The organism is Streptomyces sp. iso_384 (genome assembly GCF_056172905.1).
This window is the reverse complement of the sequence record NZ_JBWBTT010000001.1, coordinates 1,705,889-1,936,574: the sequence shown is the minus strand read 5'-3', so window position 1 is coordinate 1,936,574 and position 230,686 is coordinate 1,705,889. Positions and strand designations below refer to the sequence as shown.

Sequence of the window (230,686 nt, the reverse complement as noted above, 5' to 3'; positions counted from 1 at the left end):
ACGGCCCGGTGCACGAGTCGCTGCCCTTCGCCGCTGCGGTCCTGGAGTCCGTACGCCGGACCCAGCCCGCGCCCGCCGCCTCCGCCCCGGCTCTGGTGAACGCCGGGCGGCGCGATCCGGCGGACATCGCCGAGCGGATACATCACCTCGGCGAACTGCATCAGGCCGGCCTGGTGACGGACGCCGAGTACACCGCGAAGAAGGCCCAGCTGCTCGCGGAGCTGTGACCCGTACGGTCACCGGGCCGCGCCCCCGTCAGCCGTACGCCCGCCGAGTCGTGACCCCGTACCGGCGGAGTACGCGGCCGTGACCCCGTACCGGAGTATGAGGCGGACCGGCCGCAGGTCGGAACCCCGGTATGACTCCCCCGGGCCCCCGGTCTGCCTACGCTGACCGGGCCATGTCCTCATCCTCATCCTCTTCCCCCGCCGGGCCCCCGCCGCCCGCCGACGGCCTGCTGAGCGCCGCCCGCCGCAATCTGCGCGAGCTCGCCCACGGGCTGGCCCACGCCTCCCATCCGTCCACGCCGCTGCTGGCCGAAGCCCCGAAGCTGTGGCAGCGGCTGCTGCCGTACGTCGTGGTGCTCGCCCTGGCCGCGACCTTCATCCCGGTCACCATCACCGTCCTGACCTCGCAGTACGACGTGCCGGGCGCGCTGGCCGGGGCGCTCGGGGTGGCCGGGGCGGCTCCGCTGCTGATGCTGGCCCACCGGCCGCTCCAGGCGTGGTGGATCATCTTTCCGGCCGACATCGTGGGCGCGCTGGTGCTGCTGGCGCACCCCTCCGAGCAGCACGACGTCTGGCCGTGGATCCCGCCGGTGCTGGTCGCCTACCTCTTCCTGCTGCTGGCCATCGGGCTGCGCGAGACACGGCGGACCGTGGTCTCCGTATGGGTGGCGACGTGTCTGGCCGGGCTGGTGCTGCATCTGATCGCGCCGGCCGACCGCAGCACCGGCAGCGCCCTGCTGCTGCCGATCCTCGGCGCGGTGGTCCTGGTGATCGGCGGGGCGGTACGGGAGCGGGGCGAGGCGACCCGGCGGCTGGCCGAGCAGGAGACGATCAGCGAGGCGGAACGGGCGCAGCGCACGCTGCTGGAGGAGCGGACCCGGATCGCCCGGGAGCTGCACGACGTGGTCGCGCACCACATGTCGGTGATCACCGTGCAGGCGGACTCCGCGCCGTACCGGATCCCGGGTCTGCCGGAGCCCGCACAGGAGGAGTTCGCCGCCATCGCGGCCGCCGCGCGGGAGTCGCTCGGCGAGATGCGGCGGCTGCTGTCGGTGCTGCGCAGCGACGGCACCGAGGGCGATCTGACCCCGCAGCCTGGCCTGGACCGGCTCCAGCAGTTGGTGGAAGCGACGGTACGGGCCGGGCTTCCGGTGGAGCTGTCGCTCGCCGCGGATCTGGGCGAGGTGCCGTCGGCGGTGGATCTGTCGGCGTACCGGATCGTGCAGGAGGCGCTGGCCAATGTGGTGCGGCACGCACCCGGGGCGCGCACCCGGGTCTCGGTGCGGGCGGCCGCGGGCCATCTGAACGTGCTGGTGGTCAACGGGCCCGCGCCGAAGCCCGCCGAGCCGCTGGAGAGCACCGGGACCGGGCACGGGCTGGTGGGCATGCGGGAGCGCGTACGGTTGACCGGCGGCACGCTGGACACCGGGCCGCTGCCCGACGGCGGGTTCCGGGTGGCCGCCCGGATGCCGCTGCCTCCGGCCACGGCGCCGTCCGCCCGGCCCTCTTCCGTCCCACCCCTTCCGGAGGACCTGTGACCATCCGCGTGATCATCGTCGACGACCAGGCCATGGTGCGGGCCGGGTTCGCGGCGCTGCTGTCGGCGCAGAGCGACATCGACGTGGTGGGCGAGGCGGCGGACGGCCGCCAGGGCGTGGAGGTCAGCCGCAGCCAGCATCCCGACGTGGTCCTGATGGACGTCCGGATGCCGGAGATGGACGGACTGGCCGCCGCCCGCGCGCTGTTGAGCCCGCCGGTGGGTGTGGTGCACCGGCCGAAGGTGCTGATGCTGACGACGTTCGACGTGGACGACTACGTGTACGAGGCGCTGCGCGCCGGGGCGTCCGGGTTCCTCCTGAAGGACGCCCCGCCCGCCGATCTCATCGCGGCGGTACGGGTGGTGGCGGCCGGAGACGCGCTGCTCGCGCCCTCGGTGACCCGGCGGCTGATCGCGGACTTCGCGGCGCAGCGGCCCGCCGGGGCGACGCGCGGCGGCCAGGCGCTCCGGCTCAACGGCCTCACCCCGCGCGAGAGCGAGGTGCTGGAGCTGATCGCCCGGGGGCTGTCGAACCAGGAGATCGCGGGGCGTCTGGTGCTGGCCGAGCAGACCGTCAAGACGCACATCGGACGGGTGCTGGCCAAGCTGGACCTGCGGGACCGGGCGCAGGCCGTGATCTTCGCGTACGAGTCGGGGCTGGTGACTCCGGGGGACGCGGGGGCGTAGCGGTACGTTCCGACGTGCGGGCGCAGCGGCCCGACGTACGGGCGTAGCGGCGCGCGGGCGTAGCGGTACGGCGCGGCGCGCGGGCGTAGCGGTACGGCGCGGCGCGCGGGCCGAGCAGCACGACCCGAGGCCCTGCGGCCCAGCAGCGCGTCCCGGGTTCTCGGCCACCCCCTACCTCGGTATCACCCCGCAGTTGGCTCCCCGGTGTGACGTCGCGTCACCCGTCCGCTTCCTACCTTCCTCCCGGTCGCACCGCTCGGTGCGGCTCCGGAGAGGGAGGGAACGATGCGTCGATACGCGAGGACCGTGGTCGCGTTCGCACTGGCCACCAGCGTGGTGGCGGGAACCGCGGGCTGGGTTTCGGGAGATGCGCAGCAGGCGCTGACCGGGCCGCCGCCGGGCACCGCGCAGTGGCGGGCGGACCGGGTGCTGGGGTCGGAGCTGCCCGATCCGGAGCGCTCGACGGCTGCCGAAGTCGCTTCGTTCTTCGCCGGGTTGAGCGCGAAGAAGAGGCAACTGCTGGTGCTGCGGCACCCGTCCGTCGTCGGCAATCTCGACGGGGCTCCGCTGGAGGTGCGTTACCGCGCCAACTCCCTCGCGCTGACCGCCTCCGAAGACCCGCGCTACCGTTCGCTGGCCGCGCCCGGACGCCAGATCCTCGCCTTCGATCCGCGCGGACGCGGGCTGGTCGCCGAGGTGTTCGGGGATCTGCGCGCGGCGGAGCGGGTCTCGGTGGTGGTGCCGGGGTCCGACAACGACGCCGGGACCTTCGACCGGAAGGTCGCCGCCCACGGGGCCCCGGCCGGGATGGCCCGGACCCTGCACGAGGAGGCGGGTCCGGAGACGGCCGTCATCGCCTGGGCCGGGTACACCACCCCTGTCGGCGTCGGCGTGGACGCGGCGACCGGGCGGCTCGCGGAGGCGGGCGCCGGGCGGCTGGCCCGCTTCGCCGAGGGGCTGACGGCGGACGGGCTGCCCGAGCCGGCGATGTTCTGCCACAGCTACGGCTCCGTCGTCTGCGGGATCGCCGCCCACCGCCTGCCCGTCACCGACCTGGTGGTCCTCGGCTCGCCCGGCATGCGGGCGGACGATGCCGCGGGGCTGCGGACGAAGGCCCGGGTGTGGGCGGCGAAGGACCCGACCGACTGGATCGACAACGTGCCGAACGTGCGCTTCGCCGGCCTCGGCCACGGGGCGGACCCCACCGACCCGGCGTTCGGCGCCCGCCGCGTACCGGCGGACGAGGCCCGGGGGCACGCCGGTTACTTCGCGCCCGGGACGGACTCGCTCCGGGCCTTCGCCGCCATCGCGCGCGGCACGACCACGCCGGAAGGCGCTCACGCCCCGGCGGGCGGACCGGCCTCGGCCGACGCGCGGGCCCTGGAAGGGGTGACCCGATGAACGCCGTACGGGAGAACGCCCGGCGGCTCGCCGCCCGTATCGACTCCTCCACCCCCGCCCACCGCGACCGCGCGATCGACGGCCTGCGCGCCCTGGCGCTGCTCGCCGTGCCGCTCGGCCACTGGATGCTCGGCGGGTTCCGGCTGGACGCCGACGGGCTGCACAACGCGAGCCCGCTCTCGGCCTTCGGCGGGTTCGCGCCGGTCAGCTGGGTGCTCCAGATGCTGGGCATCTTCTTCCTGGTCGGCGGGTACGCCTCGGTGCTCTCCTACCGCCGCCGGACCTCGACGACCGCCGCCTGGCTGGGCGGCCGGCTGACCCGCCTCGGCCGGCCGGTACTCGGGGTGACCGCCGTGTGGGCGGTGCTGCTGGCGGCGCTGTCCGCGCTGGGCGTGGCCGGCGACACCTTGCGTACGGCGTCGACGCTGGTGATCCAGCCGCTCTGGTTCGTCGGGGTGTACACCGTGGTCACGGCCCTCACCCCGGTCTGCGTACGGCTGGCGCGACGGCTCGGCGGCTGGGCGGCGCTGCCGCTGCTGGTCTCCGTCGCGGTGGTGGACTTCCTGCGCTACGGACCCTTCGCGGAGGCGATGCCGTCCTGGCTGAGCGCACTCAACATCCTGCCCGGCTGGCTGTTCGCGTATCAGCTGGGCGTGTCCTGGGGCGAGGGGCGGATCGACCGGCGCGGGGCGCGGCTGCTGCTGATCGGCGGCGGGGTGCTGTTCGCCGTGCTGCTGCTCGCCTTCCACTACCCGGCGTCGATGGTCGGCGTACCGGGCGAGGCCCGGACGAACTCGCATCCGCCGTCGCTGCTGGTGGTGGCGCTGGCAGCGGCGCAGAGCGGGGCGGCGATCCTGCTGCGCGACCGGCTCGGGCGGCTGCTGAGCAAGCCGCTGCTGTGGGCGCCGGTCGTGGTGATCAACCTGTCGGCGATGACGATCCTGTGCTGGCACCAGACGGCGATGCTGGCCGCCGCCGTACCGGCCTCGCTCGCGGGTGCGACGGGCACGGCGGTGGCCGGGCTGACGACCGCGCCGGACACGGTGGGCTGGCTGCTGGCCCGGTTCGCCTGGCTGCCGGTGTTCGCCGGGCTGCTGGTGCTGATCGCCCGGTACGCGCGCCGCTTCGAGGCCCCGTGGCAGGCGGGCACCCGCGCCGCGAACGCCCGCCGCGCGCTGGCGGGGCTGCTCGCGGCGGGGTTCGCGGTGTTCGCGCTGGGGCTGGCGTGAGGGGCCGAGGGTATGGCACCCGGGTGCGGCCGTCCGGGCTACCGCTCCCGCGCCGTGGACGTGCTGCTCATGTCCGGGTAGCGGTCCCCCGCCACCCGGTCCGCGATCGGCTCCAGGGCGGCCAGTTCGTCCGCCGTCAGGGTCAGCCGGGTCGCGGCGACGTTCTCCAGGAGGCGGCTGCGCTTACGGGTGCCGGGGATCGGGACCACGTTCAGGCCGTGGACCTCGGCGCGCTGCTGGACCCAGGCGAGGGCCACCTGTGCGGCGGTCGCCCCGAGGGCCGCGGCGATCTTGTGGACGGGCTCCAGCAGGGCCGCGTTCGTCCTGGCGTTGTCGCCGGTGAAGCGGGGCTGGTGGGCGCGGAAGTCGTTCGCCGCGAGGTCCTTGCCCGCGTCGGTGAAGGCCCCGGTGAGGAAGCCCCGGCCGAGCGGGGAGTACGGGACGAGCGTGACGCCCAGGTCGGCCGCCGCGCCGACGGCGCTCCGCTCGACGTCCCGGCTGAAGAGCGACCACTCCGACTGGAGGGCGGCGATCGGGTGGACGGCGTACGCCTCGCGCAGCTCCGGGCCGGTCACCTCGCTCAGGCCGAGCTGCTTGACCTTGCCCTGCTGGACCAGCTCCGCCAGTGCGCCGATCGATTCGGCAAGCGGGACGGCCGGGTCGCGGCGGTGCATGTAGTAGAGGTCGATGACGTCGGTGTTCAGCCGGCGCAGGCTCGCCTCGACGGCGGTACGGATGTAGGCGGGGTCGTTGCTGATGCCCCGGTACTGCGGGTCGTCGGTGCGGACGAGCGCGAACTTGGTGGCGAGGGTGATCTCGTCCCGGTGGGCCCCGACGAACGGTGCGAGGAACTCCTCGTTGGCCCCGCGCCCGTAGGCGTCGGCGGTGTCGAAGAGCGTGACGCCCGCCTCCAGGGCCGCGTCCAGGGTGTCCCGGGCGGCGGCGAGGTCGGTGTCTCCGTAGAACTCGCTCATGCCCATGCAGCCGAGCCCCTGGACGCCGACCCGGGGTCCTCCGGCGCCGAGCTCCGTGGTGGCGATCTTGTTGCTGTCGTTGCCGGTCATCAGGCGCTGTGCCTCTCCGGCGCCCTGCGGGCGCCCGCGTAGAACTCGATCTTGTGGTCGAGGACGGCGAGGGTGTCGTGGAGCTCCGCGATCCGCGAGAGCACATCGCGGCGGGTCGCCTCCAGCAGTTCCTGCCGCTCCTCGAAGGTGGACTCGCCCTCGCGCAGCAGCTCGGCGTACCGCACCATGTCGGCGACGGGCATGCCGGTCATCCGCAGCTTGCCGACGAAGGCCAGCCAGTCCAGGTCACGGTCGCTGAAGCGGCGCTGGCCGGTGTGCGAGCGGTCGACGTGGGGCATCAGGCCGATGCGTTCGTACCAGCGCAGGGTGTGCGCGGTGAGCCCGGTGAGGGCGACGACCTCGCTGATGCTGTAGCTGTCCTGGCCCGCGGGGCGGGGGTGCGGCTTCGGGGCGGCCGTGCAGGCGTCCACCGCCGTGGAGGGCTGCGGCTCTGCGGTTGTCGCGGGAGTGCTTCGGGTGGGTCCGTCGATCACCGTCATGTCCTCCACGCTAAATCCTTGGAGTGCACTCGAAGCAAGCGGAATCGCGGGAGCTTTCGGCGCGGGGCGGGGCGACCGGCCCCACCGCGTTCGTCGTGGACGACGTCGTGGACGATGCGGCGGGTACGGGCCCGGCGACGAGGCTTCGCCTGTGAACGTTAGGCTCGGACGCATGGAGAGCCTGCGCATCATCGACACCTGGCCGGTCACGACGGCGGCGGCAGCCGTCGTCCGGGCGGACGGCACGGTCCTCGGCACGCACGGGCCGGCCGACCACCGCTTCCCCCTCGCCTCGGTCACCAAGCCGCTCGCGGCCTACGCGGCGCTGGTGGCGTACGAGGAAGGGGCCGTGGAGCTGGACGAGCCGGCCGGGCCCGAGGGCTCCACGGTGCGCCACCTGCTCGCCCACACCAGCGGCCTCGCCTTCGACGAGCACCGGGTGACGGCCCCGCCCGGCAACCGCCGCCTGTATTCGAACGCGGGCTTCGAGGTGCTCGGCGACCACATCGCGAAGGCGTCCGGCATCCCGTTCGCGGAGTACCTGCGCCAGGCCGTCCTGGAGCCCCTGGCCATGACGTCCACGACCCTCGACGGCTCCCCCGCCCGCGACGGCGTCTCCACCGTCGCCGACCTGGTCCGCTTCGCCGCCGAGGTCCAGGCCCCCCGCCTCCTCGACCCGCGTACGGTCCTGGAGGCCCAGAGCGTCGTGCATCCGGGCCTCAAGGGCGTGCTGCCGGGCTACGGCCACCAGAGCCCGAACGACTGGGGCCTCGGCTTCGAGATCCGTGACTCCAAGTCCCCGCACTGGACGGGCAACACGTCCTCCCCGGCCACCTTCGGGCACTTCGGCCAGTCGGGCACGTTCCTGTGGATCGACCCGGTCGCGGGCGTCGCCTGCGTCGCGCTGACCGACCGCGCCTTCGGCCCGTGGGCGGCGGAGGCCTGGACCCCGTTCACGGACGCGGTTCTCGCCGAACTGTCCTGAACCGGCTGCCGCTCCGCTCGGGCGGCGTCGTCCTGGTGGCGGTGTTGCGCCGGACCCCGGCGAACGACGACGTCCGGGCCGACGACCTCCCGCCCGCCGAGGAACGCGCTTCCCGGCCACCGCTGTTGGTCGCGGCGCTGCTGAGTCTGGGCGCGGCGCTCGGCCAGTACGGCGTGTCCGGTGGGACGTACTGGCCGACGGGGCCGGCCGGCTCACCGGTTACGCGATCGCCTTCTCCCTCCTGCTCGTACCGATCCTGCTGGTCGCCGTCCTGGCCGTCCGCGCACGCGAGGACGCTCCCTGACCTCTTACCGCGGGTGATCGGGGCGAAGGGCGGGGCCCCTGTCCACCTCCGGAACCATGCCCGCCCGCTGCGGCGGCGCACGTTCACCTTCCGGAAACCGAAGGAGCGACGCCACCGTTCCCGTGGTGCGTAGGACTGCACCGTAGGAACAGGGGCGTCGCTCCGCGGGAGCGAATCCTCAGACGATCCAGCGATCGCCGAACCCGCAGTTGGCGATTTCGAGCGCGGTGTCGTCCTTCGCGCTCGCGCCGCCGGTCGGGCGCAGGCACAGGTCGTTGCTGACCGCGTTACGGATCCAGTTGGTCCCGTCCCCGCGAGGGTCGAGCCACCAGAGCTGGTTGTCGCCGGTCGCGTTGCAGTGGAACTGGGTGACCTTCGTTCCCGCCGACCTCGCCTTGTAGTAGCCCAGGTCCAGGCACAGCCCGCCCTTGCTGTTGCGGATCAGGAAGAGGGGCGCGTTCTGGGGCCCGCCGTCCTTGTCCACGATGTCGAGGTTCCACAGCTGGTTGTCTGAGGTCGAGGTTGTGCAGGGGTCCTGGTTGATACGGCCGTCGATCTCGCCCTTGCCCCAGCCCGGGACGTCCACGCACTGTCCGGTGTCCGCGTTCTTGATCACGGTGTTCTGGACCCCGGAGCGTCCGTTGGCCCACTGGCGGAGCTTTTCGGCGGGCGTCAGCACCTTGGCCTTGACCTCGGGCTTCTTCGCGTCCTTGGACTTCTCCGGCGAGGGCGTCGGCGAGGGCGTGACCGGCTGCTGGTGGACCACGGGCTCGACCGGCTTCTTCTTCTCCTCCTTCTTCTTGCTCGGCGTGGCGGAGGGGGCCGGCGACTGGCTGGTGTAGGTCTCCGGAACCGGAGGGCGTTCGCTGTCCAGCACCGTGCCGGCCGCGTTCTCGGTCCGGGTGCGCTCGGGCTCGCGGTCGTCCTGCCCCGCCAGGAGGAAGGGCACCGCGATCAGGAGCGCGCCGACGATGCCGGCCGCCGCGAGCATCGGCTTCTTGGGCCGGCTGCCGGGCGGTTCGTCGCCCTCCTGCGAACTCGCGCCACCGCCGCCACCGGTTCCGGTCGCGGTCGCCACGGAGCCCGAAGCCGGGCCGTCGGTGCTGACGGTCGCCAGCTCCGCGGTCGGAACGGAAGCCGACGACGCCGACGCCGACGCGGCGCCGGACAGTGCCGCGGCCGGGGCGGGGGCGGGTTCGGCGGTACTCTCCGCTTCGCCCCGGGGCGCGTTGGCGCGCGTCCCGGTCGTCTCGCCGGTCTTCGCGGCGTCGGGGTCCGTGGCGGCGTTCGTGTTCGCGGGGGGCTCGGACGCCGGGCTCTCCGCCCGGGTGGCGGCCTCAGGAGCGGCTCCGGAGGCGGGCGCGGCCTTACCGCCGGGCCGCTCGCCGCCGCCCGGCGCCAGTGCGCTGCCGGGGTCCCCGGGGGTTCCGGGCATGCTCACCGATCGGCGGACCGATACCGATGAGCCGCCGGAGTTTCGGCCGTTCCCCGTGCCACCCTCGCCGGTGGACGTGCCCGACCGCGTGGATATGCGGGAGGTTGGATCATGCTCTCTTGCCACCTAAGGTCCTCGCTCTTGTCGGGGTTCGTTGTCGCGTCACGGTCCGGCCCCCACAGCGCCCGCGCAGCGCTCCGGCCAGTGGCCGGCGCCCTTGGGTGTCGCTTCGGGTCCGGCTGCGACGGCTTCCAGCCGGGCGAGCACGGCCCGGTCCCCCTCGGGATCGGGCGCGAGCGCCCCGGCAGGTCCGGTGAGTTCACGCAGATGGATCTGCACGCCGGGCTGCGCGCGGCGGACGGCCAGCACCCGGAAGAGCGTCCCGGGGGCGAACACGACCTCCTCCGGCCCGCGCTGCTCGGAGAACTGCCGCACGCGGCGGCCGGCCACCGACCAGATGACATAGCTGTCACCCGGCGGCGGTGCGGTGCCGGCGTCCAGCCGCACGGTGCTCAGCAGAGCCGCGTCGCGCAGCACTGTCCCGGGACGCGGCGGTCCGGGACGGCCGCCGTCTCCGGAGGCGGTGGTGCCGCGCAGCACCGCGCCTCGGTAGGACGGCATCCGGTTCAGCGCCGAGGCCACACAGGCGCCGTACGGCAGCAGGTCCAGCTCGCGGTCGCGCAGACTCCAGGTCAATGCGCCGTGACTGAACGGCCCTTCCGAAAGGTGCAGGTACATCCGCAGCGCGATGAGATCGGCGCGGGCCGCCTCCTGCTCCTTTCCGCGCAGCGCGGGCATCCGGGCGAGCGCCCGTGCGACGGCCGCCCCGTGCCGGTCCCACATGTCGCCCGCGAGCGCGCGGAAGGCGGTCCGCTCGGCCTCGGAGCTGCGGTGACCGGGGTCCAGCAGGACCGGGGGAAGCGGAGCCTGCACGATCTCCGCGCCCTCGTCCTCGTTCCCCTCTCCGTCCTCGGCCTCGGTCACGTGGCCGGTGTCGGGGGTGTCGGGAGCCTCGGGACCGGGAACGCCTCGGACCTGTGGTGCATCCGGTACGGGCGGTACGTCCGGAAGCCGGGCGGCACCGGAATCCGACGAGGCGGTCGAGGTGAGCGGCGCCGTTGCGGGCACGGGGTCGGAGGATTCGGCCACCACCCGGTGCGGCGGTCCCGGCGGGGCGGGCGCCGGCTCCGGATCGCGTACGTCCGGGCCTTCGGAGCGAGGAGCGGCCGGGGCGACCTCGGTGGCGTCCGGTCCGGTGGACGGTTTCGGGGTGGGGGCGGCTGCCGGACCGTCCGCAACCGCGGAGATCCCCGGGGCTCCGGCCTCCGCCGGGGTCTTCTCGTCGTCCGCTTCCCCGGGTTCGGGCGCGAGGGTCGACGCGCCGCCCGCTTCCTGCTCCCCCGGCCCCTCCGGGGGCGCGGATCCGGCGTCCGCGGAGGGGCTTCCTTCGCCGTCGGGGCTTTCGGGCACCCCAGGTGCGGGGTCCTTCCGCTCGGCACCGGACCGGCCCTGCCCGCCTTCCGGTTCGGAGCCGTCGGCCGCTGCGGGTCCGTCGGTCGTGGCGGCGTTCCCGGTCGTCACGTCGGTGGCCGGGCCCCCCTCGGCGCGTTCGCCCGGGCCGGAGGTCTCGGCTGCTCCCCCGTTGTCGTCGCTTCCGGTCTCGGCCGCCGCTCCCGCGCGGCCGCCTTCGTCGAGGCCGGGGGGCCGTACGGGGCCTTCGTCCCGACCGGGTGCGCGGACCTCCGCATCCGGGGCGTTCGCCTCCGGCTCCCGCGCTTCTGGGCGCCCGGACGGGCCGGTGTTCCGCTCCGGGGCATGGGGCGCCGGAGCGGCACGGGTGCCGAGCGCCGGGCCCGCGGTCGTTCCCGACGAGCGGGCCCGTCCGGCGAACCCCGTCGGAACGCGGTCGTCCGACCAGTCGAACGTGTCCGCCCGTCGCTCCCGCTCCCCGCGCGCCGCACTCCTGCCGGACGCGCCGGTCTTGCCCGGGGTGCCCGAGGTGCCCGAGGTGCCCGGCGCGCCCGAGCCGCCCGAGCCGCCCGAGGTGCCCGAGGTGCCTGGCGTGCCCGGCACGCCCGACGTTGCCGAGGTGCCCGGCGCGCCCGAAGTTGCCGGCGTGCCCGAGCCGCCCGAGGTCGCCGGGCCGGCCGGCGTGCCCGGGGTGCCCGAGGTGCCCGGCGCACCCGAGCCGCCCGAAGTCGCCGAGGTGGTCGGCTTGCCCGAACTTGCCGGCGTGCCCGAGCCGCCCGAGGTCGCCGGGCCGGCCGGCGTGCCCGAGGTGGCCGCCGTGCCCGGCGCGCCCGAAGTCCCCGGGGTGTTCGGCGTCGTGGGCGTACCAGGTGCCGGGCGCGCACCGGACGGGCCGCGTCTGCCCGGCGTACCCGACGGGGCGGAGGCGGACGGCGTACCGGAGGTGCCCGCGCCCGTCACGGCGCTCGCCCCCGTCTCCGTACCGGCGGCCATCGCCTCCCTGAGCTGCCGTGCACGCTCCGTGCGCGCCGCTCTGCCCCCGATCTTCGCGGGCGGGGCCGGGGCGGATCCGGAGGCCCGTTCCGGCCGGTGCGGCACCGCGGGTTGTCCGGACTGGGTTCGCGGGCCCTGGCCGGGGCGCTCCGCCGGTCCGGACGACGCCGGGCGCTCGGAGCCCCGTCCATGAGTCGGCGGTGACAACGATGCCAGTGGGGTGGCTCCGGACGGCGGGACCGCACCGGCAGCGGCGGGACGGCGCGGGGCCGTCTGCCCGGACCGGACCGGGGCCGGGGCGGCATGGCGCAGGGTACGCAGTCCGTACTGGGCCGCCAGCCGCCGCAGTTCGCGTCCGCCGTCGCGGGCCACCCCGTGCACGTGCAGCACCGTGCGGCCGCGCAGGTCCGGCGCCAGGGATTCCAGCACGTTCGACAGGACCGGCCACAGCGAGGCATCGAGGAGTTCACCCGGCATGCCCAGCTCGATCATCGGACCCGCCGGGTCAACCCGGCGGGCGGTGGGAGACAGCGCCGGGCCGCCGCGCGGCCCCACCCACATGCCGGCCCGCGTCACCGTGAGCTGCCAGTCATCGGTCAGACCGACCACGCCCTCCTCCGGACGCGCAGGCCCCGGCAGCGGTGGACTCCAGCGCAGCAGCCGGGGCTGCCGGGCACGGCCCTCCGCGTCCGGCGGGAAACACCGGACCGCGTCCACGAAAGGGATCCACGCCGGGGTGCCGTCCGGCGTCGCCAGGACCGACCGCACGGAGTAGGTGCCCATCAGGCCGGCGGCCGCGACGAGCGGCAGCCCGGTCATGACCTCCACCTCGATGTCCAGCCGGTCGGACACCGACTGGGCCAGCGGCAGCAGGTCGCGCCGCCCGCCGGGCACGAGCCGCACGTCGACCTGGACGTCGTCCGGGAGAGCCTCCAGCACCTCGGCGACCTCCTCGGCAGAGATGTCCTCGCCGAAGGGCACGCCGACCACCAAGGTCAGGCGCCGCGGGTCGACCGGCACGGCGTGGTAGAGGTCGCCGGGCCGGGCCGGCGCGGCCCCGGACGGACGGACCAGCACCCCGGCAGGTATCTGCTCGACGACGCAGCCGCCCGCCAGGGCCGACGGCAGGCCGTCGAGCGCGGACTGCCAGGACGGCTGCGGGCTGCGCGGGCCCAGGGGTTCGGCCCGTTTTCCCGGTGCGAACCGCCACCAGGCGCCCGCCGAGGACCCCCGTCCGGCACCTTCGACGGACGGGATGAAGAGGGAGCCGCCCGGCACGACGAGCGGCGGCCCGTCCGGCGCCTCCACCGCCATCCGCCAGGCGTCGGCGATGCGGCGCGCGGTGGCGGGCCGGCCCTCGGCTTCATGCCCCGCTCCGGGCATGACCAGCCGTACGCTGTCGGCCCCCGACTCGCTCAGCGTGTCGAGCAGTTCGCTCAGCTTCGGCCAGAAGGCGGCGGATCCCGCACCCTCGGCGCCCGCGATGACGGTCACGGTGTCCTCGTCCGCACGCATGGTGCGGGCCAGGTCGGCGACGTCGGCCGGGGTGAGGGTGTCGTCGGAGAAGGTCCGCAACAGCAGCAGTCCGTCGTGGTCCTCGACCAGGAACCCCTCCTCGGCCCCACTGTTCGCTTCGCTGGAGGCGGCAGCGGTGCGGTCGCGCCCGGCACCGGTGGAGGGTCCGGTGCCGCGTCGGCGTGCGAAGACTCCTCTGCCCTTCATGCCATAGCCTCCGTTCCGGCCGGGGACGCGGCCGTTTCCGTCCGGCCGGGCGCGTCGGCGGCGAGCCGGTCGGCGTCGGTCACCTGAACCGCGCGGATGCGCGGCGCGTTCGGCCCTTCCGGGCTGTCCGTGCTCACCGGCCTGGTCTCGCCGCGCTCCTGGGCCGCGATCTCCTCGGCCAACGCCTCCGTCTCCATGATCATTCCGGCCGGTCCGGTCGGGTTGAGGTAGAGGGAGTGCCCCTCGGGCAGCCCCGCGACCACGTCGGCCACCGGGAGCAGCCGGGCGGCGAGCGAGCCCAGGGCTCGGAGGTGAGCCGGGCTCGTGAAGACGGGGACCACAGGGTCGCCCTGGGCCGACCGGAGGGCCGTGGGCTCGCCGTCGGAGCCGATGAGCACCGCGACCTTCGACGCGGCCAGGGTCCGCAGCACCTCGGCGGCCGGTCCGTAACCGGTGACAGCGCGCTGGACGGCGGACTCCACCGGGTCGGTGGCTCTGGGCCAGCCGAGCGCCTCGGGGGAAGGCCGATAGCTCTCGTTGTCCTCCCACGCCACGATGGTTCCCGTGGCGTCCGTACGCCACCGGCCGGGGACCGCCCAGTCCGGCGGCGTGCCCTGTCCCGGCCATGCGGCGTCGGGCACGCTGAGCCAGCGGTCGGGCAGCTCCCGCGCCGCCTCGGCCACCTCCGGGGGCGGCTCGGGCAGCGTCCCGTCCGGTGCCACCGGACCGGCTGCTGAGAGGGCCGGGCCCGCCGGTCCCCCGGCGGCCGGAACCGCTTCGGCCGACGCGGGCCCCGGCTCCGGTATGGCTGGGTCGTCCTCAGCTGCGGGGAGGGGCTCGGGTCCGGGCGCGGGAGATATCTCCGGGACGGACCTGTCGACGTACTCACTCACCGGCGGGCACTCCAAGAACAGAAGACATGAGCCATTGCTGCGAACTCACCCTCATCAGTTGACAGTCCGGTGATACGGACGGCCGGGCCGGGCCCTCTGCCGTGGTGCGCACGGAGGGGCGTGCGGGCGGCAAGCGGAATCGCGGACCACACGAGTTTCTGCTCACGGATGAACCGTACCCGCACAAAGTGGAGTTAGAGGAGTCAGATCCGTACCGGCCTGCCCTCTTCACCGCCCGGTCCTGCCCTCCGTGGTGTCCGGCCCTGCCCTGCCACCACCGCCCCGGCCGGCCGGGAGCCCGCGGGCTCAGCTCTCCTCCCGAAAGAGCTCGGGCCGCTCCTCGGCGGATCCGGGAGGCCGGGGGGTGGCCTCGGAGTCGTCGCCGGCCGTCAGCCCGGGGGGCCAGGCGTCGGCCTCCTCCAGGCGGGCGAACTCCTCCAGCTCGGCCTGGGCCGCCAGCAGGGCGTTCGCCGTGACGAGTTGCCCCACGGGTGCGGAGGAGCTGAGGACCAGCACCTCCTTCCCCTCGGGCAGCCGGTCCAGGAGGTCGGGGACGAGCATCATCTCGTGCGGCGGCAGCCTGTCCTGGTCCAGGGTCGGGGAGGCGGGGAAGACCGGAACGGCCTGAGTGCCGTCCTGCGCGTCGGTGACCGCCAGGCCACCCACCTCGTCGAGGCACACGGCGACTTCGGCGTCGGCGACCATCAGGGCGAACAGCTCCTCCGAGGCGTACCCGGTGGCGACCAGTTGCACGGCGGCGTCCACGGGGCTGACCGGCGGGCCCCAGCCGTGTGCGTCGGGCGACGGGCGGTACTCGGCGTTCTCCTCCCACTCCACGATGTCGCCCTCGGGGTCGCTGCGCCAGCGCCCCAGGATCGCCCAGGGAGGCGTGGGCTCGTCCTCGTCGCCGGTCCAGTGCCGGTCGATCACGGACAGCCAGTGATCGGGGGCCGCCTTCGCGGCCTCCACGTAGTCCTCGGGGGGCTCCCGGAAACCCGGTTGGCCCCGCAGCACGGCGGACGGGCCGCCCTGGACACCGGAAGGGCGCGGTCCGGAAGCAGCGGGCCCGTCGGCCGTCTCCGCGTCGGCGGGGCCGTCGGGCTCGCGGTCCGGTGCACCGGAAGGGCTCGTCATCGGGGCAACTCCATCGGTTCGCTATGTGCGTTGTACGGGGGCGGTCAGCTCTCGGAGCGCGCGGAGGCGTCGCGGCCGGTCTCTTCGGCGGGGTCCGGGAGGGGGGCGGCAGGGAAGGAATCCGGCCCGTCCGCCCCGGTGGCCGAGGACTCCGGGCCGTCGGCCCCGGCCTCGGTGGAGCGCCGCGGTTCTTCCGGCGTCGACCCGGCGGCCTCGTCGACCGCCCGGCGCAGGGCGTCGGTCTCGACGGTCATACCGACCGGCCCGGAGGGGTTGACGTAGAGCAGGTGGCCCTCCGGCAGACGTTCCATCACCTCGGTGACCGGGGCGAGTTCGTAGCCGAAGCGGCCGGCCGCGTGCAGATGAACGGGTGAGGAGAAGACCGGTACCACCGCGGTCCCGTCGGGTGAGACCGCCGACAGCGGTACGCCGCCGGGCGCGAGCAGGACGGCGACCTCCGCAGTGGCCAGCGCCCTGGGGACCGCCTCCCCCGGACCGTACCCCGTGGCGGAGAGCTGCACCGCCTCGTCCACCGGGTCGGTGGGGGCGGGCCAGCCGAGCGCCTGGGGCGAAGGCTGGTACGCCTCGTTCGGCTGCCACTCCTCGATGTCGCCGTCCAGACCGGAACGCCACCGGCCCACCACGGCCCATTCCGGCGGATCGCCCTCGCCCGCCCATGCCGGGTCGACCATGCCGAGCCAGTGATCGGGAGCGAGCCGGGCGGCCTCCCTGATCTCCTCGGGAACCGGCGGAGCGGCGTCGTCGCCGGTCGCGGCCGGTCCTGCGGCAGTGCTGTCGTTCATGGATTCCTCGCTGGGATCAGGCACGGACGTCGTTCAGTATGCGGCGGATCCGGTCGGCCAGGCTGCCGGGGGGTGTCTGGTTCCGGGCCCGGAACCAGTCGTCGACCAGCTGCTCCAGCCGCTCGGGCGTCAGTGGGGCAGCCCCTGACCCGGCGTCGGAACCGAGCGCCGACAGGAGCTGCAGGGCGTCCTCCAGGACGATGTCGTGCTCCTGGGCCCAGGCGGCCACCGCGGGGTCGGCGGGATCAGCCGGTCCGGACAACTCCTCGTCCCCGAAGGGGTGCAGAGCGTGTTCGTCGGGGAACAGTCCATCGACCGCGACGTGCTGCCTCAGTTCCGCCTCGGTCAAGGGGGCGATCCTCCAGTAACGGCCCCAGTTGTCGATGTAGTCGAGGTCGGCCGGCTCCGGGGTACCGGCCTGCCGCAGCCGGTCGAGCACCAGTTGGCTGCCCCGCATGATCTCGTCCAGACCGTGGTGCTCCGCCTGCAGCATCTCTGCCATGAGAGCGAGCCGGACCAGCCCGAGGTCGATGTCGAGGCCCCACTCCTGGCGCATCTTCACCGCCTGCGACATCAGCCGGTGGGCCGAACCGGAGGTGGCGGCCCGGACGAGGGCGCCCCTGTCCTCCGCTTCCGCCTGCGGGACACTGTCCAGGGCGATGTCGTACCGGTGCATGCCCGGAATCCACGGTAGGGCGTCGTCCGGCATCAGGGCCCGCTCGGCCTCGCTCAGAGGCGGCGAGAGGTCCTCGGCGCGCGCCCGGGTCCGCAGCTCACGCTCGGCCCGCTCCATCCGCCGCTGCTCCTCGGGAGTTCTGTCCGGCTGTCCCGACAACTGCTGGTAGGCGGTGATCGTCCCGGACGGAGGCCTGGCGGCCCGGTACTCCTCCGTGATCACGTCGGGGTTGGGGTCGGGGCTGCCGAGCAGTTCGGAGATGACTCCGCCCTGGCCGTCCGGCGCCTGGGAGCCGATCCAGAGCATGCCCATGCGTTCCCGCGTGTTGCCCGACTCCACGACGGCGAGGAGCTGGTCCCGGCCGGTGCCGACCGCGCCGTCGACCGTGGGGTCGTCCGAGCCCAGTTCCGTCCAACGGCCTGCCGCGACGGCCCGGTCCCACAGCTCGCGGGTCATCACCGCGAGCTGAGCGTCCACCGCTTCGTGGCCGCCGAGATACCGGCCGAGGCGCCGCTCGAAACGGACGGCCTCGGTCATGTAGCGGATGCGGGCCATGACCCACTCCGGCGCCGGCCGGTCCGCCGCCCGGCGCAGCACGGACGCCGGGGCGACGGACAGGGCGTGCACCAGCCGGTTCAGCCGCTCCTCCTCGTCGACGGCCGTATCGCCGGGTCCTTCCGGAAGCCCGGCGAGATGGCGGTCCCCGTCCGCGACGAGCAGGGCGGGCGGTCCGCCTTCGGTGCGCGCACCGTGGAACGTCACCTCACCGTCGGGGCCCGCCAAGGCCACTGCCACACCGAGACGGCGTGCGGTCGCGGCTGCGAGAGGCCTCATCGGCAGTGTGGTGCCGTCCTGTCGGTACGAGGGGTCGGTGAGCAGCACCCGCAGGCGCTGCACCGGGGCCAGCTCCACCCGCGAGGCCGGGAGGCGGTCGCCGTAGAGCATGGCCTCCGTGCGCAGGGACATACCGAGGGAGACGCCGGCCCGGTCGAGGAGGGCCAGCGGAAGGTCCTGGCCGCCGTCCAGGGGCGGAATGTCCAGGTCGGACACGTCGTCCTCGGTGACCGTGCCGCCCAGCCAGGCGCGGAAGTCCTCCGCCGTGTCGACGCCCGCGTCCCGCAGTCCGTCCGCGGCCACGTGGCGGACGGCGAAGAGCAGGATGTCCGCGGTCCGGTCCCCCTCGCCCGGGGTCTCGTGCAGAGTGAAGGGGGTGCCGTCGAGTTCGGCGGCGTACGGTCCCGTGCGGCGGTAGCCGTCGCGAGGCGCGGTCGCCTCCGGCTGCCGCGTCTCCGGATCGCCGGTCTCGCCGATGTCGTCGGTGTCGTCGGTGTCGTCGGTGAGTTCCACGATCCGGGGCGAGGTGCCGTCCTGCGCGTTGTGGTACGCCGAGTGCGGGTAGCCGGGCATCTCCCGGAACTCGTAGTCGAGGTAGTCGCGTCCGGTCTCGGGCTCCGTCACGACCTCGCGGTTGACGATGTTCAGCGCCGCGCCCGGCGGATAGAGGGCCTCCTGCTCGTTGAGCCACGCCGAGAACGGGGCCATCGGACGGGCGGTGGAGTGCTCGACGTAGCCGCGCATCGCGTGTCGGTCCAGGGCGTCGCCCATCTCCTCCAGATCGCCCCGGGTGTAACCGCCGGCGGTCTCCCAGCTCTCGGTGGTGCTGCGGAACCGCGGCACGAACAGCGTGGTCGCGGTGAGGAGCGGCGAGTCCTGAGGGATCGCGTCCAGGGGCCCGGGCAGCCAGCCGCCCCAGTAGACCGGGCCGTTGAGCGGCGGCAGGATCTCCAGCGCCTCGACCGCCATGTCGACGTGCATGCTCATGTCGTCGTACAGCCGGTCGGCGACGCGGTCCACCCGGCGGCGGATCTCCTGGAGATCCGGACCGGTCGCGTCCGGGTCCAGGTCCCGCAGATCGGACATGGCGTCGCTGAGGTCCTCGTCGCGGTCCAGCAGTTCGGGCAGGCCCTGCCCGCTCTCCACGGCGTCCTCACGGACGTACCTCCACACCCGTTGCCTGAACATCCAGCGGCCGACCGCCTCACCGAAGCGCCCGGCGGTGACGTAGGTCTTGAAGAGCTCGTGGTCCTGGCTGGAGTAGAGGTACAGGGCGGTCAGATGGCCCGGGGTCAGGGCGCGCAGGGAGGCCCGTGCGCGGTCGCCGAAGCGTTCCAGCCACTGGGTGGCGACCTCGGTCCGCTCCGCCAGCTCCTCGCTCACCGGGGCCCCGGTCATCGCCGCGTTCATCGCCTGGACGAGGTCTCCGGGGACGTGCGTGTCGAGGCGGGAGAAGAAGCGCGTCCTCTGGTCGTAGGCCTGGTGGTGCGGCAGGACCGGGCCCATGCCGAAGACGCGCGCGGTCACCTGGTGCAACCGGGCGCCGTCGTGGGCGAGCGCGGCGCGCTCCGGCTCCAGGCCCATACCCGCCAGGTGCGAGGCGCGCAGCACTTCGTGCAGGGACTGGGTGTCGGTCAGGACCGCCCAGGACAGCACCGCCTTGCGGAAGGCCAGCAACTCGGGGCCGCTCGCCCCGAGCGCCCGGTACGCCTGGAGCATCCACAGGGCCGGGCCGACCATGCCGCCGACGTAGCGGAATCCGCGGGGGTCGTGCGCGAGCCGGTACGCGCCCTGCCGCTTGCCGTTCGGCCGGGGCGGCCAGGGCATCGCGAGCCAGCCGGGCAGGGTCTGCTGCAGGGTGACGGGGCCTCCGTTGCCGTACGCCGCCAGGCCGAACGCCTGGACCAGCTGGGGAACCGACGGCCGGCTCTCCAGGAAGCGCGCCACCCCGTCCGGCTGTCCGGTCCACTGCTGGGCCTCGGGTCCCTGGAAGAAGGCGCCGTCCGCCGCGAGCGGACCGTGTCGCTGGGCGAGGGCCTGACGGAGCCGGGAGAGGGCGTGCGCGGCGGCCTGGACGGTCCCGGGTTCGGCGGCCAGCCTCTGTGCCAGCCCCGCCTCGAACCGGAAACTGAAGGTGCGCCAGCTCCGGTCCCGGTAGAGCCGGGCGAACCGCACGGTCTCGGGTGCTCCGGCGACCCGCCACCCGGGCACCGACCAGGGCTGGGTGGCGTGGGCGCCGGTGGCGGGGGGCGGGAGGGCTGGGAGCACGGTGTTCGCGCCCGCCCGGGACCCCGGCGGGACCCGCAGGATGGTGGTGGGGCTCCCGTCCGCCGCCTCCAGGAGGTGGATGTCGGCGGCCGGTCCTCCGTCCTCGCCCCGGCCCGGGGCGATCGCCGTGCGACCGGTGTTGAGGTACACGTCCAGGCCGGTGAGGTCGGCGATGTCCGCGGCGCGGCGGACGGCCCGCTCCAGGCTCTCGCCCCCGGGTGCGGTGCCGGCGGGTCCGCCGGTGACGGTGGCCACGTCGCACGCGAGGACGGTGATGCTGGTGAAGCCCGCGGCGGCCAGGTCCTGTCCGAGCAGACGTCCCACCGCCGCGCTGTCGGCGCCGGCGGGCAGGTCGTTCGCCCCGGCGACGGCATAGCCTTCCGGCCCGCCGTGGGACGTCCAGAAGAAGGTGCCGGACGCTCCCGTGGCGGGGAGGGGACGCCGGTGGGCGACGCGTTCCTGGGCGGGTCCGCGGCTCCACTCGGTGTAGTGGGTGGCCTGGGGCAGGTGGCTGTAGAAGGGCTCGCGCAGCGCCCAGTCGCGCCGGGTGAAGGATGCCTTGCCGACGGTCCTGCCGTCCGCGTCGATCTCCTGGACGACGATCTGCTGCGTGGCCGGCGCGGTCCCCTGCCCCTCCCACGGGGCATTCCAGTAGTCGTGCCGGGGGTAGGCACGGGTGGCCGTTTCCGAGGGGTCCGCGTCGGAGTCCGTCTCGGAGTACCCGTCGACATCCGACAGTTCGACGTCCGACAGGTCGGAGTCGGAGCGGCCGAGGTCGAACACGTCGTCCACCGTGTCCTCGAACACGGCCGGTGTGTACGGCACCGGGCCGGTCCGCGGCACCTCGGAGAGGCCGTCGGGCAGCGGGGTCGACTCCTCCGCCACCTCGTGCAGCATCGGGGGCCGCCGGTAGGACTCGACGAGTCGTCGGCTGAGGACGTCGAAGCGCATGCCCGGCGGATACAGCGCCTCCCCTTCCGACAGGTGCTTGAGGAAGGGGGCGGCGTCGCGGGCCGTGGAGTTCGCGACCTCGATCAGTCTGCGGTGCGACCGGGCGGGCACGGGCTTGTCGCTCAGCGCGAACTCGACGGCCTCCTCGATCTTCAGCGAGGTACTGCGGAAGAACGCCACCTCAATGGCGCCGTCGCCGTACAGGGGCCCGTTCAGCGCGGGCCGCTCGATGGGCCCGGGCGCACCCCGCTCGCCCCACCAGATGGTCCGGTCGACGGACGGCAGGATCTCCAGGGCCTCGATGGCCATGTCGATGTGGAGCCTCAGCTCGTCGTGGAGCCGGTCGGCCATCGCGTCCGCGCGGCGGCGCAGCGCGGCCAGGTCGGGGTGGGGGGTGTCGAGGTCGGGCAGCTCGGTGAGTTCGGCGTACAGATCCGCGAACTCGGGACGGCTGACCAGGCTGAGCGGGGGCATGTCCAGCTCCTCCTCGCGCGCCGACTCCAGCAGGTACTGCCAGCTGTGGAAACGCACCAGGTGACGGCTGACGCCCCGGCCCAGCCGCTCCCCGTTGAGCAGCGCCTTCATCAGCCGGTAGTCGTAGGAGCTGTAGAGGTACAGGGCCGTGATGTGGGCGGGCGTGAGCTGCCTGAGCGCGGCGGCGCCCCGGTCGCCGTACCGCTCCAGCCATGCGGCCATGGCCTGGAACCTGGGCGTGGGGAGGGACGGCAGCGCTCCGGCGAGCGCGGCGTCGGCCATCGTGACGAGGGCGTCGGGCACGTCCATCGTCCCGGTGAGCTCGTACGGGAAGGACATGCGGTCCTGGTAGAGCGCCTGGTGCGGCGGAACCAGGGCTGCGGGCGCCTTTCCGTCGTCCTCGCGCGGCAGCAGGCCGTCCTCCGTGAAGGCGTGCACGGTCCAGGAGTGCAGCGCGGCCCCGTCACGCGCGGCGGCTCCACGCTCCTCGGCGGCACCCATGCCGATCAGGTGGGAGGCGCGCAGCACCTCGTGCAGCGACTGGAGGTCGTACGGAATCGTCCAGGCGGCCACGGCGGCGCGGAACGGGGGAAGCAGCTCGGACGGCAGGCCGAGTGCCGCGGCCACCCTCAGCAGGTGCAGCGCGGGCCCCCGCTCGCCGCCGACCCGGCGGAAGCCGCGGCTGTCGTGCACGGCGCGGTAAGCGCTGTCCCCACCGAACCGCCCGCCGCCCTCGGTGAGCGCTTCGTGGACGGGGGTCGGCAGCCCAGGTCCGGCGTAGGACGCGTACACGAACGCCCGCATCAGCCCGTCCAGCGCCTCCGGGCCCGGCGGTTCGTCGAGCAGCCGCTCCAGCTCGGCGGCCGGGTCGTCGGGGGTCTCGTCCGGGTCGAAGAACGCGCGTGCCGCACGCTCTTCCCCGTTGCGGAGGGCGAGTTGGCCGTACAGTCCGCGCACCGCGAGCCCGGCGGCCTCGGCGAGCCGGGGGACCTCGCTCAGCGCCTCGGCGAGCGAGTCCTCCCAGTCGACGCTCGCCTGTCGCCAGGCGCGCTCCCGGTAGAACCCGGTGAACCGTGGTGTGCCCGGCGCTCCGGCGGGGCTCCAGGACGACACCGACCACGGCGTGCCCCGGTCGGCGTCGAGGTCGTCGAGCTCTTCGGGGGCGGCGTCCAGCACCTGGCCCTGGACGTTGAACTGTCCGGGTGCGGGGTAGCGGTACGCGGTGCGGCCGGCGGCGGACGTACCCGGTGCCGGGACACGGGGGCCCGTCCAGCCCACCGGATAGGCCGTGACCCACTCCGTGGGCCGCCCGTCGGCGTCCTCCAGCAGGTGCGGCAGCCCGTCGGACACCGCCACCCGGCCGGTCGGGAGGTGGACCGGCAGTCCCGCCCGGTCGGCGATGCGCTCGGCCCGCGCCCGGGCCTCCGCCCGGTTCCGGGGCACGTCGCCGGGGCCGCAGGCGAGCACCGTCACGCTGCCGAAGCCGCGTGTGCCGGCCGAACGCAGCAGCCGCCCGGCGTAGGAACCGTCGTCCGTCCGCCGGCCGCCGTCCTCGGTGACGAGCGCGAGCCCTTCACCGCCGCCGTGCGACGCGAAGAAGAACGTCCCCCCTGCCGTTCCGCCGCCGGGCAGCGCCCGGTGGGTGGGGACGTGCCTGCCGTCGGCGTCGCGTTCCCACGACACGAAGCCCGTGGCGGCGCCCAGTCGGCCGTACTCCTGCTGCCGTTCCGCCCAGTCGGCGTCGTCGAACGACGCGATGCCGATCGTGCTGCCGTCCTGTCGGCGTACGGTCCGCAGCACCGGGGCGCGACGGGACGGCGTCTCGCGGGTGTCGGCCGGGGGCGCGACGCCGAAGAGCTCGTCGCGAGTGCCGGATGCCGTGCCGGTCGTGGTCGCCTCGGTGACGTCGATGCTCTCGTACGGCCGCGTAAGCGGGTCGCCGGGGACGACCGTCCGGGTGGTGACGTCGAAGGAGGCGCCCGGCGGGTACAGGACCTCGGTCTCCAGCGGCAGCACCACGAACGGGCTGACCTCCCGCGCGGTCGAGTCCGACACATGGACCAGTCCGAGGTGCGAGTCGCCGGGGGCTCCCTTGCTCCGGTGCATGAAGCCGAGCGCTTCGTCCCGCTGCAGTGCCGTGCTGCGGAAGAAGGGCACGGTGATGCGGTTCCGCCCGTACACCGGTCCGTCGGACGGTGGCGCGTCCAGCGGCCCGGGCATTCCACGGTCGCCCCACCAGACGTCTCCGTGCAGCGGGGGCAGGATCTCCAGCGCCTCGACCACCATGTCGACGTGCGAGGGAAGTTCCGCGAACACCGCGTCGGCCATCGCGTCCAGACGGCGCCTCAGGGCGGCCACCTCGACGGTCCGTTCCTGGAGGTCGTCCACGTCCCACATGGCATCGAACAGAGCGGTGAAACCCCGCTGCCGGCGCAGCGTCATCGGGAGCAGGTCGGCGGCTCCGACCTCCGCCATCCTGCTGGTCATCGTCCAGGCGTTGAGACGTACGAGTCGACGCCCCATACCCGCGCCGAACCGCTCGCCGTTGAGGAACGCCTTCATCAGACGGTAGTCGGCGCCGCTGTACAGGTGGAGCGCCGTCAGATGGGCGGGCGACAGCCGCCGCAGCGCGTCCCGGCCCGCGTCGCCGTAGCGGTCGAGCCAGGCGAGAAGCGCCCGGTTCCGGGCGGTGTCCGGGTGCAGCGTGCCGGCGAGCGCGGCGTCGGCCAGGTGCGCGAGGTCATCGGGGAGGTTCAGCCCGCTGCGCGTGATGTCACGGCCGAACGTCATCCGCTCCGCGTACAGGGCGAGGTGCGGTGGGACCAGTGCCGCGGGACGGTCCGTCCGTCCTTCGCCGTCCGCGGAGCCCGCGATGAGCGCGCCGGCCGCCCAGGTGTGGAGTCCTGCACCGTCGCGCAGCGCGGTGTCGCGCTCCGCGGCGGTTCCCCCGCCGACCCGGTGGGAGGCGCGCAGGATCTCGTGGAGCGACTGGAGGTCGGCCGGGATCGCCCAGGCGATGAGTGCGTCCCGCAGGACGGTCAGGCCGTCCGGTGCCGCACCGAGCGCGGCGTAGGTGCGCAGAAGCCGTAGCGCGGGGCCGTCCTCGCCGCCCACGCGGCGCATGCCGCGGCTGTCGTGCACCTCGCGGTAGGAACTGCCCGGCGTGTAGCGCCCCTGCCGGCCGGGCGGGCGGGCCAGGGTCTCGGCCGTCTCGCGGGGCAGGCCGTGGCCCGCGTGGGCCGCGTAGGTGAACGCGGTCATGAGCGCGGCGAGGGTGGGCGGCCCGGGCGGGGCGGTCAGCAGCCGCTCCAGCGCCGCGGCCGGGTCGCCCGGGGGTGCGTCCGGGGCGAAGAAGGCGCGCAGGGCAGCCTGCTCGCCGTGGCGCGTGGTGAGTTCGCCGGCCAGGCGGGACACCGCGTCGCGCGCTGCCTCGGTGAGCCCCGCGGCGCGGCCCGTGTGCGCGGCGAACGCGAGCTCGAAGGCCGTGCTGCGACGCTGCCACTCCCGGTCGCGGTACAGGGCGGCGAACCGGGCCGTGCCGGGCGATCCGGCGGGACGCCAGGACCGTACGGCCCAGGCCGGGCCGGTCGCGGGCGCCGGTCCGGTGGCTGCGGGCGCCGCCTCGGCGGGGCCGGGCCCCGGGGTGCTGTCCTGGTCCTCCGTGGACACCGGGGTGGCGTTGATGCGGACGGCGGACGGATAGGCGATGTCCGGCCGGCCGCTCTCCCCGCCGGTTTCCTGGGCACGGCGGGGCGTGCCGGTCGTGAAGTGGAAGGTACCGGTGCCGGAGTCGTGCCGGGCCGAGTGCTCCGGCCAGGCGGAGGGGCCGGCCTTGACCGCCCCGCCGGGCGTCCCCGTCACGGCGCCCTGGGCCGGCCGGGGCTTCCAGATGGTCCTGGACCACTGCCCCAGCTTCCTCTCCCGCAGGGCGGTGATGCGCAGCGGGTCGAACGGGTCGTCCTCGATCAGGTCCAGGGGTCCGGAGTAGCCGAAGGCGCTGCGGCCGGTGCGGTCGGTGAACGGCTGGGTCCGCCGCGCCTTGCCGTCCGTGAAGCCGCCCATCGGGAAGACGACGGGGACGTCGACGCCCGCGTCGGTCACCAGCGGGGCCAGGTCCAGCAGCGCCCACAGCTCCTCGTCGGGAACGGGCAGCGGGGCGTGTCCGGGCAGGTGGATGACGATGCCGCCGTCGTCCGCCCGGATCCCGGTCCAGATCACCAGGGACTTGCCACCCGGCTCCGTGGACCTCCACTGGGCCCGGTGGGGAAGGGTGAGGACGTCGTTGCCGGCCTTGACCCGCGCGTACCACTGGTCGCTCTTCACGCCGTTCGGGGCCGGGCGTCCGCTCCAGTTGTAGCCGGTGGGCTCCGTCCCGTCGGTGAGAGTCTGCCGGAGGGCGCCCAGTTCGCGGAGGTGGTGGGCGGCGAGCTGGTGCGGGTCGGTGATGTCGATCCGGCGGGCGTGGGCCCGTACCGCCAGGAACGTCAGTTCCGCCGTCGTCGCGTCGCTCCACACCTCCGTGTCGGCGAGGTGGAGGGCGCGGCGGCCCAGGCTCTCCTGCTGCGCCGGGTCCAGGCGGAACAGGACCAGGTCGACGCCGGCCACCATGGCCCAGAAGGCGCGGGTGAGGTCCTTGGGCCGCAGGGTGACGGGTTCGGGGAGGCCCACCGCGTCGCGGACGAGGTCCTCGCCCTGGCTTCCGGAGAGTTCGTCGACGGCGTACGTCAGGGGGGTGTCCGGCAGCATCCCGGAGAGCGTGCTGTCCGGCTGCCCGCCGATCAGCTGCCGGGCGGCGTCCAGGACGTCCCGGTAGGCGTCGCGGCCCGGGGTGTCACCGCCGACGCGCCGTGCGAGGAACGTCCACAGCTCCATCCGGAACGGGGTGAACCGCCGCATGCCGGGGTCGTTGGCGCGCAGGGTCTCCAGCGCGGCGATGCCCTTCAGCGCCCGCTCGTACCCGCCGCCCGGCACCCAGCGGTCGTCCTCCACGGCGTGGCCGAAGACCAGGCGCAGCGCACGGACCAGCCGCAGGACGGTCGCCCGGACCTCCGGCGGCACGGTGTCCGGATCGCCGTGCAGGCCCGCGATCACGGCCAGGCGGTCCAGTTCGGCGTCGGTCGGCTCCGGCCGGACGCGCACCAGGCGGCCGACCACCCCGCCGGGGGTGTCCTCCAGCACGTAGGAGTCGTCGTCCAGCGCCGCCACCAGGGTCGGGCCCTCGGCCTCCCGCCGGGCGGTGTTGGCCGTGTGCTGGATGAGGGACACCTCGTCCAGCGGGTCCTCCACGGGCGGTACCGGGCGGCCCTCCTGCTGCGGGTCGCGGTGGTTGCCCGCCGACGCCGAATAGCAGACCTGGAGGCCGATCCGGTGGCCGGGCGGCAGTTCTTGGACCTCGCGCAGTCCGCCGATGTACGACCCGCCGTCGGCCGCGGTCAGCGTCACCGTCGAGCCGTCGCGCAGGACGATGGCCAGCACACCGGGAACGCCGTGTCCGTAGTAGGTGTAGATCGCGGGATCCGGGGTGTACGGCTCGGTGCTGACCAGCTGGTCACCCAGGGTGGTGGCCGCGTAGTGGATCCGCTGCCGCCGGTGGAAGAGCCCTCGCAGGAGCCTCTCGCGCTGGTCCAGGTCGTCGGCGACCGACACCCTGCCGTACCGCTCCCGGCGGTCGAAGACCAGGGGCAGGGTCGCCACGTCGCTGTCGCGGAAGGTCCTGCCCTCGATCGAGGTCCACTGCCGGTCCACGAAGGGCGCCGACGCCGCGGGCGGGTCGAAGGGCACCCAGTCGCCGTGCCAGCCGGCGGGGTCGTGGACCGTCATCGTCGGGATGCGGGCCTGGAGGGCCGAGTCGTGGCGGAGCCGCCCGTCGCCACTGGGGGCCCACACCCGGCGGCCGAGCCGGCCCGCGACCGCGCGCACCGGGTCCAGGTACTGCGCTCCGGCGTACGGGATCGCCAGGACCACCGGCACGTGGGGCGGCAGAGCGGCCAGTTCCGGATCGGCGGCCAGCCTCTCCGCGAACGCCTCCGGGGTCAGGCCCTGGGCGTCGAGGGCACGGTCGCCGACCAGATAGGCCTCGCTCCCCCAGGGTGCGGGCTCGTCCGGCTCCCGGGCGGCCTGTCCGTCCACGGCCTCCCGTACCCGGTCGGTGCGCACCCGGTCGGTCCAGGCGCCGGTCAGATCGCGGCCGAGCGCCTTCCCCGCGCCGTCCCGCAGCACGGTGGCCGGGTCCTGGAAGGGGTCCGTCCCCAGGTCGGCCGGGGACGGCGGCCCGAAGAAAGCCGGCTGGTCCTGGCCGGTCGCGGTGGCGGCGGTGAACCGGCGGGCGGCGGCGGTCCATCGGCCCGGGGCGTTGGTCGCCGGGTCCGGCAGGGCGACGATGCCGAGCGGGTTCTCGGGGCTCGGGGCAGTGAGCGCCATCGGGGCGCTGTAGCCGTAGGCGGGGCGGCCGGTGCGCTGCGAGAACCGCTGCACCAGCTCCGGGCTCAGCGCCCCCGGTCCGGTGGTGAGGAACAGCACCGGAATGCCGAGAGAGACCGTGCGCAGCGCGGGCGCCAGGTCCAGCAGGGCCAGGAACTCGTTCTCCGGTACGGGGACGGGGACGCGGCCGGGGAGGTGGAGGACGGGGGTGCCGGTCGGGTCGACCTCGATGACGTTGAGCAGGGGCATGGGCTTGCCGGGGCCGGCCCATTCGGGTGTGAGCTGGTGGGAGGCCGTCCCGTCGGACCGGCGCAGGGTGCTCCAGTCGATCCCGGCGGGGGCGTCGGCGCCGGACCAGTTGACACCCTGGACGTTGGGTCCCTGCCGCAGCACGGCGGCCGGGCCGAAGGCGCCGCTCTCCGCCAGGTGGAACGCGGCGAGCAGGTCGTGGTCGGTGGCGTCCATGCCCTGGGCGATCGCCTTGGCCGACACCGCCCAGACGGCTTGCTGCTGGTTCCGGCCCCAGGTGGCGGCGGGGTCGAGATGGAGGACCTTGCGGCCCATGGATGCGCGGGCGCCGGGGGTCATCGGGCGGAAGAGCTGGGCGGCCCGGGCCGTGGCCCACAGCGTGGACGCCACGTGGCGCGGGGTGAAGGGAGCCTGGGGTGGCAGCGACTGGACGTGGCGGATCGCCTGCTCGCCCGCGTCCGCCAGTTGCGTCAGAGTGATCTGGAGCGTGGGCGACGGCACGGCGTCGGTGAGGCGGGCGTCGGGGTCGGCCGTGATGCGGGCGGCCGCGTGGTCGAGAAGGGTCTGGTATCCGGCAAGGTCCGGTTCCCGGCCGGTGTGTTCGCGGACGAAGAAGTCGAGCAGGTCCTTGCGGAACGGGGTGTAGCCGTTGAGCGTGGGGTCGTTGGCGCGCAGGCGCTCCAGTGCGCCGATGCTGCGCAGTGCGCGCTCGTAACGTCCGTCGGGGGTGGCCCGGTCGTCCTCGACGGTGTCGCCGAACACCGCCCGCAGGGCGCGTACCAGCCGGAGCGTCGCCTCCCGGGTCTCGGGCGGCACGTCGCCCGGGGCCCGGTGCAGTCCGGCGACGCCCGCCAGCCGGTCCAGCTCCCCGTCGAGCGGTTCGGGGCGGCGCAGCACGCGGCGGCCGTGTCCGCCGTCGGCCGCGGCCATGATGAAGCGCCGGGTGTCGTCCATCCCGGTCATCCGGGTGGAGCCTTCGGTGTCGCGGCGGGTCATGTTGGCGACGAGCTGGTCGAGCGGGACGTCGCCCAGCGGGTCGTCGACGTGCGGGACCGGGGCGAACGACGGCTGCGGCCGGGCGGGGTCGCCGTCCGAAGAGCTCCAGCAGACCTCCAGGTGCATGCGGTGGCCCGGCGGCAGTTCGCGGACCTCGCGCAGGCCCGCGATGTACGCGGCCGCGTCGTGCTTGCCCAGCCAGACGGTCCGGCCGTCGTGGAGCGGCAGCTGCATCCGGCCCGGTTCACCGTGGCCGGCATAGGCGTAGACGGCCGCGTCCATGGAGACCGGTTCGGAGGCGGTCTCCTGGGCACGGGTGCCGGCGGGCGTCCAGTGGACGAGCCGTCGCATCCTGCGCAGGGCGCGGAAGTTGCGTTCGCGCCGCCGCAGCGCGTCTCCCCGGTGGACGGCGATCCGGCCGAACCGCTGGTGGTTCTCGTCGGCCAGCGGACGGGTGACGACGTCGCTGTCGCGGAACACGGTGCCGTCCAGCGCCGTCCACGTCCGGTCCTCGTGCGGTCCGGCCGTCGGCGACGGGGCGACGGACACCCAGGACCCGACCGGTGCGTCGGGGTCGGAGTCCATCGTCACCAGGACGTGCGCGTCCCCGGTGCCGTCGGGGGCGATCCGGCCCACGCCGCTCGGCCCCCACACGGTGCGGCCCAGCCGGTCGGCCACCACCCGGAGCGTCTCCAGGTAGCGGTCCCCGGTGTACGGAACGGCGAGAACGACGGGCACGTCCTTCGGGACCTTCGCCAACTCCGGGTCGGCCGCCAGCGCGTCGGCGACCGCCTCCGCGTCCAGGACCCGGCCGTCCGCCGTCCGCACCCGGCCGTTCTCGCCTTCGGCGGTGACGACGTAGGCGGTGTCCGGCCAGGGGGCGGGGTCGGTCGCGACGACCTTCGGTGCGGTGCCGGGCCGGCGCTCGATGGTCCGCAGGGTCCCCGGAAGGACACGGCTGACGTTCTTCGCGGTCCAGTTGCGGCCCTGCGCGGCGCCGGACGGTCCGGTCAGCAGGGTGTCCGGCGCGAGCAGCGGATCGTTCGGCCCGGTGAACGCGCCGGTGGCCGGTGGCGGCGCGGCGGCGGTCGGCGCGGCGACGGGTGCGGTGTCGACGGGGGCGAAGAAGTCCGGGCCGGCGATGGCCGTGTCCCAGGCGCGCACGCTGTGGTGCTGCGGGGTGATCGCCATCCCCGACAGCTCCAGGTCGACCCCGACCGCTCCGGCGGCCGAGAGCAGCAGGAACTGCAACGCCACCGGCAGCGGCGGTTCGGCCTGCCCGTTCGCGGTGAAGTACGCGCCGACCGCCGTACGCAGGTCCCCCCAGCTGAGCGGGGTGCGGATGCCGTTGGCCGCGCGGGTCCGCTCCAGGGCCCAGAAGCCCCGCAGCAGCGCTTCGAACGCGGTCGCGTCGTTCTCCAGCAGGGGGCCGTAGACCAGCCGGACCGCCCGGACCCAGCGGCGTACGTCCGGCGCCCGGCCCCGGTCGCCGGTGATCCGCTCGGCCCAGCGGCCGAGTTCGGCGGTCGACGGCTCGGGGCGGAACCCAGCCCACCAGTCGCCCTCGGCCAGCTGCCAGCGCGGCCCGGCCAGCTGGTCGGCGGGCACGAGGAACGCCTCCGCTCCGCTGCCGGGGGCCCAGACCCAGCGGTCCAGGCCGTTGGCCAGTTGCTGGCCGGCCACCGGGGTGTCCAGAGGGTCGGCGGGCGGCGGGCCCGCGAGATCGGCACCCGTCACGAGGACCGGCCGTTCCGGGGCCAGCGCGGTGAGGTCGCCGTCCACGGCGTACAGGAAGTCCACGATGCGGGCGTAGGCGAACGCCGCGTCGGTGCCGTCGGCCAGCGCGAGGAACGCACCGCCGGGGCCGCCGCGCAGTCCGACCAGGTACGCGTCTTCGAACGGCAGGGCCTGGACGGGGCTTTCGAGCGGCACCGGGCCCGGCCGCAGGTAGGTGAAGCCGGTCGCCTGGGGCAGCAGGCCGTAGTGCTGCCGCAGCCCGTCCTGCCAGGCGGCCAGCGGCAGGGAGGACGTGCCCACCGGGATGTCCTGTGCGTCACGGTGCCGGATCACCATCACGCGGTCCAGGAGGACGCGGGCGCCGTCCATCGCGACCACTTCCGCGTACCACCGCATGACCGGCGGGGTCTGCGCCGGGTCGGTGAGGACGGCCAGGGCGCCGCGTGCCGCGTCGAAGAAGCCCCGGGCCTTCGTCCGGCCGCCCGGGGGGATGTTCGGCAGCAGCGCGTACGCCTCGGTCAGCGCGGCCCGTAGGACCTGGTACGCGGGGTGGCCGTCGTGCAGGGGCCGGCCCAGCGCGTACTCGCCCAGCGCCAGGGAGATGTTCCGGCTGTCCCACTCGGTCAGCGGCCTGCGGGTGCCACCGCCCACCTGCGGGATGCCGGCTCGCGCCGCCACCATCAGGAAGCCCGCGACGCCCTGCACCACCGGGTTGTCCACGATCCGCCGGACGGACTCGCGCAGCACGTCCTCGGGCAGCGGCGCCCGGGACCGCAGGGCGCGCTCGTAGGCGGCGCGGCCGAACGCGGACAGTTCGGTGACGGCGCGCTGGATCTCCTCGGGCGTCATGAACTGGCCGGTGTAGCCGAAGTGCCGCAGCTCGGCGAGGACCAGGGGGACGGCCAGCCGTCCGTCGTCGGTGTCCAGGACCGGGTAGTCGCCGTCGTCCATGCCGACGGCGTAGCGCTGGCTGACGGGCTCGCCCTGGGACGTGCGGCCGGTGAGGACGGCGGTCCAGTGCTCGCGGGGCGTCGGCACCTCCGTGCCGGCGGTGTCGAAGAACGCGGGATCGGCGGGCAGATGGGGCGTCAGCCGCTGCCGGAAGAAGCCCAGCAGTTGTCCCAGTTGCTCGGCTGCCGCGGCGGAGAGCTGGTCGTGGTGCTCGTTCAGGAACGCCCGGGTGCCGGGGCGCAGCGCCCGCAGGATCCGGTCCAGGGCGTTGCGGGAGGCGGCGGGCAGGAGGTTCTTGATCAGCTCCGGGTCGGTGCCCGGCGGGCGGGCGTTGTCGAAGACGTCGCCGACCGGCGCGGCCACGACGTTCTGGAAGCCCAGCCATCCGTAGCCCCACACCTCGTCGACCTCGGGGATCGCCGCGAGGAACGGTGCGATGTGGCTCTCCACGGAGATCGTGCCGAGGAGCTGGTTCGCGTAGGTCGCGGTGAGCGACTGGCCGAAGTTGCGGGCGACGGCGACGGCCATCTCGAACTTGGGGACGGTCAGGCGTTGGTGGGCGATGTCCTGGAGCTCCCGGAGGCCGACGGTGGGGTAGCCGAGGGTCAGCTGCCCGTAGGCGGTCCAGTCGAATCCCTCGGGGGCGGGGTTGACCTTGGTCGTCAGCCCGGTCTCGGTGAACGTCCAGCCGCCGAGCGGGCCCAGCATCTCGGTGAGCGGGACGGCGACCTGGCGCTCGTCCGGCAGCCGTCCGGCGGCGCGCGCCCGCTGGAGCTGGGCCATGCCCTCCTCCTGGGTCAGCCGGCGCTCGCCGGGGAGGACGGCCATGGGGTCGAGGACGAACTCGCCGATGACGAAGTTCCTGCGGACCGGGCGCGGCTGTCCCGGGGGCACCTGCGGCTCGTTGACGTGGAGGAGGCCGTCCGCCGTCATCCAGAAGCCCCGGCTGTCGGTGACGAGCGTGATGCCGGGGCCGTGGGCGAGGACGAGCGTCGAGGTGTGGCGGCCGGGCAGGTCGAGGAAGAGGTCGCGGCGCTCCTCGACCTCCAGTCCGATGGCGCCGTAGCCGGGCTCGACCGGCGCGTCCAGAGCGGCGTGGACCGTGGAGGAGGACGGGGCGAACTCGGGGAGGGCGTGCTCCAGGGCCTGCCCGCCGGGTCCGACGACGACGGCACGGGCGTCGGACGCCGCGACCGCGGGCGGGAGCAGGGACACCTGCCGGCCGTGGCCGGCCGAGAGGTCCACCCACACCACACCGCCGCTTCCGCTGAGGTGGTAGGCCGCCCAGGCGTGCCCGGGGGCCGCTCCCTGGCGGTGGGCCAGGACGAGGGCCACGGTGCCCGGCCCCTGGGCGGTGACCGCTCCGGCCACCGCGTCCCACGACCGGACCCGGCCCCACCCGGGGCCCATCACCAGGGACGACTCCGTGGCAGGGACGCCGACCGCCGTGTCGTCCACCGTCCGTGCCGGGCGCACGCCCTGCGGGAACAGCTCGGCACGGAGTGTTCCCAGGAGCACCAGGCAGCGTTCGACCGTCAGGCCGCGTGCCGGTTCGCGGTCCGTCACCCGGCGGACCAGCGCGGTGAGTCCGGCCCGGTCGAGCGGCGGCCCCACGGTGATCTCGGCCCCGGTCAGGCTGCGGGGCGCGGTGATCGGGGAGGTGGCCGGTTCCGTGTCCGGTACGGGGGTGAGCCGCGCGGCCGGCTTCGGGGAGGAGAACAGGGCGTCGCCGTAGGGGGCGGTCACCACGACGCTGGAGTTCAGGCCCTGCAGCCATGCCTTGCGCCAGACGCCCTGCCGGCCGCTCGTGGTCTCGGGACGTCCGATCAGCCGCAGCGGGGCGGCCGTGGCAGCGGACTGCGGGGTGGCCGTGGCAGCGGTCGGGATGGCCGTGGCACCGGGCGGGGTGGTCGGGGCCACCGTCAACGCGCCGCTGTACGACCAGCCGTTGCGGGCGGTGCGGTTCGAGAACGCCTCGGAGAGCGCGGCGGCGCGTCCCCCACCGCTGCCCGCGCCGGAGAGCACGAACAGGACGGGAACCCCGAGGGCGACGGTGCGCAGCGGCGGGGCCAGGTCGAGCAGGGCCAGGAACTCGCGGTCGGCGACGCGGAGGGGCCGCATGCCGGGCAGGTGGAGGACCACGAAGCCCTCGGCGTCGGTGTCGGTCCACGCCACCATGGCGTTCGCGGGTTCGCCCTCGGCGGCCCACGGCGCGCGGAAGTGCTGGAGGGACGCGCCGTCGGCACCGGTGTCCTGACGGCCGACGGTCCGCAGGTCGATCCCGCCGGGCGCCGGGCTGCCGCTCCAGTTGAAGCCCTGGAAGCCCTCCCCGGAGCGCAGTTGGTGGGCGGGGCCGAAGGCTCCCTTGGAGGCGAGGTGGAAGGCGGCCAGTGTGAAGAAGTCCGACGGGTCGAGTCCGGCCGCGATGGCCTGGGCCGTCAGCACGTACAGGTGCTGCTTCCGTGCCGGGGCCCACTCCTCGTCGGGGAACACGTGCAGGACCCGGCGGCCCAGCTTCTCCGTGAACGCGTCGTCCCGGCCCGCCATCTGCTGGGCGGCGCCCGCCATCGCCCAGAAGGCCTGGGTCACGGCACGTTTGGTCACCGGTACGTTCTCGGGCTGCCGCAGCACGCTCCGTACGAGCGGAGCGCCGAACTGGGTGACCTGCCGGATCGCGTGCTGGATCGACGGATCCCCGATGGCTTCGCCGAGTGGGGCCTCCGGCTTCTGCGCCAGCAGGCCGGCGGCCAGGTCCAGGACCTTGCGGTAGTCGTCGGGGCCAGGGGTCTTTCCGCCCACCCGCTGGGCGATAAAGGTCCACAGCTCCATGCGGAAGGAGGTGAACCGGCTCAGCGCCTGGTCGTTGGCGCGCAGGGTCTCCATGGCGCCGATGCCCCGGAGCAGCCGCGCGTGCTGGTTCCGGTCCTGTTCGGCCTCGGGGCCGAAGACGATGCGCAGGGCCCGCACCAGCCGGAGGGTGGTCGCGCGCACCTCCGGCGACGCCTCCCCGTCCCCGGTGTGCAGGCCCGCGGTGCGGGCCATCGCGTCCAGCTCGTGCGGCAGCGGCTCGGGGCTGGCCCACCTGCGGCGTCCGGCGACTCCACCGGGGGCGTCGTGCAGGATGTGCGCGTCGGTGTGGAAGCCGCTGCTCATCAGCGACCCCTCGGTGACGCGGCGGCTCACGTTCGCCGTGTGCTGGGCGAGCGAGACCTCCTCCAGCGGGTCCTGGACGGCGGGCGCGGGACGGTTGTCCAGCTGGGACAGGGCCGGGTTCCCCGGCGCGTCGCTCCAGCAGACCTCCAGCTTCATCCGGTGGCCCTCGGGCAGTTCGGCGACCTCGGGCAGTCCGCCGATGTACCGGCCGCCGTCCTCCGCGCTCAGCCACACCGTCCGGCCGTCGCGCAGGGCGAGTTGCAGGCCGCCCGGCAGCCCGTGGGCGACGTACACGTACGACGCCGGGTCCGGGGTCCGGGGCTCCTCGCTGATCAGCGCGGTCCGACTGCCCGACGCCATCAGGTGGACCAGCTTCTTGGCGCGCTGGTAGGTACGCATCAGGGTCTCGCGGCCCCGGACGTCGTCGCCGTGCGACATCCGGCCGAACCGCTCGTCCCGGTCGGAGACCAGGGGCCGGGTGAGGACGTCGCTGTCGCGGAAGGCCGTGCCGTCGAGCGCCGTCCAGACGCGGTCCGGGAGCGGTGCGGCCTTCTTCGTGGGCCGGAACGGCACCCAGGAGCCGAGGGGTTGGTCCGCGCCGTGGTCGATGAGCGCCGGAACGTGCTCGCGCTTCTTGTTGCGCACCAGTCGGCCGTCGCCGCTGGGGGCCCACACGGGACGCTCCAGCAGGTTGGCGACGGCCCGCAGGTAGGCCAGGTACCGCTCGTTGGCCAGGTGCGGGACGACCAGGACGACGGGGACGTCCTCGGGCAGCTTCGCCAGCTCGGGGTCGGCGGCGAGTTCGGCCGCCAGCTGCTCCGCGTCCAGCGTGCCCCCGTCGGGGAACCGCACCCCGTCCGGGCCGCTTCCGCCCCAGACGACGTACGCCGAGTCGCCCCACGGTGCGGCCCGGTCCTCGCCGGCCTTCTCCTTGGGCGGGGCGCCCGCCTCCTCCTCGTACACCCGGACGCGTCCGATGCGCAGCTGGCGCACCTTCTCGTCCGTGAGATTGCGACCGCGCGGGGCGCCCGAGGCGGTCGTCATGAGCGTCGCGGGCGACAGGAGCGAACCGGCCGGAGGCTGCCCCGGGTCGCCGACGCTCAGGGAGCCGATGTCCGGCAGTGCGGCGGCCTTCTGGTCCGACGGGCTGAAGACGATCAGGTCGCCCGTGCCGGCGGCGGCCGCGGGAGCGTCGGTCTGCCGGGCGGCGCGGGTCCAGGTGCCCGGCGTCCTCGTGGCCGGGTCGGTCAGCGCGAGGATGCCGAGCGGGGTGGCGGGGGCTCCGGAGGAAAGCATCATCGGCGCGCTGTAGCGGTACGCGGGGCGTCCGGTGCGCTCGGAGAACCTCTGCACCAGCTGGGGGCTCAGGGTTCCCGGGCCGGTGGTCAGGAACAGCACCGGGTGCTTGAGCGGGAGGGTGCGCAGGCCGGGATCCCGCTCCAGCAGGGCCAGGAACTCGGTCTCGGACACGGACAGGGGCGCGCGGCCCGGCAGGTGCAGCACGATCCGCCCGGCCCCGTCGACCTCCACGACGTTCAGCACCGGCATCGGCTTGTGCGGGCCGGTCCAGGCCGGCTGCACCGAGGCCATGCTGCTGCCGTTGGGCCCGAACGTCATCTGCCGCACGCTGCCCCAGTCGACCCCGGCGGGCATGGGGGTGCCGGACCAGTTGATCCCCTGGTCGTTCGCTCCCTGCCGGAGCACCGCGGGCAGGGAGAACGCGCCGCTCTCCGCGAGGCCATAGGCCGCCATGACGTCCTGGTCACCGACGTCCACGCCTTCGGCGATCGCCTTGGTGAGCAGCGCCCACAGCGACTCCTGCCGCGACCGGTCCCAGGCGGTGGCGGCGTCGAGATGGAGGATCCTGCGGCCCATGGCCTCCCGGGCGGTCGGCGTCAGCGGGCGCAGCAGCCGGGCCGCACGGGTGGTGGCCCACAGGGTCGAGGCGACCTGCCGGGCGGTGAACGGCGCCGGGGCGGGCAGCGACTGCACGTGGCGGATCATCTGCTCGCCGTTGTCCGCCAGTTGCTTGAGGGCGATCTCCAGCGACGGTGCGGGCACCGCGTCGGTGAGTCTGGCGTTCTCGTCGTCGGCGATCCGCTCCGCGGCGAAGTCGAGCAGTTCCACGTACCCCCGATTGTCGGGGGCACGGCCGGTGTGCTCCTGGACGAAGAAGTCCAGCATGTCGAGCCGGAACGGGGTGAGGTGGGAGATCGTCTCGTCGTTCGCCCGCATCCGCTCCAGCGCGACGACGCCCTTCATGACGCGCTCGAACCGGCCGTCCGGCCCGCCGCGGTGGTCCTCGAACGTGGTGCCGAAGACGCTGCGCACCGCCCGGAGCAGCCGCAGCATCGTCTGCCGCGTCTCCGGGGAGACCGGGTCCGGACCGCGGTGCAGTCCGAAGTCCCGGGCCAGGGTGGCCAGCGCGGGTTCCAGCGGTTCCGGGCGGCGCAGGACCCTGCCGCCCCGCTGACCGGTCGCCGAGGCCAGGGCGATCCGGTGAGTGTCGTTGAAGCCGGTCTGGCGGAGGGAGCCGTCCGTCTCCCGGCGGGTGAGGTTGGCCACCAGCTGGTCGAGCGGCACGTCGTCGAGGGGGTCGTCCACGTGGGGCGTCTCGCCCAGGTAAGGGTACTGACGGCGCGGGTCGCCGTCCGAGGAGCTCCAGCAGACCTCCAGGTGCATGCGGTGGCCGCGCGGCAGATTGCGTACCTCGGGCAGGCCGGCGATGTACGCCGCCGCGTCCGCCTTCTCCAGCCACACCGTTCGGCCGTCGCGCAGCGGAAGGTGCATCCGGCCCGGTTCGCCGTGGCCGGCGTAGACGTAGGCCGCCGAGTCCATCGAGACCGGCTCCGAGCCGACCGGCTCGTTCTCGGTGCCCGCGTCGGTGCCCTCGGGGAGCCGGTGGGACAGCTCCCGCAGTTTGAGGAAGCGGCGGAGCCGCTGCGCCCGCCGCCGCAGGCCGTCCTTCTGCTCGACGGCCAGCCGCCCGAAGTGCCGGTGGTCCTCGTCGGTCATCGGCACGGTGAGGACGTCGCTGTCGCGGAACACGGTCCCGTCCAACGCCGTCCACGTACGGTCGAGGTAGGACCCGATCGCGGTCGAGGGCTCGACCGACACCCAGTCGCCGACCGGGGCGTCGGCGTCGCGGTCCAGCAGCGCGAGGACGTGGGCGCCCGACCCGTCGGGGACGGCGCGGCCCATCCCGCTCGGCCCCCACACGCGGCGGCCCAGCCGGTCGGCCACGGCTTGCAGGGTCTGCTGGTAGCGGTCCCCGGTGTACGGGACGGCGAGGACGACGGGCACGTCCTTCGGGAGCTTCGCCAGCTCCGGGTCGGCGGCCAGCGCGTCGGCCACCGCCTCCGGGCCGAGCTCCCGGCCGTCCGGCAGCAGCACCCGGCCGTCCTCGCCGTCGGCGATCACCACGTACGCGGTGTCCGGCCACGGTGCCGGACCGGTCGAGACGACCTTCGCCGCGGTGTCCGGCCGCTTCTCCAGGGTCCGCACCGTGCCCGGGAGGACCCGGTCGACCTTCGCCCGGGTCCAGTTGCGGCCCTGGGGGCTCCCGGACGGGCCGGTGATCCTGGTCTGGGGATCGAGCACGGGGTCGCTCGGTCCGGCGAATGCGTCCGACGCCGTGGCGGAGGCGGGTGCGAGTGCGGCCGGTGCGGTCGGCTGTCCGGCGGGCGCCGGGGCGAAGAGGGACATCTCCTCGTCCTGGTCGGTGGCATCCTCGACGACGCCGCCCGGGGTGGCCGTGTCCCAGGCGCGCACGCTGTGGTGCTGCGGGGTGATCGCCATCCCCGACAGCTCCAGGTCGACCCCGACCGCTCCGGCGGCGGACAGCAACAGGAACTGCAGCGCCACCGGCAGCGGCGGTTCGGCCTGCCCGTTCGCGGTGAAGTACGCGCTGATCACGGTCCGCAGGTCGCTCCAGGTGAGCGGGCCCGTGAAGCCGGCGGACGCACGCGTCCGGTCCAGCGCCCAGAAGCCGCGCAGCAGCGTGGCGAGGGCGTCGCCCTGGTCGTCGACGGTGGGTCCGTAGACCAGCCGGACCGCCCGGACCCACCGCAGGACGTCGGGGGCCCGGCCGCGGTCGCCGGTGATCTGCTCAGCCCACCGGGCCAGTTCGGGGGTGGTGGGCTCGGGGCGGAACCCGGCCCACCAGTCGCCCTCGGCCAGTTGCCAGCGGGGTCCGGTCGGCCCGTCGCCCGGGGCGAGGACGGGTTCGATGCCACGGCCGGTGGTCCAGATCCAGTGGTCCAGGCCGTTGGCGAGCCGCTGGCCGGCCAGGGGCGTCTCCAGAGGGTCGGCGGACGGCGGGCCCGCCAGGTCGGCCCCCGTCACCAGCACCGGCCGTTCCGGAGCGAGGGCGGTCAGATCGCCGTCGAACGCGAACAGGAAGTCCACGATCCTCGCGTAGTCGACGACCGCGTCGGAGCCGTCGGACAGGGCCAGCGCGGCGGTCTCGGGTCCGCCGCGCACCCCGACCAGGTACGCGTCGTGGAACGGCAGGTTCTGGACCGGGCTCTCCAGGGTCACCGGGCCGGGACGCACGTAGGTGAATCCGACCACCTCGGGCAGTAGGCCGTACGTCTGCCGGCGGGCGTCCTGCCAGTCCTGGTCGGGGCGGGAGGAGGTGCCCAGCGGGGTGCCGTCGGCGGCGTGGTGCCTGACCGCGAGGATCCGGTCCAGGAGAACGCGGGAGCCGTCCGCCGCGACCAGTTCGGACGCCCACTGAAGCGGCGGCGGTGTCCGCTCCGGGTCGGCGAGGACCTCCAGGGCGCCCTGTGCGGCGGTGACCATGGCCTGGAGCCGGGGCCGGTGGCCCGGGGGAAGCGTGTCGACGGCGTCGGCCGCCTCCTGGACCGCCGCGCGCAGGGACCGATGCAGGGGGTGGTCGACGGGCAGCGGGGTGCCGAGCGCGTACTCGCCGAGGGCACGGGAGAGCCGCTGGCTCTCGCCCACCGACATCAGGCGGCGGGGAGACCCCGACGCCTGGGGCAGGCCGGCCATCAGGACCATCTGCACGAAGTGGGCGAGGCCCCGGACGGCCTCGTTGTCCAGGATGCGGTTCAGGGACTCGGCCAGGACGTCGTCGGGCAGCGGGGCCCTCTGCGCGAGAGCCCGGCGGTAGGCCTCCCGGCTCAGCTCCGCCAGCTCGGCCACGGCCTGCCGGATCTGCTCCGGCGTCATCAACTGCTCGCCGTCGTAGGCGAAGTGGCGCAGCTCCGTGAGGACCAGCGGGATGTCGAGGCGGCCGTCGTCGGTGTCCAGGGTCGGATACCGGTGGTCGTCCATGTCGACCGTCTGCTTCTGCGAGACCACCTTGCCCTCGGAGGTGCGTCCGGTCAGCAGGGAGGTCGTGTGCTCACGTGCGGAGGGGACGTCGCCGATCGTGGCGTCGAAGTAGCCCGGGAAGAGGGGCTTGTCCGGGGTGATGGTGCGGCGGTAGAGGTCCAGCAGCCGTCCGAGGGTGGCGGCGAGTCCCGCACTGATGGTGTCGTGGTGCCGGTCGAGGAAGCCCCTGGCCCGGGGCCGCAGCGCCCGCAGGACCCGGTCGAGGGCCGGACGTGACGCCACCGCCAGGCCGTTCTTCACCATGAACGCGGCCGGGCCCTGGTTGAGGATGACGCCGGTCGGCCGGGCGACGGCGTGGGCGTAGGCGAAGCGGAGGTAGCCCCACAGGTCGTCGACGTCCGGGACCGGGGCGAGGAAGGGGACGACGACGTCGGGCACGTCGGTCCGTCCGGTGACGGCGCGGACGAACTCCGCGGTGGCCTTCATCGCGAACTCCCGGCCGGAAGCCTCCACCGCCCCGATCGCGCCCTTGGGCAGCCGGTCCACCGCCCTGTCCTGGAGCAGGCTCAGGCCCAGGGCGGGGAAGCCCGTGGTGGGCTGTACGTAGGCGCTGTTCGTCCGGACCGGGGTCTGGCCGACCAGGGTCCTGCCGCCCAGTTCGGTGACCGTCCAGCCGTCCTCGGCGGGCAGCAGGTCGGCGAGGGCGGTCTGCGGGGTCGCGCCCGGCTGATCGCGGCCGTCCAGGGCCCGTTCCACCCGGGCGAGCCGCTCCAGCGTCTCCTCGGGGGACTGCCGCCGCTCGCCCGGGAGCACCGCCATCGGCTCGACGACGATCTCACCGATGAGGTAGCCGAACTGCTGGGGCTTCGGGTCGCCCGGCGCGGTGGACGGGAAGGTCAGGTGCAGGCGGCCGTCGGCCGTCCGCATGACGCTCGCGTGGTCCGTGACGATGCTGAAGCCGGGAGCGGTGGCCAGGACCTGCTTGGCCGGAACATCGCCGAGGCCGCTGATCACGAAGACCAGCCGCCGTTCGATCTCCAGGCCGATGGCTCCGTAGGCGCGGCCGGTCGCCGCGTCCAGCAGGGAGTGCGGGGTGGAGGACGACGCGGCGAAGGCGGGCAGGGCGCCCTCGACGGCCCGGCCCGTCGGGCCGACGACCAGGGCCCGCGCCTCGGACGCCGCGACCGGGGGCGGCGCGGAGGAGAGCTGTCGGCCGTCCCGGGCCGAGAGGTCCAGCCACATCACGCCGTCGAAACCGCCGAGGTGGTAGGCGGCCCACGCGTGGCCCAGCGCCTCCCCCTGACGCCGTGCCAGGACGAACGCCGCCGCGCCCGGCCCCTGGGCGGCGACGGTCCGGGCCACCGCCTCCCACGAGCCCACGGGGCTCCAGCCCGGCCCCGGGACCAGGGCGGAGGCCGGGGTCACGGTGCCGAGCGCCGCGTCGTCGACCGTGGCCGCGGGACGCACGCCGCCCGGGTACAGGGCGTCGCGGAGCGCGCCCAGCAGCACCAGGCACCGCCGCTCGGTGAGGCCCCGGCGCGGCGCGGGGCCCGCGATCCGCCGGGCCGTCGCCGTCAGCCGGGGGCGGCTGAGCGGGGCGGAGCGCGGTGGGGCGGGCGGGGCGGGGACGGGCGCGTGGGGCTGCGGCTCGTACGCCCCGTCGTGTCCGTCCCACAGGGCGCGGAAGGCCGCCCAGGTGTCCTCCTCGGCCCGGGGGTTGGCGCCCCAGTGGTGTACGGCCTTCGGGTCGGGTCCGTACAGCTCCTGGAGGAGCGGCAGCAGCGTCGGCTCGTTGCGCCGGACCCACTTCGCGCCGTTGTTGCGGGGGTGGCCGGTGTAGGGGTCGGTGCCGGTGTTCGTGCCGAGGTAGGCGTTGGTGAGCTGGGCGAAGTACTCGAACTCGTCGCGCGCCGAGTAGTTGCGCCGGGTGCCGGTGCTGTCGTACAGCGGTCCGTCGGGCCAGGCGCCGAAGCTGCCCGCCAGCACCTTGTCGAGGTACGCCTCGGTGATGAGCCGGCGCTGCTCGTCGGTGAGGCCGTGGCGGTGGAGGGCGTGCGCGAACTCGTGGGTCGCGGCGGAGTAGCCGTCGGCGTACAGCCCGGACCCGGGTACGGCGGTGGTGTCGCCCAGCAGGTTCTCCTCGCCGACGGCGGCCAGTCCGCCGGCCTCGACACCGCGCAGGATGTCGTAGGGGCGCGCGTTCTCGTCCGTCTCGCCGCGCAGGAGGCCGAACGCGTCGAGTGAGGTCGTCGCGGTGTCCTTGGGGACCACGATCAGCCGCGCGCCCTCGTTCAGCAGGCGTTCGGCCACGGCGGGCGAGCGCAGCATCCGGGCCACCTGCGCCCGCGCCTCGATGCCGGAGGAGACGGGGAGATCCACGCCGGGCGGTACGTCGACCATCAGGAGGGCGGCGGTCCGGGCGAACTCGTCGGCGGGCAGGGTCCGGCGCAGCCCGGCGGTGAGCGCCGGGTCGGCGGCCAGGGCCTCACGGTCGGCGGACGACAGGGACAGCAGCCGGGAGGTGCGCTCGTCCTCGGTCATCGCGGCCAGCCCGGCGGCCAGTTCGGTGCGCTCGGCGACGGGCAGGCCGGGACGCGGCGCGGGCGCCGGCGTCGCGGCGGCCGGCGGGGCCGTGGCGGTGGCCGTCGCCGAGGTCTCGGGGGGCGGGGCGGGCAGGGGCTGTCCGCGCAGCCGTCCGGCGCGGGTCGGACGGGCGGGCGCGGAGGAGACGGTGCTGCGCAGGGACGGCCCGTCACCGAGCCCTTCGGCGCGGCGGCCGGTCGCCAGCGCGTCGGCGAGGGCGGGCAGATCCTCCCACGCCTGGGTGTGGCGGCGCGCCTGCTCGCCCAACTCATCCCGTACGTCGATCAGTTCGGCCTCGATGCCGTCGACCTGGTCCTGGATCGTGTCGCGTACGCCGGTCGCCCGGCGCAGCCCGGCCTCCGCCTCCCGCAGGACCCGGCCGGCCTCGTCGACGGCCGTCTCGGCGCGGCGGAGGTTCCCGGCGAGGGTGGTCTCCCGGGCGACGGCCCGCTCCAGGCGGGTCCGCAGCCCGTCCGCCTCCTCGCGGGCGGTCTCCGCCGTTTCCAGGTCCCCCTCGCGCCGCTGGTGCAGGGCCCGGCCCCGGTCCCGGAGAGCGTCGGCCTGCTCGATCGCCGCGTCCAGGGCGTCCTGTCCGTCCGGGGACGCCGGGTCGGCGTCCGGGGCGGCGGCGACGAGCTCTTCGAGCCGGGCCACCTCGGCCCGGGCCCGCTGCCACCGGCCGTGGAGTCCGCGCTCCTCGTCGGCGGTGTCGTCGTAGCGGGCCTGCGCCTCCCGGGCCTCGGTGTCGAGCCGGGTGATCTCATCCCGGGCCTCGGCGATCCGGCCCCGCAGCGTGGTGAGTTCCGTCCGTACCGTCGCGGCGTCGCGGCGGGCGGCCGTGTGGGCGCGGTCGGCGTCCCGGTGTGCGGTGGTGGCGGTGTCCACGGCCCGGTCGGCGGTGTCCAGGGCGGCGAGCGCGCCGGGCTGCCGCCGGGTGAGCCGCCCCTCGCGGTACCGTGCGGCCGCCTCGGCCCGTACGGCGTTGAGGTGGACGCCGATGGTGTCCGCCACGTTCTGCCAGGCCTCGTCGGTGGCGGCCGTGGTGTCGGTGAGCGAGCCGTCGGCGGCGAAGGGCCAGATCCGGAGCCCCTGGCCGGTGCGGATGACGAGTTCAACCGGCTTCCCGGCCCGGGCGGCCGTGAGCGAGCCGACGAACAGGGCGCGGGCCAGCCGGGTGCCGTCCGGGTCGGGGCCGAGCGCGAGCCACAGCTCGGCCGAGGCGTCCTGCTCGTCGATGGCGTCCGCCAGCACGTCCGGCAGGTCGGTGACCGGGTGCTGGGCCCAGTCACGCAGGTCGTCCGCTTCCTGGTCGGCCAGGATCGCGGGCAGGTCGTAGATCCGGGGGCCCGGTCGCGCCGGAGTGACGCCGAAGCCGAGGACGTCGCGTTCCCACAGGCGGGTGGTGGAGCTGCCGGTGACGTACCGGACGCCGTCGGGGCCGTCGACCTCGATGACGGTGTCGACCAGGGTCTCGTAGGTGCGGGGGATGCGCCGGTCGTCCGGATCGCTGGTCGCGCCGGTCCGCAGCCTGCTGAAGGAGAAGGCGGAGGTGTTGCCGCCCGAGGAGAGGGCGTGGGGCTGCTGCGCCGCCAGCGGGAAGGTCACCCCGAGCACCTGGCTCTTGCCTTCGGCAAGGTTGTAGGAGCCCTGCTGGTTGAGGACGAAGGAGCCGGCGGCGGACGAGGCCACGGCCGCGGTGCGGTTCTGCCGCCGGACCCGGTCGATGGCGACGTCTCCGGCCTCGGTGACCGGCCGCGGGTTGTGCAGGGATATGCGCAGGGACGGCGCGGTGTCGGGGCTCTCGACCGGCCAGCTGCCGGGCATCACGTCGGTCAGCCCGGCTGCCGTGCGGGAGGGGTCGAGGGTGATCTCGCCCGCCTGGACCAGCTCGGCGAGGCGGGCGGCGACGGCCTCCGCGGAGGCGTTGGCGGGCAGCCCCCACGCGGCGGCCATGCGGGGGTCGACGTCGTGCAGCGCCCGCATCAGCTGCGGGGCGGCGTTGAAGTCGTACACCGGTGTCGGGCCGGTGGTCTCCAGTCGGGCGCCCTGCGGGAAGGGGGTGGTCCCCTGGGCCGCGGCGTCGGTGGCCGTGAGCAGCAGCGGGTCGGCCCCGAGCAGCGCGGGCGCCCGGGGCCCCTCGTGCCGCTTGGGCTGGTCGGCCTCGGAGGCGACGAACCGCAGGGCCGTCACGGCGGGTACGGAGACGCGGCTGACCGGGCGGCCGCGCAGCAGGCGTCCGGCCCAGCTGCGGACCCGCTGCGCCACGTCCCCTTCCAGGCCGGAGAGGTTGAGCAGGCCGGACTGGAAGAGGGCGCCGGGCAGGTTGGCGGGCCACTGCCATACAGCCTGGGAGCGGACGGTGGCGGTGTAGCGGTAGTCGACGGCGAAGTCGGCGACGCTGCCCGACCGGGTCCAGAAGCGGTCCTCGGTGGCCACTTCGGAACGGGCCGTACGGGCCCGGGTCTCGGCCACCGCCAGGGACGGGCCGGCGCGGTCCGTCCAGCCGGTCGCGCCGGGGCGCGGGTAGCGGGAGACCGGGTTGACCGTGCCCTGACGGGTGGTGGTGGTCCCGGAGGTGGTCACGCGGGACTGCGGGGTGTGGGTGTCGACGTGTTCCAGTCCGGTGCCCGCGCCCGCCCTGCGCCCGCGCAGGCCGCGCAGGGCGGGTGTCTGGAGCATCGGTTCGGCGGTCAGGGCGACCTCGACCAGGCGGGCCCCGCCGTAGGCGACGTGGAGGAAGTGGAAGCGCACCTGTCCGCCGGGGCCCCGCCCGGGCAGGGCGCGCAGCGCGGCGGGTTCGGTGACCCGGGCGATCTCGGTGGCCACGCCCGGCAGGTAGGAGGCGTGGCCGGGCCGGAGGGCGCCGGGCGCCTCGCTCTCCACCAGGGCCGTCAGCTCCTGGCGCATCCGGTCGCGGCGCTCCCGGCGGTTGGCCGTGTCGTCGAGCTGGGTGACCGTCAGGACGGTCGCCTTGCCCAGCTGCCGGGTCCGGGCGTACCGGTCGGGCAGCGGGACGTCGAGCGGGTTCAGGGTCAGCGCGGGGATGCCGGGCATGCCCTGGAACCAGGCCGCCAGTTGGGCCACGGCCTGGGCGGGGGCGAGGTACGTGACGGCGCGCGGCAGGTCGATGGCGACCGTGACCGGGGTGTAGGGGCCGAGGCCGACGGTGTTCCCCGCGACGTTGCGCACGCCCCAGCGGACGGTCAGCAGCAGCGTCAGGTCGTTGCCGATCCAGAGGGTGTCGCCGCTGTGCTCCGTGGCATGGGTGATCTTCGTGCCGGAGCCCACGGTGGCGGTGTCGTCGGTGCGGCGGGCCTGGGAGTAGCGGCCACCCGGGTTGGCCTGGTGGACCAGCAGCTCGGGCGGGGTCGGGGCCACCTGCAACGCCGTGACCTGGAGGTTGCCCTGGTGGTTGACGCCGACGCCGCGCTGTCGGCCCGAGGTGTCCCCGCTCAGGACGTCCTGCTCCGAGTAGAGCGATTCGGAGCCCAGGTTGCGGGGGTTGGAGAGGTAGCCGGTGACCTCCAGCATCATGACCTGGTCGGCCGCCATGCCGGGCAGCGTCAGCCCCTCCACCACATAGGCGCCGCCGAGGATCTGCGGGGCCCTGGAGATGAGCTGGCCGGGCCTGATCGCGTCCTGCCGGGCCTCGGCCGCCAGGGTGCCCCGGTCGTTCAGGGAGGCGCCCGCCACGGCGACGGAGGTCCACTTGTAGGTCGCCGCCGCCCCGTCCGTGGACGTCTTGGCCGCCCAGACCACCGGTGCGGCAGCCCAGTTGACGGCCGAGCCCGCCCGGTTGACGGCGCCGGACAGGCCCGCCGGGAACGCTTCCTTCATCGCGGAGCCCCGCCGGGCGGTCTCCGTGGCCAGCCCGGACAGCGTCGCGGAGGCGCGCTGGACGGCCCGTCCGACCCGGCCCCGGCCCGGACTGCCCGGGTAGGTGCCCGCGACGATTCTCCGCAGGGCCGTCATCAGCGCGGTGGTGCCCCGGAAGGTGTCGACGATGGCGCCCTCGGGGAGCCTGGTCAGGCCGGGCAGCGGGCGGCCGCGGTCGTCGACCAGGGCGAGGCGCCGCTGGTCGTCCCTCGGGCCGCCGTCGGTGACGGGCTGCCGGATCACATGTCCCGGAGGGGGCGCGGGGGCCGGGGCGGGCAGCGGCACCGGGGCGGGGACGCGGGTGCGGTAGTACGGCACCAGCAGGCGGACGCTCCCCGGCACGGTGGGCGTGGCGGCGGCCCCGAGCTGCATCTCCAGGTCGTCCTCCGCCTCCGGCTCCGCCTCGGGCAGCACCGGGTTCCCGTCAGCGTCGGTCTCGGCGAACCGGACGAGCGGGTCCTCGCCGGTGCCCTCGTACAGGTCGAGGCCGAGCCGGGCGGGCACCTCGAAGAGTTCGCTGCCGTTGCGGGTGGTCATCGTGAACTGGTCGTAGCCAACCTGGCCTGCGGTGGAGGAGGCGTCGGTGAGCTGCCGGGTGCCGAGGTAGTCCGGGGCCGTGTTCAGTCCCCAGGAGCCCTGGTCGATGGGGGCGTTGAGGCCGCCTCCGCCGCCGAGGGCGCCGCTCAGTGCGGTGCCCCGCTGGCGGCCGCCGCCGGACTCGTACGAGCTGGAGCCGACGTGCAGCACGTCGGGCAGGCGGCGGGTGTGGACGGCGGCCCGGGTGGTGTCCCGGGCCGCGGAGAAGACCAGTTGCACACGACGGGTGCCCGAGACCGCGTTCGGTCGCTCGAACCAGACCGACTCCCCGCCGTCCACGGCGTCCGGCGCCGACGAGGCGAGGCCGTAGGTCGAGCGCATCTGCCGCAGCCGCCGCAGGTTCTCCAACTGGGCCACCACGAGCGGCTCGTCCAGCCGGAAGACCGCCGACCTGTTCCGGTGCCGGGCGGGGGGCAGGAAGCCCTCCCTGCGCAGCCAGGCCTCCGCGGCGGTGAACAGCGGGTCCGCCCCGTCCACCTTCAGCGGCGTCTCGGTGTACCCGATGCTCTCCAGGTTCTCCAGGTGCTCGGGGAGTTCGCGCAGTTCCGCCGGGGTCGGGCGGTGGCCCGCCATCGTGGCGCGCTGCGCGATCCGCAGCCGCAGGCCGTCCGTCCACGGGCCGAAGGCCGAGCTGATCCGGCCGCCGCCGGCCCGGTGCAGCGTCGCGGTGTAGGCGACCCGGCCGCTGGTCAGCAGGTGGCTGCTCTTGGTGCGGAGCCCGTGCATGAGCGTGGCGCTGCTGACGTTGCTGAGCTGGTCGGTCAGCTGCCAGTTGACGGCGGCCTTGCCCATGAGGTTGCCGCCGAAGGACGCAGCGGCGGCCGGGTGGCCGGGGGTGTGGTCGGTGGTGAACGCCGGACCGCCGGCCGCCTCGACGCCCATACCGCTGGTGAGCTTCGCCGACTTGTCCACGCTGGACGCGTGCGAGAACCAGGTCTCCAGCGTGGACTTGCCGTCGGCGCTCTTGCGCATCGGCCGTCCCGGTTCGATCACCGCGGTCAGTTCCAGGACGCCGACCGCGTTGCCGTCGCCGTCCAGGAGGGTCGGCGAGAACACCCCGCCGTCCCGCTGGAGGTGTGGGGTGCCCTGGAGCATGCGCTGCGAGAGGAAGTTCTCCAGCGCCCGCTCCGAGTCCTCGTCGAGGTCCCGCAGCGCCGCGAACGTGTCGTCCTGGAGCAGTTCGGTCAGCAGGCGGCGCGGTTCGGCGACGCTGTCGCCGCCCCACAGCGGCAGGTCGTCCACGTCACCGGGCTCCGGAAGCGCGGTGGTGTCGTCGCCGTCGAAGGCGAGGTGCTCGTGGAACCAGATCGTGAGGGCGCCGTGCGACTGCTCGGCCTGCCAGTTGTCGTTCTCACCCACGCGAGGCGTGTCGACCTGGATCTGCCACCGGCCGTCCACGTCCATCGGGTGCGCGGGCTCCTCGGCCTGCTGCTTGCTCGTGACCAGGAAGGTCTCGCCGACGGTGACGGACTGGGTGAGCTGGTTGTGCGTCGCCGACACGTTGACGGTGCTGTCCCACCAGCGCAGCGCCCCGGCGCGGTCGTCCGGGAAGATCCCGCTCCACGGCACCGAACCGGTGCGGATGTTGCCCGAGCCCTCGACGTGCGAGGTGGACTGCCCGCCGCCGGCCCTGGCCTCGACGCCCATGTCCGGAAGAGTCGGCGGGCGCCGGCCGGTGTCGCCGCCGTACTTCGTGGACCGTACGGGGTCGGCGTAGGAGAGGCGTACGTCCACCGTCCGGTCTCGGCCGCCGTGCCGGAGCGTGATCCGGTATCCCTGGCGGCTGCGCAGGTACGGCCGGTTCAGCTCGATCTCCTCGGCGCTCAGCACGTCCTGGAGCCGGGTCAGCAGCCGCTGTCCGTCGGTGGTCTCCGGGTCGGCGCCGAGGGCCTCGACGATGCTCCGGTGCAGTCCGCCCAGGACCGGGTCGGGGGTCGGCTCGTGGAGGACGAGACCGACGTGCCCGTCGTGGCGTCGGCCGTGGTCGCGGATGTACTGCGACAGCGGGGCGGGCGCGACCGCGGTGGACGAGGTCGCCACCGCCGTGGACGACCCGGTCCCGGGGGCCCGTCCGGTGAACGTGTGGAGGGGGCCCTGCTGGGCGGACACACCGGGCAGGGCGGCGGGCCGCCGGGTCTGCCAGTGGTCGGGCCGTGCGGCCGTCCCCTCGGTCAGGACGATCGTGTTCCGGCCGTTCACCGGATGCGGGACGAGGGCGCTGGGCAGCTCGGACAGCAGGGTCGTGCGGGCCGTTCCCGCCCGCCCGGCGAGGTGCTGCGCGAGGCTTCCGGGGTTGGTGTGGGAACCGATCACCAGGAGCGGGGCACGCAGGGCGATCTGCTGGTGGACCCGGTCGTGGCGGAGCAGGGCGGCGATCTCGCTGCCCGGCACCCAGCGGCTGGAGCCGTCGGTCCACGGCATGGCGACATGGCCGTTGGTGCTGTCCGCGGTGAGCACGTACGCCTTGGCGGCCGATCCCCTGGGGGCGTCGGGCCACGGCGCCGGGTGCGGGGTGGCGCCGTCCGGGCCGCCGTCGGGCGAGACGAGGTACCCCTCGGTCGCGATGTCCCCGGTGACGGTCCCGCGGGTCCAGTTGCGGCCGGTCGGCACGCCGTCGGCCATCAGCCGGGTGCTGTCGTCGAGAGCGCCGTGCCGTACGAGGTCCCACGCGGCGAGTTCCGTCGGGTCCGCTGGGTCGAACCCGGTGACCGCCGCACCGGCCATCAGCCACAGCAGCCGGTCGCCCGCCTCGTCCGGCGTCGGGGCGGCGGAGCCGGGCAGGTGCAGCGCCTTCTTCGCCAAGGCGACGGGGTCGGTCACCGACCGCAGGGCCTCGGCACCCTTGACCGCGCCCCACACCAGCCGGCTCACGTCCGCACGGGAGACCGCGCCCGCGTCCGGCAGCCGCAGCACGTCGGCGGCGAGCGCGGCCAGATCCCGCCCGGCCAGGCGCTTCAAGGCCCAGTCCAGCGACGGCATGGGCGTGTACTGGTGCAGCGTCAGCCGCCCGGCGGCAGCCTCGTCCCTCTTCCCGGCGGCGTCGAGCAGGACTCGCCGGACGTCGTCCCGGGACGGCGGGTCGTTGCTGGTGCGCTGGTGGCGGGCGTGCGTGACCAGGTGCAGGTGGTGGAGGGTGAACGGGCCCAGGACGCGCAGATGCGGATCGGCCCGGCGCATGTTCTCCAGGGCGCCGATACCCCTCAGCAGCGCCTCGAACCGGCCGTCCGATGCCACGTCGGCGCCGAACGACCGCCGCAGGGCCTTCACGAGGCGCAGCGTGGTGTCGAGGACGTCGGCCGGTACCGGCCCGTCCCCGGTGTGCAGGTGCGCCGTACGCGCCAGGGCGGCGAGTTGGGCCGGGCCCGGTTCGGGGAGCAGCAGGCTGCGCACGCCCTGCTCGCCCGAGGGGCTCGCCAGCGCACCCGCCTTCGGGGTCGCCCCGTGCATCAGCACATGAACGCGGTCCACCGCCATGACCCCGGCACCGCTGCCGTTGGCCACGCCCTGCGCGTACGAGGTGGTGCCGAGGACGTCGAAGACGTACGGGGGCTCCCCCGCGTCCGACAGATAGGGCAGGTCCTCCGCCGTGGCGTCGGCCCAGCACGAACCGAGGTCGATGACGGCGTTCGGGCCGAGCTTGCGCATGCTGGGCCGGCGGCGGATGTAGCGGCCGGTCTCCTCGCCGCCCACCTGGACTGGCGGGCTGCCGTCGGCCATCTCCATCACGCCGCGCAGCGGCTGGCCGTGCTGCGCGAAGTGGTAGACCGGCCGCCCGTTCTCCAGCAGCGCGGCCGGTTCACCGATCGCACCCTCCGACACCGGGTCGAACTGGACGAACTCGGTGATCTCAGCCATGGATTCGAGCATGGGCTCGTTCGTGACCAGGTCGGGGTCGGACATGGTGACGCGGCCGATGGACCGGCCGTCGTCGCCGATGGTCCGCGTCTTCAGGGCGGGGTCGGGGAGGATCGTGCCGTTCAGCGCGGTCACGAAACCTTCCTCGGCGACTCCGCCGGGGCCCAGGTCGTCGGCGTCGCTGCCGAACCATCCGCCCAGGGGCAGGCCCTCGGACCGCCGGTTCTCCACGACGATCCGCTCGACGCCGGTGGCGGGGTCGGTGACCAGACCGACCTGCCCGCTGTGCGCCCAGACGCCGTCGCGGCCCGTCCGGAACGCCAGGGTGCGGGGCAGGGCGAGGCCCTGGTCGCCGCCGTGGGCGAGCACGAGGACGACGGGCGTGTCCGCCGGGAGTCCGACGATTCCGGGGTCGTGGGCCACCAGCTCCACGAACTCCCGCCAGGTCACCTGGATCTGTCCCTGCCCCCACGGCAGCATGACGTGATCGTGTCCACCATCGGCCACCACCACGTACGCGCCGCTACCGGCGTCCCACAGGGGGTAGAGCGGCCCCTGGAACTGGCCGTTCCGGCGCTGCCACACCTGGGTGGTGTCCACCGGCCCGACGGGTCGCCCGGTGAGGTTCAGCCCGTGGTACGCGCCGTTCGCCGCCATGATGTGGCGCCCGTGGTCCAGCGCCCCGCCGGTCGCCAGGTGGTAGGCGCCGAGCGCGTCGACGCTCGACGACCATCCGGCGGCCATCGCGTTCTCCACCGTGACGAGGAGCTGGGCCCGCTGCCCCGCCGAGACCTCGGAGTCCGTGGGCAGGTGCAGAACGCGCCGGGTCAGGCCGTCGATGTCCGGCGTGGCGCCGGGCTCCTCCAGCAGGGCCAGCCGCTCCAGTTCGGCGGCGGCATACGACTGGTTCGAGGCGGGGGCACCCCCCGGCAGCCGTGGAGGCAGGCCGAGTTCACGCCGTACCCGGGCGGCCAGTTCCGTACCCGACACCGCGTCCGCACCGTGCACGGCGAGGTGCTGGGCCACCTGCCGTACGGCGTCGAGGTAGTCGCCGCGCGCGTGGCGGGAGTCGGCGAGCACGGGGTGCAGCTCCAGCGGCAGCACCAGCGATGTCGCCCGTCGCCACGCCTCGGCCGGATCGGTGCCGGCCGGCGCTCCGGCGCCCCGGAGCGCGTCGAGCGCGAAGTTCTCGTGGGCGGCGCTCCAGGTGCGGCGGGAGGCGCGCGCCGCGATACCGTCGAGCGCCTCGGACCAGGGGCCCGGCCGGTTCATCAGCAGGCGCACCCGCTGGACCGGGTCGGTGATCCCGCTGTCCTCGAAGCGCACGGAGCCGTTGAGAGCGGCCTCCAGCGCGGGGCCCTGGTCCGGAGTGACCCCGGCGGCGGCCAGCTCCTCCGGCGTGACGAGGTCGTCGGGCGCCGGGCGCGGCGGGTCGGTCGGCAGGTCGTCGGCGGTGACCAGGGCGGCCGTGAACCGCCGTTCGGCGTCCGTCCGGGACACGCGCGGCACGATCGACGCGACGGCGGCGTCGTGGGCGGCGTCCGCGCCGAGGTCGCGCAGCCGGTCCAGGGCGGCGTCGAGCCGCCGCTGCGCCGTGCTCAGGTCCTGCCAGGCGTCGTACAGCCGCGCGGTGTCGTCGGTGCCGCCCCGGCCGCTGGTCACCCGCGCGTCGAGCGTCGAGACGGTGCGGGCCGCCCGGCCGAAGGCGGCGACGGCGTCCTCGTGCTCGCGGCGGGCCGCGTCCACGGCGTCGTCGACTGTCGCGCTGCCGGGGAAGTCCAGCAGGACCGGCTCGTCGGCGGACGCGGTCTCCTGCTCCGCGCTCCGGCCCTTGCCCTTGCCCGCTCCGGGGGTGGTCCCCCGGCCGTCGCCCCGGCCCTCGGTGGCGAGGGGAACGGCGGCGGGCGGGGTCTCCTCGACGTCCTGCGCGACGGCCTCCTGCCGGGCAGCCGGCCGAACGTCCGCGTCGGAGTCCGTGGCGGATGCCGGGGTCCGGGACGGCGTTCCGGTCTCCGTCGGCGCGGCGGAGGTGGTGCGGAAGGGGACGGCCGCCCGGACCGGGACCTCGGGGTCCACGCTGCCGGCAGTCGGCGTTCGCAGGGCCTGCGCCGGGTCGTCGATGCCGCTCGGGGGCCGGGTGCCCCGCGCGGTGATCGGGTGGTCGGCCACGGCGGCGCCGGTGACGACGGACTCGACCGCCTGGAGGAAGTGTTGCGGAACAGCCGGGCCGGGCGTACCGGTGCCCGTGTCGCTCTGCCGCACCAGTCGGCGCAGGAGGGCCTCGGCCGCCGGGCCCCGGTCCGGTATGCCTGCGTAGCCCAGCAGTTGTCGGAGCACCGCCGCGTCGTCGCGGGTCCGCCGCTCCGCCGCTTCCTCCGGGGAGGCGGCCGGATCGGTGCTGTGCAGACGCCAGTTGAGGTGGTCGGAACCCTCCGGTATGACGGTCCGGCTCAGTTCGACGGCCTCGGCGTGGTCGGGCGCGGCCGTGAGCGTGACGTCGATGTGGAGCTGGTCGCCCGAGCCGGGGAGCTGGAGACCGTGGTTCAGGTGGGTGTCCAGGAGCGTGCGCATCCGCTCCTGGAGGGCGTCCAGTTCGGCCGGGGAGAACCCCTCCCCCGTCCGGACCGGCAGGTGGAGCGAGACGTTGCTGAGCCAGCGGCCGTCGTCGGCCTGGATGCGCTGGACCCAGGCCCGTACGGGGGTCTGCGGGCTGTCGAGCGGCGTCGTGTCCGCCGGGGTGCGGCCGACATCGGACGGCGGGTCGGTCCGTACGGCGGTGGCGGGGGCGTCGGTCCGCCCCGACCGCCACTGCTCGGGCCGCACGGGGTCGGCCACCGGCACGGCGGGCTCGGACGTGGGACCGGCGGGGAAGCCTGTCCCGGTCTCGGCGCCCAGGTCCCCGGTGAACTCGTTGGCGGCCTCGCCGGCGGAGAGGTCCGAGGAGGTGCGTACGGCCTCCGGCGCGGCCGGGACGTCCTCGGGCCCGGTGGTGCTCCGTCCGCCGCCGGGAGCGCGGGCGCTGTCGTCGGAGCCGGTGCCCCGGGGCTGCGGAGGAGCCGGGCTCTCCGTGCCGCCGGCCGTTTCCTGCCGGGCCTCCGCGTCCGCCTGGCCGGTCTCCTGCCCGCTCGGCAGCTCGTCGGCGTCGCCGGGCTCGGCCGGGCCGTTCTGGGAGGGCTGCTGCGAGGAGTTCCCCGTACCGGAGTTGCCCTGCTGTGCTCCCTGGTTCCCGGCTGCGGGCGCGGGGGTGTTCGATCCCGCCGAGGTGGCGATGGGGGTGGGCGGAGCCACGGCGTCGGCGTCCGTATCGGCCTGGTCCGCCGTGCCGTCCGTCCGCTGGTGCGCGGTGTCGTCGAGCCCTGGCTGCCCGCCGGTGCTCCGGCCGCCCGTGCCACGTCCGGGAGCCTCCTGACCGGTGCCGTCGTCCTGACGCTGGTCCTGCACACCGTCCGCGTCCGTGTCGGCCGAGACGTCGTCGGGAAGGTGGGAACCGTCCGTGCCGTTCGAGCCGCCGATGGTGCTCGGGTCCGGTGCGGAGGACGAACCCTTGGGCCCGCCCAGGTTGTTGGGGAGGTCGTTCGTCGACCCCGACGTGTCCGGAGACGTACCCGGCAGGAGGTCGGGCGCCAGGTCCGGCGTCAGATCGGGGGTGAGGTCCGGTGTGGTCTCCGGAGTCAGGTCGTACGAGGTGAGGTCGGTGTTCGTCCGGGTCCCGGAGGTGCGCCCCGACGTCGGCGGGGGCGTCAGCGGCGTGCTGTCGGGCAGGGACGAGGACGGCAGCGTGGAGGGCGTGGACGAGGAGGAGGGCAACGACGTAGTGGGAGGAGGCAGTTGAGGCAGGGACGACCCGCTCGTACCGGTGACGCCGTTCGTACCGGTGACGCCGCCGGCCCCGATGACGCCGTTCGTACCGACCACGCTGTTGGGCCCGACGACGTTGCCGGGGTTGAGGAGGCTGTTCGGCCCGGTGACGCCGTTCGGGCCGCTGGTGTTGCGCGGGGAGAAGTCGGTGGGACGGGTCAGCGCGTCGGATCCCGCCTTCGGCAGGGTGTTCACGCCGGCCGGCGGCGACACGGCCGGCGGGGGCGTGTACGTGGCCGGCGGCAGGGTGCCGATCCCGCTGCCCGGACCGTTCGGCAGGTCGGCCGAGACCGTGTTGGGGTACGGGGTCGCGGGGCCGGGGGTGAACGGATTGGCCTTCACCACCGGGGGGCTCTTGACGTCCGTGCCGCTCGCCGGGCCGCCGGGCTTCTCCGAACCGGACGGTCCGCCGTCACCGCCGCCCAGGACGCTGTTCGGCCCCGGCATGTCGTTGATGTCGGTGAACCGGTCGCTGTTGAAGTAGTTGTTGTAGATGGAGAAGGCGCCCGCTCCGATGGCCAGCCCCGCGCCCATTTCGAAAACGGTGCTGGTGCCGGAGCCGACGAACGTCTCCCACTTGAACTCCCACTTGTCGTAGAAGGCGCCGTTGATGATGACTTCGGCGGTGCTCTCGGCTGCACCGCCGACCACGAAGGTGGTGACCACGACCGGCGGACCGTTCACGATCCCCTTGAACACCAGGCCGTCCGGGTCGATCTTGAACTTGCTGAAGACGTCCCCGAGGAGGTCCTTGAAGAAGTTCTCGAGTGGCTTCAGGAACTTGTCGAAGATCTCCATGAAGCCGGCGGTCAGCGCGCCGAAGGCCGCCGCGACACCGACGTCCTTCCAGTCCACTCCCCCGGGCTTCCGGCCCCCGGTGTTCAGCCCGATCTGCGCCAGCCGGACCGACAACGCCACGATGGCCTCCTGGATCGCCTCGCCCAGGGGCGACCCGATGTGCGACATCCGCAGCAGGCGGTCGATGATGATGAGGATCGCGAGCTTGCTCCGGGCCCGCGCGAGGAACATCTGCGAGACCGAGGCACCGCCGGTGAACGCGATCAGCGCCGCCAGGATCGCCAGTTCGGCGATCAGCATGATGATCTCGGCGATGATCTCCCACTTGGACGCCTGGATCTTCTGCGAGTAGTCCACCTGGCCGTTGGCCAGCTCGTCGAGCTGGAACAGCAGCTGCTGGACGGGGTCGGTGCCGCCCGGTTCGTCGGTGAGCATCCGCACACTCTCGATGTACGGACGCGCCACCTCCGGCGGCAACGCCGCCTCCACCATCTGGATCGTCTCCCGCGAGGCGGCGCGCAGATCCATCAGGCCCCTCTGGAGGGCCAGGTAGAGCTCACGACTTTCCCACGCCAGATTCTCCCTGGCCTGCAAGGGCATTTCGCCCAGCAGGATCCAGAGCATCGTCCGGACGTCCGGCGGAAAGTCGATCTCTTCCACTTAGTGCCGGCCACCCTGGGAGGAGTCGCCCGGCGTGTCCAGGCTGGACATCTGCCGGTCGATCTCGTCACGCGCGTAGTTCGACACACCCTCGATGTGCTGGCCGTTCGCCCAGACCGCCTGGCCCAGCTCGGTGAACGCGCTGCTGAGGGCCCTGACCAGGTCCAGGCAGGACTGGTTGTTCGCGTCGTACTTGGGCAGCACTTCGTGGGCGAAGTCGTCGCTGTAACCGGCCCAGCCACGGTAGTTCTGGATGTCGGAGATGAAGTTGTCGCCGATCTTGGCCGCCTGCGCGGGCAGTTGCTCCATCATCTGGCTGGCCCGGCGCAGTTCGCCGGGGTTCGCGGTGAACTTTCCTACTGCCATGGTGCCTCCCTCTCTCCGGTCGTCCGTACGGTCAGTCTTCGTGGATCTCGTCGTGCAGGCGGGCCGACGACCGCCGCCCGCCGCCGTGTCCGTCGTCCAGGGCCGAGCCGAAGGCCCGGTCCCAGTCGATGTCGATGCCTCTGATGCCCGTGGCCCGGCCCGTGGTCCGGGTCAGCGGCTCGAAGACGTCCATCACCTTGCGGGCCATCTCCGAGCGGCCCTCCTGCACCGCCTCCATGATCGAGGCGGCCAGCTGGGGGCCCGTCATGGACCGGTGCCGGTTGTCGGGGAACTTCAGGCCCGTCAGCTCGCCCTGGGGGCCGACCGTGACCTCCACCGCGCGGTCCCGCGACCGGGCCGTCGTGGAGGACTGGCCGAGTTCGCCCTCGGCACGTGCCACGGCCTCCTGCACAGCCGTGAGTTCGGCCATGGCCTCGGCCAGCTTCTTCTCCATCGAATCGCTCAACAGTCGCCCTTTCACCTGCGCGTACACCATTCTGTCGTACGCGTGTCCGTGCTATGAACTTCCCCCGCGCCGGGGCGGCTTCCGAGGCCGGCTGAAGCCGTCTCCCACCGCCCCGCACGGGCCCCGGCCGTGACCGGCGCACTGCTCCTAGCGTCCGATCACCGCCGGGGCGCCGCCTTCGTCGGTGCCCCAGACGTCGTCGTCCTCCGGCACCCAGGAGTCCCGGGTCCGCTCGCCGCTCTGGGTCGCGGTCTGGCCGGGTGCGCCGCCTCCGCCCGGGGCGCCGCCGGCCATCGGCGGGAGGAAGGGCGAACTGCCCGCGGTGGGGCCGCCTGCCGCCACCCGCACCTCGTCGTCGGCGTAACGACCGCCCGAGCCGGGTACGGCGGCGCCGGGCCGCGCACGGCGGTTCCGGGAGACCGATCCGTCGATGACGTTGCGGACGCGCTCACCCGAGTCGTTCTGGCCTCCGCCGCCGCCCATGCCGCCACCCATGCCGCCGCCCATCCCGCCGCCCATCGGGGCTCCGCCCATCGGTGCGCCGTTGCCGCCCTCGCCCCCGCCGTCGCTGCTCGGACCGGGGAAGGGCCCGCTGTTCAGGAACGGGCGGTTGTGGCTCGGTGCGTTCGAGCCGCCGGACGCCCCGTTGCCCGCCAGGGGCGACTCGTAGGGCTGGTCGTCGAACAGCTCCTCCTCGTAGGAGATCGGATCGTACGAGGGGGGCGTGTGGCCGGAGAGGCCGTCGCCGAAGGAACCGGGGTTGTTGAGGGAGCCGTTGTTGAGCTGGCCGGATTCGAAGCGGGAGGGGCCGGACTCGTCCAGGTAGCCGGAGACGGTCGAGCCGTCGGGCCGGGTGATGGTGGTCGTGCCGGTGTCCGGATTGATCGTCTGGGTGGAGCCGTCCGGGAACTCCGTGACCACGTTGCCGCCGGGGTCCAGGTGCGTGACGCTGCCGCCGGGGTTGGACAACAGGTCACCCGGGTTGAGCGGACCGGAGATGACGGAGCCGTCGGGCCGGGTGATGGTCGAGGAGTGGGTGTCCGGGTCGATCGTGACCTTGGAACCGTCGGGATACTCGGTGACCACGCGGCCGTCCGCGTCGAGCCGCGACTCACCACCGCCGGGGAGTTCGAGCGGGCCGTCGTTGACCGGGCCGGTGATGGGGGTGGACGACAGGTCGGGGATGTCTCCGTTGCCGAAGAGGTCCCGCCGGGAGCTGTCGAGCCTGGACTCCGTTTCCTTCTGCCGGGCCTCCTGCTCCTGCCGGACTTCCTCCTGCTTGGCCTCGGCCTCCTTCTGCCGGGCCTCCTGCTCGGCGCGGACCTCGTCCTGCTTGGCCTCCTGCTCCTCGCGGAGCCGGTCCTGCTTGGCTTCCTGCTCCTCGCGGATGCGGTCCTGCTTCTGCTCGGCCTCGGCCTGCCTCTGCTCCGCTTCCTTCCGCATGGCCTCCTGCTCGGCCTTCGCCTCGGCCTCCTTGGCCTCCTGCTTGGCCTCCTGCTCCGCCTGCTTCTGCTCCGCCTTCGCCTCGGCCTCGGCCTGCTTCTGCTCCTGCTCGGCCTGCTGCTGCTCCTGGCGCTCTTCCTGCTCGGTGCGGATGCGGTCCTGCTTCTGCTCGGCCTCCGCCTGCTTCTGCTCCGCCTCCTTCTCCTTGGCCTCCTGCTCGGCCCTGGCCTCCGCCTCCTTCGCCTCCTGCTTGGCCTCCTGCTCCGCCTGCTTCTGCTCCGCCTCCTTCTCCTTGGCCTCCTGCTCGGCCTTGGCCTCGGCCTCCTTGGCCTCCTGTTCGGCCCTGGCCTGGGCCTCCTTGGCCTCCTGCTCCTTCTTCGCCTCCTCCTGCTGGGTCCTCGCCTGGTTCATCTGCATCATCTGCATGTTCTCCGCACGAGCCTGGGCCTCTGCCTGCTTGGCCTCCTGCTCCTTGCGGACCTGCTCCTGCTTGGCCTCCTGCTCGGCCCGGAGCTGTTCCTGCTTGGCCTCCTGTTCGGCCTGCTTCTGCTCCGCCTCCTTCTCCTTGGCCTCCTGCTCGGCCCTGGCCTCCGCCTCCTTGGCCTCCGCCTTCGCCTCCTGCTCGGCCGCCTTCGCCTCGGCCTCCTTCTCCTTGGCCTCCTGCTCGGCCTTGGCCTCCGCCTCCTTGGCCTCCGCCTTCGCCTCCTGCTCGGCCGCCTTCGCCTCAGCCTCCTTCTCCTTGGCCTCCTGCTCGGCCTTGGCCTCCGCCTCCTTGCGCTCCGCCTCAGCCTTGGCCTCGGCCTCCTTGCGCTCCGCCTCCGCCTTGGCCTCGGCCGCCTTGGCCTCGGCCTCCGCCTTCTCCTTCTCCCGCTCCGCCTCGGCCTTGGCGGCCTGGTCCTTCTGCCACTGGATGAACTCTTCCTGCTTCCGGGCGGCTTCCTCCGCGGCGGCCTTGGCCTCGGCAGCGTCGGCCTCCGCCTTCTCCTCGGCGAGTTCGGCCTTCTCCTCCTTGTATTCGGACTCCAGCGTGTCGCTCGTCCCCCGCGACCTCACCGATCCGAAGTCCAGCTGACTGTTGCTCCAGCTGTCGCGCACCTTCGTCATGGCCGCGACGGCCGCCTTGTCGAGGTTCTCCTCGACGGTCTGCTTCCACATGAGGAGGGCTTTGTTGCCGATCTTCACCCAGGTGTCGAGTTCCTTGAGCTCACCGAAGTCCTCGGCGCCGACGCTCAGCGCCATGTCGCCCTTGCCCTCGATCGCGTCGATCGCAGCCTGGTTGCTGAAGAACTCTTCCGAGATGTAGTTCGTCGTGGTGGTGTAGCCGCCGCCGTACGTCCCGTGGGTCTCGATCTCGTACGTGATCTTCGTGATGTTGTTGTCCCAGACGTACTTCATGATCGCGGAGAGCAGGGTGTGCAGCACCACGAGCGGGTTGCCGTACTTCCACTGCCAGTCCCTCCAGACGCCGTGGAGGTCCTTGACCGCTTCCTGGAAGGCTTCCTTCGCATCCCGGATCTCGTTGCCCTGCTTGGACTTCGTGCCTCCGTCGGGCAGCATGTCGTCGGCGTAGTCCGAGTACTGCTTGTTGATCTTGTTGATGAGGTCCCAGAAGACACCGGCGGCCTTACCCCGCCACGCCTCGTCCTTCTCCTTGCCCAGCCGGCTCTGCCACTCCTCCACGATCTTCTGCTGGGACGAGAAGAACGTGGCGACCCGGTCGAACGCCGCGGCGACGGTCTCGAAGTTGGCGGGGGTCACCGAGTCGGGGTCGTCCACAGGCTTGCCGTTGAAGCTGAACCCGTAGGTGCCTTCCGTCGGGTTGAAGATCAGCTCCTCCAGGGCGAGCCCGGTGCCGTAGGCGTAGCGCGCGGTCGGCGTGGTGTCCCAGGTCGGCTTGCCGTCCATCCCCAGGTGACCGTCGATGGAGCTGGAGAACTGGCCGCCCTCCTGCCACCCCTGGCTGGGTATCCGCCCGTCCCCCTTGCTGCCGAGCAGGGTGATGCGCGCCCGGTACATCGACACGTCGGAGCCCGCCCCGCCCTTGGCGTGGTAGAAGGGGATGACGAAGTCGGTGTTCTTGATGTCGGAACCGGCGTTCTCGTACAGCCAGTTCAGGTCCTCGGTGTCGACGTAGTCGACATAGCCCACGTCGGAGATCTCCACCTTCATCAGGGGGATGCCCTCGTTGCCGACGAGCGAGTCGAACAGGTCGTTCCGGTTCGGCGCCTTGAAACCCGTGAAGAAGCCGATCGCCTCGGCCCACTTGTCGTTGGTACCGCCGCCGAGGTCTTCGACGACCTTGCTGGAATCGAGCGCCATGCCGGAATGCCTTTTCGTCGGAAGGGGACAGAGGGGACGGGAGGGCGGGGGTACGGTCCGCCGGACCGCAGGCGGGGCGGAGAAGCACCGGCCGGGCTACCGGCCGACCGCGACGAAGGTCAGTCGTCGTCGTCCGAGCCGCCGCCCGCGGATTCGGAGAGCACCTCGTCCACGCCCTCGAAGAAATCGATCATGTCCTTGCCGTCGATCTTCTCCAGGTTGCCGTCCTGGGTCTTGAAGAGCTCCTCGATGGTCTCCTCCAGGTCCTCCTCGATCTGCTCGAAGAGTTCGACCTGGAGCTTGAGGATGTCGTCGATCTGGTCGACCAGCCCGTTCAGGCACTTGACCAGGTAGCCGCCGTTGGTACGGCCGTTCTCGTCGGCCGCCATCGTCCCGATGGCGAGCGGCTTCTTCTGGCCGTCGTAGAAGCCCGCCGCCGTCGCGGACCCGTCCTCGCCACCCTGCAGCGTGGGAATTGCGGGCACGGTCGTTCCGGCGGTCGTCGTGCCGTCCTCGCGCATCTTCTTGATCTCCGCGAGGAACGGGACGAGGTCGTTGTCGAGGAAGCTCTGCAGCCACGCCTTGTTGAGATTGAGTGCGGGTGCTTCCGCCATGTCGCACTTCTCCAGTCTTCCGGGATGTCCAGGGACTCACAGGGCCGGCGTCTGTCCGCCGGCAGCCCACTGGGGCCTCGGCGGACAGGCGCACCGCCCCGACTGCACAGGGCGGCCGTGCGCGCGAAGGAGCCACGCGAACGGCCGCCCGGTAAGGACCAAGGGCGTGCCGCCCCGGGTCAGCTGCCGATGCGCACGCTCTCCCAGAGCGACTTCAGGGAGTTCTCGCTGTACTTGTAGCTGCCCGAAACGTCGGTCAGCAGCGCCGAGTGCTCGGCGAGGATGCGCTTCATCTCCTCGACAGCGTTGTTCCACGAGGCCTGCTTCTCGGTGTACACCGCCTTGTCCTCACCTTCCCAGCTGCGCTGGAGCTCCTGGAGTTCGGCTTCCAGGTTGGTGAGGATGCTGTCGATCGCCTTGGTCTGCTGGACCATGTCGTCGGCGGCGTTCTCCATGTGGCCGTAGTCGACATAGATCTGGCCGTCGGTGAAGTCAAGCGGAGGGGTCATGGTCTTCCTCGTCTCGCGGCAGGTGCGTCAGGGTCAGTGATGTGGGGGCCCGGTCGCCCGACAGGGCTCCCGGTTACCGGAGGAGTGGTCAGCGGCCCGCGGTGGAGCCGGCGAGCGCGTTGAAGATCTCCTCGGAGCGGTTGAACGCCTGCTGGATCGAGTCGTTCGAGTTGTTCTGCTGGATGCCCTGCGCGCGCATGGTCTCCTCCAGCGTCGTGATCATGTCGCGGAGGTTGCTGGAGATGATCTCCGCCTGCTGGTCCCAGCGGTCGAGCAGCTTCTGGAACGCGCCACCGTCGCTGCCGGCGTAGCCGGAGGCGAGGTTGTGCTTCATGTTCTCCACGTCCTGACGGCTGTTCTGCACACCGGTGAAGGCCATCTCCAGTGCGGTGACACCGTTCTGGGTGGATGAAGCCAGTGACTGCTGTGCGCCCGTACCTGCCATGTTGCTGCGCCTCCTGATGTGTCGCGCCGCCGGATTCCGGTTCCCGCGCGGCGCGTGCCTGGCCGGACGCGGCCGGAAGACCGGCGTCCGAATGGTCTGGACGAACGGAGCCTAAAGAAGGGCGCGTTGAGGATTCAATGGCTTGCGTCATCTTCTCGGCCCCGACCCCGCTTTTGGGGTGATTCGCGAAGGAGATTTGATGGGGATCTGAGGTTCACCCCTTGCGGAATCACTTTGCGAATGGATCTGTTTCCCCGCGCCCGAACAGGCAATGCCCGCCGTGGGTAACGGTATTGGCAGATCCCTTCGAGGAAGAGGACGGTGGATCACCTCCTCCGGTTGTCACGACACACGCCTTTATCAGACGCATCACGAGAAATTCACCTCCCTCGGTACAACCATCCGTCGGTCCCTCAGGTCCGCGCGCAGCGCGGGGTCGTGTTCGTGTTCCGGCCCAGGGCGGCAGCCTCCTTGGTGAGGTCCGGCCCGGTCGGCAGCATGGCCAGCAGCGGCGCCGGCAGCCCTCGCGCCTGGCCCTCGGTGTAGCCGAGGGCGGCGAGGCCGTCGGCGGTGCCGACCCGGTACTTCATCCCGGTGTCGGTCACGAGGTAGACGGTGGTGCCGACCGTGCTCCCGCTCGCCCCGAGCGCCCGCACCAGGGACCCGCCGCCCGGCCGCACGCTGATCGTGCCGACCGGCATGCAGGCCGGGGTGAGACCCTCGGGCGGCGCCTGCGCGGCGGGCCCAAGGGTGCCCGCCCCGGTCAGCGCCACGCTGATGCGCGGTCCGCGCTCGCTCGGCTCGACCCGGATGCATACGGTGCGGTCCTCGCCGAGGGCCACCGCCTCCGGCGGCTCCGAGGGCAGGTTCGCCTCCTCCGCGCCGGTCCCCGCGCCGGGGGCCAGCCGGCCGCTCAGCGCATCCGCGCCCAGCGTCACGACCTTCGCCGGGCCTCCCCCGTACACCTTTTCGCGGGTCTCCGGGTCGCCGAGCACCAGCGCGGCCCCGGTCGCCGTGAGCGGGGTCAGGCCCTCCTGGCGCAGCAGGTAGTAGCGGTCGGCGGAGCCCGGGACGGTGACCCGGAAGACCTGGCCGATCCGGGACTCCCCGCCGCCGAGCGCGGGGCCCTTCCTGCCCTTGCCCGGTACGTTCGGCGGACGCAGGTCGGGTCCCGAGGGCAGGGCGTTCAGGAAGGCGGCGGAGACGGGCAGCCGGGAGACGGAGGCGTAGCCGAGGGCCTCACGGGCGCGGGTGTCCTCGTCGATCAGCAGCTTGCTACCGCGCCAGACCAGGTAGTCGGCCTTGTCCGGCCCCGTGACGAGCATGGCCTGGTCGGTGGGCAGGCCGGTGGCGTCCGCCGGCAGGCCCACCGCGACGGTGGTGCCGGTCCTTCCGGTTCCGCTCCCCGAACAGACCTGCCAGGGGCCCGTGTCCAGGTCCGCGCTCCCGGGCAGGGCGTCCGGGGCGCCGCTGATACCGATGGGCGCCCCGTGCGGCGTACCGTTCAGGGACTTCGAGCCGACCGCCACCGCCTTCATGTCGGCGCCCACGAGCAGCCGCGCCGACGTGTAGTTGCGCACCGGACGCAGCCGCCCGTCCAGATACAGGTAGCGGGATCCGGTGTCCTTGTTGACGACGAGGGTTCCGGCGGCCCGCCAGGAGTCCTTGGTACCGGGCTTGAGGAGGCCGAGGACGAAGGAGCCGGCCGAGAGCAGGACGGCGATCACGATGCCGATCACCACGCCCCGGTTGGTGCGCCCCTGCGGGCTCTCCGGGGCGTCGGGGTCGGCGCGGAGCATGCCGGAGGTCAGCCGGCCCATGACGAACATGTGGGCCTGGACCTGGTCGCGTTTCGACTGCACGGCAGCGGTTCTCCCTTCAGGTCAGCCGTTGATGGCCCGCAGGGCGCCGTACACACCGAGCACCCACAGGGCGAGCGGGAGCACGGCGATCGCGAGGGCCGAGTGGAGCACTTCGCCCGCGCGGCCCCAGTACGGGACGAGCCGGCGGCCGGGCACGGTCCAGGCGGCGATGGCGACCGCTGCGGCAGCCGCGAGCAGCCCCGCGGCCGTGACCAGACGGTTGCCCGGGGACGCGGCGGGGGCGGCGACCAGCACCAGCAGGAGCAGCCCGAAAATCCCCGGGACCACCAGGGACATGCGCTGCCAGATGTTGCCGAGGCCTCGGGCGTGCAGGACGAGCAGCAGACACAGCGCCACCGTCATGATGATCTCGGCCAGCTCGCGCTCCCGGGCCAGGACGGCCACGCACGCGGCGCCGACCAGGCCCACCGCTCCGTAGAGCGACGTCATCCAGCCGTCGGCGAGGATGGCGCGGGCCGAGACCGCGGATGCGGCGTGCGGCTCGATGCCCTCCTGCAACTGCTGGGCGTTGGTCGGCAGCGGCGGCATCCGCATCCCGGACATCCGGAAGGCGAGCGAGGGGACGAACGCCCCCAGGATCACCGCGAGGACGGCGAGGATCCCGGCGGCGTGCACCGGTGCCAGGTCCGTGGTGAGGAGCAGGACGGCGGCGATCGCGGCGAACAGCGAGACGACGGCGACGCTCAGGAAGAGGGCGGCGAAGGCGGCCACGACGGCGAGCGCGAGGACCGCCCCGCCGGCCATCGCCGCACTGGCCGCGAGCAGCCGGGCCCCCAGGGTCTCGTAGGCGTGCGGCCCGCCGAGTTCCCCGCCGGGCAGCAGCCAGCCGGCCAGCGCCAGGTAGGGCCCGACCATGAAGCCGAGCGCGGCTCCGGCGCCCGCGTCCCCGACCGCCCTGCTCGCCGAGCCCGCACCCGCGAGCAGGAGGAGGCCGGCCGCGGTGGCGAAGACGGACCGGGACAGCGAGGAGCCGCCGGGCCAGGCGATCACCAGAACGCCGCCGGCGAGGATCGCGACAACGATGCCGAGGAGCACCCAGCGGCTCACCTTGGGGGTCCAGCCGAAGGGGTGGTCGCGCATCGTGGTGGCGATGCCGTCGACCAGGTCGTCGAGGTGCACCTCGGGCAGGGCCTCGGCGCGCGGCCGGAGGTACAGGGTGTCGCCGTCCCGCAGCCCGTAGGAGTCGAGGGTGAGTTCCTCGTCCAGGGGCTCGCCGCCGAGCCGCTGGAGGACCCAGCCGCCGTGGTCGATACCGGCCTCTTCGAGGTTGTCGCCCGCGTAGCCGAGCACGGCGGGCAGCAGGTCCGCCACGGGGACGTCGGCGGGCACGGCGAGATCGATGCTCTTGGCAGGAGCTCGTACCGTCAGACGGCACAGCTCGGCCACCTGAGTGTCAGTCATCGGGATGGCTCACGCTTCTCCGGTTACGGCTGAGAACGGGCGGGGGAACAGGGGCCGGCGGACCGGTGAACACCCTGCTTCGGTGGGGGGTTCCAAACCGTGTGATGGCGACGGTTGTTGACGACCGATACGGCGATCGTAATATCAGCGGCCTAGTCTGGACCACGTGGCCCGCGCCACGGAATACGAAACGGCCCTCCGCGTCCGGCGAATTGCCTCGCGGTCGGCCGCACGGGCACGAAGGGCGGTTCGGCATGCGGGGTTTCGGCCGGGGAATAGCTCCGCGTGTGCCGGTCCGGCCGGAAAATCCGTTCCGCGTGCGCCCGTCCGGGCAGGCAAAAGGCTCCACAGGCGCCCGTTCGGCCGGGAAGCGCTTCCGTTTACGCTCTCCCGGTCGGGTGAACGGCCGCGCGGGTCCTGCCTCGAAGCCGTGATGTAGCAGAACTGTGACACGGTCGTCCGGCCCTCTCCCGCCCACCGCGGAAGCCCCGGGCGGGCTTTCGGCTCCGGCCGGGGCGCGGCGTAGGGTGCGTGCACGGCGAAGGCCTGTCCGCGTCCCGGCCCCCCGGTCGACGGCGGGCGGCGTGCCCTGCGGCGCCGTTCCGCCCGCTCTCCCCCCATGCCCCTGAAGGAGACGGTTCCTTGAGTGTGATCCTGTTCCGCCGCCCGGCCCGACGCCGCGGCCCGGAGATGCCCGACGGGGAGCTGAACCTCCAGGAGCCGCCGGTCCTCCCCGAGACGGTGCCCGACACCTCCGCCGTGTGGACGTACCTGCCGATGGCCTTGATGTCGGTCTCGATGATGTTCATGTTCATGCGTCCCGGTATGACGCGGGGCTCCGGCGGCTTCATCTACATCGCCCTGGGGCTGATGGTGCTCGGCGCCGCGGCCATGTTCATCGGCCAGTTCATGCGCCGGGCGGCGGAGCGCAAGCAGAAGCTCAAGGGGGAGCGCCGGGACTATCTGCGCTATCTCACCCAGATCCGGCGCAAGGTGCGCGGCGCGGTCGTGGACCAGCAACTGGCGCTGGCATGGCGGCACCCGGAGCCCGCCGCCCTGTGGTCGCTGACCGGCACCACCCGGCTGTGGGAGCGGCGCCCCCGGGACGAGGACTTCGGCGAGATCCGGATGGCCGTCGGCGAGCAGAAGCTGGGCCTGAAGCTGGCGTCGAACTCGACCAACCCCGTGGAGGACCTGGAACCGCTCAGCGCCCACGCTCTGCGCAGCTTCATCCGCGCCTACTCGACGGTTCCGGACCAGCCCATCGCGATCTACCTGCGCGCCTGGGCCCGTGTGCTGTTCCAGGGGGACGAGGAGCGGATACGTTCCCTGGTGCGGGCGCTGCTCGGCCAGTTGTCCACCTTCCACTCGCCGGACGACGTGTGGATCGCGTTCTGCGTCTCCGACGAGCGGCGCGCGGACTGGGAGTGGACGAAGTGGCTCCCCCACAGCCTGCACCCGCACGACACCGACGGCGCGGGCCCGACCCGGATGACGGTCTCCGCCTGGGGCGAGCTGGAGAACCTGCTCGGCGCCGAGTTCATGGAGCGGCCGCAGTTCGACCCGGACGCGGTGCCCGGACGCGAGGAGCCGTTCACCGTGATCGTCGTGGACGGCGGGGTCATCCCGGCGGGTCACCGGCTCGACGGCCCCGGCTTCCGCAACACGGTCGTCCTGGACCTCAGCGGCGCACTCTCCTGGCGCCCCGGCCGCATCACGCTGCGCTTCACGGTCGACGAGGACGAACTCGGCCTGGTGCGCACGGACCGTGAGCGCAAGGAGCAGGTCACCCGGCTCGGTCGGCCCGACGCCTTCGGGCTCACGGGCGCGGTCTCGCTCGCGCGGCGGCTCGCTCCGTACCGCATGGGCCTGGGCTCGGCGTCGGACTCCTCCGAGCCGCTCTCCGCCAACGTGGAACTGACCACGCTGCTGGGCATACCCGACCTGCACCGCCACGACCCGAACACCCTGTGGCAGCAGCACACCGGCCCCAACCGGCTCAAGGTGCCGATCGCGGTCGGCGCGGACGGCCAGCCGGTCGAGCTGGACATCAAGGAGTCCGCCCAGGGCGGCACCGGACCGCACGGCATGCTGATCGGCGCCACCGGCTCCGGCAAGAGCGAGCTGCTGCGCACCCTGGTCCTCTCGCTCGCCCTGACGAACTCCTCGGAGACGCTCAACTTCGTCCTGGTCGACTTCAAGGGCGGCGCCACCTTCCTGGGTCTTGAGGACCTCCCGCACACCTCCGCCGTCATCACCAACCTGGCGGGCGAGGCGGCGCTGGTCGGCCGTATGCAGGACGCCCTGCACGGCGAGCTGATGCGCCGGCAGGAGCTGCTGCGGTCGGCGGGCAACTACACCTCCGCGCTGGACTACGAGAAGGCCCGCGCATCGGGCGTCCCGCTGGAGCCCATGCCGAGCCTGTTCGTCGTCGTCGACGAGTTCAGCGAGCTGCTGGCGGCGCACCGGGAGTTCATGGAGCTGTTCGTGATGATCGGCCGTCTCGGCCGGTCCCTCGGCGTGCACCTGCTGCTCGCCTCTCAGCGCCTGGACGAGGGCCGCATGCACCAGTTGGAAAGCCATCTCTCCTACCGGATCGGTCTGCGGACGTTCTCCGCGATGGAGAGCCGCGGCGTGCTCGGTGTGCCCGACGCCTACCAGCTGCCGTCGGCCCCCGGCAGCGGCTTCCTCAAGTCGGGTGTGGAGGCGCTGACCCGGTTCCGCGCCGCCTACGTCTCCGGCCCCTACCAGCAGCGCCGGGGCAGCGCGAACCAGGCGCGGGTGGCCAGCCAGACCGTGCCGTGGACCAGCAGTTACGTCGTACCGCGCCAGCTCCCCGACACCCCGGAGCCCGAGCCCGAGCAGCACGAGGAGACCGGCGAGACCCTGCTCTCCGTCGCCGTGGACCGGCTGCTGACCGCAGGGCCGCCGGCCCACCAGGTGTGGCTGCCGCCGCTGGACCTCCCCGCCACGCTCGACCAGGTGCTGCCGCCGCTCACCCCGCACCCCGAGTACGGGCTGACGACCGACGCGTCGCATCGCGGGCGGCTCACCATCCCGCTCGGCATCATCGACCGCCCCTTCGACCAGCTGCGCGACCTGCTGACCGTCGATCTCTCGGGCGGGGGCGGACACATCGCCATCGCGGGCGGCCCGCAGAGCGGCAAGAGCACAATGGTCCGGACGATCATCACCGCGCTGGCGCTCACCCACACCCCGCGCGAGGTCCAGTTCTACTGCCTCGACTTCGGCGGCGGCGCGCTCGCCGGGCTGGCCGGGCTGCCGCACGTCAGCGGGGTCGCGGCACGGCTGGACGCCGAGCGGGTGGGCCGTACGATCTCCGAGGTCACGACCCTGCTCGCGGAACGCGAGCGGTTCTTCCTGGACAACGGGATCGACTCGATGGCGACGTTCCGCCGCCGACTGGCCGCCGGGGAGTTCCCGGAGCACCACCACGGCGACGTGTTCCTGGTGATCGACGGCTGGTCGACGGTGCGCCAGGACTTCGACCGGTACATCCAGACGTTCGGCGCGATCGCCGCGCGCGGTCTGAACTACGGCATCCACCTGATCGTCACCACCGCCCGCTGGGTGGAGGTGACCTCCGCGATCCGGGACCAGGCCGCCACCCACCTGGAGCTGCGGATGGGTGACCCGATGGACTCCGAGATCGACAACCGGCGCGCAGCGACCGTGCCCCGGCTGCCGGGGCGCGGCCTGACCCGGGACACCAAGCTGCACTACCTCACGGCGCTGCCGCGCATCGACGGCGTCGAGTCCGTCGACGACCTCTCCGACGGAGTGGCCGGCCTGGTGGCGGCGGTCCGCGAGAGCTGGCAGGGCCCGCCCGCGCCGCAGGTACGGATGCTGCCGACCCGGCTCAAGCTGTCGGAGCTCCCGGCTCCCAAGGGCGACTTCAAGATGCCCATCGGCCTGGAGGAGGAGCGGCTGTCGACGGTCTGGCACGACTTCTCCGAGACCCCCCACATGATCGTGGTCGGGGACACGGAGAGCGGCAAGACCAACATGCTGCGGATGACGGCCAAGGCCATCATGGACCGGTACACCCCGGCCGAGGCGCGGATCATGGTCGTGGACTACCGCCGCGCCCTGGTGGAGGCCATCCCCGACGAGTACCGGCTCGGCCACGCCGTGGCGATGGACGCCCTCAAGGAGCTGATCGGCGGCGCGGCGCGGGCGGTCGCGGCGCGCGTCCCGGGTCCGGAGATCACCCCGGCCCGGATGCGCACCTGCGACTGGTGGGACGGGCCGCGGCTGTTCATCCTCGTGGACGACTACGACATGCTCGGCACCAGTGCGATGAACGCGCCGTTCGACCCGCTGCTCAACCACCTCGCGCTCGGCTACGAGGTCGGCCTGCACCTGGTCGTCGCCCGCTCCGCCGCCGGTGCGGGACGGGGCCTGGGCGAGCCCATGCTGCGGCGCATGCAGGAGGTCAACACCCCGACGCTGCTGCTGTCGTGCCCGCCGTCGGAGGGCTTCATCCTGGGCAGTGTCAAGGGCCGCAACCTGCCGCCGGGCCGGGGCACGCGGGTGACGCGCCGCAAGCAGATCCAGGTGCAGACGGCGGTGCTGGAGGAAGAGGAGTCCTGAGCCGCGGGCCGCACGGTTCTCCCCGGTCCGGGCAGGACGGTGAGACCGGGCCCGGCCTCACCCGGCCGTCAGCGGCGTCTCGGGGGGTGCCGGAACCGCTCCGCCCAGGCGGCCCGGTCCAGCACCCCCCGAGCGCCGTCAGCTCCCCGCAGGACGCCAGTTACGGGCCCGCCCGCGCGGGATCACCACCGCGCCCGCGGCGACCAGCAGCACCACGCCGCCGCCGACACCCGCCGCGATCAGCGCGCGGGTACGGGGCTCCGCCGCGGGCGGCGGCGGGACCTCGGCCCGCTCGGTCCGGGGCACCGCGCCCTTCTCGTCCGTCAGGACGGCCGTCAGGGCCGCGTACGGGTCCAGGCGCGGCGGGCTCGCCGGGTAGGCCGCCTCGGTCAGGCGGCGTGCCGTGTCGGCCGCCGACAGCTCCGGGTGGCGCGCTCGTACCTGCGCCGCCGCCCCCGCCACGTGCGCGGCGGCGAACGAGGCCCCGTAGCCGATGAAGTGGCCCGAGCCCTCGGGGCCGATGCTCACCACCGCGTCCCCGGGCGCGGCCAGGTCCGCCCCGCCGACCACGGGCGCGTTGGCGGGGCGCTGCCCGTCCGGGCCGTAGTCCGTGACACCGATCGCCCCCGGGGCGGCGGCGGGCCAGTACCAGGCCGCGGGCTTCGCGTCCCTCGGCAGCGCGTCCGGAGCGAGGGGGGCGACGACCAGGGCGTCCTTCTCGCTCGCGTACGCGACGGCCTTGGTCAGCTCCGCCTTGCCGGCGGCCAGAGCGGCGGCGACGTAGATGACGGAGGCGCCCTCGTCGGCCGCCGTGCGGATGCCTGCGGCGACCTGGGCGACCGTGGACCCGCCGCGCTCGTCCGCGCCCCGTACGGCCAGGATGCGGGCCTCGGGGGCCAGTCCGGCCGGCCCTCCGGCGGCGCCCGGGGTCGCCGCGATCAGACCGGCTGCGAAGGTGCCGTGCCCGACGCAGTCCTTGCCGGCGTCCCCGATCGCGGTGACCCGGCCGGCGAGCGCCGGGGCCGACTCCCCGACCCCCGTGTCCACGACGGCGACGGTCTGCCCGGCGCCCTGGGAGAGCGGCCGCGTGCGGGCCGCCCCGAGCGCGCCCATGGTCCAGGGCTCGGACCGGGCCTTCACTTCAGAGGCCTCGACGCAGGTGTCGTCCTCCGCCAGTACGGAACGGACGACGGGGAGTCCCACGGAATCGGCCGCGGCGGGCGTGGTGCCCGCGGCGACCAGCACGGTCGGGAGCACGGTGAGCGACAGGGCGGCGGCGGCGGCCGTGGCCCGTGGGCGGCGGCGAAATCCGGCAGGGGGCATGGCGCGCATGATAGGCCGAACGGATGACGCCACGTCGCACGGGATGCGGCACCCGCTTCTCGGTTCCGGCCTGAACTGTCCTGTCCCACCTGGAACATCGCGGTGCCGGTCCCGTAGCCTTCCTCGCGTGCGCACAGCTGCGCGGCCCCGATGCGATCCGGTTTCCTTCCGGGCCGGCGGGAGAAGCAGTCACCTCCTTCCGGTCCCCGGCGGGAGAGGCGGGCAGCGGCACCACAAGGAGGAGGATCGGGCGTGTCACGGCAATTGCTCAGGGTCGGGTCGGACCAACCGGACAGCTTCCGGACGATCGGTGAAGCCCTGGACAAGGCACGCACGGGTGCGGTGATCCGGGTGAGCCCCGGCCGCTACCCGGAGAACCTGACGGTGCGGACGCGGGTCACCATCGTCGCGGACGGGGAGCCGGGCAGCGCCGAGATCTGCCCGCGCCGGGGCACCGCCGTCATCCTGGTCGCCGACGCCGTCATGCTCACCGACCTCACCCTGCGCGGCGGGAGCGAGGACCTGCCGGTGGTCGACGCCCCGCGCGGCCAGGTGGCGATGGACGGTTGCACGATCGTCGGCTCCGGCTGGACGGCCGTGCTGGCCCGGGAGTCGGGCTCGGTCGCCATGCGCGACTGCCGGGTCAGCAACCCCAAGGGCGCCGGGATCGTGGACTCCGCCCCCACGGGCAGCGTCATAGCCGGCTGCCGCATATCGAACCTCGGAACCTCCGGCGTGGTCATCGGCGCGGAGGCCCGGACGACGGTCCGGGACTGCCGCATCCTCGACGCGCGGGCCAACGGCGTGCTGACCTCGGACGAGGCGCAGGGCCTGGTGGAGGACTGCGACATCTCCGGCACGGACAAGCCGTCCATCGCCCTGGAGGGCCGCAGCGGCACCCGGGTCCTGCGCACCACCGTGCACGACACCTCCGTCGGCGTCTACATCACCAGCTCCGCCCGCCCGTCCCTGGAGCGCGTCTCCGTCAGCGACACCTCCGGCCCCGGGATCATGCTGGCCGTGAACGCCGACCCGGAGTTCCTCGACTGCCGGACCTCCCGCACCAAGGGCAGCGGCCTCGTGGTCAGCGAGCGCTCCCGGGGCACCTTCCAGCACTGCGAGTTCGACGCCGCCGCCGCCCCGGCCGTCCGGGTGATCGACTCCAGCTCGCCCACCCTGATCGGCTGCGCGGTGCGCGACTGCGCGGACGCGAACGGTGCCGTCCTGCTGGAGGAGGACTCGACCGCCGAGTTCGACGAACTGCTCGTCAGCGACGCGGCCGGGGTCGCCGTCCGCATCCGCACCGGGGCCGACCCGCTGCTGCGCCGCGTCCGGATCACCTCGCCGGGTGGCAACGGTGTCGAGGTGGCGGAGGACGGGCGCGGCCGGCTGGAGCACTGCGAGATCGACCGCGCGGGAGGATCGGCGGTACGGATCGCCTCGGGCGGCAACCCCGACATCCGCGACACGGTCATGAGAGCGGCCGAGGACACCACGATCTCCGTCGGCACCGAGGGGCGGGGGACCGTCCGGGACTGCGCCGTCGAGTTCGCGGCTGCGGGCGGCATCACGGTGGACAACGGCGGTGACCTCTCCGTCCTGCGGGTCCACATCACCGACTCCGGCGCCCACGGCGTCCTCCTCGCCAACGGCTCCCGCGCCACCCTCACCTCCTCGCAGGTCATCGGCAGCGTCGGCGACGGCATCCGGATCGACAGCGCGGAACCGGTCACCGTCGCCGACTGCACCGTCCGCGACAACCGCGGTGCGGGCCTGCGGCAGACCCGGATCAACGAACGCCTCACGATCGAGGGCCTCAACAGCGCCGGCAACGCGGCCCCGGACGCCTGGGGCGACACCCTTCCTCCGGACGTCGCGGGCGGCGGTCCCGACGCCGAGAAGAAGGGGCCCGAGGGCCCCCTGGAGGAGCTGGAGTCCCTCGTCGGCCTCGCCGAGGTCAAGAGCCAGGTGCGCAACCTGGTCAACCTGAACCAGCTCAACCAGCGCCGTGCCCAGCTCGGCATGCCCGTCGCCCAGGTCAGCCGCCACCTGGTCTTCTCCGGCCCGCCCGGCACCGGCAAGACGACGGTCGCCAGGCTGTACGGCGGCATCCTGGCCGATCTCGGCGTCCTCAGGTCGGGGCACCTCGTGGAGGTCTCCCGCGCCGACCTGGTCGCGCAGGTGATCGGCGGCACGGCCATCAAGACCACCGAGGCGTTCAACGAGGCCTTGGGCGGAGTGCTGTTCATCGACGAGGCGTACACCCTGCTCTCCGACAGCAAGGGCTCCGGCGCCGACTTCGGCCGCGAGGCGGTCGACACGCTGCTGAAGCTGATGGAGGACCACCGCGACGACGTCGCCGTGATCGCCGCCGGGTACACCGGCGAGATGGAGAGCTTCCTCTCCTCCAACCCGGGTCTGGCGTCCCGGTTCACCCGGACCATCGACTTCGCCAACTACTCGGTGGACGAGCTGGTGACCATCACCGAGAACATGTGCCTGGGCCACCGCTACGAGCTGGCCCCGGAGACCCGGGAGGCCCTCGCCCGGCACTACGAGCGCATGCCGCGCGACGCCACGTTCGGCAACGGGCGCGCGGCACGCCGGGTGTTCGAGGAGATGGTGGACCGCCAGGCCTCCCGGTTCGCCTCGATGAAGAATCCCGCCGAGAGCGACCTGGCCCTCCTCCTGCCCGAGGACGTCGCACCCGACACGGGCGCACCGGCGGACGACGGCCCGGGCTCCGAGGAACTCCTCGCCCAGCTGCACTCCATGATCGGCCTCACAGCGGTGAAGAACGAGGTGACAGCGCTGGTCAACCTCCTCACCGCGACGAAGCAGCGCAAAGCCGCCGGACTCCCCACCCCGAAGATCAGCAACCACCTCATCTTCTCCGGGCCGCCCGGCACGGGTAAGACCACCATCGCGCGGCTGTACGCGGACCTGCTGCGCTCCCTCGGAGTGCTGCCCAAGGGCCAGTTGGTCGAGGTGGCCCGCGCCGACCTGGTCGGCCGGTACGTGGGTCACACCGCGCAGTTGACCAAGGACGCCTTCGAACGCGCCATCGGCGGTGTGCTGTTCGTCGACGAGGCGTACACGCTCACGCCGGAGGGCGCGACCTCCGACTTCGGCCGGGAGGCGGTCGACACGCTGCTGAAGCTGATGGAGGACCACCGCGACGAGGTCGTGGTCATCGCCGCCGGGTACACCCGCGAGATGCGCCGCTTCCTGGACTCCAACCCGGGCCTGGCCTCGCGGTTCTCGCGCACCGTGGAGTTCGAGAGCTACTCCACGGACGACCTGTTGCAGATCCTCTCCCAGCAGGCCACCGGCTACGGCTACGACTGCTCCCCGGAGACGACCGCCGCGCTGTACGCCTACGTGGACTCCCTGCCACGCGACCACGCCTTCGGCAACGCGCGGACGGCCCGCCAGATCCTGGAGGCGATGATGACGCGCCAGGCGGGCCGCCTCGGCGCGATGTCCGCCCCGGGCCTGGACGACCTGCGCCTGCTGCTCCCGGACGATCTGCCCCCGGAGGTGGCTGCGGTGCAGCGATGATCTCCTCCCGGCCGTACGCCGCGGCCGAGGGTGAGGGCGTCGTCCCCCGCGTTCGCCGCGGGGTGCGCTGCTAGATTCGGCCGCCATGCGATCACGCGAGTACGACCTCGAATTCCGGGAACGGGCCGCCCGCACACGCGACTGGGGCGTCGGGCTCCTGTTCGTGGGGGCCTTGCTGTGGGGCTGGTGCGCCGTTCTGCTGTTGACCGACTACGAGGTCGAGACGCGCGGCAGCAACACGAAGGAGTGCGCGGCGCGGCTGTTCACGGAGGGCGGTACGGCCAACGACGGTGTGTGGGCCGGTGATCACTGCGCGGACGAACGCGACTGGCCCGAGGCGCTGGCCGTGCTGGGGCTCTCCCTACCCGTATCGCTCGTGGGAACCGCGCTTGCGACGACCGGCCATGTGAGCCGGCGGCTCAGCGGGCATTCCCAGGCGATGCGCGAACTGGACAGGCTGGCGGACGAGCGTGAGAAGCGCTCCGAGGGCTGAACACCTCACGGCGGGCGTACGACAACAGGGGAGAAGGACATGAGAGGCCAGGACCAGCGGACCGACCGACTGAGCATTCTGATCGACCAGTTCGACCAGGCGCGGGAGACGGCCGAGGTCCGGCTGCGGGGGCTCGGCGACGAGGAGTACCTCTGGGAGCCCGCGCCCGGCAGCTGGTCGATCCGGCGGCGCGAGGAGGCCACGACGCCCCGGGCGTACGGTCCCGGCGCCTGGGTGCTCGACAAGGGGGCGCCGGAGATTCCGGCGAACGAGTACGCGGAGGTCGCGCGGCAGGCGGCGGACGGCATGTCCGTCGCGAAGATCGCCGAGGACTGGAGCGTGAGCGTCGAACGGGTCGAGGAGGTCCTGGCGTTCACCGGTGAGCCGGAGCCCGACGCCGTACCGGTCACCACCATCGCGTGGCGGCTCGGCCATCTGCACTCCGACTTCGCGGGCCGCTGGGAGTGGACCTTCGGCGAGCGGCGGCAGGACCCGCATCAGCTGGTCGACTTCACGCCGTCCGCCTCCCTCGCGCTGGAGCGGCTCTGGGCGACGCTCGACCTCCATCGCGCGAGCATGGGCACGCTCACCGAAGAACAGCTCGACACGGTCGGCCTCTCGCAGTATCCGTACGGCTCCGACCCCGACGACGCGTACGTGGGCACGCTGGCCAACGCCAATCTGGAGCTCATCCACCACATGGCCGAGATCGCGCTGCTCCGCGACCTGTGGCGGGCCCGTCCCGTCGGGTAGTCGAGCCCGTGTGCGTACATCGGACATGGTTGTAGTGACATAGTCCACACGATCCGCCGTGACATGTGCGCTCTTGCCTGATCCTGGCCGCCCAGATGCGGTCAAGTCGTGTTTGAATCCCCTCACTTACGGGCTCTCGCCGTCAGCAGGCGTGAGCCCCGGGAACTTCATTCAGTGGGGGTAAACGTCGTGCCTCGTTCGCACAGACGCACAATCTGGACCGTCGGCGCCGCTGTCGCCGCAACCCTGGCGGGGAGCTTCGTCACCTCGCCCGCCATGGCTCTGCAGGGGGCGCCGGCCGACGCGGCCGTCTTCGGGCACACCGCGAGGATCGTCGTCGGTACCTCCGACCGCTCCTGCACGGGAACGCTCGTGGACCCGCGGTGGGTGCTCTCCGCCGCGAGCTGCTTCACCGACGCGACGGGCGTGGTCCAGCCCGGCAAGCCCAAGGTCACGACCACCGTCACGGTCGGCCGCACCGACCTGACGCAGACCACGGGCGGGGCCGTCCGGACCGCCGTCGAGCTGGTCCCGCACGCCGACCGCGACCTGGTCCTGGTGAAGCTGGGCGTGGGCGTCGCAGGCGTGAAGCCGGTCGCCCTGGCCGCCACTCCGGCGACGGCCGACGAGAGCGTGACCGCGGCCGGGTTCGGCCGGACGAGGGCGACCTGGGTGCCCGACCGGCTGCACACCGGGACGTTCACCGCCAACGGCGACGCCTCGGCGAACGTCGCGCTGACGGCCGTCGGCGACACGGTCATCTGCCGGGGGGACGCCGGCGGCCCGATCCTGCGTGAGAGCGGCGGCCGGCAGGAGCTGCTCGCCGTCACCAGCAGGTCCTGGATGGGCGGTTGCGTCGGCACGCCGGCCACCGAGACCCGTACGGGCGCCGTCGCGACCCGCGTGGACGACGTACGCGCCTGGATCACGGACACCACGGCCGCCGTCCCGGGCGACCTGACCGGCGACAACAAGCCCGACCTGGTCGCGGTGGACAACACCGGCAAGCTGTACGTCTACCCGGGCACCGGCACGGGGGCCCTCGGCTCGCGGATCCAGATCGGCAACAGCGGCTGGTCGGGCGCCGCCGTGACGCACCGCGGCGACTGGACCGGGGACGCCATGGAGGACGTCGTCGCCATCGTCCGCGGCGAACTGCGTGTCTACCCCAACCTCGGCACCGGCACGCTGGGCTCCCCGATCAAGCTCCTCACCGGGCTGCCCACCGTCTCGAAGCTGGTCAGCGTGGGGGACGTCGACCGGGACGGACACCCCGACCTGGTCGTCCAGCACAGCGACAAGCTGTACCTGTACAAGGGGAAGTCCGCGTCCACGCCCGCTGTCGCCGCCCCGGTGGTCATCGGCAACAGTGGCTGGGACGTGATGGACCTGACGGCTCCCGGCGACGCCGACAAGGACGGCCGGGTCGACCTGCTGGCCCGGAGCAGCCGTAACGGCATCCTGTACTTCTACCTCGGTCTGCCGGACAACTCGTTCGGCGGCCGGACCCAGTACGGCAGCAACTACACCGTCACCAACCGCCCCCTGATCGCGGGCGCGGCCGACGCCGACCGCAACGGCGTGGCGGACATGTGGGCCACCGCGGCCGACGGCACTCTGAAGTTCTACAAGGGCGCGAGCTCGGCCACCGGCCCGGTCGACGGCCCGAGCATCCAGGTCGGCACCGGCGGCTGGCAAAGGATCACGTCCATCAGCTGACCCCGACCGGCCTCCTGGGCCATCGAGGCCCCGTGCCCCCGCCCTCCGGCGGTCCCGGCGCGGGGCCTCAGCCCGCCAGCTCCCACACCAGCAGCTCCGCGGGACCCGCCACCGCGACCGCCTCCAGGCCCTCCGCGCCGGTGATCCGGGCGGCGTCGCCGGGGCCCAGTTCCTCGCCGTCCAGGGCGACCCGGCCCCGCACCACATGGACGTACGCGCGCACCGCGTCCGGAACCGCCGTGCGCTCGTCCTCGCTCAGGCGGCGGACATGGAGCATCGCGCCCGCGCCGGGCAGGGCGTACGGGGTGGAGTCGGCGATGCCGGGCACCACCGTGTACGCGGGCTCGCCGCCGGGCTCCAGCGGCGCCAGCCACATCTGGAGGAAGGCCAACGGGCCCGTGCCGTCGTTGCGTTCGACGTGCCGGACCCCGGAGGCGGCGCTCAGGTGGGCCACGTCCCCGGCGCGGACGACGGTGGAGTGGCCGGCCGAGTCGCGGTGGGTCAGCTCGCCCTCGACGACCCAGGTGACGATCTCCGTATGGCTGTGCGGATGCTCCTCGAAGCCCGCGCCCGGGACGAGGCGCTCCTCGTTGCAGGCCAGGATCGGGCCGAAGCGGAGGTTGTCCGGGTCGTAGAAGGGGCCGAAGGAGAGGGCGTGCCGGGTGTCGATCCCGGCGGCCTCGTCCCCGCCCCGGTAGCGGTCGTCGGACCGGTGCACGGAAATCACCCGGCCACGGTAGCCGTGCGGACGCGCGTACGACGGCGGTGTCCGGCTACCCGCCGGTACGGGGCACCGTCGCCCCGGCCCACCGAACCACCGGCCCGATAAGGCAGTCTTGTCCTCGTGCCCCGACCCGATCCTGAGCAGCCCCCCGCCCACGACGCCCACCTGCACGCCGCGACCCTGAAACGGCTGGAGCAGTCCTCCGGCCGGCTGGCCGCGAACGCGATTGCCCGCATGGACGAATCGCTGCCGTGGTACCGGGCGATGCCCCCGGAGAACCGGTCCTGGATCGGCCTGGTCGCCCAGGCCGGTATCGCCGCGTTCACCGAGTGGTTCCGGCATCCCGAAACGCCGCAGGCCATCTCGACCGATGTGTTCGGCACCGCGCCGCGCGAACTGACCCGGGCCATCACCCTGCGGCAGACCGTGGAGATGGTGCGCACCACGATCGAGGTCATGGAGGCCGCGATCGAGGAGGTGGCCGCCCCCGGCGACGAGTCGGTGCTGCGCGAGGCGCTCCTCGTCTACGCGCGCGAGATCGCCTTCGCCACCGCCCAGGTGTACGCCCAGGCCGCCGAGGCCCGGGGCGCCTGGGACGCCCGGCTGGAGTCGCTGGTGGTGAACGCGGTGCTCTCCGGCGAGGCCGACGAGGGGGCCGTGTCGCGGGCCGCCGCGCTCGGCTGGAGTTCGCCCGAGCATGTGTGCGTCGTCCTCGGCACCGCGCCCGACGGGGACAGCGAGCTGACCGTGGAGGCGATCCGGCGCGCCGCCCGGCACGCCAAGCTCCAGGTCCTCACCGGGGTCCTCGGCAACCGGCTCGTCGTCATCGCGGGCGGCAGCGACAATCCGCTCCAGGTCGCGAAGGGCCTGATCGGGCCGTACGCCGCCGGGCCCGTCGTCGCCGGACCCGTCGTGCCGGACCTGCTGGCCGCGACCCGGTCCGCGCAGGCCGCGGCCGCCGGGCTGAAGGCGTGCCTGGCGTGGCAGGACGCCCCGCGCCCGGTCCTGGCGGACGATCTCCTCCCGGAGCGCGCGATGGCCGGAGACCCGGCCGCGCGGGACCAGTTGGTGGAGGAGATCTACAGACCGCTGGAGGAGGCCGGTTCGGCTCTTCTGGAAACGCTGAGTGTCTATCTGGAGCAGGCGAGCAGTCTGGAAGGCGCCGCCCGGATGCTTTTCGTGCACCCCAACACCGTGCGCTACCGGCTGCGACGTGTGACCGACGTCACCGGATGGTCACCCTCCGATGTGCGTTCCGCGTTCACGCTGCGGATCGCCCTGATCCTGGGGCGCTTGGCGGCTGCGGATCCTCAGTCCTAGACTTTTGTTGGACTTCAACAATTCCCCCGACGGTTCTTCGTCCCTGTCCCCACGGGCGTGCGGAGCCGTCCACAAGAGAGAGTGTGAGGGTGCTCGTACTCGTCGCTCCCGGCCAAGGCGCTCAGACGCCCGGCTTCCTGACTCCCTGGCTCGACCTCCCCGGTGCCGCCGACCGCGTCGCGGCCTGGTCCGACGCCATCGGGCTCGACCTTGCCCACTACGGCACGAAGGCCGACGCGGACGAGATCCGCGACACGGCCGTCGCCCAGCCGCTCCTGGTCGCCGCCGGACTGCTCTCGGCGACCGCGCTGGACGCCGCATCGCCCGACGTCGTCGCGGGTCACAGCGTCGGTGAGATCACCGCCGCCGCGCTCGCCGGTGTCATCGAGGACGAGGCCGCACTGCGCTTCGTCCGTACCCGCGGACTCGGCATGGCCGAGGCCGCCGCGGTCACCGAGACCGGTATGGCGGCCCTCCTCGGCGGTGACCCCGCCGTGACGGTCCCGCACCTGGAGAAGCTCGGGCTGACCCCGGCCAACGTCAACGGCGGCGGCCAGATCGTCGCCGCGGGCACCGCCGCCCAGCTCGCCGCCCTGGAGGCCGACAAGCCCGAGGGCGTGCGCCGGGTCGTCGCGCTGAAGGTGGCCGGCGCGTTCCACACGCACCACATGGCTCCGGCCGTGGAGAAGCTGCGCGCGGCGGTCGGCGACCTCACGGTCTCCGACCCGACCGTGCGTTACGTTTCCAACGCCGACGGCCACACCGTGGCCACCGGCACCGAGGTCATCGCCCGGCTGGTCGGGCAGGTCGCCAACCCGGTCCGCTGGGACCTGTGCATGGAGACCTTCCAGTCGCTGGGCGTCACCGCACTCGTCGAGCTGAGCCCCGGCGGCACGCTGACCGGACTCGCCAAGCGCGGGCTGCCCGGCGTGAAGACGCTCGCGCTCAAGTCCCCCGACGACCTCGACGCGGCCCGCGCGCTCATGTCCGAGCACGCAGGCGTCTAAGGAGCGAGCATGTCGAAGATCAAGCCCAGCAAGGGCGCCCCGTACGCACGGATCCTCGGCGTCGGCGGCTACCGCCCGACCCGGGTCGTGCCGAACGAGGTGATCCTCGAAACGATCGACTCGTCCGACGAGTGGATCCGCTCCCGCTCCGGCATCGTGACCCGCCACTGGGCCTCCGAGGAGGAGACCGTGGCCGCGATGTCGATCGAGGCGTCCGGCAAGGCCATCGCGGACGCGGGCATCGACCCCGGGCAGATCGGCGCGGTCGTCGTCTCGACCGTCTCGCACTTCAAGCAGACCCCGGCCGTCGCCACCGAGATCGCGCACAGGATCGGTGCGGGCAAGCCCGCCGCGTTCGACATCTCGGCCGGCTGCGCGGGCTTCGGCTACGGCCTCACGCTCGCCAAGGGCATGGTCGTCGAGGGCTCGGCGGAGTACGTCCTCGTGATCGGCGTGGAGCGGCTCAGTGACCTGACCGACCTGGAGGACCGCGCGACGGCCTTCCTGTTCGGTGACGGCGCGGGCGCGGTCGTCGTCGGCCCCTCCCAGGAACCGGCCATCGGCCCGACCGTGTGGGGCTCCGAGGGCGACAAGTCCGAGACCATCAAGCAGACCGTCGGCTGGAACGAGTTCCGCCTGGGCGATGTCTCGCAGCTGCCGCTCGACTCGAAGGGCGATGTCAAGTTCCCGGCCATCACGCAGGAGGGCCAGGCGGTCTTCCGCTGGGCCGTCTTCGAGATGGCGAAGGTCGCCCAGCAGGCGCTGGACGCGGCCGGGATCGCCCCGGAGGACCTGGACGTCTTCATTCCGCACCAGGCCAACATGCGGATCATCGACTCGATGGTGAAGACCCTGAAGCTGCCGGAGCACGTCACGGTCGCCCGTGACATCGAGTCCACCGGCAACACGTCCGCCGCCTCGATCCCGCTCGCCATGGAGCGGCTCCTGGCGACCGGTCAGGCGAAGAGCGGCGACACCGCGCTCGTCATCGGCTTCGGGGCGGGTCTCGTCTACGCCGCGACGGTCGTTACCCTCCCCTAGGCACACCGGACCTTTTGGGTCCGTACGCACGAACACCCAAGAAACCCACCGAAGGAGCGCCAAGATGGCCGCCACGCAGGAAGAGATCGTCAAGGGTCTCGCCGAGATCGTCAACGAGATCGCCGGTATCCCGGAGGAGGACGTCGAGCTGGGCAAGTCCTTCACCGACGACCTGGACGTCGACTCGCTGTCCATGGTCGAGGTCGTCGTCGCCGCCGAGGAGCGCTTCGACGTGAAGATCCCCGACGAGGACGTCAAGAACCTCAAGACGGTCGGCGACGCTGCCGACTACATCCTGAAGCACCAGGGCTGATCCCAGCCCGGCTGTGTCGCCACCCGGCGGTGGCGCCGCTGATTCACGACCCTCTACACGTGGAGAAGATTTTCCAGTGAACTCGACCAATCGCACCGTGGTCGTCACCGGTATCGGCGCAACCACTCCGCTGGGTGGCGACTCCGCATCGACCTGGGAAGGTCTGATGGCCGGCCGGTCCGGCGTCAAGCCTCTCGAAGGTGAGCGCTTCGCCGAACTGCCCGTCCGGATCGCCGCCCTCGCGGCCGTCGACCCGGGCGACGTCCTTCCCCGCCCGCTGGCCCGCAAGCTGGACCGCTCGGCGCAGTTCGCGCTGATCGCGGCCCGCGAGGCCTGGGCCGACGCGGGCTACACCGCCAAGGCCGGCGAGGACGAGTCCATCGCCCCCGAGCGCCTCGGCTCGGTCATCGCCTCCGGCATCGGCGGCGTGACCACCCTGCTCGACCAGTACGACGTGCTGAAGGAGAAGGGCGTACGCCGCGTCTCCCCGCACACCGTTCCCATGCTCATGCCCAACGGCCCGGCGGCCAACGTCGGCCTGGAGGTCAACGCCCAGGCCGGTGTCCACACGCCCGTCTCCGCCTGCGCCTCGGGCGCCGAGGCGATCGGGTACGCCGTCGAGATGATCCGTACCGGCCGTGCCGACGTGGTCGTCGCCGGTGGCACCGAGGCGGCGATCCACCCGCTGCCGATCGCCGCGTTCGCCAACATGATGGCGATGTCCAAGAACAACGACGAGCCCGAGAAGGCCTCGCGCCCGTACGACACCGGCCGGGACGGCTTCGTCCTCGGCGAGGGTGCGGGCGTCGTCGTCCTGGAGTCCGCCGAGCACGCCGCCGCGCGCGGTGCCCGGGTCTACTGCGAGGTGCTGGGTCAGGGCCTGTCGGCCGACGCCCACCACATCGCGCAGCCCGAGCCGACCGGGCGGGGCATCGCCGCCGCGATGCAGAACCTGCTGGACTCCAGCGACCTCAAGCCGTCCGAGGTGTTCCACCTCAACGCGCACGCCACGTCGACGCCGCAGGGTGACCTCGCGGAGATCAAGGCGCTGCGCAAGGTGCTGGGCGACGACCTCGACCATGTCGCGATCTCCGCGACGAAGTCGATGACGGGTCATCTGCTGGGTGGCGCGGGCGGTATCGAGACCGTGGCGACGGTCCTGGCGCTGCACCACCGCATCGCTCCGCCGACCATCAACGTCGACGAGCTCGACGAGGCGATCGACGCGGACATCGTGCGGGGTGAGCCGCGGGTGCTGCCCGAGGGTCCGATCGCGGCGATCAACAACTCGTTCGGGTTCGGTGGGCACAACGTGGTGCTGGCGTTCCGGTCCGTCTGAAGCCTTACGCGGTGAAGCCCGCTTCCCGGTTCTCGGGAGGCGGGCTTCCGCATGTCCAAGCCCCTCCGGCGACTGAGGAGCGGGTTCCGGGGCAGCGGCCCTAGATGTATTGCCCCGGGAGGTTGTGGACGGGTGATGCAGGTCTCGGCTGAGGCTGCTTGAACGGGTGAGGGCCTTCCGGGTTCGGTGTGGATTGCGACATCTCCACCGAACGATCAGAAGGCCCTCATGCCCCACCGTAATGCACCGCTGACCGAGACCGGACGCCTGCGGCTGGCCCGCTGCGTGGTCGAGGACGGCTGGCCCCTGCGCCGGGCCGCCGAACGCTTTCAGGTCTCACCCACCACCGCCCAGCGGTGGGCCGCCCGCTACCGCATGTTCGGCGAGGCCGGGATGACCGACCTCTCCTCCCGCCCGCACCACAGCCCCCGCCGCACCCCGACCCGCACCGAACGCCGGATCATCAAGGTCCGCATCCTGCGACGGTGGGGACCGGCCCGCATCGCCCACCTGCTCGACCTGGTGCCCTCGACCGTCCACCGGGTCCTGACCCGCTACGGCCTGGCCCGCCTCACACACCTGGACCGCGCGACCGGCCGCACCATCCGCCGCTACGAACGCGAACGCCCCGGCGAACTCGTCCACGTCGACATCAAGAAACTCGGCAACATCCCCGACGGCGGCGGCCACAAGGTCCTCGGCCGCCAAGCCGGCCGAAAGACCCGCAAGAACGCCGGCTACAGCTACATCCACACCGCCGTCGACGACCACTCCCGCCTCGCCTACAGCGAGATCCACGCCGACGAGAAGAAGGAAACCGCCACCGGCTTCTGGACCCGGGCACACGCCTACTTCACCAGCGTCGGGATCACCGTCGAACGCGTCCTGACCGACAACGGCTCCTGCTACAAGTCCCACACCTGGCGCGACACACTGGCAGCGGCCGGGATCACCCACAAGCGAACCCGGCCCTACCGGCCCCAGACCAACGGCAAAGTCGAACGCCTCAACCGCACCCTGCTCGACGAATGGGCCTACGCCCGCCCCTACCGCTCAGAACAGGAACGACGCGACGCGTTCCCCCAGTGGCTCCACACCTACAATCACCACCGCGGACACACCGCACTCGCAGGCAAACCACCCGCCAGCCGCGTCCCTAACCTCACCGGGCAATACACCTAGACCACCTGGTGCAGCCAGCGGACCGGCGCGCCCTCTCCCGCGTGGCGGAAGGACTCCAGCTCGTCGTCCCACGGCTTGCCGAGCAGCGAGGCGATCTCGGTCTCCAGATCGCTCTCGCCCCGCACGGAGCGGGCCAGGGCGGCCCGCAGCCGGTCCTCGGGGATCAGGATGTCGCCGTGCATGCCGGTGACGGCGTGGAAGATGCCGAGGCCGGGGGTGGAGCTGTAGCGCTCGCCCTCCGCGGTGGGGCACGGCTCGGAGGTCACCTCGAAGCGCAGCAGGTCCCAGCCGCGCAGGGCGGAGGCGAGCTGCGAGGCGGTGCCGGCGCGGCCCTTCCAGGAGAATTCGGACCGCCAGGTGCCGGGCGCGGCCGGCTGTCTGATCCAGTCCAGCTGGACCCGCACACCGAGGACGCCCGCCACTGCCCATTCGACATGTGGGCACAGCGCGCGCGGTGCGGAGTGAACGTACAGGACTCCACGTGTCGTCACCGGAACCTCCCGTGTGGGACGAGGTACGCCTTCCCCAGCGGCCTCGCGCCCGTACCGCCTCTTTTCGGCCGGATCCCGAGGTTGTCTTCAGTAAACAGCATCGGGAGTTAATCTCCTGAAAAGGGACAGTATGTGACGTGACGTAATGTACCGGAGCCGCCCGTGTGTACGCGGGCGGGCGGGACGCCACTGGTTCGACGGGGAAAAGCTACCGTGCGCCGGGGCCGTCCGTGTGACGTACCGTCGGTCTCAGGCCTCTGATTCGCCGGCTTTCACCCGGCAGGGCGCGCACCGCCCCGACCTGGGGACCATGTGCTTGCCGGGGGCATGTCCAGAGGCATAAGCCAGGGGTTGACCGGAGGGGATCCGACCGATGCCGGAGCGTGTGACACGCCCACGAATGCGTAACGCTGTCGCGGCGCTGAGCGCGCTCTCGTTCGTCGGTGTGGCCGCGCTGGCCGGATGCGGCGGTGGCGGTGCGGACGGCGGCGTGTCGCGGAACGCTCCGGCCGCCCAGCGCAGCGCCTCTCCGTCTCCCTCCCCCTCCCCCACGCCGGACTGGAACCCGCGGCCCCGGTCGGTCGCGGCGGTCGGCGACTCGATCACCCGGGGCTTCGACGCGTGCTCGGTGCTGGCCGACTGCCCCGAGGTGTCGTGGGCGACCGGCACGGACGACGCGGTGCGCAGTCTCGCGGTCCGGCTGCTCGGCCCGTCGAAGGCGGCGGACCACAGCTGGAACCACGCGGTGTCGGGGTCCCGGATGGTGCAGCTGCCCGAGCAGATGAAGCGGGCGGCGAAGGAGCGGCCGGAGCTGGTGACGGTGATGACGGGCGCGAACGACGCGTGCCGGGACTCGGAGCGGCTGATGACGCCGGTGGCGGACTTCCGGGCGTCGTTCGAGGCCTCGATGCGGCAGCTGCGGGCCGGGGCGCCGAAGGCGCAGGTGTACGTCTCCAGCGTGCCGGACCTGAAGCGGCTCTGGTCGACGGGGCGGGTCAACGAGCTGGGCAAGAAGATCTGGCAGCTCGGGATCTGCAGGTCGATGCTGGCCGACGCGGACGATCTGGGCCCGGCGGCCGTGGCCCGGCGGGACGCGGTGCGCGAGCGGGTCGTGGCGTACAACGAGGTGCTGCGGGACGTGTGCGCGAAGGACCGGTACTGCCGGTACGACGGCGGGGCGGTGTTCGACTTCCGCTTCACCGGGGCGCAGCTCAGCTCGTGGGACTGGTTCCATCCGAGCCGCGACGGGCAGGCCCGGCTGGCGGAGATCGCCTACCGCAACGTCACGGCCCCGGAGCCGCCCGCGTAGGGTCGGTGACCATGACGACCAGCGCGGACACGGCCACGTACACGGAAGATTTCGGTGTTCTCGCGGACGGGTCGCCCGTGCGCCGGTGGACGCTGGAGCGGGACGGGGTCCGGGTGCGGATCCTGACGTACGGCGCGATCGTGCAGTCGGTGGAGACACCCGGGCGGGACGGGTCGCGGGCCCCGGTGGCGCTCGGGCTGCCGGAGGCGGCGGGCTACGAGGAGTTCCCGGACCCCTACTTCGGCGCGGTGGTCGGCCGGTACGCGAACCGGATCGGGGGCGCGTCGTTCGTCCTGGACGGGTCCACGCACCGGCTGACGGCCAATGAGGGCGGCAACCATCTGCACGGTGGCGCCAGGGGCTTCGACAAGCGGGTGTGGGACGCGGTGGCGGTGCCGGACGGGGTGCGGATGTCCCTGGTGTCGGCGGACGGCGAGGAGGGATATCCGGGGCGGCTCGACTTCTCGGTGACGTACACCCTGGGGCCCGGCGGGGCGCTGCGGCTCGGCTACCGGGCGGTGACCGACGCGCCGACCGTGCTGAACCCGACCAGCCATCTGTACTGGAACCTGGCGGGCGCGGACAGCGGGAGCGCCCTGGGGCAGCAGCTGCGGATCGCGGCGGGGCGCATCACCCCGGTGGACGCGGCGTCGGTGCCGACCGGTGCGTTCGCGCCGGTGGCCGGGACCCGCTTCGACTTCCGGGAGATGCGGGCGGTGGGCTCGGGGTACGACCAGAACTTCGTGCTGGACGAGCGGGCGGAGGGGGCGGACGGTGTCGCCGCCGAGCTGTACGACGCGGCGTCGGGACGGGTGCTGACCGTGCGGACGAGCGAGCCGGGGCTCCAGCTGTACACGGCCGACCACTTCGACGGGCGGCCGTTCGGGCCGTGCGCCGGGATCGCGCTGGAGACCCAGCACTTCCCGGACTCGCCGAACCGGCCGGAGTTCCCGTCCACGGTGCTCCGGCCGGGCGAGGAGTTCGTCTCACGCACCGCCTACGCGTTCTCGGTGCGCTGAGCCCCCGCCTCCTCGGGCGCTGCGCTCAGCGGGCCAGGCCCAGGGTGACGCCGAGGCCGACCAGGACCGAGCCGATCGACCGGTTGAGCGCCTTCTGGCGGCGCAGCATCGCGCCGCGCAGCCGGGAGTGCGAGAAGAACAGCGCGACCAGGGCGAACCAGCCGAGGTGGGCGGCGGCCATGAAGAGTCCGTAACCAGCCTGCTGCCAGAGTGCCGTGCCGGGTCCGACGACCTGGGTGAAGGTCGCGACGACGAACAGGGTCGTCTTCGGGTTGAGGGCGTTGGTCAGGAACCCGCTGCGCAGCGCCCCGAACGGGGAGAGCCCCGGCCGGTCCGTCAGATCGACGTCGAGGTCGGCGCGGGCTAGGAAGGTGCGCACCCCGATGTAGATGAGATAGGCGGCGCCCGCCAGCTTGACCGCGGTGAACAGGGCGGTCGAGGAGGCGATGAGCAGCCCCACGCCGAGCATCGTGTACGTGACGTGGACCAGGACGCCCGCGGCGACCCCGGTGGCCGCGAGGACGCCGGTGGTGCGCCCGTACAGATAGCTGTTGCGGACGACCATCGCGAAGTCGGCTCCCGGGGAGACGACCGCGAGGACGGTGATGGCGGCGACCGCCAGGAGCTCGGTCACGTGGACCACGCCCGTGGCGCCGGAGCGTCACCGCTGCCGGCGCCGGGATCCGGCTCCGGAGCCGGGTCCACCAGGTCGCGGGCGAGCAGGGTGGCCCCGGCGACGGCTCCCGGCATCAGGAACACCGCGACGAACGGGATCAGGAAGGACAGGACCAGCGGGACGCCGAAGCCGAGCACCAGCAGCCGGCGGCCGCGGAGCAGGACGAGGCGGTCCTTGAGGACCATGCCCCGGCGCTGGAGGGCGACGGCGGTCAGTTCCTCGGCCAGGAAGTAGCCGGAGACGCAGAAGCCGATCGCGGGAACCGCGGTCTGCCCGACGACCGGGATGAAACCGCAGGCGAAGAGGATGATGCCGTACAGGGCGACGCGCAGCAGGATGCGTACGGAGTCGCGGGCGGAGATCCACAGCTCCTGCCAGAGCGACAGTCCGGACTCGGGGACCTCGCCGCCCTCGCCGCGCTCGACCTCCTCGGAGAGCGAATCGTAGAAGGGCTGGCCGATCAGGAGGGTCACGGCGGTGAAGGTGATGACCGCGAGGAACAGACCGAAGACGAAGACGAGCGCGGTCAGCCCGGTGCGCAGCATGCCCTGCCAGGGCGAGGACCAGTCGTCGGCGAACGGGGTCGCCCAGCCGACGAAGTCGTCGGCCCCGTAACCGAGTCCGATCAGCGCTCCGGCGTAGACGACGAGGGTGACGAGTCCGGGCAGCAGCCCGAAGCCGAACCACCGCCCGTGCTGGAGAACCCAGCGCTGCCCCTTCATCAAGTAGCCGAATCCTGCCCCGAGATCGCTCATGGGCGTCAGCGTACTGGCGTGCGGAAAGCGGAGAGGACCGCACCCCTCGGTGGGGTGCGGTCCTCTCGCGAAGACGCTGCGGTCAGGCGACCGAGAGCTCGACCTTGATGTTGCCGCGGGTGGCGTTCGAGTACGGGCAGACCTGGTGGGCCTTCTCGATGAGCGCCTGCGCGGTGGCGGCGTCGACGTTCGGGATGGAGGCGCTGATCGCGACCTCCAGGCCGAAGCCGCCGGCCTCGGTCTTGCCGATGGAGACCGAGGCGGTCACCGTCGAGCCGGAGATGTCGGCCTTCTCCTGGCGGGCGACGACGCCCAGCGCGCCCTGGAAGCAGGCGCTGTAGCCCGCCGCGAAGAGCTGCTCGGGGTTGGTGCCCGCGCCGCTGCCGCCCATGGCCTTCGGCGGGTTCACGACGACGTCGAGCTGACCGTCGTCGGAGGAGACCCGGCCGTCGCGGCCGTTCTCGGCGGTGGCGACGGCGGTGTAGGCGACGTCTATCTTCTGGATGGTCATGGTGTGACGATTCCTCCGGTTGGTGCGCCGCGACTCGCGCCCACGATCGCGACGGCCTGCGGACGAGCCTAACGCGTGGCCGGTGAGGGCAGGAGACGGGTCAGACCAGGGAGACGATCATCTTGCCGGTGTTCTCGCCGCGCAGCAGGCCGACGAAGGCGTCGTAGCCCTTCTCGATGCCCTCGACCTTGGTCTCCTGGAACTTCAGCTCGCCCGAGGCCAGCCAGCCGGCGACCTCCTGGACGAACTGCCCCTGGAGGTGGGCGTGGTCGCCGACGAGCATGCCCTGGAGGCGCAGCCGCTTGCCGATGATGAGCGCCATGTTGCTCGGGCCGGGGGTCGGCTCGGTGGAGTTGTACTGGGCGATCATGCCGCAGATGGTGGCGCGGCCGTGCAGGTTGAACGAGGAGATCGCGGCTTCGAGGTGCTCGCCGCCGACGTTGTCGAAGTAGACGTCGATGCCGTCGGGGGCGGCTTCCTTGAGCTGGTCGCGGACCGGCCCGTTCTTGTAGTTGAACGCGGCGTCGAAGCCGTACTCCTCGACGAGGAGCTTGACCTTCTCGTCGGAGCCGGCGGAGCCGATGACCCGGGAGGCGCCCTTGAGCTTCGCCAGCTGGCCGACCTGGCTGCCGACGGCGCCGGCCGCGCCGGAGACGAAGACCGCGTCGCCCTCCTTGAAGGAGGCGACCTCGAACAGGCCCGCGTAAGCGGTGAGTCCGGGCATGCCGAGCACGCCGAGGTAGGCGGAGAGCGGGGCGATGTCGGGGTCGACCTTGACCGCGTGCTTGGCGGGCAGGTCGGCGATCTCGCGCCAGCCGAGGCCGTGCAGGACGTGGTCGCCGACGGCGAAGCCCTCGGCGTTCGAGGCGATGACCTCGCCGACCGCGCCGCCGTCCATGGGGTGGTCGAGCTTGAAGGGCGGGGTGTAGGACTTCACGTCGTTCATCCGGCCGCGCATGTACGGGTCGACCGAGAAGTACTTGTTGCGGACGAGGATGCGGCCTTCGGCCGGAGCGGCGACCGCGGCTTCACGCAGCGCGAAGTCCTCGGCCTTGGGCCAGCCGTGCGGGCGGGCGACGAGGTGCCATTCACGGCTGGACGTGGGAAGTGCTGCAGACATGGGCTCGGGTTCTCCTCAATGTCCTACGGGGGGTGGGCCTCCGCGCCGTACGGCACGAAAAGCTTCATGACATGAAACAACCATGCTCCTGAATATTTCATGATGTCAAGTAAATCGGTACGCTGTCGTCCATGGCCACTCGTACAGACACCCTGACCCTCGAGGTCGTCGAGCTCATCGGCACGGTCGTGGCGCGCTACCACGAGGAGTACGACCGGGCCGCCGCCGAGCACTCCCTCACGGGCGCGCAGGCACGGGTGCTCGGGCTGCTCTCGCTGGAGCCGCTGCCGATGCGGAAGATCGCGCTCAGGCTGAAGTGCGAGCCGTCGAACGTGACCGGGATCATCGACCGGCTGGAGACCCGGGAGCTGGTCGAGCGCAGGCCCGATCCGGCCGACCGGCGGGTGAAGCTGGCCGCCGCCACGGAGAAGGGCCGGCGTACGGCCCGCGAGCTGCGGGACGCGCTGGACTTCGCCCGGGAGCCGCTGGCCGGGCTCTCCGACGCCGAGCGCACGGTGTTGCGGGATCTGCTGCGCCGGATGCTGGGCGAGGACACCCCGTAGGCGTCGCGCCTACGTGCACCACCAGAGGAAGCGGGTACAGGTCGGGGACGGCGTCGGGGTGGGCGTCGGCTCGGCCGGGGGCGGCGGGGGCGCGGTCGTCGGCTCCTCCGGGTCACCCGGCGCCGGCGGATCGGCGGGCGGACTGTCGGGGGCCTCGGACGGGTCCGGGTCGTCGGGGTCCGGTGAGGCGGTGGGCTCGTCCGTGCCGGAGGCCTCGGGGCTCGGCGACTTCGACGGGCTTCCGCCGCGGGTGCCGGCCGGTGAGGCGTCCGTGCCGGGGCCGGTGGTCGCCCCGGCACGGGTGCCGACCGGGCCGGGATCGCGGGGCGCGTCGGCGGACGACTCCTGCGGCGCGGGGTCGGCCGGACCGCCCGACGCGTCGCTCACGAAGTCGGCGGCGGTGTCGTCCCGCCCGGGCTCCAGGGCCAGTTCCGCCAGGCTCAGCGCACCGGCCGCGAGGAGCAGCCCGAGGGCGGCGAGCAGGACGGTACGGCCGCGCCGGCGATGGCTGCCGCGCCCGGACCGGCCGGACCGCCCGGCCTTCCGCCGGGAGCCGGGGCGGGGCGTGCGTGCGGCCTCCCGCCGGGCGTCCCGCCGGGTGCGGCGGGGGGCGTCGGCCTCGTCGTTCGGGGCGGCCGTCCCGTACGGCTCGTCCGGGGCGGGGCCGCCGGCCGCGGGCATCGCGTAGGGGCCCAGCGCCTCCGCGGGCGTACCGCACCCGGCGCAGGCCAGGGCTCCGTTGAGATGCCGTCGGCACGGGTGGCAGTAATCCATGGCGCCCGCAGGTTAGGCGTGCGCGGAACAACCGGGGAAGCCGCCCAGGTGAGGATTGTGTGAGGAAGAACGGATTCCGGTGGCAGCCGGTCCGATACGCCTGACACGCGGGAGGATGGGCCACATGACCGCTCCCGCCCCCTTCGGCCCCCTCCAGTTCCAGCTCGTCCTGCTGCGCCGGATGGCCGATTTCCAGCCCGGCCTGGTCGAGGAGGCCCGGCACGAACTGAGCGCCTCGCTCGCCGATATGCGGGAGGCCAACCGCCGCTGGCAGGCCATGGTGCGCGCGCCCCGGGGGCGGGGATCGCTGCGGCGCTACCGCTCGGTGCTCGGCGAACCGGAGCTGACCCTGCCGCGCCGGGTCGGCGATCTGGAGTGCGAGGCGCTGCTGTGGCCGGTGCCGCTCTGGCCGGATCTGCGGTTCGAGGTGATGGCCGGTCCGGGCGGGGCTGTGTGGAACGAGTGGCTGGTGCGGGCGCCGGGCGCGGCCGGCCCGGACCTCACCTCCGTAACGGATCTGCGCCCCTGGTCGTGCACCGTGGACGAGGCGGCCCGCGCCTTTCCGCCGGCCCGGCCGATGGAGGGCAGTGCCCCGACCCGCTGGTCGCTGGCGGTCACCGACCCGGCCACCGGACAGGAGCGCGTGGCCGAGTTCACCTGGGGCCTGTTCCAGCGGCTGCCGCCGGCCCGCTGAGCTGAGGAGCCGTCAGCTCCCGCCCTCTTACGGCGCAGCTCAGCGCGCGCGAAGGGCCGGACGGCGCGACCATGCAAGGAGAGACCGGCTGCCGCCGGTGCCCCCATCCGCGCTCTCGGGAGAACTCGCCGTGACCGTCAGCCTTGAGCAGTTGCAGCGTTGCCATGTCGCCGTCGATCTCGGGGCCGCGAGGACCCGGGTGTACGTCAAGGGGCTCGGGCTCGTCGTCGACGAACCGAGCGTCGCCGCGGTCAACACCCGTACCGGCTCCCTCATCGCCGTCGGCGCGCTCGCCGAGCAGATGACCGGCCGCACCCCGGAGTACATCCGGGTGGCCCGCCCGGTCTCCGGCGGCACCGTCGTCGACATCGAGATGGCCCAGCGGATGCTGCGTCATCTGCTGGGCGACAAGCTCCGCCGCCAGTTGCGGCGCAAGCCCCGGCTGCGCGCCGCCGCCTGCACCCCGCACGAGGCGGATCCGCTGGCCCAGCGCGCGACGGTGGAGACGCTGGTCGGGCTCGGCGCGCGCCGGGTCGAGCTGGTGGACACGCTGATCGCGGCGGCCGTCGGCTGCGGGCTGCCGGTCGAGCAGCCGACCGCCACCATGATCATGGTGTGCGGGGCCGCCACCACCCAGATCGCGGTGCTCTCGCTCGGCTCGATCGTGACCGCCGCCCGGATCCCGGTGGGCGGCAACGCGATCGACGAGGCGATCATCCAGCATCTGCGCCAGCACCACGAGCTGCTGCTGCCGAGCCAGTCCGTGCGCCCGCTCCAGCTGGCGCTGCACGGCAACGGCATCCAGCTCACCGGCCCCGCCCTCACCGAGATCCACGGCCGTGACGTGGCGACCGGGCTGGCCCGCTCGGTGCAGGTCGACACCGCCGCCGTGCGGCAGGCCATCCACACCCCGCTCACCGCGGTGCTCGACGGTGTGGGCAAGGTGCTCCGCGACTGCCCGCCCGATCTGGTGGCCGACCTCGCGGACCGCGGGATCATGATGGTGGGCGGCAGCGCGCTGCTCCCGGGCCTCGACCAGATGCTGCGCGACGCGACCGGGATGCCGGTGCACATCGCGGAGCGCCCCGACGTCTGCTCGGTGCTCGGTCTGGGCGCGATGCTGGACGGCAAGATCCAGCCGATGGTCCTCAACCCGCTGGCGGGGTGAGCCCGTCGTCACGGCCCGGACGGCGCGCGTGAAGGGGCCCGTGGAGCCCGGCCCGGCGGCGGCCGGGCGGCTGCCGATGCTCCTGGAGGCGGTCCTCAATGTCGGCAGCGATCTGGAGCTGGGCTCCACCCTCCAGCAGATCGTGGACACGGCCGCCGCCCTGACCGGGGCCCGTCACGGCGCGCTCGGGGTGCTGGACCCGGACCGGGACCGGATCGAGAGTCTGTACACCGCCGGGATGACGGAGGCGGAGCGGCGCCACCTCGACCTCTTCCCGGACGAGCCCGCCGGGCGGCCGGCCACCCTGACCCGGCCGGGCCGTCCGCCGGGCCGTTCGCCGGGTCGCGCACCGGGCGGCCCGTCGGGCGGCCCGCCGGTGCGGAGTTTTCTCCGGGCACCGATCCGGGTGCACACCGAGGTGTTCGGCCATCTCTACCTCGCCGGGAAGCCGTCGGGGCCGTTCTCCGACACGGACCTGGCGCTGCTGCGGGTCCTCGCCGCCCAGGCCGGCATCGCGATCGGCAACGCCCGGCTGTACGAGACGGCCCGGCAGCGGGAGCGCTGGATCGCGGGGGCGGCGGCCGTCACCACAGCCCTGCTGACCGGCACCGACGCGGCGGACGCGCTGATGACGGTGGCCGAGCGGGCCCGGGCGCTGGCGGGCGCGTCGGCCGGGGTGATCCTCCAGCCGACGGAGGAGGGCGGCATGGAGATCGTCACCGCCTCCACGCTGGACGATCCGGCGGGCATCGTCGGCACGGTGATCGAGCCCGGTTCCGCCGTGCTGGTGCAGCTGCTCGGCGGCGAACCGGTCTTCATCGACGACTCGGCCAACGATCCCCGGATGACCACCGACGTGCGCTCCCGGTTCGGGCCCAGCATGATGCTGCCGCTGCAGAGCGGCGGGCGGCTCATCGGCACCCTCGCACTGCCCCGGCGGCGCGGCGAGCGCCCCTACACGGAGGTGGACCGGCTGCTGGCGACCCAGTTCGCCTCGCAGGCGGCGCTGGCGCTGGTGCTGGCGGACGCGCAGGCCGACCGGGAGCAGCTCGCGGTGTACGAGGACCGCGACCGGATCGCCCGTGACCTGCACGATCTGGTGGTCCAGCGGCTCTTCGCCACGGAGATGATGCTGGAGTCGACCCGGCGGCGGGCCGCCTCGGAGGCGGAGGCCGGGGAGCTGCTGGGCCGGGCGGTGGACGAGCTGGACTCCACCATCCAGGAGGTCCGCACCGCGATCTTCGCCCTTCAGCAGCCGCCCGCCGAGGCCCCGAGCACCTTCCGGGGCCGGGTGCTGCGGGAGACCGGGGGTGCCGCGGCCCTGCTGGGTTTCCCGCCGTCGGTGCAGTTCACCGGGGCGGTGGACGCGCTGGTGGGCGCGGAGACGGGCAAGGAGCTGCTGGCCGCCCTGCGCGGGGCGCTGGCCGTCGCGCACCGCAGGCCCGGGGTCTCGGCGATCGAGGTGGAGGTGGACGCCACGGTCCGGCTGCCGGACGGGCGGACCGGGGTGCGGCTGGTGGTCTCGGACGACGGGCGCGGCGAGGACGGGCGGCCGACGACGGTGACCTGGCAGGCCCCGCTCTGACCCGAGGGCCCCGAGGGCCCGGCGGGCGGCCCCGGTCCGGGAGTGCGCGGGCCCCGGCCCCGGTCTCAGTGCTTCGGGGCCGCCCGCAGCGCGATCCGGGTGTTGGAGTGGGCGATGCCCGCCTCGCGCTTCAGGCGGCGCAGCAGTGTGTCCAGCGCTCCCGGGTCGGCGGCGGTGGCCCGTACGAGGTAGTCGTGGCCGCCCGTCACATGGACCACCTCCGTGATCCCGGGCAGCATCAGCACCGAGCGCTCGAACTCCTCGTTCGTCGTGTCGAGGCGCAGCGTCACATCGATGAAGACGACCAGGCCCGAACGGGTGTCTGCGGCCGGGTCGACGATGACGGTGAAGCCGCGGATGACCCCGTCGCGGCGCATCCGGCGGACCCGGTCGCCCGCCGCGTTGGCGCTGAGCCCCACCCGTACGCCCAGATCCCGGTACGAGATCCGGGCGTCCTCCTGGAGAATGCCGAGGATTTCCCTGTCCAGCCGATCCATACCGTGATTGTCCCAGCTTGCGGCGATATCGGCTGAGGGAAGCCGTGCGAGGCAGCGGACACCCGCTGTCCCCCGGTCGGCGCAGCCCGGGGGGGGCCGTGCGGTGCCCTGCGCCCTTGACTTGCCGGTGTGGACACCTCCGTCGAGCAGTCCCCCGAGCCGCCCGCCCCGGCGGCAGCCACGCCGTCCCCGGCCGCGTACCGCAACCTCGTCCTGGCGACGGTCGGCTTCGCGCTGACCTTCTGGGCGTGGAACCTGATCGCGCCGATGTCCGGGGACTGCAAGGACCGGCTCGGGCTCAGCTCGTTCCAGCAGTCGTTCCTGGTGGCCGTGCCGGTGCTGGTCGGGTCGCTCGGCCGGATCCCGGTGGGGGCGCTCACCGACAAGTACGGCGCGAAGCTGATGTTCCCGCTGGTCTCCGCGCTGACGATCGTGCCGGTGCTGCTGCTGATCCCGGCGAAGAACTCCTACGGGGCGATGCTCGCGGTCGGCTTTCTCCTCGGGCTCGGCGGCACGACGTTCGCGATCGGCGTTCCGCTGGTCAACGCGTGGTTCCCGCCCGCCAGGCGGGGCTTCGCGCTGGGGGTGTTCGGGATGGGCATGGGCGGGGTGGCGCTGTCGGGCTACTTCACCCCGCGCATCGCGAAGCACGGCGACGATCTGCCCTTCCTCGTGGTGGCGGGCGCGCTGGTGGTGTTCGCGCTGGTGGCCGCCGTGCTGGTGACCGACCACCCGGGCCGGAAGATCCCCACGGACACGCTGGCGCACCGGCTCGGCGAGGCCGGGAAGCTGCGGGTGACCTGGGAGCTGTCGGCGCTGTACGCGATCGGCTTCGGCGGCATCGTGGCGTTCGGCGTCTATCTGCCGACGTATCTGAAGACCTGGTACGAGATGTCGCCGACCGAGGCGGGCACCAAGGCGGCCGGCTTCGCCCTGGTCACGGTCGTCTTCCGGCCGATCGGCGGCTGGCTCTCGGACCGGGCCCATCCGGCGCTGGTGACCTCGGCGGCCCTGCTGCTGGCCGCGCTGATGGCGATCGTGCAGGCCTTCGAGCCGCCGCTGAACCCGGTCGGCACGATCGCGCTGCTGGCCATGGCGGCCGGGCTCGGCACCGCGAGCGGCAGTGTGTTCGCCCTGGTCTCACAGGTGACGCCGCAGCCGAAGGTGGGCAGTGTGACGGGCATCGTCGGCGCGATGGGCGGGCTGGGCGGCTTTGTGCCGCCGCTGGTGATGGGCGCGATCTACAGCGCCAAGGACAGTTACGCGATCGGTTTCATGCTGCTGTCGGATCTGGCGCTGGCGGGGTGTGTGTACGCGTACGGGCGGATGCGGAACATCCAGCGCGACGGGTGAGACCTCGGGCACGGAAGAACGGCCGCGTTCCCGCCGGAACGCGGCCGTTCGTGTGCGTGCCCGGTGCGCGCTGTCAGTGTCAGCGCTGCCGGAGCCGCTGTTCGAACCGGTCCGCCCAGTAGGCGGTCCGGTCGAGGTAGGCCGTCTCGGCGGCCTCACCGGTCTTTCCGTAAGCCCCGTCGAAGGTCTCGTAACCGTGGCCCGGGGGCGGGGTGGAGGAGGCCGGTTCGATGGAGCTGCCCTCGTGCCACTCGTTGAACGAGGTGACGGAGACCCAGGTGGGGTCGCCGCCGATGGCCGGGTCGAGGGCGTTGTTCCACTCCAGGTCGTAGGAGGCGCCGTCGGCGCGGCCCAGGGTGGGGGTGGTGTTGCCGGGGACGGCCCGGTCGTCGATGTAGCCGGGGGCGACCGAGGGGGCCCAGACCAGGCCGTTGGCCTTGGCGTAGTCGCCGGCCTGCTTCCAGCCGGGGGCGGTGGCCCCGGCGATGCCGTCGTAGGTGTAGATCCCGCCGAAGTGGCCGACCTTGCTGGTGTCGGTGGTCTGGGCGAGGACGATGGCGGTGTCCTTGACGGCGTCGAGGGCCGACCAGTCCTGGATCCTCAGGCTCTCGAAGATGTAGTAGGCGTTGCGGTCGCCGTGGGCCGCGTCCCGGTAGAACGCCGGGTGGTCGCCGAACTTCCCTTCCAGATAGGCGATGTCGTCGACGACGGAGGCCGCGGTGCGGTTCCCGTACGGTTCGATGTGCCAGGCGACCTCGATGCCGTGGCGGGCGGCGGCGTCCAGGACGTCACCGGCGAGACCGTCCTCGTAACCCCCTTGCCCCCACCAGCTGTAGACGATGACGCCCGCGCCGGACCGCTTCACCCACTCCATGTGCTGGTCGACGGCTCCGGCGATGTCTCCGGAGTCGTACGGGCCGAGCTTCGGGTAGAGATCGGCCCCGATGGAGTCGGGCGGGGTGTGGCCGCCCTGCTGCCAGTGCCGCCAGCTGCCCGACCCCTCGGGGGTGCCGTACCAGGGGTAGTAGAAGAGGTGCACGTTGGACGAGCCCTCGGCCTCGGCGTCCGGCGCGCGGGTCAGGGTGAAGCGGTCGACGTCGAAGAGCGCGCCCGCTCCCCCGGTGAACCGCAGGAACAGCGGGCCCGTGCCGGCGGTCAGGGCGGTGGTGACCTCGGTGAAGGTCTCCCAGCCGCCGGTCGGGGCGACGTCCACCGAGCCGAGGAGCGGCCCGGTGGCGGAGCCGGAGCGGACCTCGATCGTGCCGCCCGCGCCGGCCGAGGAGACGGTGGCGGTGAAGGCGGTGGCCCCGGCGGTGTCGAGGGAGGAGTAGCCCGCCCAGTCGCCGTCGTCGATGTAGCCGAGGGTGGCTCCGCCGCTCGCCGAACCGTGGGCGGCGCTCTGGACGCCGAAGGAGGAGGTGTACGCCTCCGCCTCCGCGCTGTCGCCGCCCGGGTCCGGGCCCGGGTCGCCGGTCCCGCAGTCCGCCTCGACGGCTCCGGCCGCGTACTGCACGCCACCGAGCAGGAGCTGACGGAAGTCCGGGTCGGCGAAGGACTCGATGGTGTGGCCGAGCCCGGTGTAGAAGGAGCGGCCCTCCTGCTGCGGGTGGCACCAGGTGATCGGGTGGTCGCCGCCCATCTCACCGCCGCCGTAGCTGGATTCGTCCAGCGACTGGAGTACGTGGACGCTGTCGCGCGGGTTGGAGCGGTAGTTGTACCACTCGTCGGTCCGGGTCCAGGTGTCGTCCAGGTGCGCGGTCGCCGGGTGGATGTGGTCCTCGGTGGTGAGGCGGGCCTCCTGGATCGCCGGATGGCTCTGGAACCACGCCCCGACCAGGTCCTCGTACTCCGGCCAGTCGTACTCGGTGTCGGCCGCCGCGTGGACGCCGACGAATCCGCCGCCGCCGTCCACGTACCCCTTCAGGGCGCTCTGCTGGGTGTCGTTCAGGACGTCGCCGGTGGTGGAGAGGAAGACGACGGCCTCGTGGTCGGCGAGGTTCTGCGGGGTGAAGGCGGTGGCGTCCTCGGTGGCGTTGACGGTGAAGTCGTTGGCCGCGCCGAGTTCCTGGAGGGCGGTGATGCCCGCCGGGATGGAGTCGTGGCGGAATCCGGCGGTCTTGGAGAAGACCAGGACCTGGTACGGGTCGGCGGCCGCCGCGCTCTGGACGCCGGGGCCGATGAAGGCGGCTCCGAGGGCGAGGGCCACGGCGCAGGCGAGCCGGCGGATGCGGGCTTGTCTCATCGGTCGCTCACCTGTGCTCCCTGGGTGCTGAAGGTGAAGGCGTCCAGGTCGAAGAGGCTGCCCTGACCTGTCGGGCCTGTGAAGACGAAGAACAGCTCGGTGGATCCGGTGGGCGCGTTGTTCACGTCCGCCGTGACGTCCACGTAGTTCTCCCAGCCGCCGGTCGGGGCGACGGGCAGGGAGGAGAGCAGGGTGCCCGTCGGGGAGCCGGCCCGTACCTCCAGAGTGCCGCCCGCGCCGCCCGAGGCGACCCGTGCGGTGATGGAGGTGGCGTCGGACAGGACGTACGGCGTGAAGGAGACCCAGTCTCCGTCGTCGGTGTAGCCGACCGCCGCGCCGCCCTCGGCGGGTCCGTGCGGGGCGATCTCGATGCCGTTCCGGGCCGCGAAGTGCTCGCCCTGGCGGTGGCGGGGCTGGAGGATCGAGTCGCTGTGCGTGGTGAGCCCGCCCGCGTCGGTGTACTCGGCGTCGAAGACCCCGTAGATGTCGGCGGCGCTGTCGTGCTCCCCGTCGACGGGTACGTCGATGGTGCCGGAGCAGCCGTTCTTCGAGGTGATCTGGTGGCGGTGGCTGTCATGGCCGAGGAGGTAGGTGACCTTGACCCTGGAGCAGTCGACCGTGCCGTCCTCGGGGTCGCTGACGGTCACGGTGAAGGGGACGGAGTCGCCGAAGGAGAACAGGCTGCCGTCGGCAGGGGTGGTGAGGGTGACCGTGGGCGCGGTGTTGCCTGCCGTGACGACGAGGCTGGCGGAGCCGGTGAGCCCTTCGGGGTCGGTGACGGTCAGGGTCGGGCTGAAGGTCCCGGCGGTGGTGTAGGTGTGACTGGGGTCGGGGTCGGTGGAGGTGGCCCCGTCGCCGAAGTCCCAGGCGTAGCTGAGGTTTCCGCCCTCGGGGTCGGCGCTGCCGGCCGAGGAGAAGGAGACCGCGAGCGGGGTGGGCCCGGAGGTCGTGTCGGCCGCCGCCTCGGCGACCGGGGATCGGTTGCTGCCCGCGAGGTACTCGACGCGGTAGAGCGCCTGGTTGTTCGCTCCGGTGCCGTAGTCGAGGACGTACAGCGCGCCGTCGGGTCCGAACGCGGAGTCCATCACCTGGGTGCCGGTCCACGGGAAGGTGTCGATGGTCCCGGGTGATCCGTCGGCCTTCACCTCGACCGGCTTGATCCACTTGCGGCCGTACTCGGTGGCGAAGAAGCGGCCGTCGAGGGAGGCGGGGAACTTCACGGCGGAGTCGAGGTTCGCGTCGAAGTTGTATACGGGTCCGGCCATCGGGGATTCGGAGCCGCCGCCGAGCTCCGGCGGGGAGCCCGCGTCACCGGCGTACCGGATCCAGGCGGGCTGGGCCGGGGGCAGGGTGGCGAGGCCGGTGTTGCGGAAGGAGTTGTTGGCGGGGCCGGCGGCGCAGTCGTACTTCGCCCCGGCGGGACCGCTGGGGAAGGTGTACTCGCCGTACGTCTCCGTGGGCGTGTTGGTGCCCGTGCAGTACGGCCAGCCGAAGTTGCCGGGCTCGGTGACGCGGTTGAACTCGACCTGGCCGCTGGGGCCCCGGTTCGGGTCGGTGGTTCCGGCGTCGGGACCGTAGTCGCCGATGTAGACGGCTCCGGTCTTCCGGTCGACGGACATCCGGAACGGGTTGCGGAAGCCCATCGCGTAGATCTCGGGGCGGGTGTTCGCGGTGCCGGGGGCGAAGAGGTTGCCCGCCGGGACGGTGTAGCCGCCGTCCGCCGTGGGCGTGATCCGCAGCAGCTTTCCGCGCAGGTCGTTGGTGTTGCCGGAGGAGCGCTGGGCGTCGAACTGCGGGTTGCGGTCGGTGCGTTCGTCGATCGGTGCGTAGCCGGCCGACTCGAAGGGGTTGGTGTCGTCGCCGGTGGTCAGATACAGGTTCCCGGCGGCGTCGAAGTCGATGTCACCGCCGACGTGGCAGCACTGGCCCCGGTCGCTCTCGACTTCCAGGACGACCTTCTCGCTGCCGAGGTCGAGGGTGCCGTCGGCCTTGAGGACGAAGCGCGAGAGGTTGAGGTGGCCCTTCCACGGTGCGAAGTCTGCGGCGGAGCCGGTGGTGGGGGCGTCGCCGGGCGGGGTGTCCAGGAGCGGCGAGTAGTAGAGGTAGACATAGCGGTTCGCCGAGAACCCCGGGTCGACGGCGATGCCCTGGAGGCCTTCCTCGTCATGGGTGTAGACGTCGAGCTTGCCCGCCGTCTTCGTCGACCCGGCCGCGTCGGTCAGCCGGACCGTGCCGTCGCGGGCGGTGTGCAGAACGGACCGGTCCGGCAGCACGGCGAGCGACATGGCCTCGCCCAGTTCGGCCGCTCCGAGCGCGAGTTGGACCTGCTGGTAGTCGGCGGCCGGGATGTCGGAAGCGATGCGCGGGGCGCGGGCCTCGGGGTCGGCGGCGAGAGCCGGGCCTGCGGCGGGGACGGCGAGCGTGGCCGCGAGGAGTGCGGCGAGGGCGGTGGCGTATCTGGACCACCGTGGGGGTGCGGGTGACATGGTCGGTCGTTCCTTCCTGACGGTACGTGGGGTCTGTCAGGCAAGGCGCTGTCGCGCTTTGCGACGTACGGGGCCCGGCGCGCGGGGCGTACGGCGTGCGGGCATGCGGGTGTACGACGTGCGGGGCACGGTGTACGGGCATGCGGTGTGCAGGCGTGCGACGACTGCGCCGGTGCACGGGCGCAGGCAGATTCTTGCTTCCGGAGAGCGCTCCAACGCTCTTGCCGGGCAGGCTTTTTGCATGCTGGCAACGCAAAAATAATTTGTCAAGGTCGTGTCAAAATTCCGGTTCGGTGCTCCGTGCAGCGAGTTGGCGGGACCTGAACCCGGTCCGGTCCGCCTCGAAGCTCTAGGCTTTCGGCGTGACCCTCCTTCTTCCCGCGCTCCAGTCCCCCACCGGCCCGGCGGCCTCCCGGGAGGCCGTCCGCTTCGGTGATCTCTCCCTGACCTACGGCCGGCTGGCCGGGGCCGCCGCCGCGCTCGCCGCCCGTATCGCGGACGCGGGCCGGGTCGCCGTCTGGGCCACCCCGACACCGGAGACGGTGATCGCGGTGGTGGCAGCACTGCGGGCCGGAGTGCCTGCCGTACCGCTCAACCCGCGTACCGGGGAGCGTGAGCTGGCGCACATCCTGGCCGACAGCGCGCCCACGGTGGTGCTGGCGGGCCCGGACGACGTACTGCCGCCCGCGCTGGAGAAGCTGCGGCGGGTGACGGTGGACGCGCGGGAGGCGGTGGAGGGTCCGGAAGGGCGCGCGGGCGGCGCGGCGGGCCCCGAGAACCCCGAGGCTCCCGCGCTGATCGTCTACACCTCCGGCACCACCGGCCCGCCCAAGGGAGCCGTCCTGCCCCGCCGGGCCGTCGCCGCGTCGCTGGACGCGCTGGAGGACGCCTGGGGGTGGACCGGCGACGACGTCCTGGTCCACGCACTGCCGCTGTTCCACGTCCACGGGCTGATCCTGGGCGTCCTCGGCCCGCTGCGCCGGGGCGGCTCCCTGCGTCACCTGGGGAAGTTCTCGTCCGGCGGCGTGGCTCGTGAGCTGGGCTCCGGCTCCACCATGCTGTTCGGCGTGCCGACGATGTACCACCGGCTGGCGGAGGTGCTGGACGCGCCCGCGGGCACCGCCGAACGGGACGCGCTGGCACAGGCGTTGACGTCGGCGCGGCTGCTGGTCTCCGGGTCGGCGGCGCTGCCCGTGCACGACCACGAACGCATCGCCGCGGCGACCGGGCGGCGGGTGATCGAGCGGTACGGGATGACGGAGACCCTGATGAACACCGGGATCCGGGCGGACGGCGTGCCGCGCCCGGGCACGGTGGGGCCGCCGCTCGCCGGGGTGGAGCTGCGCCTGGCGGAGGAGGACGGCACGGTGCTCGACGCGGCCGGGGCGATCGGTGAGATCCAGGTGCGGGGGCCGAATCTGTTCACCGGCTACCTCAACCGGCCCGACGCCACCGCCGCCGCGCACACGGCGGACGGCTGGTTCCGTACGGGCGACGTGGGCACGGTGGACGCGGACGGGTACGTCACCATCGTCGGGCGCAAGGCCACCGACCTGATCAAGAGCGGCGGCTACAAGATCGGCGCGGGCGAGATCGAGAACGTGCTCCTCGCCCACCCCGGGGTCCGGGAAGCGGCCGTGACCGGCGAGGAGGACGCCGACCTCGGCGAACGGGTCGTTGCCTGGGTGGTCGCGGCCGACCCCGGATCTCCACCCCCCGCCGAGGAGTTGGCGGACCATGTGGCGGCCCAGCTCGCCCCGCACAAGCGCCCGCGCACCGTGCGCTACCTGGACGCCCTGCCCCGCAACGACCTGGGCAAGATCATGAAGAGGTCGCTCCGTGCCTGACGGGATCCCCGCCCGGATGACGGCCCGCGAGGCCGTCACCCTGCTCACCGGCCCGGCCGGCTTCACCGAGCATCTGCCGCCGCCGCGCGATCTGCCGGCCGATGGACCGCTCGGCTGGGCCGGTTACGACGCGGCGCGCGAGCGGGCCCGGACGCGGACCGGCGAGGAGGAGTCCGTGGTGTACGGCACCGGGGTCGTCGGCGACCGCGCGTGCGTGCTCCTCTCCTTCGAATTCGGCTTCCTGGGAGGGTCGTTGGGCCGGCGGACGGGCGACCGGCTGGAGGCCGCGTACGAGCTGGCCCTGACCCGGCGGCTGCCGCTGCTCGCGCTGGTCGCCACCGGTGGCAGCCGGATGCAGGAGGGCATGGTCGCGCTCACCCAGCTCCAGCGGGTGGCCGCCGCCGCCACCCGGCTGCGGGCGGCCGGGCTCCCGCAGATCGCCGTGGTCCGCGATCCGACCACCGGCGGCGGCTGGGCCACGGTGGGGGCCGGCGCGGATGTGGTGCTGACCCTGCCGGGCGCGCAGGTCGGTTTCGCCGGGTCGCGGGTACGGCCGGCGGACGCGGATCCGCACGCGTACAGCGCCGAGGGCCAGTTCGCGGCGGGCCAGGTGGACGCGGTGGTACCGGCCGACGAGCTGACCGCCACGGTGACGCACTGGCTGCGCGCGCTCGGGCCGCACGTGGTGACCAGCGCACAGCCGTCCGGCACCGGCCCGCACGACCCGTCCGGAGCGCCCGGGGCCGAGGCGCCCCGGGCCGACGCACCCGACGCCGACACACACACGACGCCGCCCGCGCCCGGGCTGCCCGCTGCCCCGGTGCCCCGCGCCCTGCCCGTACCGTCGGCCAACGCGCGGCTGCCGGAGACCGGGCGGGAGGCGGTGGCGCGGGCCCGCGACGCCCGGCGGCCGCGGGCCCAGGCGTATCTGGCCGACTACTTCGCCGTGCGGATGCCCCTGCACGGGGACCGGTGCGGCGGCACGGACCCGGGGCTGCTGTGCGGCTTCGGGCTGCGCGCGGACGGCAGCCCGGTGGCGTACGTCGCGCAGTGCGGGACCGCGACCCGCCCGGCCGGATACCGTACGGCGGCCCGGACGATCCGGCTCGCGGACCGGCTCGGCGTCCCGGTCCTCACGCTCGTCGACACCCCGGGCGCGGCCAACGACGCCGAGGCGGAACGGGCCGGGGCGGGTGCGGCCATCGCGGAGACGTTCGCGGCGATCGCGGCGGCCCGGGTGCCGGTGACCACACTCGTGATCGGCGAGGGCGGCTCGGGCGGGGCGCTGGCTCTCGCGGCTCCCGGCAACACCCATGTCACGGCGGACAGTTACTTCTCGGTCATCGCGCCCGAACTGGCTGCCGCGATCCTCAAGCGGCCGCCGTCGGAGACCGGGGCCACCGCCGACCAGCTGCGGCTGCGCCCGCAGGACCTCGTGGATCTGGGCTTCGCCCGCTCGATCGCCGGATGAGCCGGAGACGTGGTCACGGCTGGGGGTCGCGGGCGTCGTAGCGGGCGAAGGCGCGCCACTTCAGCGCGAGCAGGGCCACGCCCGTCACACAGAGGATGCCGCCGCCGGTGACGGCGACAACGGGCGAGACGAGGTCGGCGACGGAACCGGCCAGGAAGTCGCCGAGGCGGGGGCCGCCCGCCACGACGACGATGAAGACGCCCTGGAGCCGGCCGCGCATCTCGTCGGGCACGGCCGCCTGGAGCATGGTGTTGCGGAAGACCATGGAGATGGTGTCGGCGCATCCGGCGAGCGCCAGGAAGAGCAGCCCGAGCCAGAGGTTTCGGGTGAGCCCGAAGACGGCGATGGCGGTGCCCCAGGAGCCGACGGCCAGCAGGATCGCCAGTCCGTGCCGCCGGACCCGGCCGAACCAGCCGGAGAACACCCCGCCGAGCAGGGCGCCGAGGGCCGGGGCGGCGACGAGGAGTCCGGTGGTCCGGGCGTCGCCCCCGTACCAGAGGACGGCGACGGCCGGGAACAGGGCGCGGGGGTGGGCGAGGACCATCGCGCACAGGTCGGTGAAGAAGGTCATCCGCAGGTTGGGCCGGGTGCCGAGGAAGCGCAGTCCGTCCAGGACGGAGGCCCGCTTGCCCGTGACGCTCTTCTGCCGGTCGGGCAGCATCGAGGGCAGCCGCCACATGGCGTACAGGGAGGCGGTGAAGCAGACGGCGTCCACGGTGTACGCGGCGCGGTAGCCCCACCAGCCGACGATCAGGCCGCCGAGCATCGGGCCGACGAGCGTGCCCGTCGTGCTGGTCATGGTGGTCAGCGCGTTGGCGGCGGGCAGCTGCTCGGCCGGGAGGAGCCGGGCGATCATCGAGGAGCGGACCGGTGCGTTGAGGGCGAAGCAGACGGCCTGGAGGGCGACGATCGCGTACAGCAGACCGACGTGCTCGACGCCCGCGACGGTCGCGCCCGCCAGGACGACGGAGAGGACGAACGACCCGGTGGCGCTGAACAGGCCGAGCTTGCGCCGGTCCACCGTGTCGGCGACGGCCCCGCCGTAGAGCCCGAAGACGACGAGGGGCACGAGCGAGCAGAACCCGATGAGCCCCACGGAGAACGCGGACCCGGTGATGTCGTAGACCTGGAGCGAGACGGCCAGTGCCGTCATGCCCTGGCCGATCCAGGAGACGGTGTTGCCGAACCAGAGCCGCCGGTAGTCGGGGGAGGCCCGCAGCGGCGTCAGGTCGGCGAATATATGGCTGCGGTGTACAGGTGGTTCGCTCGTTTCGGTCACACGGGATGGTAGCCAGCGCCTTCCCGGCGGGCCGTGCTCACCCCACCGGCTGCCGTACCAGCGAGTCCCACAGGGCCACCGCGTTGTCGACGGTGGAGCGGAGCCGCTCCAGCGGGACACCGTCGCGGGCCTCGATCGACAGGCCGTGCAGGATCGTGGCGTAGAAGGCGGCGACCGAGCGGACGTCCGTGTCCGGGGCCAGCTCGCCCTCCTCGACGGCCCGTTCGAGCCGTTTCTCCAGATCCGTGACCGAGGTCCGCCGCCACCAGGACAGATGCTCGGCGACCTGCCGGTTCTGGTGCGAACAGTTGGTGGCCGACAGGACGATCATGCAGCCGCTGGGCGTCGCCGGGTCGGTGAAGGTGTCGATGTTGCCGCGCAGCATGGCCTCCACGGCGGCCCGCGCCGTCGGCGCCTCGCGCAGGGCCCGGTTGGTCGCCGAGCCCGTGGTGCTGTCGTAGAGCGCGACGGCCTCGCGGAACAACTGCTCTTTCGAGCCAAAGGTGTTGTACAGGCTGGCGGAGTTGATGCCCATGGCGGCGGTCAGGTCCGTGAGCTTCGTGCCCTCGTACCCGAACTCCCAGAACGTCTCCATCGCGCGCCGCAGTGCCGCGGCGCGGTCGAACGCGCGCGGTCGGCCTCTTTCGGCCATCTGTGCCTCCTCGGGGAAGGGTTGACCCCCGGACATCCTGCCTGTTTAGTATTTCTGGATCGTCCGACCTAGATATATACCTTAGCGTGAATGGAGCGAGATGCCTCAGCTTGCGGGCAAGGTGGCACTGGTGACCGGAGGAAGCCGCGGTATCGGTGCCGCGACCGCCCTCCGACTGGCGGAGGAGGGCGCGGACGTCGCCCTGACGTATGTGAGCGCGGCCGACAAGGCCCAGGAGGTCGTGAAGTCGATCGAGGCGCTCGGACGCAAGGGTCTGGCCATCCAGGCCGACAGCGCGGACCCGGCGGCCGTCGTCCGGTCCGTCGAGCAGACCGCGGCCGAGCTCGGCCGGCTCGACATCCTGGTGAACAACGCCGGGATCTTCCCCTACGGGCCGATCGAGGGCGTGACGCTGGAGGAGATCGACCGCACGCTGGCCGTCCATGTGCGCGCCGTCTTCCTGGCCGCCCAGGCCGCCATCCCGCACCTGGGACACGGCGGACGCATCATCAGCATCGGCAGCTGCTGGGCCACCCGGGTGCCGGTGCCGGACGTGACGCTGTACGCCATGAGCAAGTCGGCGCTGATCGGCTTCACCAAGGGGCTGGCGCACGACGTGGCGTCCAAGGGGATCACCGCGAACATCGTGGACCCCGGCCCCACCGTCACCGACATGAACCCGGACGGCACGGACGAGGCCGAGGAGGAGCGCCTGAGGACCGCGGCGAAGGTGCTGGGCGCGGGGGCCGACACGGCGAAGGCCGTGGCCTTCCTCGCCGGCCCGGACGCCCAGTGGATCACCGGCACCTCACTGGCGGTCGACGGTGGCTACACCGCCTGACCGTGACCGGGTCGCCGGACGGCGACGGACAGAAAGCGACGGTGCGTCGCCATGACCACCGACGGACCGGAGACACGGACGGGCGGAGGAGCGATGGCATGGGTGATCCTGACGGCGGCCGGTCTCCTGGAGATCGTCTGGGCCCTGGCCCTGAAGGAATCGAACGGCTTCACCAAGCTCTGGCCCAGCGTCATCGGCGTCACCTTCTCCCTGCTGAGCTTCGTGCTGCTGACCTTCGCCCTGCGTGAAGTGCCGGTCGGCACGGGTTACGCGGTCTGGGTCGGCATCGGCGCGGCGGGAGTCGTCGCCGCCGGCATCGTCCAGGGCGAGGCAGCGTCCGCGGCCCGGCTGGCCTGTGTCGTGGCGATCATCGCCGGAGTGGTGGGGCTGAGGCTGCTGGAAGCCTGAGCCCGCCCGGGGTCGCCCGGCCCCACCCATCCAGGCCCCCGCCCCGCGCGGGGGCCTGGATACGAACGTGCGACAAGCGAAAACGCGACAATCACACACCGGTATCCCGACAATAGGCCACTGACTCGTGACAAGAAAATTTCAGTCAGATTGGAAATCCGCGAATGGGGTAGATCCCCCCAGTTCCGGGTCAGACTCACTTCTCAGCAATTCGCACCGCACCAAGCACACTCTTCCCGCCCGCCGCCCAGCCGTGCCTGGGGCCTGCCACCGAGCCGTCTCGGACAGGAGGCCGGAAGTATTTCAGTGACTTGATCTGTTGAGGTTACGGATGTTGATGGGCAACGATGTGAAATCCACCGCGCCCGCGTTTCCGGGCAGAGAGACCATCCTCTACGAGATACGACAGGCCCTCGCGCGAGCGGCGTCCGGCGGCGGCGGCTGCCTGGTCGTCGAAGGCGCCGCGGGGACCGGGAAGAGCGAACTGCTGCGCCTGGCCGGAATGCACGGGGAGGCCTCGGGCTTCGGCCTCGTCGCCGGCACGGCCGTACCACTGGACACCGGAGCCCCCTTCAGCACACTGCGCCGCGTCCTGAGGGAGAACCTCTCCGCGCGGGACTATGTCCTCCTCACCGACCGCCGGACCTTCGATCCGCTCGCTCCGGTCGACCACATCGTGGAATTCCTCCGGCGCTCCACCCGGGACCGGCCGCTGCTCGTGGCCCTCGACGACGCACACCTCGTGGACGATCTCACCGCCGACGCCCTGCGCAATCTGATCGACGCCTCGGTCACCCTGCCGGTCCTGTGGATACTGGCGCGCGGCGCCTCGCGCACACCCGGTCATGCCCAGGAGACCATCGACTGGCTCATCCGGGAAGGGGCCGCGCGCCACCGGCTGGAATCGCTTTCACCGGAAGCCGTGGCGGAGATATCCGCGGAACTGATCGGCGCCTGCCCCGACGACGATGTTCTCGCCCTGGTGGCCCGCGTCAACGGAAATCCCTTTCTTCTCAACGAACTTCTCGTCACCTCCCTGTCCGACGGGAGAATTTGCGTTCAGGACGGTGTTGCCGTCCTCCTCGACGCCGAGCCCGCACCCGCATTCCGGCAGGCCGTCGTGCATCATCTGCGCGGGCTCTCCCATGAATGCCTGCGCATTCTGGATGCCGTGGCCGTGCTGGGCCAGAGGTTCTCCATCCATGAGGCGGCCGGGCTGCTGGGCCGCAATCCGGTGGAGCTGCTGCCGCTGATCGGCGAGCTGATCGCCGCGTCGGTGCTGGAGGACGAGGGGCCCACCCTCGCCTTCCGGCACCCGCTGGTCCGCGAGACCCTGTACGACCGGCTCTCCGAGCCCACCCGGACCGCCCTGCACCGGGAGGCGGCCGCCACCCTGTGGCGCGAGGGCCGCTCGGCACCCACCTTCCTGGAGCATCTGATGCTCGGCCGGCGGGGCGAGGGCGACGGCCTCGTCCCGGCAGCCGCGCATCCGGAGGCCCGGTTCGTGCCGGAGACGGAACAGTTCGTGCCGACGGCCGGGCCGTTCCTACCGGAGGCCGGGCCGTTCGCGCCGGAGGCGGGGCACTTCTTACCGGAGGCCGGGCGGTTCGCGCCGGAGGCCGGGCGGTTCGCGCCGGAGGCCGGGCGGTTCGCGCCGGAGGCCGGGCAGCTCGCCCTGACCGGCACCGGCAGGGGCCCGGCCGCTCCGCCCGCCCCGCCGCCGGCCCCGTACGCCGAACTGATGTACCGGACGACGCTGCGGTACTCGGCCGCCCAGGTGCAGGGCCTGCACGCGCAGATGGTCGCGCACGCCCGCGCGGCGCTCCGGATCGCCCGCGACCACGGGGACCGGACGAGCCGGGCCCACCACCAGCTGTGGCTGGCGGTCGCGCTGACCGCGTCGGACGAGTTCGACCAGGCCGGGGAGATCCTCGCCGAGCGGTGCGACCCCTCCGACCACGTGGCGTTGCCCTGGGTGCGGCCCATGTGGCACTACCACCGCGCCCAGTTGAAGCTGGCGGCCGGGCAGCTGGAGGAGGCGGACGAGGACGCCGTCGAGGCGGTACGCATCTGTGAGCGGCTCTCCGCCCCGGCCCTCGCGGTCGGGCCGCTCGCGCTGCGCATCCGGGTGGCGGTCCACCGGCACGAGCTGACGGAGGCCAACCGCCATGTCGTCCACGCCTCCCGGCTGTCGGCGGCCGCGAGCGGCGCGGCGCGGGAGGAGCTGTCCTGGGTGACGGCTCTGCTGCACAGTGCGGAGGAGAACCGGGAGTCCGCGCTCGACACCCTCTCCCCCGTCTACTCCGGCGTCCCGAAGCGGCCCCTGTTACTGACCCGGGAACCGCACGCGGGCGCCTGCCTGGTCCGTACGGCGATGAGCGCCGGGGACTCCGAACGCGCCACCGCCGTCGCCGAGGCGGCCCGCCTGGTCGCCACCCGCAACCCCACGGTGGCCTCGGCGGTCGCCGCCGCCGCGCACGCCGAGGGCGTCCTGTGCAACGACGTGGGCCGGCTGCGCGCCGCCGTGTCGGCGTACCGATCCGGGCCCCGGCCGCTCTCGCTCGCCGCGGCCACCGAGGACCTGGCGCTGGCGGAGAACGAGGCGGGCGGCCGGAGCACGGCGATCGGTCTGCTCGACGAGGCGCTGGCGCGCTACCAGAACCACGGCGCCCGGGGCGACGCCCTGCGCGTACGCAAGACCCTGCGCTCCCTGGCGGTGCGGCGCCGCACCCGGGGGCGCGACCGTGACCTGGACCCGGTCGAGGGGCCCCGGGCCCGGTGGGACCAGCTGACCCCGTCCGAGCTGCGCGTGGTGCGGCTGGTGGCGCAGGGGCTGACCAACCGGGAGGTGGCGGAGAAGCTGTTCCTCTCCCCGCACACCGTGGACAGCCATCTGCGGCACAGCTTCACCAAGCTCGGGGTGACCAGCCGGGTCGAGCTGACCCGTCAGGTGCTGACCCACGAGGAGGTCCCGCCGGCCGGCTCGGACTGAGCCGACGGCGTCCGCCCGCGCCCGGCCGAGTTCACGAGAACACGTGATGCCGCGTATCCCGTGCCCCAACACACTTGAGCCGTCCAAGGGTTGGTGACGCAACGGCAGAGAGGCACTTCATGACGAACGCGATCGGACCCAACTTCCTCACCCTCCAGGTCCGTGACGTCGAACGGGCCCGGCGCTTCTACACGGAGGTGATCGGCTTCAAGGAGACGGAGTCCAAGGTCCCCACCGCCGCCGTGCTGGAGACCGAGCCCATCAAGATCGCCCTGCGTCAGGCCACGGTGGACCTGGACTCCGTGACGGAGCTCGGCTGGGGCGTCGTCCTGTGGATCAAGGCGAAGGACCCGGACGGTCTGGCCAAGACGGTGGCGGACCACGGCGTGACCATCACCAAGCCGCCCTGCGACGGGTTCTGCGGCCGGGAGTTCCAGTTCAAGGACCCCGACGGCTACGAACTGACGGTCTACGAGGGCTGATCCGGCCGCTCCCGAGCGCTGCCGGGTGCTTTCGAGCGCTTCCGGCCGCCGCCGCACGCCGTCGCGCGGGCGGCGGCGGCCGCGAGGGCAGGTCCCCGTCGTCACTTCTTCCCGGAAGGAACGCATGCGCGAAAATACCGGCGTCATCAGCATGGGCCTCGCGCCGGCGGCACGGATGCCGCTGCGTGCCCGGCTCCGGCTCCTGGCCGAACCCACCCTCGGGGTGGGCAGTTTCCTCGATCACGCCCGTGCCGTCAGTCCCGACCCGTCGGCCCCCTTCCTCCTCGCGCAGCACGCGGGAGGCCCGGAGGAGGACGGTCTGGAGCGGCTGAGCCTCGACCGTCTGACGGAGATACGTGATGCGTACGCCTCCTGGTACCACGAGGCGGGGGTACGCAAGGGCGACCCGGTCGGCGTCTACGCCGGCGAGGGCATCGACGCCTTTCTGCACTTCCTGGCGCTGAGCTCGCTCGGCGCCATCGCCGCTCTGGTCAACGGCCGGATGAAACCGGCCGTGGCCGCCGAGTACCTGGCCCGGATCGGGGTGTACGGCCTGGTCGGCACGGCCGGAGGCATCGACCGGCTGCGTGAGTCGGGCGGCCTGCCGAAGACCCTGGCCTTCGAGAAGGACCTGCGCTCCTTCCCCCGCACCCGGAGCGCCCGGCCCTCGCTGCCGGGCGTCTTCCCCTACCGGCACGGCGAGGACGACCTCGTGATGCTGTGCCACACCTCCGGCACCACCGGGCCGCCGAAGGCCGTCACCTTCGGCCACCGGCAGTTCTTCCGGGGCAAGCGGCACCGGCTGGTGAGCTTCCCCGACGCGGGCTCCAACCGGATGCTGTCCGCGCTGCCGCAGACCCACTCGGCGGGCATCAGCTATCTGATGACGGCCACCCTGCTGGGGCTGCCGACGCTGGTCATGGCGGACTCCTCGGGCGAGGCGGTGCACGACGCGGCCGGATGGTTCCGGCCGACCCTGGTGGTCGCCTTCCCGCAGACGTACGCGGAACTCGCCCGGCTCGACCTGTCGCCCTCGGCGGTCGGGAACGTCCACACCTGGATCAACACGGGCGACTCCGCGCACGAGGCACACATCAAGGCGCTCATCCGGCACGGCCGGCGGCCCGGCGGACGGAGCGGCAGGCTGCCGGTCGCCCTGCCCGGCGGGCGGAGCTCGCGGGCCGGTTCCCGGTTCATCGACGGGCTCGGCTCCTCCGAGATGGGCATGGCGCTGTTCCGCAAGGTCAGCGAGCCGGAGCGGCAGGACTACGACCGGTGCGTCGGCAGGCCGGTCAAGGTGGTGGAGCGGGCCACCGTGCTCGACCCGGACGGACGGCAGCTCGGCCCCGGCCGGGCGGGCCGGCTCGGCGTCATCTCACCGACGCGGACGCCGGGTTACTGGGGCAACACCGAGCTGACGGGCAAGTCGTCCGTCTCCGGTTTCTGGCTGACCGGGGACATCGTCTACCGGGACCGGCGCGGCCGGTTCTTCCATCTGGACCGGGTGCCGGACGTCATCGAGACCGCCGAAGGGCCGGTCTACAGCCTGCCGATGGAGGAGGCGATCCTGCTCGGCCTGCCCGAGGTGGCCGACTGCGCGGTCGTCGCGGTCGACGCTCCCCCGCCGCTCGGCAAGCAGGCGCCCTTCGCCACGGTCCTGCTGAAGCCCGGGGCGAAGGCTCCGGCCGACCTGCTGGCCGCGCTCAACGACGTACTGCGCGCCCGGGGGCTCACCGCCCTGAGCGCGGCGGTGCTCGCCACCGAGCCGGAGCACTTCCCGACCGGCGCCACCGGCAAGGTCCTCAAGCGCAGCCTGCGCGAACACTTCGCCGACGTACTCGTCCGGCCCTCGCCGGGCACCGAGGAGAGCAGCTCATGACCCGCTACCAGTTCGACCCCGAGCCGACCGGCGATGTTCCTCCGCCGGTCCGGATGTACGAAATGCTCTACAGCTCGCTGGTGAGCCAGCTGATCATCGCCGTGGCGGATCTGGGGGTCGCCGACGCCATCGGCGACGAGGTGCGCCACGTGGACGACATCGCGGAGCGGACCGGCGCGCACCCGGGCGCGCTCTACCGGGGCCTGCGGGCGCTGGCGAGCGTCGGGGTCTTCACGGAGGTGGAGCCGCAGACCTTCGCCCTCACCCCGCTGGCGGCGACGCTGCGCAGCGACGTACCGGGGTCGATGCGCGATCTGGCGCGGTACGTCGGTCTGCCCGAGCGGCAGAACTCCTTCGGTGCGCTGGCCCACAGCCTGCGCACCGGGAAGCCGTCGTTCAACCACCTGCACGGCACGGACTGGTGGACGTACTTCTCCGAACACCCGGAGCTGGCCTCGCTGTTCAACAGTGCGATGAGCAGCATGTCGGTGATGGTCAACTCCAGCACGCTGGACGCCTACGACCTCTCCGACGTACGCAGGCTGGTCGACGTCGGCGGCGGGCACGGAAGGCTGGTGGGCTCGCTGCTCCAGCGCTATCCGGAGATGACCGCGGTCGTCCACGATCTGCCGAGGGTGGTGCCGGACGCGGAGGCGGTGCTGGCCGGTCTGGGGCTCTCGGACCGGGCCGAGTGCGTCGGCGGGGACTTCCTGGAGTCGGTTCCGGAGGGCGGCGACGCCTATGTGCTGTCCTGGACGATCCATGACTGGGACGACGAGGACGCCGTACGGATCCTGCGCAACATCCGTAAGGCGCTGGGCGATTCGGGCCGGCTGATCATCATCGACGAGGTGCTGCCGGAGGGCGACACCCCGCACTTCGGCAAGTTCGAGGACATCGTGATGCTGACGCTGCTGACCGGGCATGTGCGGACGGAGGCCGAGTACGTGGACCTCTTCGAGAAGGCCGGGTTCCGGCACAAGGAGACCCGGCCGACCCGGGCGCCCACGAGCGTGATCGTGGCGGTGCCCGCGTAGCGGGGCGGCCGGTGAACGGCCCGGGGCCCGGGGAACCGATCGGTTCCCCGGGCCCCGGGCCGTTGGCGGTCGGCGGGCCTACTTCTCCAGGCAGAACTCGTCGATCGCGTAGCCGACGTGCCGGTCGGCGGTGGGCAGATAGCCGAGGACGACGTCGCCGGGCTTGAGTTCGGTGCTGTTGTGCACGACCCCGCCGGGGCCCAGCACCCGGACGTGCCAGTCGTCCTGGAGGATCAGGTTGACCGTGGTGCCGTTGGCGGCCACCGCGTCCACCGAGAGCAGCGGACGGCTCTCGATCTTGACCCGGCCGACGGCCACGACCCGGGTCTGGCCCTTGACGTCGACGGCGAGCACCTTGCTGCCGGCGGTGAGTTCGCTGAGGTAGTGGGTGCGGGAGTTCTGGGACAGCGTGTACGAGTGGATGGCTCCGGCGTTCACCCGGAACGGCCGGGTGGGCATGTAGGGCAGCGGATGGGTCTCGCTGACGCAGAGGATCATGCCTTTGGAGTGGGAGCCGACGAGGATGCCCTCGTCCTGGCGGAAGTGCGTGACGGTGTCGACGCAGGCCCGCTCCCCCATGCCGATGTGGGAGGTGGCGGTGATGGTGAGTTCGACCATGTCGAGGTCCGGGGTGCGGGAGACGGCCGAGGCCTTGAGGGCGGTGGCGTCGCCGACCTTCGCCGGGGCCAGCATCACACCGTCGGAGCCGAGTTCCAGCACACCGAAGATGATCTCGGCCTCCTCGACGTCCTGGGCGACGGTGATGATGCTGCCGGTCCCCTTGGCGGCCTTGCCCGCCGCGATGACGATCTCCAGCGGGATCTTCGTGGGGTCGCGGAACCACAGGACGCTCCACCGCTCGGTGGCGGCCGCGCGGCAGGCCACCTCCAGGGTCGGGGCGTCCACGATCTCCACGTACCGGCCGAACTCCACGCCGGGGTGGCGGGCGGCGAGGACGGCGGGCTCGCCGTGCTGCTCCGGCCGCACGATCACGATGTCGGCCTGGCCGAAGTCCTCCGGCAGTTCCGGGCCGTCGGGGAAGAGCACCTTCTTCACGGTCGGCGGGAGATCCGCCAGGTCCGCCGCGGAGGACGCCACCACACCGTCCAGCCGCTGGTGCACCGCCTCCTCCAGGACGGCGGGGGTGACGTCGTTCTTCTTGCGCAGATCGAGCCAGGTGAGCTTCATGGTCCTCTTCCTCGGTTTCCTCGGTGCGTTCCGGATGGGGCGAGGTGGTGACGGGGATGGTCAGAGGCCGGCCGGGCCGTACCGGGCGGTCGGGGCGTGCACCAGGTCGGCGATCTGACGGGCGCGTTTGCCCGGGTCGTCGGCCTGGAAGATGTTGCGCCCCATGGCGAGCCCGCCGACGCCGGTGTCGAGGATGTCGCCCACCGCGTCGAGCAGTTCCTCGGTGGTGGCGGCGGCCTGTCCGCCGGCCACCAGGACGGGGACCGGGCAGGCGCTCACGACGTCGGCCAGGTCCGTCACCGTACGGGGGCAGGGGACCTTGACCAGGTCCGCGCCCAGGTCGGCGGCGAGGGTGGCGACATGTTTGATGAGCACCAGGTCCCGGGGGTCGCTGATCTCGGGGCCGCGCGGGTACATCATCGCCAGCAGCGGGATGTTCCAGCGGTCGCAGGCGTCCGCGACGGCGGCCATGTCGGACACCTGGACGGCCTCGCCCGCGGAGCCCACGTTCACATGGACGCTGACCGCGTCCGCACCCAGGCGCAGGGCGTTCTCGACGTCGCTGACCAGGTATTTGGCGTCGGGATCGGGGGCGTGCATGGTGCTCACGCTGAGGTGCACGATCAGCGAGGTCCGGGTGAAGGGCTCGGGGTCGAGCCGGCGCAGGGTGCCCTTGTGCAGCACGACCGCGTCGACCCCGTTGTCGGCGAGCCGGCCCACCAGGTGGTTCAGGCCCGCGGCCGAGGCGATGGGCCCGTCGGTGACGGAGTGGTCCAGCGGGACCACCAGCAGCCGGTCGGAAGAGTTCCGGTAGAGCTTGCGGGCGCGCAGGCGCGCGCCGAACGAGCCGTTGAGCGTCATGGGGGTGCTCCTTCTGTGCTCGTCACCGGTCATGCCGTGACCAGCGTCTGCGCTTCGAGGTCGTCGCGGCCGAGGCCGAACTCCTGGTGCAAGGCGTTGACCGCCTCCGGTACCCGGTCCAGCGGGATGATCGCCGAGACCCGCAGGTTGGTCGAGGAGACCCAGCTCGGGGCAGCGCCCAGCCGGGCCAGGACGGCGAGGAGCCGCGCGGTGCAGTCGGGCCGGTTGAGCAGGCCCACCCCCACCAGCGAGACCTTGCCGACCTTCTCGTCGACCTCCGTCTCACAGCCCAGACGCGCGGCGATCCTGTCGATGGCCTCCCGCGCGGCGGGCAGCCTGCTGCCGGGCACGGCGAACCCCATCCGGAGGCCCGGGCCGTCCGGGACGCCGAAGGAGAGCAGGTCGATGGGGACGGCGGACCGGGCCAGTTCGGTGAGGATGTCCGCCGCGAGACCGTCCCGTACACGGTCCGAGCGGGTGAGGGCCATCGCGATGTTCATGTCGTGCGCGACGGCGGTGACAGGTCCCTGCGTTTCGAGCATGTCGGCACTCCGTCCGAGGATGGTGGTTCCGGGTTCTGCCGAGAACGAGCCGCGTACCACCACGTCCAGATCGTTGGCCGCGGCCAGTTCCACCGCACGCGAATGCATCACCCGCGCCCCGGCGAAGGCCATTTCGGCCATCACCGCCGCGTCGACGGTGGGCAGCACGCGCGCTTCCGGTACGACCCGGGGGTCGGCGGTGTAGATCCCCGGAACGTCCGTGTGGATCTCGCAGGCGCGGGCGCCGAGCACGGCCGCCAGCGCCACCGCGGTGGTGTCCGAACCACCGCGGCCGAGTGTGATCACCTCTCCTCTCCCGTCGCCGCCCTGGAAGCCGGAGACCACGACGACCCGTCCGCGCCCCAGTTCGGCGAGCAGCCGGCCCGTCTCGATCGCGGAGATCATCCCCGCGCCGTGTGTGCCGCTCACGCGGATGCCCGCCTGCGGCCCGGTCAGCGAGACGGCGGGCAGCCCCCGGTCGTGCAGGGCGACGGCGAGCAGCGCGGCGGCGGCGTTCTCCCCCGTGGTGAGCAGTTGGTCGAGCTCCCGGGGCGGCGGCGCGGCACCGAGCTCCGCGGCCGCCGACAGCAGGACGTCGGTCTCCTCGCCCCGGGCCGAGACGACGACCACCGAGCCCCGTTCCGCGGAATGGGAACGGGCCACGACCTCCGCGACCTGGCGGATTTTCTCGGGAGTCGCCAAGGAACTCCCGCCGAACTTCTGAATCGCTGCTGGCATATGTCCTCGCACCGGATGATCGGGGCACATGACGTTGCGCGAATTCATTTCTACACATCGGCGATGGGTACCGGATCACGGATACACGTGATGTACGGCTTCGGCGTTCCGGAAATCCCCGGACGCCCGAACTCCGCCCGCACGACGCCGATATCCCGCGTTGGCGTGATGTGCCGTCGCGGCGATACGGCATAGCGTCCGCGGGGTAGTCCGATTGTTCTCCGTGTACGGCCCGGGGCCCGAGGAGTGTCATGCCGAATGACAGCGCAAGGCCGTTCACCGGCCAGGAGACGGATGAGGAGCGGACGGCCGGTGATCCGGCGTCGGCCGACGAGGGCGTCACCCGGATCTGTGTGATCGGCGCGGGCCCGCGCGGCATCTCGGTGGTGGAGCGGCTCTGCGCCAACGCCGGGCTCCCGTATCTGCGCGAGCGCCGGTACGCCGTGCACCTGGTCGACCCGTTTCCGAGCGGCGGGCAGGTGTGGCGCACGGGCCAGCGGGCCGAGTTGCTGATGAACACGGTGGCGTCGCAGATCACGCTGTACTGCGACGAGTCCGTGGACTGCGCGGGGCCGGTCGTGCCCGGCCCGAGCCTGCATCAGTGGGCGGCCCTGCTGGAGGAGCTGGGCTCGGGCGGGCTGCCGGCCGATGTCCGCCGGGAGGCGGCGGCGCTGGGCCCCGACGCGTATCCCACGCGCCGGCTGTACGGGCACTATCTGATGTGGGTCCTGGACCGGCAGCGGCGCGGCGCTCCGCCCAACCTGACCATCACGGTCCATCACGCCACGGCCGTGGCGCTGCGCGACGCGCCGGGTGGCCGGCGGACCCAGGTGGTCACGCTGGACCGGGGCGGCGAGGTGGCCGAGCTGGACGCGGTGGTGCTGGCCCAGGGACACGTACCGGTGGAACCGACCACGCGGGAGCGGAAGTTCGCCCGGTACGCGCGGCGCAACGGGCTCCTCTACTACCCGCCCGCCAACCCCGCCGATGTGGACTTCGCCGCGATCGGGGCGGGGCAGCCGACCGGGCTGCTGGGGATGGGGCTGACCTTCTTCGACGTCGTCGCGCTGCTGACCGGCGGGCGCGGCGGGGTCTTCGAGCGTGACGGCGGCGGGGCGCTGGTGTACCGCCCGTCGGGGCTGGAGCCGGTGCTGTACGCGGGGTCGCGGCGCGGCGTTCCGTACCACGCGCGCGGCGAGAACGAGAAGGGCGTCTCCGGGCGGCACGAGCCGCTGTTCCTCACCCCGGCGGCCATCGAGGAGTTGCGCGAGCGGCACCGGAGCACCGGAACGCTGTCCTTCCGCGAGCACGTCTGGCCGCTGGTCTCCCGGGAGGTGCGCGCGGTCTACTACCGGGCGCTGCTCACCGAGCGGGGCGAGACGGCGGCCGGTGCGGTGTTCTGCGCGGAGTTCGTGGCCCGGGGCGGCCCCGAGGGCGCCGAGGAGGCCGCGCTGCTGGACCGTTACGGCGTTCCGGTGGAGCGGCGCTGGTCCTGGCCGCTGATCGAACGGCCTTACGGTGAGCGGGAATTCGCGGACCGGTGGGTGTTCCAGGGGTGGCTGCTCGGCCATCTGCGCGACGATGTGGCCGAGGCGCTGAAGGGCAATGTGAGCAGCCCGTTGAAGGCGGCCCTGGATGTGCTGCGCGATCTGCGCAACGAGATACGGCTGGTGGTCGACCACGCCGGCATCAGCGGCCGTTCGTACCGTGACGAGCTGCGGGCCTGGTACACCCCGCTCAACGCGTATCTCTCGATCGGCCCGCCGGCCCGCCGGATCGAGGAGCTGATCGCCCTGATCGAAGCCGGCGTCGTCCGGATGTGCCTGCCCGGGGTACGGGCCGAACCGGAGCCGGAGCAGGGCGGGTTCGCCCTCCGGACGGCCGGGGCGCCCACCTCCGGCGTACGGGTCTCGGCGCTGATCGAGGCGCGGCTCAGCGAGCCCGACCTCCGCTCCACCACGGATCCGCTGCTGCGCTCGCTGCTGCGCTCGGGTCAGTGCGCGCCGTACCGCATCCCGGACGGCGTCGGCGGGTTCCACGAGACCGGCGGGGTGGCCGTCTCGCGCAGGCCGTACCACCTGCTGGACGCGGCCCGCCGCCCGCATCCGCGCCGGTTCGCCTTCGGGGTGCCCACCGAGTCGGTGCACTGGGTGACGGCGGCGGGCGTACGTCCCGGCGTCAACTCGGTCATCCTCGGCGACAGCGACGCCATCGCGCTCCGCTGCCTGGCGGCGGTCCGGCCGGCCGCCGCAGCCCCGGCCCGCCACGACGCCCCGCTGCGCCGCCACATCCCGCTGCCCTGGCTGCCCACCAGCTGCCCGCCGGCGGCCGTCCCCGCCCCCACCGCCCAAGGAGCCTCATGAACGGCGATCGGCACGATGTGGGTCTGCTCTCCCCGGTCTGGGCGGGCGGCGGTGCGGAACCGCTGGTCTCCGACCGCGCCTATCTGGAGGCCATGCTGGAGGTGGAGGTCGCGCTGGCCGAGACCCAGGCCGAACTGGGCATCGTGCCCGCCTCCTCGGTCGGCCCGATCAGGGCGGCGGCCCGCTCGGGCCGGATCGATCCGGTGGCGCTCGCCCATGGCTCGCGCCGGGCGGCGAACCCGGTCGTCGGCCTCGTCGGGGCGCTGACCGAGGCGGTGGCGGCGCTGTCGCCCGAGGCGGCGGAGCACGTGCACCACGGCTGCACCAGTCAGGACGTGCTGGACACCGCGACCGTCCTGGTCGCCGCCCGGGCGCTGCGGTACACCGACGACGCCCTGGTCAGGACGGCGGACGCGCTGGCGCTGCTGGTGGCGCTCCATCGTGACACCCCGATGGCCGGCCGGACGCTGACGCAGCACGCCGTGCCCATCACCTTCGGTCTCAAGGCGGCGGGCTGGCTGAGCCTGGTGCTGGACGCGTCGGACCGGCTCCGGGCGGTGCTGGCCACCGGTCTGCCCGCCCAGCTCGGCGGGGCGGCGGGCACCCTGGCCGCGTACAACGAGTACGCCTTCGGCACCCCGGCGGCGGTCGGGGGCGGGCTGCCCGGCCGGGGCACGGAGCTGGTCGGACCGTTCGCCCGGCGGCTCGGCCTGACCGCCCCCTCGGTGCCCTGGCACGCGCTGCGCACCCCGTTCGCCGACTTGGGCGCGGTGCTCTCCTTCACGGCGGGCGCACTGGGCAAACTCGCCGTGGACGTCCAGGGGTTGGCCCGTACGGAGGTGGCGGAGGCGGCCGAGCCGTCCGGCGAGGGCCGTGGCGCCTCCTCGGCCATGCCGCAGAAGCGCAACCCGGTCCTCGCCACGCTGATCGCCTCGGCCGCCCGCCAGGTGCCGCCGCTCGCCCTCGTCCTCACCCAGGCGCTGGTCTCCGAGGACGAGCGGGCGGCGGGCGGCTGGCACGCGGAGTGGCAGCCGCTGCGGGAGTGCCTGCGGCTGACGGCGGGCGCGGCCGACAGCGCGGCCGAACTGGCCGGCGGACTCGCGGTGTTCCCGGACCGGATGCGCGCCAACCTGGAGTCCGGCGAGGGCGAGCTCTTCGCGGAACGGCTCAACGCGCTGCTCGCGCCGACCGTGGGCAAGGCGGCGGCGAAGCGGCTGCTGGCCCGGCTGTCGGCGGAGGCGGGGGCGGGGGCTGCTGGAGCGCACACGGCGGCGGGCGGCCCCGGTGCCTCGTTCGCCGAGCGGCTGGCCGCCGTACCGGAGGCCGCCGCGCTGTTCACCGGCCCCGGGGCGCCGAAGGACCTGCTGGAGCCCTCGGGCTATCTGGGCGCCGCCGGCATCCTGGCGGACCGGGTCCTGGCCCGGCACGCGGACCGCTGAGCGACGGGCGCCCGGCACCGGCTCCCGCGATCCGGGATCCGGGCGCCCCGCCGACCGCGCGGGTCAGGATCCGACCGGCCTGACGGACTGCGCGTGGCGGAAGATGTTCCGCCGGTCCCAGCGGGACTTGGCACGCTGGAGCGCGGGGTAGTTCTGCTTCCAGTAGAGGTCGTGCCAGGCGACGCCGGAGCGGTTGCGCCGCACCCGGTCGGTGAGATCGGCGTCGGCGTAGTTGATGTAGCAGCCGTCGGTGACGTCGTTGAGGACGGGCACCCCGCCGGTCGAGGCGTAGACGGTGGAGTAGGCCCGCCGGATGTACGCGAAGTGCTTCGCGTCGTCGCCGGGGTTGGCCCAGGCCGTGCCCCACAGCAGCTTCAGCACGCTGTCGCGGTGCGGCTGGGCGGTCGCGGTCGGGGACACCGCGTTGACCTGGCCGCCGTGCGCGGCGATGGAGACGACGAAGGCCGGGTGGTCGTAGTCGGAGTCCGTGAGCACCCGGTAGAGGCCGGCCGTCTGCTCGCCGGTGAGCCCCTTGCGGTGGTAGCTGGACTTGTACTTGTAGCGGTCGGTGGGGTTGCTCATCCAGAACCCGGGCCAGCCGGTGGCCTGGAACCAGGGCAGCCGGTGCAGCTCCTGAACGGTTGCGGGGGTCACGCCCACGCCGTCGTTGACGGCGGCCAGGAAGTCGGCGAGGAGCCGGGAGGCGCCCGGAACGGCGGTGTCCATCTGCACGGCGAGCAGGACGCCGCTGCCGGCCGCCTTCGGGCCGGGCTCCAGACGGGCGGTCAGCCCGGTGTACGGGGAGGTGGGCGAGCTGTTCCGCTCGTTCCAGAGGCCGTAGTTGTGCACGAGGCGGGTGAAGCTCCGCTCGTTCAGCCGGTCCCAGGGCCACTGGAGCCAGGTCACCAGGACGTCGGAGGGCGGGGCGGGCAGCAGGGCCGAGGGGTTGGTGCCGGCCGCGGTGGGCGAGCGGAACCAGTAGCGGGTCACGACACCGAAGGTGCCGCCGCCACCGCCGGTGTGGGCCCACCACAGGTCGCGGTGGGGGTCGTCGGCCTCGCGGGTGGCGACGACGGAACGGGCCCGCCCGTCGGGGTCGACGACGACGACCTCGACGGCGTACAGATAGTCGACGACCAGCCCGTGGAGCCGGCTCAGGTTGCCGTAACCGCCGCCCGTGACATGGCCGCCGACGCCGACCGAGTAGCAGGCCCCGCCGGGCAGGGTGACGCCCCACTGCCGGAACATCACCTGGTACATCTCGCCGAGCGTGGCACCGCCCTCCACCGAGAACGCGTTCATCCGCGCGTCGTAGGCGACCGCGCGCATGGCCGACATGTCGATGATCACCTTGACGTCCGGGTGGTCGACGAAGTTCTCGTAGCAGTGGCCCCCGCCGCGGACGCTGATCCGCTTGCCGGCCGTCACCGCCTCCTGTACCGCGCTGACCACCTGGGCGGTGCTGTTCGGCAGCCGTATCGCCTCGGGCCTACTGCTGAACAGCTGGTTCTGACCGCTGGTCAGCCCCGAGTAGCGGATGTCCGTCGGGGCCACGGTCAGCGCGCGGATGTGCCGCGTACGGGCGGGGCTCCCGGACGCCGCCGCCTCGGCCGGCCCGACCAGCGCCGTGGCCCCCACCGCCGCCGCGGTGCCGGTGAGAAGTCGTCTGCGCGATACCGGGGTCATGGTTCTTCCTCCGTTGTCGACGATGCCCGGCGAGCTGCCGGGTTGCCTGTTCCGGGGAAGATGTCATCGCGGCGCACACCGCCACATCACGTGATCACGTGATGCCCGGCGCACGGCTCCCCGGTTGACTTGACCACGGCAACGACGTGACGACCGTGACGACCGTGAGGAAGCCGATGAGTATCCCGTGGGGCCCGCAGGGCGCTGGAACAGGATCGGAATCGATTACGTACGTGGCTCCCGGCGAAGGACCCAGTGTCTGGGCCCTGCAGGGCGACAAGTACACGGTGAAGGCGGGAAAGGGCACCACCGGCCCGGGATTCACCCTGCTCGAAGGGGAGATAGCCCCGGACAACGGTCCGCCGATGCACATCCACAACGACGCGGACGAGATCTTCTATCTTCTCGACGGTGAACTCACCGTGGCGTCGGGCGACGAAGTCATCAAGGCGGAGAGCGGAGCGTTCATCTTCATTCCGCGCGGCGCCAAGCACAAATTCCGCAACGACTCCAGCAAAATCACGAAGCTGCTCTTCGTGCTCGCTCCGGCCGGATTCGAGAACTTCTTCATGGAGATCGGATCGCCGGTCGTGCCGGGGAAGGACCGCCCGGACGAGCCGGTGGGCTACGAACAGCTGGTGGTGCAGCGGGCGGAGGACTTCGGCATGATCATCGTGCCTGAGTGAGCCCGGTGGTCGTGGTGGCCGCACCCCGACGGCCACCACGACACGACAGGGAACAGCGGCGGAGGCCGCCCACCGATACTCCTCCGGTGGGCGGCCTCCGCCGCTGTTCCCTGGGTTCAGCCCTGCGCGGCCCGCTCCAGCAGCGCCTCGTACACGGGGCCGGGCTCGTCCCGGTCCACGACGGGGAAGCCGGCCCCCATCGGGCCGAGCCAGTGGCGTTCGACGCCCGGGTTGTGGGCGTCGAGCCCGCCGGGAGCGAACACGTGCGGGCTGCCCTGCACGGCGTCGCTCAGCGAGACGGCGAGTTGCTCCTCGATGGCGGCCCGGGCCCGCCCGCGCACCAGGGCCCGCTTGAGCTCCTCGGCGTCCACCCCGGCGCACTCGCGGGCGACGGCGAGGATCTCGTGGCGCATGGTGATGGTGCGACTCTGCCCGAACAGCGCCACGCGCAGCGCCAGATCGAGGGTCTCGCTCGCCGCGAGCCCCTGCTCCTTGGCCGCCTCGACGGCCTCCATCGCCGGCAGGGTGCTCACCGGGTAGGTGTGGTCGGGGCGTTGCCACATCTGCCAGCCGGCCGCCGGCTCCAGCGCGCCGACGACCGGGGTCTCCGCGTCCAGGATGTGCTTGGGCGTGGACATCTCGTTGATCAGTTCCAGCGGGAACGCCCGGATGTCGAAGCGCACCCGCTCATCGAGCCCGAGCGCCGTCCTGGTGGTGTGCAGCCGGTAGAGGGCGAGGTGGGCCCAGGGGCACCCGATGTCGGCGTGGACGACCAGCGTGCCGGGGGCGACGTCGATGCTCACCGGATCACCTCCGCGGGGCCGGGGACGGTATCGCTGTCGCTGCTCACCTGGTCGCCTCCGCCGGGCCGGGGGCGGGCAGGGCCCGGATGCGCTCCGCGAGCAGGTGCGCGAAGTCCGCGAACGGCCTCGGCGGACGCCCGGTCAGCTCCCGCAGCGCCCCGGTGACCGTCTCGGCCTCCCCGGCGGTGTAGGTCGCGTACAGCTGGAGCCGGGCGGCCACCGCCCAGGCCGGGACGCCCGCCCCGAGCATCGCCTCGCGCGCCACGTCCTCGGAGACGTCCAGGTAGCGGATCCTCCGCCCGGAGGCCGCCGTCAACTCCGCGGCGGCCTCCGCGTATGCGAGCGCCCGGGGCCCCGTCAGCTCGTACACCTCGCCGTGGCCGGGCCGGCCGATGAGCAGGGTCGCGGCGGCCGCCGCGATGTCCCGTACGTCGACCATGCTGACGCGGGCGCGCCCGACCGGGAGCAGTACGGCGCCCCGGGAGGCGATGGTGCCGAGCCACTGGGCGGCGTTCTGTGTGAACGCGTTGGGGCGCAGGACGGTATGGGCGACGCCCCGGTCGGCCAGAGCCCGTTCGGCCAGGCCGTGCTGGCGGTGGACGAGGACCGGGGAATCCGGGTCCGCGCCCAGGGCCGACAGTTTGACGACATGGGCGACCCCGGCGGCCGCCGCCGCTTCGATGACGGCTCGCTGGAGCAGGTCCTGCCGGGGGTGGAACGGGGTCAGCAGGAACAGGGCCCGGGTGTCCGACAGCGCCTCGGCGAGCCGCCGCACGGCCTCCGGCCCGCCGTCGCCCAGCTCCGCCTCGACCGGATCCGCCGACGCCACGACCGCCCCGGCCCGGCCCGGCCGGACGAGCGCCAGGGGCCGGTGGCCGCGCGCCGCCAACTCCCGTACGAGCGCGCTGCCGAGCGTGCCGGTGGCCCCGGTCACCGCGATCCGGCCGGCGGGGGCCGCCGTCACGGTGCGACCAGAGCTCCGGCCCCGACGTCCGCCAGCCGGTCGGGCAGCCGGTCCTCCAGGGCGGTGTCGGCGAGGAGTTCGCCCAGGACGGGGGCCATCTTGAAGAGGTTGTGCCCGGCGACGGCCGTGACGCCGGGGGTGTGCCAGGCCCGCAGCGCGTCGCTGCCCGCCGGCAGCTTGGTCATCACGCAGACGCGTACGCCCACGGGTTCGGGGTCGAGTCCGGGCAGCGCCCGCTCGACGTACGCGACGACCCGCCGGGCGTCGTCCAGGGTGGTGCTGCCCTCGGGCAGGGCGCCGTCCGGGCCGAACGGGATGTCGACCTCGGTGCCGATGAGCCCGATCACATACCGGCCGGTGTCGCCGATCGGAGACCCGTACACGGTCTCGCCCCAGATCCCGGCGCGGTCGACCCAGCACGGCAACGCCCGGGTGCGGCCCGGCTCGTGCCCCCGGACCCGGAAGTGCGGGCGCACGTGCAGCCGCGACTCCAGCGGGATGTCGATCCCGACGCCCCGGGCGAGGGCCGGAACGGCGGTGCCCGCGGCGATCACGACATGCCGGGCCCGGTAGATGGCCTCGGTGGTCTGGATCTCCACGCCGTCGCCGTCGGCGGGCACGGTGACGCTGTGGATGTGGGCGTCGACGATCCGGTCGCGCACCCAGCCGACGAGCGCGTCGATGGTGTGCCGGGCCCGTATCGCTCCGGCCCCCGGGTCGACGAGCAGCGGACCGTCCACCGGGGCGAGCCCGGGGAACACGGAGTCCTGCCCGGTGGCCTCCACGAAGTGGTGCGCCACCCCGTGCAGGGCCAGCCCCTTCACATCGGCGGGCCCCATGCCGGCGTAGACGGCGCCCTCGTCGCCGATCAGCACCTTCCCGCTGCGCCTTTCCCACTCGGCGAACCCGGCCCGCCCGTCCACGGCGAGCGCCACATGCCGCTCGTCGTCGTGCCGGTGCCGGAACGTCCGGGTCAGCCCCCCGGACAGCCCGCTGCCGGGCACCCGCCCGTCGAAGCAGACGACGTCGGCGCCCCGACGCACCAGACTGTCCGTGGTCGCGAGCCCGAGCACGCCCGCGCCGATGACCGCGATATCGATGTCACGCCGGTGTTCACCCATGGTCCGGGCTCCCGAGCCAGGAGTTCGTCGGCACAGAACGGGTCACGGTAGGCCTCCTGCCGCAGCATCCAGTCAGCTTGCGGACCGAGCATCCTGGAGGGGCCGGGAGCTGCCATCACGCGTTCGCGTGATTCGTGACGCCTTCTCTTCATGGCGCATTCTTGACACCATTCGCACCGGCCCGGCCGGTGCGGGTTTTCCACAGATCACGGAATGCAAGGATCTGCGCACCGAAACGGAGGGCGAGATGCCCGCAGGAAAGCCCCGCACCAAAAGCCTCCGCCGGCCGCCTCACATGTCCATCGAATCCATCGTCACGGCGGCGGATCGCATTGTGGAGTCCGAACGGCGGGCGAACGCACCGTCGTGAGCGGGATTCCTCACGGAAGCCGTTCGCTTTCCGTGAGTAACCGCCCGTGCGGTGGAGATCTCAGCGGACGGTGAGAAACAGGACGACTCCGCAGGCCGACAGCTTCAGCCGAGCGTACGGGCGCCTCGCCTCGCACGTCGGCGAGGGCTCGGTCACTCGGCCGGGCGGGCGCCGGGGGGCAACTGTTCCGGGGGCTCCGGGTGGGACCTCAGCCGGAGGATGGCGGTGATCAGCCCGCCCCAGACGATGAGCATGGCGATAACCATCATGACGATCGCGCTGGCGGACATCAGTGTTCCTTCCGGTCGGCGGGCGACTCCATGTCCAGGTCGATGTCCTCGCCACCGGCCGGCCACGGCATCAGGGAGAGAATCACCCCGACCAGCAGTGCGCCGATGGCGACGCTCCAGCCCGCGGAGAGCAGGAAGCCGGTCGAATAGCCCTCGTAGTTCTCTTCGAACTCGCTCCGCAGGCTGTCGATCATCATCCAGCCCAGCACCACCGGCGTGATGACACCGAGGCAGATCCGCCACCAGTGACCGAGCCGGATGGCGGAGGTGGCGTCAGCGTCCTGCTGGAGGCTGGGGAGCTGGCGCAGCACCCAGACGATCACGATCAGCCCGACCAGAGCTGCCAGCGCGATGCCGTACTGGTTGATGAAGTGGTCGGACGCGTCGAGGAGGTAGATGCCGGACTCGGTCGGGAACAGCAGGACCGAGACCAACGCGACCAGACCGCCGATGCCCAGGACCGCCGGCACGCGCCGCATGCCGGTCCGGTCCTGTACGGCGGAGACGACCACCTGCACGATGGAGATCAGCGAGGAGAGCCCCGCGATCACCAGGGAACCGAAGAACAGCACACCGAAGAGGGCACCGAGCGGCATCTCCGAGATCACCGCGGGGAAGGCGACGAACGCCAGGCCGATGCCCGCTCCGGCGACCTCGTCGACGCCGACTCCCGAAGCGGTCGCCAGATAGCCCAGGGTCGCGAACACCCCGATGCCCGCAAGGATCTCGAACGAGCTGTTCGCGAAACCCGCCACCATCGCGGAGCCCGTCAGGTCGGCCCGACGGCCCAGGTACGACGCGTACGTGACCATGATGCCGAAGCCGATGGACAACGAGAAGAAGATCTGCCCGTAGGCGGCGACCCACACGCTGCCGTTGCCGAGTTCCGACCAGTTCGGCGAGAAGAGTGCGTCGAGCCCGATGGCCGCACCGTCCAGCGTCAGCGCTCGGACCACCAGCGCGGCGAACAGGACGAACAGCAGCGGAATGAAGATCTTGTTGGCGCGTTCGATACCTCGCCGGACACCGAACGCCAGAATGAACAGCACAACCGCCCACACCAGGATCAGCGGCCAGAAGACGCCCGGTACATAGCCGTCCAGGAAACTCGGTGACTCCGGTGCCCGCAGGAAGTCGCCGAACAGGAACGCCTCCGGGTCGTCACCCCACTGTCGGCCGACGGAGAAGCCCACGTAACGCACGGCCCAGGCGATGATGACGGCGTAGTAGGTGGCGATCACGAAGGAGATCACGACCTGCCACCATCCGATGGCCTCCGCCGGCCGGGCCATCCTGCGCAGAGCGGCGGGGGGCGACAACCGGTACTTGCGCCCGATGGCGTACTCCATGATCAGCAGCGGGATGCCCGCCGACAGGAGCGCGATGAGGTACGGCAGCAGGAAGGCGCCGCCCCCGTTCTCGTAGGCGATGGCGGGGAACCGCCAGATGTTGCCGAGCCCGACGGCCGAACCGATGGCGGCCAGCAGGAAGCCGGCACGGGTGGCCCATTGCTCACGTGGCTGCTCTGCCATATGCGATCCTCGGGTCTTCTCATCGCGCAGCGGATCAAACTGATGGCACGTTAGCGCGGGGTGACCCCGAAACCGCGGTGACAGGGCCCGGCGGGTGGCAGATCCAAGGCTGCGCTCGCCGGACACACGCCGGACCGGAGCGCCTTCGGCATCACCTCCGGCAGCCGGCCCTCAGCGGCCCGCCGCCGCTGGCAGGGCGGCCCCCGGGACTCAGTCGTTGTGGCCTTGTGCAGGCGTCGACCGGTCCGCAGAGCGTGCTCGCCGACGGCGGATCGCCCAGGCCGCCAGGAGCAGCGAGGCCAGCAGCCCGGCCAGGGCGGCGGGGCCGACGGCGTCCAGAGTGTCGGCGAGGACGCGCTGAGCGGTGCCGGCGGCGTCGATGACGGCGTCGGCGGTGGCCGGGTCGCGCTGGAGGCGGATCTCGTACCAGCCGTAGTAGGCGACGTAGAAGCCGACGAGGAGCAGGAGCCCGCCGCCGATGCGGGGTGCGAGCGCGCCGGCGCGGCGCAGGTGGCTGACGGCCGTGCTGCGGGTGAGGGCGACGGTCAGGGACGCGACGCCGACGATCAGGCCCATGCCTACCGCGTACGCGGCGAACAGGATGATTCCCTCGCCCGTCGAGCCGCTGCGGAACGCCGAGACGACGATGGCGAGGAACGGGGCGATGGTGCAGCCCAGGGATGCGATGGCGTAGGCCACGCCGAACAGGGCCATCGAGGGGACGGAGCGGGTGACCGTGGGGGCCCGTCGGACTTTCGGCATCAGGGCGGGCAGTCGGCGGCCGGCCAGCAGCCAGGCGCCGGCGGCGGCCATGAGGATGCCGAACGTGATGGTGAACCAGGGCAGGTGTTCCTGGACCTGACCGGCCAGGGGCTGGATCGCCAGGCCGAATATGCCGAAGAGCGCGGCGAAGCCGACGGTGATCGAGGCGGTCGCGGTCAGCGCCCGGCCGACGGCGACACCGCGGGTGGGGCTGTCGTCACCGAGGACGAGAAGGGAGAGGTAGGCCGGAAGCAGGGCGAAGCCGCACGGGTTGACGGCGGCGAGGACACCCGCGGTGAGCGCGAGAGTGAGGGGGAGGTCGGACATCACGGATCAGCCGGTCAGCCCGGCGACCTTCTCTGCCAGCCCCTTGCCTCCGGGCAGGACTCCCTCGTACACGGTCTTCCCGTCCCGGTCGAGGATGACGTAGCGGCTCTGCTCGGTGACCTCGAACCGCTTCCAGAGCTCGCCCTTCTCGTCGGACAGTTGGGGAAAGCCGTCGGTACCCGTGTCGGCGACGAAGGCCCTCATGGCCTCATTGGTGTCCAGACCCGCCACGCCGACGACGTTGGCCTTGCCCGCGTGGTCGGCGGCGGCCTTGGCGGTCGCCGCGGCCTGGGCCTTGCATTTCGGGCACCAGGGCGCCCAGAACCACAGCACGGTCGGCTTGCCCGCCAGCGTTCTGCCGTCGAAGGGCTTGCCGTCCACTGTGGTCGCGGTGAACCGCAGCGCCTGCGGCACCACGGGCCCGGCGGTCGGGTCGCCGCTCGCGTGGGAGGAGGCCGGCGGCTGCACGGAGGGCGAGGAGCCCGAGGAGGACGCGCCCGCCCTCTCGTCGTCGGCGCCACTGTCCGCCCCGCATCCCGTGAGTGCGAGGAGGCCGGCGGCGAGGGCAGCAGGCAGAACGGTGCGGGCACGCATGGAGGACTCCTGTGGTCGGGATGGGAACGACTCTAGAACCGACCTCCCGCCCCGCGGGCACGGCAGAGCTTACGGTTCCGTGACATGCGGCGGAGGCGGTGACCGCGCCCGTCCGGCCGCGCGGACGCCTCGGCGGCCGGACACGACCGGAGGGCGGCCACCCGCACCGGCGAGCGCAGTCGTTCCCCACCGAAAGCCCCTCGACGCACCTGCCCGACCGGTGAAGGCACCGATCCGGACCGCGAGCCGCGCTCCGTCCGCTACTCCGCCCGCGGCTCCGGCCGGTCCGCGTCCGGGGCATCAGGTCGGTGGTCGGGGAAGGCCGACCCTGCCGTCGCCTCGTGGTGCAGCCGCAGGAACTCCAGATGCCGCTCGTACTGGTCGAGGGTGTCGCCGATGAGCTGCTCCCTGGTGTAGCCCATGACGTCGTAACCCTGGTTGCCCTCGGCCAGCTGGACCTCGAAGCGCACGTAGTTGTCGTGGGTGCTGACCGACCGGGTGGCGAAGCCGGGGGTCGGCCGTTCGACGGGCCAGATCCGGTAGACGAACTGGTCCTTGGGGCCGATCGGCACGGCAAGACCGACGTAGGGGAGGCCGTTCTCCTCTTCGGTGCCCGAGAGGATCTGCGCCTCCACTCCCTGTTCACGCAGTTCCGTGGCGACTTCCTCGAACGCCGGTCGGCAGACGTCCTCCACGAATCTGACGGCGGCCCGCCTGCCCGGGAACGACATCGCACGTGCCAGCCGATGCCGCCAGTTCCGGGCCCCCGAAGGTCCCTGTTGTGTGGTCCGCCCGGAAAGGGACCCCGGCAGGGTGGTGACCAGCGCATCCTCCCGCATCCGCTCCGAGCGCAGCGCGAGGTAGAGCCCCGCCATGATCAAGAACATGACGAACGAGAAGGGCAACCCCATGATGATCGTGGCGTCGGTAAGGGCCTGCACCCCGCCCACCAGGAGCATGGCGAGGGTGAGCAGACCTGTCGTCACCGCCCAGAAGACGCGGAGCCAGGTCCGCGCGTCGGTCACCGGGGTGGGGAGGTGCGAGCTGAGGTTGCCCATGACCAGGGCTCCGGAGTCGGCGGAGGTGACGTAGAGGAGCAGCCCGACGAAGGTCGCGAGTCCCGCACTGAACGTTGCCCCGGGATATTGGTCCAGCAGTCCGTAGAAGGCCTGCTCCGGGGAGTTGAGCGCGGTGTCCCCGAAAGCGGAGTTTCCGTCGCGCACGACGAACAGGGCGCTGTTGCCGAAGACGGCCAGGAAGAGGCCGGTGAAGAGGAACGGGATGATCAGGGTCGCGGCGACGAACTGGCGCAGGGTGCGGCCTCGCGAGATCCGGGCGAGGAACAGACCCACGAACGGTGCCCAGGCGATCCACCAGGCCCAGAAGAACAGCGTCCACGCGTCCAGCCATTCGGTCGGCTGATCGTAGGCGAACGTGTTGAGTGTCATCGACGGAAATCCGCTGAGGTAGTCGCCGATGTTCTGTACCAGCGCGTTGAGCAGCCGGAACGGTTCGCCGACGACCAGGATGTACAGCATCAGCAGCACCGCGAGGAGCACGTTGAGCTGCGACAGCCGGCGGATGCCCTTGTCGACCCCGGCAGCCGCCGAAACGGTGGCCATCACCACCGCGACGGCGATGAGCCCGATCTGCGCGGGCAGCCCCTCCGGGACGCCGAAGAGGACCTTGAGCCCGTAGTTCAGCTGCACCACACCGATGCCGAGAGACACGGAGATTCCGAAGACCGTACCGATGATGGCCGCCAGGTCGACGGCGTCACCGATCCTGCCGTGGATCCGGCGGCCGATGATCGGGTAGATCGCGGAGCGGATGGCGAGGGGCAGCTTGTGACGGAAGGCGAAGTAGCCGAGTGCCATACCCATCAGCGCGTACATGGCCCAGCCGGTGATGCCGTAGTGGAACAGCGTCCACACCACGGCCTGCCGGGCTGCCTCCAGCGACTCGGGGTCCCCTTCCGGTGGCGCCAGGTAGTGGCTCACCGGGCCGGCGACGGAAAAGAACATCAAGTCGATTCCGATGCCCGCCGCGAACAGCATGGCGGCCCAGGCGAAGAGCCCGTAGTCCGGCTTGTAGTGCTTGGGGCCGAGCTTGATCGTGCCGTACTTCGACACCCCGATGAAGACGACGAACACCAGATACAGGGTCGCGGCGAGGAAGTAGTACCACCCGAACCAGCCGGAGATCTTGTCGACCACCACGCCGATGGCCTCCTCGGCCCCGGAGGGGGTGACGATCGCCCAGATCGAGATGGCCAGGATGAGCGTCGCGGATCCGAAGAAGACCAGCGGTTTGATCGAGCCCGCCTCATGGGCACCGGGCTCGATCTGCGGTTCGTCCGTGTCGGGTTCGGGGCCCTTGGCTCCTGCGGTCGACATGGTCGGCCCCTTTCTTTCCGGGACGGGTGTCCATGCGGCATCCGGTGCGCCGGTGCGGGTCGGTCTTCGATGAGTACGGCGGCCGGAGGTCGACCGGCCGCATGGTCACAGCAGGGCCGAACGGCCGCGCCTCATACGCCGGGGCGACGGCGAGGACCCGCGTCCGGTATCGCGTCGGTGGCCGCTCACAGCAGATGTGCAGCACACCCGGCGCGGGTCTCCCTTGCCTCAGCCGGCGCCATGCTGATCGGCCGGATGCCAGCAACATGGCCTGTGCGGTGGCCATCGGTCCACGGGACTCACCGCCACAGCGTCGAGCCGGTGGCCCAGGCACCCGAGCGGGCTAACGCCCACGGCGGTGACGCCACGTTGCGGAGGGCGGCCGAGGGCCCGGGCACGGTGGTGAGCGGGTCCGCGGCCGCATCGGCAGGCAGGGCGGCGACGTGCCGGGCCGGCACGGTGGGACGCCCCCGTCACTCTCCTCGTGGCCCTGCGACGGAGCCCCTGGCCCGGCAGGAAGGGGTCTCCGTACCTCCGTACAGGACCGTGCGGGCTGCCTCCTCCGCACGGTTCCTACCATTCCCCCATGAGACATCGAATCGCTCGGGACCAGTGGGAACAACGCATGCGAGCCCCTTTGCTGGTGCTGGCCGTGGGCTTCGCCGTGGCCTACGCCGTCCCCGTCCTGGCTCCGGACGCACCGAGCTGGACCCACACGGCGTGCCGGGCCGTGGAGTGGGTCGTGTGGGCGACATTCGCCGCCGACTACATGGCACGCCTGCTGCTCACTCCCGACAGGTGGGCGTTCGTCCGCAGCCATCCCCTGGACCTGCTGGCAGTGGTCCTGCCGCTGGTCCAGCCGCTGCGTCTGCTACGGCTCGTGTCCACGCTGCTGCTGGTGGGCCGACAGGCCCGCCAAGCGCCGCAGATCACGTTGACCCTCTACGTCGTCGGCACCGTCGTCGGCCTCATGATGTTCGGTTCGCTCGCGGTCCTGGAGGTGGAACGGGACGCCCCGAACGGCAACATCCGCACGATAGGCGACGCCGTCTGGTGGTCCTTCACCACCATGACGACCGTGGGGTACGGCGACCTCGCACCCACGACCGGACTCGGCCGACTGCTCGCCGTAGGGCTCATGCTCTCCGGTATCGCGTTGCTCGGCGTCGTGACGGCGAACATCGCGGCCTGGTTCATCTCCCGGTTCGAACGGGACGACGCCGAGGAAAGAAGGCAGACGGCCCTCCTGGAAGCCCTGACCGCGGAAGTCGCCGCCCTGCGGGCCGAGATGGCCAACAGGACGGCGCCCTCGGAGCCCGAACCTCCGGCGCCCCGCTCCGCCGCACCGGCACACCACTGACCATCGCGGGGGAGGTGGTGGGATCGCTCCTCGCCGGTCAGGACTCCCACACCGCGACGACGGACGGCCTGGGCACCGTTCCGGGCCCGTCGGGCCAGGCCGAACCGGGGTTCTCCGTGGTGGCGCCGTCGGCGTTTCGCCCGGGTGCTGAGCGGCGATGAGGATGCGGTCGTCGGTGATGACCGGGCCGAAGGTCTCGGCGCCCTTGGGGACGGTCAGGAACTGCTCGACGTGGCCCCGGTGCGGTCCCGTGACCGGGATGGCGAAAAGGCCGTCGTCGGCGCCGAAGGCGGCACCGTCGGCTGCGAGCACCTCTTCGAGACTGCCCTCGAACGGTGAGGTTCCGAGGATGGCGTGCGGATCGGTCTGCTCGGGCACGGGCGCGAGCATCGCCGGACCGCCAGTGAACCAGGTGCTCAGAGAGCTGCGGGTTCGGTCAGAAAATCAGGCGTGAGTCTCCACCGTCACCGCCTGGCCCGCCCGGACCGTCGCCGGAACGCTGTCGGGAGACACCAGGACGGTGTAGCGCACGACCTGCGTCGAGGACTGCTGCATCCCGCCGCCCGTACCGCTGGGCCGAACTCTCCGACGCGACGGGGCCGGGCGATACGGAGAAGACGGTGCCCTTGACGGAGGCGTTCGAAGTACCGGAGGACGCTGTGGCCTTCTGACCGCTTCTCTCCACGGGCCCCGGGGTGGTGCGGGAGGTGCTGATCAGCTGGTCGGAGCGGGTTGACAGGGCTTCAGGTTCGTTCGTTCGGCCGTTGCCTGGTCGGCGTAGGAAGCCGTGGACGGCAAACGGCCCGCAGCATGCGGCGGAGTCGACGACAAGACGCTCCAGCGCCTCTCCGGCGAAATCACCGCCGCCAAGACGGCAGAGTTCACCCGGCGCAGCTCACCGGACAGCGATCACCGATGAAGAATTGAGGTCGCTGATCCGGGCACCGTAGCCTGCGGACCCCGGCGCATGCGCGCCCTCCTGCCCGTCCGGCGACGGCGACGGACCGATACCGGCCCGTCATTTCCCTTTCGGTCAAATCTCGTCAAAAACTCCGAGCCAGCGGCCCCCTTCCCGGGACTTAACACCTGAGGGAGTGGCGAAAGGCGCACCTTCACAAGTGGTACGTGTACACATCAATCACTCTTTCAGGGAGGCGCGGGTTACCCGCACCCATCGTCACGTAAACGCCCTCCGGCGCACCTTTCACCTGACCTCTCACCACCTTTGAGGTGCACTGCGACGACATGTCCAACTTCGACATCTGCGCAGGCAGGGGTGCAATAACTCCACATACCCCCGGGCGCGTTCACATAGGCTGCGCCTGCCTCTCCAGCACCCGGAGCGGCATGGAATGTCTGAGGTGATGTGTGTGCACGGCATAGGTAGATGGGGGCCGACGACAGCAGCACTGGCGCTGCTGGCCGGAGCCTTCCAAGGAATCACGGCCTCCCCGGCCGTGGCGGAATCCGACTGCTTTCGGGACACGTGCTCGGGAAAGGACCCCATTGCGATGGGGTGCGACGAGGACGCTGAAATCCTTCAACAGGAGACCATGGCGGACGAGTCGGTCTCGGTACGGCTGCTCTGGTCGCCGATGTGTCAGGGCGTATGGGCAAAGGTCTCACGCGATCTCGATACGTCGCCCGCATACGTGTACCTGACACTGTGGACGACACGCGATCCCGACGGCGGTGTTCAGGCCGGTGACAGTCCGGGCGTTCTCGGCAGCGGCGTGGCAGGCGCCTACACCAAGATGCAGAACTGGAAGAAGACGACGGCGAAGGCGTGCTGGAACGACGTCGATACCGCGTTCGACCCCGCACCGACGAAATACACCATCCAGAGCCCCACCAAGCAGAACGACTGGCCGGTCGACGCGAGTCTCGCGGTCCAGCACGGCAGCTGCACGGACTGGATGTGAGGAGCAGCATGCGGAAAAGACGTCTCATACGCCACTTGTCCATGAATCCGCTGGTCATCATGAGCGTGGTGGCGGCATCCGCCGCGCTGGTCCCGATGGCGTCCGCGGATCCCGCGCCGGCCCCCACCGCCGCGGAGAACACGACGCGCATGTTCTCCGCGCCCGGCAAGGACCTGGGCACGGACTACACCTCCTCGGCCGACGAGATCGTGCAGGCCACCGGCGACGCCGAGGGGCTGCACATCCTTTCGGCGCGGGAGAGCGACGGGTTCTCCTTCTACGAGATCGCCCGGCTCAAGCGCAAGGAACTGTCCGACGTCGGCCCGTGGACGGGCTACGTCTGCACCACCGGCTCGGGGAACTACGCGGCGGCGGTCTACGCCCCGTCGGTCTGGTCCAACAAGCCCGGTGCCTACGCGAGCGGCGCGTTCGCCGCGGTGATCCGCCTGTCGGACGGCAAGGTCACCGAGATTCCCGGCGGAGTGCAGCTCGCCTACTTCTCGCCCGGCTGCGGTGCGGGCGACGACGTGGCGTTCACCTCCAGTTCCGCCACGGACACGTCGGAGGGCCGGACCACGGTGATCTCGGTCGACGCGACCACCGGTTCGGTCTCCTCCCGCCGCACCGTCGACGGCTTCCTGACACACGTCACCCCCACCGGGAAGGGCACCGTCGGCGTCCTCTCCGGCAAGCTGGTCGACCTCAAGGACGACGGGAGGACGAAGCTGTCCGCCCGTACGCTCTCCAAGGTGCCCGGCCCCATGTTCGCGCTGGCCGCCTCGGCGAACGGTGCCGTGGACATCGGCACGGTCGACGGCGGGAAGAGCGTCATCTCCCGCTTCGACGGCGAGAAGTTCACCGAGTTGGGCCGCGCGCCGAAGGGCAAGGTGAAGCTGCTGCGCGTGGCCAAGGGCGACGCGGTCGTCGGTGACGTGAAGGCCATCGACACCGGCAAGGCCCCAGGGCTCGCCAAGCACGCCGTGGACGGCCGGGTGGCCGGGATCTCGCGCCTCGGTCATCTGGTGACCCACTCGGTGTTCTCCGAACAGATGAAGGGCGTCACCGAGGGCGTCGGCTCGTCCCTCGCCAAGGGCGCCGGATCGCTCACCGTCAAGGCGACCGCGTTGAGGACGGGCACGAAGGCCACCACGCTCGTGGATGCCGACCGCAAGCGGCCGAAGTCGGACACGACGCCGACGATGGGCCCGACCGCGTTCGCCATGTCCGATGACGACGATCCGCTCACCTGCGGTGAGGCCGCCCCCGAGACCCAGTGCCTGTCCGGGGACGGCGCGGCCGTCATCGGCAAGATCCCGCGCATGGAGACCCCCTGCATCGTCAAGCGCAACGACCCCAAGCGTCAGGCCCTCCAGGCCAGCGCCAACCAGGTCGAGTGGGCGGTCGACCAGGCGGTCCACGGCCGGCTGACCCTCTCGCGTCCGGCGAACTGGCACGACACCGGCCTCGGCGCCTACACCCCGCAGGGTCTGTTCCCCAAGCCGGTCCTGACCGGCGGAGGGGAGATTCCCGCGCAGGTCATGCTGGCCGTCCTCGCCCAGGAATCCAACTTCAAGCAGGCGTCCTGGCACTCCATGAACGGTGACTCGGGCAACGTCACCCGGTCCGACTGGCTCGGGAACGGAAACGGCATCCACGGCTACCCTGACGCGACAGCGGCCGACTGCGGCTACGGCATCGCCCAGGTCACGACCGGCATGGACTCGGCATACCCGGACCAGCTGGACACCCTGCACGCGGGCGCCGTCACCACCGACTACGCGGCGAACATCGCCGCCGGTCTGGGCATCCTGGGCGAGAAGTGGAACCAGCTCAAGGATCTGGGCATGAACGCCAACAGCGGCAGCGCGGCCTACATCGAGAACTGGTACATGGCGCTCTGGGGCTACAACTCCGGCGTCTACACCGTCGGGTCCAACGCCGGCCTGGGCTTCTTCAACAACCCGATCAACCCGAGCTATCCGGCGGACCGCGACCCGTTCCTGCGGTACAGCTACGACGACGCGTCCCGCCCCGGCGAGTGGAACTATCCCGAGAAGATCCTCGGCTGGGCGGAGAACCCCCAGCGGACCTGGAACAACGAAGAGTCCTACGTCCGGCCCGACATGCCGCTGTCCGTCCTCAAGACGCCCCCGTACGGCACCTTCTGCGACGCGTCCAACGCGTGCGACCCGGCCGCGGCCGACCCGTGCCCGAGCTGGAACAACCTGTGCTTCTGGGGCAAGAGCGCGGAGTGGATCGGCTCGCAGAGCGGCAGCAACTCCAGCACCGAGAATCTCCGCTACTCGCTCGGCTCGTCGGAACCCGAGTTGCAGAGCAAGTACGACCACGGCAACTGTTTCGACTGGCCGAACGGCAATTCCAACGCCATCGTCATCGATGACCTCGGAGAGCACGAGGACACCTACGGCTGCGGGGACTTCGAGGGGGCCTGGGACGGCAAGTTCACCCTCCAGTCCGGTGACAACTTCACCATGCAGAGGGACGACAGCACCTACCGCGCGACCCCCTATATCGCCAACATCGACCTGCACCAACTCGGCGCCGGGTACGACCACCACGTGTACTTCACACACAGCTACCCCTACGGGGAGATCTTCCACAAGGTCACCGGCCGGTGGCAGATCAACCCGAAGCTGCTTCCCTCCGGCGACCAGCCCGGCAATCGCTACCGGGTCTTCGTCCACCTGCCGAGCCACGGCGCCGAAGCGACCATCGGGTACGACTTCATCCCGGGGGACAACACGGCCGGCGCCGAGCCCGACCACTGCAGCATCAACCAGGGAACTCGCAGTGCGGGCGAGGAGACCTGGGTCGAGATGGGCACCTTCACCTTCTGGAAGGGCGGCCGGATCGAACTGGACAACATCCAGAAGGGTGCCACCGGAGACGACAACGTGGTGTTCGACGCGGTCGGCTTCATTCCGGCCACCTCCGCCGACCCCGGCATCTGCAGCCTCAACGACGGAGGCCTGTGATGCGCACCGCCCTCCGCGTCCCCGTCGTTCTGATGGCGGTCGCCATCGGTGCGGCGGGGGCCGTCTCCTGTAGCCAAAGCACCCCCGAGAAGACGGCGGCATCCGAGCGTTCGACGGCCGCGGCGCCCAAGGCCGCAGCCACGCCGCCCGGCACGCCGGCCGAGACGCCGACCGTGACGCCTGCCACCGACTTGCCGAAGCACGCGGTCGCCGGAAAGGACCGGCCCAGCATCGGCGCGGGGGTCACGATGGCCGCCGGGTACACCGGGAAGGACTTTCTCTCCCGGTTCGCGAAGAACTGGAAGCTGAACCTGGACAAACCCGTCAAACAGGAAATGCCCAACGGGAAGATGAGAACGTACATCCACGGACGCAGCGGCACCGGAACGACGGTGTCAGCCGGGTTCGCCGACCACACCGACCTGTCGTCCCTGCTGTGCGGGACCGGTACGGACAAGTCCGGCGCTCTCGACTTCCTCGCGGCCTGCACCGAGCTGGACGTGGCGGGAATCGATCACGCCAAGGCGTCTTCCTGGCTCAAACAGGCCAAGAGGGAAACCGACTCCCTGTACAAGGAGCGGGCTGCCGAGACCAAGAACAAGAAGGAGTACGTCGTCAGCGGAGTACTCACCTCGGGCCCCGTGGTGATGGTCCTGCACCGGACGTACGACACGTACTCGCTGCGCATCCTCGGGCACGCGGCGGCCTAGCAAGCCCATGACCGGAAGCGAGAGGCCCTGCCGGCTGCGGCAGGGCCTCTCGCCCCGCGCAGGCCGCCGGCAACGACGGCGGTGACGCCGCGGCGAGCCGGGAGGTCGAGGCACTGAAAGCGCAGCTCCGTGAGTTGGACCGACTGTTGTCCGAGCGGAAACACGAGCTGGCGGATGCCCGGCAGGACAGTGACGTCGCCGCACGAGGAACGGCAGCGAAGAAGCCACCCCCTCGCACTCGCGGCAGGCCCTGGAGGGGTCAGGTCAGGTGCGAGACCTCACGTTTGCCACACCTGCGCGAGGCGACCGCCGCCCGCGGAACTTCCCCGGAAAACGCGTCTCCCCAGGCCAGAACGATTCTGCCTGGGGACGCTCGGTGGGGCGGGTGGGACTCGAACCCACGGCCGACGGATTATGAGTCCGCTGCTCTAACCGGCTGAGCTACCGCCCCGTTTCGGCGTGGCGCGTACAAGTGTGCGCACCGTCTGCCGCAGCATAGCCGGTCATACGATCTCTCGCTCCGGTTGGCCGGCTTCACCTGATCTTGGGGACGTCGCTGCGTGCTGCCCGGTTGCAGGCGAGATCGAGGAGACCCGAAAGAGTCGCCTTCCGGGCCCGTCCGAGGCTCCCGAAGGGGATCCGGCCCACACGCGAAAGAGGACCCCTCGGGGTCCTCTTCCGTTCCGCTCCCCCGACTGGACTCGAACCAGTAACCCTCCGGTTAACAGCCGAATGCTCTGCCAATTGAGCTACAGGGGATCGCGCTCCCCCGACTGGACTCGAACCAGTAACCTGCCGGTTAACAGCCGGCTGCTCTGCCAATTGAGCTACAGGGGATTGCTGCGTTGCCTCGAAATCGTACCTGCCTGGCGGCTGCCGGGCGGCGCGCGTTCGCTGCGACACATACATTAGCGCAAGCAGGGGGGTGCTCCGCCAATCGGTATCGCCCGGGGTGATCTCGGGTGCTCGCGGGTAGGCGGGCTGCACACGTCGCACCAAGCGTAGGAAGGGTGGCAGCCATGCGGTACCGGCTCACGTTCATCGCCGGAGTGGCCCTCGGTTACGTGCTCGGCACGCGAGCCGGGCGCGAGCGTTACGAGCAGTTGAAGAAGTCGGCCCGGCAGTTCGCGGAGAACCCCGCCGTGCGCAACGCCGCCGAGAGTGCCGCGCACAGCGGCCGGGACATCGCGGGCAAGGCGTACCACTCGGTCAGCGACAAGGTCGGGGACAAGGTGCCCGCCTCCGTCGCCGAGCGGGTGCGGTCGCTGCGGGAGCGCAGCAGCCACAACGGCGGCGCCGAGGACGACTGGGGGACCACGAACACCTGAGCGACGGGGGCCCGGCGGCCGAAGGCGTCGGTTACGGGAACGTCGCGTGGTGCGGCAGAATCTCCGTATGGGCATAGTCGCGGGGTTGGACAGTTCTTCCGCCTTCACTCACATCGTCGTCTGCGACACGGAGTCGGGCGCCGTGCTCCGGGAGGGGTACGCCGCCCACCCGGTCGAGGCGAAGGCCACCGAGGTCGATCCGCAGGCCTGGCTGCTCTCGCTCGGTGAGGCGGCCTCCGGCGGGCTGCTCGAAGGTGTGCAGGCCATCGGGGTCTCCGCCCAGCAGCACGGGCTCGTGCCGCTGGACCAGCAGGGCAACCTCGTGCGTCCCGCGCTGCTCGGCAACGACCGGCGGGCGCAGGTCGCCGCCGCCGATCTCGTCGACGCACTGGGCGGGCGGCAGGCCTGGGCGGAGGCCGTCGGGGCCGTGCCGAGCGCCGCGCAGCCGGTGGCGAAGCTGCGCTGGCTGGCGCGGACCGAGCCGGAGAACGCCCAGCGGGTGGCCGCCGTGCTCCAGCCGCACGACTGGCTCGTGTGGCAGTTGCTGGGCCGGCCCGCCCGGCGGACCACGGACCGGGGCGCGGCCTCGGGCACCGGGTACTGGTCGGCAGGCTCCGCCTCCTACCGCCCCGATCTGATGGAGATCGCCCTCGGGCACTCCGCCGCGCTGCCCGAGGTGCTCGGGCCCGCCGACTCCGCCGGGATGACCCCGGAAGGGCTGCTGATCTCCGCGGGCACCGGCGAGACCATGGCCGCGGCCTTCGGGCTCGGGGTCGCGGTGGGCGACGCGGTGGTGTCGCTGGGGGCCTCCGGGTCCGTGATGGCGGTGCATCACGAGGCGCTCGCCGATCAGAGCGGCATGATCACCTCGTTCGCCGACGCCACCGGGATGCATCTGCCGGTGGTGCACCTCTCCAATGCCGTGCGTGCGCTGCGGGGCACCGCCGAGATGCTGGGCGTGGACGGGCTGGAGGAGCTGTCCGCGCTCGCCATGAAGTCGACGCCCGGCGCTTCGGGGCTCGTGCTGCTGCCCTACCTGGAAGGTGAGCGCACCCCGCAGCTTCCGCACACCGCGGGCACCCTGAGCGGGCTGCGGCGCGAGTCGATGAAGCCGGAGCATCTGGCGCGGGCCTCGTTCGAGGGAATGCTGTGTTCGCTCGCCGACGCCCTGGACGTCCTGCGCGGGCGGGGTGTGGAGGTGCGGCGGGTGTTCCTGCTGGGCGCGGCCGCCGAACTGCCCGCCGTGCAGGCGCTGGCTCCGGCGGTGTTCGGCACCCAGGTCGTGGTGCCGCAGCCCGCCCAGTACGCGGCGCTCGGCGCGGCCCGGCAGGCTGCCTGGGCGCTCGGCGTCTCGCAGGGCGCTCTCGACCCGCGCACTCCCCCGGCCTGGCAGGGTGCGGCGGCCCAGGTGCTGGAGCCCGGCGACGAGCTGGCGGTCGGCGGTGCGGTGCGTCAGCAGTACGCGGCGACCCGGGACCAGATCCACCCCGGGGCCTTCCGTGGCGTCCACCCGGAGTGAGCGCGGGCGTCGGCGTGCGTCCGTGACGCCCGAGCGCGCCCCTGGAGCGCGCGGGTTTCCCGAGCGCTCCAGGTTTGACCCGGGCTTGGGGAAAAGGGTTCGCTCTCGGAGTACGGCGTACGCGAAACTGGGTCGGCCTCTGCCTTCCGCCGATTCCGAGAGACCCGCGTGCTCATAAAACTCCTGCGGGCCCATCTGGGCCCGTACAAGAAACCCATCGTGCTGCTGGTCTGTCTCCAGCTGCTCCAGACCTGCGCCACCCTGTATCTGCCCAGCCTGAACGCCGACATCATCGACAACGGTGTCGTCACGGGTGACACCGGCTACATCCTGGAGTTCGGCGGTCTCATGATCGCCGTCAGTGTTCTGCAGGTCCTCTGCAATGTGGGGGCCGTCTACTACGGGGCGCGTACCGCCGCCGCTCTCGGGCGGGATGTGCGGGCCGCCGTCTTCGACCGGGTGCAGTCCTTCTCCGCCCGTGAGCTGGGCCGCTTCGGGGCGCCCTCGCTGATCACCCGGACCACCAACGACGTCCAGCAGGTCCAGATGGTGGTGCTGCTGGCGTTCACGCTGATGGTGTCGGCCCCGATCATGTGCGTCGGCGGCATCGTCATGGCGCTCGGCCTGGATGTGCCGCTCTCCGCCGTGCTGCTGGCGGTCGTGCCGGTGCTCGGGGTCTCGGTCGGCCTCATCGTGCGGAAGATGGGGCCGCTGTTCCGCACCATGCAGGAGCGGCTGGACGGCGTGAACCGGGTGCTGCGCGAGCAGATCACCGGCAACCGGGTCATCCGCGCCTTCGTCCGGGACGGGTACGAGGAGAAGCGGTTCCGGGGTGCGAACACCGAGCTGACCGGTGTGTCGGTGGCGACCGGGCGGCTGATGGCGCTGATGTTCCCGACCGTGATGACGGTGGTCAACCTGTCGTCGGTCGCGGTGGTGTGGTTCGGCGCGCACCGGATCGACAGCGGCGGGATGCAGATCGGTGCGCTGACCGCGTTCCTCGCCTATCTGATGCAGATCGTGATGGCCGTGATGATGGCCACCTTCATGTTCATGATGGTGCCGCGCGCCGAGGTGTGCGCCGAGCGCATCGAGGAGGTCCTCGGGACCGAGTCGAGCGTCGTGCCGCCCGTCGCGCCCGTCACCGAGCTGCGGCGGCACGGGCATCTGGAGGTGCGGGGCGCGGAGTTCCGCTACCCGGGTGCGGAGGAGCCGGTGCTGCGGAACGTGGATCTGGTGGCCCGGCCAGGTGAGACGACGGCGGTCATCGGGTCGACGGGCAGCGGGAAGTCCACGCTGCTCGGGCTCGTACCCCGGCTGTTCGATGTGACGGACGGCGAGGTGCTGGTCGACGGCGAGGACGTGCGGACGCTGGATCCGGTGCTGCTGTCCAAGACGGTGTCGCTGGTGCCGCAGAAGCCGTATCTCTTCTCGGGGACGGTCGCGACGAACCTGCGGTACGGGAACCCGGACGCCACCGACGAGGAGCTGTGGCACGCGTTGGAGGTGGCGCAGGCGAAGGAGTTCGTGGAGGCGCTGGAGCACGGGCTGGACGCGCCGATCGCGCAGGGCGGCACCAATGTGTCGGGCGGTCAGCGGCAGCGGCTGGCGATCGCGCGGACGCTGGTGCAGCGCCCGGAGATCTATCTGTTCGACGACTCGTTCTCCGCGCTGGACTTCGCGACCGACGCGGCTCTGCGGGCGGCGCTGGGCCGGGAGACGGCCGGGGCGACCGTGGTGATCGTGGCGCAGCGGGTGTCCACCATCCGTGACGCGGACCGGATCCTGGTGCTGGACGAGGGCCGGGTCGTGGGATCCGGGACCCATCACGAGCTGATGGACGGCAATGAAACGTACCGGGAGATCGTGCTCTCCCAGCTGACGGAAGCGGAGGCCGCGTAATGGCCGGTCCGGGTGGACGGATGATGGCCGGGGGCGCGCCCACCGACCGGTCGATGGATTTCAAGGGGTCGAGCAAGCGGCTGCTGAAGCGGTTCGGCCGGGAGAAGACCTCGCTCTGGCTGATGCTCGGCGCGGTGGCGGTGAGCGTCGGTCTTTCGGTGGCCGGGCCGAAGATCCTCGGCAGGGCGACCGACCTGATCTTCGCCGGTGTCGTCGGGCGCGACATGCCCGAGGGCTCGACGAAGGCGCAGGCGATCGAGGGGCTGCGCGAGGAGGGCCGCGGCTCGATGGCCGACATGCTCTCGGGGGTGAGCTTCACCCCGGGCGAGGGCATCGACTTCGGGGCGGTGGGGAACGTCCTGCTGCTGGCCCTGGCGGTCTATGTCGGGGCCGGACTGCTGATGCTGGTGGCGACGCGGCTGTCGATCCGGGTGATCAACCGGATCGTGTTCCAGTTGCGTGAGGACCTCCAGACGAAGCTGGCGCGGCTGCCGCTGTCGTACTTCGACCGGGCCAAGCGCGGTGAAGTGCTGAGCCGGGCGACGAACGACATCGACAACATCTCGCAGACGCTCCAGCAGACGATGGGCCAGCTCATCAACTCGCTGCTGACCATCGTCGGTGTGCTGGTCGTGATGTTCTGGATCTCGCCGCTGCTGGCGCTGGTCGCGCTGGTGACGGTTCCGCTGTCGGTGGTCGTGGCGACGCAGGTCGGCAAGCGGTCGCAGCCGCAGTTCGTGCAGCAGTGGCGGGTGACGGGCACGCTCAACGCCCATGTCGAGGAGATGTACACCGGGCACCACCTGGTGAAGGTCTTCGGCCGGCAGCAGGAGTCCGCACGGGACTTCGCCGAGCAGAACGAGGCGCTGTACGAGGCGGGCTTCAAGGCCCAGTTCGCCAGCGGGCTCATGCAGCCGCTGATGTTCTTCATATCCAACCTCAACTATGTGCTGGTCGCGGTGGTCGGCGGGCTCCGGGTCGCCTCGGGCACGCTGTCGATCGGTGACGTCCAGGCGTTCATCCAGTACTCGCGGCAGTTCTCGATGCCGCTGACGCAGGTCGCCTCGATGGCCAACCTCATCCAGTCCGGCATCGCGTCCGCGGAGCGGGTCTTCGAGCTGCTGGACGCCGAGGAGCAGGAGGCGGATCCGGAGCGCGGTGAGCGCCCGGAGCGGCCCGCCGGCCGGGTCTCGCTGGAGAAGGTGTCCTTCCGCTACGAGCCGGAGAAGCCGCTGATCGAGGATCTGTCGCTGAGTGTGGAGCCGGGGCAGACCGTCGCGATCGTCGGTCCGACCGGGGCGGGCAAGACCACGCTGGTCAATCTGCTGATGCGGTTCTACGAGGTGACCGGCGGGCGGATCGCGCTCGACGGGGTCGATGTGGCGAAGATGTCCCGGGACGATCTGCGGTCCTCGATCGGCATGGTGCTCCAGGACACCTGGCTGTTCGGCGGGACGATCGCGGAGAACATCGCGTACGGCGCTTCGCGCGAGGTCACCCGGGAGGAGATCGAGGAGGCGGCCCGGGCGGCGCATGCCGACCGGTTCATCCGGACGCTGCCCGACGGGTACGACTCGGTGATCGACGACGAGGGGACCGGGGTCAGCGCGGGCGAGAAGCAGCTGATCACCATCGCGCGGGCGTTCCTGTCCGACCCGGTGATCCTGGTGCTCGACGAGGCGACCAGTTCGGTGGACACCCGGACCGAGGTGCTGATCCAGAAGGCGATGGCGCGCCTCGCCCACGGGCGTACGTCGTTCGTGATCGCGCACCGGCTCTCCACGATCCGGGACGCGGACGTGATCCTGGTGATGGAGAGCGGCTCGATCGTCGAACAGGGCACGCACGAGGAGCTGTTGGCGGCCGGTGGCGCCTACGCGCGGCTGTACGCCGCCCAGTTCGCGGAGGCGCTGGCCGAGGTGGACTGAGCGTTCCGGCCGGGTGGATCAGTCGAGGTAGCCGCGGAGTTGGTCGGCGAAGGCGTGGTCCCGCAGCCTGCTGAGGGTCTTGGACTCGATCTGGCGGATGCGTTCGCGTGTCACGCCGAAGATCCGGCCGATCTCCTCCAGGGTGCGGGGCCGCCCGTCCTCCAGGCCGTACCGCAGTTGTACGACCTTGCGTTCGCGTTCGCCGAGTGTGGAGAGCACCGCCTCCAGGTGTTCGCGCAGCAGCAGGAAGGCGGCGGACTCGACGGGTGAGGCGGCGTCGCCGTCCTCGATGAGGTCGCCGAAGGAGACGTCGTCCTCCTCGCCCACGGGGGCGTGCAGCGAGACGGGCTCCTGGGCCAGGCGGAGGACTTCGGTGACCCGCTCGGGCGTCAGATCCAGCTCCGCGGCGATGTCCTCGGCGGTCGGCTCGACGCCGCGTTCCTGGAGGAGCCGGCGCTGGACCCGGACCACGCGGTTGATCAGCTCCACGACATGGACCGGGACGCGGATGGTGCGGGCCTGGTCGGCCAGGGCGCGGGACATGGCCTGGCGGATCCACCAGGTGGCGTACGTGGAGAACTTGTAGCCCCGGGCGTAGTCGAACTTCTCCACCGCCCGGATCAGCCCGAGGTTCCCCTCCTGGACCAGGTCGAGCATGGTCAGCCCGCGGCCCACATAACGCTTGGCGACGGAGACGACGAGGCGGAGGTTGGCCTCGATGAGGCGGCGTTTGGCCGTGCGGCCCATCACCACCAGGCGGTCCAGGTCCCCGGCGAGGCGGGAGTCGAGGTCGGGGGTGCCCGCGAGGCGTTCCTCGGCGAAGAGCCCGGCCTCGACGCGGCGGGCGAGGTCGACCTCCTCGGCGGCGGTGAGCAGCGGGATGCGGCCGATCTCGCGCAGGTACTGCCGGAACAGGTCGGAGGTGGGGCCGCCGGAGTCCGCCCGGTTCCGCGGCTCCGGCGGTTCGGGGAGATGCGTCGCTTCCACCATGACTGCCTCGGGTGCGTGTCCGGGCGGGCCGGCTGTGGTCTCCGGGTGGTGCAGGGCCCTGTGCTGCGCCGGGATGGCCGCGATGGGCTCGGTCGTGGTCGTCACGGTCCGGGTCTGCACGGGGGCGACCTCCAGGTGATCGCTGCCGGATGACGGGGGTGGAGGTCTGCCCGGCCCCGGGTGTTCCCCGCGAACCGGCGTGCTCCGATGACTCAGACATTCCCCAGTGTGGGGTACGACACACGACTGTCACGAGGGGCGTGCGAGGACTTTCTGATTCCGGTCCGTCACCGGGTGGTTACCGGGCCCGCCGGATCCGCCCGGGCCGGCTCGCCGGGCGGTGGGCGGGCGGTGGGCGGGCGGTGGGCGGGCTCAGAGCGCGGCGGCGCCGTGGGCGCGCAGGGACTGGGCGTACTGCTGGAGCACCCAGACCTCGTTCTGCGCGGCGGCCAGCTCGTGCGGAGCCACGTTGCTGCCGAGGCGGACGAGGCTGCCCTGTACGTCGTTGATGCGGCGGTCCACGGCGCGCAGCCGGACCTGGACGAGCTGGACCCCCGCGTAGGTCTCGTCGATCGTTTTGCTCATGAAGACCTCGACGGCGAGCTCCGTGACGAGGCTGCGGACGGTGTTGTCGGGGGCCGCGTCCATGACGGCGACCAGATACTCGCGGTTGTCGGCGAGGCCCTGCTCGGCGCCGCCCGCCTCCTCGATGCAGCGGCGCACGGCGGCGTAGGGCGGGGCGGTGAACTCGTCCACGCCGTAGGCGTCGAAGGCCGGCGCGACCAGGGCGGGCTTCTGGAGGGCCAGCTTGAGCAGCTCCCGCTCGGTGCGGTGGGCGGGGCTGCGGAGGTTGAGCGCGGGGCCGGAGAAGCCGGGGGCGGCCGGCTGCGGGGCGCCGCGGGGGGCCCGGGGCCCGCCGCGGGAGCCCTGGGGTCCGCCGCGCTCCCCGTCGCCACCCTTGTCACGGGCCCAGCGGGCGAGCTGGGCGACGCGGCGGACGACGAACTCCTGGTCGAGGATGCCGACGAACCCGGCGAGCTGGACGGCGACCTCGCGCTGCACGCTGCTCGTCTTGATCTTGGCGACGACGGCGGCGGCCTCGTCGAGCGCCGCGCCGCGCCCGGCCGGGGTCTCCAGGTCGTACCGGCCGACGATCTGGCGCAGCGCGAACTCGAAGAGCGGGGTGCGCGGCTCGACCAGGTCGCGCACCGCGTCGTCGCCCTTGGCGAGCCGCAGATCGCAGGGGTCCATGCCCTCCGGGGCGATGGCGATGTAGGTCTCGGCGGCGAACTTCTGGTCGTCCTCGAAGGCGCGCAGGGCCGCCTTCTGGCCGGCCGAGTCGCCGTCGAAGGTGAAGATCACGCGGGCGCTGCCGTTGTCCATGAGGAGGCGGCGCAGGATCTTGATGTGGTCGTTGCCGAAGGCGGTGCCGCAGGTGGCGATGGCAGTGGTGACCCCGGCGAGGTGGCAGGCCATGACGTCGGTGTAACCCTCGACGACGACGGCGCGGCTGGCCTTGGCGATGTCCTTCTTGGCCAGGTCGATGCCGTAGAGCACCTGGGACTTCTTGTAGACCGGGGTCTCGGGGGTGTTCAGGTACTTCGGGCCGTTGTCGTCGTCGCGGAGCTTGCGAGCGCCGAAGCCGACGATGTCGCCCGCGGTGTCGCTGATCGGCCACATCAGCCGGCCGCGGAAGCGGTCGATCGGGCCGCGGCGGCCGTCCTGGGAGAGCCCGGAGGTGATCAGCTCCTTGTCGCTGAAGCCCTTGCCGCGCAGATAGCGGGTGAGGTGGTCCCAGCCGGCCGGGCTGTAGCCGACGCGGAAGTGGGCGGCGGCGTCCTGGTCGAAGCCCCGCTCGGCGAGGAACTTCCGGCCGATCTCGGCCTCGGGGCTCTCCAGCGCGCGGACGTAGAACTCGGCGGCCGCCTGGTGGGCCTCGATCAGCCGGATGCGTTCGCCGCGCTGGTGGGAGGGGTTGTAGCCGCCCTCCTCGTACCGCAGGGTGATGCCCGCCTTGGCGGCGAGGCGCTCGACCGTCTCCGAGAAGGAGAGGTGGTCGATCTTCATCACGAAGGCGATCGTGTCGCCGCCCTCCTGGCAGCCGAAGCAGTGGAACAGGCCCTTGCCGGGGCTGACCTGGAAGGAGGGGGACTTCTCGTCGTGGAAGGGGCAGAGACCTTTGAGGTTTCCGCCGCCCGCGTTGCGCAGCTGAAGGTACTCGGACACGACGGAGTCGATCGGGACCGCGTCCCGTACCGCCTTCACGTCGTCGTCGTTGATCCTGCCAGCCACGCATGAAGTCTACGGGTGGGCGCGGACAGTCGGACGCGCGGCGGGTGGGCCGCCGGGGCGCGGGCCGTGCCGCCCGCGCCCCGGCCGTACGCCTCAGAGCAGGGAGTCCAGCGGGACCGACGGGTCGGCGAGGGCTTCCGGGTCGTGCTGCTGACGGGCCCGGATCAGCTCCTGGACCGTCTCGGTGACATCCCACACGTTGACGTTCATCCCGGCGAGGACGCGGCGGTCCTTCAGCCAGAACGCGATGAACTCCCGCTTTCCGGCGTCGCCCCGGATGATCACCTCGTCGTAGGAGCCGGGCGGGGCCCAGCCGGAGTATTCGAGGCCCAGGTCGTACTGGTCGGAGAAGAAGTACGGGACGCGGTCGTACGTCACGTCCTGGCCGAGCATGGCGCGGGCGGCGGCGGGTCCGCCGTTCAGGGCGTTGGCCCAGTGCTCGACGCGCAGCCGGGTGCCGAGCAGCGGGTGGACGGCGGCGGCGACGTCCCCGGCGGCGTAGATGTGCGGGTCGGAGGTGCGCAGCGAGGCGTCCACGGCGATGCCGCCGCCGTGCGCCCGCTCGGCCATCTCCAGCCCGGCGGCCTCGGCGAGCGCGGAGCGCGGGGCGGCGCCGATCGCGGCGAGGACGTCGTGGGCGAGGTGCTCCTCGCCGTCGTCGGTGCGGACGGCGAAGACCATGCCGTCCTGGCCGGTGATCTCGGTGAGGCGGGCGCCGAAGTGGAAGCGGACGCCGTGCGCGCTGTGCAGTTCGGTGAAGATCTGGCCCAGCTCGGGGCCGATGACCTGGTGCAGCGGGGTGGGCTCGGCCTCGACGACGGTGACCTCGGCGCCGTAGCCCCGGGCGGCGGCGGCGACCTCCAGGCCGATCCAGCCGGCTCCGGCGATGACCAGGTGGCCGTTGTCGCGGCCGAGGGCGGCGAGCACGTTGCGCAGCCGGTCGGCGTGGGCGAGGCGGCGCAGGTGGTGGACGCCGGCCAGGTCGGTGCCGGGGATGTCCAGGCGGCGGGGTTCGGAGCCGGTGGCCAGCAGCAGCTTGTCGTAGTGGATGACGGTGTTGTCGCCGAGCTGCACGGTCCTGGCGTACCGGTCGAGCGCGGTGACCGGCTGGCCGAGGTGCAGCTCGATGTCGGCGCCCGCGTACCAGGGGCGTTCGTGGGTGAAGACGCTGTCGCGTTCGGCCTTGCCGTCCAGGTAGCCCTTGGAGAGCGGCGGTCGTTCGTAGGGGTGGTCGCGCTCGTCGCCGATGAGGATCACTCGGCCGGTGAACCCTTCGGCGCGCAGTGTTTCGGCCGCCTTCGCCCCTGCGAGTCCTGCTCCGACGATGACGAACGTCTGATGTGCGTCGACCACTTGATGCCTCCTCAGTGCTGTGCTGCGCGGCGCCCCCACAGCTGCGAGCGTCCCGCACGCAGCGTGATGACGAAAGAGGGTGTGCCCCGGACAGGTCACACCCAGTGGTCAGATGTCCGGCCCCTTCCAGTCTGCCGGTCAGCCGCGACGGGCGGTGAGCGCGGCGTGCAGGGATCGTGCGGAGGCGTCGGTGAGGGCGGCGATCTGGTCGACGAGGACGCGCTTGCGGGCGTGGTCGTCGGGCGCCTGGTCGAACAGGGCGCGGAAGTGCGGTTCCAGGCCTTCGGGGGCGCGGGAGGTGAGGGCGGCGGCCAGCTCGGCGATGACGATGCGCTGGTCGGCGCGGAGGGTCTCCTGCTCGGAGCGCTGCATCACGTACCGGTCGGCGACCGCCTTGAGCACGGCGCACTCGTGGCGCACGGCGCGCGGGACGACCAGCTCGGCGCCGTACCGGCCGAGGCGGCCGGGGCCGTACACCGCGCGAGTGGCGGTCTCGGCCTCCGTGCAGAAGCGGCCGATGAGCTGGCTGGTGGCGTCCTTCAGGCGGGCCTGGGCCACGGCGGAGCCGTCGTAGCCGTGCGGCCACCAGTCCTGGTCGATCAGCCGGTCCAGGGCTTCGGACAGCTCCTGCGGGTCGGTGCCGGCCGGGACGTACCGGCCGATGGCGACGGCCCAGATCTCCTCGCGCTCGGGCTCGGCGTAGAGGCAGTTGGGGTCGATGTGCCCGGCGTGCAGTCCGTCCTCGAAGTCGTGGACGCTGTACGCCACGTCGTCGGACCAGTCCATCACCTGGGCCTCGAAGCAGGTGCGGTCCTCGGGTGCGCCCTTGCGGGCCCAGGCGAAGACCGGCAGGTCGTCGGCGTACACCCCGAACTTGACCGAGTGCGGGTCGGTGGGGTGCGCGCCGCGCGGCCAGGGGTACTTGGTGGCGGCGTCCAGGGCGGCCCGGGTGAGGTTGAGGCCGACGCTGACCAGGTCGCCGGTGCGCGGGTCGCGGACGAAGCGCTTGGGCTCCAGGCGGGTCAGCAGGCGCAGCGACTGGGCGTTGCCCTCGAAGCCGCCGCAGTCGGAGGCGAAGTCGTTGAGCGCCTGTTCGCCGTTGTGGCCGAACGGCGGGTGGCCCATGTCGTGGGCGAGGCAGGCGGTCTCCACCAGGTCCGGGTCGCAGCCGAGGACCGCGCCGAGCTCGCGGCCGACCTGGGCGCACTCCAGGGAGTGGGTGAGGCGGGTGCGGGGGCTGGCGTCCCAGACGAGCGAACGGGTGCCGGGCGTGACCACCTGGGTCTTCCCGGCGAGCCGGCGCAGGGCCGCGGAGTGCAGGACCCGGGCGCGGTCGCGCTGGAAGGCGGTGCGGCCGGGCCGCTTGTCCTCCTCGGTGTCGAAACGCTCGGTGTCGGCGGACCCGTAGGGACTCGACCCCGTGGTCCGGTGTGCGCTCTGCGTGCCTTGTGTGCCGTGTGCCGGTTCTGCCCCGGGTGCGCCCTGTGTGCCGTCCATGGTTCCGACATTAGCGACCGGGACGGACAACCGGACGCGAGCGGGCCCGGGATGTCAGGCGGAAGCGAGCAGGCTCACCGCGTCGGCCCGGACGTCTCCCGGGGTCCGCACCGCCTGGTCGTAGCGGTGCAGCAGGAGGCGGGCCATCGCCGGGTGGGCGCCGAGCGGGGCGGCGGCCCGGTGCGGTGCGGCCTCGGCGCAGGCGCTCGCGAAGCGTCCGGGGGCGGTGAAGTACGAGGCGACGAAGGTCCGGTGGCGTCCTCGGGCGGCCAGCGCGCGCAGGGCGGCGGGGACGGTGGGCGTGGTGGCGGAGGCGTACGCGGGGAGGACGGGCACACCGAGGCGTTCGGCCAGCAGGCGGGCGGTGCGCCGGGTGTCCTGGGCGGAGTCGGGGTCGCGGGAGCCGGCGGCGGCGAGGACCACGGCGGCGGCCCGCCCGCCCCGGTCGGTGGCGTCCCAGCCGGCCTCGACGAGCCGCCCGTACAGCGCCTCGACGAGCAGGGGGTGCGGTCCGAGGGGCGCGGCGATCCTGGTCCGTACGGCGGGGGCGGCGGACGCCCTGGCGGGCAGGTCGCGCTTGACGTGGTGACCGCGCCCCAGGAGCAGCGGTACGAGGACGGCGTCGGCTCCGCGCAGGCCGTCCAGGGTGTCCGGGAGCAGCGGCCGGTTCAGCTCGATGTGGCCGAGCCGGACGTCGAGGCCGGGGCGCAGCTCGCGCACCCGGTCCAGGAGGGCCAGCACGGTGCGCAGGGCCTCCGGGTCGCGGCTGCCGTGCGCCACGGCGACCAGGGACGGGGCGGGCGCGCCGCCGGGGTGCGGGGCGGGGCGGTCGGGCCGGGTGCGGTGCATGGGCCTGCGGGTTCCGTTCCGGGAGACGAGGCTGAGCTGGGCGCCGAGCCGGTCGGTGATACGGGTGAGGAGTTGCGCGGTGCTGTCGGTCATCGAGGTCGACTCGCGAGGCTGGTGCGTGTCCGGCTCCGTCATGGACCGATGGTGCCGGGCGGAGGTTGCCGGGCCGTTGCGCGAGGGTCACGGGGGTTTTCCGCCGCCTCACGGCGGGGGCGGGAGCGGTGTGCGTACGCCGGTGGCGGATGCCACAACCGGGGCGGCGGGCGAACCTTCGTGGCATTCCGGGCGTCAGATGGGGTGGGGGGCGCGGGGCGCACACGGGTACGGGTGCGGGTGCGGTGGACGACGGACAGGCGGGGCGAGGGGTGGGGGTTCTGGTGCGCGGGAAGGCCGGGAAAGCCGGAGGGACCGGGGAAGCCGGAGAGATCGACGAGACCGGTGGGAGACGGAAGGGGCTCGGGCGGTCCGGGCATCTCGGGCTGCGGCTGAAGGAGATCCGGTGGCCGGCCCGGCCCGCTCTGCGGCTGCCGCGCACCCGGCGGGTCCAACGGCGTCTGGTGCAGGGGCTGATGGCCGCTTGTGTGCTGGCGCTGGTGCCCGCGACCTGGATGCGTCTGGAGGCCGGCGACCGGGTGGGCACGACGGCCGAGGCTCCGGCGCGGGAGGTCGCCGTGGTGTTCGGGGCCGGGCTGTGGAACGGCCGGCCGACCCCGTACCTCGCGCACCGGCTGGACGCGGCGGCCGAGCTGTACCGCGCCGGGAAGGTGAAGGTCGTCCTGGTCACCGGGGACAACAGCCGGGTGGAGTACGACGAGCCGGACGCGATGCGCACGTATCTCACCGGGCGCGGGGTGCCCGACGAGCGGATCGTGAGCGACTACGCCGGATTCGACTCCTGGGACTCCTGCGTCCGGGCCAAGAAGATCTTCGGCGTCGACCGGGCGGTGCTGGTGAGCCAGGGCTTCCACATCCACCGGGCGGTCACGCTGTGCCGGTCCGCCGGGATCGACGCGTACGGCGTCGGGGTCGACGAGCCACGGGACTCCGTCTGGTACTACGGCGGCGTCCGGGAGCTGGCGGCCTCGGGCAAGGCGGCGCTGGACGCCCTGTTCCGGCCCGACCCGCGCTTCCTGGGGCCGAGGGAGCCGGGTGTGACGGAGGCGCTGGCCGCCGGGGCACGCTGACGGGCCCGCCCCGGGCTCCCGCCCGCAGCGCGGCGTCGGCCGCTTGCTCCGGGCGGGTGAATCCTGAGGTCGGGGTGGTCTAGCTAGGGCCTGTCCGGCGTACGGCCGGTGATCCACCGGCCCTCGGGGATGCGGACGCCGCCCGTCCGCAGCGAGCGGGTGACGGCGGCCGCGGCGAGATAGACCCAGGCCCGCACGGACCCGCCCGCCCCGTCGCCGGGGCCCGGCGTGCCCGCCTCGCCCGGCAGCTCGACCTCGCGGACGACCCGTTCGTACAGGTTGCGCGGGTGGCCCGGGCCCAGGAACTCCTCCAGGTGGTCCAGCAGCCCGAGCAGCTCCCCGTACACCCCCGGCGCGGCGACGAGGAGGGTGCCGTGGACGCGGCCGTGGCCCTCGATCGCGTACGGGTAGCCGGGACCGTCGTAGAGGAGGGCCCGGGGCAGTACGGCCGGCCGCTCCCCCGCCGTACGGCCCCGGAGGAACAGGTCGTGGTTGGGTTCGCCCGGCAGCAGCGTCCCGTACACGAAGAAGGGCAGCTCGGCGGCGACGGGTCCGCCGGGGACGGCCGTGGTCACGGTCGCCGTCACAGGGCCGCCGGGGGCGCCGTCTCCGCCGTCACCCAGCCGAGGTAGCGGGCGCTGCCCCGGACCACCGGCAGGGCGATGATCTCCGGGGCGTCGTAGTCGTGCTCCTGCTGAAGGTGCTCCTCCAGTTCGCCGTAGCGCTCCGACGTCGTCTTGAAGAACACCTGCCACTCCTCGGTCGTCTCGATGGCGTTCTGCCACCGGTAGACGGAGGTGACGGGGGCGGAGATCTGCGCGCAGGCCGCCAGCCTGGCCTCCACCGCCGACCGGGCCAGGGCCTGGGCCTTGTCCTCGCTGTCGGTCGTGGTCAGTACGGTCAGCCATGCCGGCGGCGCTGTCATCGTCGGTCTCCTCGGAATGCGGACTGCGGCGGGCTTCCTGCCCGTGGGCCTTCGATGTGATTGTCGGCCCACGGGCCGTCAGGCGCCGTACGGACGGAGATTCCGGGCGTCGCGAAGTGCCGTGCCCCACCACACCAGCTGGTCCAGCAGCGTCTTGGCCGCCACGTCGGCGGGCTCCGGGTCCAGGTGGCGCCCCTCGTCGTCGAAGAGGACACCGGCGTTGTGGAAGGACACGGTGTCGCGGACGGTGACGGTGTGCAGCTCGGCGAAGACCTGCCGGAGGTGTTCGACGGCCCGCAGCCCACCGGAGATGCCGCCGTAGCTGACGAAGGCGACGGGCTTGGCCTGCCATTCGGCGCTGTGCCAGTCGATGAGGGTCTTCAGCGGCGCGGGGAACGAGTGGTTGTACTCGGGGGTGACGACGACGAAGGCGTCGGCCGCCGCGAGCCGTTCGGAGACCGTGGCGAGCCGCGCCGCCTCCTCCGGCCCGGGGCTGAAGGTGATCGCGGTGGGCAGGCCGGTCTCGGCGACGTCGATCAGTTCGGTCTCGACGCCGGGGTGTCCGGCCGCGCGGGCCAGGAACCAGTCGGCGACGACGGGGCCGAAACGGCCGTCGCGGTTGCTGCCGAGGATGACGGCCACCTTGAGCGGGGCGGGCTCGGTGGACGAGGCGGTGGATGGCGCGGAAGACGTGGATGCGGCTGTGGTGTCCATGGCGTCGACCCTTCAGCCTCAACCGCGGTTGAGGTCAAGCCCGCCCGGCCGGGCCCGCTCATCCGGGCGCGGGCGGACGAGCCCGCCGCCCCGCTCCGTCCGGCCGGGCCCGCCCCGGCCCGTACGGCACGCCTACCGTGGCCGCATGACGACGCATCCGCCCACGCCCCACATCGAGTTCGACGGCCGCCCGGCCACCGAGGAGACCCTGCGGATCCCCGCGCTGTACGGCTACGGCCACTTCACCGCCCTCCAGGTGCGGGACGGGAAGGCACGCGGGCTCGCGCTGCACCTCGCCCGGCTGGACGCCGCGAACCGGGAACTGTTCGAACTGCCGCTGGACGGCGACCGGGTACGGGAGCTGGTCCGGCACGCCCTGGACGGCGCGGGGCGGCGGGACGCCTCGGTGCGGGTGAACGGCTATCTGCCGCCCGGCGCGACGCGCACGACGCTGATGGTGACGGTCCGGGAGCCCGCCGTGCCGCCGTCCGGGGCGCGGAGCCTGATGTCGGTGCCGTACGCGCGCACGGCCCCGCACATCAAGCGGCCGGGCGAGTTCGGGCAGACGTACTACGGGATGCTGGCCGGGCGGGCGGGGTTCGAAGAGGCGCTGCTGACCGCGCCGGGCGGGGTGGTGACCGAGGGGGCCATCACCAACATCGGCTTCTGGGACGGAACCTCGGTGGTGTGGCCCGGCGCCCCGGCGCTCACCGGCATCACGATGACCCTGCTGGAGCAGGAGCTGGCCCGGGCCGGACGGCCGTCGGTGCGCCGCCCGGTGACGCTGGAGGGCCCGGACGGGGTGGGCCGCTACCGCTCCGCCTTCGTCTGCAACTCGCAGGGCATCGCGCCGGTGCGGCGGATCGACGGTGTCGGCTTCACGGTCGACGCGGAGCTGATGAAGGACCTGGGCGCGGTGTACGACAGCGCTCCGGAGGACGTCGTCTGAGCCGTCCGCCCGGAGAGGGCGGGGCCGGCGGGCCCGGCCGTGCCGGACCATGGGGGCATGCAGATCCATATCGAGGCCTCAGCCCTTCCCGGCCGCAGCTGTGGCCCGGACAGCGACTTCCCCGGGTACGAGAACATCCACGTCGGTGTCCAGCGCAAGGACCGGCCGGGCGAGCTGCTCGGCCCGCACCCCGGGGACGCTCCCTCCGCCTCGTGGGTGCTCGACTGCACGGCCACCGCGACGACGGACGGGATCGAGGTGTCGGGGCCGTACGTCCAGAACCGGCTGGGCGGGCGGTTCGTCTATCTGTCCTGGGGCACGGTGGACGACGCCGGGGTCTTCACCATGTTCCGGCGCGCCAAGCTGATGTTCAGCGACATCGATCCGGAGATCCTCGAAGCCGCCGCGCGCTCCGGGCGCCTCACCGGCCGGCTCGGGCTCACCGATGCCAAGGGGCAGCCGCTCTGCGCCCGGGTGCGTCCGCCGCGGATCGTCTGGAGCGCCACCGCCACCGACAAGGCGTGAGCGGGGCCGGAGGCGGAACTGACACCGCCCCCACCGGTCCCGGGGGGGGGAGGGCCGGTGGGGGCGGGTGCCGTGGGGGGCGGGGATCCGTCCCGTGGGGGGTGTCTTGCGTGTGCCCGGGGCCCACGAGGTCATACATGTGACCTACATCACACTCGCCGCGACCTCTCACCCGATCGGCACCCGACCCGGCAGCACGGACCGAACGGCCCAGTCGCACCGTCGCCACCTGCGGTGATCCATTCCGGCAAGGCTGCCGCGCCGGTCCGTACGGGTGAAAGCTGACCTGGCGTCAGAAGGCGTGGCGGGCCCGGTCCCCGTTGGCTCGGGTCAGGACACACCCGCTCGCGCCGTCTGCCCGGAGGATCCCCATGCGCAGTCCTGCCCGCCTCGTGACCGGCACCGTCGGTGCCGCGTTCACCGTCATCGCGTTCGGTCTCACCGCCGCCGCTCCGTCCGCGTACGCGGGTGACTTCGGCCGTCTGGAGATCACCCCGTCGACCGCGGCCCCCGGCGCCACCGTCACCGTGAACACCACCGCCTGCGGCAAGAAGGGCTCCGGCATCGGCGACGCGAACTCCCTGGACGCCGGGGACTTCGAGGTGCGCCCCGGCACCCACAAGGAGGTCGTGGTCGGCCAGTTCACCGTGCCGCACGACACCCGGCCGGGCACCTACGAGATCATCGTCTCCTGCGACAACGGCAAGGACGCGGTCGGCGACCTCAAGGTGATCGGCGGCGGCAAGCACGAGAAGCCCATCCACGACCGCCCGTCCGGCCATGTGCGGACCGGGGTCGGCGGCAGCGTCGAACCGAACTCCACGCAGGTCGCCCTCGGCGTCGGCGTGATCGGTCTGGCGGCCGTCGGCGGACTGTGGCTGCTGCGCCGCCGCTCCGAGGGCGCCGAAGGAAGCTGAACCACCGCTTCCCCTCTGACCGGGCGGGGCGCGTCCCCGAGCGCGCCCCGCCCGCCCCGGACCACCGACCGAGGACGACGCCGTGTCCCCCAACGCGCAGAAGGCCAAGGGCTGGCTGGTGGGCATCGCCGTGCTGTGCGGCATCTGGCTCATCCAGAACGGGCCCGGCGGCCAGCTGATCCCGCCGCAGCCCTCCAGCGCCCAGGCCTTCGCCGCCGGGCCCCAGCTCCAGCCCGGCTCTCCGGTCGCCGATCCGCTGGACCGCTCCGAGCCGGTCCGCATCCGCATCCCGAGCATCGAGGTGGACGCGCCGATGACCCGGCTGGGGCTGGCCGCCGACGGCAGCCTCGACGTACCGCCGGACGAGGACCGCAACCTCGCGGGCTGGTACGCGGACGGCGTGCCGCCCGGCGCCCGGGGCACCGCGATCGTCGCGGGGCACGTGGACAACGCGGACGGGCCGTCCGTCTTCTACGCCCTGGGGGCCCTGACCAAGGGGACCACCGTCGAGGTGGTCCGCAAGGACGGGCGCACGGCCGTGTTCTCGATCGACGCCATCGAGGTCTACGACAACGACGACTTCCCCGACCAGCGCGTCTACGGCGACTCGCCGCACGCCTCGCTGCGGCTGATCACCTGCGGCGGCGGCTTCTCCGAGGAGACCGGCTACCAGGGCAACGTGGTGGCGTACGCGCACCTCACGAACGTGCGCTGAGAAGCCCTGCCGGTCTCACGCGTTCCACTGGTCGAAGCCCAGCTTCGCCACCAGCGAGAACACCACCGTCAGCAGCACCGCCCGGACGAAGCCGCTCCCCCGGCTCAGCGCCATCTTCGCCCCGATCATCCCGCCCGCCAGGTTGAAGACCGCCATCACGGCCGCGAGCTGCCACAGCACCGTGCCCTGGTACGCGAACATCGCCAGGGCCCCCGCGTTGGTGCACACGTTGACGATCTTCGCGGTGGCCGACGCGGTCACCAGGTCCAGGTGGAGCACGGCGGTCAGGGCCAGCACCAGGAAGGTGCCGGTGCCCGGCCCGAACAGCCCGTCGTAGAAGCCGATGCCGCCGCCGACCAGCACGATCGCGGTGATGATCCGGGCCCGGGTGACCGGCCGGTCCGTGCCGTCGCCCGCCGCCGCCGTACCGAAGGACGGGCGCAGCATCACGAAGGCCGCGACCCCCAGCAGCACGACCATGATCACCGGGCGGAGCAGTTCGCTGCTGATCCCGGCGGCGAAGAACGCCCCGGTCATCGACCCGGCGAGCGCCATCAGCCCGACCCGCACCGCAAGCCCCACCCGTACCGGCGCCTTGCGCAGGAAGGTGACGGCCGCGCCCGAGGTGCCCACGATCGCGACGGCCTTGTTGGTGCCGAGGACATGGGCGGCCGGGACGTGCGGCAGGCCGAGCAGCAGCGCGGGCAGGAGCAGCAGTCCGCCGCCGCCCACCACCGCGTCGATCCAGCCCGCGGCGGCCGCGGCGAGGCAGAGAAGGATCAGGGTCGTCACCGTTATGTCAGGCACGAACCGACATTAGACGCCTGTCGCCCATGCCTCCTCACCCGGCCCCTCACAGGGCACCTGCCCGGCCGCTGAGCGCAAGGTTCCGCCCGGGAAACAGGCGGGATGCGGCCGGGTAACACCGCCCGCCCAGGCTCGGGGCATGAGGACAACCGACGGAGGCCACTGAGATGCCGGAGCCCACCTTCGAGCCGCGCACCACCGCCGCCGCCTCGAACAGCACCCCGAACGCCCTGGCGCACAGCGCCGCTCCGACGATCGTGGTCGTCGGGCACGGCATGGTCGGCCAGCGGTTCCTGGAGGCCCTCGCCGACCGCGGGCTGACCCCGGCGGCCGGCGGCGCCCGGGTGGTCGTGCTCTGCGAGGAGCCCCGGCCCGCCTACGACCGGGTGCGGCTCACCTCGTACTTCGACGGGCGCAGCCCCGAGGAGCTCTCGCTGGTGGAGCCGGACTTCATGGACCGGCACGGCATCGAGCTGTACGTCGGCGACCCGGCGGCGGCCGTGGACCGTGCGGGGCGGACGGTGACCGCGCGGTCCGGGGCGGTGTTCCCGTACGACACGCTGGTGCTGGCGACGGGCTCGTACCCCTTCGTGCCGCCGGTGCCGGGGAAGGACGCCCGGGGCTGTTTCGTGTACCGGACGATCGAGGACCTGCTCGCGATCGAGGAGTACGCGAAGGGCGCGGTGACCGGTGCGGTGGTGGGCGGCGGGCTGCTCGGTCTGGAGGCGGCCGGGGCGCTGAAGGGGCTCGGGCTGTCCACGCATGTGGTGGAGTTCGCGCCCCGGCTGATGCCGGTCCAGGTGGACGAGGGCGGCGGCGCGGCGCTGTTGCGCACGGTCCTGGACATGGGGCTCGCCGTGCACACGGGGGTCGGTACGCAGGAGGTCCTGGCGGGCGCGGACGGCGCGGTGACCGGGATGGCCCTTTCCGACGGCTCCTCGCTCGACGTCGATCTCGTCGTCTTCTCGGCAGGCGTACGGCCCCGCGACCAGCTGGCCCGGGAGTGCGGTCTGGCGGTCGGGGAGCGCGGCGGGATCGTGGTGGACGAGGAGTGCCGGACCTCCGACCCGGCGGTGTTCGCGATCGGCGAGTGCGCGCTGGCCGCCGACGGCCGGGTGTACGGGCTGGTCGCGCCGGGCTACGAGATGGCCCAGGCGGCGGCCGAGGTGATCGCGGGCGGGCGGTCCGCGTTCACCGGGGCGGACCTGTCGACGAAGCTGAAGCTGCTCGGCGTGGACGTGGCCTCGTTCGGCGACGCGCACGGGAGCGCCGAGGGATCGCTCGACGTCGTGTACTCCGACGCCCGGGCGGGGGTCTACAAGAAGCTGGTGATGGGCCCGGACGGGACGCTGCTGGGCGGGGTGCTGGTCGGGGACGCGGAACAGTACGGCACGCTGCGGCCGATGACGGGCACGGTGCTGCCGGTCGCCCCGGAGCAGTTGGTGCTGCCGGCCGGGGCGGGCGGCCCGGTGGCGCTCGGCCCCTCCGCGCTGCCGGACGAGGCGGTGATCTGCTCCTGCCACAACGTGACCAAGGGCGCGGTCTGCGAGCACACCACGCTGCCCGAGGTGAAGAAGTGCACCAAGGCCGGTACGGGCTGCGGCAGTTGCCTGAAGGTGATCGGGCAGCTGATGCCGCCGCCGGAGGACGCGGGGCTGTGCGGCTGCTTCCCGTTCAGCCGCAGCGAGCTGTACGAGATCGTCCGCACCCTGGAGGTCACCTCCTTCACCGCCCTCCTCGACTCGCACGGCCGGGAGGAGGCGCGGGGCGGCGACGGCTGCGAGGTCTGCAAGCCGACGGTAGGCTCGGTCATCGCCTCGCTGGCGCCCACGGTCGGCGCGAGCGGCTATGTGCTGGACGGCGAGCAGGCGGCGCTCCAGGACACCAACGACCATTTCCTCGCGAACCTCCAGCGCAACGGGTCGTACTCGATCGTGCCGCGCATCCCTGGCGGCGAGATCACCCCGGAGAAGCTCATCGTCATCGGCGAGGTGGCCCGTGACTTCGGCCTCTACACGAAGATCACCGGCGGTCAGCGCATCGACCTCTTCGGCGCCCGGGTCGACCAGCTGCCGCTGATCTGGACCCGCCTGGTGGACGCGGGCTTCGAGTCCGGGCACGCGTACGGGAAGTCGCTGCGTACGGTGAAGTCCTGTGTGGGGCAGACCTGGTGCCGCTACGGCGTGCAGGACTCGGTGCGGATGGCGATCGACCTGGAGCTCCGCTACCGGGGCCTGCGCTCCCCGCACAAGCTGAAGTCGGCGGTCTCCGGCTGTGCCCGCGAGTGCGCGGAGGCCCGGGGCAAGGACTTCGGGATCATCGCCACCGCCCAGGGCTGGAATCTGTACGTCGGCGGCAACGGCGGAGCCACCCCGCGCCACGCCGATCTGCTGGCCCAGGATCTGTCGGATGCCGAACTGGTGCGGCTGATCGACCGGTTCCTGATGTTCTACATCCGTACCGCCGACCGTCTGGAGCGCACCTCCGCGTGGCTGGAGCGGATCGACGGCGGCCTGGACCACGTCCGGGACGTGGTCGTCCACGACTCGCTGGGGCTCTGCGAGGAGCTGGAGCGGCTGATGGCCGACCACGTCGCGGGCTATCGCGACGAGTGGGCGGAGACCATCAACGACCCTGAGCGGCTGCGCCGTTTCGTCACCTTCGTCAACGCGCCCGACGCCCCCGACCCCTCGGTGAGGTTCGTTCCGGAGAGGGATCAGATCAAGCCAGATCTGGAGCTGCTCGCCGGTCCGGTGCTCGCCGTCCGCACCCTCGAAGGGACCGCATCCTGATGACCACGGCGACGATCACGACAGCGCGGGGCACCGGTTCCGTCCGGCTGGCCCACGGAAAGGACTGGCTGACGGTCTGCGAGCGGGAGCTGCTGATCCCCGGGCGGGGGGTGGCGGTGCTGCTGCCGGACGGGGACCAGGCGGCCGTCTTCATGGACCGGGCCGGCCAGGTGTACGCGATCGGCAACCGGGACCCGTTCACCGGGGCGTACGTCCTGTCGCGCGGGCTGCTCGGCTCGGCGGGCGGTCGGCCGTTCGTGGCCTCGCCGCTGCTGAAGCAGCGTTTCGACCTGGCGACGGGCGCGTGCCTGGACGACGAGGAGGCGGCGGTGCCGGTGTTCGCCGTACGGGCGGACTGAACAGGCCCTCCGGGACGGGCGGCGGATGGCCTGCGCAAGCCATCCGCCGCCCGTTCATCTGCCCTTGACGCTCCGTCAACTCCGTACTCCTACAGTCCTCACGCGCGACCCGTCGGTCCGTCCGGAGCGGCGGGCCACACTCATGCGTGGAGTGATCGTGGAACGTCGGACCTTCTTGCGCACCGCGGTGATCGGCAGCTCGGCGGCGGCCTTCGGCGGCACGCTGTGGCGGGGCGCCGCCTTCGCCGACCCGGCCCAGCCGGCCCCCGGCCCGTACGGCGCCCTCCAGGCGGCCAACAGCGACGGCATCCGGCTGCCGAGCGGCTTCACCAGCCGCGTCGTCGCCCGCTCCGGGCAGACCGTGCCCGGTACCTCCTACCGCTGGCACAGAGCGCCCGACGGCGGCGCGACGTACGCCGACGGCTCGGGCTGGATCTACGTCTCCAACGCCGAGGTGTCCCGGAGCAGCGGGGGCGGGGCGAGCGCGGTGCGGTTCAACTCCTCGGGGACGGTGACCTCCGCGTACCGGATCCTGGGCGACACGAACAACAACTGCGCGGGCGGCGCCACCCCGTGGAAGACCTGGCTGTCCTGCGAGGAGGTCACCCGGGGGTACGTCTACGAGACCGACCCGTGGGGTGTGAACGCGGCGGTGCGGCGGCCGGCGATGGGCCGCTTCAAGCACGAGGCCGCCGCCGCCGACCCGGACCACGGCTACGTCTATCTCACCGAGGACGAGAGCGACGGCCGCTTCTACCGCTTCCGTCCCACGACCTGGGGGAATCTGTCCAGCGGCACACTTCAGGTGCTGGTGGCGGGCACGGCCACCTCGGGCCCGGTGAGCTGGGCGAACGTTCCGGACCCGGCAGCCTCCTCCACCCAGACCCGGCACCAGGTGTCCGGGGCGAAGGTGTTCAACGGCGGTGAGGGCTGCTTCTACGCGGCGGGCACCTGCTGGTTCACCACCAAGGGCGACAACCGGGTGTGGGCGTACGACGCGAACACCTCGTCGATCTCGCTCGCCTACGACGACTCGCTGGTGACGGGCGGCTCCGCGCCGCTGACCGGCGTGGACAACGTCACCCGGTCCGGATCCGGCGACCTCTACATCGCGGAGGACGGCGGGAACATGGAGATCTGCCTGATCACGCCGGACGACACGGTGGCCCCGTTCCTGCGGATCACCGGGCAGTCCGGTTCGGAGATCACCGGGCCCGCGTTCTCGCCGGACGGCGGCCGGCTCTACTTCTCCTCGCAGCGCGGCACGAGCGGAAGCTCCTCCGGCGGCATCACGTACGAGGTGAAGGGGCCGTTCCGCAGCTGAAGCGGACGCCCCCGCCGCTGACACGGAGACCCCGCGTGCGCCGGGGCTCCCCCGTGCCCACGGCGCACGCCGTTGCGGGTCAGGCCGCTCAGGCCTGGCCCTCGACGGCGGCCGGGTCCATCCACATGACCTCCCAGATGTGGTGGTCGGGGTCCTGGAACGAGCGGCCGTACATGAAGCCCATGTCCTGCGTCTCGCCCGCCGGGAACCCGCCGGAGGCCAGCGCCGCGTCGGCGATCTCGTCGACCTTCTCGCGGCTGTCGGCGCTGAGCGCGAGGATGACCTCGGTCGCCTGCGAGGCGTCGACGACGTCCTTCTTGGTGAACTCCTTGAAGCGCGGCTCCGTCATCAGCATGGCGAAGATCGTGTCGCTGATGACCAGACACGCGGTCTTCTCGTCGGAGAACTGCGGGTTGGTCGTGAAGCCGAGCTTGCCGAAGAAGCCCACGGTGGTCTCCAGGTCCTTCACCGGCAGGTTCACGAAGATCATCTGAGCCATGGTCGTTTCCTCTTCCTCTGTCCCGTGGCGCCCGCGGTGGTCCGTCCGGCGCTTTCGATGATTAGACGGCGGGGCCGCGCGGAACTCATCGCCGATCGGCGGACGGATTTTCACGACGGGCCCGGAGCGCCGCTCAGGGCAGGGCGAGCGGGGCGCCGCCGCGCAGGAGGGAGCCGCCGAGCGGGGTCAGCGTGTGCAGGACCGAGCTGCCGTGGCGCAGGGTCAGGACCAGGCCGGCCTCGCGCAGCACGGAGGCGTGCTGGCTCGCGGAGGCCAGCGACACCCCGGCGCGGCGGGCGAGTTCGCTGGTGGTGCAGCCACTGCCGATGGAGGAGAGGACGGCCGAGCGGGTGTGTCCGACGAGCCGGCCGAGCCAGGGGCCCGGCTCGGCGAAGACCGGGGCGCCCGGGTTGGTGACCGGGTAGACGAGGACCGGCGGGAGCGAGGGGTCGCGGTAGACGACCGGGGTGCCCCGGCAGAAGAAGGACGGCTGGAGCAGCAGTCCGCGGCCGTCCAGATGCAGATCGCGGTCGACCGGGTAGTCCGCCTCCAGCACGGGTGAGCGCCAACGGATCATCGGCGGCAGGGTGCCCAGGAGTCCGTCGGCGCCGCCGTCCAGGAGGGCCCGGCCCCGCACGGCGCGGTCGGCCTCGATGCTGGCCCTGATATGCGGCCAGTAGGGCTCGACGGCCGCGTGGTGGTAGCTGCGGAGGGCGCCTATGAGCCGGGAGAGCGGCTCGGCACGGCCCTCCATGAGCGCGGCGGGCAGCGCCGCGCTCGTTCTTCCGGCACCGGCGGCCCGCTGACCGACCGACCGGTCTGCCCGCTGCCGTACACGTCCGGCGGCCAGCAGTTCGAGCTCCGCGTGGACGCGGTCGGCCGGAGTGTCGCGCAGGGCCTCCATTCCGGCGTCGAGCCCGAAAGGCTCGGCGCCCTCCTGAGAGGGCGTCAGGAAATCCGGGAAATAGCCGCGGGGCGGAACGACCGCCGCCAGCAGCTGTGCTTCACCATTCAACCGCGCCCGGGATTCCGTACGCCATTTCCCGAACACCGTCGAAGCCCGCCGGTCCCTGAGCCGGTGAAAACTGAGAATGGTTTCCCACAGTGCGTCCGGCCTCGTGGCCATCCGCACCCGCGAAAGGTCCAGCCTGGACACATGGATACGCAGCACTACTCCCCCACCTGTTGCATTCTGTTGCATCCGCAATTGCCCCCACCGAAGGGTATGCGGACCGTCACAGGAGGTCACCACGGGGTTTCGGCCAGAAGTGAAAGGTGTCGCCCCGTTCCGCTTCACCGATGAGGCTGTACGACGTCGGGTACGCATCCGGTGCCCACCGGATGAGCACGTGAAGGCCGTGGGGGGCTTTGTGTGTTCGGCGGCGGTGGGCGACGGTGCGGCTCCGTACCCGACGGGGGTAAGCCGGGTGCGGTCCATGGGTGGGGATCCATGGACCGCACCCCGGTCCCCCGGCCGTCACCCGAATTTCTTTGCGCATTAAACGAAGCAATGTGCTCTGCGCCACATTCCTTGCGCTCCATTCGATGCGCACTCCTGACGGCTTCCCCGTACCGCCGGTCATTTCCGCGCACGCCACTCCCGTACCGCCGGTCACTTCCCGGCACACCCGGACCCTTACCCCCGGTCATTTCCCGGTCGGCGCATGGGCCGTCACACGTCAGGACAAGGCGAAGCGGCGGCACCCCCGCACAGGGTGCCGCCGCCTCTCGGTGGGCCTTCACGGCCTTGGTCGGTGGGCAGGGCTGTTCGTGCAGCCCTGCCCAGGAGATCCGGGGTGTTCGTGCACCCCGGACCGGTGAGTCCGGGTCAGCGGCTGTCACTGCCCCGGGACTCGGCTGCGGCCCGGCCGGCCTCGAGGCGGGCGACCGGGATGCGGAAGGGCGAGCAGGACACGTAGTCCAGGCCCACCTCGTGGAAGAAGTGCACCGACTCGGGGTCGCCGCCGTGCTCGCCGCAGACGCCGAGCTTGAGGTCCGGGCGGGTGGCCCGGCCGGCCTCGACGGCGCTGCGGACCAGCGCGCCGACGCCGTCCTTGTCGATCGTCTCGAACGGGGAGACCCCGAAGATGCCCTTCTCCAGGTACGCGGTGAAGAACGAGGCCTCCACGTCGTCGCGGGAGAAGCCCCACACCGTCTGGGTGAGGTCGTTCGTGCCGAAGGAGAAGAACTGCGCGGCCTCGGCGATCTGGCCCGCCGTCAGCGCGGCGCGCGGCAGCTCGATCATGGTACCGATGGTCAGCTTGAGGTCGGTGCCGGTGGCCTTCTGGACCTCGGCGATGACCCGGTCGGCCTCCTCGCGGACGATCTCCAGCTCCTGGACCGTGCCGACGAGCGGAATCATGATCTCGGCGCGCGGGTCGCCCTTGGCGTTCTTGCGGTGGGCGGCGGCCTCCGCGATGGCGCGGACCTGCATGGCGAACAGACCCGGAATGACGAGGCCGAGGCGCACCCCGCGCAGGCCCAGCATCGGGTTCTGCTCGTGCAGCTTGTGCACCGCCTGGAGGAGGCGCAGGTCGTTCTCGTTGGCGTCCTTGCGGGACTCGGCGAGCGCGACGCGCACCGACAGCTCGGTGATGTCGGGCAGGAACTCGTGCAGCGGCGGGTCGAGCAGCCGCACGGTGACGGGCAGTCCGTCCATCGACTCGAACAGCTCGATGAAGTCGGCCTTCTGGAGCGGGAGCAGGGCGGCGAGCGCGGTCTCGCGCTCGTCGTCGGTGTCCGCGAGGATCAGCTTCTCGACCATCTCGCGGCGCTCGCCGAGGAACATGTGCTCGGTGCGGCACAGGCCGATGCCCTGGGCGCCGAAGCGACGGGCGCGCAGCGCGTCCTCGGCGTTGTCGGCGTTGGCCCGCACCCGCAGCCGGCGCACCCGGTCCGCGTACGCCATGATCCGGTGCACGGCGGCGACCAGCTCGTCGGCGTCGTCGGCCCCCGCGTGCATCCGGCCCTCGAAGTACTCGACGACCGGCGACGGTACGACGGGTACCTCGCCGAGGTAGACCTTGCCGGTGGAGCCGTCGATGGAGACGAGGTCGCCCTCCTCGATCACCGTGCCGCCGACCGTCATCCGGCGGCGCTTGGTGTCGACCTCCAGGTCCTCGGCGCCGCAGACACAGGTCTTGCCCATGCCGCGCGCCACGACCGCCGCGTGCGAGGTCTTGCCGCCGCGCGAGGTCAGGATGCCCTCGGCGGCGATCATGCCTTCGAGGTCGTCGGGGTTGGTCTCGCGGCGGATCAGGATGACCTTCTCGCCGGAGCGGGACCACTTGATCGCGGTGTACGAGTCGAAGACGGCCTTGCCGACGGCGGCGCCGGGCGAGGCGGCGATGCCCCGGCCGAGCAGCTCGGTCTTGGCCTCGTCGTCGAAGCGCGGGAACATCAGCTGGGCGAGCTGGGCGCCGTTGACCCGCTGGAGGGCCTCGGCCTCGTCGATCAGGCCCTGGTCGACGAGCTGGGTGGCGATGCGGAAGGCGGCGCCCGCGGTGCGCTTGCCGACGCGGGTCTGGAGCATCCAGAGCTGACCGCGCTCGATGGTGAACTCGATGTCGCAGAGATCCTTGTAGTGGTTCTCCAGCGTCTCCATGATCTGCATGAGCTGGTCGTACGACTTCTTGTCGATCGACTCCAGGTCGGCGAGCGGCACCGTGTTGCGGATACCGGCGACGACGTCCTCGCCCTGCGCGTTCTGGAGGTAGTCGCCGTAGACGCCCTGGTGGCCGCTGGCCGGGTCGCGGGTGAAGGCGACGCCCGTACCGGAGTCGGGGCCCAGGTTGCCGAAGACCATCGAGCAGACGTTGACGGCCGTGCCGAGGTCGCCGGGGATGCGCTCCTGGCGGCGGTAGAGCTTGGCCCGGTCGGTGTTCCACGAGTCGAAGACCGCGTTTATGGCGAGGTCCATCTGCTCGCGCGCGTCCTGCGGGAACTCGCGTCCGGCCTCGGTCTCGACGATCTTCTTGAACTGCTTGACGAGCTTCTTGAGGTCGGCCGCGGCGAGGTCGGTGTCGACCGTGACCTTCTTGGCGTGCTTGGCCGCCTCCAGGGCCTCCTCGAAGAGGTCGCCGTCGACGCCCAGGACGGTCTTGCCGAACATCTGGATGAGGCGGCGGTAGGAGTCCCAGGCGAAGCGCTCGTCGCCGGACTGGGTGGCGAGACCGGCCACCGAGGCGTCGGAGAGACCGATGTTCAGGACCGTGTCCATCATGCCGGGCATGGAGAACTTGGCGCCGGAGCGGACGGAGACCAGCAGCGGGTCGTCGGCCTGGCCGAGCCGCTTGCCCATGCGCTCTTCCAGCGCCGTGAGGTGCGCACTCACCTCGTCGCGCAGCGCGGTCGGCGCGTCGCCGCTCTCCAGGTAGACCTTGCAGGCCTCGGTGGTGATCGTGAAGCCCGGAGGGACGGGCAACCCGAGGTTGGTCATCTCGGCGAGGTTCGCACCCTTGCCGCCCAGAAGATCCTTCAGATCCTTGTTGCCCTCGGTGAAGTCGTAGACGAACTTCTGGGGATCTTTGTTTTCCGACACGGGTCTCGACTCCTCGAGGACGCGGTGGCTGCCCTGACGGCGAGGAACATACCCAGATCGAAGGTGTATGGGTACGTCCACTTGGTCGTCATGCGGCCGCAACCACCCGTCCGCCAGCAGATCGAAAGGGTCGCTCGGCCGAAGCATCTGAACTCCCGCCTTCACCTCCTGAAAGCAACATGGCCGAAACTTGACCACACCCGCTCGGATGAGCGCCCAGCTCGCCAAGTGAGTCCACTTCTCGAAGCCAGCGAGGTGGCACTGAGTGCCACGTCTTCCAGAAGTGCAGCCATGCTGATTTCGCTCATCTGAGCGCAACCCCGATCAAGGGTGGCGCGAATCACGCCGGTTTCGGACCCGGAATTTCAGGATCCGGACGCCTCAGGCAGTCACTGAGCACCCGGAGGTCGACCTCTTCCAGGCTACGGGCGAAGGTCCGCCCCCGCGCGGGCTCCACCGGCAGCAGCGAGGGCACCACCAGCACCGCGCACCCGGCGGCGTGAGCGGAGGCGGTGCCGTCCGGGGAGTCCTCGACGGCGACACAGGCCGAGGCCGGGACGCCGAACCGGGTCGCCGCCGCCCTGTACGGGTCCGGATGCGGCTTGGTCCGTACGGTGTCGTCGGCCGACAGCGTGAAGGCGAAGGGCGCCCCCGCCAGCGACCCCGCCACCACCGCGTCCACCACACTCCGGGGCGAGGCGCTGACCAGGGCGAACGGCACCCGGGACCGCTCCAGTGCGGTGAGCAGCGCGGCGGCCCCGGGGCGCAGTGGGGCGCCCGCGTCGACCTTGCGGAAGAAGGACGCGGTCAGCTCGGCGGCCACGCCGTCCAGCGCGTCGGCCGCCCGGCCCGTGACCTCGATCAGATGAGCGGCGGTGTCCGCGACGGCCCGGCCGACGACCTCCGGAGCGTCCGCGTCGGTCAGCCGGTGGCCGAGTCCGGCGGCGACCTCGTGGGCCGTATCCCACCACAGCACCTCGGTGTCGACGAGGGTGCCGTCCATGTCGAAGAGCACGGCGGCGGGCGCGCTCATACCGACGCCTTCCCGGTGCGCTCGTTCGTTGCGGGGGTGGCGGGGACGACGAGCACCGGACGCGGTACGGGCGTGACCCGGGCCCGTACGCCGGGCAGCAGGTCGGTGGCGTCGCGGGAGGGCAGGTCGGCCTTGAGCGCGGCCCCGTCCGGGAGGTCGAGCAGGACGCGGGTGACCGAGCCGAGGAACGACGCGGAGACGACGGTGGCCGGGCCCTCGGGGTCGGCCTCGGCGCGGACGCCCTCGGGCCGGATCAGCACGTCGACGGGTCCGCCGCCCGCCGGGGCCTCGCCGTCGACCGGCAGGGTGGCGCCCGCGACCTCGACCGATCCGGTCCCGGTCAGCCGGCCCGGCAGCCGGTTCATGGTGCCGACGAACTCGGCGACGAACGCGGTGGCGGGGCGTTCGTACAGCTCGGCCGGGGGTGCGCACTGTTCGAGGCGGCCCGCGTTGAGGACGGCGACCCGGTCGGCCATGGAGAGGGCCTCCTCCTGGTCGTGGGTGACGAAGATGGTGGTGATGCCGAGCGACAGCTGGAGGCGGCGGATCTCCTCGCGGAGCGAGAGCCGCACCTTGGCATCGAGTGCCGAGAGCGGTTCGTCCAGCAGCAGCACCCGGGGCCGCAGGGCGAGCGCCCGGGCCAGGGCGACGCGCTGCTGCTGGCCGCCGGACATCTGGTGCGGGAAGCGGCCGCCGTGGTCGGGCAGCCCGACCAGGTCGAGGAGTTCGGCGGCGGTGGCGTGCCGCTCGGCGGCGGACACCTTCCGTACGCGCAGGCCGAAGGCCACGTTGTCGCGGGCGTTCAGATGCGGGAAGAGGCTGTAGGACTGGAAGACCATCCCTGCGTCGCGCCGGTTGGCGGGGATGCCGAGGATGTCCTCGCCGTCGACCAGGACCTCGCCGGAGTCCGGCTGCTCGAAGCCGGCGAGCACCCGCAGCGCGGTGGTCTTGCCGCAGCCGGAGGGGCCGAGGAGGGCGAGCAGTTCGCCGGGTTCGGCGGTGAGGTCGAGTCCGTCGAGGGCCACGGTCGGGCCGAACGCCCGGCGCAGCGAGCGGAACTCCACCCGGGCTCCGGTGGCGGCGCGCCCGTCGGCGGCCGAGGCGGCCCGCGCCGGATCGGGGCGTCGGGCGGCGGCGGTGGGCGGGGCGGGCAGGGCTGACATGGGTGGCTACTCCTTGCCGGGTACGGAGGTGGGGGCGGCGGCGGGAACGGCGGCGGACGAGCCGGTTCCGGCGCGGGAGAGGACGAGCAGCAGGGCCCAGGTGATCAGCAGGCTGAGCAGGGACACCGCGACGGACATCCGGGCCTCGGCGCCGGAGACGGAGACGATCCACACCGCGAAGGGCCGGAAGCCCAGCAGCGAGGCGACGGTGTACTCGCCGAGCACCAGGGCCAGGGTGAGGAAGGAGGCCCCGGCGAGCGAGGACCGCAGATTGGGCAGGATGACGCGGAGGATCACGTACAGCCGCCCGGCCCCGCAGTTCCGGGCCGCCTCCACCAGCGTGGGCACGTCGACCGCGCGCAGTCCGGCGTCCAGCGAGCGGTGCACGAACGGCAGCGCCAGCACGGTGTAGGCGAGGACCAGCACCACCGGGAACGACTCGTTCTGCACGGCGAGGAAGGTCTGGTAGAGCGGGGTGCGGGAGAAGTGGTCGGGCCCCCAGCGCAGCACCGTGGCGATCCCGGTGACCAGCGCGATCGGCGGCACCACCAGCGGCAGCATGCAGACGATCTCGACGACGGCGCGCAGCCGGGGCGGCCCGAGCCGGACCGCGACGAGGGCGGGCACGACGAGCAGCAGGGCCAGCGCGATCGTGGCGGCGGCGAGGGAGAGCGAGAGGAACAGGCTCTCGGTGAAGCCGTCGGCCGACAGGATCCCGCTGTACGCGGCGAAGGTGACGCCCTGGTTCGGCACCTGGACGGTGAAGACGAACGAGGAGACCAGCGGGGTGAGGAAGTACAGCCCGGCGACGGTGAGGACCGCGCCGCGCCAGTAGCGCGGGCGGCGCCGGGCCGTCTTCGCCGGGGCGGCGACGGGAGCCGCGGATGCAGGGGCCGTGGAGAGGGGGGTCAGCGCAGCCATCGGGAACTCCGTCGCTGGAGGGGCAGGTAGACCGCCATCACCAGTCCGGCGATCACGATCATGTCGAGGCTCAGCGCCAGGGCGACGTTCTCCTGGCCGACCAGGACGTTGCCCGAGAGCGCGTCGGCGATCTTCAGGGTGACCAGCGGGACGGAGCCGCCGACCAGGGCGGCGGCCGTGGCGTGCGCGGCGAAGGCGCTGCCGAAGAGCAGGACGAAGCCGCCGAGCAGCGAGGGCGCGAGGACCGGCAGTCCGACATGGCGCCAGAACTGCCAGGTGGAGGCCCCGGTGCTGAGCGCGGCCTCCCGCCACTGCGGGCGCAGCCCGTCCAGGGCGGGGACGACGACGAGCACCATGAGCGGGACGAGGAAGTAGAGGTAGATGACGGTGAGCCCGGTGAAGGAGTAGAGGTTCCAGCCGAGCGCGTCCAGGTGCCCGATCTCGGTGACGACCCCGGAGATGCCGAGGGTCGCGACGAAGGCGAAGGCGAGCGGGATCCCGCCGAAGTTGGCGAGCACCCCGGAGGCGGTGAGCACCGCGCCGCGCAGGGCGCCGCGTCGGGAGGTGACGACGGCCTGGGCGATCAGCACCCCGAGCACGGTGGCGAGCGCGGCGGTCAGCGCGGACAGCTGGACGCTGCCGGTGAGCGAGGTGAGGTAGGGCCCCTGGAGCGAGCGCGCGAGATGGTCACCGGTGAACTCGGTGGTCCCGGCGACCGGGTCGGTGCGGGTGAGCGCCCCGTACAGCAGGGCCCCGGCGGGCAGTCCGAAGCAGAGCCCGGCGAAGACGAGCAGCGGGAGCGCGCCGAGCCAGGCGCGGGACGGGCGGCGGCGGGCACGGCCACCGCCCTGCGCGGTGGCCGCCCCGGGTCCCGGGGCGGCGGACGGGTGCGGGACGGTCATCAGGAGACGGCCTTGTCCCAGTTCTCGGCGAGGGTGGCGTTGGCCTTGTCGAGCTCGTCCGAGCTGGGGAAGGCCGGGGTGCCCTCGACCTCGGGCAGCTTGGCGACGAAGGTCTTGTCGGCGGTGCCGTCCTCGGTCATGGCGGGCAGCAGCACCGGGCGGGCGTAGCCCTTGAGCCAGAGGTTCTGGCCCTCGGCGCTGTAGAGGTACTCCATCCACAGGCGGGCGGCGGCCGGGTGCGGGGCCTCCTTGTTGATGGCCTGCGAGTAGAACTGGGCGTAGACGCCGTCCGCCGGCACGGAGACCTTCCAGTCGACGCCCTTGCCCTTGAACTGGTCGGCGTACCCGGCGTTCAGGTAGTCCCAGTCGATGCTGATCGGCGTCTCGCCCTTCTCGACGGTCGCCGGGGTGGACTCGACGGGGATGAAGTTGCCGCTCTTCTTCAGCTTGCCGAAGAAGTCGATGCCGGGCTGGATGTCGCCGAACGACCCCTTGTTGGCGAGGGAGGCCGCGTACACCCCGCCGAACGCGGAGCCGGACTTGGTCGGGTTGCCGTTGAGGGCGACCTTGCCCTTGTACTCGGGCTTCAGCAGGTCCGCGAAGGTCTCGGGGCAGGTCTTGATGCGGGCGGCGTCGCAGCCGATGGAGACGTACCCGCCGTAGTCGTTGTACCAGCGGCCGTCCGCGTCCTTCTGGCTGTCGGGGATCTGGTCCCAGGCGGTGACCTTGTACGGGGCGAAGAGGTTCTCGGCGGCACCGCTGCGGGCGAAGGCGATGCCGAGGTCCAGGACGTCGGGGGCGCGCTTCTGGCCCTTGCGGGACTTGACGGCGGCTATCTCGTCGGAGCTGGAGGCGTCCGGGGTCTCGCTCTTGATCTTGACCTTGTACTTCGCCTGGAAGGCCTTGATGACCTCACCGTAGTTCGCCCAGTCCGGCGGCAGGGCGATCACGTTCAGCTCGCCCTCCTTCTCGGCGGCGGCGACCAGCTTCTCCAGCCCGCCGAAGTCGGCGACCGAGGTGGCCTCGGTGGACTTCACCCCGTTCACCCCGGTCGCGGCCTTCTCCTCGGGAGCGGCGCCGCAGGCGGTGAGCGCGGTGAGGGCGGCGGTGGAGAGGGCGAGAGCGGCAACGGCACGGCCGTTGGCGCGGATACGGGGGCGGGGTCGGGCTCTGCGCACGGTGTGTCTCCCGGGAGCGAAGTGAGGGCCACTTGTTCATACAAGCTGGCATCAGTTCGCCCGGCTCAGGTGTCCGGTGAGTTAACGTCCGATGTCCGGTGCAGCAAGAGACGAGGAAGAGGAAAGCCCGTCATATCGGGGTTGTGGTAGATACGGAACCGTGTGCGGCGACACCCCTGGCGGGCGTTAGAGTGGGATTCCGGACCGTGGCGCAAACACCTTCCTGTGCACAGCACGGATCCACATCAGTCGACCGACGGGGGGCGCGTGGTCCGTTCACGCTACGAGGAGATCGCCGAGTCGCTGCGGCAGGCGATCCGGAGCGGCGTCCACCCGCCGGGCTCCCGGCTGCCGTCCGAGAGCGACCTCGCCGCGCGGTGGGCGGCCTCGCGCGGCACGGTCCGCCAGGCGGTGGCGCTGCTGGCCTCCGAGGGCCTGATCGGCTCCCGGCAGGGCGCCCGCCGGGTGGTCCTGCGCCAGGAGCGCCGGCAGAGTTTCGAGCAGCTCAACAGCTTCGCCCAGTGGGCGCGGGCGATGGGCTGCGAGGTCTCCAGCCGCATCCTGACCCGCACCACCCGCCCCGCGACCGACGAGGAGGCGGCCCGCCTGGACACCGCCCCGGGCAGCGAGGTGCTGTACGTCCTGCGCCTGCGGCACCTGGACGGCGAGCCGGTGATGGTCGAGCGGACGGTGTACGCGGAGTGGGTGGCCCCGACGGTCCGCGCGCTGCCGGAGGACTGCGTCTCGATCATGGACAGCATCGCGGAACGGGCGGACATCGTGGCCCACCACGGCGAGCACCTGATCGACGCGGTCGCGGCGGGCAGCGAGGACGCCCGGCTGCTGCGGATCCGCCGGGCCAGCCCGCTGCTGCGGCAGCGCCATCTGACGTGCACGGCGGCGGGCCGGGCCATCGAGTGGACGGACGACCGCTACCGGGCGGGCAGCGTCGTCTTCAACGTGATGAACAGCGCGACGGCGGCGCCGTTGGAGCGGCGGGCTGGGCCGGATGTGGGAGCGGGCGGCTGAACCGGTCTCGTACGCGTACGGGCTCGGATCCGGTATACGTACGGGCTCGGCTCCCGTTCGCGTACGGACTCAGCCGCCCGAGGTGTCCAGCTCCGCGTCGGCGCTGATGCCCGAGCAGTCGTACGGGTCCTTCAGCCAGCCGTCCGGCAGGACGACCCGGTTGTTGCCCGAGGTACGGCCGCGCGGCCCGTCGGCGCCGTCCGGCCAGGGCTGGTCGAGGTCCAGTTCGTGCAGCTGGCCGGCCAGCTCCTCCAGCGAGGAGGTGATCGCGAGCTTCTTGCGCATCTCGGAGCCGACCGCGAAGCCCTTGAGATACCAGGCCACGTGCTTACGGAAGTCGATCACGCCACGGGTCTCGTCGCCGATCCACTCCCCCAGCAGCGTCGCGTGGCGCACCATGACGTCCGCGACCTGGCGCAGGGTGGGCGCGTGCCGTTCCGTACGACCCTCCATGGCGCTCACCAGGTCGGCGAAGAGCCAGGGACGCCCGAGGCAGCCGCGCCCGACCACCACCCCGTCGCAGCCGGTCTCCCGCATCATCCGCAGGGCGTCGTCGGCGCACCAGATGTCGCCGTTGCCGAGCACGGGGATCTCCGGGACGTGCTCCTTGAGCCGGGCGATGGCGTCCCAGTCGGCGGTGCCGCCGTAGTGCTGGGCGGCGGTGCGGCCGTGCAGGGCGACGGCGGTGACGCCCTCCTCGACGGCGATGCGGCCCGCGTCGAGGAAGGTGATGTGGTCGTCGTCGATGCCCTTGCGCATCTTGATCGTGACCGGGAGGTCGCCGGCGTTGGAGACTGCCTGGTGAAGGATGGCGCGCAGCAGGGGCCGCTTGTACGGGAGCGCGGAGCCGCCGCCCTTGCGGGTGACCTTGGGGACCGGGCAGCCGAAGTTCAGGTCGATGTGGTCGGCGAGGCCCTCGTCGACGATCATCCGGACCGCCTTGCCGACGGTGACCGGGTCCACTCCGTACAGCTGGATCGAGCGCGGGGTCTCGGCCGCGTCGAAGTGGATGAGCTGCATGGTCTTCTCGTTGCGCTCGACCAGCGCCCGCGTGGTGATCATCTCGCTGACGAACAGCCCCTTGCCCCCGGAGAACTCCCGGCACAGCGTCCGGAACGGGGCGTTGGTGATGCCGGCCATCGGGGCCAGCACGACCGGCGGCTGCACGGTGTGCGGGCCGATACGGAGCTGCGGGAGGGCGGGGGCGAGCGTGGTCATTGCTCCATTGTCGCGTACGCCGGACGGGTGGCGGGCCGGGCCGCCCCGGGGCCGGCTTGGAGGGCGATCCGGTGCAGCCGCTCCAGCCGGGTCCGGGTCTCGGCGTCCACCGGTGGGTAGCTGACCATGCGCGGGCCGCTGAGGGGGCCGAGCCAGAGGTTGGTGTGCTCGACGTACAGCAGCCCCACGTGGGCGTTGCGGATGTACTTGGTGCGGCCCTGCTGCTCGATCACCTCGTGGCGCTCCCACACCTCGCGGAACTCCGGCGACCGGGCCTCCAGCCGCTGCACCAGCGCCTTCCAGGCGGGCTCGGCCAGGTGTCCGGCCATCGCGGCGCGGAACTTGGCGGCCATGGTCCGGGTGACCTCGGGCAGATCGACGACCGAGGCCCGCCAGTCGTCGTGGGTGAAGGCCAGCAGCAGGCAGTTGCGGTCCTCGGGCGGCACCGCGTCCAGGTCGCAGAGGAGCCGGGCGTAGGTGCGGTTGTACGCGAGGACGTCGTACCGGCTGTTCTGGATACAGGCCGGAATCGGATCCAGCTGCTCCAGCATGGTCCGCAGCGCCGGGGTGACGGTGGGGCACTGGGTGCCGGGGGCCGGGTCGGCGGCCTCGGCGAGCGCGAAGAGGTGGCTGCGCTCGCTCGGGTCGAGGAGCAGGGCCCGGGCGAGGGCGTCCAGCACCTGGGCGGAGACCTGGATGTCCCTCGCCTGTTCGAGCCAGGTGTACCAGGTGACCCCGACCGCCGAGAGCTGGGCGACCTCCTCGCGGCGCAGCCCGGGGGTGCGGCGGCGCCGGCCCCGGACCAGGCCGACCTGTTCGGGGGTGATGCGCTCGCGGCGGCTGCGCAGGAAGGCGGCGAGCTCGTGCCGCCGGGCGTCGGAAGCGGACTCCTGTCGCTCCACGCGGGGTGCGCCGGTCGCGGGCGGGCGGGCGGCTGCCATGGTCGTCATGCCTCCAGCGTGCCGGGCGCCCCGGCCTGTTGCCAGGTACTGCTTCTACCAGGATAAAGACACTCTGGTACCACGTTGGGATCGGCGGCAGATTCGACGGCGTGAGTGAATCATCCGTACACACGTCCCTCGCGCCGGAACGGGCCACCCCCGCCACCGGCGAACCCACCGGCCCTGTCCGCCATGACCACCCCACGCCCGTGCTGGGCGCGCTCGGCCTCTTCACCGTGCTGCTGGGCGCGGCGCTCCCGCTCATCGACTTCTTCATCGTGAACGTCGCGCTGCCCACGATCGACCGCGATCTGGACGCGGGCCCGGCCATGCTCGAACTGGTCGTCGCCGGCTACGGCCTCGCGTACGCCGTGCTGCTGGTCCTCGGCGGGCGGCTCGGCGACATGGTGGGCCGCAGGCGGCTGTTCCTGATCGGCATGGCGGCCTTCGGGATCACCTCGCTGGCCTGCGGGCTCGCCCCGGACGCCTGGACGCTGGTCGGCGCCCGGGTGGCGCAGGGTGCGGCGGCCGCGCTGATGCTTCCGCAGGTGCTGGCGACGATCCAGGCCGCGACGCGGGGCCCGCGCCGGGCCCGGGCGATGAGCCTGTACGGGGCGACCGCCGGGCTGTCGATGGTCGCGGGCCAGATCCTGGGCGGGGTGCTGGTCGCCGCCGCCCCGATGTCCTCGGTGTTCGGCGAGAGCGCGGGCTGGCGGTCGGTGTTCCTGGTGAACGTGCCGGTGGCGGCGGTGGGCCTGATCCTGGCCGCCCGCGCGGTCCCCGAGACCCGCTCGGACCGCCCGGCCCCCGTGGACGTACCGGGAACCCTGCTGCTCGCCCTCTCCCTGGTCACGCTGCTGGCCCCGCTGACGGAGGGCCGGGCGGCGGGCTGGCCGCTGTGGACCTGGGTCGCGCTGGCCCTCTTCCCCTTCTCCGCGTACGCCTTCTGCCGGGTGGAGCGGCGGGCCGACCGGCTGGGCCGGGTGCCGCTGGTCCCGCCGAGCCTGCTGCGGCTGGACTCGCTGCGGCGGGGCCTGGCCCTGGTGGTGCCGTTCTCGATCGGCTTCGGCGGCTTCATGTTCGTGATCGCGGTGGCGCTCCAGCAGGGCCTGCGCCTCGGCCCGGCGGCGGCCGGCCTCTCGCTGGCCCCGATGGCGCTGGCGTTCTTCGGCGCCTCGCTGGCGGGCCCCCGCCTGGTACGCCGGTACGGCACCCGGGTCGTCACGGCGGGCGGGCTGATCCAGGCGGTCGGCATCGTCGTCCTGGCGCTGACCGCGCACTTCGCCTGGCAGGGCCTGGGGCTGTGGGGCCTGCTGCCGGGGGTGGCGATCGCGGGCCTCGGCCAGGGTCTCCAACTCCCCGTGCTGTTCCGGATCGTGCTCTCCGACGTACCGCCGGAGAAGGCCGGGGTGGGCGGCGGCGTGATGACGACGACGCAGCAGGCGGCGCTGGCCCTCGGGGTCGCCACGCTGGGCACCCTGTTCCTGGCGCTGGTGCCGGGTCTGGGCATGCGGGACGCTTTGGTCGTGACTTTGCTGGTGCAGTTGGCGGCGGTGGCACTGACGGTCGGGCTGAGCCTGCGGCTGCCGCGCACGGTGGCGTGAGCGGCGGGGGCGGCGTGGATGGGCTGCCGGCGGGACGCGCGGCCGGCTGGACGGGACGGGACGGACACATGCTCGATTACGACGACGAGGCCCGGCACTACGACGCGACCCGAGGCGGCGAACCGCGGGCCAGGGCCGCGGCGGACGCGGTGGAGCGGCTCCTGCCGCAAGGGCCGTGCACGATCCTGGACATCGCGTGCGGCACGGGCATCGTGACCGAACGGCTGCGGCGTCCGGAGCGGACGGTGGTGGGCGTCGACCGTTCGCCGGGCATGCTGGGCCTCGCCGCACGCCGGCTGCCGGGAGGCGTCGTACGCGGCGACACCACAGCACTGCCTTTCGCGTCGAGGACGGTGGACGCCGTCGTGATCGTCTGGCTGCTGCATCTGCTTCCGGATCCGGGACCCGTACTGGTCGAGGCGGCCAGGGTGCTGCGGCCCGGCGGGGTGCTGATCACCACGGTCGACAAGAACGACGCGTACTTCACCGAGGACAGCGACATCGCCGAAGTCACCGCGGACCTGCGACGCGCGTACGCGCCCCGGGTGCCCGACCGGTCCCCATGGGTGCTCGACCGGGCGGCGGAGCTGGGGCTGAGCACGGCCGGCCGGACCGTGTTCCCCGGTACGGGGCAGGGCCGCAGCCCACGCGGATGGCGCGAGGCGATCGACGCGGGCAACATCTCCTGGTGCACACACGCACCCCGGGAAAGGGTGGCCGACGTGTGCCGACGGCTCGCCGCGCTACCGGGCCAGGACACGCCCCGCCCGGACCCGATGTACCGCCTGATCGCCTTGAAGTCGTGACGCCCTGCCGGTAGTTGGCGAGTGGGCGACCCAGGCATGGGACACTCGCTCATGCCTGTGACCAACCCGTGGCTGGCCGGCCCGTCACCGAAGAAGCGGCTCGATCGCGAGCGCCTGGAAGACCGCATACTCAACCTGCTGTCGACGCAGAACATGTGCGTGCTCGCCACGGCAGGACCGGAGGGCCCTCTCGCGACACCGGTGCGCTACTACCACCTCGACTTCGCGGTGATGTTCAGCACCGCCCCCGGTTCCCCGAAGATGCGGAACCTCGCCGCCGACCCCCGGGTGTCCGTGGGGATCTTCGCCCCGCTGGTCGGTCAGGCCAGCAGCCGAGGGGCGCAGCTCTTCGGGCGGGCCCGCGTGCTGTCCGAGGACGACCCGGAGTTCGCGCACTACTGGCCGGCCTTCCGCTGGCAGTCCGACCACGTCGAGCGGTCCCACTCCCTCGACGAACCGCAGTCGGGCCCGCTCGTCGTGATCGAGGCCGAGCGGATCGTCTACACGGAGCACTGGCTGCGGCGCGACGGCTTCTCGCCGCGCCAGTTCTGGACCAGGCCGGCCCCGTAGCGCGTCAGAAGTCAGAAGACGGACAGCCCGGTGAGCGTGGTGAAGCGGTCGAGGGCCGACACACCCGCCACCGAGTTGCCGCGCCGGTCCAAGCCTGGGCTCCATACGCACAGGGTGCACACTCCGGGCACGATGGCGATGATCCCGCCGCCGACGCCGCTCTTACCGGGCAGCCCCACCCGGTAGGCGAACTCCCCGGCCGCGTCGTACGTACCGCACGTGAGCATGACCGCGTTGACCTGCTTCGCCTGGCTGCGGGTCAGCAGCGCCGTGCCGTCGGCCCGGACGCCGTGCCGGGCCAGGAATCCGGCGGAGAGGGCCAGGTCCGCACAGGACGCCTCGATCGAGCACTGCCGGAAGTAGGCGGAGAGCAGTTCGGGGACCGGGAGCGTGATGTTGCCGTACGAGGCCATGAAGTGGGCCAGCGCGGCGTTGCGGTCGCCGAAGGCCGCTTCGGAGGCGGCGACCTCCGGCATGAAGTCGATGGCGGCGTTCCCGCTCTCCGAGCGCAGCAGCTCCCGCACCTGGCCTGCCGCGTCCCCGGTGAGCGCCTGCAGCCGGTCGGTCACCACCAGGGCCCCGGCGTTGATGAACGGGTTCCGGGGGATCCCGTTCTCGTACTCCAGCTGCACCAGGGAGTTGAAGGGGTTGCCCGAGGGCTCGCGGCCCACGCCCCGCCAGAGCTGTCCGCCGTCCAGGGAGAGCGCCAGGGCCAGGGCGAACACCTTGGTGATGGACTGCGTGGAGAACGGCTGCCGCCAGTCGCCGACACCGTAGACGGTCCCGTCCGGCTCCGCGACGGCCATGCCGAACCGCCGGGGGTCGGCTCCGGCGAGCATCGGTATGTAGTCGGCGGGACTGCCGTGGTCGTCGAGTGCGGCCATCTCCTCGGCTATGCGGCTGATGACGGCGCTGAAGCGGTGCGAGCCGGCGCTCGGGGCGGCGCTGCCCGCCCGGGGGGCGGCGGAGGCGTGGGACACGGCGTTTTCCTGACGGGGAGGAGAAGTGCGGGCGGGAGACCGTCCACAGTCTGACCCGGCCGCCGGAAGCAGCCAAAAAAAACACCTCCGTCACCACGCTGTTACCGGTCCAGCCGTTCAGGGTGGACGGAGCGCCGCCCGCCAGGTCACGCGGTGATGGGCCGGTCGAGGCGGGCCACCCCCCAGGCCGCCTCGATCATCCGGAAGACCTCGTCCACCGCCGCCTCCGGATCGGCCGCCTCGCGGGCCAGCGCGTACGCGTCGATCACGAAGCGGGCGATGGTCCGGCAGGCGATCGACGTCTCCGGTACGCCGAGGTCGGCGGCGACGGCCGCGCCCAGCGAATCCGCGTGGCGCAGCCGCATCGACTCCTCGTACTCCCGCAGCGCCGGGGACGACTCGATCATGTTCCAGACCGGGGCGGCCTCGGGCGCCGTGCAATGGCGCACCAGGGCGTGGACCTCGCGACGGAGCGCGGGGATCAGCGGCTCGTCCGGAGCACGGTCGGCCACCGCGCGCAGGAGACCCTGCTCGAAGCCCGGGTCCTGCTCGAAGACGAGCGCCTCCTTCGAGGCGAAGTGGGAGAAGAGCGTGGTGACCGCCACGTCGGCCTCGGCGGCCACGTCACGGATGCCCACGGTCTCGTAACCGCGTTCCAGGAAGAGGCGCAGAGCGGTGTCGGCGATCTTCTGGCGGGTGGCGGCCTTCTTGCGTTCGCGGCGGCCGGTCTGCTCGGTCATGACGTGACGCTACCAAATCCGAATACGTAACCGATACAAAAAGCTAACCGTTAGTGTTACGGTCGGCCGCATGAAGAAAGTGACCTTCGCCGCGTTCGGCGGCCCCGATGTCCTCCGTCTCGTCGATGCCGAGAAGCCCCACGCAGGCCCCGGCCGGATACGCGTCTCCGTGCGCGCGGCGGGGGTGAACCCCGTGGACTGGAGGCTGCGCGAGGGGCAGGTCCTGGGCGCGCACCCGATCTCGCTGCCGTCAGGGGTGGGGATCGATGCCGCCGGGGTGGTGGACGAGGTCGGCGAGGGCGTCGAGGGGGTGGAGATCGGCGACCACGTCTTCGGCGAAGGGGCCGACACCTACGCCGAGTTCGCCGTGCTGTCGGCCTGGGCCCGGATGCCCGAGGGCCTGACGTTCGAGGAGGCGGCCGGCTACCCGTCCGTGGTGGAGACCGCGCTGCGCGTCCTCCGCGAGGTCGGCGCCCGCCCCGGAGAGACGTTGCTGGTCAGCGGTGCGTCCGGCGGAGTCGGTTCGGCGGTGCTGCAGATCGCCCGCGATCGGGGCATCCCGGTCATCGGCACGCGGGGGCCGCCAACCAGGACTACCTGCGCGGCCTGGGCGCGCTCGCCACAACGTACGGCGAAGGCTGGGTCGAGCGGGTGCGGCGGCTCGGCCCGGTCGGCGCGGCCCTCGACCTGGCGGGCTCGGGCGTGATCCCCGAACTGGTCGAGCTGACCGGTGATCCGGCGAAGGTCGTCTCCATCGCCGACCTGGAAGCGCCGCGGTTCGGCGTACGGTTCTCCGGCGTGGCGGGCAGCGTGCCGGACGCGCTGGCCGAGGCCGCCGCGCTGATCGCGCGCGGCAGGCTGCACATCCCGGTCGAGAAGTCCTACGCGCTCGGCGACGCGGCGGCCGCGCACGCCGACAGCCGGGCGGGGCACGCCCGGGGCCGCCGCGTCGTGGTCATCTGACACGGACAGACCGACAGGCCGACGGGCAGGGCGGCCGGGGCGACGGCCATCGTGCCGCCCATGCTTGCGAGCGGTCACCTCACGCCCGTCCTGTCTCGTGCTGGCCGAGGGCACCCCGTGTTCAACCTGCCTCACAGGGAAGGGGGTTGGGCCCGGACGCCACACGGGCGCTCCTGGCGCACTTGGGCGGGGAGCTCGGCTGGCGGCGCGTGACCGCCGATCCCGTACACGAGAACGTACGGGCCGTACGCGCCTGGGAGAAGGCGGGGTTCCGGCAGGTGCCGAGCGAAACCGGGGAACTGCTCCTGGAGTTCTGCTTCCCCGAAGGCCGTCGGCACTGACCACGAACGCTGACCACGACACCACCACCGCCGATGCCCCATCGTGATGAGCGGCTGTACAACCCCGCGTGGACACCGGCTGTCTGTAAAGCGTCCGGAGGGTTCAGCCTCCGGCACCTTTCCGTACGGAGATCGGGGATCAGGTGGGGAAGCGGGTCTGGAGAGCCGTCGTGGCCGGCGGTGCGGCGGCGGTGTTCACGGCCGTGGCCGCGGTGCCGGCCGGGGCGGCCGAGGGCGGGGCCTCGTTCAGCCGTATCCAGGTGAACGGCGGCAAGCCGATCGTGATCGGGACGACGAAGGAGGTCGCGGTGCCCGCGTCCTTCCGGATGACGACCACGAAGCAGTGGAAGGCGCCGGGGCTGTTGTTCCTCCACCGCAACAAAGGGGAGGAGCAGTTGTGGCACTCGATCGAGACGAACGACTGCCCCACCAAGGGCCCGGGCATCTGCGACATCAACGAGCGGATGTACTTCGACCCGAGCGTGTGGGACATGCGCAACAGCGAGGCCGGGGCATGGCGGGTCGGGGCCCAGGTGCACTTCAAGGACGGCAGCGGTGACACCGACGACAAGGGCATGGCGGTATACGTCAAGCGCAACTCCCGCCTGACCGTCAACGCCGCGCCCGAACCGGTGGCCAAGGGCAAGACCATCACCGTGACCGGAAAGGTCACCCGGGCCAACTGGGAGACCAGGAAGTACGCCGCCTACGGGGGCCGCCACGTCAGCCTGCAGTTCAAGCCTTCCGGCTCCTCCTCGTACACCACGGTGAAGAAGGTGTACGCGAACGGCTCGGGCAACCTCAAGACGACCGTGAAGGCCGCAAAGACGGGCACCTGGCGCTGGTCGTACGGCGGCAACACCACCACCGGCCCGTCGAAGTCGTCCGGTGACAACGTCGTGGTGAAGTGACACCCGTCCGTACCCGGCGGGCCGACGGGAGTCGGCCCGCCGGGTACGGACACGGCCTAGGGTGGCCCCTCATGGACCACCACCCCACCGATGCCCTGCCGTTGCTGGAGTTGCTGTGCTCCGCCGACGAGATACGGGTCCCCGGCGAACTCACGTCGTCTGGCCCTCACGAGCACGCTCCCGACGCGGTCGTGGACGCCTACCTGATCGACGGCGGCCGGCTGCTTCTCACCCTCTGGCACGGCCGGCTGCACGAGGTGATCTACCAGACCCCGGCGGAGTCCGGAGAGGACGCGGCGCGACGCAACGACCGGCTGTTCGCGCACTACGGACAGGGCGAGGGCTGGAACGAGATCCTCGACAACGGTTTCGGCAAGACCTATCGGGGCGCCGGTCAGCGGCGGTACGCGCTGTGGAGCTACGTCATGGACTTCATGACCTTCGGCACGATGGAATTCCATCAGGTCAAGTGGTAGCCGGACAGAACCCGGCCGAAGGCGAAGCGTACGGCGGCTTCGGCGGGCGTGACCGACTGGCGGCGGCCCGGCACATCGTGGACGGCGGCCGCCCCCTCAGACCGGAGCCGGTCGACACCGGCGTCTCGGCTCTCATGATTCAGCCGCAAGGAGTCTGGGACGAACACACGCTGACGGGCATCGAGTTGGCGTCCTGGGCTCTGATCGTGTCGGGGGTACTCACAGCACTGCTCACGGCGACCGCCGTGTCGCGTCGAGCTATCAGTCGATGGTGGCTGGCGCCCCCGTCGGCCATCCTCGTCGCAGGCTTGGCTCGCCTGCAGTACATCGGATACGCGTACCCGGTGGGGAACGGCGGCTGAGCGGCGAAGCGATCCCGGCTCCTCTCCACGCGTCGCCCGGCCCCTCACCACGCGTCGCCCGACTCGTCACGGCCGCCTGCCCACCGTGGCCCCTGCCCTCGGTCACCCCGGATCGCGGACCGCTTCCACCGCCTCCCGGACATCCCGGTGCGGGTCGTCGGCCAGGCCGTCCAGCAGCTCGGCGACACCGGGAGTAGACCAGCGGGCGACCGCCCACACCAACTCCTCCCGCACCCCGGGGTCGGGGTGGGCGGCGAGACCCCGCAAGCGGTCGACAGGTCCGCGCCGACGCATGCCGAACCAGTGCAGGGCGTCCCGCAGCGCTGCCGGGTCCCCGGAGTCACCGGCCTCGACCCGGGCGAGCAACACCTTGACGGGTGGCGGCGGACCGTCCAGCGGATGCGGCAGCCGCTCGCGCAGGCGCCGCGCCCCGTACCCGCCGCGCACGCGGCACCCGAAACAGGTGCAGGGGCGCACACCATGTGCGTCCGGCAGGTACCGCCAGCCCGCGACCTGCGGTGCGGTGCGGATCCGGTGCACTTCGCGCGGCCGGATCGCCCGGGGGACGAACACCTCCCATCCGCGCGGGTCCTCCAGCGCCGCGATCCGCCCTACCGACTCGGCTGCGGAAACGGTGGCCCGGGCGTCGGGTGCCCGGTCGGTGTAGCGCCCGACCAGCACGTCCTCGGCGTCGTCGAGTCGCACATGGACGGCCACGAGCCCGCCCCGGCTGCCGAACCGGGCGAGCTCGCGCAGCCATTGGTGGGTGAGGGTGTACGAGGGCAGCACCGGAAAGCAGTGGACCCCGCGCGCGCCGCCCTGCCCATGGCCGGCCGCCCGGATCCCGGACCGCCGGATGCGCGGTGCGTTCGCCGCTGAGGTCAGGTGCACGAACATCGCCATGGCACGGGATGTTAGTCACCGGCCCGAATCGTCGGACGGATCCGACGGGTCGGCGATGCGACAGGGCCCTTGGGGGCACGCATCGACCCGTCATGTGCGGCGGTGTTCTCGGCCGACGCCGACCGCGTGCGGCCCATGCCGCCTTGCGGCCGCACCGTCATCGCGGCGTGCGGACACGCAGAGCCTGAACGGACCAGTCGAGCACCGGAGCCAGACTCTCCGGGGCCGGCCAGCCGTTGACCACCGCGAGCAGCTGGAAGTACCGCTCCCCGCGGGGGCCGTTCACGCTCTCCAACCGAGTCGCCAGCAGGCGGCGAAGCTCGACGCCGTCGGGGCGGCCGAGGAGCTGCGCGTAGTGCGCCGTGAACGCCGCGACGACCGGATCGGCCTGGGCGGAGGCCGGGTCCAGGCCGGCGGCCAGGGCCGGGCCGGCCTCGTCGCGGGCGGCGGCGGCGATGTCGCGGCGCGGGACCGCCATCCCGCTCCGGGCCTGCTCGACTGCCAGTCCCTCGATCATCCGCCGCACCATGGCGCGGAAATCCGGGTCCAGCGACATTTCCGCCAACTCCACCCACGCCTGGACCTGTTCCACGTCCGGGTTGTCGGGCAGCTCAGGGGTCATCGAGCGCATGGCAGCCGCGAACGCGGGGGCGGCGTCGAGACCGTCGAAGACGGCGTCGAGGAATTCGCCGACCAGACGTCGGCGTTCGTCCTGGGAAAGCTGGGCCAGCCGGCGCATGAGTTCCGTCTCCTCCGGTGTGGACCCGCGCTCGGCCACCGCCGTCAGCACCGCACGCCGCATGCTCAGGACCCGGATCTGCACCGCCAGCGCTTCGGCGTGCGCCGCGGCGACCGCGGGAAGCGAGAGCTCGCGGTCCACGACCTTGCGGATCGTGGGAAGGTCCAGTCCCAGCTCGCGCAGGGTCCGCACGAGGTCCAGGCGTGCGACGGCATCGACGGTGTAGAGGCGGTAGCCGGCCGGGCTGCGGTCCGTCGGCGCCACGATTCCGCGATCGGAGTAGAACCGGATGGTCTTGACCGTGAGCCCCGTCCGCCGGGCAAGCTCGCCGATCGAGTAGAGCGTGTCGCCGTTCATGCCCCCACCTTTGCGTCTCCCCCTACGGGAGACGCAAGCCCCTTCGGCCTTCCGTCGGCCCAACCGCTCCTCAGTCGAACGCCCCACCCTCAACGCCCGCGACGAACGCCGCGAAGGCGGTGACGGGGACGGCGACCACAGGGCCGTCCACGACCTTGGAGTCACGGACCGGGACGATGCCGCGCGTGGCGGCGAGGTTGGCGGCGACCTCGACGCAGTTGCCGCCGTTGCTGCTGTACGAAGACGTGGACCAGCACGGGGATTCGGGCATCACGGGTGTCCCTTCGCCGGCAAAAGCCCCACCATGCACGACGGGGTCGAGCGCGCACCAGAGGGCCTTCCTTCGGTCGGCGTTACGCGTCGAAGTCGTACTCCAGGACGTACGCGGCGGCATCGAGCACCATCTCGTTGACCTCCACGACACACCCCTTCTCCGCGTAGGCAGTCCGGCAGACGAGCATGACGGGCGTCCCGGCCGAAGCCTGAGCTACGACGTCGACAGGAGGACCGGCTTGCCGTCCAGCACGAACCGGCGCCTCCTGATCCAGACACGCTCACCTTCTTCGAGAGCGAGCACGCGCGCAGCGTTCTCCGGGCGGGCCCCCTCACGCACCTCTACTTCGTCCACCACCAGGTTCCGGCCTGCGAGGTCCGCCTCCCGGAGAGAGCGCCCGGTCCCCCACTGCTCGCGCGCCAGACGCTGAATCCCGACGTTTGAGCGGCCGAGGTTCGGGCTCGCGCGCCCGCTACCGATCATGGTCAGGTTGTAGGCCGGGGACGCGATCGTACGGGGCGTGGCGGTGGTCGACACCACGTCTCTGCCACGGCAGCCCCTGTGACCGGAGTTGCTGACGCCTACGCCATTGACGCCGCGCCCCCCGTACCGCTTCCCTGGCTCAGCGCAGATACGTCCGCTGCCACTCGATCGACGTCATCGTGAGCGCGGCCTCGGCGAGTGACTGAGCAGAAGCGGTCTTGAGCTTGGCGATGCTGCTGTCGATCCAGGGCTGGACGTTGGAGCAGCCCTGTTCACGGTATTCGACGGCTTGGAGGAGGCATTCGAGCTTGTCGGCATCGTGCGCGCAGACGACTTCGAGGGAGTCGCCGTTCTCGTACTCCTCCACGATCCGCTGGGCGCCTGCCTTCACCGCCGGATGCGCGGCCGATACCTGGTCGGCGGTGACCTTCTCGTTGGCGGCCGCTTCGAGGTAGCGGCGGCCGATGTGGGGGATATCCCCGACGCGGGTCTCCTGGGTGTCGTGCCACAGGCCGAGGAGAGCGGCCTTCGCTGGGTCGGCGCCCTCCATCATGGCGAGTACCGAGCCGATGAGCGCGACTCGGAAGCTGTGCTCGGCAATGGTCTCGGGGTCCTTCACCCCCGCGATCCACCAGCCGGACCGCTTGGCGCGCTTGAGCATCCCCATCTCCAGCAGAAAGCCTGTGGTGCCCTTTACCTGCTCCTGGTCCTGCTCTGCGTCCGCCATGAAGTACGACCTCCGATGTGTCATGTGCGGTTCTCGCGTAGAACGTAATCCACCGCACTGAGTTCGCGCCTCGCCCGCTGGGAGATCCCGTCCTGATCGAGGAGTCGGGCGGTCTGTGCGGCCAGACCCTCCGCAAGAACCGGATCTGCCAGAGGCAGCCACCGGTTGGTGGTCAGCAGAGCCCATAGCGAGTGGACGTAGAGATCCATGTACGCCGGAGCCTGGTGGAGGCCGGTGGCAAGTCCACGCAGCAGTCGCACAGGCTCCCAGGTCGACGGGCCGTGCCGCATGAAGCCGTCGTCCGGCTGGGCTTCGCGAATCGAACCGAACCAGTAGGCCCAGTAGTTGAGATTCGCGATCTCAGCGGAGTCGTCGCCCGCCAAGCCTCTGTCGATGAAGTCCAGCAGCGGTTGATGGTCGCCAAGCCTCACCAATGCGACGGCAGTTGATCGCGCGGTGGCCCAGCGCGGAGTCCAGCCACGGACGGAGATGAGGTCGCGGCTGCTGCGCAGATCCTGCACCATCCACGATGCCGCCTCGGAGCCCAGGTCGTAGGAGCAGAGGTAGAGGCACTGGCGGTGGAGCAGCAGTCCGTCCTCTCCAGCGTGCAACGCGGATTCGGCGATCTCGCGGAGGTGCGCGAAGAACACGCTTCGATCGGGCGCCGACAGGAGCGGTGCCTTGGCCACGGGACCGCGACGCCCCGTCGCCGCTCTGCGAGCCAGAGCGGGCGGAACGGTCCCGTTCAGAGCCCAGGCGATCATGTGGGCCGTGTCGCGGGTGTGCACCCAGCTCCCGAGTGGATGACGGGCACCGGCCCTCGGATGGATCGTGGAGGTGATGACACGGTCCGCGTCCATCGCCGGGTCGAGAAGGTGAAGTACACCGGGGTCAGCCCCCAACGCGAGTAATCGGCGCCGAGTGTCGAGCAGGACACCGGCCTTCACGTTGGTGAGCGGTCGTCGCCCGGTCTCCCAACCCTGCCACGTGGCGAGGTCAACCCTCATCGCTTCCGCCATACCGGCCTGCGTGCGGATGCTCGTGCTCTCCCTGGCCATGCGGAGAACGAACCCGGCGATCGTGCCCGCAGTTGCACGTCCGCGTCCGGATCCCTTCACGGTCATGCCGCACCCCCGGTGTCCTTCGGTTTCCCAAACCCGTACCTCCGGTCAGTCCTACTCCATCGACGGTGACCGTAGCTTCTGGTTCGACAACAACCACCCGTCGTCAAGGAGGTCTGCATGGCTACCGCAGTTGAGCCCCACATGCGCCCCTGGGGCTCCGACAGGCTCGCCCCGTACCCGACCGTCGCTCGCCGCCCCCACGCATCGATCACGCTCGACCCCGACACCCAGCTCGGCATCTTCACCGACCGCGTCGGCACAGTGATCGAGATGGGCAAGCACGGCACCGCCAGAGGCACCGAGACAAGCACGGTCACGAACTCGGACTCCGCCCCCGACCAGGGGCACGACCAGGACTCCGTGCAGGACTGACCGATGACCGACAAGAGGCCGGTGCTGGTTGCCACAGAGGCGGACGACCTCACCGCCGACATGGTGATCAGAGAGCTGAATCGGCGGAACGTTCCGGTGGCCAGGTTCAACCCCGCCGACATCGGAGCGACCCTGACAATCTCCGCTAGGTTCGGGAGCGGCCCGGCCTCCGTGGCCGGGCAACTCCGCACGCCGTCGCGGACTGTGGAGCTGGCCGAGGTCCGGTCGGTGTACTGGCGCCGCCCGGTGTGGCCCGCGTTCGACCATCTCGAACCGGACGACGCACGGTTCGCGGCGGCCCAGACCCGCTACGGGCTCGGCGGCACCCTGTACGCCCTCGATGGACCGCTGTGGGTCAACCATCCGCTGCGCAACGCCGCCGCCGACTACAAGCCGACCCAGCTCGCGGTTGCCCAGCGCCTCGGGCTGACAGTTCCGTCGACGCTGGTCACGAACCACCCGGACGAGGCGCGGTCCTTCATCGGCGACCACGAACAGGTGATCTTCAAGACGCTCCGGTGGACGCCTTACCAGCGAGGTGGTGTTCCTGTCACCGGGTGGGCCGACCTGGTCACGGCGACAGAGATCGACGAGCGCGTGGCTGTGGTGCCGCACCTCTTCCAGGCCGTGGTGAACAAGGTGGCCGACCTTCGCGTGCTGGTGGTCGGCCACGAGGTGTTCGCCGTACGGATCGCGTCCGGGATGCTGGACTGGCGTAAGGATTACTCAGCCCTGTCCTACCGCGTGGTGGACCTGCCCGACCACGTGGAGAAGGCGCTCCTGGCGTACCTGGCCCACTTCGGTCTGGCCTCGGGAAGCTTCGACTTCGCCGTCGACGAGGCCGGTGGCCTCTGGTGGCTGGAGCTGAACCCGAACGGGCAGTGGGGGTGGCTGGAAGAGTCCACCGGCCTCGCGATGTCCGCCGCATTCGCTGAACTGCTGACTCAAGGAGTTGCTCCATGACCGACACCGCTCAGGAGCGGCGAGCACTCGCCGGACGCCTGGAACAGGCGGGCGTTCTCATCAGCTCCCCTTGGCGGGCGGCGGTGGAGGCTGTTCCCCGCGAGCTGTTCCTGAACCCTGGCGTGTTCCTGCCCACGGAAGACGGCCGGTGGCAGCCGCTCACCGCTGCCGGGAGCGACCCGGCCGAGTGGGTACGGATCGCCTACCGCGACGAGTCCCTGACCACTCAGCTCGACGGACACCTCACCGCCGACCAGGTCAGCGGCCCCGTGACCGGCTCCCCGACCTCCTCGTCCACCACCCCGGTCACCGTCGTGGACATGCTGGAGAAACTGGAGGTGGAGAACGGCCAGCAGGTCCTGGAGATCGGCACAGGAACCGGCTATTCCTCAGCCCTCATGTGCTCCCGCCTCGGGGAGGACGCCGTCACTACAATCGAAGTGGACCCCGCCGTCTCGGCCCGCGCGGACGACGCCCTGGAAACCGCCGGCTACTCGACCTGGACCGTCACAGGCGACGGACTCCTCGGCCATCCTCGCCGGGCCCCGTACGACCGCACCATCGCCACCTGCGCGGTGCGCCGCATCCCCTACGCCTGGATCAGGCAGACCAAGCCGGGCGGCATCGTCCTCGCCACGGTCGGCGGCTCCTGGCATTACGGCACCGGCCTGGCGAAGGTCACCGTCGCAGAGGACGGCAGCGCCGAGGGCGCGATCATCGGCCGTAGCTCGTTCATGCAAGCCCGGTCCCAGGCGGAAGCGCCCATCAGCGGTGACCTGTCGGCCCGCACGGCCTACGCCGACAGTGAGCGCGAGACCAAGGTGTCCCCGCTCCTGCTGGAAGAGTGGATGCCTGCGTTCTTCGCTCAGCTCGCGGTTCCTGGGGCGCGCTTCACCCGCGCCACCTCGCCGGAGGGCTATCGGCTGTTGCACCTCTTCGACTTGGAGCGCGAGTCCTTCGCCTCGTTCACGAAGAACGACGGCACCTGGACAGTCCGCCAGGGCGGCCCCGTGGCCCTGTGGGACGCGATCGAGCGGGCTCTCATCGCCTGGCAGGACGCGGACCTCCCCGACATCACCGAGGTACGGCTCCGGGTCACGAAGGAGGCCCACACCTATTGGATCGACGGCCACACCGCGCTCCGCTGGCAGCACGACCTGGCCTGAGCAGCAGGATGCCCCACCACGCGCGGCACGGCGGGGCATCCTGCTGCTCGGTTCCTCAGACGGTGTCGAACGTCCCGCCCTGAACGCCCGCGACGAACGCCGAGAACGCGGTGACGGGTACCTCGACCACAGGCCCGCCCACGACCTTGGAGTCACGGACCGGGACGATGCCACGCGACGCGGCGAGGTTGGCGGCGACCTCAATGCAGTTGCCGCCGTTGTTGCTGTACGAGGACGTGAACCAGCACGGGGATTCGGGCATCACGGGCGTCCCTTCGCCGTAGAAGGCACCACCATGCACGACACGGCCGAGCGGGCACCAGAGGGCCTACCCTGGGCGGTGTTACGCGTCGAAGTCGTACTCCAGGACGTACGCGGCGGCATCGAGCACCATCTCGTTGACCTCCACGACACGCCCCTCCTCCGCGAAGGCCGTCCGGCAGACGAGCATGACGGGCGTCCCGGCCGGAAGCCTGAGCCTCGCTGTCTCTTCGGGCAGCGGCATGCGCGAGCGGATCTCTTCCCGGAAGTGGACCGGACCATGGCCCAGTTCGGCGAGCCGGGCATAGATCCCGCCGGGCCCTGTGTCCGGCTGGGTGATCGCTGATCCCTCGACCAGAGGTGCCGGGAGGTACGAGGTCGACAGGAGGACCGGCTTGCCGTCCAGCACGAACCGGCGGCTCCTGATCCAGACACGCTCGGCCGCTTCCAGGCCGAGCACACGCGCCGCGTTCTCCGAGGCAGTCCCCTCGCGCACTTCCACCTGGTCAACCACCAGGTCTCGATCTCCGAGGTCCGCATCCCAGACGGAGCGTCCAGATCCCCACTGCTCGCGCATCAATCGAGGAATCCCGCGACGCCTGAGCGGCTGGAAAGCCCGCACGAAGACTCCAACGCCTTTCCGCGCTTCCGTCAGGCCTTCGCTCTGGAGCACACCCAAGGCTTGCCGAGCTGTCATGCGCGCAACGCCGTACTGCGACATGAGGTCGTTCTCACCCGGGAGGCGTGCCCCAGGCTCCAATGCCCCTGACTGGATCTCTGCCTTCAAGGCTTTTGCGATCCGCTGGTACTTGGGCTCACGGCCAGTGGCGTCGGTAGCCATCTACGGGTTCCTCTCCTCTCTAGGCAGCCTAGTCGCGCAAGGCACTCACGCGACATCCGGGAGGCCACGCGAGTCGATTCACGCGCCTGACCAGGGCATTGTGCGTGAATCGTGAGTCGACTCGCGTGGCCCGCGTCACCTCGTCGACGGTGCGGAACTGGACCGGTCGCCAACAGATTCGATTGACATCTCTAGAGATCTAGAGTTCTCTAGAGATGTCAATCGAAGTGGCGGCACAGAAGCACGCTGCTCGGCAACCGTGCCGCGACGACACGAGGAGCGATGCATGTGCAGCGAAAATGTGCGCCTGGACGCCCCGGACCCTCCGCGCGCCCCCGCCCCCGGAACCCTCATGGTCGACACCAGCCGCGCCGACCGCGTGGGCGAATTCCGGGGCGTCGCCGGCCCCTACTGGTCGCTCCGGCCCGTCGGGGGCGGCGCGGAGTGGGAGGCCGAGCCCCGCCACGTACGCCCCGCGCTCCTCATAGAGCAGCTCCGCGCCCGTACCGCGCGGCTCAACGCCCGTAGCCGGGGCGAGGTCCTGTGAATACGTACCCGCATCCGCATCCCCTCGCCGAACTCGTCCGCATGCGGCGCGCAGCGGGGTACGCCGCCGAGGTCACCGTCTCCGACGGGCAGCGGTTCGCCACCCTCGGCGGGGTCGCCGTACGGAACCGGCGGCTCGTCCTCCTCTGGCTCCGGCGGCAGGCCCTCCGTCTGGCCAACGGTCACGGGCTTCCCCTCGCGCCCGAGCCCGTACGGCTGCCGACCGGCGACGTACGACCGGTCCGCTTCCACGGATCGCACGCCCCGCAGGAGTTGCGCCGCTGGGCCACCCACGGGCCGTGCCAGGACCACGCGATACGGGACCTGGAGGCCGGGTTTCCCGCGCTGTTCACCGTTCTCGATCCCGCCGTCGGGCTGAGCCTGACGCTCGCCGGGTGGCGCGGCCGCCCCGCTGACCAGTAGTCCTCTGCCACGAACCGGAGTTGAACGTCGTGCTCCAGTGCACCGCCGTCACGTTGCTTCCGCCCGATGCCGTGTCGCGGCTCACCGCCCCCGGGGCCGACGGCCCCGAGGATCCCGAACCGTACGTCCTGTGCGAACTCGGCACGCACGACGACGGCCCGCACACCGAACACGCCGCCTACCTCCGGCCGGGCAGGACTCCCGACTCCCCCGCCCTGTGGTTCTTCTGGACCGGCAGCGGCCCCGAACGCACCCACCGGGCCGAGTCCGCCCCCTGGTGCCCCGCCGTCCTCCGCCGGCTCGACTCCGGCCTCGTACGGCGGTGCGCGCTCTTCGACCACCACACCGCGCCCCACTCCTGGGACGTGACCGACCCGCTCGGCGACCTGATCGCGGAGCGGCTCGTCCCCGGCGACTCTCCCGAAGGGTGACCCCGTGACCGAGAATCAGTGCACCGCCGTCGCGTTACTGCCGCCTCCGAAGCACGTACTCGCTCTGTCGGCGCACGACGGCCACCACCGCCCCGAGGCCGGGCACGTCCTCTGCGAACTCGGAGAAGCCCACGACGCGGCGCACGCCGCGATGCTGTGGGACGAGGGCGGGCGGCCCGGAAGCGCCGTCTGGATCCGGTGGGGTGCGGAGCGCGCCCGGCTGCGGCCACTCCCCTGGTGTGCCGCACGCGACCCCCGCGACGCGGACGCCGCGTGCGGACTGTTCAACGGGCACCCGTCCGAGCACAGTTGGGAGATCACCGACCCCACCGACGAAGCCATCACCAAGGAATTGGCCCGACAGCATCCGCATTTGTTCCGCTAGTCGAGTCCGGCGGCCCGCGTCCCGTGGACCGCCGGTCAAGGGGGGTCTGTTCACCGGCGGCGTGGAATTCCGGCGTGAAGATGTCACATCCATCATGACAGGTCAGGAGGCATTTCCGTAGGAGTAACGGCACAGCTGAACCGCCTTGTGGGGCCTTGTTCGGGGCACCCAGAATCTCCGTCATGAATCAGTGGGGGAAAGTCGATCAGGACGACATCGTGCGGGCGAGAAATGTGCTGCTCGCCTCGGGGCGCCGCACACTGCGCGAGGAGGTCGACGCCTATCGGGTGCTCGCTCAGGTCAGCCCCGCCGCGTACCTGCCGCTCCTGGCCAGGAAGCTCCAGCATCTCAGCTACGGTGGCTCCGGCACGTGGCATCCGTCCTCGCTGGAGCTGTGCGAGGAGGCGGTCGCGGCGGCGCGACGCATCGATCCGGCCGAACCCGCCCGTGCGGACGTCCTGTACCAGGCCCTCAGGTCGTGCCAGCGAGAGCTGTACGACGAGGGTCGACGTGCCGAAGGCCTGGCCCTGCGCGCCGAGATGCTCGCCATCAGCCGCGCGCAGGCCGAACGGTCCGGGAAGCCCGTCGTCAAAGGGCTGAGTAAGTGGGCCGCCGGGCTCTCCGAAGAAGGCCGGTATGCCGAGGCCGCCGACGCCATGGACGAGTTGGTCGCGACGCTCCTGCCCGAGGGACGCAGCGACGGGGCCCTTGCCTGGTCACTGATGCAGTGGATCGCCGCTCTCCACGACGCCGGCCGATCCGGCGAAGCACGCGCCGCGTTCGAGCGGTTCGTCGCCATGGAAGCGGACGAAGCCGCGAGGAGACGCGGCCCGGTGATCTGCCATCTCCACGCGCTCATCGGGTACGCCGGGATGCTCGACCTCCACGGCCGGAACGAACAGGCGGCCCGCGTGCGGCGGGAGGCACTCGCCGTGCTGACGGAGCTGACCGAGCGGGCCGCGTCAGGTGAGCGGCTGTCCTGGGGCGGCTACGAGGCGTCGTTCTGGGCGGTGCTGCTGACGGTCTCCGGCACGGAAAGCATGCGGCCCTGGTCCGACGGGCCACGTGCACCCTCGGGTACGGATCCGATGAAGTGGTCGCCCGATGCCCGACAGCGCTACTTCGACAGCCGTGATGCCCTGCGCCGTGCGGTGGACGCCCTCGCCGGACGAGCCGCCGAGGATCCGGCGGCGCACCTGGCCGAACTGATCCGGCTGCAGAGCGTCCTCACCGTCCGCTCCGCCGTCTACTGGCGGAACCGCACCCATCTGTTCGCGGAGCAGGTGCGCCCCCTCTTCGACGAAGGAGTGGCCCTGGCCCGTCGGCTGCCCCGGTACGACCCGGCCGAGGGGCCGCGCACCCTGGCCAGGACCCTGATCGAACGGTCGGCCTTCCGCATCGCCGCCCACGAGTTGGGCCCCGCCCTCGACGACTTCCGCGAAGCCCTGAGCCACCTGGGCGAGACCGGCTGAACGGCGTGGACGACGCGTCCCGCTCGTAGGCCGGGCCGGGGCCAGGTGCCGGCGGGCGTTCCCCGCGGCCCCCGGCTCAGCGCAGCGTCTGCGTCCCTATGACCGACAGCAGCCGCAGCCGTTCGTGGCTCTCGCTGCCCGGTGCGGCCGTGTACACCAGCAGGCTGTGGGACTGGTCCAGGTCCAGCAGGCGCTGGCAGTTCAGCTCCAGGACGCCGACCTCCGGGTGGACGAAGCGTTTGACCTGGTCGGGGCGGATGCCGATCTCGTGCTGGTCCCAGAGCCGCCGGAACTCCTCGCTCTCCTCGCGCAGCAACTCGGCGCAGTGGGCGGCCCGGGAGCCGGTCCCCCGCAGGGTGGCCAGCTCCCGCAGGCCGGAGGCGAACATCCGGGAGAGGAAGGCGTGGTCATCGGCCACGTACAGCGTCCGGGTGGCAGGGTCGGTGAACCACCGGTAGCCGATGCTGCGCGCGAGGCCGGAGTACCGGGTCGTGTCGCCGGTGAGGGCGACGCCGAGCGGGGTCTGCCGTAGCGTCTCGCCGAGCTCCGTGACGATCTCGGCGGGGGTGTCGTCCAGCCGGTCGAAGATCGCCTTCGGGCTCTTCGGCCTGGAGCTGGACCGGCGCAGCCGGGCCGAGAGCTGGGGCATCACCAGCAACCTGTCCCACCCCGGCATCGCCCCCACGAGCCTGCTGGCCGCCCGGCCGGAGGTGGGACGCGCCAAGGACACGTTGGGCGTGCGGATGATCCGTCTGCTGTCCGCCCGGGGGCTCGTGGTCGGCACCGTGGAGGGCGCGAAGTTCCCCGCGCTGTACGCCGCCACCTCGCCCGACGCCCGGGGCGGCGCCCTGTACGGGCCGAGCGGCCCCGGCAACATGGGCGGCCCGCCCGCCGAGCAGGAGCTGTACGGCCGGCTGCGCGACGCCGAGGAAGCCCGGCGGGTGTGGCGGGTCTCGGAGGAACTGGCCGGGGTTTCGCTGCCGGGCTAGGAGGTGTCCTGTCGACCGACCGGCCACACGGCGAGGAGCCCGAATACCGCTTGGCCCATCACCGCGTCCCTTCGCGGGCCGTGCTGAAGACCCTGCACGCCAACCTCGGCTGACACACCGGTGCCCCCCAGTTCGAACTCGACACAGGGGCCCGGTTCTTCGCCCGGCACCCGCATGCGGACCGGGCGGCGTCCGGGACCGCTTTCACGGCACCCCGAGACACATGAGCGTGGGCCCGGATCACTGATGATCCGGGCCCACACCGTCGTACGGGTACTCCTCAACCGCTCAGGTACCGGCTCAGCTCTGCGCGGGCGACGCGTCCTGCTCCGCGGTCGGCTCGCCGTTCTGCCCGGCGGTCGCGGCCGCCTGGGCCTCGGCGCGCTCGCGCATCTTGCGGACCAGTTCCTGCTTCTTGTCCTCGGCGGCCTTGCGGTCGGCGCCTCGCGCGGAACCCGCGCCCTGCTGTTCGGCGCGGGACAGCTTCTTGCGCTGTCCGCCGACGCCGAGCAGGTTGTTACGGCTCTTGGCCATGGCGTTCTCCCCTGTGGGGTGTGAAGTGAGTCAGGTGAAGGTGTTCGGGGGCCGGTCGCGCCGGTCCCCGGGCTGCGGCGGGGAGTTCACACCCGCCGCGCTCTCACTCGTAGATCTGGAAGAACGAAGACATGCCGGAACCGTACCGCGCCCCCCGCGAGCGCCGCACCAGGTTTTCGGGCCGCCGGGCCTCAGGCCGTCGGGTCGACCGTCGCCTGATGGGCCTCGGCCAGATGCTCCTCGGCCTTCAGCCAGGGCAGGAACTGCGCCGAGCGGCGCCATGCGCAGGTGGAGCAGGTCAGTCGGCGCGTCATGCCCGACTTCTTCACCTGCACGACGTGTTCACGGCCGTGCTGGTCCCATCTGCTGACCTTGCTGGTGGTGATCGACGGCATCGCGTACCTCCCGGAACGGCGGCGGGGGCTCCGGTGGACCGTACGACGAAGCCCCCGGTTCCGTACCCGGAACCGGGGGCCTCACGCACCTGCGCGGGTATCAGCAGCCGAGCAGACGGGCGCCGAGGTACGCCTGGATCTGGTCCAGGGAGACGCGCTCCTGCTTCATGGTGTCGCGCTCGCGCACGGTCACCGCGTTGTCGTCGAGGGTGTCGAAGTCGACGGTGACGCAGAACGGGGTGCCGATCTCGTCCTGACGGCGGTAGCGGCGGCCGATGGCGCCGGCGTCGTCGAACTCGATGTTCCAGTTCTTGCGCAGGTCGGTCGCCAGGCCCTTGGCCTTCGGCGAGAGCTGCGGGTTGCGCGAGAGCGGCAGCACCGCGACCTTGACCGGCGCCAGGCGCGGGTCGAGGCGCATCACGGTGCGCTTCTCCATGACGCCCTTGGCGTTGGGCGCCTCGTCCTCGACGTAGGCGTCCAGGAGGAACGCCAGCATCGCGCGGCCGACACCGGCCGCGGGCTCGATGACGTACGGCGTCCAGCGCTCGTTGGCCTCCTGGTCGTAGTACTGGAGGTCGGTGCCCGACGCCTCGGAGTGCGCCTTGAGGTCGTAGTCGGTGCGGTTGGCCACGCCCTCCAGCTCGCCCCACTCGCTGCCGCCGAAGCGGAAGCGGTACTCGATGTCGGCGGTGCGCTTGGAGTAGTGGGAGAGCTTCTCCTTCGGGTGCTCGAACCAGCGCATGTTCTCCTCGCGCATGCCGAGGTCCGTGTACCAGTTCCAGCGCTGGTCCATCCAGTACTGCTGCCACTCCTCGTCCTCGCCCGGCTTGACGAAGAACTCCATCTCCATCTGCTCGAACTCACGGGTCCGGAAGATGAAGTTGCCCGGAGTGATCTCGTTCCGGAAGGACTTGCCCATCTGCGCGATGCCGAACGGCGGCTTCTTGCGCGAGGTCTGCAGCACCTGGCCGAAGTTGGTGAAGATGCCCTGCGCGGTCTCGGGACGCAGGTAGGCGACCGAGCCGGAGTCCTGGGTCGGGCCCAGGTGGGTGGAGAGCAGACCCGAGAACTGCTTGGGCTCGGTGAAGGTGCCCTTGTTGCCGCAGTTGGGGCAGTTGAGGTCGGCGAGACCGTTGACCGGCGGCTTGCCGTGCTTCTCCTCGTACGCCTCCTCCAGGTGGTCGGCGCGGTAGCGCTTGTGACAGGAGGTGCACTCGGTCAGCGGGTCCGAGAAGGTGGCGACGTGTCCGGAGGCGACCCAGACGTCCGGGGCAAGGATGACCGACGAGTCGAGACCGACCACGTCCTCGCGCGCGGTGACCATGTAGCGCCACCACTGACGCTTCAGGTTCTCCTTCATCTCGACGCCCAGCGGCCCGTAGTCCCAGGCGGCCTTCTGGCCACCGTAGATCTCACTGCAGGGGTAGACGAAGCCACGGCGCTTGCTCAGGCTGACGATGGTGTCGATCTTGTCGGCGGCCACGGTGCTCTCTTCATTGCGACGGCGAAATGGGACAGGGGCGGCGCGAAGCGCCTCGATGGGGGGTGGTGGTCGGGAGACGGGCGGGCGAATGACTCAGATTACCGGCGCGTGCACCCCCTGGATCAAATCGGTAGGGGCCCGGAGGAGATCCCGAGCCGCCACCTCGTGATCTTCCGGGCATCTCATCCGCCTTGTTGACAATCGTTTCCACTTTTGTTGAAAATGACTGTCATGAACGTACGCCGCCTGATACCCACCACCGCCGTCGCCGGAGCAGTCGCCCTCGGTCTGACCGCTCTCTCCGCCTGCTCCACCTCCGACGCGGCGGACGGGAGCAACGGCGACAAGCTGAAGGTGACGGCGTCGTTCTACCCGATGCAGTTCCTGGCCGAGAAGATCGGCGGTGAGCACGTCGCCGTCACCAGCCTCACCAAGCCGGGCGTCGAGCCGCACGACCTGGAGCTCACCCCCCGCCAGATCGGCTCCATCAGCGAGTCCGACTACGTGCTGTACCTCAAGGGCATCCAGCCCGCCGTGGACGACGCGATCAAGCAGTCCGGTGTGAAGAACACCGTCGACGCCGCGACCCTCACCACGCTGGAGAACCACGGCTCCGAGGTCAGCGGCCACGACCACGGTCACGAGGGCGAGGAAGAGCACGCGGACGAGCACGACGACGAGCACGGCCACGAAGAAGAAGCCCATGAGGAGCACGCCGAGGGCGACGGCCACAACCACGGCGAGGAGGGCGGCGCCGACCCGCACATCTGGCTGGACCCGGTGAAGTACGCCGAGGTCGCCAAGGGCGTCGGCAAGTCGCTGGAGAAGGCCGACCCCGACCACGCCGCCGACTACAAGAAGAACACCGAAGCGCTGGTCGGCGAGCTGGGCGAGCTGAACACGGCGTACGAGACCGGGCTGAGGAACACCGCCACCAAGACCTTCATCACCACCCACTCCGCCTTCGGCTACCTCGCCGAGCGCTACGGACTCACCCAGCAGGGCATCGCGGGCATCGACCCCGAGGCCGAGCCGAGCCCCGCCCGGATCCAGGAGATCCACACCATCGCGGAGAAGGAGAAGGCCACCACGGTCTTCTTCGAGACGCTCGCCAGCGACAAGACCGCGAAGACCCTCGCGAAGGACACCGGACTGAAGACCGGCGTTCTGGACCCGCTGGAGGGAATCACGGAGAAGTCCCAGGGCGCTGACTACATCGAGGTCATGAAGTCCAACCTCACCGCGCTGCAGAAGGCCCTCGGCGCGAAGTGACCCGCACCACCCGCACCACTTGTGACATTCGGATCGGAGGCGCTCGTGCCGGAGCGTGAGAGCACCACCCACGAGCCCGCCCAGGAGCCCGTCATAGCCCTGCGCGGCGCCACGGCCACCCTCGGCGCGCGCCCCGTGCTGCGCGGCGTGGACCTGACCGTCCGCCGCGGCGAGGTCGTCGCGCTGCTCGGCGCCAACGGTTCCGGCAAGTCCACCGCCGTACGGTCCGTCATCGGGCAGGTCCCGCTCACCGGCGGCAGCGTCGAGCTGTTCGGCACCGAGCTGCGCCGCTTCCGCCGCTGGGGCCGGATCGGCTACGTCCCGCAGCGCACCACGGCCGCGGGCGGCGTGCCCGCCACGATCCGCGAGGTCGTCGCCTCCGGCCGGCTGTCCCGTACGGGGCTGCGGTGGCCCGGGAAGGCGGACCGGGCGGCCGTGGACCGCGCCATCGCGCTGGTGGGCCTGGCCGACCGCGCCAAGGACTCCGTGAGCGCGCTGTCGGGCGGCCAGCACCAGCGGGTCCTGATCGCCCGCGCCCTGGCCGCCGAGCCGGAGCTGCTGATCATGGACGAGCCGATGGCGGGAGTGGACCTGGCCAGCCAGGAGATCCTCGCCTCGACCCTGCGCGAGCAGGTGGCGCTGGGCACCTCCGTGCTGCTGGTGCTGCACGAGCTGGGCCCGCTGGAGCCGCTGATCGACCGGGCCGTCGTCCTGCGCGACGGCTGTGTGACGCACGACGGGCCGCCGCCGGAGGCGCTCGGCCAGCACGCGCTGCCCGGCCACGACCACGTACACCCCCACGCGGCCGCCGAGCCCGTCCGGACGGGACTGCTGACCTGATGCTCTTCGAATTCCTCAACCCTCCCTTCATGCAGCGGGCGCTCATCGCGGCCGTGCTGGTCGGCATCACCGCGCCCGCCATCGGCATCTACCTGGTGCAGCGCCGGCAGGCTCTGATGGGCGACGGCATCGGGCACATCGCGATGACCGGCGTCGGCCTCGGCTTCCTGCTCTCCACCAACCCCGTGTGGATGGCGACCGCCGTCGCGGTGGCCGGTGCGGTCGTGATGGAGCTGATCCGCTGGTACGGACACACCCGCGGCGACCTCGCGCTGGCGATGCTGTTCTACGGCGGTATGGCGGGCGGCGTCATGCTGATCAACCTGTCCGACACCGGCTCCAACGCCAATCTGACCTCGTACCTCTTCGGCTCGCTCGCCACCGTCTCCGAGTCGGACGTGGTCGCGATCTGCGTCCTGGCGGCCTTCGTGGTGCTGGTCACGGTGGGGCTGCGGCGGCAGCTGTTCGCGGTCAGCCAGGACGAGGAGTTCGCCCGCGTTTCCGGACTTCCGGTGCGGGTGCTGAACCTGCTGGTCGCGGTGACCGCCGCCGTGACCGTGACCGTCGCGATGCGGGTCGTCGGCCTGCTGCTGGTCAGCGCGCTGATGGTGGTGCCGGTGGCGGCCGCCCAGCAGATCACCAAGTCCTTCAAGGTCACCTTCGTGCTGGCCGTGGTGATCGGCACGGCCGTGACCCTCACCGGCACCGTGACCTCGTACTACCAGGACGTTCCGCCCGGCGCGACGATCGTGCTGCTGGCCATCGCGGTGTTCGTCGCGCTGACCGCGCTCGCGGCTCCGCTCGCACGACGGCGGGCGCGGGCGAGCGAGACGAAGGGTGCCGAGTGCACCCTGGAAGTACCGGCAGCCCGCCGGGACCGGGACGACGTACGGGTGTGACGGCCACGACAGCCGTGACAGCGGTACGTGTGACGGAGTCGCACCGTACGTGTTCGCCGGGGGCACCCGGCCGGGCTGGCACAATGGCCCGACACATGTACGGGCGACACGAGGAGGCACCTGTGGCCACGGCGCCGATCAGTGGCACGAACGCAGCGCCGGTACGCGGCCGGTCCACCCGGCAGCGGGCGGCGGTGGCGGCGGCGCTCGACGAGGTCGACGAGTTCCGCAGCGCCCAGGAACTGCACGACGTCCTGAAACACCGCGGCGACTCCGTGGGCCTCACCACGGTCTACCGGACCCTGCAGTCCCTCGCGGACGCGGGTGAGGTCGACGTACTGCGCACCACCGAGGGCGAGGCCGTCTACCGGCGGTGCTCGACCGGTGACCATCACCACCACCTGGTCTGCCGGCTCTGCGGCAAGGCCGTGGAGGTCGAGGGACCGGCCGTCGAGCAGTGGGCCGAGATGATCGCCGCCCAGCACGGCTATGTGAACGTCGCGCACACCGTCGAGATCTTCGGCACCTGCGCGGAGTGCGCCGGGAAGAAGGCGTGACGGACCTACGGAGAAGGGGCGGGCCCGGTGCATGACGCACCGGGCCCGCCCCTTCTCCGTACTCACTTGGCGGCTTCCGCCTCCTGCGCCCCGCCGAAGCGGCGGTCGCGCTGGGCGTACTCCAGGCAGGCCCGCCACAGGTCGCGACGGTCGAAATCCGGCCAAAGAACGTCCTGGAAGACCATCTCGGCGTACGCGCTCTGCCAGATCAGATAGTTCGACGTGCGCTGCTCACCGCTGGGGCGCACGAAGAGGTCCACGTCCGGCATGTCCGGGTAGTAGGTGTACTTCGCGAAGGTCTTCTCGTTGACCTTCGACGGGTCCAGCTTCCCGGCCGCCACGTCCTGGGCGATGCGCTGCGCGGCGTCGGCGATCTCGGCGCGCCCGCCGTAGTTCACGCAGAAGTACAGCGTCATCCTGTCGTTGTCCTTGGTCTGCTCCTGGGCGACCTGGAGCTCCTGGACGACGGACTTCCACAGCTTGGGCATGCGGCCCACCCAGCGGATACGGATGCCGAGCTCGTCCATCTCGTCACGGCGGCGGCGGATCACGTCGCGGTTGAAGTTCATCAGGAACTTCACCTCGTCCGGCGAGCGCTTCCAGTTCTCCGTGGAGAAGGCGTACAGCGAGAGGTTCTTCACGCCCATCTCGATACAGCCCTTGAGAACGTCCATGACGACGCCCTCACCGACCTTGTGGCCCTCGGTGCGGGGCAGACCCCGCTCCTTGGCCCAGCGGCCGTTGCCGTCCATCACGACGGCGACGTGCTGGGGCACCAGCTCGCCGGGGATCTTCGGAGGCGTCGCGCCCGAGGGGTGCGGCTCGGGGGTCTTGTACGTGCGCCGGTTACGGCCGCCGAGGATCCCGCGTACTGCCATGAGCTTCTCAGTCTCCCTGTGTCACTTCTCCACGCACCGCGTCGTCCGTCCGACGCACCGCGTCACTTCTCCACGTACCGCAGCGAGCGCAGGCCGCGCTCCAGATGCCAGTGCAGATAGGCGGACACCAGCCCGCTCCCCTCCCTGACATGGCGCGCCTCGCACACGTCCGCCGTCGCCCAGTCGCCGCTGAGCAGCGCGCTCAGCAGGGCCAGGGCCTGTGCCGAGGGTACGACGCTGCCCGGGACCCGGCAGTCACCGCATATGACGCCCCCCGCCGCGACGGAGAAGAACCGGTTCGGACCGGGCATTCCGCACTTGGCGCAGTCCTCGAAGCTGGGCGCGTACCCGTTGACCGCGAGCGAGCGCAGCAGGAACGCGTCCAGGATCAGATGGGGGGCGTGCTCGCCCCGGGCGAGGGTGCGCAGGCCGCCGACGAGCAGCAGATACTGCTGGACGGCCGGTTCGCCCTCGTGGTCGGTGAACCGCTCGGCGGTCTCCAGCATCGCGGTGCCCGCGGTGTAGCGGGCGTAGTCGGCGACGATGCCGCCGCCGTACGGCGCGATCGTCTCGCTCTGGGTGCAGAGCGGCAGCCCGCGGCCGACCAGCTCGCTGCCGCGGGCGAAGAACTGCACGTCGACGTGGGAGAAGGGCTCCAGGCGGGCGCCGAACTTGGACTTGGTGCGGCGCACCCCGCGGGCGACGGCGCGCACCCGGCCGTGGCCGCGGGTCAGGATCGTGATGATCCGGTCGGCCTCGCCCAGTTTCTGCGTACGCAGCACGATGCCGTCGTCCCGGAACAAGCTCATGGGCCCATTGTCGCCCACCGGGGCGCCCGGGCGGGGGCCGCTGCCGGGAAGGCGTTACGAGGGCGTACGGGCGGCTGCCGCCAGCAGGCGGGCGGTGTCGTCGGCGGGCAGCTGGAGGGCGCTGCCGACGGTGGTCAGCACCTGGCGCTCGGCGGCGCAGTAGGGGCCGTCGGCCAGCGCGATGCGGGCGCCCTGGAGGAGGACGGACTCGCGGCCGGCGGTGGCCAGGTGCGGGGCGAGCGGGGCCAGCACCTCGTGCAGCTCGATGGCGAGGGTCGGGCCGCAGGCCTCGGCGGCCGGGTCGGTGCCGGAGCCGCGTCCGGTGTCGGCGGCCAGCACCTCGACGACGGTGAACAGCTGCTCCTGGGTGCAGTCGTCGAGCCCGGCGTCGCGCACGGTGGCGACGGCGGCCTCCAGGACCGTACGGGAGGTGGTGCCACCGGCCGCGAGGACGGCCAGGGTGACGGTGTGGACGGCCTCGCGGAGCATCGCGGAGAACCGGGTGGTGGTGGGGTGGTCCAGGGCCTCGGGGGCGTAGTGGGCGAGGCAGGCGGCGCACTCGACGACGGGCTCGGCCTCGCCCCGGCGGACCAGCGGGACGCCGAGGACGGTGAGACGGCGGCGGCCGGTGAGCCGACGGTAGTTGCGGTCGCCCCCGCAGCCGGGGCAGAAGAAGGCGCCGTCGCCGACGGCGTCCCAGACGGTGCGAACGCCGCAGAGGACCGGCCTCAGAGCGCGTTGTCCTTTGCCTGGTCGCACGTCGCACACCTCCGTAACGCTCCGGCAACATTGCCGTGTGTTGGACGTGATGTTAGCCACATGCATGATGTGGCGTCAGCCTCTGGGACGTCACAACCCTCGGATATGGCCGAACCCCGACCACCCGGAGCGGGCGGTCGGGGTCCTTCAATGCGGTGGTACGGGGGCGAACCGGACGTCCGTACGAAGAGGCGGACGCGTAGGCCCCACAGGCTCCGGACGGGTCAGCGGGCCGCGCGGTTCACCGCGGAGACGACCGCCTTCAGCGAGGCGCGGGTGGTGTTGGCGTCGATGCCGATGCCCCACAGGACCTTGCCGTCGATCGCGCACTCGATGTACGAGGCGGCCTGGGCGGAGGCGCCCTCGCTCATCGTGTGCTCGGTGTAGTCCAGCAGCCGGGCGTCGATGCCGATGGCCTGCAGCGCTTCGAAGAACGCGGAGATCGGGCCGTTGCCGGAGCCGGTGAGGACGGTGTCGACGCCGTCCACGACCGCCTCGACGGTCAGGGTGTCGGTGCCGTCGGTGTCGGAGGTGGTCTGGCCGGAGCGCAGCTGGATACGGCCCCAGGCGTTGTCCGGGTTCGGCAGGTACTCGTCCCGGAAGGTGGTCCAGATCTGCGCCGGCGTGACCTCGCCGCCCTCGGCGTCGGTCTTGGCCTGAATGATCCGGGAGAACTCGATCTGCATCCGGCGCGGCAGGTCCAGCTTGTGGTCGTTCTTCAGGACGTACGCGATACCGCCCTTGCCGGACTGCGAGTTGACGCGGATGACGGCCTCGTAGGAGCGGCCGACGTCCTTCGGGTCGATCGGCAGGTACGGCACGGCCCACTCGATGTCGTCCACGGTCCTGCCCCGGGCCGCCGCGTCCTTCTCCATCGCGTCGAAGCCCTTCTTGATGGCGTCCTGGTGGGAGCCGGAGAAGGCGGTGTAGACCAGATCGCCCGCGTAGGGGTGGCGCGGGTGGATCTCCATCTGGTTGCAGTACTCGCTGGTGCGGCGGATCTCGTCGATCTGCGAGAAGTCGATCTGCGGGTCGACGCCCTGGGAGAACAGGTTCATGCCCAGGGTGACCAGGTCGACGTTGCCGGTGCGCTCGCCCTGGCCGAACAGGCAGCCCTCGATACGGTCGGCGCCGGCCATGATGGCCAGCTCGGCGGCGGCGACGGCGGTGCCCCGGTCGTTGTGCGGGTGGACCGACAGGCAGACGTGCTCGCGGCGGGTCAGGTTGCGGGACATCCACTCGAAGCGGTCCGCGTGGGTGGAGGGCGTGGAACGCTCCACGGTGGCGGGCAGGTTGAGGATGATCTCGCGACCCTCCTCGGGCTGCCAAACGTCGCAGACGGCCTCGCAGACCTCCAGGGCGAAGTCCAGCTCGGTGTCGGTGAAGATCTCCGGGCTGTACTGGTAGCCGAAGATCGTCTCGGGGCCCAGGATCTTCTCGGCGTACTCCATGACCAGCCGGGTGCCGTCCACCGCGATCTGCTTGACCTCCTCGCGCGACCCGCGGAAGACGACCCGGCGGAAGGTGGGGGCGGTGGCGTTGTACAGGTGGACGGTGGCCCGGCGCGCACCGACCAGCGACTCCACGGTGCGCTCGATCAGCTCCTCGCGGGCCTGCGTCAGGACGGAGATCGTCACGTCCTCGGGGATCGCGCCCTCCTCGATGATGGAGCGGACGAAGTTGAAGTCGGTCTCGCCGGAGGACGGGAAGCCGACCTCGATCTCCTTGTAGCCCATCGTCACCAGCAGGTCGAACATCTCGCGCTTGCGGGCCGGGGACATCGGGTCGATCAGGGCCTGGTTGCCGTCGCGCAGATCGGTGGACAGCCAGCGGGGCGCCACGGTGATCCGGTTGTCGGGCCAGGTGCGGTCGGCGATGTCGACGGCCTCGTAGCCGCCGTACCTGTGGACCGGCATCCCGGACGGCTTCTGCAGCTGCGTCGCGTTGGTGATCGGGGTGGGGCGGCCGACAGAATTACCGGAGGGGTTCACGGTGTTACCGGCGGGATTCACGGTGGTCATGGCGTAGGGCTCCTCGGTCCAGCGGGTGTCGGCCGACTGTGTCGCTGCAGCACCAGACTCCGCGGGGAGGGGGTCGGCCTACGACTACAGGCCCTCGCCGCGGCAGCTAAGGAGAAGCAGCCCGAAACGCATGATGCGACGAGCGTAACCGAGTGTGGCCCGTGGTGTCGGTCCGTATCAGTATGCGGGACCGGACATCGATGACGGGTAAACAGTGACTCATCACTCCATTTCGTCAATCACCGTCGCAACCAGTGACAGGACGGTGACGGAGTGCCACAGTCGATGTATGCACCTTCGAACCGACGGCGAGTTCCACCCCGTCTTCTGCACCATCGTTCCGCCCCACGTCCTCGATCACCTGTCCCGGTCCGCCGACGCCCGGCTCGCGGATCCGGCCCGCCGCACCCTGGAGGCGGACGGCCTGCGCCGCAACCGCCGCCGGATGACGGCGCTCGCCGCCGCCCCGGCCGCACCGACCGCGGGCGCGGTGCCGACCAAGCCCCACCGCACCCTGTACGACTGCGGGAACGGCACCACGCTGCCCGGCGCCAAGGTCCGCGACGAGGGCGACAAACCCACGTCGGACGCCAGCGTCAACCGCGCGTACGCCGGCCTCGGCGCCACTTTCGAGCTGCTGCTCTCGGCGTACGGGCGCAGCTCGATCGACGGCAAGGGCCTGCCGCTGATCGGCTCCGTGCACTACGGCGAGGAGTACAACAACGCGTTCTTCGACGGCGAGCAGATGGTCTTCGGGGACGGCGACGGCGAGATCTTCCTCGACTTCACCGTCGCGGTCGACGTGATCGCCCACGAGCTGGCCCACGGTCTGACGCAGTACACCGCCAACCTGCGCTACGAGGGCCAGTCCGGCGCGCTCAACGAGTCCGTGTCCGACGTCATCGGCTCGCTGGTCAAGCAGTACTCGCTGGGCCAGAGCGCGGAGCAGGCCGACTGGCTGATCGGGGCCGGGCTGCTGGCTCCCCGGGTCAGCGGCGACGCGCTGCGCTCGATGAAGGCCCCGGGCACGGCGTACGACGACGACGTCCTCGGCAAGGACCCGCAGCCGGCCTCCATGGACGACTACATCGAGACGGCGGAGGACAACGGCGGGGTGCATCTCAACTCCGGCATCCCCAACCGCGCGTTCTACCTCCTGGCCACCGCGCTGGGCGGCAATTCCTGGGAGCGCGCCGGGCAGATCTGGTTCGACGTGCTGACCGGCGGCGAGCTGACGGCGAACGCGGACTTCGCGGAGTTCGCGCGGCTGACGGTCACGGCGGCGGGCGCCCGTTTCGGCGAGGGCGACGAGCGGGAGGCGGTTCTCAAGGCCTGGTCGGAGGTGGGCGTTCCGACCCGGGCGTGAACCGGCCGCCGAGGAGGCGGGGTTGAGTGCGGTTACGGCCCCCGATAGACAGGACCCCATGCGTATTCAGGTCAGCCGGACCGGCGGCTTCGCCGGCATCGCCCGCCGCCATGAGGTCGACACCGAGGGCCGGGCGGACGCCGCCGAATGGCAGGCGCTCGTGAGGGAGGTGCTCGGCTCGGCGCGGGACACCCCGGCGACCGGGGTGCCGGACGGCTTCCGGTACGCGATCACGGTCGACGGCCGCACCATGTACTGCGCTGACCCCGATCTGACCGGGGCGCAGCGCACGCTGATCTCACGCGTCCTCAAGGAGGGCGCGTGAGATCGGCCCCGGATGTTTCCCTCGACCGCGCCTAGAAGCCCAGCTTGCGCAGCTGCTTGGGATCGCGCTGCCAGTCCTTGGCGACCTTCACATGCAGGTCCAGGAAGACCGGCGTGCCGAGCAGCGCCTCGATGTGCTTGCGGGACTTGGTGCCGACGTCCTTCAGCCGCTGGCCCTTCGGGCCGATGATGATGCCCTTCTGGCTGGGGCGCTCGATGTAGACGTTGGCGTGGATGTCCAGCAGCGGCTTGTCCGCCGGACGGTTCTCGCGGGGCAGCATCTCCTCGACGACGACCGCGATGGAGTGCGGCAGCTCGTCGCGTACGCCTTCCAGCGCGGCCTCGCGGATCAGCTCCGCGACCATGACCATCTCCGGCTCGTCGGTGAGGTCGCCCTCCGGGTAGAGCGGCGGGCTCTCCGGGAGCAGCGGGGCGATGAGGTCGGCGAGCAGGCTCACCTGGCCTGCCCCTCGCCCACCACCACCCTTGCCCGAGGGACTGCGTCCCGCCCCCTGCTCCTCCTTGACCGCCGAGACCGGAATGATCTCGGCCCACTCGAAGCCCAGCTCGTCGGCGAGCGCGGAGACGGCGAGGAGCTGTTCGGCCAGCGCCTTGGACTCGACCAGGTCGGTCTTGGTGATGATGGCGATCTTGGGGGTCTTCCTGATCCCCGCGAGCTCCTTGACGATGTACTTGTCGCCGGGGCCGAGCTTCTGGTCGGCGGGCAGGCAGAAGCCGATGACGTCGACCTCGGCCCAGGTCGTCCGCACGACGTCGTTGAGCCGCTCGCCCAGCAGCGTGCGCGGCTTGTGGAGGCCGGGGGTGTCGACCAGGATCAGCTGCGCGTCGTCACGGTGCACGATGCCGCGCACCGTGTGCCGGGTGGTCTGGGGGCGGTTGGAGGTGATCGCCACCTTCTGACCGACGAGAGCGTTCGTGAGGGTGGACTTGCCGGCGTTGGGGCGGCCCACGAAGCAGGCGAAGCCTGCCCGGTGGGGGGAGGTGGTCTCCGCTTGCGGGGCAGCGGATTCTTGGTTCGGTCGAGCGCTCATGGCGACCATTCTCCCCGATCCCGGCGGCGCTGCCGCACAGCGGGCCGGGCGAGGCCCGTCAGGAACGCCTCAGGCCGTACGCGTACGGCGTCGGCGGGCCCGTGCCCACAGGGCCGTACCGGCCGCGACGAGCACGGCGAGCAGCCCGGCCACGAGCCACGGCACGGCCAGGAACGTGACGGCCGCCGACTCCCGGGTGCCCTTCGCGGTGGCGGTGAGTTCGACCTCGGCCCGGTCCAGCTGCGGTGCGCCGTCCCAGGTCTCGGTCAGCCGGACCTGCTGGCGGGGCAGCAGCTCGGCGGGCAGCTTCGTCAGAGCGCGCGCCAGCAGGGTCCGGCCGAAGAGGCCCTCGGCGCGCAGGGCGACGGCGGGGGCGAGGGTGACGTTGCCCCGGTTGTGCAGGGTGTACGAGATGACGGCGCGGCTCCTGCCGGTACCGGGCACCAGCGGGCGGTCCTGCTCGATCCGGATGTCCTCGACGGAGAGGGCGGGCACGGTGGGCCCGTTCACCCGCAGGTGGATCCGGGCGCCGACGGCCCTGCGGACCCCGACGGCGAGGGTGCCGCGCCGGGCGGTCCCGACCCGTTCGTCCAGGGCGATCAGGGCGCCGGGGTGGTCGCCCGGCTCGGCGTTCTCCGGGACGGTGATGGTCAGTGGCACGGTGACCGAGGCCTTGGGGCCCACGGTGACGGTGTCCCGGTCGGTACGGGCCCAGGCTCCGATGGAGCGCTGCCGCTCCTTACGGTCGCGGACGGCGAAGCCGCCGTCGCGCGGGGTGTTGTAGGCGTCGGCCGCGTACAACCGCAGGGTCAGCGGCTCCGCGGTCTTGTTGGTGACGGTGACCCGGTCGGTGAGCGTGCTGCCGGGGGCGGCGGAGAGGTAGAGGGAGGGTCGCTCGCCGGACGGGCCGGTGGCGGGCTGGACGGACCAGCTGCCGTTGTCGGCCGGGTGGGCGGCGGGCGCGCCGAGGAACAGCAGGAGGGCCCCTGTAAGGAGGAGTACGGAGAACTTGCGCACGGTGCGGGACCCCCAGGACGTGTCCGGGCGAAGTGGGCCGGCCGGGTGCGCGCCCGGCCCACGGTGGATCAGGAGCGGGACCTCACCGGAGGGTGGGGGCCTGTGCTCCCGGGCGGTGGGAGCGGGACCTCACGGAAGGGTGGCCTCACGTGAGGGTGAGGGTCAGCACTCCCGCGTAGGAACCGGCCCCGGTGAACGCCGGCACGTCCAGGGAGAGGCCCGCGTCGACGGTGAACTCCCCTCCGGTGGCCGCCCCGTCGGGCGTGGACGCCAGGGTGGCCCCGGCGCTGCCGACCGTTCCGGCGCTGCCCGCCGCGCAGGTGCTCGGGCTGCCGGGCTTGGTGGCGCAGGACGGGGTCCAGTCGAGGGCGTCGGCGCTGATCCGTGCCCCGCCCGGGCCCTTGAAGTCGGTGACCTTGCCGGTGAGGGACCAGCCCGCGGGGCCGCCGCGGAAGTCCTCGACGGTCACCGTGCGCAGCTCGCCGGTGGAGGCGCCGCCCCGGCCGAAGTCGACCCCGGACAGCTGGACGCTGTCGCCGGCCTGGGTCATGGACAGGGTGCCCGCCCGGACGGTCGTGGTGAGCTGCTGGCTGCCGTCGGGGATCTCACCGCCCCCGGTGACGGTGTACGCCTGCGGTCCCGCGCCCTTCTCCGCGTCCCAGGCGCCGCCCTCGTAGGCGACGATGCCGGTGGTGTCCGGGTCGCTGACGGTGAGCCGGGCGGTGAAGGCCCCGGATCCGTCGGCGGTGGCCGTGGCGGTGTCGCCGGTCTGCGCGTCGCCGTCACGGCCCGCCACGGTGATGCCCGCACCCGGGGCGAACTTCGTGCCGGTGACGGTGACCTCGTCGCCCGGCTGCCCGGAGGCGGCGGAGAGCTGGATGGCCCGCTCGTTGACCTGGCCACCGCCGTCGGTGGCGACGACGGTCTCCGACACGGGGGCGGGCGGGCCCGTCACCGTGCAGGGGGTGTCCAGCTCCATGATGTAGCTGGTGTGGATGTTGTAGTCGCCGGGCGACAGGGTGATCTCACCGGGCGCGGTGACGGTGAACGTGCCCGTCATGGAGAACGACGGGAAGGTGCCCTTGCCGGGGACCGGGTCGTTCTTCTTCGGCCCCGCGACGGTGACGTCACCGCTCTGCGCACCGCCCAGGGTGACCTTCCCGGTCGGCGTCATGATGTCGGCGGGCAGCGCCAGGTCGACGGGGTTGCTGGCGGCGGGCTCGACCACGGTGTAGGTCACGGCGACGGTGTCGCCGACCTGCGGGGTCGCGTTGTCGACGGTGATCTGCGCGGTCGTGGTGCCGTCGATGGGCGGGATGCCCGCGATGGGCGGCGGGATGCAGTGGGTGGGGAAGTCCACCGCGACGGAGGCCGTCGCGGCGGCCTGCGCCGGGCCCCCGAGCAGCCCTCCCCCGGTGACGACGAGTGCGGTGATGCCCAGGGCGGCGGCCCAGCGGCGCCGCGGTTCGGTGGATCTTCGCATGGTCGGTCGCATGAATTCGGTGCCCTCCTGCGGAAAGCGGCACGGCGGCTCTTCCGTACCGGCAGGGGCCATTGATGACCCGGGCGAAAAAGAAGTCAATGCAGACGATTCGCGGCGACTGATGGCCCATCAGGTGCTGTCAAGATCGGCGCTCCTCCTGGTCAGGCGCCCGGACAGCACGGTGCCCCGCGCCGGGCAGGACGCGGGGCACCGCTCAGAGCTTTGCGGGCTCGGGGCACGCCGGACTCCGGGCACTTCAGGCCCCGGGCACTTCAGGCCCCGGGCACTTCAGGCTCCGGGCGCATCAGGCCTCCTTCGGCTCAGCCCGCCGTCACACGGAGCCGCAGCGTGCCGTCCGGGGCCGCGAGCAGCACCGGCGTGTCCGGTCCGCCGAGGTCCCGTACCGCGGCCCGGTCGTCGTCGGAGAGCGTCTCGGCGGCAGAGACGACCGCGGCCGCCTCCAGCGAGCCGGCGCCGCTGGCCACCGCCATGGCGACGGCGGTCTGCAGCGCGCTGAGCTTCAGCGACTCCAGCGCCACCGTGCCCGCGACGTACGTGCGTCCGGTCTCGTCGCGTACGGCCGCACCCTCGGGCACACCGTTGCGGGCGCGGGCGCTGCGCGCCAGAGTAACGATCTTGCGGTCCTCGGCGTCGAGGCCGGTGGTGTCGGTGGTGTCGGTCATGGCACGAGCATACGAAGCGGGCGCCGGACCCGCGCAGGTCACCCCGGCACCGGAAGCCCCCGTCCGTACGGGACCGCTCACCCCGGCACCGGATACACCGAGCCGCGCCGACCCTCGGGCGAGGCGGGCCACTGGAGCGCTGAGCGTCGGCCCGCCCCTCCCCCAGCGGCACCATCGTCATCTCCTCAAAAACCACACATGTTCAACACTGAACCGTCATGATGGCCCCACACGAGCCGCACAAGGGGGGCCCATGCGCCGCAGCACGATCATCTCCGCCATCGCCGCAGTCGGAATACTGCTCACCGCGACCGCCTGCACCGACGACGAGATCACCACCAAGCCCGCCAAGACCGGCTCCGCCGCCGAAGCACCCGCGGCGAGCAGCGAAGCCGCCGAGGCCCCGGAGCTGGCCAAGGACGCCAAGGTCGGCGACACCATCACCCTCAAGGGCCAGGACGACGGCGAGCAGGTCGACGCCGTCCTCAAGAAGGTGGTCGACCCCGCGCCCTCCGCGGACGAGTTCTTCGGCCCGGAGGACGGCAACCGTTGGATCGCCGCACAGTTCGAGCTGACGAACACGGGCAAGGCCCCGTACTCGGACAGCCCGTCGAACGGGGCTCAGGTTGCCGACGCGGACGGGCAGCGGTTCCAGGCAACGTTCGCGGACACGTCCGCAGGACCGTCGATGACGTCGGACGCGAAGGTCCCGCCGGGCGAGAAGGTGCTCGGGTGGATCACGTTCGAGGTACCGAAGGCGTCGAAGATCGTCACGGTGCAGTTCGGGCTGAACTCCGGCTTCGCCGAGCAGACCGGCCAGTGGAAGGTCTCCTGAACACCCAACCGCCCCGTTGCCCCACCGCCGGGGCAACGGGGCGCCCCGGCGGAACCCTGCGGCACCACGCCCGCAGGCTGCCGGCCACGCTTCCTACGCCCGGTCCAGGCGCAGCCGCTCCGCCTTCGGGAGACCGGCGACCACCAGGTCGTAGGAGTCCTCGATCATTTCGCGCAGCAGCCGGTCCGGGACGCCGGAGACGGTGACCGTGTTCCAGTGGCGCTTGTTCATGTGCCAGCCGGGCACGATCGCGGGGTGCGTCTCGCGCAGCCGGATCGCCTCGTCGGGATCGCACTTGAGGTTGACCGTGAGCGGCCGCCCGTCCAGCGCGGTGAGGGCGAACAGCTTGCCGAGCACCTTGAACACGGAGGTCTCCGGGCCGAACGGGAACTCCTCCACGCTCGCGTTGAACTCCAGGCAGAAGGCCCGCAGCCGCTCCGGCGTCATACCGCTTCCTTCTCCCCGGTCTCCTGGTGCTCCGGCTCCACGAGCACCGTGACGATCTTGTTCCGGCGGCCGGCCGGGGACTCGGCGGTGAGGCGGAGCCTGCGGCCGTCGGGCAGCTCGACCGTGGCCGAGGCTCCGGCGATCGGCACCCTGCCGAGCGCCTTGGCGAGCAGACCGCCGACGGTCTCCACGTCCTCGTCGTCGTACTCGTCGAGGTCGAAGAGGTCGCCGAGGTCTCCGATGTCGAGCCGGGCGGTGACCCGGTAGCAGCCGTTCTCCAGCTCCTGGACGGGCGGCAGCTCCCGGTCGTACTCGTCGGTGATCTCGCCGACGATCTCCTCCAGGATGTCCTCGATGGTGACGATGCCCGCGGTGCCGCCGTACTCGTCGATGACGACCGCGACGTGGCTGCGGTCCTGCTGCATCTCGCGCAGCAGGTCACCGGCGTTCTTGGTGTCGGGGACGAAGGCGGCCGGGCGCATCGCGGTGGAGACCGGGTCGGCCTCGGACTCGCGGTTGATGTGCGTCTTGCGGACCAGGTCCTTGAGATAGACGATCCCGACGACGTCGTCCTCGTTCTCGCCGGTGACCGGGATCCGGGAGAAGCCGGAGCGCAGGGCGAGGGTGAGGGCCTGGCGGATCGTCTTGTAGCGCTCGATGGAGACGAGGTCGGTGCGCGGCACCATGACCTCGCGGACCAGGGTGTCGCCCAGCTCGAAGACGGAGTGCACCATGCGGCGCTCGTCGTCCTCGATGAGCGACTCCGCCTCGGCGAGGTCGACCATGGCGCGCAGCTCGGCCTCGCTGGCGAACGGGCCCTTGCGGAACCCCTTGCCCGGGGTCAGCGCGTTGCCGACGAGGATCAGCAGCTGCGGGATCGGCCCCATGATCCTGGCCAGCGGCAGCAGCACGTACGCCGATGCCGTGGCCGTGTTCAGCGGGTGCTGGCGGCCGATGGTGCGCGGGGAGACGCCGATGGCGACGTAGGAGACGAGGACCATCACGCCCATCGCGACGGCCAGCGCCTCCCAGGTCTCGGGGAGCTCCTGGAGGCAGGCGTAGGTGACGAGGACCCCGGCCGACATCTCGCAGGCCACCCGCACCAGCAGGGCGACGTTGAGATAGCGGGTCGGGTCGGCGGCGATCTGCGCCAGCTTCGCGCTGCCGCGCCGCCCGGAGCGGACGGCTTCGTCCGCCCGGAAGCTGGAGGTGCGGGCGATGCCGGCCTCCGCGCAGGCGGCGAGCCAGCCGGCCATGACCAGCAGGACGGCGCCGACGATCAGGGGCGCGCTCACGAGACGGTGGGGGCGGGGGACGCGCCGGTGAGCCCGTGCTCCCCGCGCCAGCCGTCCACGATGGCGGCCTGGAGACCGAACATCTCGGCCTTCTCGTCCGGCTCCTCGTGGTCGTACCCCAGCAGGTGCAGCACTCCGTGGACGGTCAGGAGCTGGAGCTCCTCGTCCATGGAGTGCTGCGTCGGGGCCTCTTCGCCCTGCTTCTTCGCGACCTCCGGGCAGAGCACGATGTCGCCGAGGAGCCCCTGCGGGGGCTCTTCGTCGTCCTTGGCCGGCGGACGCAGTTCGTCCATCGGGAAGGACATGACATCGGTCGGACCGGGAAGGTCCATCCACTGGATGTGCAGCTGCTCCATGGCGTCGGTGTCCACCACGATCACCGAGAGCTCGGACAGCGGGTGGATCCGCATCCGGGCCAGTGCGTAGCGGGCGATGTCGAGGATCGCCTGCTCGTCGACCTCGGTTCCGGACTCGTTGTTGACGTCGATCGACATGGTGCGCTGCGACTACTTCCCTTTTCGACGGTCGCGTCGGCCGTCCTGGCGGTCTTCCGCCCGACCGTCCTGCTGACCGTTTCGGCTGTCGTACTTCTCGTACGCGTCGACGATACGGCCGACGAGCTTGTGCCGGACGACATCCTGGGAGGTGAGGCGCGAGAAGTGCACGTCGTCCAGGCCCTCCAGGATCTCCTGGACCTGCCGCAGCCCGCTCTTGGTGCCGCTCGGCAGGTCGACCTGGGTGATGTCACCGGTGATGACGATCTTGGAGTCGAAGCCGAGGCGGGTGAGGAACATCTTCATCTGCTCGGCGCTGGTGTTCTGCGCCTCGTCGAGGATGATGAACGCGTCGTTCAAGGTCCTGCCACGCATATAGGCCAGCGGCGCGACCTCGATCGTGCCCGCCGCCATCAGCCGCGGGATCGAGTCGGGGTCGAGCATGTCGTGCAGGGCGTCGTAGAGCGGACGCAGATACGGGTCGATCTTGTCGAACAGGGTGCCCGGCAGGAAGCCGAGCCGCTCCCCCGCCTCGACCGCGGGCCGGGTCAGGATGATCCGGCTGACCTGCTTGGACTGGAGCGCCTGGACCGCCTTGGCCATGGCGAGGTAGGTCTTTCCCGTACCGGCGGGACCGATGCCGAACACGATCGTGTGCTCGTCGATCGCGTCCACGTACCGCTTCTGGTTGAGCGTCTTGGGGCGGATGGTGCGGCCGCGGTTGGAGAGGATGTTCTGCGTGAGCACCTCGGCGGGCGTCTCGCCCTGTGGCTCTCCCTGTCCGTTGCCGGCCGCCCTGAGCATGGCGATCGACCGTTCCACTGCGTCCTCCGTCATCGGCGCTCCGGTGCGGAGCACGAGCATCATCTCGTCGAACAGGCGTTGGATGAGAGCGACGTCGGCAGCCTCGCCCGTGGCACTGATCTCGTTGCCCCGGACATGGATGTCGGCCGCCGGGAAAGCCTCTTCGATCACGCGCAACAGCGAGTCGCCCGATCCGAGGAGCATCACCATGGGGTGTGCGGCCGGGATCCTGATCTGGGCACGCGCCTGCGGCTGTGTGGGTGACTGAGTCATGGGCCGGCCCTATGGCCTGCGCATACCTCCCGTTGCAGGGTTCTCGCTGCTCGACAACCTCTGGATTACCAAGCCTACGACCTGGCGCTGACAACGCAGAGTGCTTTTACCGCCCGTGTGTACGACCCGGGCGGCCGCGGTGCACGACCCGGCCGACGTCCGCTCACTGGCGGAAGCCGATCGTGGGCACCGCGCGCCGCAGCGGCCAGGCGCGTGCCGTGGTGGGCAGGAGGTCGTCCAGGAAGGCGTAGCGCTCCAGGGCGGCGGGGTCCTGGCCCGCGCAGGTGCGGATCCGCTGCCACCAGGCGGCGACCTCGGCCCAGCCGGGGGCGGAGAGCGAGCCGCCGAACTCCTGGACCGAGAGGGCGGCGGTGAGTCCGGCGAGGGCGAGCCGGTCGGCGAGCGGCCAGTCGGCGAGGGTGCCGGTCACGAAACCGGCGACGAACACATCCCCGGCGCCGGTCGGATCGAGCGCCTCCACCTCGATGGCGGGCACGGCCGCGGCGGCGCCGGTGCGCCCGTCGACGGCGTACGCGCCCTCGGCGCCCAGGGTGACCACGGCGAGCGGGACGCGTTCGGCGAGCGCGTGGGCGGCGGCGCGCGGGCAGTCCGTACGCGTGTAGCGCATCGCCTCCTCGGCGTTGGGCAGGAACGCCTCGCAGTGCGCCAGGTCGGGCAGGGCGTCCAGATCCCAGCGACCGGTCTCGTCCCAGCCGACGTCGGCGAAGATCAGCGCGCCGTCCCGGGCGGCGGTGGCCACCCAGGGCTCGGTCCGGCCCGGGGCGAGCGAGGCGATCGCGGCCCGGGCACGCGGCGGACAGTGCGGGAAGGCCGGGCCGGGCGCGGTGGGTTCGGTGCATTCGGTGGGTTCGGTGGGTTCGGTGGGTTCGGTGGCGGCTGAGCCTTTCGCAGGCTCAGCGGCCCCGGTTGCGGCAGGAGCCCCGCTGGACCCAGGAGCCCCGGTGGCCGCAGCAGCCCCGCCGGCTCCCAGGGCCCCGGTGTCCCCCGCATCCCCGCTGGGGGCCGGGGCCTCGTGGCCGTGGGAGACCATCGTGCGCTCGCCCTCGTACGCCATCGAGACGGTGACCGGCGAGTGCCAGCCGGGGACGGTGTGCGACATCGACAGGTCGATGCCCTCCCCCTGCTCCAGGGCGTCCCAGCAGTACTCCCCGTAGTGGTCGTCGCCGAAGGCCGCGGCGAGCGAGGTGCGCAGTCCGAGGCGGGCGAGGGCGGTGGCCATGTTGGCGACGCCGCCCGGGCTGGATCCCATCCCCCGGGCCCAGGACTCGGTACCGCGCACGGGCGCGCTGTCCAGGCCGGTGAAGATGATGTCGAGGAAGACCGTGCCCGTCAGGAAGACGTCACAGGCGGGGTCGCGAGGGGCGCGCAGCGCCAGCAGCGGGTCGATGCCCGGAGTGTCTGTGCTCACCGTGCGCTCCCGGGGTCGTGCGGCGGATCTCGGCCGGATCCGGACCGTGTGAGATGCGGCCAGTCTGCCCGATCGGCACAGGGGAACGCAGTGTCCGCGCCCATATGTTCGCAGCACGTCTGACCTGCATAAACATGCGCTAATACCCGGAGCTTCCCTGCATAAACGCATAAGTGACCCAGATCACATCGAGGCGGCTTTCGAGGAGCCGGGAGCGCTTGATACAAATTGCCCCGCGAGCACCTTCGGGCACGTTGTCCGACGAGAGCCGCAATCTCCTGGCATATCGCCTTACCTCCGCAGTACCCGCATGCCCTCCCGCAGTACCCCTCCCCCTCCCCTGCCTGCTCAGGCATGTCTTCAGGAACGCCCATGTCCTCGCGCCCCGGTGCCGCGTGGCCCCTGGTTGCCGTCTTCACCGCCGGCTACCTCGCCTCCTACCTCCTCCCCACCGTCGTCGGCCGGCTCAGCGCCCATCTCGGGCTGAGTCCCGCCCAGGCGGGCCTGGTCGGCAGTGCTCTGCTCCTCAGTTCGGCCGGTGCCGGCTTCACCCTGGCGGGCCGGGTCGAGCGGTACGGGGCGCGCACCCCCGCCCGCGCCGGGCTGCTGCTGGCCGCCATCGGTTACGGCTGTGCCGCCCTCGCCGGGTCCGTACCCCTGGTGGTGCTCGGCGTGGTGGCCGGCGGCTTCGGCTCGGGTACGGCGACGGCGGTCGCCGCGGCCGGGATCGCCGCCCGGCGCGACCCGCACCGGACGTCCTCGCTCGGGCTGCTCACCGTGTCCGCCACGGCGGGCGTCCTCTATCTGACGATCCCCCACCTCGGCGGCGGCCACCGGCTTCCGTTCGCCGCGATCGCCCTGGTGGCCCTGCTCGTCTGGCCCGCGACCGCCCGGCTCGGCGGTGCGACGACGGCCGAGGAGACCGCCTCGCCGGTCACCGGCCGGCTCCCGCATCGCCGTTCCGGGCTCGTCCTGGCGGGCGGCATGCTCGTCTGGTCCATGGCGCAGAACGCGCTGTGGGGTGTGAGCAGCCGCATCGGCATCACGCAGGCGGGACTGACCGAGGTCACCGTCGGCGCCGTCTTCGCCGCCGCCCTCGGCGCGGGTCTGCTGGGCGTCATGGGGGCCGGGCTGCTCGGCGCCCGGCTCGGCCGGGCGGTGCCGATCGGGCTGGGGACCGTGGTCATCGCGGCGAGCATCGTGCTCAGTTCCTCGGCGCGGGACCTCGGTTCGTTCGCGACCGGCGAGGTGCTGTGGAACGCCTTCTACCCGGTGGTCCTCTCCTACCTCATCGGGCTCGCCGCCTCCCTGGACGTACGCGGCCGCTGGGCGGTGCTGGCGGGCTCCGCCTCCTCCGTGGGGGTGGCCTGCGGTCCGCTGCTGGGCAGCGTGCTCTCCGAGGGGGCCGGCTATCCGGTGATGGGGCTGATCCTGGGGGCGGCCACCCTGCTGGTCGCCGCGCCGGTGACGGCCGTGGCGCTGCACACCGGCGGCCGTCCGCTGGTGTCCGGTTCGGTGCGCCGCCGTGGTGGCGCCCCGGCCGCCCTGCTCGCCGCCACCACCGGCGGCGGCCTGTCCGGCGCGGTGCCGAAGCTCGGTTCGCCAGAGCAGGCCGTCACGGAGCTGCGCGTACCGGCCCTGCGGCGCAGGCGGCTGGTGCGCAGCGCGATCCGGACGGCCGGTCCCGACGGTGGCTCCGGTCAGTCGAACGCGTACGCCTCGACCTCGGACAGATAGCGCGCCCGGCGCTCCTCGTCGTGGTCGAGGAAGGCCGCCTCGAAGGAGTTGCGGGCCAGGGTGCGCAGTTGCTCCGGTTCCAGGGCGAGCGCGTCCCGTACGGCGTCGAAGTTGTCCCCGGCGTACCCGCCGAAGTAGGCGGGGTCGTCGGAGTTGACCGTGCAGAGCAGCCCCGCCGCCATCATGCGCGGCAGCGGATGGTCGGCGAGCTTGTCCACCGTGCGCAGCCGGACGTTGGAGAGCGGGCAGAGCGTGAGCGGCACCCGGTCGGCGACCAGCCGGGCCACCAGCTCCGGGTCCTCCAGGCAGCGCAGCCCGTGGTCGACGCGCTCGACGCCGAGGATGTCCAGGGCCTCCCGGATGTACTCCGGCGGGCCCTCCTCCCCCGCGTGGGCCACCTTGCGCAGGCCGAGGGCGGCGGCCTCCTCGTACACCGCGCGGAACTTGGCGGGCGGGTGGCCGACCTCGGCGGAGTCCAGGCCGATCGCGCTGATCCGGTGCAGATAGGGCTTGGCCGCGTCCAGGGTGCCGAGGGCCGATTCGGCGGACAGGTCGCGCAGGAAGCACATGATCAGCTGGGTGGAGACGCCGTGGGTCTCCTCGCTGCGCTCCAGCGCCCGGCCGAGGCCTTCGACCACCGTGCCGATCGCGACGCCCCGGGCGGTGTGGGCCTGCGGGTCGAAGAAGATCTCGGCGTGCCGCACACCCTGGGCGGCGGCGCGGGCGAGGTAGGCGTCGACGAGTTCGGCGAAGTCCTCCTCGGTGCGCAGGACGGCCATCAGCGCGTAGTAGAGGTCGAGGAAGGACTGGAGGTCCTCGAACTCGTAGGCGGCACGCAGTTCGTCGGTGGTGGCGTACGGCAGGGTCACTCCGTTGCGCTCCGCGAGCGCGAAGGCCAGCTCGGGTTCGAGGGTGCCTTCGATGTGGAGGTGGAGTTCTGCCTTGGGGAGGTGCACGGTGTCTCGCAAACGGGGGTGGGGGTGGTGGATCAGGCGTGGTGCCGGGTGGGCAGGGGGACGCGGATCAGGTCCTGGGCGACGGTGAGTTCGCCGTCGAATCCGGCGGCGCGGGCCTGGGCCTCGAAGCGTTCCGGGTCGTTGTAGCGCTGGGAGAAGTGGGTCAGCACCAGGTGGCGCACGCCCGCCTCCTTCGCCACCCGGCCGGCCTGTCCGGCGGTCAGGTGCCCGTGGTCGACGGCCAGCTTCTCGTCCTCGTCGAGGAAGGTCGACTCGATGACGAGCATGTCGCAGCCTTCGGCCAGCGCGTACACCCCGTCGCAGAGCCGGGTGTCCATGACGAACGCGAACCGCTGTCCGCGCCGGTGTTCGGAGACCTGCTCCAGAGTGATGCCGCGAAAAGCTCCTTCGCGCTGCAGGCGGCCGACGTCCGGTCCGGCGATGCCGTGCTCCTTGAGGAGGGCGGGCAGCATGCGCCGGGTGTCGGGCTCGGTGAGGCGGTAGCCGTACGACTCGACGGGGTGCGAGAGCCGGTGGCTGTCCAGGGTGTACGCGGAGGCGGTGGCGAGGACGCCGCCGGCTCCGGCGACCGGGGCCTGGGTCAGCTGGACGGTCTCGCGGTAGGCCGTGGCGTACCGCAGCCGGTCGAAGAAGTGCTGCCCGCTCGCCGGGTAGTGCGCGGTCACCGGGTGCGGCACCTGGTCGAGGTTGATCCGCTGGATCACCCCGGCGAGCCCGAGGGAGTGGTCGCCGTGGAAGTGGGTGATACAGATCCGGTCGATGTCGTGCGCGGCGACCCCGGCCCGCAGCATCTGGCGCTGGGTGCCCTCGCCGGGGTCGAAGAGGATGCCCTCGCCGTCCCAGCGCAGCAGACAGCCGTTGTGGTTGCGGTGCCGGGTGGGGACCTGGCTGGCGGTGCCGAGCACCACCAACTCGCGTACGGACATGGGGAGAGGCTCCTGCCGGGAGGGTGCTATCCGGGCGGCCACTGGAGGCCGCGGCCGCCCAGGACGTGGGCGTGCGCGTGGAAGACCGTCTGGCCGGCGCCGGAGCCCGTGTTGAGGATGATCCGGTAGCCGGTGGAGTCGACCTTCTCGTCGGCGGCGACCGCTCCGGCCTCGGTCAGCACGTCCGCGGCGATTCCCGGTTCGGCGGCGGCGAGGGAGGCGGCGTCCGGGTAGTGGACCTTGGGGATGACCAGGACGTGGGTCGGGGCCTGCGGGTTGATGTCGCGGAAGGCGACGGTGGTCTCGCTCTCGCGGACGATGGTCGCCGGAATCTCTCCCGAAACGATCTTGCAGAACAGGCAGTCGGTCTGCGGCTCTCCCGCCATGGCCGGGCCTCCTCGTTCGCTGGTGATCCGTGGTGATCAGTACAGGGGCATGCTATCGCCGGGCCCCGTTCATCCCCAGCGCCCCGTGCGTCCCAGCAGCAGTGCGGTCGCGGCGGTCCCGGCGGTGGAGGTGCGCAGCACGCTGCGGCCGAGGCGGTAGGGGCGGGCGCCCGCCTCGGCGAAGGCGGCCAGTTCCTGCGGGGAGACGCCGCCCTCGGGGCCGACGACGAGCACGATCGTGCCGGTGGCGGGGAGTTCGGCGGTGGCGAGCGGGGTGCTGTCGTGGTCGCGGTCCTCGTGGAGGACCCCGGCGAAGTCGGCGTCGGCGAGCAGGGTGGCGACCTGCTTGGTCGTCATGGCGTCGGCCACCTCGGGGAAGCGCACCCGGCGGGACTGCTTGCCCGCCTCGCGTGCCGTGCTGCGCCACTTCGTCAGGGCCTTGGCGCCCCGGTCGCCCTTCCACTGGGTGATGCAGCGGGCCGCCTGCCAGGGCACGATCGCGTCGACGCCGGTCTCGGTCATCGTCTCGACGGCCAGCTCGCCCCGGTCGCCCTTGGGGAGCGCCTGGACGACGGTGATCCGGGGCGTGGGCTCCGGCTCCTCCTGGACGCCCGCGTGGAGCGTGACGGTGAGGCGGTCCTTGCCCTCGACGGTGAGGACGACGCCGTCCGCCCAGTGGCCGAGGCCGTCGGTGAGGACGACGTCCTCGCCCGGCTGGAGCCGCTTGACGGAGACGGCATGCCGTCCTTCGGGGCCGTCCAGGACGGACTCCGGTCCGGTGGGCATCCGTTCGACGACGAAGACCGGTGCGGTCACCGGGGGCTCCTCATGCTCAGGGCCGCCCGGGCGGCCTCCAGTTCGGCGGCGAGCAGTTCGATCAGCTCGCCGGCGGGCAGTTCGCGGGCCATCCGGTGGCCCTGTCCGGCCCACAGCGCCATGCCCTGGGCGTCGCCGGCCTTGGCTGCGGCCTGGCGCAGCCCGCTGGTGACGTAGTGGACCTGGGGGTAGGCGGCGGGGGCGTACGGGCCGTGTTCGCGGACGAAGCGGTTGACCAGGCCGCGGGCGGGCCGCCCGGAGAAGGCGCGGGTCAGCTCGGTGCGGACGAACAGCGGGTTGGTGAGGGCCTGCTTGTGCAGCGGGTGCGCGCCGGACTCGGGGCAGATCAGGAAGGCGGTGCCGAGCTGGGCGGCGTCCGCGCCGGCCGCGAGGGCGGCGGCGATCTGGGAGCCGCGCATCAGGCCGCCGGTGGCGACGATCGGGATCTGCACGGTCTCGCGGACCTGGGCGAGGAGGGAGAGCAGTCCGGTGCCGGTCTGGTAGAGCTGCGGGTCGTCGCGGTGGGTGGACTGGTGGCCGCCCGCTTCGACGCCCTGGACGCAGACGGTGTCGGCGCCCGCCCACTGGGCGCTCTGGGCCTCCTCGGCCGAGGTGACCGTGACGACGGTGTGCGTACCCGCGCGGGCGAAGGCGTCGAGGGTGTCGCGGGTGGGGCAGCCGAAGGTGAAGGAGACCACCGGGACCGGGTCCTCCAGGAGGATCGCGACCTTGGCCTCGTAGCCGTCGTCGCCGCTGCTGTCCGGGTCGCCGAGCGGGGTCTCGTACCAGGCGGCCTCGCCGGCGAGCTGGTGGCGGTAGACCTCGACGGCGCTGGGGTCGGCGAGGGCGGGCTGCGGCATGAAGAGGTTGACGCCGAACGGTCCGCCGGTGAGCCGGCGCAGCTGTTTGATCTCGTTGTACATCCCGTCCGCCGTCTTGTATCCGGCGGCCAGGAATCCGAGCCCGCCGGCTTCGGCGACGGCGGCGGCGAGCTGGGGTCCGGACGCGCCGCCCGCCATGGGGGCCTGCACGATCGGATACCGGCAGAGATCGGTCAACTCGGAGGACATGACCGCATCGTGCCATGTGCCCGCGCACGGGGCCGAATCAGCCAGCCGACAGCTTGACCGGTTCTCCCGCCATACGCCGCACCGCCCGCCGGTCGGGAACCGGCGGGCGGTGCGGTGAAAGGCAGAAAGCGGTTCAGCGGCCGTTGAACGCGTCCTTCAGACGGGAGAAGAGGCCCTGCTGACCTGGCTGGAATTGACCCAAGGGCCGTTCCTCGCCGCGGAGCTTGGAGAGCTCCCGCAGCAGCCGTTCCTGCTCGGGGTCGAGCTTGGAGGGGGTCATCACCTCGACGTGCACGATCAGGTCGCCCCGGCCGCCGCCGCGCAGATGTGTGATCCCGCGCCCGTGCAGCGGCACGGACTGGCCGGACTGGGTGCCGGGCCGGATGTCGATCTCCTCCAGACCGTCCAGCGTCTCCAGCGGGCACTTGGTGCCCAGGGCCGCGGCCGTCATGGGGATGGTGACCGTGCAGTGCAGATCGTCGCCGCGCCGCTGGAAGACGGCGTGCGGCAGCTCGTGGATCTCCACGTACAGGTCGCCGGGCGGGCCGCCGCCGGGGCCGACCTCGCCCTCTCCGGCGAGCTGGATACGGGTGCCGTTGTCGACGCCCGCCGGGATCTTGACCGTGAGCGTGCGCCGCGAGCGGATGCGGCCGTCGCCGGCGCACTCCGGGCAGGGGGTGGGCACGACGGTGCCGAAGCCCTGGCACTGCGGGCAGGGCCGCGAGGTCATGACCTGGCCCAGGAAGGACCGGGTGACCTGCGAGACCTCACCGCGGCCGCGACACATGTCACAGGTCTGGGCGGAGGTGCCGGGGGCCGCGCCCTCGCCGCTGCAGGTGTTGCAGACGACGGCCGTGTCGACCTGGATGTCCTTGGTGGTGCCGAAGGCCGCCTCGTTGAGGTCGATCTCCAGCCGGATCATGGCGTCCTGGCCGCGCCGGGTACGCGAGCGGGGCCCGCGCTGTGCGGCGTTGCCGAAGAACGCGTCCATGATGTCGGAGAAGTTGCCGAAGCCGCCGGCTCCGAAACCGCCCGCGCCACCGCCGCCTCCGCCGTTCGCGGAGAGCGGGTCGCCACCGAGGTCGTAGACCTGCTTCTTCTGCGGGTCCGAGAGCACCTCGTAAGCGGCGTTGATCTCCTTGAACCGCTCCTGGGTCTTCGGGTCCGGGTTGACATCCGGGTGCAGCTCGCGGGCGAGCCGACGGAATGCCTTCTTGATCTCGTCCTGAGACGCGTCGCGGCGCACGCCGAGTACGGCGTAGTAGTCCGTGGCCACTTACGACTCCGCCAGGATCTGTCCGACGTAACGTGCCACTGCGCGTACCGCTCCCATCGTTCCGGGGTAGTCCATGCGGGTCGGTCCGACCACGCCGAGTTTGGCGACTGCCTCGTCGCCCGAACCGTAGCCGACCGCGACGACGGACGTGGAGTTGAGCCCCTCGTGGGCGTTCTCGTGCCCGATCCGTACGGTCATGCCGGAGTCCGTGGCCTCACCGAGCAGCTTCAGCAGGACGACCTGTTCCTCCAGTGCTTCCAGCACCGGCCGGATCATCACCGGGAAGTCGTGTCCGAAGCGGGTGAGGTTGGAGGTGCCGCCGATCATCAGCCGCTCCTCCGTCTCCTCGACCAGGGTTTCGAGGAGGGTGGAAAGGACGGTGGAGACCGTCCCCCGGTCCTCGCTGTCGAAGGATTCCGGCAGTTCCTGCACCAAGCGCGGGACATCCGCGAAGCGGCGTCCGACGACCCGGCTGTTGAGCCGGGCCCGCAGATCCGCGAGCGATGCCTCGCCGAACGGCGCAGGGCAGTCGATCATACGCTGTTCGACCCGGCCGGTGTCCGTGATCAGGACGAGCATCAGCCGGGCGGGGGCCAGCGAGAGCAGCTCCACGTGCCGCACCGTCGAGCGGGTCAGCGAGGGGTACTGCACGACGGCGACCTGCCGGGTCAGCTGCGCGAGCAGCCGCACCGTCCGGCCGACCACGTCGTCGAGGTCGACCGCGCCGTCGAGGAAGTTCTGGATGGCCCGGCGCTCGGGCGAGGAGAGCGGCTTGACGCCCGCGAGCTTGTCGACGAAGAGGCGGTACCCCTTGTCGGTGGGGATGCGCCCCGCGCTCGTGTGCGGCTGGGCGATGAAACCCTCGTCCTCCAGCACCGCCATGTCGTTGCGGACGGTGGCCGGGGAGACTCCCAGCCGGTGCCGCTCGGTGAGCGCCTTGGAGCCGACGGGCTCCTCGGTGCCGACATAGTCCTGGACGATGGCGCGCAGCACTTCGAGTCTGCGTTCGCTGAGCATCGCGCACACCTCCAGCTGTGTTTCTCCGGATCTCTCCGGTGTCCGGCTGGCACTCGGTACGTACGAGTGCCAGCGATCCCGTCGTCAGTGTACGGGGGTGGGGTGGGGCCGGGGCAAGGGCGACCGGCCACGCTCCCACGAGACCGCGCAGGTCGTTGCCGATAGCGTCCTGGTATGGACGTCGCTTGGGAAGACTTCGGCTGGGAGCGGTTGGGCAACGGTATCGGCAGGCGGCGGCTGCCCGGCTGGGACGCCACCGCCGGGCTGGTCGCCGGGCCGGACGGGGTGCTGCTGTACGACACGGGCGCGACCCTGCGCGAGGGCGTGGAGCTGCGCCGGCAGGCGGAGGCGCTGCTGGGGCGGAGGGTGACGCATATCGCACTGAGCCACCCGCACTTCGATCATGTCCTGGGCGCCGCCGCGTTCGCCGGGGCGCAGGTGTACGGGGCGGTGGGCGTCGGGGCGCTGCTGCGGGACGGGGCGGAGCAGCTGTGCGCCTCGGCGGTGCGCCACGGGGTCACGGAGGACGAGGCGGCCCGGTCGGCGGACACGCTGGTGGTCCCGCACCACGAGGTGTGCGGCGACTGGACGCTCGACCTGGGCGGCGGCCGTCAGGTGCTGCTGGCGAACGTGGGCCCGGGGCACAGCGGCCATGACCTCGCGGTGCTGGTGCCCGGCGCGGACGGCGGGCCTCCGGTGGTGTTCTGCGGTGATCTGGTGGAGGAGTCGGGCGAGCCGCAGGCGGGCTCGGACGCGATCACCTCGCGCTGGCCGGCCGCGCTGGAGCGGCTGCTGG

The 230,686-nt window shown here is 72.2% G+C and carries 168 protein-coding genes, 3 tRNA genes and 7 pseudogenes (2 of these 178 cut by a window edge); 80 read left to right on the top strand and 98 right to left on the bottom strand.

The window, feature by feature from the left end:
• The 5 genes from AC0VY3_RS08385 to AC0VY3_RS08365 form a co-directional block, all read left to right on the top strand.
• Positions 1–227, top strand: the 3' portion of a protein-coding gene (locus tag AC0VY3_RS08385; protein WP_475549321.1) for a DUF4429 domain-containing protein. The gene continues 733 nt to the left of window position 1, outside the view; 227 of the gene's 960 nt are visible here — the last part of the coding sequence; its start codon lies beyond the left edge, outside the window; it ends in the stop codon at positions 225–227.
• A 173-nt stretch (positions 228–400) separates the two neighbouring features.
• A complete protein-coding gene (locus AC0VY3_RS08380) occupies positions 401–1,765 on the top strand; it encodes a sensor histidine kinase (protein ID WP_181011048.1) in 1,365 nt (454 codons plus the stop codon).
• On the top strand, positions 1,762–2,451 hold the full coding sequence (locus AC0VY3_RS08375) for a response regulator (RefSeq protein WP_103511692.1): 690 nt from the start codon (positions 1,762–1,764) through the stop codon (positions 2,449–2,451). Before AC0VY3_RS08380 ends, AC0VY3_RS08375 begins: the two co-directional genes overlap by 4 nt.
• Before the next feature lie 285 nt (positions 2,452–2,736).
• Complete coding sequence (locus AC0VY3_RS08370; RefSeq protein ID WP_475549320.1) at positions 2,737–3,852, top strand: alpha/beta hydrolase; 1,116 nt, start codon at positions 2,737–2,739, stop codon at positions 3,850–3,852.
• Entirely contained in the window at positions 3,849–5,081 is a 1,233-nt protein-coding gene (locus AC0VY3_RS08365) for an acyltransferase family protein (protein ID WP_475549319.1), read from the top strand. The genes AC0VY3_RS08370 and AC0VY3_RS08365 overlap by 4 nt, the downstream gene beginning before the upstream one ends.
• A 38-nt stretch (positions 5,082–5,119) precedes the next feature.
• Here AC0VY3_RS08365 and AC0VY3_RS08360 read toward each other — a convergent pair whose 3' ends face one another.
• On the bottom strand, positions 5,120–6,145 hold the full coding sequence (locus AC0VY3_RS08360; protein WP_475549318.1) for an aldo/keto reductase: 1,026 nt from the start codon (positions 6,143–6,145) through the stop codon (positions 5,120–5,122).
• Complete coding sequence (locus AC0VY3_RS08355) at positions 6,145–6,645, bottom strand: MerR family transcriptional regulator (protein ID WP_242738219.1); 501 nt, start codon at positions 6,643–6,645, stop codon at positions 6,145–6,147. The genes AC0VY3_RS08360 and AC0VY3_RS08355 overlap by 1 nt, the downstream gene beginning before the upstream one ends.
• A 172-nt stretch (positions 6,646–6,817) precedes the next feature.
• Between AC0VY3_RS08355 and AC0VY3_RS08350 the strand changes: the two genes are divergently transcribed.
• Positions 6,818–7,630: a serine hydrolase domain-containing protein gene (locus tag AC0VY3_RS08350; protein ID WP_030078166.1), complete on the top strand. Its 813-nt coding sequence runs from the start codon at positions 6,818–6,820 to the stop codon at positions 7,628–7,630.
• Positions 7,631–7,656: 26 nt separating this feature from the next.
• A pseudogene (locus tag AC0VY3_RS08345) lies at positions 7,657–7,812 on the top strand (MFS transporter); the annotation flags it as partial.
• Between the two features lie 300 nt (positions 7,813–8,112).
• Here AC0VY3_RS08345 and AC0VY3_RS08340 read toward each other — a convergent pair.
• The 14 genes from AC0VY3_RS08340 to eccD all read right to left on the bottom strand — a co-directional run bounded on the left by AC0VY3_RS08340 (position 8,113) and on the right by eccD (position 66,064).
• The gene (locus AC0VY3_RS08340; RefSeq protein WP_475549317.1) at positions 8,113–9,369 is read right to left on the bottom strand and encodes an RICIN domain-containing protein; all 1,257 of its coding nucleotides are present in this window, start codon (positions 9,367–9,369) and stop codon (positions 8,113–8,115) included.
• 162 nt (positions 9,370–9,531) lie between these two features.
• A complete protein-coding gene (locus AC0VY3_RS08335; RefSeq protein ID WP_475549316.1) occupies positions 9,532–13,554 on the bottom strand; it encodes a DNA polymerase III subunit gamma/tau domain-containing protein in 4,023 nt (1,340 codons plus the stop codon).
• Positions 13,551–14,276, bottom strand: coding sequence for a type VII secretion system-associated protein (locus AC0VY3_RS08330; protein ID WP_475549315.1), 726 nt, complete (start codon positions 14,274–14,276; stop codon positions 13,551–13,553). Before AC0VY3_RS08330 ends, AC0VY3_RS08335 begins: the two co-directional genes overlap by 4 nt.
• Positions 14,277–14,753: 477 nt before the next feature.
• The gene (locus tag AC0VY3_RS08325) at positions 14,754–15,581 is read right to left on the bottom strand and encodes a type VII secretion system-associated protein (RefSeq protein WP_475549314.1); all 828 of its coding nucleotides are present in this window, start codon (positions 15,579–15,581) and stop codon (positions 14,754–14,756) included.
• Positions 15,582–15,625: 44 nt separating this feature from the next.
• Positions 15,626–16,384, bottom strand: a complete 759-nt coding sequence (locus AC0VY3_RS08320; RefSeq protein ID WP_475549313.1) for a type VII secretion system-associated protein — start codon at positions 16,382–16,384, stop codon at positions 15,626–15,628.
• Positions 16,385–16,400: 16 nt separating this feature from the next.
• Positions 16,401–56,618, bottom strand: a complete 40,218-nt coding sequence (locus AC0VY3_RS08315; RefSeq protein ID WP_475549312.1) for a lonely Cys domain-containing protein — start codon at positions 56,616–56,618, stop codon at positions 16,401–16,403.
• Complete coding sequence (locus AC0VY3_RS08310) at positions 56,619–56,984, bottom strand: hypothetical protein (RefSeq protein ID WP_103512419.1); 366 nt, start codon at positions 56,982–56,984, stop codon at positions 56,619–56,621.
• 31 nt (positions 56,985–57,015) lie between these two features.
• Complete coding sequence (locus tag AC0VY3_RS08305; protein ID WP_073777344.1) at positions 57,016–57,450, bottom strand: YbaB/EbfC family nucleoid-associated protein; 435 nt, start codon at positions 57,448–57,450, stop codon at positions 57,016–57,018.
• A 147-nt stretch (positions 57,451–57,597) separates the two neighbouring features.
• Positions 57,598–61,212: an AAWKG family protein gene (locus AC0VY3_RS08300; protein WP_475549311.1), complete on the bottom strand. Its 3,615-nt coding sequence runs from the start codon at positions 61,210–61,212 to the stop codon at positions 57,598–57,600.
• Between the two features lie 119 nt (positions 61,213–61,331).
• A complete protein-coding gene (locus AC0VY3_RS08295) occupies positions 61,332–61,826 on the bottom strand; it encodes a type VII secretion system-associated protein (RefSeq protein WP_103512421.1) in 495 nt (164 codons plus the stop codon).
• Between the two features lie 179 nt (positions 61,827–62,005).
• A complete protein-coding gene (locus AC0VY3_RS08290; RefSeq protein WP_103512422.1) occupies positions 62,006–62,335 on the bottom strand; it encodes a WXG100 family type VII secretion target in 330 nt (109 codons plus the stop codon).
• 88 nt (positions 62,336–62,423) lie between these two features.
• Positions 62,424–62,780 (bottom strand): hypothetical protein, encoded by a 357-nt coding sequence (locus AC0VY3_RS08285; RefSeq protein WP_010064393.1) that lies wholly within the window; start codon positions 62,778–62,780, stop codon positions 62,424–62,426.
• Positions 62,781–63,193: 413 nt separating this feature from the next.
• Entirely contained in the window at positions 63,194–64,642 is a 1,449-nt protein-coding gene (eccB, locus tag AC0VY3_RS08280) for a type VII secretion protein EccB (RefSeq protein ID WP_103512423.1), read from the bottom strand.
• A 21-nt stretch (positions 64,643–64,663) separates the two neighbouring features.
• Positions 64,664–66,064, bottom strand: coding sequence for a type VII secretion integral membrane protein EccD (gene eccD / locus AC0VY3_RS08275; RefSeq protein ID WP_103512424.1), 1,401 nt, complete (start codon positions 66,062–66,064; stop codon positions 64,664–64,666).
• A gap of 648 nt (positions 66,065–66,712) precedes the next feature.
• Between eccD and eccCa the strand changes: the two genes are divergently transcribed.
• Positions 66,713–70,678, top strand: a complete 3,966-nt coding sequence (gene eccCa / locus AC0VY3_RS08270) for a type VII secretion protein EccCa (protein ID WP_475551652.1) — start codon at positions 66,713–66,715, stop codon at positions 70,676–70,678.
• Positions 70,679–70,816: 138 nt separating this feature from the next.
• Here eccCa and AC0VY3_RS08265 read toward each other — a convergent pair whose 3' ends face one another.
• Positions 70,817–72,001, bottom strand: coding sequence for a S8 family serine peptidase (locus AC0VY3_RS08265; RefSeq protein ID WP_475549310.1), 1,185 nt, complete (start codon positions 71,999–72,001; stop codon positions 70,817–70,819).
• A 252-nt stretch (positions 72,002–72,253) separates the two neighbouring features.
• Here AC0VY3_RS08265 and AC0VY3_RS08260 point away from each other — a divergent pair, with 252 nt between their 5' ends.
• The 4 genes from AC0VY3_RS08260 to AC0VY3_RS08245 all read left to right on the top strand — a co-directional run bounded on the left by AC0VY3_RS08260 (position 72,254) and on the right by AC0VY3_RS08245 (position 78,527).
• A complete protein-coding gene (locus tag AC0VY3_RS08260; protein WP_475549309.1) occupies positions 72,254–75,562 on the top strand; it encodes a right-handed parallel beta-helix repeat-containing protein in 3,309 nt (1,102 codons plus the stop codon).
• A gap of 85 nt (positions 75,563–75,647) precedes the next feature.
• Positions 75,648–76,055, top strand: coding sequence for a hypothetical protein (locus AC0VY3_RS08255; RefSeq protein ID WP_475549308.1), 408 nt, complete (start codon positions 75,648–75,650; stop codon positions 76,053–76,055).
• A gap of 39 nt (positions 76,056–76,094) precedes the next feature.
• A complete protein-coding gene (locus tag AC0VY3_RS08250; RefSeq protein WP_475549307.1) occupies positions 76,095–76,808 on the top strand; it encodes a DinB family protein in 714 nt (237 codons plus the stop codon).
• Between the two features lie 276 nt (positions 76,809–77,084).
• Entirely contained in the window at positions 77,085–78,527 is a 1,443-nt protein-coding gene (locus tag AC0VY3_RS08245) for an FG-GAP-like repeat-containing protein (protein ID WP_475549306.1), read from the top strand.
• 67 nt (positions 78,528–78,594) lie between these two features.
• On the opposite strand, the gene AC0VY3_RS08240 is transcribed toward AC0VY3_RS08245, so the two are convergent.
• Positions 78,595–79,254, bottom strand: coding sequence for a pirin family protein (locus AC0VY3_RS08240; protein WP_103507482.1), 660 nt, complete (start codon positions 79,252–79,254; stop codon positions 78,595–78,597).
• 117 nt (positions 79,255–79,371) lie between these two features.
• On the opposite strand from AC0VY3_RS08240, the gene AC0VY3_RS08235 reads away from it, so the two are divergent.
• The 6 genes from AC0VY3_RS08235 (at position 79,372) to AC0VY3_RS08210 (ending at position 85,453) form a co-directional block, all read left to right on the top strand.
• Positions 79,372–80,571, top strand: a complete 1,200-nt coding sequence (locus AC0VY3_RS08235) for a PucR family transcriptional regulator (RefSeq protein WP_030078149.1) — start codon at positions 79,372–79,374, stop codon at positions 80,569–80,571.
• Positions 80,572–80,660: 89 nt separating this feature from the next.
• Positions 80,661–81,578 (top strand): ACP S-malonyltransferase, encoded by a 918-nt coding sequence (locus tag AC0VY3_RS08230; protein ID WP_103507484.1) that lies wholly within the window; start codon positions 80,661–80,663, stop codon positions 81,576–81,578.
• A 9-nt stretch (positions 81,579–81,587) separates the two neighbouring features.
• A complete protein-coding gene (locus tag AC0VY3_RS08225; protein ID WP_103507485.1) occupies positions 81,588–82,619 on the top strand; it encodes a ketoacyl-ACP synthase III in 1,032 nt (343 codons plus the stop codon).
• A gap of 64 nt (positions 82,620–82,683) precedes the next feature.
• Positions 82,684–82,932: an acyl carrier protein gene (locus AC0VY3_RS08220; RefSeq protein ID WP_006124218.1), complete on the top strand. Its 249-nt coding sequence runs from the start codon at positions 82,684–82,686 to the stop codon at positions 82,930–82,932.
• Positions 82,933–83,008: 76 nt separating this feature from the next.
• Entirely contained in the window at positions 83,009–84,271 is a 1,263-nt protein-coding gene (gene fabF / locus AC0VY3_RS08215) for a beta-ketoacyl-ACP synthase II (RefSeq protein WP_475549305.1), read from the top strand.
• Between the two features lie 228 nt (positions 84,272–84,499).
• On the top strand, positions 84,500–85,453 hold the full coding sequence (locus AC0VY3_RS08210; protein ID WP_475549304.1) for an IS481 family transposase: 954 nt from the start codon (positions 84,500–84,502) through the stop codon (positions 85,451–85,453).
• Here AC0VY3_RS08210 and AC0VY3_RS08205 read toward each other — a convergent pair.
• Complete coding sequence (locus AC0VY3_RS08205) at positions 85,450–85,944, bottom strand: DUF3145 domain-containing protein (RefSeq protein WP_030078141.1); 495 nt, start codon at positions 85,942–85,944, stop codon at positions 85,450–85,452. The two genes, AC0VY3_RS08210 and AC0VY3_RS08205, sit on opposite strands and share 4 nt — an antisense overlap.
• Positions 85,945–86,344: 400 nt before the next feature.
• On the opposite strand from AC0VY3_RS08205, the gene AC0VY3_RS08200 reads away from it, so the two are divergent.
• Both AC0VY3_RS08200 and AC0VY3_RS08195 read left to right on the top strand, forming a co-directional pair.
• Entirely contained in the window at positions 86,345–87,253 is a 909-nt protein-coding gene (locus AC0VY3_RS08200) for an SGNH/GDSL hydrolase family protein (RefSeq protein ID WP_242739529.1), read from the top strand.
• An 11-nt stretch (positions 87,254–87,264) separates the two neighbouring features.
• Positions 87,265–88,272, top strand: coding sequence for an aldose epimerase family protein (locus AC0VY3_RS08195; RefSeq protein ID WP_475549303.1), 1,008 nt, complete (start codon positions 87,265–87,267; stop codon positions 88,270–88,272).
• A 25-nt stretch (positions 88,273–88,297) separates the two neighbouring features.
• On the opposite strand, the gene AC0VY3_RS08190 is transcribed toward AC0VY3_RS08195, so the two are convergent.
• The 4 genes from AC0VY3_RS08190 to AC0VY3_RS08175 form a co-directional block, all read right to left on the bottom strand.
• Positions 88,298–88,906, bottom strand: a complete 609-nt coding sequence (locus AC0VY3_RS08190; RefSeq protein WP_030078135.1) for a LysE family transporter — start codon at positions 88,904–88,906, stop codon at positions 88,298–88,300.
• On the bottom strand, positions 88,903–89,703 hold the full coding sequence (locus AC0VY3_RS08185) for an EI24 domain-containing protein (protein ID WP_475549302.1): 801 nt from the start codon (positions 89,701–89,703) through the stop codon (positions 88,903–88,905). Before AC0VY3_RS08185 ends, AC0VY3_RS08190 begins: the two co-directional genes overlap by 4 nt.
• An 82-nt stretch (positions 89,704–89,785) precedes the next feature.
• Positions 89,786–90,214 (bottom strand): organic hydroperoxide resistance protein, encoded by a 429-nt coding sequence (locus AC0VY3_RS08180; RefSeq protein ID WP_006124225.1) that lies wholly within the window; start codon positions 90,212–90,214, stop codon positions 89,786–89,788.
• Between the two features lie 100 nt (positions 90,215–90,314).
• Positions 90,315–91,334 carry an NADP-dependent oxidoreductase gene (locus AC0VY3_RS08175; protein WP_242739535.1) on the bottom strand — a complete coding sequence of 340 codons (1,020 nt, stop codon included), beginning with the start codon at positions 91,332–91,334 and terminating at the stop codon, positions 90,315–90,317.
• Positions 91,335–91,465: 131 nt separating this feature from the next.
• Between AC0VY3_RS08175 and AC0VY3_RS08170 the strand changes: the two genes are divergently transcribed.
• A complete protein-coding gene (locus AC0VY3_RS08170; RefSeq protein WP_103507491.1) occupies positions 91,466–91,897 on the top strand; it encodes a MarR family winged helix-turn-helix transcriptional regulator in 432 nt (143 codons plus the stop codon).
• A gap of 9 nt (positions 91,898–91,906) precedes the next feature.
• On the opposite strand, the gene AC0VY3_RS08165 is transcribed toward AC0VY3_RS08170, so the two are convergent.
• Positions 91,907–92,671: an SCO2400 family protein gene (locus AC0VY3_RS08165; RefSeq protein WP_475549301.1), complete on the bottom strand. Its 765-nt coding sequence runs from the start codon at positions 92,669–92,671 to the stop codon at positions 91,907–91,909.
• A gap of 124 nt (positions 92,672–92,795) precedes the next feature.
• Between AC0VY3_RS08165 and AC0VY3_RS08160 the strand changes: the two genes are divergently transcribed.
• From AC0VY3_RS08160 to AC0VY3_RS08150, 3 genes are all read left to right on the top strand, one after another.
• Positions 92,796–93,365, top strand: a complete 570-nt coding sequence (locus tag AC0VY3_RS08160) for a hypothetical protein (RefSeq protein ID WP_103507023.1) — start codon at positions 92,796–92,798, stop codon at positions 93,363–93,365.
• Positions 93,366–93,495: 130 nt separating this feature from the next.
• Positions 93,496–94,533: a rod shape-determining protein gene (gene mreB, locus AC0VY3_RS08155; protein ID WP_103507022.1), complete on the top strand. Its 1,038-nt coding sequence runs from the start codon at positions 93,496–93,498 to the stop codon at positions 94,531–94,533.
• A gap of 76 nt (positions 94,534–94,609) precedes the next feature.
• Entirely contained in the window at positions 94,610–96,118 is a 1,509-nt protein-coding gene (locus tag AC0VY3_RS08150) for a sensor histidine kinase (protein ID WP_475551651.1), read from the top strand.
• A gap of 65 nt (positions 96,119–96,183) precedes the next feature.
• Here AC0VY3_RS08150 and AC0VY3_RS08145 read toward each other — a convergent pair whose 3' ends face one another.
• Positions 96,184–96,615 (bottom strand): Lrp/AsnC family transcriptional regulator, encoded by a 432-nt coding sequence (locus AC0VY3_RS08145; RefSeq protein ID WP_030078115.1) that lies wholly within the window; start codon positions 96,613–96,615, stop codon positions 96,184–96,186.
• A 129-nt stretch (positions 96,616–96,744) separates the two neighbouring features.
• Here AC0VY3_RS08145 and AC0VY3_RS08140 point away from each other — a divergent pair, with 129 nt between their 5' ends.
• Positions 96,745–97,968 (top strand): MFS transporter, encoded by a 1,224-nt coding sequence (locus AC0VY3_RS08140; protein ID WP_475549300.1) that lies wholly within the window; start codon positions 96,745–96,747, stop codon positions 97,966–97,968.
• Positions 97,969–98,047: 79 nt separating this feature from the next.
• Here the strand turns inward: AC0VY3_RS08140 and AC0VY3_RS08135 are convergent, their stop codons facing one another.
• Complete coding sequence (locus AC0VY3_RS08135; RefSeq protein ID WP_475549299.1) at positions 98,048–100,210, bottom strand: glycoside hydrolase family 99 protein; 2,163 nt, start codon at positions 100,208–100,210, stop codon at positions 98,048–98,050.
• Positions 100,207–102,696 carry a PQQ-dependent sugar dehydrogenase gene (locus tag AC0VY3_RS08130; protein WP_475549298.1) on the bottom strand — a complete coding sequence of 830 codons (2,490 nt, stop codon included), beginning with the start codon at positions 102,694–102,696 and terminating at the stop codon, positions 100,207–100,209. The genes AC0VY3_RS08135 and AC0VY3_RS08130 overlap by 4 nt, the downstream gene beginning before the upstream one ends.
• Positions 102,697–103,058: 362 nt before the next feature.
• On the opposite strand from AC0VY3_RS08130, the gene AC0VY3_RS08125 reads away from it, so the two are divergent.
• Together AC0VY3_RS08125 and AC0VY3_RS08120 are read left to right on the top strand one after the other, a co-directional pair.
• The gene (locus AC0VY3_RS08125; protein WP_475549297.1) at positions 103,059–104,543 is read left to right on the top strand and encodes an acyl-CoA synthetase; all 1,485 of its coding nucleotides are present in this window, start codon (positions 103,059–103,061) and stop codon (positions 104,541–104,543) included.
• Positions 104,536–106,014, top strand: a complete 1,479-nt coding sequence (locus AC0VY3_RS08120; protein WP_475549296.1) for a carboxyl transferase domain-containing protein — start codon at positions 104,536–104,538, stop codon at positions 106,012–106,014. Before AC0VY3_RS08125 ends, AC0VY3_RS08120 begins: the two co-directional genes overlap by 8 nt.
• A 13-nt stretch (positions 106,015–106,027) precedes the next feature.
• On the opposite strand, the gene AC0VY3_RS08115 is transcribed toward AC0VY3_RS08120, so the two are convergent.
• Positions 106,028–107,293 carry an MFS transporter gene (locus tag AC0VY3_RS08115; RefSeq protein WP_475549295.1) on the bottom strand — a complete coding sequence of 422 codons (1,266 nt, stop codon included), beginning with the start codon at positions 107,291–107,293 and terminating at the stop codon, positions 106,028–106,030.
• Positions 107,294–107,330: 37 nt separating this feature from the next.
• On the bottom strand, positions 107,331–107,945 hold the full coding sequence (locus AC0VY3_RS08110; RefSeq protein ID WP_103512994.1) for a TetR/AcrR family transcriptional regulator: 615 nt from the start codon (positions 107,943–107,945) through the stop codon (positions 107,331–107,333).
• Positions 107,946–108,045: 100 nt separating this feature from the next.
• Here AC0VY3_RS08110 and AC0VY3_RS08105 point away from each other — a divergent pair, with 100 nt between their 5' ends.
• From AC0VY3_RS08105 to AC0VY3_RS08080, 6 genes are all read left to right on the top strand, one after another.
• A complete protein-coding gene (locus AC0VY3_RS08105) occupies positions 108,046–108,786 on the top strand; it encodes an SDR family NAD(P)-dependent oxidoreductase (RefSeq protein WP_475549294.1) in 741 nt (246 codons plus the stop codon).
• Positions 108,787–108,879: 93 nt separating this feature from the next.
• Positions 108,880–109,194, top strand: coding sequence for a DMT family transporter (locus tag AC0VY3_RS08100; RefSeq protein WP_103512997.1), 315 nt, complete (start codon positions 108,880–108,882; stop codon positions 109,192–109,194).
• Between the two features lie 337 nt (positions 109,195–109,531).
• Positions 109,532–112,186, top strand: coding sequence for an AAA family ATPase (locus tag AC0VY3_RS08095; protein ID WP_475549293.1), 2,655 nt, complete (start codon positions 109,532–109,534; stop codon positions 112,184–112,186).
• Positions 112,187–112,305: 119 nt separating this feature from the next.
• Positions 112,306–112,668 carry a VOC family protein gene (locus tag AC0VY3_RS08090; protein WP_030078093.1) on the top strand — a complete coding sequence of 121 codons (363 nt, stop codon included), beginning with the start codon at positions 112,306–112,308 and terminating at the stop codon, positions 112,666–112,668.
• A gap of 124 nt (positions 112,669–112,792) precedes the next feature.
• Positions 112,793–114,547 (top strand): class I adenylate-forming enzyme family protein, encoded by a 1,755-nt coding sequence (locus tag AC0VY3_RS08085; RefSeq protein WP_103512993.1) that lies wholly within the window; start codon positions 112,793–112,795, stop codon positions 114,545–114,547.
• Positions 114,544–115,584, top strand: a complete 1,041-nt coding sequence (locus AC0VY3_RS08080) for a methyltransferase (protein ID WP_103512992.1) — start codon at positions 114,544–114,546, stop codon at positions 115,582–115,584. The genes AC0VY3_RS08085 and AC0VY3_RS08080 overlap by 4 nt, the downstream gene beginning before the upstream one ends.
• 78 nt (positions 115,585–115,662) lie before the next feature.
• On the opposite strand, the gene AC0VY3_RS08075 is transcribed toward AC0VY3_RS08080, so the two are convergent.
• Genes AC0VY3_RS08075 through AC0VY3_RS08065 form a run of 3 tightly spaced genes read right to left on the bottom strand, consistent with a single transcriptional unit; the run spans position 115,663 to position 118,913 of the window.
• On the bottom strand, positions 115,663–116,772 hold the full coding sequence (locus AC0VY3_RS08075) for a 3-dehydroquinate synthase II (RefSeq protein WP_242739558.1): 1,110 nt from the start codon (positions 116,770–116,772) through the stop codon (positions 115,663–115,665).
• Between the two features lie 60 nt (positions 116,773–116,832).
• Positions 116,833–117,633, bottom strand: coding sequence for a 2-amino-3,7-dideoxy-D-threo-hept-6-ulosonate synthase (locus AC0VY3_RS08070; RefSeq protein WP_475549292.1), 801 nt, complete (start codon positions 117,631–117,633; stop codon positions 116,833–116,835).
• A 29-nt stretch (positions 117,634–117,662) separates the two neighbouring features.
• Complete coding sequence (locus tag AC0VY3_RS08065; protein WP_242739562.1) at positions 117,663–118,913, bottom strand: aspartate kinase; 1,251 nt, start codon at positions 118,911–118,913, stop codon at positions 117,663–117,665.
• Between the two features lie 251 nt (positions 118,914–119,164).
• Here AC0VY3_RS08065 and AC0VY3_RS08060 point away from each other — a divergent pair, with 251 nt between their 5' ends.
• Entirely contained in the window at positions 119,165–121,276 is a 2,112-nt protein-coding gene (locus AC0VY3_RS08060; RefSeq protein ID WP_475549291.1) for an FAD/NAD(P)-binding protein, read from the top strand.
• Entirely contained in the window at positions 121,273–122,715 is a 1,443-nt protein-coding gene (gene pcaB, locus AC0VY3_RS08055) for a 3-carboxy-cis,cis-muconate cycloisomerase (RefSeq protein WP_475549290.1), read from the top strand. Before AC0VY3_RS08060 ends, pcaB begins: the two co-directional genes overlap by 4 nt.
• Before the next feature lie 63 nt (positions 122,716–122,778).
• On the opposite strand, the gene AC0VY3_RS08050 is transcribed toward pcaB, so the two are convergent.
• The gene (locus tag AC0VY3_RS08050) at positions 122,779–124,401 is read right to left on the bottom strand and encodes an FAD-binding oxidoreductase (RefSeq protein WP_475549289.1); all 1,623 of its coding nucleotides are present in this window, start codon (positions 124,399–124,401) and stop codon (positions 122,779–122,781) included.
• A gap of 233 nt (positions 124,402–124,634) precedes the next feature.
• On the opposite strand from AC0VY3_RS08050, the gene AC0VY3_RS08045 reads away from it, so the two are divergent.
• On the top strand, positions 124,635–125,087 hold the full coding sequence (locus AC0VY3_RS08045; protein WP_050495505.1) for a cupin domain-containing protein: 453 nt from the start codon (positions 124,635–124,637) through the stop codon (positions 125,085–125,087).
• Positions 125,088–125,203: 116 nt separating this feature from the next.
• Here the strand turns inward: AC0VY3_RS08045 and AC0VY3_RS08040 are convergent, their stop codons facing one another.
• Genes AC0VY3_RS08040 through AC0VY3_RS08030 form a run of 3 tightly spaced genes read right to left on the bottom strand, consistent with a single transcriptional unit; the run spans position 125,204 to position 127,975 of the window.
• On the bottom strand, positions 125,204–125,890 hold the full coding sequence (locus AC0VY3_RS08040) for a DsbA family oxidoreductase (protein ID WP_242739570.1): 687 nt from the start codon (positions 125,888–125,890) through the stop codon (positions 125,204–125,206).
• Between the two features lie 43 nt (positions 125,891–125,933).
• Positions 125,934–126,854, bottom strand: a complete 921-nt coding sequence (locus AC0VY3_RS08035) for an NAD(P)H-binding protein (protein WP_475549288.1) — start codon at positions 126,852–126,854, stop codon at positions 125,934–125,936.
• Entirely contained in the window at positions 126,851–127,975 is a 1,125-nt protein-coding gene (locus AC0VY3_RS08030; protein WP_103512545.1) for an NAD(P)/FAD-dependent oxidoreductase, read from the bottom strand. The genes AC0VY3_RS08035 and AC0VY3_RS08030 overlap by 4 nt, the downstream gene beginning before the upstream one ends.
• Before the next feature lie 127 nt (positions 127,976–128,102).
• Between AC0VY3_RS08030 and AC0VY3_RS08025 the strand changes: the two genes are divergently transcribed.
• Positions 128,103–128,345, top strand: a complete 243-nt coding sequence (locus AC0VY3_RS08025) for a hypothetical protein (protein WP_146065967.1) — start codon at positions 128,103–128,105, stop codon at positions 128,343–128,345.
• Positions 128,346–128,497: 152 nt separating this feature from the next.
• Here AC0VY3_RS08025 and AC0VY3_RS08020 read toward each other — a convergent pair whose 3' ends face one another.
• The 5 genes from AC0VY3_RS08020 to betT form a co-directional block, all read right to left on the bottom strand.
• Positions 128,498–128,635: a methionine/alanine import family NSS transporter small subunit gene (locus AC0VY3_RS08020; RefSeq protein WP_103512544.1), complete on the bottom strand. Its 138-nt coding sequence runs from the start codon at positions 128,633–128,635 to the stop codon at positions 128,498–128,500.
• Positions 128,635–130,167, bottom strand: a complete 1,533-nt coding sequence (locus AC0VY3_RS08015) for a sodium-dependent transporter (RefSeq protein ID WP_475549287.1) — start codon at positions 130,165–130,167, stop codon at positions 128,635–128,637. The genes AC0VY3_RS08020 and AC0VY3_RS08015 overlap by 1 nt, the downstream gene beginning before the upstream one ends.
• 210 nt (positions 130,168–130,377) lie before the next feature.
• Positions 130,378–131,256, bottom strand: a complete 879-nt coding sequence (locus tag AC0VY3_RS08010) for a cytochrome c biogenesis CcdA family protein (RefSeq protein WP_103510220.1) — start codon at positions 131,254–131,256, stop codon at positions 130,378–130,380.
• Positions 131,257–131,262: 6 nt separating this feature from the next.
• A complete protein-coding gene (locus AC0VY3_RS08005; protein WP_475549286.1) occupies positions 131,263–131,850 on the bottom strand; it encodes a redoxin domain-containing protein in 588 nt (195 codons plus the stop codon).
• Positions 131,851–132,110: 260 nt separating this feature from the next.
• Positions 132,111–134,246 carry a choline BCCT transporter BetT gene (gene betT / locus AC0VY3_RS08000; protein WP_103510218.1) on the bottom strand — a complete coding sequence of 712 codons (2,136 nt, stop codon included), beginning with the start codon at positions 134,244–134,246 and terminating at the stop codon, positions 132,111–132,113.
• Between the two features lie 586 nt (positions 134,247–134,832).
• On the opposite strand from betT, the gene AC0VY3_RS07995 reads away from it, so the two are divergent.
• Positions 134,833–135,606, top strand: a complete 774-nt coding sequence (locus AC0VY3_RS07995) for a potassium channel family protein (RefSeq protein WP_475549285.1) — start codon at positions 134,833–134,835, stop codon at positions 135,604–135,606.
• A gap of 37 nt (positions 135,607–135,643) precedes the next feature.
• Here the strand turns inward: AC0VY3_RS07995 and AC0VY3_RS07990 are convergent.
• Positions 135,644–135,906 (bottom strand): annotated as a pseudogene (locus tag AC0VY3_RS07990) (phosphatase); the annotation flags it as partial.
• Between the two features lie 1,052 nt (positions 135,907–136,958).
• On the opposite strand from AC0VY3_RS07990, the gene AC0VY3_RS07985 reads away from it, so the two are divergent.
• The 3 genes from AC0VY3_RS07985 to AC0VY3_RS07975 are packed head-to-tail and all read left to right on the top strand — an operon-like array spanning position 136,959 to position 141,234.
• Positions 136,959–137,528, top strand: a complete 570-nt coding sequence (locus AC0VY3_RS07985) for a DUF2690 domain-containing protein (protein ID WP_103510216.1) — start codon at positions 136,959–136,961, stop codon at positions 137,526–137,528.
• A 41-nt stretch (positions 137,529–137,569) separates the two neighbouring features.
• Positions 137,570–140,524 (top strand): hypothetical protein, encoded by a 2,955-nt coding sequence (locus tag AC0VY3_RS07980; RefSeq protein WP_475549284.1) that lies wholly within the window; start codon positions 137,570–137,572, stop codon positions 140,522–140,524.
• A complete protein-coding gene (locus tag AC0VY3_RS07975) occupies positions 140,524–141,234 on the top strand; it encodes a hypothetical protein (protein ID WP_475549283.1) in 711 nt (236 codons plus the stop codon). The genes AC0VY3_RS07980 and AC0VY3_RS07975 overlap by 1 nt, the downstream gene beginning before the upstream one ends.
• Positions 141,235–141,611: 377 nt before the next feature.
• Here the strand turns inward: AC0VY3_RS07975 and AC0VY3_RS07970 are convergent.
• The 3 genes from AC0VY3_RS07970 to AC0VY3_RS07960 all read right to left on the bottom strand — a co-directional run bounded on the left by AC0VY3_RS07970 (position 141,612) and on the right by AC0VY3_RS07960 (position 142,071).
• A tRNA-Ile gene (locus AC0VY3_RS07970) sits at positions 141,612–141,685 on the bottom strand.
• Between the two features lie 235 nt (positions 141,686–141,920).
• Positions 141,921–141,993: transfer RNA gene (locus AC0VY3_RS07965), tRNA-Asn, on the bottom strand.
• 5 nt (positions 141,994–141,998) lie between these two features.
• Positions 141,999–142,071 (bottom strand) — tRNA-Asn (locus tag AC0VY3_RS07960).
• A 182-nt stretch (positions 142,072–142,253) separates the two neighbouring features.
• Here AC0VY3_RS07960 and AC0VY3_RS07955 point away from each other — a divergent pair.
• The 4 genes from AC0VY3_RS07955 (at position 142,254) to AC0VY3_RS07940 (ending at position 147,911) form a co-directional block, all read left to right on the top strand.
• On the top strand, positions 142,254–142,562 hold the full coding sequence (locus tag AC0VY3_RS07955; protein WP_103510213.1) for a hypothetical protein: 309 nt from the start codon (positions 142,254–142,256) through the stop codon (positions 142,560–142,562).
• Between the two features lie 67 nt (positions 142,563–142,629).
• Positions 142,630–144,081, top strand: a complete 1,452-nt coding sequence (locus tag AC0VY3_RS07950) for an FGGY family carbohydrate kinase (protein ID WP_103510212.1) — start codon at positions 142,630–142,632, stop codon at positions 144,079–144,081.
• 168 nt (positions 144,082–144,249) lie between these two features.
• On the top strand, positions 144,250–145,983 hold the full coding sequence (locus AC0VY3_RS07945; RefSeq protein WP_242739642.1) for an ABC transporter ATP-binding protein: 1,734 nt from the start codon (positions 144,250–144,252) through the stop codon (positions 145,981–145,983).
• Positions 145,983–147,911, top strand: coding sequence for an ABC transporter ATP-binding protein (locus AC0VY3_RS07940; RefSeq protein ID WP_242739644.1), 1,929 nt, complete (start codon positions 145,983–145,985; stop codon positions 147,909–147,911). Before AC0VY3_RS07945 ends, AC0VY3_RS07940 begins: the two co-directional genes overlap by 1 nt.
• A gap of 18 nt (positions 147,912–147,929) precedes the next feature.
• Here AC0VY3_RS07940 and AC0VY3_RS07935 read toward each other — a convergent pair whose 3' ends face one another.
• The 5 genes from AC0VY3_RS07935 to AC0VY3_RS07915 all read right to left on the bottom strand — a co-directional run bounded on the left by AC0VY3_RS07935 (position 147,930) and on the right by AC0VY3_RS07915 (position 155,027).
• The gene (locus AC0VY3_RS07935) at positions 147,930–149,021 is read right to left on the bottom strand and encodes an RNA polymerase sigma factor (protein WP_103510209.1); all 1,092 of its coding nucleotides are present in this window, start codon (positions 149,019–149,021) and stop codon (positions 147,930–147,932) included.
• 252 nt (positions 149,022–149,273) lie between these two features.
• The gene (gene dnaG / locus AC0VY3_RS07930) at positions 149,274–151,193 is read right to left on the bottom strand and encodes a DNA primase (protein ID WP_475549282.1); all 1,920 of its coding nucleotides are present in this window, start codon (positions 151,191–151,193) and stop codon (positions 149,274–149,276) included.
• A gap of 93 nt (positions 151,194–151,286) precedes the next feature.
• Complete coding sequence (locus AC0VY3_RS07925) at positions 151,287–152,546, bottom strand: NAD(P)/FAD-dependent oxidoreductase (RefSeq protein ID WP_242739648.1); 1,260 nt, start codon at positions 152,544–152,546, stop codon at positions 151,287–151,289.
• Between the two features lie 138 nt (positions 152,547–152,684).
• Positions 152,685–154,043 carry a deoxyguanosinetriphosphate triphosphohydrolase gene (locus AC0VY3_RS07920; RefSeq protein ID WP_242739650.1) on the bottom strand — a complete coding sequence of 453 codons (1,359 nt, stop codon included), beginning with the start codon at positions 154,041–154,043 and terminating at the stop codon, positions 152,685–152,687.
• Positions 154,044–154,097: 54 nt separating this feature from the next.
• A complete protein-coding gene (locus AC0VY3_RS07915) occupies positions 154,098–155,027 on the bottom strand; it encodes a sirohydrochlorin chelatase (RefSeq protein WP_475549281.1) in 930 nt (309 codons plus the stop codon).
• Between the two features lie 242 nt (positions 155,028–155,269).
• On the opposite strand from AC0VY3_RS07915, the gene AC0VY3_RS07910 reads away from it, so the two are divergent.
• Positions 155,270–156,076 carry a SanA/YdcF family protein gene (locus tag AC0VY3_RS07910; protein WP_374935504.1) on the top strand — a complete coding sequence of 269 codons (807 nt, stop codon included), beginning with the start codon at positions 155,270–155,272 and terminating at the stop codon, positions 156,074–156,076.
• A gap of 83 nt (positions 156,077–156,159) precedes the next feature.
• Here the strand turns inward: AC0VY3_RS07910 and AC0VY3_RS07905 are convergent, their stop codons facing one another.
• The 3 genes from AC0VY3_RS07905 to AC0VY3_RS07895 all read right to left on the bottom strand — a co-directional run bounded on the left by AC0VY3_RS07905 (position 156,160) and on the right by AC0VY3_RS07895 (position 157,715).
• The gene (locus AC0VY3_RS07905) at positions 156,160–156,663 is read right to left on the bottom strand and encodes a gamma-glutamylcyclotransferase family protein (RefSeq protein ID WP_103510204.1); all 504 of its coding nucleotides are present in this window, start codon (positions 156,661–156,663) and stop codon (positions 156,160–156,162) included.
• Complete coding sequence (cutA, locus tag AC0VY3_RS07900) at positions 156,660–157,001, bottom strand: divalent-cation tolerance protein CutA (RefSeq protein WP_103510203.1); 342 nt, start codon at positions 156,999–157,001, stop codon at positions 156,660–156,662. Before cutA ends, AC0VY3_RS07905 begins: the two co-directional genes overlap by 4 nt.
• A gap of 78 nt (positions 157,002–157,079) precedes the next feature.
• The gene (locus AC0VY3_RS07895; protein WP_103510202.1) at positions 157,080–157,715 is read right to left on the bottom strand and encodes an NADPH-dependent FMN reductase; all 636 of its coding nucleotides are present in this window, start codon (positions 157,713–157,715) and stop codon (positions 157,080–157,082) included.
• 145 nt (positions 157,716–157,860) lie between these two features.
• On the opposite strand from AC0VY3_RS07895, the gene AC0VY3_RS07890 reads away from it, so the two are divergent.
• The 4 genes from AC0VY3_RS07890 (at position 157,861) to AC0VY3_RS07875 (ending at position 160,821) form a co-directional block, all read left to right on the top strand.
• A complete protein-coding gene (locus AC0VY3_RS07890; protein ID WP_103510201.1) occupies positions 157,861–158,664 on the top strand; it encodes an aminotransferase class IV family protein in 804 nt (267 codons plus the stop codon).
• A 57-nt stretch (positions 158,665–158,721) separates the two neighbouring features.
• Positions 158,722–159,189, top strand: coding sequence for a DUF5990 family protein (locus AC0VY3_RS07885; RefSeq protein WP_475549280.1), 468 nt, complete (start codon positions 158,722–158,724; stop codon positions 159,187–159,189).
• Between the two features lie 371 nt (positions 159,190–159,560).
• Entirely contained in the window at positions 159,561–160,106 is a 546-nt protein-coding gene (locus AC0VY3_RS07880) for a hypothetical protein (protein ID WP_242739662.1), read from the top strand.
• An 82-nt stretch (positions 160,107–160,188) separates the two neighbouring features.
• Positions 160,189–160,821, top strand: coding sequence for a class F sortase (locus AC0VY3_RS07875; RefSeq protein ID WP_103510198.1), 633 nt, complete (start codon positions 160,189–160,191; stop codon positions 160,819–160,821).
• Positions 160,822–160,836: 15 nt separating this feature from the next.
• Here the strand turns inward: AC0VY3_RS07875 and AC0VY3_RS07870 are convergent, their stop codons facing one another.
• Positions 160,837–161,628 (bottom strand): TSUP family transporter, encoded by a 792-nt coding sequence (locus tag AC0VY3_RS07870; protein WP_103510197.1) that lies wholly within the window; start codon positions 161,626–161,628, stop codon positions 160,837–160,839.
• A 167-nt stretch (positions 161,629–161,795) separates the two neighbouring features.
• Between AC0VY3_RS07870 and nirB the strand changes: the two genes are divergently transcribed.
• From nirB to AC0VY3_RS07855, 3 genes are all read left to right on the top strand, one after another.
• The gene (gene nirB, locus AC0VY3_RS07865; RefSeq protein WP_103510196.1) at positions 161,796–164,420 is read left to right on the top strand and encodes a nitrite reductase large subunit NirB; all 2,625 of its coding nucleotides are present in this window, start codon (positions 161,796–161,798) and stop codon (positions 164,418–164,420) included.
• Positions 164,420–164,779 carry a nitrite reductase small subunit NirD gene (nirD, locus tag AC0VY3_RS07860; RefSeq protein ID WP_242739668.1) on the top strand — a complete coding sequence of 120 codons (360 nt, stop codon included), beginning with the start codon at positions 164,420–164,422 and terminating at the stop codon, positions 164,777–164,779. The genes nirB and nirD overlap by 1 nt, the downstream gene beginning before the upstream one ends.
• Positions 164,780–164,936: 157 nt before the next feature.
• Positions 164,937–166,103, top strand: a complete 1,167-nt coding sequence (locus AC0VY3_RS07855) for an alkaline phosphatase PhoX (RefSeq protein WP_475549279.1) — start codon at positions 164,937–164,939, stop codon at positions 166,101–166,103.
• Between the two features lie 88 nt (positions 166,104–166,191).
• Here the strand turns inward: AC0VY3_RS07855 and AC0VY3_RS07850 are convergent, their stop codons facing one another.
• The 8 genes from AC0VY3_RS07850 to AC0VY3_RS07815 form a co-directional block, all read right to left on the bottom strand.
• Positions 166,192–166,602 carry a VOC family protein gene (locus AC0VY3_RS07850; protein ID WP_103510194.1) on the bottom strand — a complete coding sequence of 137 codons (411 nt, stop codon included), beginning with the start codon at positions 166,600–166,602 and terminating at the stop codon, positions 166,192–166,194.
• A gap of 133 nt (positions 166,603–166,735) precedes the next feature.
• Positions 166,736–167,773 carry an ArsR/SmtB family transcription factor gene (locus AC0VY3_RS07845; RefSeq protein WP_103510193.1) on the bottom strand — a complete coding sequence of 346 codons (1,038 nt, stop codon included), beginning with the start codon at positions 167,771–167,773 and terminating at the stop codon, positions 166,736–166,738.
• A 657-nt stretch (positions 167,774–168,430) separates the two neighbouring features.
• Positions 168,431–171,142: a pyruvate, phosphate dikinase gene (ppdK, locus tag AC0VY3_RS07840; RefSeq protein ID WP_103510192.1), complete on the bottom strand. Its 2,712-nt coding sequence runs from the start codon at positions 171,140–171,142 to the stop codon at positions 168,431–168,433.
• A gap of 340 nt (positions 171,143–171,482) precedes the next feature.
• Positions 171,483–172,175, bottom strand: a complete 693-nt coding sequence (locus tag AC0VY3_RS07835) for an HAD family hydrolase (RefSeq protein ID WP_103510191.1) — start codon at positions 172,173–172,175, stop codon at positions 171,483–171,485.
• Positions 172,172–173,338: an ABC transporter ATP-binding protein gene (locus AC0VY3_RS07830; protein WP_103510190.1), complete on the bottom strand. Its 1,167-nt coding sequence runs from the start codon at positions 173,336–173,338 to the stop codon at positions 172,172–172,174. The genes AC0VY3_RS07835 and AC0VY3_RS07830 overlap by 4 nt, the downstream gene beginning before the upstream one ends.
• Before the next feature lie 6 nt (positions 173,339–173,344).
• Positions 173,345–174,259, bottom strand: coding sequence for an ABC transporter permease (locus AC0VY3_RS07825; protein ID WP_181010945.1), 915 nt, complete (start codon positions 174,257–174,259; stop codon positions 173,345–173,347).
• Positions 174,247–175,161, bottom strand: a complete 915-nt coding sequence (locus AC0VY3_RS07820; RefSeq protein WP_030622108.1) for an ABC transporter permease — start codon at positions 175,159–175,161, stop codon at positions 174,247–174,249. The genes AC0VY3_RS07825 and AC0VY3_RS07820 overlap by 13 nt, the downstream gene beginning before the upstream one ends.
• Positions 175,161–176,339 carry an ABC transporter substrate-binding protein gene (locus AC0VY3_RS07815; protein WP_103510189.1) on the bottom strand — a complete coding sequence of 393 codons (1,179 nt, stop codon included), beginning with the start codon at positions 176,337–176,339 and terminating at the stop codon, positions 175,161–175,163. The genes AC0VY3_RS07820 and AC0VY3_RS07815 overlap by 1 nt, the downstream gene beginning before the upstream one ends.
• A 267-nt stretch (positions 176,340–176,606) precedes the next feature.
• On the opposite strand from AC0VY3_RS07815, the gene AC0VY3_RS07810 reads away from it, so the two are divergent.
• On the top strand, positions 176,607–177,368 hold the full coding sequence (locus AC0VY3_RS07810; protein ID WP_475549278.1) for a GntR family transcriptional regulator: 762 nt from the start codon (positions 176,607–176,609) through the stop codon (positions 177,366–177,368).
• A 69-nt stretch (positions 177,369–177,437) separates the two neighbouring features.
• Here the strand turns inward: AC0VY3_RS07810 and dusB are convergent, their stop codons facing one another.
• Both dusB and AC0VY3_RS07800 read right to left on the bottom strand, forming a co-directional pair.
• Positions 177,438–178,586: a tRNA dihydrouridine synthase DusB gene (gene dusB / locus AC0VY3_RS07805; protein WP_475549277.1), complete on the bottom strand. Its 1,149-nt coding sequence runs from the start codon at positions 178,584–178,586 to the stop codon at positions 177,438–177,440.
• On the bottom strand, positions 178,583–179,536 hold the full coding sequence (locus AC0VY3_RS07800) for an MmyB family transcriptional regulator (RefSeq protein WP_475549276.1): 954 nt from the start codon (positions 179,534–179,536) through the stop codon (positions 178,583–178,585). The genes dusB and AC0VY3_RS07800 overlap by 4 nt, the downstream gene beginning before the upstream one ends.
• 101 nt (positions 179,537–179,637) lie before the next feature.
• On the opposite strand from AC0VY3_RS07800, the gene AC0VY3_RS07795 reads away from it, so the two are divergent.
• The 3 genes from AC0VY3_RS07795 to AC0VY3_RS07785 all read left to right on the top strand — a co-directional run bounded on the left by AC0VY3_RS07795 (position 179,638) and on the right by AC0VY3_RS07785 (position 182,507).
• A complete protein-coding gene (locus tag AC0VY3_RS07795) occupies positions 179,638–181,131 on the top strand; it encodes an MFS transporter (RefSeq protein WP_374935503.1) in 1,494 nt (497 codons plus the stop codon).
• Positions 181,132–181,199: 68 nt separating this feature from the next.
• A complete protein-coding gene (locus AC0VY3_RS07790) occupies positions 181,200–181,937 on the top strand; it encodes a class I SAM-dependent methyltransferase (protein ID WP_103510184.1) in 738 nt (245 codons plus the stop codon).
• A 51-nt stretch (positions 181,938–181,988) separates the two neighbouring features.
• A complete protein-coding gene (locus tag AC0VY3_RS07785) occupies positions 181,989–182,507 on the top strand; it encodes a pyridoxamine 5'-phosphate oxidase family protein (RefSeq protein ID WP_475549275.1) in 519 nt (172 codons plus the stop codon).
• An 11-nt stretch (positions 182,508–182,518) separates the two neighbouring features.
• On the opposite strand, the gene AC0VY3_RS07780 is transcribed toward AC0VY3_RS07785, so the two are convergent.
• Together AC0VY3_RS07780 and AC0VY3_RS07775 are read right to left on the bottom strand one after the other, a co-directional pair.
• A complete protein-coding gene (locus tag AC0VY3_RS07780) occupies positions 182,519–183,487 on the bottom strand; it encodes a glutaminase (RefSeq protein ID WP_103510183.1) in 969 nt (322 codons plus the stop codon).
• A gap of 146 nt (positions 183,488–183,633) precedes the next feature.
• Positions 183,634–184,227: a TetR/AcrR family transcriptional regulator gene (locus AC0VY3_RS07775; protein ID WP_475549274.1), complete on the bottom strand. Its 594-nt coding sequence runs from the start codon at positions 184,225–184,227 to the stop codon at positions 183,634–183,636.
• A gap of 70 nt (positions 184,228–184,297) precedes the next feature.
• On the opposite strand from AC0VY3_RS07775, the pseudogene AC0VY3_RS07770 reads away from it, so the two are divergent.
• From AC0VY3_RS07770 to AC0VY3_RS07750, 5 genes and pseudogenes are all read left to right on the top strand, one after another.
• Positions 184,298–185,190, top strand: a pseudogene (locus AC0VY3_RS07770) (NADP-dependent oxidoreductase).
• Positions 185,191–185,315: 125 nt separating this feature from the next.
• A pseudogene (locus AC0VY3_RS07765) lies at positions 185,316–185,531 on the top strand (GNAT family N-acetyltransferase); the annotation flags it as partial.
• A 143-nt stretch (positions 185,532–185,674) separates the two neighbouring features.
• A complete protein-coding gene (locus tag AC0VY3_RS07760) occupies positions 185,675–186,442 on the top strand; it encodes a hypothetical protein (protein WP_098024384.1) in 768 nt (255 codons plus the stop codon).
• A 71-nt stretch (positions 186,443–186,513) separates the two neighbouring features.
• The gene (locus AC0VY3_RS07755) at positions 186,514–186,918 is read left to right on the top strand and encodes a hypothetical protein (protein ID WP_475549273.1); all 405 of its coding nucleotides are present in this window, start codon (positions 186,514–186,516) and stop codon (positions 186,916–186,918) included.
• Positions 186,912–187,280: a hypothetical protein gene (locus AC0VY3_RS07750; RefSeq protein ID WP_475549272.1), complete on the top strand. Its 369-nt coding sequence runs from the start codon at positions 186,912–186,914 to the stop codon at positions 187,278–187,280. Before AC0VY3_RS07755 ends, AC0VY3_RS07750 begins: the two co-directional genes overlap by 7 nt.
• Before the next feature lie 102 nt (positions 187,281–187,382).
• On the opposite strand, the gene AC0VY3_RS07745 is transcribed toward AC0VY3_RS07750, so the two are convergent.
• From AC0VY3_RS07745 to AC0VY3_RS07720, 6 genes and pseudogenes are all read right to left on the bottom strand, one after another.
• Positions 187,383–188,183 (bottom strand): HEAT repeat domain-containing protein, encoded by an 801-nt coding sequence (locus AC0VY3_RS07745; RefSeq protein ID WP_475549271.1) that lies wholly within the window; start codon positions 188,181–188,183, stop codon positions 187,383–187,385.
• 157 nt (positions 188,184–188,340) lie between these two features.
• Positions 188,341–189,279, bottom strand: coding sequence for a MerR family transcriptional regulator (locus AC0VY3_RS07740; RefSeq protein WP_475549270.1), 939 nt, complete (start codon positions 189,277–189,279; stop codon positions 188,341–188,343).
• A gap of 70 nt (positions 189,280–189,349) precedes the next feature.
• A complete protein-coding gene (locus AC0VY3_RS07735; protein WP_475549269.1) occupies positions 189,350–189,553 on the bottom strand; it encodes a DUF397 domain-containing protein in 204 nt (67 codons plus the stop codon).
• 79 nt (positions 189,554–189,632) lie between these two features.
• Positions 189,633–189,988, bottom strand: a pseudogene (locus AC0VY3_RS07730) (GntR family transcriptional regulator); the annotation flags it as partial.
• Positions 189,989–190,175: 187 nt separating this feature from the next.
• Positions 190,176–190,763, bottom strand: a complete 588-nt coding sequence (locus tag AC0VY3_RS07725) for an HD domain-containing protein (RefSeq protein WP_475549268.1) — start codon at positions 190,761–190,763, stop codon at positions 190,176–190,178.
• Between the two features lie 20 nt (positions 190,764–190,783).
• On the bottom strand, positions 190,784–191,887 hold the full coding sequence (locus tag AC0VY3_RS07720) for a helix-turn-helix domain-containing protein (RefSeq protein ID WP_475549267.1): 1,104 nt from the start codon (positions 191,885–191,887) through the stop codon (positions 190,784–190,786).
• A 117-nt stretch (positions 191,888–192,004) separates the two neighbouring features.
• Here AC0VY3_RS07720 and tgmA point away from each other — a divergent pair, with 117 nt between their 5' ends.
• From tgmA to tgmC, 3 genes are read left to right on the top strand one after another with little or no spacing between them, the layout of a single operon-like run.
• On the top strand, positions 192,005–192,259 hold the full coding sequence (gene tgmA / locus AC0VY3_RS07715; RefSeq protein ID WP_475549266.1) for a putative ATP-grasp-modified RiPP: 255 nt from the start codon (positions 192,005–192,007) through the stop codon (positions 192,257–192,259).
• A 3-nt stretch (positions 192,260–192,262) separates the two neighbouring features.
• Entirely contained in the window at positions 192,263–193,222 is a 960-nt protein-coding gene (tgmB, locus tag AC0VY3_RS07710; RefSeq protein WP_475549265.1) for an ATP-grasp ribosomal peptide maturase, read from the top strand.
• On the top strand, positions 193,219–194,388 hold the full coding sequence (gene tgmC / locus AC0VY3_RS07705; protein ID WP_475549264.1) for an ATP-grasp peptide maturase system methyltransferase: 1,170 nt from the start codon (positions 193,219–193,221) through the stop codon (positions 194,386–194,388). The genes tgmB and tgmC overlap by 4 nt, the downstream gene beginning before the upstream one ends.
• A gap of 55 nt (positions 194,389–194,443) precedes the next feature.
• Here the strand turns inward: tgmC and AC0VY3_RS07700 are convergent, their stop codons facing one another.
• Both AC0VY3_RS07700 and AC0VY3_RS07695 read right to left on the bottom strand, forming a co-directional pair.
• The gene (locus AC0VY3_RS07700; RefSeq protein WP_475549263.1) at positions 194,444–194,653 is read right to left on the bottom strand and encodes a DUF397 domain-containing protein; all 210 of its coding nucleotides are present in this window, start codon (positions 194,651–194,653) and stop codon (positions 194,444–194,446) included.
• A gap of 78 nt (positions 194,654–194,731) precedes the next feature.
• On the bottom strand, positions 194,732–195,490 hold the full coding sequence (locus AC0VY3_RS07695; protein WP_475549262.1) for a GntR family transcriptional regulator: 759 nt from the start codon (positions 195,488–195,490) through the stop codon (positions 194,732–194,734).
• A 286-nt stretch (positions 195,491–195,776) separates the two neighbouring features.
• Here AC0VY3_RS07695 and AC0VY3_RS07690 point away from each other — a divergent pair, with 286 nt between their 5' ends.
• The 5 genes from AC0VY3_RS07690 (at position 195,777) to AC0VY3_RS07670 (ending at position 198,747) form a co-directional block, all read left to right on the top strand.
• Complete coding sequence (locus AC0VY3_RS07690; protein ID WP_475549261.1) at positions 195,777–196,037, top strand: hypothetical protein; 261 nt, start codon at positions 195,777–195,779, stop codon at positions 196,035–196,037.
• A gap of 41 nt (positions 196,038–196,078) precedes the next feature.
• Positions 196,079–196,459 carry a hypothetical protein gene (locus tag AC0VY3_RS07685; protein WP_475551650.1) on the top strand — a complete coding sequence of 127 codons (381 nt, stop codon included), beginning with the start codon at positions 196,079–196,081 and terminating at the stop codon, positions 196,457–196,459.
• Positions 196,460–196,488: 29 nt separating this feature from the next.
• Entirely contained in the window at positions 196,489–196,890 is a 402-nt protein-coding gene (locus tag AC0VY3_RS07680) for a hypothetical protein (protein WP_475551649.1), read from the top strand.
• A gap of 4 nt (positions 196,891–196,894) precedes the next feature.
• Entirely contained in the window at positions 196,895–197,275 is a 381-nt protein-coding gene (locus AC0VY3_RS07675) for a hypothetical protein (protein ID WP_475549260.1), read from the top strand.
• Positions 197,276–197,457: 182 nt separating this feature from the next.
• The gene (locus AC0VY3_RS07670) at positions 197,458–198,747 is read left to right on the top strand and encodes a hypothetical protein (RefSeq protein WP_475549259.1); all 1,290 of its coding nucleotides are present in this window, start codon (positions 197,458–197,460) and stop codon (positions 198,745–198,747) included.
• 76 nt (positions 198,748–198,823) lie between these two features.
• Here AC0VY3_RS07670 and AC0VY3_RS07665 read toward each other — a convergent pair.
• Positions 198,824–199,336: pseudogene (locus AC0VY3_RS07665) on the bottom strand (MmyB family transcriptional regulator); the annotation flags it as partial.
• On the opposite strand from AC0VY3_RS07665, the pseudogene AC0VY3_RS07660 reads away from it, so the two are divergent.
• Positions 199,323–199,736: pseudogene (locus AC0VY3_RS07660) on the top strand (Rossmann-fold NAD(P)-binding domain-containing protein); the annotation flags it as partial. The pseudogenes AC0VY3_RS07665 and AC0VY3_RS07660 overlap by 14 nt on opposite strands.
• Before the next feature lie 300 nt (positions 199,737–200,036).
• Here the strand turns inward: AC0VY3_RS07660 and AC0VY3_RS07655 are convergent.
• The 3 genes from AC0VY3_RS07655 to AC0VY3_RS07645 form a co-directional block, all read right to left on the bottom strand.
• A complete protein-coding gene (locus AC0VY3_RS07655) occupies positions 200,037–200,270 on the bottom strand; it encodes a DUF6243 family protein (protein WP_103510123.1) in 234 nt (77 codons plus the stop codon).
• A 191-nt stretch (positions 200,271–200,461) separates the two neighbouring features.
• Positions 200,462–200,665, bottom strand: coding sequence for a hypothetical protein (locus AC0VY3_RS07650; protein ID WP_242739736.1), 204 nt, complete (start codon positions 200,663–200,665; stop codon positions 200,462–200,464).
• A 100-nt stretch (positions 200,666–200,765) separates the two neighbouring features.
• Positions 200,766–202,148, bottom strand: a complete 1,383-nt coding sequence (locus AC0VY3_RS07645; protein WP_103510124.1) for a glycine--tRNA ligase — start codon at positions 202,146–202,148, stop codon at positions 200,766–200,768.
• A gap of 231 nt (positions 202,149–202,379) precedes the next feature.
• Here AC0VY3_RS07645 and AC0VY3_RS07640 point away from each other — a divergent pair, with 231 nt between their 5' ends.
• The 4 genes from AC0VY3_RS07640 (at position 202,380) to AC0VY3_RS07625 (ending at position 205,716) form a co-directional block, all read left to right on the top strand.
• Entirely contained in the window at positions 202,380–203,420 is a 1,041-nt protein-coding gene (locus AC0VY3_RS07640; RefSeq protein WP_475549258.1) for a metal ABC transporter solute-binding protein, Zn/Mn family, read from the top strand.
• A 45-nt stretch (positions 203,421–203,465) separates the two neighbouring features.
• On the top strand, positions 203,466–204,260 hold the full coding sequence (locus AC0VY3_RS07635) for a metal ABC transporter ATP-binding protein (protein ID WP_103510126.1): 795 nt from the start codon (positions 203,466–203,468) through the stop codon (positions 204,258–204,260).
• Positions 204,260–205,159 carry a metal ABC transporter permease gene (locus AC0VY3_RS07630; protein ID WP_242739740.1) on the top strand — a complete coding sequence of 300 codons (900 nt, stop codon included), beginning with the start codon at positions 204,260–204,262 and terminating at the stop codon, positions 205,157–205,159. The genes AC0VY3_RS07635 and AC0VY3_RS07630 overlap by 1 nt, the downstream gene beginning before the upstream one ends.
• Positions 205,160–205,281: 122 nt before the next feature.
• Complete coding sequence (locus AC0VY3_RS07625) at positions 205,282–205,716, top strand: Fur family transcriptional regulator (protein ID WP_030077956.1); 435 nt, start codon at positions 205,282–205,284, stop codon at positions 205,714–205,716.
• A 62-nt stretch (positions 205,717–205,778) separates the two neighbouring features.
• Here AC0VY3_RS07625 and AC0VY3_RS07620 read toward each other — a convergent pair whose 3' ends face one another.
• The 4 genes from AC0VY3_RS07620 to leuA form a co-directional block, all read right to left on the bottom strand.
• The gene (locus AC0VY3_RS07620; RefSeq protein ID WP_103510128.1) at positions 205,779–206,594 is read right to left on the bottom strand and encodes an isoprenyl transferase; all 816 of its coding nucleotides are present in this window, start codon (positions 206,592–206,594) and stop codon (positions 205,779–205,781) included.
• A 62-nt stretch (positions 206,595–206,656) separates the two neighbouring features.
• On the bottom strand, positions 206,657–207,403 hold the full coding sequence (gene recO / locus AC0VY3_RS07615) for a DNA repair protein RecO (RefSeq protein ID WP_218527577.1): 747 nt from the start codon (positions 207,401–207,403) through the stop codon (positions 206,657–206,659).
• 54 nt (positions 207,404–207,457) lie between these two features.
• A complete protein-coding gene (locus tag AC0VY3_RS07610; protein WP_475549257.1) occupies positions 207,458–208,162 on the bottom strand; it encodes a TerB family tellurite resistance protein in 705 nt (234 codons plus the stop codon).
• A 224-nt stretch (positions 208,163–208,386) separates the two neighbouring features.
• The gene (gene leuA / locus AC0VY3_RS07605) at positions 208,387–210,183 is read right to left on the bottom strand and encodes a 2-isopropylmalate synthase (RefSeq protein WP_103510130.1); all 1,797 of its coding nucleotides are present in this window, start codon (positions 210,181–210,183) and stop codon (positions 208,387–208,389) included.
• Positions 210,184–210,472: 289 nt separating this feature from the next.
• On the opposite strand from leuA, the gene AC0VY3_RS07600 reads away from it, so the two are divergent.
• Positions 210,473–211,549 (top strand): M4 family metallopeptidase, encoded by a 1,077-nt coding sequence (locus AC0VY3_RS07600; RefSeq protein ID WP_475549256.1) that lies wholly within the window; start codon positions 210,473–210,475, stop codon positions 211,547–211,549.
• 58 nt (positions 211,550–211,607) lie between these two features.
• Positions 211,608–211,874, top strand: coding sequence for a protealysin inhibitor emfourin (locus AC0VY3_RS07595; RefSeq protein WP_103510131.1), 267 nt, complete (start codon positions 211,608–211,610; stop codon positions 211,872–211,874).
• Positions 211,875–211,905: 31 nt separating this feature from the next.
• Here the strand turns inward: AC0VY3_RS07595 and AC0VY3_RS07590 are convergent, their stop codons facing one another.
• From AC0VY3_RS07590 to AC0VY3_RS07575, 4 genes are all read right to left on the bottom strand, one after another.
• Positions 211,906–212,934 carry a GTPase Era gene (locus AC0VY3_RS07590; RefSeq protein ID WP_181010939.1) on the bottom strand — a complete coding sequence of 343 codons (1,029 nt, stop codon included), beginning with the start codon at positions 212,932–212,934 and terminating at the stop codon, positions 211,906–211,908.
• Between the two features lie 60 nt (positions 212,935–212,994).
• Positions 212,995–213,942 (bottom strand): WxL protein peptidoglycan domain-containing protein, encoded by a 948-nt coding sequence (locus tag AC0VY3_RS07585; RefSeq protein ID WP_103510132.1) that lies wholly within the window; start codon positions 213,940–213,942, stop codon positions 212,995–212,997.
• Positions 213,943–214,087: 145 nt separating this feature from the next.
• On the bottom strand, positions 214,088–215,437 hold the full coding sequence (locus AC0VY3_RS07580; protein WP_103510133.1) for a beta-xylosidase: 1,350 nt from the start codon (positions 215,435–215,437) through the stop codon (positions 214,088–214,090).
• Positions 215,438–215,745: 308 nt separating this feature from the next.
• Positions 215,746–216,108, bottom strand: a complete 363-nt coding sequence (locus AC0VY3_RS07575; protein WP_103510134.1) for a cytidine deaminase — start codon at positions 216,106–216,108, stop codon at positions 215,746–215,748.
• Positions 216,109–216,361: 253 nt separating this feature from the next.
• Between AC0VY3_RS07575 and AC0VY3_RS07570 the strand changes: the two genes are divergently transcribed.
• Positions 216,362–216,943 carry a DUF4352 domain-containing protein gene (locus AC0VY3_RS07570; RefSeq protein WP_475549255.1) on the top strand — a complete coding sequence of 194 codons (582 nt, stop codon included), beginning with the start codon at positions 216,362–216,364 and terminating at the stop codon, positions 216,941–216,943.
• A gap of 93 nt (positions 216,944–217,036) precedes the next feature.
• Here the strand turns inward: AC0VY3_RS07570 and AC0VY3_RS07565 are convergent, their stop codons facing one another.
• The 5 genes from AC0VY3_RS07565 to AC0VY3_RS07545 form a co-directional block, all read right to left on the bottom strand.
• Entirely contained in the window at positions 217,037–217,390 is a 354-nt protein-coding gene (locus AC0VY3_RS07565) for an MmcQ/YjbR family DNA-binding protein (protein ID WP_103510136.1), read from the bottom strand.
• A complete protein-coding gene (locus AC0VY3_RS07560) occupies positions 217,387–218,685 on the bottom strand; it encodes a hemolysin family protein (protein ID WP_103510137.1) in 1,299 nt (432 codons plus the stop codon). The genes AC0VY3_RS07565 and AC0VY3_RS07560 overlap by 4 nt, the downstream gene beginning before the upstream one ends.
• The gene (gene ybeY, locus AC0VY3_RS07555) at positions 218,682–219,179 is read right to left on the bottom strand and encodes an rRNA maturation RNase YbeY (RefSeq protein ID WP_003969265.1); all 498 of its coding nucleotides are present in this window, start codon (positions 219,177–219,179) and stop codon (positions 218,682–218,684) included. The genes AC0VY3_RS07560 and ybeY overlap by 4 nt, the downstream gene beginning before the upstream one ends.
• Positions 219,180–219,191: 12 nt before the next feature.
• The gene (locus AC0VY3_RS07550) at positions 219,192–220,256 is read right to left on the bottom strand and encodes a PhoH family protein (protein WP_103510138.1); all 1,065 of its coding nucleotides are present in this window, start codon (positions 220,254–220,256) and stop codon (positions 219,192–219,194) included.
• 163 nt (positions 220,257–220,419) lie between these two features.
• A complete protein-coding gene (locus AC0VY3_RS07545) occupies positions 220,420–221,685 on the bottom strand; it encodes a PfkB family carbohydrate kinase (RefSeq protein ID WP_475549254.1) in 1,266 nt (421 codons plus the stop codon).
• A 372-nt stretch (positions 221,686–222,057) separates the two neighbouring features.
• On the opposite strand from AC0VY3_RS07545, the gene AC0VY3_RS07540 reads away from it, so the two are divergent.
• Positions 222,058–223,422, top strand: coding sequence for an MFS transporter (locus AC0VY3_RS07540; RefSeq protein ID WP_103510140.1), 1,365 nt, complete (start codon positions 222,058–222,060; stop codon positions 223,420–223,422).
• On the opposite strand, the gene AC0VY3_RS07535 is transcribed toward AC0VY3_RS07540, so the two are convergent.
• From AC0VY3_RS07535 to hrcA, 7 genes are all read right to left on the bottom strand, one after another.
• Positions 223,386–224,378, bottom strand: a complete 993-nt coding sequence (locus AC0VY3_RS07535) for an adenosine deaminase (RefSeq protein ID WP_475549253.1) — start codon at positions 224,376–224,378, stop codon at positions 223,386–223,388. The genes AC0VY3_RS07540 and AC0VY3_RS07535 overlap by 37 nt on opposite strands.
• Before the next feature lie 32 nt (positions 224,379–224,410).
• Positions 224,411–225,325 (bottom strand): ribonuclease Z, encoded by a 915-nt coding sequence (locus AC0VY3_RS07530; protein WP_103510142.1) that lies wholly within the window; start codon positions 225,323–225,325, stop codon positions 224,411–224,413.
• A gap of 26 nt (positions 225,326–225,351) precedes the next feature.
• A complete protein-coding gene (locus AC0VY3_RS07525; RefSeq protein WP_103510143.1) occupies positions 225,352–225,711 on the bottom strand; it encodes a histidine triad nucleotide-binding protein in 360 nt (119 codons plus the stop codon).
• A 69-nt stretch (positions 225,712–225,780) separates the two neighbouring features.
• On the bottom strand, positions 225,781–226,527 hold the full coding sequence (locus AC0VY3_RS07520; protein WP_103510144.1) for a 16S rRNA (uracil(1498)-N(3))-methyltransferase: 747 nt from the start codon (positions 226,525–226,527) through the stop codon (positions 225,781–225,783).
• Entirely contained in the window at positions 226,524–227,597 is a 1,074-nt protein-coding gene (locus AC0VY3_RS07515; protein WP_103510145.1) for a nitronate monooxygenase, read from the bottom strand. Before AC0VY3_RS07515 ends, AC0VY3_RS07520 begins: the two co-directional genes overlap by 4 nt.
• Positions 227,598–227,730: 133 nt before the next feature.
• Positions 227,731–228,873, bottom strand: coding sequence for a molecular chaperone DnaJ (dnaJ, locus tag AC0VY3_RS07510; RefSeq protein WP_103510146.1), 1,143 nt, complete (start codon positions 228,871–228,873; stop codon positions 227,731–227,733).
• Positions 228,874–229,890 carry a heat-inducible transcriptional repressor HrcA gene (gene hrcA / locus AC0VY3_RS07505; RefSeq protein ID WP_006124340.1) on the bottom strand — a complete coding sequence of 339 codons (1,017 nt, stop codon included), beginning with the start codon at positions 229,888–229,890 and terminating at the stop codon, positions 228,874–228,876. It abuts the gene before it with no gap.
• Between the two features lie 174 nt (positions 229,891–230,064).
• Here hrcA and AC0VY3_RS07500 point away from each other — a divergent pair, with 174 nt between their 5' ends.
• On the top strand, positions 230,065–230,686 hold the 5' portion of the coding sequence (locus tag AC0VY3_RS07500; RefSeq protein WP_475549252.1) for an MBL fold metallo-hydrolase. It continues 110 nt past the right edge of the window; 622 of the gene's 732 nt are visible here — the first part of the coding sequence; the start codon lies at positions 230,065–230,067; its stop codon lies off the right edge, out of view.

Bases quoted from the DNA above. Each gene is read 5' to 3' on its own strand.
- AC0VY3_RS08380 (WP_181011048.1), top strand. From the start codon at position 401: ATGTCCTCATCCTCATCCTCTTCCCCCGCCGGGCCCCCGCCGCCCGCC.
- AC0VY3_RS08370 (WP_475549320.1), top strand. From the start codon at position 2,737: ATGCGTCGATACGCGAGGACCGTGGTCGCGTTCGCACTGGCCACCAGC.
- AC0VY3_RS08365 (WP_475549319.1), top strand. From the start codon at position 3,849: ATGAACGCCGTACGGGAGAACGCCCGGCGGCTCGCCGCCCGTATCGAC.
- AC0VY3_RS08360 (WP_475549318.1), bottom strand. From the start codon at position 6,145: ATGACCGGCAACGACAGCAACAAGATCGCCACCACGGAGCTCGGCGCC.
- AC0VY3_RS08355 (WP_242738219.1), bottom strand. From the start codon at position 6,645: ATGACGGTGATCGACGGACCCACCCGAAGCACTCCCGCGACAACCGCA.
- AC0VY3_RS08350 (WP_030078166.1), top strand. From the start codon at position 6,818: ATGGAGAGCCTGCGCATCATCGACACCTGGCCGGTCACGACGGCGGCG.
- AC0VY3_RS08340 (WP_475549317.1), bottom strand. From the start codon at position 9,369: ATGCCCGGAACCCCCGGGGACCCCGGCAGCGCACTGGCGCCGGGCGGC.
- AC0VY3_RS08335 (WP_475549316.1), bottom strand. From the start codon at position 13,554: ATGAAGGGCAGAGGAGTCTTCGCACGCCGACGCGGCACCGGACCCTCC.
- AC0VY3_RS08325 (WP_475549314.1), bottom strand. From the start codon at position 15,581: ATGACGAGCCCTTCCGGTGCACCGGACCGCGAGCCCGACGGCCCCGCC.
- AC0VY3_RS08320 (WP_475549313.1), bottom strand. From the start codon at position 16,384: ATGAACGACAGCACTGCCGCAGGACCGGCCGCGACCGGCGACGACGCC.
- AC0VY3_RS08310 (WP_103512419.1), bottom strand. From the start codon at position 56,984: ATGGCAGTAGGAAAGTTCACCGCGAACCCCGGCGAACTGCGCCGGGCC.
- AC0VY3_RS08300 (WP_475549311.1), bottom strand. From the start codon at position 61,212: ATGGCGCTCGATTCCAGCAAGGTCGTCGAAGACCTCGGCGGCGGTACC.
- AC0VY3_RS08295 (WP_103512421.1), bottom strand. From the start codon at position 61,826: ATGGCGGAAGCACCCGCACTCAATCTCAACAAGGCGTGGCTGCAGAGC.
- AC0VY3_RS08290 (WP_103512422.1), bottom strand. From the start codon at position 62,335: ATGACCCCTCCGCTTGACTTCACCGACGGCCAGATCTATGTCGACTAC.
- AC0VY3_RS08285 (WP_010064393.1), bottom strand. From the start codon at position 62,780: ATGGCAGGTACGGGCGCACAGCAGTCACTGGCTTCATCCACCCAGAAC.
- eccD (WP_103512424.1), bottom strand. From the start codon at position 66,064: ATGACTGACACTCAGGTGGCCGAGCTGTGCCGTCTGACGGTACGAGCT.
- AC0VY3_RS08265 (WP_475549310.1), bottom strand. From the start codon at position 72,001: ATGCCCCCTGCCGGATTTCGCCGCCGCCCACGGGCCACGGCCGCCGCC.
- AC0VY3_RS08255 (WP_475549308.1), top strand. From the start codon at position 75,648: ATGCGATCACGCGAGTACGACCTCGAATTCCGGGAACGGGCCGCCCGC.
- AC0VY3_RS08250 (WP_475549307.1), top strand. From the start codon at position 76,095: ATGAGAGGCCAGGACCAGCGGACCGACCGACTGAGCATTCTGATCGAC.
- AC0VY3_RS08245 (WP_475549306.1), top strand. From the start codon at position 77,085: ATGGCTCTGCAGGGGGCGCCGGCCGACGCGGCCGTCTTCGGGCACACC.
- AC0VY3_RS08225 (WP_103507485.1), top strand. From the start codon at position 81,588: ATGTCGAAGATCAAGCCCAGCAAGGGCGCCCCGTACGCACGGATCCTC.
- AC0VY3_RS08220 (WP_006124218.1), top strand. From the start codon at position 82,684: ATGGCCGCCACGCAGGAAGAGATCGTCAAGGGTCTCGCCGAGATCGTC.
- AC0VY3_RS08210 (WP_475549304.1), top strand. From the start codon at position 84,500: ATGCCCCACCGTAATGCACCGCTGACCGAGACCGGACGCCTGCGGCTG.
- AC0VY3_RS08200 (WP_242739529.1), top strand. From the start codon at position 86,345: ATGCGTAACGCTGTCGCGGCGCTGAGCGCGCTCTCGTTCGTCGGTGTG.
- AC0VY3_RS08195 (WP_475549303.1), top strand. From the start codon at position 87,265: ATGACGACCAGCGCGGACACGGCCACGTACACGGAAGATTTCGGTGTT.
- AC0VY3_RS08185 (WP_475549302.1), bottom strand. From the start codon at position 89,703: ATGAGCGATCTCGGGGCAGGATTCGGCTACTTGATGAAGGGGCAGCGC.
- AC0VY3_RS08180 (WP_006124225.1), bottom strand. From the start codon at position 90,214: ATGACCATCCAGAAGATAGACGTCGCCTACACCGCCGTCGCCACCGCC.
- AC0VY3_RS08175 (WP_242739535.1), bottom strand. From the start codon at position 91,334: ATGTCTGCAGCACTTCCCACGTCCAGCCGTGAATGGCACCTCGTCGCC.
- AC0VY3_RS08170 (WP_103507491.1), top strand. From the start codon at position 91,466: ATGGCCACTCGTACAGACACCCTGACCCTCGAGGTCGTCGAGCTCATC.
- AC0VY3_RS08165 (WP_475549301.1), bottom strand. From the start codon at position 92,671: ATGGATTACTGCCACCCGTGCCGACGGCATCTCAACGGAGCCCTGGCC.
- AC0VY3_RS08160 (WP_103507023.1), top strand. From the start codon at position 92,796: ATGACCGCTCCCGCCCCCTTCGGCCCCCTCCAGTTCCAGCTCGTCCTG.
- AC0VY3_RS08150 (WP_475551651.1), top strand. From the start codon at position 94,610: ATGCTCCTGGAGGCGGTCCTCAATGTCGGCAGCGATCTGGAGCTGGGC.
- AC0VY3_RS08145 (WP_030078115.1), bottom strand. From the start codon at position 96,615: ATGGATCGGCTGGACAGGGAAATCCTCGGCATTCTCCAGGAGGACGCC.
- AC0VY3_RS08135 (WP_475549299.1), bottom strand. From the start codon at position 100,210: ATGAGACAAGCCCGCATCCGCCGGCTCGCCTGCGCCGTGGCCCTCGCC.
- AC0VY3_RS08130 (WP_475549298.1), bottom strand. From the start codon at position 102,696: ATGTCACCCGCACCCCCACGGTGGTCCAGATACGCCACCGCCCTCGCC.
- AC0VY3_RS08110 (WP_103512994.1), bottom strand. From the start codon at position 107,945: ATGGCCGAAAGAGGCCGACCGCGCGCGTTCGACCGCGCCGCGGCACTG.
- AC0VY3_RS08105 (WP_475549294.1), top strand. From the start codon at position 108,046: ATGCCTCAGCTTGCGGGCAAGGTGGCACTGGTGACCGGAGGAAGCCGC.
- AC0VY3_RS08100 (WP_103512997.1), top strand. From the start codon at position 108,880: ATGGCATGGGTGATCCTGACGGCGGCCGGTCTCCTGGAGATCGTCTGG.
- AC0VY3_RS08095 (WP_475549293.1), top strand. From the start codon at position 109,532: ATGGGCAACGATGTGAAATCCACCGCGCCCGCGTTTCCGGGCAGAGAG.
- AC0VY3_RS08090 (WP_030078093.1), top strand. From the start codon at position 112,306: ATGACGAACGCGATCGGACCCAACTTCCTCACCCTCCAGGTCCGTGAC.
- AC0VY3_RS08085 (WP_103512993.1), top strand. From the start codon at position 112,793: ATGCGCGAAAATACCGGCGTCATCAGCATGGGCCTCGCGCCGGCGGCA.
- AC0VY3_RS08080 (WP_103512992.1), top strand. From the start codon at position 114,544: ATGACCCGCTACCAGTTCGACCCCGAGCCGACCGGCGATGTTCCTCCG.
- AC0VY3_RS08075 (WP_242739558.1), bottom strand. From the start codon at position 116,772: ATGAAGCTCACCTGGCTCGATCTGCGCAAGAAGAACGACGTCACCCCC.
- AC0VY3_RS08070 (WP_475549292.1), bottom strand. From the start codon at position 117,633: ATGACGCTCAACGGCTCGTTCGGCGCGCGCCTGCGCGCCCGCAAGCTC.
- AC0VY3_RS08065 (WP_242739562.1), bottom strand. From the start codon at position 118,913: ATGCCAGCAGCGATTCAGAAGTTCGGCGGGAGTTCCTTGGCGACTCCC.
- AC0VY3_RS08060 (WP_475549291.1), top strand. From the start codon at position 119,165: ATGCCGAATGACAGCGCAAGGCCGTTCACCGGCCAGGAGACGGATGAG.
- pcaB (WP_475549290.1), top strand. From the start codon at position 121,273: ATGAACGGCGATCGGCACGATGTGGGTCTGCTCTCCCCGGTCTGGGCG.
- AC0VY3_RS08050 (WP_475549289.1), bottom strand. From the start codon at position 124,401: ATGACCCCGGTATCGCGCAGACGACTTCTCACCGGCACCGCGGCGGCG.
- AC0VY3_RS08030 (WP_103512545.1), bottom strand. From the start codon at position 127,975: ATGGGTGAACACCGGCGTGACATCGATATCGCGGTCATCGGCGCGGGC.
- AC0VY3_RS08020 (WP_103512544.1), bottom strand. From the start codon at position 128,635: ATGTCCGCCAGCGCGATCGTCATGATGGTTATCGCCATGCTCATCGTC.
- AC0VY3_RS08015 (WP_475549287.1), bottom strand. From the start codon at position 130,167: ATGGCAGAGCAGCCACGTGAGCAATGGGCCACCCGTGCCGGCTTCCTG.
- AC0VY3_RS08010 (WP_103510220.1), bottom strand. From the start codon at position 131,256: ATGTCCGACCTCCCCCTCACTCTCGCGCTCACCGCGGGTGTCCTCGCC.
- AC0VY3_RS08005 (WP_475549286.1), bottom strand. From the start codon at position 131,850: ATGCGTGCCCGCACCGTTCTGCCTGCTGCCCTCGCCGCCGGCCTCCTC.
- betT (WP_103510218.1), bottom strand. From the start codon at position 134,246: ATGTCGACCGCAGGAGCCAAGGGCCCCGAACCCGACACGGACGAACCG.
- AC0VY3_RS07995 (WP_475549285.1), top strand. From the start codon at position 134,833: ATGAGACATCGAATCGCTCGGGACCAGTGGGAACAACGCATGCGAGCC.
- AC0VY3_RS07985 (WP_103510216.1), top strand. From the start codon at position 136,959: ATGTCTGAGGTGATGTGTGTGCACGGCATAGGTAGATGGGGGCCGACG.
- AC0VY3_RS07980 (WP_475549284.1), top strand. From the start codon at position 137,570: ATGAATCCGCTGGTCATCATGAGCGTGGTGGCGGCATCCGCCGCGCTG.
- AC0VY3_RS07975 (WP_475549283.1), top strand. From the start codon at position 140,524: ATGCGCACCGCCCTCCGCGTCCCCGTCGTTCTGATGGCGGTCGCCATC.
- AC0VY3_RS07955 (WP_103510213.1), top strand. From the start codon at position 142,254: ATGCGGTACCGGCTCACGTTCATCGCCGGAGTGGCCCTCGGTTACGTG.
- AC0VY3_RS07950 (WP_103510212.1), top strand. From the start codon at position 142,630: ATGGGCATAGTCGCGGGGTTGGACAGTTCTTCCGCCTTCACTCACATC.
- AC0VY3_RS07940 (WP_242739644.1), top strand. From the start codon at position 145,983: ATGGCCGGTCCGGGTGGACGGATGATGGCCGGGGGCGCGCCCACCGAC.
- AC0VY3_RS07920 (WP_242739650.1), bottom strand. From the start codon at position 154,043: ATGGACGGCACACAGGGCGCACCCGGGGCAGAACCGGCACACGGCACA.
- AC0VY3_RS07915 (WP_475549281.1), bottom strand. From the start codon at position 155,027: ATGACGGAGCCGGACACGCACCAGCCTCGCGAGTCGACCTCGATGACC.
- cutA (WP_103510203.1), bottom strand. From the start codon at position 157,001: ATGACAGCGCCGCCGGCATGGCTGACCGTACTGACCACGACCGACAGC.
- AC0VY3_RS07895 (WP_103510202.1), bottom strand. From the start codon at position 157,715: ATGGACACCACAGCCGCATCCACGTCTTCCGCGCCATCCACCGCCTCG.
- AC0VY3_RS07890 (WP_103510201.1), top strand. From the start codon at position 157,861: ATGACGACGCATCCGCCCACGCCCCACATCGAGTTCGACGGCCGCCCG.
- AC0VY3_RS07885 (WP_475549280.1), top strand. From the start codon at position 158,722: ATGCAGATCCATATCGAGGCCTCAGCCCTTCCCGGCCGCAGCTGTGGC.
- AC0VY3_RS07880 (WP_242739662.1), top strand. From the start codon at position 159,561: ATGCGCAGTCCTGCCCGCCTCGTGACCGGCACCGTCGGTGCCGCGTTC.
- nirB (WP_103510196.1), top strand. From the start codon at position 161,796: ATGCCGGAGCCCACCTTCGAGCCGCGCACCACCGCCGCCGCCTCGAAC.
- nirD (WP_242739668.1), top strand. From the start codon at position 164,420: ATGACCACGGCGACGATCACGACAGCGCGGGGCACCGGTTCCGTCCGG.
- AC0VY3_RS07850 (WP_103510194.1), bottom strand. From the start codon at position 166,602: ATGGCTCAGATGATCTTCGTGAACCTGCCGGTGAAGGACCTGGAGACC.
- AC0VY3_RS07835 (WP_103510191.1), bottom strand. From the start codon at position 172,175: ATGAGCGCGCCCGCCGCCGTGCTCTTCGACATGGACGGCACCCTCGTC.
- AC0VY3_RS07830 (WP_103510190.1), bottom strand. From the start codon at position 173,338: ATGTCAGCCCTGCCCGCCCCGCCCACCGCCGCCGCCCGACGCCCCGAT.
- AC0VY3_RS07825 (WP_181010945.1), bottom strand. From the start codon at position 174,259: ATGGCTGCGCTGACCCCCCTCTCCACGGCCCCTGCATCCGCGGCTCCC.
- AC0VY3_RS07820 (WP_030622108.1), bottom strand. From the start codon at position 175,161: ATGACCGTCCCGCACCCGTCCGCCGCCCCGGGACCCGGGGCGGCCACC.
- dusB (WP_475549277.1), bottom strand. From the start codon at position 178,586: ATGACCACGCTCGCCCCCGCCCTCCCGCAGCTCCGTATCGGCCCGCAC.
- AC0VY3_RS07800 (WP_475549276.1), bottom strand. From the start codon at position 179,536: ATGACGACCATGGCAGCCGCCCGCCCGCCCGCGACCGGCGCACCCCGC.
- AC0VY3_RS07790 (WP_103510184.1), top strand. From the start codon at position 181,200: ATGCTCGATTACGACGACGAGGCCCGGCACTACGACGCGACCCGAGGC.
- AC0VY3_RS07785 (WP_475549275.1), top strand. From the start codon at position 181,989: ATGCCTGTGACCAACCCGTGGCTGGCCGGCCCGTCACCGAAGAAGCGG.
- AC0VY3_RS07775 (WP_475549274.1), bottom strand. From the start codon at position 184,227: ATGACCGAGCAGACCGGCCGCCGCGAACGCAAGAAGGCCGCCACCCGC.
- AC0VY3_RS07755 (WP_475549273.1), top strand. From the start codon at position 186,514: ATGGACCACCACCCCACCGATGCCCTGCCGTTGCTGGAGTTGCTGTGC.
- AC0VY3_RS07745 (WP_475549271.1), bottom strand. From the start codon at position 188,183: ATGGCGATGTTCGTGCACCTGACCTCAGCGGCGAACGCACCGCGCATC.
- AC0VY3_RS07740 (WP_475549270.1), bottom strand. From the start codon at position 189,279: ATGAACGGCGACACGCTCTACTCGATCGGCGAGCTTGCCCGGCGGACG.
- AC0VY3_RS07725 (WP_475549268.1), bottom strand. From the start codon at position 190,763: ATGGCGGACGCAGAGCAGGACCAGGAGCAGGTAAAGGGCACCACAGGC.
- AC0VY3_RS07720 (WP_475549267.1), bottom strand. From the start codon at position 191,887: ATGACCGTGAAGGGATCCGGACGCGGACGTGCAACTGCGGGCACGATC.
- tgmA (WP_475549266.1), top strand. From the start codon at position 192,005: ATGGCTACCGCAGTTGAGCCCCACATGCGCCCCTGGGGCTCCGACAGG.
- tgmB (WP_475549265.1), top strand. From the start codon at position 192,263: ATGACCGACAAGAGGCCGGTGCTGGTTGCCACAGAGGCGGACGACCTC.
- tgmC (WP_475549264.1), top strand. From the start codon at position 193,219: ATGACCGACACCGCTCAGGAGCGGCGAGCACTCGCCGGACGCCTGGAA.
- AC0VY3_RS07695 (WP_475549262.1), bottom strand. From the start codon at position 195,490: ATGGCTACCGACGCCACTGGCCGTGAGCCCAAGTACCAGCGGATCGCA.
- AC0VY3_RS07690 (WP_475549261.1), top strand. From the start codon at position 195,777: ATGTGCAGCGAAAATGTGCGCCTGGACGCCCCGGACCCTCCGCGCGCC.
- AC0VY3_RS07685 (WP_475551650.1), top strand. From the start codon at position 196,079: ATGCGGCGCGCAGCGGGGTACGCCGCCGAGGTCACCGTCTCCGACGGG.
- AC0VY3_RS07670 (WP_475549259.1), top strand. From the start codon at position 197,458: ATGAATCAGTGGGGGAAAGTCGATCAGGACGACATCGTGCGGGCGAGA.
- AC0VY3_RS07655 (WP_103510123.1), bottom strand. From the start codon at position 200,270: ATGGCCAAGAGCCGTAACAACCTGCTCGGCGTCGGCGGACAGCGCAAG.
- AC0VY3_RS07650 (WP_242739736.1), bottom strand. From the start codon at position 200,665: ATGCCGTCGATCACCACCAGCAAGGTCAGCAGATGGGACCAGCACGGC.
- AC0VY3_RS07640 (WP_475549258.1), top strand. From the start codon at position 202,380: ATGAACGTACGCCGCCTGATACCCACCACCGCCGTCGCCGGAGCAGTC.
- AC0VY3_RS07630 (WP_242739740.1), top strand. From the start codon at position 204,260: ATGCTCTTCGAATTCCTCAACCCTCCCTTCATGCAGCGGGCGCTCATC.
- AC0VY3_RS07620 (WP_103510128.1), bottom strand. From the start codon at position 206,594: ATGGCAGTACGCGGGATCCTCGGCGGCCGTAACCGGCGCACGTACAAG.
- recO (WP_218527577.1), bottom strand. From the start codon at position 207,403: ATGAGCTTGTTCCGGGACGACGGCATCGTGCTGCGTACGCAGAAACTG.
- leuA (WP_103510130.1), bottom strand. From the start codon at position 210,183: ATGACCACCGTGAATCCCGCCGGTAACACCGTGAACCCCTCCGGTAAT.
- AC0VY3_RS07600 (WP_475549256.1), top strand. From the start codon at position 210,473: ATGCACCTTCGAACCGACGGCGAGTTCCACCCCGTCTTCTGCACCATC.
- AC0VY3_RS07595 (WP_103510131.1), top strand. From the start codon at position 211,608: ATGCGTATTCAGGTCAGCCGGACCGGCGGCTTCGCCGGCATCGCCCGC.
- AC0VY3_RS07590 (WP_181010939.1), bottom strand. From the start codon at position 212,934: ATGGTCGCCATGAGCGCTCGACCGAACCAAGAATCCGCTGCCCCGCAA.
- AC0VY3_RS07580 (WP_103510133.1), bottom strand. From the start codon at position 215,437: ATGCGACCGACCATGCGAAGATCCACCGAACCGCGGCGCCGCTGGGCC.
- AC0VY3_RS07575 (WP_103510134.1), bottom strand. From the start codon at position 216,108: ATGACCGACACCACCGACACCACCGGCCTCGACGCCGAGGACCGCAAG.
- AC0VY3_RS07570 (WP_475549255.1), top strand. From the start codon at position 216,362: ATGCGCCGCAGCACGATCATCTCCGCCATCGCCGCAGTCGGAATACTG.
- AC0VY3_RS07565 (WP_103510136.1), bottom strand. From the start codon at position 217,390: ATGACGCCGGAGCGGCTGCGGGCCTTCTGCCTGGAGTTCAACGCGAGC.
- ybeY (WP_003969265.1), bottom strand. From the start codon at position 219,179: ATGTCGATCGACGTCAACAACGAGTCCGGAACCGAGGTCGACGAGCAG.
- AC0VY3_RS07550 (WP_103510138.1), bottom strand. From the start codon at position 220,256: ATGACTCAGTCACCCACACAGCCGCAGGCGCGTGCCCAGATCAGGATC.
- AC0VY3_RS07540 (WP_103510140.1), top strand. From the start codon at position 222,058: ATGTCCTCGCGCCCCGGTGCCGCGTGGCCCCTGGTTGCCGTCTTCACC.
- AC0VY3_RS07530 (WP_103510142.1), bottom strand. From the start codon at position 225,325: ATGTCCGTACGCGAGTTGGTGGTGCTCGGCACCGCCAGCCAGGTCCCC.
- AC0VY3_RS07525 (WP_103510143.1), bottom strand. From the start codon at position 225,711: ATGGCGGGAGAGCCGCAGACCGACTGCCTGTTCTGCAAGATCGTTTCG.
- AC0VY3_RS07515 (WP_103510145.1), bottom strand. From the start codon at position 227,597: ATGTCCTCCGAGTTGACCGATCTCTGCCGGTATCCGATCGTGCAGGCC.
- hrcA (WP_006124340.1), bottom strand. From the start codon at position 229,890: ATGCTCAGCGAACGCAGACTCGAAGTGCTGCGCGCCATCGTCCAGGAC.